Origin of the sequence: Paenibacillus sp. FSL K6-0108, from assembly GCF_045040695.1 — a bacterium.
Classification (GTDB): Bacteria; Bacillota; Bacilli; order Paenibacillales; family Paenibacillaceae; genus Paenibacillus; species Paenibacillus pabuli_B.
This window is the reverse complement of sequence record NZ_CP150288.1, coordinates 5,420,931-5,651,616: the sequence shown is the minus strand read 5'-3', so window position 1 is coordinate 5,651,616 and position 230,686 is coordinate 5,420,931. Positions and strand designations below refer to the sequence as shown.

199 protein-coding genes, 5 pseudogenes, 1 riboswitch and 1 other annotated feature (1 of these 206 running past the window's edge) are annotated in these 230,686 nt (G+C 47.0%); of the genes and pseudogenes, 156 read left to right on the top strand and 48 right to left on the bottom strand.

Translation table 11 applies throughout. The features are described 5' to 3' along the window. Window positions 1-6 precede the first annotated feature (6 nt). The 4 genes from MHB49_RS25720 to MHB49_RS25705 all read left to right on the top strand — a co-directional run bounded on the left by MHB49_RS25720 (window position 7) and on the right by MHB49_RS25705 (window position 4,563). Window positions 7-1,641, top strand: a complete 1,635-nt coding sequence (locus MHB49_RS25720; protein ID WP_405153484.1) for a nucleoside hydrolase-like domain-containing protein — start codon at window positions 7-9, stop codon at window positions 1,639-1,641. A gap of 189 nt (window positions 1,642-1,830) precedes the next feature. After that, window positions 1,831-2,637 carry an alpha/beta fold hydrolase gene (locus MHB49_RS25715; RefSeq protein ID WP_405153483.1) on the top strand — a complete coding sequence of 269 codons (807 nt, stop codon included), beginning with the start codon at window positions 1,831-1,833 and terminating at the stop codon, window positions 2,635-2,637. Between the two features lie 29 nt (window positions 2,638-2,666). Then, the gene (locus tag MHB49_RS25710) at window positions 2,667-3,665 is read left to right on the top strand and encodes a diguanylate cyclase (protein WP_405153482.1); all 999 of its coding nucleotides are present in this window, start codon (window positions 2,667-2,669) and stop codon (window positions 3,663-3,665) included. A 67-nt stretch (window positions 3,666-3,732) separates the two neighbouring features. Then, window positions 3,733-4,563 (top strand): methyl-accepting chemotaxis protein, encoded by an 831-nt coding sequence (locus MHB49_RS25705; RefSeq protein WP_405153481.1) that lies wholly within the window; start codon window positions 3,733-3,735, stop codon window positions 4,561-4,563. Window positions 4,564-4,693: 130 nt separating this feature from the next. On the opposite strand, the gene MHB49_RS25700 is transcribed toward MHB49_RS25705, so the two are convergent. Next, window positions 4,694-6,184 carry a DUF5123 domain-containing protein gene (locus MHB49_RS25700; RefSeq protein WP_405153480.1) on the bottom strand — a complete coding sequence of 497 codons (1,491 nt, stop codon included), beginning with the start codon at window positions 6,182-6,184 and terminating at the stop codon, window positions 4,694-4,696. A gap of 263 nt (window positions 6,185-6,447) precedes the next feature. On the opposite strand from MHB49_RS25700, the gene MHB49_RS25695 reads away from it, so the two are divergent. Both MHB49_RS25695 and MHB49_RS25690 read left to right on the top strand, forming a co-directional pair. Next, window positions 6,448-7,104, top strand: coding sequence for a DUF2625 family protein (locus MHB49_RS25695; protein ID WP_405153479.1), 657 nt, complete (start codon window positions 6,448-6,450; stop codon window positions 7,102-7,104). Between the two features lie 34 nt (window positions 7,105-7,138). Continuing rightward, window positions 7,139-7,603, top strand: a complete 465-nt coding sequence (locus MHB49_RS25690) for an SMI1/KNR4 family protein (RefSeq protein ID WP_405153478.1) — start codon at window positions 7,139-7,141, stop codon at window positions 7,601-7,603. Window positions 7,604-7,720: 117 nt separating this feature from the next. On the opposite strand, the gene MHB49_RS25685 is transcribed toward MHB49_RS25690, so the two are convergent. Both MHB49_RS25685 and MHB49_RS25680 read right to left on the bottom strand, forming a co-directional pair. Next, complete coding sequence (locus tag MHB49_RS25685; protein ID WP_405153477.1) at window positions 7,721-9,064, bottom strand: MFS transporter; 1,344 nt, start codon at window positions 9,062-9,064, stop codon at window positions 7,721-7,723. 182 nt (window positions 9,065-9,246) lie between these two features. Further along, on the bottom strand, window positions 9,247-11,898 hold the full coding sequence (locus MHB49_RS25680; protein WP_405153476.1) for a cation-translocating P-type ATPase: 2,652 nt from the start codon (window positions 11,896-11,898) through the stop codon (window positions 9,247-9,249). 311 nt (window positions 11,899-12,209) lie between these two features. Between MHB49_RS25680 and hcp the strand changes: the two genes are divergently transcribed. The 3 genes from hcp to MHB49_RS25665 all read left to right on the top strand — a co-directional run bounded on the left by hcp (window position 12,210) and on the right by MHB49_RS25665 (window position 15,470). Further along, window positions 12,210-13,502: a hydroxylamine reductase gene (gene hcp / locus MHB49_RS25675; RefSeq protein ID WP_405153475.1), complete on the top strand. Its 1,293-nt coding sequence runs from the start codon at window positions 12,210-12,212 to the stop codon at window positions 13,500-13,502. 238 nt (window positions 13,503-13,740) lie between these two features. Continuing rightward, a complete protein-coding gene (locus tag MHB49_RS25670; RefSeq protein WP_405153474.1) occupies window positions 13,741-15,129 on the top strand; it encodes a PTS transporter subunit EIIC in 1,389 nt (462 codons plus the stop codon). A gap of 146 nt (window positions 15,130-15,275) precedes the next feature. Continuing rightward, window positions 15,276-15,470: a hypothetical protein gene (locus MHB49_RS25665; protein WP_405153473.1), complete on the top strand. Its 195-nt coding sequence runs from the start codon at window positions 15,276-15,278 to the stop codon at window positions 15,468-15,470. Window positions 15,471-16,439: 969 nt separating this feature from the next. Here MHB49_RS25665 and MHB49_RS25660 read toward each other — a convergent pair. Further along, window positions 16,440-17,147 (bottom strand): MerR family DNA-binding transcriptional regulator, encoded by a 708-nt coding sequence (locus MHB49_RS25660; protein ID WP_405153472.1) that lies wholly within the window; start codon window positions 17,145-17,147, stop codon window positions 16,440-16,442. A 465-nt stretch (window positions 17,148-17,612) separates the two neighbouring features. Here MHB49_RS25660 and MHB49_RS25655 point away from each other — a divergent pair, with 465 nt between their 5' ends. From MHB49_RS25655 to MHB49_RS25645, 3 genes are all read left to right on the top strand, one after another. Beyond that, a complete protein-coding gene (locus MHB49_RS25655; protein ID WP_405153471.1) occupies window positions 17,613-18,302 on the top strand; it encodes a collagen-like protein in 690 nt (229 codons plus the stop codon). Between the two features lie 45 nt (window positions 18,303-18,347). Then, window positions 18,348-18,497, top strand: coding sequence for a phage terminase small subunit-related protein (locus MHB49_RS25650; protein ID WP_405153470.1), 150 nt, complete (start codon window positions 18,348-18,350; stop codon window positions 18,495-18,497). 178 nt (window positions 18,498-18,675) lie between these two features. Beyond that, window positions 18,676-19,557 (top strand): alpha/beta fold hydrolase, encoded by an 882-nt coding sequence (locus tag MHB49_RS25645; protein ID WP_405157239.1) that lies wholly within the window; start codon window positions 18,676-18,678, stop codon window positions 19,555-19,557. Window positions 19,558-19,595: 38 nt separating this feature from the next. Here the strand turns inward: MHB49_RS25645 and MHB49_RS25640 are convergent, their stop codons facing one another. Then, window positions 19,596-20,366: an isoprenyl transferase gene (locus MHB49_RS25640; RefSeq protein ID WP_405153469.1), complete on the bottom strand. Its 771-nt coding sequence runs from the start codon at window positions 20,364-20,366 to the stop codon at window positions 19,596-19,598. 362 nt (window positions 20,367-20,728) lie between these two features. Here MHB49_RS25640 and MHB49_RS25635 point away from each other — a divergent pair, with 362 nt between their 5' ends. Beyond that, on the top strand, window positions 20,729-21,499 hold the full coding sequence (locus tag MHB49_RS25635; RefSeq protein ID WP_405153468.1) for an SDR family NAD(P)-dependent oxidoreductase: 771 nt from the start codon (window positions 20,729-20,731) through the stop codon (window positions 21,497-21,499). Between the two features lie 46 nt (window positions 21,500-21,545). On the opposite strand, the gene MHB49_RS25630 is transcribed toward MHB49_RS25635, so the two are convergent. Then, complete coding sequence (locus MHB49_RS25630; protein WP_405153467.1) at window positions 21,546-22,208, bottom strand: TetR/AcrR family transcriptional regulator C-terminal domain-containing protein; 663 nt, start codon at window positions 22,206-22,208, stop codon at window positions 21,546-21,548. A gap of 156 nt (window positions 22,209-22,364) precedes the next feature. Between MHB49_RS25630 and MHB49_RS25625 the strand changes: the two genes are divergently transcribed. From MHB49_RS25625 to MHB49_RS25615, 3 genes are all read left to right on the top strand, one after another. Continuing rightward, on the top strand, window positions 22,365-22,907 hold the full coding sequence (locus tag MHB49_RS25625; RefSeq protein WP_405153466.1) for a CueP family metal-binding protein: 543 nt from the start codon (window positions 22,365-22,367) through the stop codon (window positions 22,905-22,907). Window positions 22,908-23,139: 232 nt separating this feature from the next. Continuing rightward, window positions 23,140-24,135, top strand: a complete 996-nt coding sequence (locus MHB49_RS25620; RefSeq protein ID WP_405153465.1) for an ABC transporter substrate-binding protein — start codon at window positions 23,140-23,142, stop codon at window positions 24,133-24,135. Continuing rightward, window positions 24,132-26,180 (top strand): iron ABC transporter permease, encoded by a 2,049-nt coding sequence (locus tag MHB49_RS25615; protein WP_405153464.1) that lies wholly within the window; start codon window positions 24,132-24,134, stop codon window positions 26,178-26,180. Before MHB49_RS25620 ends, MHB49_RS25615 begins: the two co-directional genes overlap by 4 nt. A gap of 225 nt (window positions 26,181-26,405) precedes the next feature. Here MHB49_RS25615 and MHB49_RS25610 read toward each other — a convergent pair whose 3' ends face one another. Together MHB49_RS25610 and MHB49_RS25605 are read right to left on the bottom strand one after the other, a co-directional pair. Continuing rightward, complete coding sequence (locus tag MHB49_RS25610; protein ID WP_247898769.1) at window positions 26,406-27,593, bottom strand: aminotransferase class I/II-fold pyridoxal phosphate-dependent enzyme; 1,188 nt, start codon at window positions 27,591-27,593, stop codon at window positions 26,406-26,408. A gap of 94 nt (window positions 27,594-27,687) precedes the next feature. Further along, window positions 27,688-29,751: a methyl-accepting chemotaxis protein gene (locus MHB49_RS25605; protein ID WP_405153463.1), complete on the bottom strand. Its 2,064-nt coding sequence runs from the start codon at window positions 29,749-29,751 to the stop codon at window positions 27,688-27,690. A 149-nt stretch (window positions 29,752-29,900) separates the two neighbouring features. On the opposite strand from MHB49_RS25605, the gene MHB49_RS25600 reads away from it, so the two are divergent. Continuing rightward, on the top strand, window positions 29,901-30,926 hold the full coding sequence (locus MHB49_RS25600) for a hypothetical protein (protein ID WP_405153462.1): 1,026 nt from the start codon (window positions 29,901-29,903) through the stop codon (window positions 30,924-30,926). Between the two features lie 75 nt (window positions 30,927-31,001). Here MHB49_RS25600 and MHB49_RS25595 read toward each other — a convergent pair whose 3' ends face one another. Next, window positions 31,002-33,287, bottom strand: a complete 2,286-nt coding sequence (locus MHB49_RS25595; RefSeq protein ID WP_405153461.1) for a helix-turn-helix domain-containing protein — start codon at window positions 33,285-33,287, stop codon at window positions 31,002-31,004. A 669-nt stretch (window positions 33,288-33,956) separates the two neighbouring features. On the opposite strand from MHB49_RS25595, the gene MHB49_RS25590 reads away from it, so the two are divergent. The 8 genes from MHB49_RS25590 to nagZ all read left to right on the top strand — a co-directional run bounded on the left by MHB49_RS25590 (window position 33,957) and on the right by nagZ (window position 46,274). After that, complete coding sequence (locus MHB49_RS25590; RefSeq protein WP_405153460.1) at window positions 33,957-34,634, top strand: hypothetical protein; 678 nt, start codon at window positions 33,957-33,959, stop codon at window positions 34,632-34,634. 395 nt (window positions 34,635-35,029) lie between these two features. Beyond that, the gene (locus tag MHB49_RS25585; RefSeq protein WP_247898764.1) at window positions 35,030-35,998 is read left to right on the top strand and encodes a sugar ABC transporter permease; all 969 of its coding nucleotides are present in this window, start codon (window positions 35,030-35,032) and stop codon (window positions 35,996-35,998) included. An 18-nt stretch (window positions 35,999-36,016) separates the two neighbouring features. Beyond that, on the top strand, window positions 36,017-36,889 hold the full coding sequence (locus MHB49_RS25580; RefSeq protein WP_247903260.1) for a carbohydrate ABC transporter permease: 873 nt from the start codon (window positions 36,017-36,019) through the stop codon (window positions 36,887-36,889). Between the two features lie 56 nt (window positions 36,890-36,945). Then, window positions 36,946-38,505, top strand: coding sequence for an extracellular solute-binding protein (locus MHB49_RS25575; RefSeq protein WP_405153459.1), 1,560 nt, complete (start codon window positions 36,946-36,948; stop codon window positions 38,503-38,505). 59 nt (window positions 38,506-38,564) lie between these two features. After that, window positions 38,565-40,841, top strand: a complete 2,277-nt coding sequence (locus MHB49_RS25570; protein WP_405153458.1) for an Ig-like domain-containing protein — start codon at window positions 38,565-38,567, stop codon at window positions 40,839-40,841. A gap of 39 nt (window positions 40,842-40,880) precedes the next feature. Next, window positions 40,881-41,663: a glucosamine-6-phosphate deaminase gene (locus tag MHB49_RS25565; protein ID WP_405153457.1), complete on the top strand. Its 783-nt coding sequence runs from the start codon at window positions 40,881-40,883 to the stop codon at window positions 41,661-41,663. Beyond that, window positions 41,660-42,823, top strand: coding sequence for an N-acetylglucosamine-6-phosphate deacetylase (locus tag MHB49_RS25560; RefSeq protein WP_405153456.1), 1,164 nt, complete (start codon window positions 41,660-41,662; stop codon window positions 42,821-42,823). Before MHB49_RS25565 ends, MHB49_RS25560 begins: the two co-directional genes overlap by 4 nt. Before the next feature lie 10 nt (window positions 42,824-42,833). Beyond that, window positions 42,834-46,274, top strand: a complete 3,441-nt coding sequence (nagZ, locus tag MHB49_RS25555; protein ID WP_405153455.1) for a beta-N-acetylhexosaminidase — start codon at window positions 42,834-42,836, stop codon at window positions 46,272-46,274. Between the two features lie 347 nt (window positions 46,275-46,621). Here the strand turns inward: nagZ and MHB49_RS25550 are convergent, their stop codons facing one another. Continuing rightward, window positions 46,622-47,485: a type II CAAX prenyl endopeptidase Rce1 family protein gene (locus tag MHB49_RS25550; protein WP_405153454.1), complete on the bottom strand. Its 864-nt coding sequence runs from the start codon at window positions 47,483-47,485 to the stop codon at window positions 46,622-46,624. Between the two features lie 327 nt (window positions 47,486-47,812). Here MHB49_RS25550 and MHB49_RS25545 point away from each other — a divergent pair, with 327 nt between their 5' ends. Continuing rightward, the gene (locus MHB49_RS25545) at window positions 47,813-48,001 is read left to right on the top strand and encodes a hypothetical protein (RefSeq protein ID WP_405153453.1); all 189 of its coding nucleotides are present in this window, start codon (window positions 47,813-47,815) and stop codon (window positions 47,999-48,001) included. 34 nt (window positions 48,002-48,035) lie between these two features. Continuing rightward, window positions 48,036-48,416, top strand: coding sequence for an alpha-L-rhamnosidase C-terminal domain-containing protein (locus tag MHB49_RS25540; protein WP_405153452.1), 381 nt, complete (start codon window positions 48,036-48,038; stop codon window positions 48,414-48,416). Between the two features lie 136 nt (window positions 48,417-48,552). On the opposite strand, the gene MHB49_RS25535 is transcribed toward MHB49_RS25540, so the two are convergent. From MHB49_RS25535 to MHB49_RS25515, 5 genes and pseudogenes are all read right to left on the bottom strand, one after another. Then, window positions 48,553-48,930 (bottom strand): VOC family protein, encoded by a 378-nt coding sequence (locus MHB49_RS25535; protein WP_405153451.1) that lies wholly within the window; start codon window positions 48,928-48,930, stop codon window positions 48,553-48,555. An 87-nt stretch (window positions 48,931-49,017) separates the two neighbouring features. After that, window positions 49,018-49,833, bottom strand: a complete 816-nt coding sequence (locus MHB49_RS25530) for a DUF6597 domain-containing transcriptional factor (protein ID WP_405153450.1) — start codon at window positions 49,831-49,833, stop codon at window positions 49,018-49,020. A 96-nt stretch (window positions 49,834-49,929) separates the two neighbouring features. Then, window positions 49,930-50,923: pseudogene (locus MHB49_RS25525) on the bottom strand (IS3 family transposase); the annotation flags it as partial. Window positions 50,924-51,037: 114 nt separating this feature from the next. After that, window positions 51,038-51,757 carry an SDR family NAD(P)-dependent oxidoreductase gene (locus MHB49_RS25520; protein WP_405153449.1) on the bottom strand — a complete coding sequence of 240 codons (720 nt, stop codon included), beginning with the start codon at window positions 51,755-51,757 and terminating at the stop codon, window positions 51,038-51,040. A gap of 45 nt (window positions 51,758-51,802) precedes the next feature. After that, window positions 51,803-52,165, bottom strand: coding sequence for a winged helix-turn-helix transcriptional regulator (locus MHB49_RS25515; RefSeq protein WP_405153448.1), 363 nt, complete (start codon window positions 52,163-52,165; stop codon window positions 51,803-51,805). Between the two features lie 200 nt (window positions 52,166-52,365). Between MHB49_RS25515 and MHB49_RS25510 the strand changes: the two genes are divergently transcribed. Beyond that, window positions 52,366-52,920 carry an NAD(P)H-dependent oxidoreductase gene (locus MHB49_RS25510; protein ID WP_405153447.1) on the top strand — a complete coding sequence of 185 codons (555 nt, stop codon included), beginning with the start codon at window positions 52,366-52,368 and terminating at the stop codon, window positions 52,918-52,920. Window positions 52,921-53,119: 199 nt separating this feature from the next. On the opposite strand, the gene MHB49_RS25505 is transcribed toward MHB49_RS25510, so the two are convergent. Together MHB49_RS25505 and MHB49_RS25500 are read right to left on the bottom strand one after the other, a co-directional pair. Then, window positions 53,120-58,090, bottom strand: a complete 4,971-nt coding sequence (locus tag MHB49_RS25505; RefSeq protein WP_405153446.1) for a discoidin domain-containing protein — start codon at window positions 58,088-58,090, stop codon at window positions 53,120-53,122. 404 nt (window positions 58,091-58,494) lie between these two features. Next, window positions 58,495-59,286: an SDR family NAD(P)-dependent oxidoreductase gene (locus MHB49_RS25500; RefSeq protein ID WP_405153445.1), complete on the bottom strand. Its 792-nt coding sequence runs from the start codon at window positions 59,284-59,286 to the stop codon at window positions 58,495-58,497. Between the two features lie 127 nt (window positions 59,287-59,413). Here MHB49_RS25500 and MHB49_RS25495 point away from each other — a divergent pair, with 127 nt between their 5' ends. Further along, on the top strand, window positions 59,414-60,247 hold the full coding sequence (locus MHB49_RS25495; protein WP_247898753.1) for a helix-turn-helix transcriptional regulator: 834 nt from the start codon (window positions 59,414-59,416) through the stop codon (window positions 60,245-60,247). Between the two features lie 150 nt (window positions 60,248-60,397). Here the strand turns inward: MHB49_RS25495 and MHB49_RS25490 are convergent, their stop codons facing one another. Further along, on the bottom strand, window positions 60,398-60,751 hold the full coding sequence (locus MHB49_RS25490; protein ID WP_405153444.1) for a DoxX family protein: 354 nt from the start codon (window positions 60,749-60,751) through the stop codon (window positions 60,398-60,400). Between the two features lie 140 nt (window positions 60,752-60,891). Between MHB49_RS25490 and MHB49_RS25485 the strand changes: the two are divergent. Next, window positions 60,892-61,137 (top strand): annotated as a pseudogene (locus tag MHB49_RS25485) (winged helix-turn-helix transcriptional regulator); the annotation flags it as partial. 4 nt (window positions 61,138-61,141) lie between these two features. Here the strand turns inward: MHB49_RS25485 and MHB49_RS25480 are convergent. The 6 genes and pseudogenes from MHB49_RS25480 to MHB49_RS25455 all read right to left on the bottom strand — a co-directional run bounded on the left by MHB49_RS25480 (window position 61,142) and on the right by MHB49_RS25455 (window position 67,729). Beyond that, on the bottom strand, window positions 61,142-61,717 hold the full coding sequence (locus tag MHB49_RS25480; protein ID WP_405153443.1) for an ankyrin repeat domain-containing protein: 576 nt from the start codon (window positions 61,715-61,717) through the stop codon (window positions 61,142-61,144). Window positions 61,718-61,767: 50 nt separating this feature from the next. After that, the gene (locus MHB49_RS25475) at window positions 61,768-62,739 is read right to left on the bottom strand and encodes a phosphotransferase (protein ID WP_405153442.1); all 972 of its coding nucleotides are present in this window, start codon (window positions 62,737-62,739) and stop codon (window positions 61,768-61,770) included. Between the two features lie 252 nt (window positions 62,740-62,991). Continuing rightward, a pseudogene (locus MHB49_RS25470) lies at window positions 62,992-63,172 on the bottom strand (rhodanese-like domain-containing protein); the annotation flags it as partial. A 246-nt stretch (window positions 63,173-63,418) separates the two neighbouring features. Further along, window positions 63,419-65,422, bottom strand: coding sequence for a hypothetical protein (locus MHB49_RS25465; RefSeq protein ID WP_405153441.1), 2,004 nt, complete (start codon window positions 65,420-65,422; stop codon window positions 63,419-63,421). Window positions 65,423-65,837: 415 nt separating this feature from the next. After that, the gene (locus MHB49_RS25460) at window positions 65,838-66,677 is read right to left on the bottom strand and encodes a sulfurtransferase (RefSeq protein ID WP_405153440.1); all 840 of its coding nucleotides are present in this window, start codon (window positions 66,675-66,677) and stop codon (window positions 65,838-65,840) included. A 107-nt stretch (window positions 66,678-66,784) separates the two neighbouring features. Further along, window positions 66,785-67,729 (bottom strand): DMT family transporter, encoded by a 945-nt coding sequence (locus MHB49_RS25455; protein WP_405153439.1) that lies wholly within the window; start codon window positions 67,727-67,729, stop codon window positions 66,785-66,787. Between the two features lie 229 nt (window positions 67,730-67,958). On the opposite strand from MHB49_RS25455, the gene MHB49_RS25450 reads away from it, so the two are divergent. From MHB49_RS25450 to MHB49_RS25420, 7 genes are all read left to right on the top strand, one after another. Further along, window positions 67,959-68,861, top strand: a complete 903-nt coding sequence (locus MHB49_RS25450) for a polysaccharide deacetylase family protein (protein WP_405153438.1) — start codon at window positions 67,959-67,961, stop codon at window positions 68,859-68,861. Between the two features lie 74 nt (window positions 68,862-68,935). Next, on the top strand, window positions 68,936-69,589 hold the full coding sequence (locus tag MHB49_RS25445; protein ID WP_405153437.1) for a YkyA family protein: 654 nt from the start codon (window positions 68,936-68,938) through the stop codon (window positions 69,587-69,589). A 141-nt stretch (window positions 69,590-69,730) separates the two neighbouring features. Further along, complete coding sequence (locus MHB49_RS25440) at window positions 69,731-70,621, top strand: hypothetical protein (protein ID WP_247898743.1); 891 nt, start codon at window positions 69,731-69,733, stop codon at window positions 70,619-70,621. Window positions 70,622-70,672: 51 nt separating this feature from the next. Beyond that, window positions 70,673-71,119 (top strand): GNAT family N-acetyltransferase, encoded by a 447-nt coding sequence (locus tag MHB49_RS25435; RefSeq protein WP_247898742.1) that lies wholly within the window; start codon window positions 70,673-70,675, stop codon window positions 71,117-71,119. A gap of 270 nt (window positions 71,120-71,389) precedes the next feature. Then, the gene (locus MHB49_RS25430) at window positions 71,390-72,358 is read left to right on the top strand and encodes an ADP-ribosylglycohydrolase family protein (protein WP_405153436.1); all 969 of its coding nucleotides are present in this window, start codon (window positions 71,390-71,392) and stop codon (window positions 72,356-72,358) included. 25 nt (window positions 72,359-72,383) lie between these two features. Continuing rightward, on the top strand, window positions 72,384-73,634 hold the full coding sequence (locus MHB49_RS25425) for an MFS transporter (protein ID WP_405153435.1): 1,251 nt from the start codon (window positions 72,384-72,386) through the stop codon (window positions 73,632-73,634). Window positions 73,635-74,182: 548 nt separating this feature from the next. Further along, window positions 74,183-74,362 (top strand): hypothetical protein, encoded by a 180-nt coding sequence (locus tag MHB49_RS25420; protein WP_247898739.1) that lies wholly within the window; start codon window positions 74,183-74,185, stop codon window positions 74,360-74,362. A 97-nt stretch (window positions 74,363-74,459) separates the two neighbouring features. On the opposite strand, the gene MHB49_RS25415 is transcribed toward MHB49_RS25420, so the two are convergent. The 4 genes from MHB49_RS25415 to MHB49_RS25400 all read right to left on the bottom strand — a co-directional run bounded on the left by MHB49_RS25415 (window position 74,460) and on the right by MHB49_RS25400 (window position 79,750). After that, window positions 74,460-77,189 carry a discoidin domain-containing protein gene (locus tag MHB49_RS25415; RefSeq protein WP_405153434.1) on the bottom strand — a complete coding sequence of 910 codons (2,730 nt, stop codon included), beginning with the start codon at window positions 77,187-77,189 and terminating at the stop codon, window positions 74,460-74,462. Between the two features lie 341 nt (window positions 77,190-77,530). After that, on the bottom strand, window positions 77,531-78,232 hold the full coding sequence (gene sigK / locus MHB49_RS25410) for an RNA polymerase sporulation sigma factor SigK (RefSeq protein ID WP_024628561.1): 702 nt from the start codon (window positions 78,230-78,232) through the stop codon (window positions 77,531-77,533). A 205-nt stretch (window positions 78,233-78,437) separates the two neighbouring features. Next, window positions 78,438-79,274 (bottom strand): alpha/beta hydrolase, encoded by an 837-nt coding sequence (locus MHB49_RS25405; RefSeq protein WP_405153433.1) that lies wholly within the window; start codon window positions 79,272-79,274, stop codon window positions 78,438-78,440. Window positions 79,275-79,327: 53 nt separating this feature from the next. Next, window positions 79,328-79,750 (bottom strand): MarR family winged helix-turn-helix transcriptional regulator, encoded by a 423-nt coding sequence (locus MHB49_RS25400; RefSeq protein ID WP_405153432.1) that lies wholly within the window; start codon window positions 79,748-79,750, stop codon window positions 79,328-79,330. Between the two features lie 268 nt (window positions 79,751-80,018). On the opposite strand from MHB49_RS25400, the gene MHB49_RS25395 reads away from it, so the two are divergent. Together MHB49_RS25395 and MHB49_RS25390 are read left to right on the top strand one after the other, a co-directional pair. Next, entirely contained in the window at window positions 80,019-81,089 is a 1,071-nt protein-coding gene (locus MHB49_RS25395) for a FecCD family ABC transporter permease (RefSeq protein ID WP_405157238.1), read from the top strand. 2 nt (window positions 81,090-81,091) lie between these two features. Then, window positions 81,092-81,859 carry an ABC transporter ATP-binding protein gene (locus MHB49_RS25390; RefSeq protein ID WP_405153431.1) on the top strand — a complete coding sequence of 256 codons (768 nt, stop codon included), beginning with the start codon at window positions 81,092-81,094 and terminating at the stop codon, window positions 81,857-81,859. Window positions 81,860-82,005: 146 nt separating this feature from the next. Here the strand turns inward: MHB49_RS25390 and MHB49_RS25385 are convergent, their stop codons facing one another. Continuing rightward, a complete protein-coding gene (locus MHB49_RS25385) occupies window positions 82,006-82,608 on the bottom strand; it encodes a TetR/AcrR family transcriptional regulator (protein WP_405153430.1) in 603 nt (200 codons plus the stop codon). Window positions 82,609-82,839: 231 nt separating this feature from the next. On the opposite strand from MHB49_RS25385, the gene ssuD reads away from it, so the two are divergent. Continuing rightward, window positions 82,840-84,000 (top strand): FMNH2-dependent alkanesulfonate monooxygenase, encoded by a 1,161-nt coding sequence (gene ssuD / locus MHB49_RS25380; protein WP_405153429.1) that lies wholly within the window; start codon window positions 82,840-82,842, stop codon window positions 83,998-84,000. A gap of 126 nt (window positions 84,001-84,126) precedes the next feature. Here ssuD and MHB49_RS25375 read toward each other — a convergent pair whose 3' ends face one another. Then, the gene (locus MHB49_RS25375) at window positions 84,127-84,693 is read right to left on the bottom strand and encodes a DUF421 domain-containing protein (protein ID WP_247898670.1); all 567 of its coding nucleotides are present in this window, start codon (window positions 84,691-84,693) and stop codon (window positions 84,127-84,129) included. A 215-nt stretch (window positions 84,694-84,908) separates the two neighbouring features. On the opposite strand from MHB49_RS25375, the gene MHB49_RS25370 reads away from it, so the two are divergent. The 12 genes from MHB49_RS25370 (at window position 84,909) to MHB49_RS25315 (ending at window position 97,413) form a co-directional block, all read left to right on the top strand. Continuing rightward, a complete protein-coding gene (locus MHB49_RS25370; RefSeq protein WP_405153428.1) occupies window positions 84,909-85,406 on the top strand; it encodes a HEAT repeat domain-containing protein in 498 nt (165 codons plus the stop codon). Window positions 85,407-85,493: 87 nt separating this feature from the next. Then, window positions 85,494-86,156, top strand: a complete 663-nt coding sequence (rnhA, locus tag MHB49_RS25365; RefSeq protein ID WP_405153427.1) for a ribonuclease H — start codon at window positions 85,494-85,496, stop codon at window positions 86,154-86,156. Window positions 86,157-86,352: 196 nt separating this feature from the next. Continuing rightward, window positions 86,353-87,222 (top strand): alpha/beta fold hydrolase, encoded by an 870-nt coding sequence (locus MHB49_RS25360; protein WP_405153426.1) that lies wholly within the window; start codon window positions 86,353-86,355, stop codon window positions 87,220-87,222. A 155-nt stretch (window positions 87,223-87,377) separates the two neighbouring features. After that, window positions 87,378-88,367, top strand: coding sequence for a serine/threonine protein kinase (locus tag MHB49_RS25355; protein ID WP_405153425.1), 990 nt, complete (start codon window positions 87,378-87,380; stop codon window positions 88,365-88,367). A 252-nt stretch (window positions 88,368-88,619) separates the two neighbouring features. Beyond that, entirely contained in the window at window positions 88,620-89,933 is a 1,314-nt protein-coding gene (locus MHB49_RS25350) for an ABC transporter substrate-binding protein (protein ID WP_405153424.1), read from the top strand. 68 nt (window positions 89,934-90,001) lie between these two features. Continuing rightward, the gene (locus tag MHB49_RS25345; RefSeq protein ID WP_405153423.1) at window positions 90,002-90,883 is read left to right on the top strand and encodes a carbohydrate ABC transporter permease; all 882 of its coding nucleotides are present in this window, start codon (window positions 90,002-90,004) and stop codon (window positions 90,881-90,883) included. Between the two features lie 26 nt (window positions 90,884-90,909). Continuing rightward, window positions 90,910-91,728, top strand: coding sequence for a carbohydrate ABC transporter permease (locus MHB49_RS25340; protein ID WP_405153422.1), 819 nt, complete (start codon window positions 90,910-90,912; stop codon window positions 91,726-91,728). A 28-nt stretch (window positions 91,729-91,756) separates the two neighbouring features. Next, window positions 91,757-93,310, top strand: coding sequence for a DUF4127 family protein (locus tag MHB49_RS25335; RefSeq protein ID WP_405153421.1), 1,554 nt, complete (start codon window positions 91,757-91,759; stop codon window positions 93,308-93,310). A 17-nt stretch (window positions 93,311-93,327) separates the two neighbouring features. Further along, the gene (locus tag MHB49_RS25330) at window positions 93,328-94,035 is read left to right on the top strand and encodes an N-acetylmannosamine-6-phosphate 2-epimerase (protein WP_405157237.1); all 708 of its coding nucleotides are present in this window, start codon (window positions 93,328-93,330) and stop codon (window positions 94,033-94,035) included. Beyond that, window positions 94,022-94,849 carry a MurR/RpiR family transcriptional regulator gene (locus MHB49_RS25325; protein WP_405153420.1) on the top strand — a complete coding sequence of 276 codons (828 nt, stop codon included), beginning with the start codon at window positions 94,022-94,024 and terminating at the stop codon, window positions 94,847-94,849. Before MHB49_RS25330 ends, MHB49_RS25325 begins: the two co-directional genes overlap by 14 nt. A gap of 28 nt (window positions 94,850-94,877) precedes the next feature. After that, window positions 94,878-95,831 carry an ROK family protein gene (locus MHB49_RS25320; protein ID WP_405153419.1) on the top strand — a complete coding sequence of 318 codons (954 nt, stop codon included), beginning with the start codon at window positions 94,878-94,880 and terminating at the stop codon, window positions 95,829-95,831. Then, complete coding sequence (locus MHB49_RS25315) at window positions 95,821-97,413, top strand: FAD-dependent oxidoreductase (protein WP_405153418.1); 1,593 nt, start codon at window positions 95,821-95,823, stop codon at window positions 97,411-97,413. Before MHB49_RS25320 ends, MHB49_RS25315 begins: the two co-directional genes overlap by 11 nt. Window positions 97,414-97,808: 395 nt before the next feature. On the opposite strand, the gene MHB49_RS25310 is transcribed toward MHB49_RS25315, so the two are convergent. Next, entirely contained in the window at window positions 97,809-99,875 is a 2,067-nt protein-coding gene (locus tag MHB49_RS25310; protein WP_405153417.1) for a VWA domain-containing protein, read from the bottom strand. A gap of 579 nt (window positions 99,876-100,454) precedes the next feature. On the opposite strand from MHB49_RS25310, the gene MHB49_RS25305 reads away from it, so the two are divergent. From MHB49_RS25305 to MHB49_RS25160, 30 genes and pseudogenes are all read left to right on the top strand, one after another. Then, the gene (locus MHB49_RS25305; RefSeq protein ID WP_090903662.1) at window positions 100,455-102,623 is read left to right on the top strand and encodes a transcriptional regulator; all 2,169 of its coding nucleotides are present in this window, start codon (window positions 100,455-100,457) and stop codon (window positions 102,621-102,623) included. Window positions 102,624-102,805: 182 nt separating this feature from the next. Continuing rightward, on the top strand, window positions 102,806-103,231 hold the full coding sequence (locus MHB49_RS25300) for a hypothetical protein (protein ID WP_056695746.1): 426 nt from the start codon (window positions 102,806-102,808) through the stop codon (window positions 103,229-103,231). Window positions 103,232-103,356: 125 nt separating this feature from the next. Continuing rightward, window positions 103,357-103,818, top strand: coding sequence for a J domain-containing protein (locus tag MHB49_RS25295; RefSeq protein WP_405153416.1), 462 nt, complete (start codon window positions 103,357-103,359; stop codon window positions 103,816-103,818). A 42-nt stretch (window positions 103,819-103,860) separates the two neighbouring features. Beyond that, a complete protein-coding gene (locus tag MHB49_RS25290) occupies window positions 103,861-104,412 on the top strand; it encodes an FHA domain-containing protein (protein ID WP_109999025.1) in 552 nt (183 codons plus the stop codon). Between the two features lie 42 nt (window positions 104,413-104,454). Further along, window positions 104,455-104,988: an FHA domain-containing protein gene (locus tag MHB49_RS25285; RefSeq protein ID WP_072734549.1), complete on the top strand. Its 534-nt coding sequence runs from the start codon at window positions 104,455-104,457 to the stop codon at window positions 104,986-104,988. Continuing rightward, window positions 104,973-105,854, top strand: coding sequence for a PP2C family serine/threonine-protein phosphatase (locus MHB49_RS25280; RefSeq protein WP_240321576.1), 882 nt, complete (start codon window positions 104,973-104,975; stop codon window positions 105,852-105,854). The genes MHB49_RS25285 and MHB49_RS25280 overlap by 16 nt, the downstream gene beginning before the upstream one ends. 40 nt (window positions 105,855-105,894) lie before the next feature. Beyond that, on the top strand, window positions 105,895-107,739 hold the full coding sequence (locus tag MHB49_RS25275) for a serine/threonine protein phosphatase (RefSeq protein ID WP_405153415.1): 1,845 nt from the start codon (window positions 105,895-105,897) through the stop codon (window positions 107,737-107,739). Further along, the gene (locus MHB49_RS25270) at window positions 107,739-109,031 is read left to right on the top strand and encodes a normocyte-binding protein (protein WP_405153414.1); all 1,293 of its coding nucleotides are present in this window, start codon (window positions 107,739-107,741) and stop codon (window positions 109,029-109,031) included. Before MHB49_RS25275 ends, MHB49_RS25270 begins: the two co-directional genes overlap by 1 nt. Window positions 109,032-109,038: 7 nt before the next feature. Further along, the gene (locus MHB49_RS25265) at window positions 109,039-109,728 is read left to right on the top strand and encodes an iron-dependent peroxidase (RefSeq protein ID WP_405153413.1); all 690 of its coding nucleotides are present in this window, start codon (window positions 109,039-109,041) and stop codon (window positions 109,726-109,728) included. 32 nt (window positions 109,729-109,760) lie between these two features. Continuing rightward, window positions 109,761-112,412 (top strand): molecular chaperone, encoded by a 2,652-nt coding sequence (locus MHB49_RS25260; RefSeq protein ID WP_405153412.1) that lies wholly within the window; start codon window positions 109,761-109,763, stop codon window positions 112,410-112,412. A 31-nt stretch (window positions 112,413-112,443) separates the two neighbouring features. Next, entirely contained in the window at window positions 112,444-113,217 is a 774-nt protein-coding gene (locus MHB49_RS25255; RefSeq protein WP_405153411.1) for a DNA and RNA helicase, read from the top strand. 33 nt (window positions 113,218-113,250) lie between these two features. Then, window positions 113,251-113,886, top strand: coding sequence for a hypothetical protein (locus tag MHB49_RS25250; RefSeq protein WP_405153410.1), 636 nt, complete (start codon window positions 113,251-113,253; stop codon window positions 113,884-113,886). Between the two features lie 21 nt (window positions 113,887-113,907). Then, on the top strand, window positions 113,908-115,323 hold the full coding sequence (locus MHB49_RS25245; protein ID WP_405153409.1) for a phage baseplate assembly protein V: 1,416 nt from the start codon (window positions 113,908-113,910) through the stop codon (window positions 115,321-115,323). Window positions 115,324-115,360: 37 nt separating this feature from the next. Beyond that, window positions 115,361-116,467: a pentapeptide repeat-containing protein gene (locus tag MHB49_RS25240; RefSeq protein WP_405153408.1), complete on the top strand. Its 1,107-nt coding sequence runs from the start codon at window positions 115,361-115,363 to the stop codon at window positions 116,465-116,467. Continuing rightward, the gene (locus MHB49_RS25235) at window positions 116,467-116,982 is read left to right on the top strand and encodes a hypothetical protein (protein WP_405153407.1); all 516 of its coding nucleotides are present in this window, start codon (window positions 116,467-116,469) and stop codon (window positions 116,980-116,982) included. The genes MHB49_RS25240 and MHB49_RS25235 overlap by 1 nt, the downstream gene beginning before the upstream one ends. A gap of 16 nt (window positions 116,983-116,998) precedes the next feature. Then, complete coding sequence (locus tag MHB49_RS25230) at window positions 116,999-117,433, top strand: DUF4280 domain-containing protein (RefSeq protein WP_247903255.1); 435 nt, start codon at window positions 116,999-117,001, stop codon at window positions 117,431-117,433. A 2-nt stretch (window positions 117,434-117,435) separates the two neighbouring features. After that, window positions 117,436-120,666, top strand: coding sequence for a hypothetical protein (locus MHB49_RS25225; protein WP_405153406.1), 3,231 nt, complete (start codon window positions 117,436-117,438; stop codon window positions 120,664-120,666). An 18-nt stretch (window positions 120,667-120,684) separates the two neighbouring features. Then, the gene (locus MHB49_RS25220) at window positions 120,685-121,188 is read left to right on the top strand and encodes a hypothetical protein (protein WP_405153405.1); all 504 of its coding nucleotides are present in this window, start codon (window positions 120,685-120,687) and stop codon (window positions 121,186-121,188) included. Window positions 121,189-122,048: 860 nt separating this feature from the next. After that, window positions 122,049-122,312: a hypothetical protein gene (locus MHB49_RS25215; RefSeq protein ID WP_405153404.1), complete on the top strand. Its 264-nt coding sequence runs from the start codon at window positions 122,049-122,051 to the stop codon at window positions 122,310-122,312. Next, a pseudogene (locus MHB49_RS25210) lies at window positions 122,299-122,669 on the top strand (HNH endonuclease); the annotation flags it as partial. The gene MHB49_RS25215 and the pseudogene MHB49_RS25210, both read left to right, overlap by 14 nt. After that, window positions 122,666-123,133 (top strand): DUF6985 domain-containing protein, encoded by a 468-nt coding sequence (locus MHB49_RS25205; protein ID WP_405153403.1) that lies wholly within the window; start codon window positions 122,666-122,668, stop codon window positions 123,131-123,133. The pseudogene MHB49_RS25210 and the gene MHB49_RS25205, both read left to right, overlap by 4 nt. A 122-nt stretch (window positions 123,134-123,255) precedes the next feature. Next, complete coding sequence (locus MHB49_RS25200; protein WP_405153402.1) at window positions 123,256-125,160, top strand: hypothetical protein; 1,905 nt, start codon at window positions 123,256-123,258, stop codon at window positions 125,158-125,160. Between the two features lie 22 nt (window positions 125,161-125,182). Continuing rightward, complete coding sequence (locus MHB49_RS25195) at window positions 125,183-125,680, top strand: hypothetical protein (protein WP_405153401.1); 498 nt, start codon at window positions 125,183-125,185, stop codon at window positions 125,678-125,680. Window positions 125,681-126,077: 397 nt separating this feature from the next. Next, window positions 126,078-128,246, top strand: coding sequence for a hypothetical protein (locus tag MHB49_RS25190; RefSeq protein WP_405153400.1), 2,169 nt, complete (start codon window positions 126,078-126,080; stop codon window positions 128,244-128,246). Window positions 128,247-128,311: 65 nt separating this feature from the next. Beyond that, window positions 128,312-128,692, top strand: coding sequence for a hypothetical protein (locus MHB49_RS25185; protein WP_179263651.1), 381 nt, complete (start codon window positions 128,312-128,314; stop codon window positions 128,690-128,692). A 543-nt stretch (window positions 128,693-129,235) separates the two neighbouring features. Then, entirely contained in the window at window positions 129,236-129,541 is a 306-nt protein-coding gene (locus MHB49_RS25180) for a hypothetical protein (RefSeq protein ID WP_179263657.1), read from the top strand. Between the two features lie 374 nt (window positions 129,542-129,915). Further along, on the top strand, window positions 129,916-130,092 hold the full coding sequence (locus tag MHB49_RS25175) for a hypothetical protein (RefSeq protein WP_405153399.1): 177 nt from the start codon (window positions 129,916-129,918) through the stop codon (window positions 130,090-130,092). A gap of 110 nt (window positions 130,093-130,202) precedes the next feature. Continuing rightward, window positions 130,203-130,364: a hypothetical protein gene (locus MHB49_RS25170; RefSeq protein WP_405153398.1), complete on the top strand. Its 162-nt coding sequence runs from the start codon at window positions 130,203-130,205 to the stop codon at window positions 130,362-130,364. Between the two features lie 191 nt (window positions 130,365-130,555). Continuing rightward, window positions 130,556-130,834: an HNH endonuclease gene (locus tag MHB49_RS25165; RefSeq protein WP_405157236.1), complete on the top strand. Its 279-nt coding sequence runs from the start codon at window positions 130,556-130,558 to the stop codon at window positions 130,832-130,834. Continuing rightward, window positions 130,818-131,258 carry an SMI1/KNR4 family protein gene (locus MHB49_RS25160; RefSeq protein ID WP_405153397.1) on the top strand — a complete coding sequence of 147 codons (441 nt, stop codon included), beginning with the start codon at window positions 130,818-130,820 and terminating at the stop codon, window positions 131,256-131,258. Before MHB49_RS25165 ends, MHB49_RS25160 begins: the two co-directional genes overlap by 17 nt. Before the next feature lie 67 nt (window positions 131,259-131,325). Here MHB49_RS25160 and MHB49_RS25155 read toward each other — a convergent pair whose 3' ends face one another. Next, window positions 131,326-131,490 carry a hypothetical protein gene (locus MHB49_RS25155; protein WP_405153396.1) on the bottom strand — a complete coding sequence of 55 codons (165 nt, stop codon included), beginning with the start codon at window positions 131,488-131,490 and terminating at the stop codon, window positions 131,326-131,328. A 426-nt stretch (window positions 131,491-131,916) separates the two neighbouring features. Between MHB49_RS25155 and MHB49_RS25150 the strand changes: the two genes are divergently transcribed. The 6 genes from MHB49_RS25150 (at window position 131,917) to MHB49_RS25125 (ending at window position 135,528) form a co-directional block, all read left to right on the top strand. Further along, entirely contained in the window at window positions 131,917-132,162 is a 246-nt protein-coding gene (locus MHB49_RS25150) for an HNH endonuclease (RefSeq protein ID WP_405153395.1), read from the top strand. Between the two features lie 169 nt (window positions 132,163-132,331). After that, window positions 132,332-132,676: an SMI1/KNR4 family protein gene (locus MHB49_RS25145; protein WP_405153394.1), complete on the top strand. Its 345-nt coding sequence runs from the start codon at window positions 132,332-132,334 to the stop codon at window positions 132,674-132,676. A gap of 202 nt (window positions 132,677-132,878) precedes the next feature. Further along, a complete protein-coding gene (locus MHB49_RS25140) occupies window positions 132,879-133,460 on the top strand; it encodes a hypothetical protein (RefSeq protein WP_405153393.1) in 582 nt (193 codons plus the stop codon). A gap of 37 nt (window positions 133,461-133,497) precedes the next feature. Further along, the gene (locus MHB49_RS25135) at window positions 133,498-134,394 is read left to right on the top strand and encodes a nucleotidyl transferase AbiEii/AbiGii toxin family protein (RefSeq protein ID WP_405153392.1); all 897 of its coding nucleotides are present in this window, start codon (window positions 133,498-133,500) and stop codon (window positions 134,392-134,394) included. Window positions 134,395-134,534: 140 nt separating this feature from the next. Then, window positions 134,535-134,978 (top strand): Imm48 family immunity protein, encoded by a 444-nt coding sequence (gene imm48 / locus MHB49_RS25130; protein WP_405153391.1) that lies wholly within the window; start codon window positions 134,535-134,537, stop codon window positions 134,976-134,978. A 13-nt stretch (window positions 134,979-134,991) separates the two neighbouring features. After that, complete coding sequence (locus MHB49_RS25125) at window positions 134,992-135,528, top strand: RNA 2'-phosphotransferase (RefSeq protein ID WP_405153390.1); 537 nt, start codon at window positions 134,992-134,994, stop codon at window positions 135,526-135,528. A gap of 481 nt (window positions 135,529-136,009) precedes the next feature. Here MHB49_RS25125 and MHB49_RS25120 read toward each other — a convergent pair whose 3' ends face one another. Further along, window positions 136,010-136,867: an SDR family oxidoreductase gene (locus tag MHB49_RS25120; RefSeq protein WP_405153389.1), complete on the bottom strand. Its 858-nt coding sequence runs from the start codon at window positions 136,865-136,867 to the stop codon at window positions 136,010-136,012. A 137-nt stretch (window positions 136,868-137,004) separates the two neighbouring features. Then, complete coding sequence (locus tag MHB49_RS25115; protein WP_405153388.1) at window positions 137,005-137,430, bottom strand: Rrf2 family transcriptional regulator; 426 nt, start codon at window positions 137,428-137,430, stop codon at window positions 137,005-137,007. 379 nt (window positions 137,431-137,809) lie between these two features. On the opposite strand from MHB49_RS25115, the gene MHB49_RS25110 reads away from it, so the two are divergent. From MHB49_RS25110 to MHB49_RS25095, 4 genes are read left to right on the top strand one after another with little or no spacing between them, the layout of a single operon-like run. Next, window positions 137,810-140,143: an ABC transporter permease gene (locus tag MHB49_RS25110; protein WP_405153387.1), complete on the top strand. Its 2,334-nt coding sequence runs from the start codon at window positions 137,810-137,812 to the stop codon at window positions 140,141-140,143. Window positions 140,144-140,155: 12 nt separating this feature from the next. After that, complete coding sequence (locus MHB49_RS25105; RefSeq protein WP_405153386.1) at window positions 140,156-140,923, top strand: ABC transporter ATP-binding protein; 768 nt, start codon at window positions 140,156-140,158, stop codon at window positions 140,921-140,923. Window positions 140,924-140,982: 59 nt separating this feature from the next. Continuing rightward, the gene (locus MHB49_RS25100) at window positions 140,983-141,618 is read left to right on the top strand and encodes a TetR/AcrR family transcriptional regulator (RefSeq protein ID WP_405153385.1); all 636 of its coding nucleotides are present in this window, start codon (window positions 140,983-140,985) and stop codon (window positions 141,616-141,618) included. A 20-nt stretch (window positions 141,619-141,638) separates the two neighbouring features. After that, window positions 141,639-142,967, top strand: a complete 1,329-nt coding sequence (locus MHB49_RS25095) for an MFS transporter (protein ID WP_405153384.1) — start codon at window positions 141,639-141,641, stop codon at window positions 142,965-142,967. Window positions 142,968-143,140: 173 nt separating this feature from the next. On the opposite strand, the gene MHB49_RS25090 is transcribed toward MHB49_RS25095, so the two are convergent. From MHB49_RS25090 to MHB49_RS25080, 3 genes are all read right to left on the bottom strand, one after another. Beyond that, window positions 143,141-143,965, bottom strand: a complete 825-nt coding sequence (locus MHB49_RS25090) for a carbohydrate ABC transporter permease (RefSeq protein WP_405153383.1) — start codon at window positions 143,963-143,965, stop codon at window positions 143,141-143,143. Beyond that, the gene (locus tag MHB49_RS25085) at window positions 143,966-144,838 is read right to left on the bottom strand and encodes a carbohydrate ABC transporter permease (RefSeq protein WP_247898618.1); all 873 of its coding nucleotides are present in this window, start codon (window positions 144,836-144,838) and stop codon (window positions 143,966-143,968) included. It lies immediately after the preceding gene. A gap of 102 nt (window positions 144,839-144,940) precedes the next feature. Beyond that, window positions 144,941-146,242 (bottom strand): ABC transporter substrate-binding protein, encoded by a 1,302-nt coding sequence (locus tag MHB49_RS25080; RefSeq protein ID WP_405153382.1) that lies wholly within the window; start codon window positions 146,240-146,242, stop codon window positions 144,941-144,943. A 179-nt stretch (window positions 146,243-146,421) separates the two neighbouring features. On the opposite strand from MHB49_RS25080, the gene MHB49_RS25075 reads away from it, so the two are divergent. Together MHB49_RS25075 and MHB49_RS25070 are read left to right on the top strand one after the other, a co-directional pair. Next, window positions 146,422-148,323, top strand: a complete 1,902-nt coding sequence (locus MHB49_RS25075; RefSeq protein WP_405153381.1) for a sensor histidine kinase — start codon at window positions 146,422-146,424, stop codon at window positions 148,321-148,323. Further along, entirely contained in the window at window positions 148,307-149,065 is a 759-nt protein-coding gene (locus MHB49_RS25070; protein WP_405153380.1) for a response regulator, read from the top strand. The genes MHB49_RS25075 and MHB49_RS25070 overlap by 17 nt, the downstream gene beginning before the upstream one ends. 52 nt (window positions 149,066-149,117) lie before the next feature. Here the strand turns inward: MHB49_RS25070 and MHB49_RS25065 are convergent, their stop codons facing one another. The 4 genes from MHB49_RS25065 to nirB form a co-directional block, all read right to left on the bottom strand. Next, window positions 149,118-149,747, bottom strand: a complete 630-nt coding sequence (locus MHB49_RS25065; RefSeq protein WP_247898614.1) for a YfbR-like 5'-deoxynucleotidase — start codon at window positions 149,745-149,747, stop codon at window positions 149,118-149,120. A 257-nt stretch (window positions 149,748-150,004) separates the two neighbouring features. Further along, window positions 150,005-150,787 carry a formate/nitrite transporter family protein gene (locus tag MHB49_RS25060; RefSeq protein WP_405153379.1) on the bottom strand — a complete coding sequence of 261 codons (783 nt, stop codon included), beginning with the start codon at window positions 150,785-150,787 and terminating at the stop codon, window positions 150,005-150,007. Window positions 150,788-150,837: 50 nt separating this feature from the next. After that, window positions 150,838-151,164, bottom strand: coding sequence for a nitrite reductase small subunit NirD (nirD, locus tag MHB49_RS25055; RefSeq protein ID WP_405153378.1), 327 nt, complete (start codon window positions 151,162-151,164; stop codon window positions 150,838-150,840). 76 nt (window positions 151,165-151,240) lie between these two features. Continuing rightward, window positions 151,241-153,670, bottom strand: coding sequence for a nitrite reductase large subunit NirB (nirB, locus tag MHB49_RS25050; RefSeq protein ID WP_247898611.1), 2,430 nt, complete (start codon window positions 153,668-153,670; stop codon window positions 151,241-151,243). Window positions 153,671-153,923: 253 nt separating this feature from the next. Here nirB and MHB49_RS25045 point away from each other — a divergent pair, with 253 nt between their 5' ends. Beyond that, window positions 153,924-154,631 (top strand): metal-dependent hydrolase, encoded by a 708-nt coding sequence (locus MHB49_RS25045; RefSeq protein ID WP_247898610.1) that lies wholly within the window; start codon window positions 153,924-153,926, stop codon window positions 154,629-154,631. A 240-nt stretch (window positions 154,632-154,871) separates the two neighbouring features. Here the strand turns inward: MHB49_RS25045 and MHB49_RS25040 are convergent, their stop codons facing one another. After that, on the bottom strand, window positions 154,872-155,189 hold the full coding sequence (locus MHB49_RS25040; protein ID WP_405153377.1) for a hypothetical protein: 318 nt from the start codon (window positions 155,187-155,189) through the stop codon (window positions 154,872-154,874). A 199-nt stretch (window positions 155,190-155,388) separates the two neighbouring features. Then, entirely contained in the window at window positions 155,389-156,462 is a 1,074-nt protein-coding gene (locus MHB49_RS25035) for a M42 family metallopeptidase (RefSeq protein ID WP_405153376.1), read from the bottom strand. A 604-nt stretch (window positions 156,463-157,066) separates the two neighbouring features. Here MHB49_RS25035 and spoVAC point away from each other — a divergent pair. The 17 genes from spoVAC (at window position 157,067) to leuS (ending at window position 174,677) form a co-directional block, all read left to right on the top strand. Next, window positions 157,067-157,567, top strand: a complete 501-nt coding sequence (spoVAC, locus tag MHB49_RS25030) for a stage V sporulation protein AC (protein WP_247898607.1) — start codon at window positions 157,067-157,069, stop codon at window positions 157,565-157,567. Next, window positions 157,564-158,580 (top strand): stage V sporulation protein AD, encoded by a 1,017-nt coding sequence (gene spoVAD, locus MHB49_RS25025; RefSeq protein WP_405153375.1) that lies wholly within the window; start codon window positions 157,564-157,566, stop codon window positions 158,578-158,580. The genes spoVAC and spoVAD overlap by 4 nt, the downstream gene beginning before the upstream one ends. A gap of 3 nt (window positions 158,581-158,583) precedes the next feature. Beyond that, complete coding sequence (spoVAE, locus tag MHB49_RS25020; RefSeq protein WP_053781314.1) at window positions 158,584-158,934, top strand: stage V sporulation protein AE; 351 nt, start codon at window positions 158,584-158,586, stop codon at window positions 158,932-158,934. A gap of 207 nt (window positions 158,935-159,141) precedes the next feature. Then, complete coding sequence (locus tag MHB49_RS25015; protein ID WP_053781313.1) at window positions 159,142-160,098, top strand: MoxR family ATPase; 957 nt, start codon at window positions 159,142-159,144, stop codon at window positions 160,096-160,098. A 36-nt stretch (window positions 160,099-160,134) separates the two neighbouring features. Beyond that, window positions 160,135-161,349: a DUF58 domain-containing protein gene (locus tag MHB49_RS25010; RefSeq protein ID WP_405153374.1), complete on the top strand. Its 1,215-nt coding sequence runs from the start codon at window positions 160,135-160,137 to the stop codon at window positions 161,347-161,349. Then, on the top strand, window positions 161,346-163,559 hold the full coding sequence (locus MHB49_RS25005) for a transglutaminase domain-containing protein (protein WP_179263699.1): 2,214 nt from the start codon (window positions 161,346-161,348) through the stop codon (window positions 163,557-163,559). Before MHB49_RS25010 ends, MHB49_RS25005 begins: the two co-directional genes overlap by 4 nt. A 109-nt stretch (window positions 163,560-163,668) precedes the next feature. Beyond that, entirely contained in the window at window positions 163,669-164,196 is a 528-nt protein-coding gene (locus MHB49_RS25000) for a YqeG family HAD IIIA-type phosphatase (protein ID WP_247903253.1), read from the top strand. Continuing rightward, complete coding sequence (yqeH, locus tag MHB49_RS24995; RefSeq protein WP_247898603.1) at window positions 164,193-165,320, top strand: ribosome biogenesis GTPase YqeH; 1,128 nt, start codon at window positions 164,193-164,195, stop codon at window positions 165,318-165,320. Before MHB49_RS25000 ends, yqeH begins: the two co-directional genes overlap by 4 nt. A 40-nt stretch (window positions 165,321-165,360) precedes the next feature. Beyond that, window positions 165,361-166,224 (top strand): shikimate dehydrogenase, encoded by an 864-nt coding sequence (gene aroE / locus MHB49_RS24990; RefSeq protein WP_405153373.1) that lies wholly within the window; start codon window positions 165,361-165,363, stop codon window positions 166,222-166,224. A 316-nt stretch (window positions 166,225-166,540) separates the two neighbouring features. After that, on the top strand, window positions 166,541-166,834 hold the full coding sequence (gene yhbY, locus MHB49_RS24985) for a ribosome assembly RNA-binding protein YhbY (RefSeq protein WP_247898601.1): 294 nt from the start codon (window positions 166,541-166,543) through the stop codon (window positions 166,832-166,834). A gap of 15 nt (window positions 166,835-166,849) precedes the next feature. Beyond that, window positions 166,850-167,440, top strand: coding sequence for a nicotinate-nucleotide adenylyltransferase (locus MHB49_RS24980; RefSeq protein ID WP_247898600.1), 591 nt, complete (start codon window positions 166,850-166,852; stop codon window positions 167,438-167,440). Continuing rightward, entirely contained in the window at window positions 167,424-167,990 is a 567-nt protein-coding gene (gene yqeK / locus MHB49_RS24975; RefSeq protein WP_405153372.1) for a bis(5'-nucleosyl)-tetraphosphatase (symmetrical) YqeK, read from the top strand. Before MHB49_RS24980 ends, yqeK begins: the two co-directional genes overlap by 17 nt. Before the next feature lie 22 nt (window positions 167,991-168,012). After that, complete coding sequence (rsfS, locus tag MHB49_RS24970; protein ID WP_175397452.1) at window positions 168,013-168,360, top strand: ribosome silencing factor; 348 nt, start codon at window positions 168,013-168,015, stop codon at window positions 168,358-168,360. After that, window positions 168,357-169,262, top strand: a complete 906-nt coding sequence (locus MHB49_RS24965; RefSeq protein ID WP_405153371.1) for a S1 RNA-binding domain-containing protein — start codon at window positions 168,357-168,359, stop codon at window positions 169,260-169,262. Before rsfS ends, MHB49_RS24965 begins: the two co-directional genes overlap by 4 nt. Before the next feature lie 138 nt (window positions 169,263-169,400). Beyond that, window positions 169,401-170,171, top strand: coding sequence for a class I SAM-dependent DNA methyltransferase (locus MHB49_RS24960; protein ID WP_405153370.1), 771 nt, complete (start codon window positions 169,401-169,403; stop codon window positions 170,169-170,171). Between the two features lie 667 nt (window positions 170,172-170,838). Next, entirely contained in the window at window positions 170,839-171,795 is a 957-nt protein-coding gene (locus tag MHB49_RS24955) for a phosphotransferase family protein (protein WP_405153369.1), read from the top strand. 98 nt (window positions 171,796-171,893) lie between these two features. Further along, window positions 171,894-172,161 (top strand) — a binding site (T-box leader). Window positions 172,162-172,232: 71 nt separating this feature from the next. After that, complete coding sequence (gene leuS, locus MHB49_RS24950) at window positions 172,233-174,677, top strand: leucine--tRNA ligase (protein WP_247898595.1); 2,445 nt, start codon at window positions 172,233-172,235, stop codon at window positions 174,675-174,677. On the opposite strand, the gene comER is transcribed toward leuS, so the two are convergent. Then, window positions 174,658-175,503 (bottom strand): late competence protein ComER, encoded by an 846-nt coding sequence (gene comER / locus MHB49_RS24945; RefSeq protein WP_247898594.1) that lies wholly within the window; start codon window positions 175,501-175,503, stop codon window positions 174,658-174,660. The genes leuS and comER overlap by 20 nt on opposite strands. Before the next feature lie 186 nt (window positions 175,504-175,689). Here comER and MHB49_RS24940 point away from each other — a divergent pair, with 186 nt between their 5' ends. From MHB49_RS24940 to MHB49_RS24925, 4 genes are all read left to right on the top strand, one after another. Beyond that, window positions 175,690-176,280 (top strand): ComEA family DNA-binding protein, encoded by a 591-nt coding sequence (locus MHB49_RS24940; RefSeq protein WP_405153368.1) that lies wholly within the window; start codon window positions 175,690-175,692, stop codon window positions 176,278-176,280. Between the two features lie 133 nt (window positions 176,281-176,413). After that, window positions 176,414-176,935: a deoxycytidylate deaminase gene (locus MHB49_RS24935; RefSeq protein WP_405153367.1), complete on the top strand. Its 522-nt coding sequence runs from the start codon at window positions 176,414-176,416 to the stop codon at window positions 176,933-176,935. 105 nt (window positions 176,936-177,040) lie between these two features. Further along, entirely contained in the window at window positions 177,041-179,908 is a 2,868-nt protein-coding gene (locus MHB49_RS24930; RefSeq protein WP_405153366.1) for a ComEC/Rec2 family competence protein, read from the top strand. A gap of 216 nt (window positions 179,909-180,124) precedes the next feature. Further along, window positions 180,125-180,841 carry a class I SAM-dependent methyltransferase gene (locus MHB49_RS24925; RefSeq protein WP_405153365.1) on the top strand — a complete coding sequence of 239 codons (717 nt, stop codon included), beginning with the start codon at window positions 180,125-180,127 and terminating at the stop codon, window positions 180,839-180,841. A gap of 98 nt (window positions 180,842-180,939) precedes the next feature. Here the strand turns inward: MHB49_RS24925 and MHB49_RS24920 are convergent, their stop codons facing one another. Then, a complete protein-coding gene (locus MHB49_RS24920; RefSeq protein ID WP_247898589.1) occupies window positions 180,940-181,242 on the bottom strand; it encodes a hypothetical protein in 303 nt (100 codons plus the stop codon). Window positions 181,243-181,701: 459 nt separating this feature from the next. On the opposite strand from MHB49_RS24920, the gene MHB49_RS24915 reads away from it, so the two are divergent. The 3 genes from MHB49_RS24915 to holA all read left to right on the top strand — a co-directional run bounded on the left by MHB49_RS24915 (window position 181,702) and on the right by holA (window position 184,774). Then, a complete protein-coding gene (locus tag MHB49_RS24915; protein WP_024628507.1) occupies window positions 181,702-182,250 on the top strand; it encodes an RNA polymerase sigma factor in 549 nt (182 codons plus the stop codon). Next, entirely contained in the window at window positions 182,247-183,500 is a 1,254-nt protein-coding gene (locus MHB49_RS24910; protein ID WP_405153364.1) for a zf-HC2 domain-containing protein, read from the top strand. Before MHB49_RS24915 ends, MHB49_RS24910 begins: the two co-directional genes overlap by 4 nt. 257 nt (window positions 183,501-183,757) lie before the next feature. Continuing rightward, on the top strand, window positions 183,758-184,774 hold the full coding sequence (holA, locus tag MHB49_RS24905; RefSeq protein WP_405153363.1) for a DNA polymerase III subunit delta: 1,017 nt from the start codon (window positions 183,758-183,760) through the stop codon (window positions 184,772-184,774). Window positions 184,775-184,955: 181 nt separating this feature from the next. Here the strand turns inward: holA and rpsT are convergent, their stop codons facing one another. Continuing rightward, entirely contained in the window at window positions 184,956-185,228 is a 273-nt protein-coding gene (rpsT, locus tag MHB49_RS24900; RefSeq protein ID WP_024628504.1) for a 30S ribosomal protein S20, read from the bottom strand. Between the two features lie 175 nt (window positions 185,229-185,403). Here rpsT and gpr point away from each other — a divergent pair, with 175 nt between their 5' ends. The 18 genes from gpr to MHB49_RS24810 all read left to right on the top strand — a co-directional run bounded on the left by gpr (window position 185,404) and on the right by MHB49_RS24810 (window position 203,396). Next, window positions 185,404-186,405, top strand: a complete 1,002-nt coding sequence (gpr, locus tag MHB49_RS24895; protein WP_247898586.1) for a GPR endopeptidase — start codon at window positions 185,404-185,406, stop codon at window positions 186,403-186,405. A gap of 170 nt (window positions 186,406-186,575) precedes the next feature. Further along, window positions 186,576-187,871, top strand: a complete 1,296-nt coding sequence (locus MHB49_RS24890) for a stage II sporulation protein P (RefSeq protein ID WP_405153362.1) — start codon at window positions 186,576-186,578, stop codon at window positions 187,869-187,871. A gap of 54 nt (window positions 187,872-187,925) precedes the next feature. Beyond that, window positions 187,926-188,285: a DUF3679 domain-containing protein gene (locus tag MHB49_RS24885; RefSeq protein ID WP_405153361.1), complete on the top strand. Its 360-nt coding sequence runs from the start codon at window positions 187,926-187,928 to the stop codon at window positions 188,283-188,285. Window positions 188,286-188,431: 146 nt separating this feature from the next. Continuing rightward, window positions 188,432-190,246, top strand: coding sequence for a translation elongation factor 4 (lepA, locus tag MHB49_RS24880; RefSeq protein ID WP_247898583.1), 1,815 nt, complete (start codon window positions 188,432-188,434; stop codon window positions 190,244-190,246). A gap of 272 nt (window positions 190,247-190,518) precedes the next feature. Beyond that, on the top strand, window positions 190,519-191,703 hold the full coding sequence (hemW, locus tag MHB49_RS24875; RefSeq protein ID WP_247898582.1) for a radical SAM family heme chaperone HemW: 1,185 nt from the start codon (window positions 190,519-190,521) through the stop codon (window positions 191,701-191,703). 116 nt (window positions 191,704-191,819) lie between these two features. Next, the gene (locus MHB49_RS24870; RefSeq protein ID WP_247898581.1) at window positions 191,820-192,290 is read left to right on the top strand and encodes an N-acetyltransferase; all 471 of its coding nucleotides are present in this window, start codon (window positions 191,820-191,822) and stop codon (window positions 192,288-192,290) included. 253 nt (window positions 192,291-192,543) lie between these two features. Next, window positions 192,544-193,575 (top strand): heat-inducible transcriptional repressor HrcA, encoded by a 1,032-nt coding sequence (gene hrcA, locus MHB49_RS24865; protein ID WP_090901675.1) that lies wholly within the window; start codon window positions 192,544-192,546, stop codon window positions 193,573-193,575. Between the two features lie 39 nt (window positions 193,576-193,614). Then, window positions 193,615-194,190 carry a nucleotide exchange factor GrpE gene (grpE, locus tag MHB49_RS24860; RefSeq protein ID WP_405153360.1) on the top strand — a complete coding sequence of 192 codons (576 nt, stop codon included), beginning with the start codon at window positions 193,615-193,617 and terminating at the stop codon, window positions 194,188-194,190. A gap of 160 nt (window positions 194,191-194,350) precedes the next feature. Further along, entirely contained in the window at window positions 194,351-196,189 is a 1,839-nt protein-coding gene (gene dnaK, locus MHB49_RS24855; RefSeq protein ID WP_247898579.1) for a molecular chaperone DnaK, read from the top strand. Between the two features lie 135 nt (window positions 196,190-196,324). Continuing rightward, window positions 196,325-197,446 carry a molecular chaperone DnaJ gene (gene dnaJ / locus MHB49_RS24850; protein ID WP_095359516.1) on the top strand — a complete coding sequence of 374 codons (1,122 nt, stop codon included), beginning with the start codon at window positions 196,325-196,327 and terminating at the stop codon, window positions 197,444-197,446. A 150-nt stretch (window positions 197,447-197,596) separates the two neighbouring features. Beyond that, window positions 197,597-197,965: a hypothetical protein gene (locus MHB49_RS24845; RefSeq protein WP_247903252.1), complete on the top strand. Its 369-nt coding sequence runs from the start codon at window positions 197,597-197,599 to the stop codon at window positions 197,963-197,965. A gap of 262 nt (window positions 197,966-198,227) precedes the next feature. Continuing rightward, the gene (locus MHB49_RS24840) at window positions 198,228-198,407 is read left to right on the top strand and encodes a YfhD family protein (RefSeq protein ID WP_024628492.1); all 180 of its coding nucleotides are present in this window, start codon (window positions 198,228-198,230) and stop codon (window positions 198,405-198,407) included. Beyond that, a complete protein-coding gene (locus tag MHB49_RS24835; RefSeq protein WP_405153359.1) occupies window positions 198,400-198,789 on the top strand; it encodes a hypothetical protein in 390 nt (129 codons plus the stop codon). Before MHB49_RS24840 ends, MHB49_RS24835 begins: the two co-directional genes overlap by 8 nt. Before the next feature lie 162 nt (window positions 198,790-198,951). Then, the gene (gene prmA / locus MHB49_RS24830) at window positions 198,952-199,917 is read left to right on the top strand and encodes a 50S ribosomal protein L11 methyltransferase (RefSeq protein ID WP_405153358.1); all 966 of its coding nucleotides are present in this window, start codon (window positions 198,952-198,954) and stop codon (window positions 199,915-199,917) included. Window positions 199,918-199,920: 3 nt separating this feature from the next. Next, on the top strand, window positions 199,921-200,598 hold the full coding sequence (locus tag MHB49_RS24825; protein ID WP_247898576.1) for a site-2 protease family protein: 678 nt from the start codon (window positions 199,921-199,923) through the stop codon (window positions 200,596-200,598). Window positions 200,599-200,736: 138 nt separating this feature from the next. Then, on the top strand, window positions 200,737-201,501 hold the full coding sequence (locus MHB49_RS24820) for a 16S rRNA (uracil(1498)-N(3))-methyltransferase (RefSeq protein ID WP_405157235.1): 765 nt from the start codon (window positions 200,737-200,739) through the stop codon (window positions 201,499-201,501). 2 nt (window positions 201,502-201,503) lie between these two features. After that, window positions 201,504-202,850, top strand: a complete 1,347-nt coding sequence (gene mtaB, locus MHB49_RS24815; RefSeq protein WP_405153357.1) for a tRNA (N(6)-L-threonylcarbamoyladenosine(37)-C(2))-methylthiotransferase MtaB — start codon at window positions 201,504-201,506, stop codon at window positions 202,848-202,850. Window positions 202,851-202,961: 111 nt separating this feature from the next. Then, on the top strand, window positions 202,962-203,396 hold the full coding sequence (locus MHB49_RS24810) for an NUDIX hydrolase (RefSeq protein ID WP_247898574.1): 435 nt from the start codon (window positions 202,962-202,964) through the stop codon (window positions 203,394-203,396). Between the two features lie 53 nt (window positions 203,397-203,449). Here MHB49_RS24810 and MHB49_RS24805 read toward each other — a convergent pair whose 3' ends face one another. After that, window positions 203,450-203,746: a Na/Pi symporter gene (locus MHB49_RS24805; RefSeq protein WP_405157312.1), complete on the bottom strand. Its 297-nt coding sequence runs from the start codon at window positions 203,744-203,746 to the stop codon at window positions 203,450-203,452. A gap of 9 nt (window positions 203,747-203,755) precedes the next feature. Continuing rightward, a riboswitch (Fluoride riboswitch) is annotated at window positions 203,756-203,839 on the top strand. 126 nt (window positions 203,840-203,965) lie between these two features. Further along, window positions 203,966-204,451: pseudogene (locus tag MHB49_RS24800) on the bottom strand (Na/Pi symporter); the annotation flags it as partial. 316 nt (window positions 204,452-204,767) lie between these two features. Between MHB49_RS24800 and MHB49_RS24795 the strand changes: the two are divergent. The 19 genes from MHB49_RS24795 to MHB49_RS24705 all read left to right on the top strand — a co-directional run. Beyond that, on the top strand, window positions 204,768-206,144 hold the full coding sequence (locus MHB49_RS24795) for a class I SAM-dependent rRNA methyltransferase (RefSeq protein ID WP_405153356.1): 1,377 nt from the start codon (window positions 204,768-204,770) through the stop codon (window positions 206,142-206,144). 192 nt (window positions 206,145-206,336) lie between these two features. Next, the gene (gene addB, locus MHB49_RS24790; protein WP_405153355.1) at window positions 206,337-209,840 is read left to right on the top strand and encodes a helicase-exonuclease AddAB subunit AddB; all 3,504 of its coding nucleotides are present in this window, start codon (window positions 206,337-206,339) and stop codon (window positions 209,838-209,840) included. Further along, on the top strand, window positions 209,837-214,138 hold the full coding sequence (gene addA, locus MHB49_RS24785; protein WP_405153354.1) for a helicase-exonuclease AddAB subunit AddA: 4,302 nt from the start codon (window positions 209,837-209,839) through the stop codon (window positions 214,136-214,138). Before addB ends, addA begins: the two co-directional genes overlap by 4 nt. A 71-nt stretch (window positions 214,139-214,209) precedes the next feature. Continuing rightward, window positions 214,210-215,394, top strand: a complete 1,185-nt coding sequence (locus MHB49_RS24780; RefSeq protein ID WP_405153353.1) for an exonuclease SbcCD subunit D — start codon at window positions 214,210-214,212, stop codon at window positions 215,392-215,394. After that, window positions 215,391-218,810: an SbcC/MukB-like Walker B domain-containing protein gene (locus MHB49_RS24775; RefSeq protein WP_405153352.1), complete on the top strand. Its 3,420-nt coding sequence runs from the start codon at window positions 215,391-215,393 to the stop codon at window positions 218,808-218,810. Before MHB49_RS24780 ends, MHB49_RS24775 begins: the two co-directional genes overlap by 4 nt. A gap of 460 nt (window positions 218,811-219,270) precedes the next feature. Beyond that, a complete protein-coding gene (locus tag MHB49_RS24770) occupies window positions 219,271-219,648 on the top strand; it encodes a hypothetical protein (protein WP_405153351.1) in 378 nt (125 codons plus the stop codon). A 213-nt stretch (window positions 219,649-219,861) separates the two neighbouring features. Continuing rightward, complete coding sequence (locus MHB49_RS24765) at window positions 219,862-220,221, top strand: histidine triad nucleotide-binding protein (RefSeq protein WP_090998086.1); 360 nt, start codon at window positions 219,862-219,864, stop codon at window positions 220,219-220,221. A 189-nt stretch (window positions 220,222-220,410) separates the two neighbouring features. Continuing rightward, window positions 220,411-220,584 carry a 30S ribosomal protein S21 gene (gene rpsU, locus MHB49_RS24760; RefSeq protein ID WP_005547957.1) on the top strand — a complete coding sequence of 58 codons (174 nt, stop codon included), beginning with the start codon at window positions 220,411-220,413 and terminating at the stop codon, window positions 220,582-220,584. A 15-nt stretch (window positions 220,585-220,599) separates the two neighbouring features. Further along, entirely contained in the window at window positions 220,600-221,043 is a 444-nt protein-coding gene (locus MHB49_RS24755; protein ID WP_062326501.1) for a GatB/YqeY domain-containing protein, read from the top strand. Between the two features lie 359 nt (window positions 221,044-221,402). Further along, window positions 221,403-222,716, top strand: a complete 1,314-nt coding sequence (locus tag MHB49_RS24750) for an NfeD family protein (protein WP_405157234.1) — start codon at window positions 221,403-221,405, stop codon at window positions 222,714-222,716. Window positions 222,717-222,886: 170 nt separating this feature from the next. After that, window positions 222,887-223,897, top strand: a complete 1,011-nt coding sequence (floA, locus tag MHB49_RS24745; RefSeq protein ID WP_405153350.1) for a flotillin-like protein FloA — start codon at window positions 222,887-222,889, stop codon at window positions 223,895-223,897. A 13-nt stretch (window positions 223,898-223,910) separates the two neighbouring features. Then, the gene (locus tag MHB49_RS24740; protein ID WP_405153349.1) at window positions 223,911-224,531 is read left to right on the top strand and encodes a hypothetical protein; all 621 of its coding nucleotides are present in this window, start codon (window positions 223,911-223,913) and stop codon (window positions 224,529-224,531) included. A 171-nt stretch (window positions 224,532-224,702) separates the two neighbouring features. Continuing rightward, the gene (gene yqfC, locus MHB49_RS24735) at window positions 224,703-224,996 is read left to right on the top strand and encodes a sporulation protein YqfC (RefSeq protein WP_247898565.1); all 294 of its coding nucleotides are present in this window, start codon (window positions 224,703-224,705) and stop codon (window positions 224,994-224,996) included. Continuing rightward, window positions 224,993-226,186, top strand: a complete 1,194-nt coding sequence (gene yqfD / locus MHB49_RS24730; RefSeq protein WP_247898564.1) for a sporulation protein YqfD — start codon at window positions 224,993-224,995, stop codon at window positions 226,184-226,186. The genes yqfC and yqfD overlap by 4 nt, the downstream gene beginning before the upstream one ends. Window positions 226,187-226,192: 6 nt before the next feature. Further along, window positions 226,193-227,164, top strand: a complete 972-nt coding sequence (locus MHB49_RS24725; RefSeq protein WP_405153348.1) for a PhoH family protein — start codon at window positions 226,193-226,195, stop codon at window positions 227,162-227,164. Window positions 227,165-227,179: 15 nt separating this feature from the next. Beyond that, window positions 227,180-229,432 carry an HD family phosphohydrolase gene (locus MHB49_RS24720; RefSeq protein ID WP_247898562.1) on the top strand — a complete coding sequence of 751 codons (2,253 nt, stop codon included), beginning with the start codon at window positions 227,180-227,182 and terminating at the stop codon, window positions 229,430-229,432. 34 nt (window positions 229,433-229,466) lie between these two features. Then, window positions 229,467-229,964, top strand: a complete 498-nt coding sequence (gene ybeY, locus MHB49_RS24715) for an rRNA maturation RNase YbeY (RefSeq protein ID WP_405153347.1) — start codon at window positions 229,467-229,469, stop codon at window positions 229,962-229,964. Beyond that, window positions 229,964-230,335: a diacylglycerol kinase family protein gene (locus MHB49_RS24710; RefSeq protein WP_024628467.1), complete on the top strand. Its 372-nt coding sequence runs from the start codon at window positions 229,964-229,966 to the stop codon at window positions 230,333-230,335. Before ybeY ends, MHB49_RS24710 begins: the two co-directional genes overlap by 1 nt. A gap of 300 nt (window positions 230,336-230,635) precedes the next feature. Further along, window positions 230,636-230,686: the 5' end (the start) of a cytidine deaminase gene (locus MHB49_RS24705; RefSeq protein ID WP_405153346.1), read on the top strand. 363 nt of this gene lie beyond the right edge of the window; only the first 51 of its 414 coding nucleotides appear in the window; it begins with the start codon at window positions 230,636-230,638; its stop codon lies beyond the right edge, outside the window.

The following is a 230,686-nucleotide window of genomic DNA, read 5'->3' as shown; positions in this document are numbered from 1 at the left end:
ACGAACATGAGTACAAGAAAATGGTTAAACGTTTTGGCGGCTGGCTGCCTCAGTATGGTTCTGATTGTCAGTGGATGCACATCCAAAACACCGCAAACGGCTACTGAAACGCCGAACAAGACGACAGAACAGGAACAAAATGAACCTGCAGAAACGGCAGATCATTCCGCAACCAAAGCCAGAACGGTGATTACAACCGATGGTGAAGTGGATGATATGAACTCGGTTATTCGTTTTCTGTTATATTCCAATGAAATGGATCTGGCGGGCATTGTGCTGACCAGTTCAGTGTATCATTATGCAGGCGACGAGGAAGCAGGAATTCAACCTTTCCGCTGGACAGGTACACAGTGGGTGTACGATATGATTGATGCCTATGGTGAGATCTATCCCAACTTGTCCAAACATGCATCGGGATATCCGGAGCCGGAGCAGCTTCGCAAGATGACCAAAATCGGTAATATCTCCGACAAAGGGGAGATGGCGAAAGAAACGGAAGGTTCCGAATTTCTCGAAACGCTTTTCCTCGACGATGATTCCAGAGATCTGATTGTGCAGACCTGGGGCGGTACGAATACAACAGCCAGAGCACTGAAATCGATTGAAGAAAAGTACAAGGACACCGCGGAGTGGGAAACGATTCGCAAAAAGGTCAGTGATAAACTGGTGCTATACATTATCCTCGATCAGGATGACAGCTATAACGACTATATTGCAAAAAATTGGCCGGACATTCGCATTCTGAACGATCAATCGAACTTCTGGCATTTTGCCTATGCGTGGAAATTCCATACAGAGGAAGTCAACAGCAAGCTGCATGGCGACTGGATGGTCAAAAACATTCTGGATGGTCATGGCAAGTTGTTGGATATGTATGCAACCATGGGTGACGGTAAAATGATTGAAGGCGAGCTGGACGAAGAGCAGCGCGGTAGTGCTGAATATCTGAAGAAAAATCCGCAGTATGACAAATACGATTTTATCTCCGAAGGTGATTCGCCATCCTTCTTCTATCTGATCGACAATGGCCTGCGCAGTATGGAAGACCCTTCCTACGGTGGATGGGGTGGTCGCTTCGGTGTGGTAAATGACAAGCTGTTCAGGAACAACGTTCTTGATTACGATCCGTATACCAAACGATATGAGGCTGAATACACTCTGATGAGATGGTTTGACGATATTCAGAATGATTTTGCGGCTCGTGCCGATTGGGCTGTTGCGGATACCTTTGAAGGTGCCAACCATAATCCGACACTCACCATTAAGGAAGGATTAGACCTGTCCGTCAGCCCGGGCGAGAAAGTAACCCTTCATGCAGAAGGCCAGGACCCGGATGGGGATCAGCTGACCTATAAATGGTGGAGATATTTTGAAGCAGATACGTACAAAGATTCCGACGTCCAGGAGGAGAAAGTCCAGCCTGAGATGGCGGGTGACCTGCAGCTTGGATTGCATCGTGAACTGGCGAAGGGCGAGAAGCTGGATACAATTCAATTGGAGGGCAGTGACACCGATGCTGTAATGTTCACTGTGCCTGATGATGCTAAATCCGGTGATACAATTCATATCGTAGCCGAAGTACAGGATGATGGAGAGCATCAGTTGAAGCATTATCAACGTGTGATTCTCACTGTAAAATAGCCAAGGATGAAAAAAATAAGAACAAAGAGCCCTTTCGTGATGAGAGGGCCTTTTGGCATACAGTGTGCATGATGATTTATGTATCCAAAGTAATGAAAATTAATATTTCCTATCCATAACCCAAATATTTCCGATATAATAACCAGATGGATCAAAGCAAAAGAATACTACCTCAGAGAGGTGATTTGGATGACGATTGACGTCCTCGTGCGTAACAATGTGAATGTGCTGGGAACAGGCAGCCAAACGATTATGTTTGCACATGGGTTTGGGTGTGATCAGGATATGTGGCGCTATATTGTACCGAGTTTTACGGAGAACTACCGGGTTGTTTTATTTGATTATGTAGGCTCGGGTGAATCTCAAATTAACTATTATGATGCAGACAAATACAGCAATCTTCAAGGATATGCCCAGGATGTACTGGAAATTATGGAAGCGCTCAACTTGAGAGATGTCATATTTGTTGGACATTCTGTCAGCAGCATGATTGGCATGCTCGCTTCCATCGAAGCATCCAACTATTTTAGACATATCGTTATGCTGGGGCCTTCCCCACGTTATATAAATGATCTTCCCAATTATTACGGTGGTTTCGACCGGCGTGATATCGATGAGTTACTGGAAATGATGCAGATGAATTTTATCGGATGGGCCAGCTATCTTGCTCCGATCGTGATGCAGAACCCGGAACGGAAAGAACTGACAGAAGAGCTGGAAAAGAGCTTTTGTTCGAGAGATCCGCATATTGCGAGGCAATTCGCTGAGGTGACATTTTTCTCGGATTGTCGAGATGAATTGGAGCGGGCTTCGGTGCCAACACTGATTCTTCAATGCTCGGATGACAGCATTGCTCCGGTTGAAGTCGGGGATTACTTGCATGCGCATCTGAAGAATAGCAGGCTTCAACAGATGACGGCGAAAGGACATTACCCACATTTGAGTCAACCTGAAGAGACAAGCCGTTTAATTAAAGACTATATGCAGAGCGTGTAAAGTATAATGAGAGGACAGGCAATTATTTCATGGATATTCAATTAGATGTGGCTCCCTGTGGCTACTTCTCGATCACTGATTCGGGAATCATTCATTCCATCAATCAAACCCTGCTGACCATGCTGGGTTATGAACGCAATGAGCTGTTGGGACGGCATATCGAGTCCACCATGTCGGTGACCAACAAGCTTTTTTTTCATACGTATTTCTACCCCTACATTCAGTTATATGGGCATGTGGACGAGATGTACTTCTCGTTTCGCACAAGCGATCAGCAGGATATTCCTGTTCTCCTGAACGGGATACGCCAGATCCGCAACGATGAAAGCGTTATCGACTGTGTCGTGGTTGTCATGCGTAAGCGAATTGAACATGAGAAGGATATTCTCAATACCAAAACGAAGCTGCAGGAGCTTTATCAAGCAACACATGAGGCGAACAAGGAGCTTGAACGACTGCACGAAGAATATAAGGTGAAACAGCAGGCGCTAATTAAAGTGAATGATCAGCTGGAGACGATGGCCTCGACGGATCTGCTTACGGGACTCAAGAACCGCAGATTTTTTCAAGATAAAATGCTGGAAAGCCTGTCATTCTTCCGGGAAAATCAGTGTCTCTTCTCCCTTCTGGTCGTTGATATTGACCACTTTAAGCATATCAACGATACGTATGGACATCCGATTGGAGATCTGGTTCTGGGTAATCTGGCAGGCCTGCTGCAATCGGTGTCACGGAGCACGGACGTGGTGGCGCGTTATGGCGGAGAAGAATTTGTCATTATTCTTGCGGATTGTGATCGAGAGCAAGCTGTGACTATAGCAGAGAGATACCGTTCACAGGTCGCCTCTGCCGATTGGGGAGAGTATAACATTACAGTGAGTATTGGCGCGGCTACGGTTTCGCAGGAAGATACCGATCAGTCATTGTTTCAAAAAGCGGACCAGGCGCTGTATGCCTCCAAAACGGGTGGGCGAAATCGGGTGACGCATGCAGCCGAAGCAGCGAGTAATGGTAGTAAACCTTCATAATTGATTAATAACTGTCGATATAATATTCAGCAATGTTATCTCTATTAGAGGAAGTGAATATATCATTATGAATCAGGTTGAGGCTGTTTTGGCTGCAATGCCATTTATCCGCGAAGCTACTCGTCAGGATGTTTCCATCTCGGTCATGGATCGGGAAAAGTTCCTGTTTTTCGAATCCGGCAAAGCCTTGAAATATGATTACAAGGCAGGAGACCCGATTGCAGATATGCACAGAGACTTCAAGATGTTAAAGAATGAATCCAAGACAAGGGAGCATTATCCGGCTGAGGTTTTTGGTATTGCTACCGATTCCTATTTCCTTCCAATTAAGAATGAACGGAACGAGATAGAAGCAGTCCTTTGCATTACATATAGTATGGATACCCAGGATCAATTGAAAAAACTGATGAATCAGGCAGGAGAAGTTACAAGCAGACTGATTGAGGGTATCCAGCACGTAGCTGCTCACTCGGAAGAGTTGAGTGCAACCTCGGAAGAAATTTTGAGCAATACAAAACGTGCGGTCGAAGATTCCAGTAATGTGAATGAAGTGGTAAGCTACATAAAAGAGATCTCAGAGCAGACCAATCTGCTGGGCTTGAATGCCGCAATTGAAGCAGCACGGGTCGGCGAGGCGGGGGCAGGGTTTGGGGTTGTTGCCACGGAGATCCGTAAAATGTCCACAGGGACCAAGGAAGCTACGGGACGAATTGAGCAATCTCTTGACGCTGTCAGAAAATCCGTGTTGAACATGGAGCAGGAAATTGCCCAGATTTCAGTTTCTTCACAAGAGCAGGCCAAATTGGTCACAGAGTTTATGAATGTGATTGATCAATTGAACGAAACCAATCATGGATTGCGACAACTGGTCGAAAAAATAACCGACAACGCTGAATAATCATTTGCATCGTTAAGCCTTAGAGACCAAAGTCCAGTGTCCAAAGTCTGAAAAAAACGCTCAACTACCATCGTGGTTAAGCGTTTTTTTCGTTTTTGCTTAGAGTTTACCGATATGAATCAAATCCATCTTACTCCTGGCTCATAAATCCATATCCCTTGGCAGGTGAATTGGCTTGGAGAGTGAAGTCTTCGTTGGTCTCATCCATAAATTTCGGGTCCACATATAATGAATGCGCGTCATTTCCTGATCCCTCCATGTAGGAGGAGAAGCCGGAGTACTCCCTGTTTTTCCAAACCCACATTGCCTCTTCTTGTGGTGCAGAGGAGTAGTAAACGTTATGATCAAACACATTCCCCGAATTACTGGTGTATTCATTGTAAATGAGCACGTCAGAGTTGCCTGATACAAGAATGTTCCGTTTAAACGTATTGTTTTTCGTTCGGGCTTGCAAGAATAGCTGTCCATTGCCTGCATCCAGCAAGTCGTTATCCACTAACGTATTGTACATAATTGTACTGTCCTCGGTAGAACCTCGTTCCTCATCATAGCCGCCCATGGCGATGCCTGTAAGCCTGTTATGAAAAATCAGATTATCCTGCATCGTAATGCTGCTCGTCGAACGTCCGGCATGCTCCGAAGCAATCTCAATTCCGATATCGTTGCGATATACCCGATTATGGTCGATGATATGATTTTTGCCTCCATCTACATAGATTCCCCCGGCAGAATTGCTGTCATTGGGCAGGTTCGTTCCATAAGACGGATTGAAATTGGAAGAGATATTATAGACTTCATTTCCACGTACAATCCCGTTTCGCGCCAGATCGTAAGTATCGTCCTCCGAAGTTCCTTCATACCCAATCAGATCAATACCGATGTTGTCGGTATCATGGATCGTATTATCCAGTATGGCAAACGTATCCACATTCCCGTTGACTGCGAGTGATTCACTTGAACCGAGCACGAGATCATATAGTTCATTATCCTTGATGATGATATCCCGCAATGCTTGGGGGTGCTCCGTGCCATAAATGGCGATTCCATGGGCATCCCTGCCCTGTAAATCTGGTCCTGAAGGTGCAGCATCATTTACAATGGCATGAACGGTGTTGCCCAGCAGTTGAATGTGTTCTCCTGCCCCGTGAACATATATACCAGTAGGTACTTGTCCCCGAAGTGAGGTTGTAAAGTTGCGGATTTCGAGATTTTGAATCGTAATATAGCTGGCATTTTCGACTTCAATCAAACCCTCTATGCCGCGTACTGACAGACCTTCACCATCAATAATGACCTTCTCCTGTGGATAGCTGGAAAAGAGGGTTGGATTGCCCGATGAGTTGCCGCTACGAGTGATTCTGACCTTTTGGTGATATACACCTTCCCGCAAATAAACGGTGCTTCCCGGGGTGGCATGGTCGGCAGCGTACTGCAGCGTTTTCCAGGGAGATTGAATGGTTCCTTTATTCAAATCATTTCCTTGTGGTGATATGTAATACATCTTCTGGGTATCCGGTACCTGCACAGCCTCGGGAGAAGGGAAGGATGAAGCCTCATCCTTCTGACAACCGGTTGCGAACAGGGTCAGGGCCAGGAGTGCAATTGAAGCTATACGATACAAGATGATTCCTCCTTATGGTTTTGTTAGGAAGTTCGATTATAGCAGATTTGAATGGTGAAATAGAGCGTGATATGCTCATAGAGAACAGTTTGCTCAAGGATCGTTAAGCAGGAGATGGGTCTCAAATTCTTATTCCACCTGAGATCAAGCTTCTCTATTTTGAACCCTGAAGCGTTAATGGGCTTCGCCAAGTCGGAGTGAACACGAGTACAATAGGAATTGAACGATATGTATAAAGAATGGGTAGAGAGGGACGAGTAATCATGCTTAAATTAACCGTAGACGAATTAGTGGACCGGGAACATCACGCTTGGGAGGAGCTCAAGGAGCTGTTGGACCATGGACAAAATAAATACACTTATGTTCCTGCACAGCGGGAGGCCGGAGAGGATGCGCTCTATCACCTCCAAGTAAGCACCAAATCCTATTTGGGAGCCGTTGCCTATGAGACAGAGGGAATTGTGTTGGATGATGGCTGGATTACGTTACTTGGATCGGGTGGTGACCGTATTTTCGGGAGTCTGACCGGTTGGAATGGTGTGGGTGACCAGCCGTGTGTACCCGCATTGGAAGGCATGATGATCGTCGCCTACGATGCTGCGGGTGGATTTTTCGGTATGGATATGGGCAAGTATGGCCGTACGGGACATGTGTACTATTTTGCCCCTGACACGCTGGAATGGGAATCGACAGAACTGGCTTATTCAGGCTTCATCAACTGGTTGGCTAATGGTGATCTGGAGCAGTATTATCAGACCTTTCGCTGGAAGGGCTGGCAGAGTGACATGGGACAGCTTCAGACAGGACAAGTATTCGCGTATTATCCACCGCTTTGGACGGAAGAGGGCAACGGTGAGAGCAGCAGCAAAGCTCCTGTAGAGGTGGAGGAAGCCTGGAAGGCAGCATTGGCTGGAAAATAAAAGTGTTATGGCAGGTCTGTTTGGAAGGGGGCGTATGAGTAATATGCAAATCGAGAACATTCAGAAGCATTACGGTATCGTTTTTCCGCACGAGTATCTGGAGTTTCAACGGGAGGTCAGCGGTAAAGCATTTGATGTGATTGAGAATGGTGAGGTCATCGATTGGGAAGTATGTTTCTCTGCTCTCGATGATCAGTTCATCGCGAACAATATCAATCTGGTAGACGATGTGAATCCCGATCCGCGTCGGATTATTCCATTTGCTTGGAGTGTCAGCAGCGGCAACAACTACTTATTGGATTACCGAACGAATCCGGAATCTCCTGCCGTACTGGTTATGGATCATGAAGAGGCGATGGTGCGAGAAGATGCCGAGAGCGAATCAGAGACGCCGGAGGAAGCCCAGCAACTGCTGGAGGAAAATGTACGAGAGATCGCTGCCAATTTCAATACATTCATAGCTTGTTTAAAAGCCAGACCCAGTGATCCAGTTGAGTGATTCACCGTTTGAATATCATTGTGAACGACAAAAGGCCCGCGCTATGCGCGGGCCTTTTACTCAGCCAAATAAATAAATGCTTTTTAGAACGATGTAGCTCACTTTCTAACTTGCAACCTATCCAATCTCGGCCATCGTAGCCGTAGAGTTCGATCGTGAAGCTTTGTTATGCCAGACTACGATGACAAGCGAGGCCAGACAGACCAAGAGCAGACATCCATATACAACATGATAGGCTTTCTCTACCGGAACACCCGGAATGCCGTGCAGCATTAACCCGCAGACAGCCACGGATACCGAACCGCCAAAAAACTGGATCAGCTGCAACAAGCCCATACCGGAACCGATTTGCGCTTTGGGCAGCACCCGAGATGCTTCGTTATTGAGCGAAGCGATCGAGGCGGAGAGTGCCGGGGAGAAGAAGAGATATCCTCCGGTGATAATCAGAGCAGACTGATTCAGCCCCAACATAAACAGAGCAAGTACTGCGGCAAGCAAAACGTGTCCAATCATCAGAAAACGCATATTGCCGTAACGGTCAATCCAGCGACCTACGAAACGGGTACAGAATGCCGAGACGAGAGCTCCAGGAGCAATCAGCAAACCAATAGCCAGAGACGAGCGTCCAAACAGATCGGCGAGCACTAGCGGCATCAGGAATAGATTGCCCAGATTTACGACCAGAACACAGAAGCCGATGATCAGCAGCCGGGTAAACCCTGGTGTTCGGAATACAAGCGGATTCACAAAAGGCAGGCTCGCCTTACGAATATACACGATGTGCACAACAAGTGAAATGACACCGATGGCGAGCCATAACCATGACTGCTGGGTGATGGCAACCAGAAGAGTGGTTGCATTTATCACGGTTAATGCTGCACCGAGCATATCAAAGGGGTTCTCCGGTTTGGCTGTTTCACGCGGGAGAAAATAGAGCAGTACGGGCAGCGCAAGCAGGACAAGCACCGTTATGGCAAAAAGTCCATTCCAGCCCCAGTACTGACTAATGAGTCCGCCCACAATGGGGCCAAGCCCAAACGCCATTGCACTACCTGCCGAGATCAATGCAATGGCAGCTCCGCGGCGCTCCAGCGGGATGTAACGGCTCGCAATGACAAGTCCGAGCCCGGCCATGACCCCTGCACCCGCAGATTGCAAAATGCGTGTTACCAATAGGATCGCAAAGCTGTGCGCAAATAATCCGATGACTGAAGATAAGCCCAAAATAAGCAATCCCACCGTCAGCAGTTTGCGTACCGGAATACGGTCAGACAATCGGCTGTAAATCACCGTCGACAAGGCATAACCAATGGAGTAGCTTGAGATGACCCAGGACCCCAGGTCCGATGTGATCTGAAGATCATGAATAATAACGGGCAAAGAGACGTTAAACATGGTGGTATTCATCACAACGATGAACAGGCAGCATGTCCAGAGAGGCATTACAATTTTATCTTTCACGTAACCATTCCTGTCTATGAATTCAATAAACCATTTTACGCTCAATCTTCTTATATGGCAATAATGTCATAATTGCAGTGGGTTGAAAAGATCAGACTCCATTTTCCTTATCCAGGATCGTGAAGGTTCTATAGGATGTTATAAAAAATAGGCGCCCCAAATTTTAAGGGCGCCCATTACTGTTAGGCTGCGCTGGTTTGTGTGCCACGATTGCGAATCCACTTGATGACATCCATCAGAATGACCGCGGCGAGAGCTAGTCCACCAGCGATGAAGAATTCATTCCAACCAAATGCATTCGGGATGGCGAAAATGCTGCGAACCCCTGGAATCAGCGTAATTCCATAGAGGCAGAGACAGACCAGGATGGAGCCGAGGACATATTTGTTGGTGGTGAAGCCGACCTGGAAAATCGTCTGTGTGTTGGAGCGCGCTGCAAAAGTTTGCAGACTCCGTGCCAGAATCAGGGTCGTAAACGCCATTGCCACACTCATTTCCTCCGAGATGCCCAGTCCAATATATTGGGATATGATAACTGCTGCTCCGATCAGAACACCACGTGTAATGACAGCCTGCAGCGTTCCTCCGGCAAAGATGCCTTCGTTAATATCCCGCGGTTTGCGGCGCATAACATCCGGTTCAGCTTTTTCAGTACCGAGTGCAATGGCAGGCAGAGAGTCATTCACCAGATTGATGAAGAGAAGCTGAAGGGCCGTAAATGGGTTCACCCAACCGACCACAAGTGCAAACAAAATGGCGATAATCGCCCCAAGGTTTCCGGCAAAAAGGTACGCAATGGCTTTTTTGATATTATCGAACACCATCCGCCCGACACTGACGGCATTCACGATGGACACAAAGTTATCATCCGTCAAAATCATGGCTGCCGCATCCTTCGCGACATCCGTTCCGCTGCCCATCGCTACGCCGATGTCGGCTTGCTTCAATGCGGGTGCGTCGTTGACACCGTCTCCGGTCATCGCTGCAATCTTGCCTTTGCGCTGCCAAGCACGAACGATGCGGATTTTATTTTCAGGAGATACACGTGCATATACCGAGATATGTTCGAGCTGCTGATCGAGTTCCTCATCCGACAGTTTGTCCAGCTCCGCTCCGGTAAGGGCCAGATCGTCCGGGCCAGCAAGTCCGATATCCATACCGATAGCTTGGGCTGTTGTTTTATGGTCGCCGGTGATCATGATGGTGCGAATCCCCGCCTTCTTGGACTCTTCGATGGAACCATATACCGCTTCACGCGGTGGATCGATCATGGCCGTTAGACCAACGAGTGTTAGATCATGTTCGTCCTCTATCGTGAGCTGGTCTTTGTCATCAAACTTTTTGTAGGCGTAAGCTAGTACACGGAAGGCACGTTTGGAGAACGCTTCGTTTTTCTCTTCAAACTGCGTGCGAATCTCGGACGTTAATGGCTGAACTTCTCCGTTTATAAAAACATGGCTACAGCGGCTGAACAGCACATCCGGGCCACCTTTTGTCAGCAGGGCCGTTTGTCCTTCAAAGGTGTGCACGGTACTCATCAGTTTCCGATCCGAGTCAAAAGGAAGCTCGGCTTCACGCGGAAACTGGTCACGAATTTCGTTGTAATCCTTGTTCACCCGGTTGCTGAAGGCAATCAGTGCCACCTCGGTTGGGTCACCGAGTTCCTTGCCTTCCTGGTTAATATTTGAATCATTGCAGAGTACTGCAATATGTAATAAGCGCCGTTCCTCTGCAGACCATTGCTTCGGATCATCGGGGAACTCGTCTTTGGTGCCATGGGGAATGTAATAGTCCACCACCGTCATTTTGTTCTGGGTAAGCGTTCCTGTTTTGTCGGTACAGATAATACTGGCAGAACCCAATGCTTCCACGGCAGGAAGACGTCGGATGATAGCGTGCTGTTTGGCCATTTTATTCGTACCCAGAGACAATACAATCGTCACAATGGAGGAAAGGGCTTCTGGGATGGCGGCGACAGCTACAGCAACAGCGAACATCAACGCATTCACGATGGAGGGGCCTACATTTTCAGTTCCTTCGGTGAACCAGACACGTCCTGCTTCAATGGCAAAAATGAGAATGGACAAGCCCAGAATGAAAAAGCCCAGCTTCTTGCTGAACGATTCCAGTTTGCGTTGCAGGGGAGTATCTTTCGCTTCCGCATTTTCAATCAACTCGGCGATCTTGCCGATTTCCGTTTTCAGTGCCGTACCCGTAATGACGAGCGTACCCCGACCATACACCACAAGTGATCCACTGAATGCCATATTGCGGCGATCCCCGATGGGAGCTTCTTCCGGGATGGCATCTGCGTGTTTCTCCGCTGCTTCGGATTCTCCTGTCAGCATGCCCTCGTTGATTCGCAAGCTGCCTGATTCCAAAATGCGGCCATCTGCCGGAACATAATCACCTGCATCGAGCAGGACAATGTCACCTGGAACGAGATTCCGCGCGGGAATCGTTTTTTTCTGTCCATCACGAATGACTTTGGCTTCGGGAGCAGACATTTGCCGGAGTGCATCCAGAGAACTTTCGGCCTTTTTGGTCTGTACAACACTGATTACCGCATTTAACAGAATGACGAGAAAAATGATTAGCGATTCAATCAGATGCCCAAGCACAATTTGAACAGCGGCAGCAATAAGCAGCACGATGACCATGGGATCTTTAAAATTTTCAAGAAACAGCTTCCAGATGGGTGTTGCAGCTTTTCCTTTTAACTCGTTATATCCTTCGGTCTCCAGTCTCTTCTCAGCTTCAGAGGTTGTGAGTCCGTTATTGGAACTCTGTACGTCCTGAAGTGTTTCCTCTGCACTGTGTCTGTAATGTTGCAATGGTTGAACAGCTCCTTGGATCATAGATTTCGGATATTATATTTCTTTGTGTATATAACCTTGCAGACGTATAAGAATCAGTGAATTTTCATCATTTTGATGAACTTCATAGGTAGAATCTCCGTGCCTGGTGAATCTCATTCGTTTGCTGTGATTACGAGTTGTATCTTCTGTGGGTTGCACTTTTTAGGAATGGAAATAGATATTGGGAGGATATCGAAAACTGTGTGCGTCATCACACTTGGACACTTATGGGTCTGCTACGCTATTTGATAACGAACATCGTTTAATCCAAATAGGAGGGAAATCATATGTTTTGTTATCAGTGTGAACAGACGCCTAGCGGCGGGTGTACCTTAGTTGGCGTATGCGGCAAAAATGAAACGATCGCCAGCTTGCAGGATACGATGATTTTTGCGCTAAAAGGAATCGCTGCCTATGCAACACATGCGCGGCAGCTCGGCTATCACGATCCTGAGGTCGATCGCATTACACATGAGGCCTTGTATATGACGTTAACCAATTCCAACTTTAATGTGCAGGAACATCTGGATATGGCTATGAAAGTAGGGAATGCAGCGATTCGTATTATGGATGTACTGGATCGTGCGCATACAGACCGTTTTGGTATTCCGCAACCAATTACGGTTAGTCAGAACCAGATTGAGGGACAGTGCATCGTGGTAACAGGACACAACCTCTATGCATTGGAGGAACTTTTACGCCAAACGGAAGGAAAGGGCATCAACGTGTATACTCATTCGGAAATGTTACCCGCCCATGGATATCCGGCCCTGAAGAAATATGCTCATTTGAAAGGCAATATCGGTAAAGCCTGGTACGATCAACGCAGACTGTTCGAACAGTTTCCAGGTGCCATTCTTGCAACGACCAACTGTGTCATGCCGATTAAGGGGACGTATGCAGATCGCTTTTTCTCGTACGAAGTGGCTGGTTTGGAGGGGGTTGCCAAAATTATGGATGATGACTTCACTCCCTTGATTGAACGTGCATTATCATTGCCTGCGGCAGATGTACCATCCGAGCAAGTGTTAACCACCGGATACCATCATGAGACGGTGATCGGACTTGCTCCCGAGATTATTCAGGCGGTAAAGGACGGACATATCCGTCGATTCTTCGTTATTGCGGGCTGCGATGCACCGGGCAAAGGTGGCAACTACTATCGTGAATTGGCTACTTCGTTGCCGAATGATACGGTAATTCTGACCACATCCTGCGGCAAATTCCGTTTCAATGATGTGGATTACGGTACAGTGGGGGATACGGGCATTCCCCGTTATATCGATCTGGGGCAATGCAACAACTCCGGTTCTACGGTGAAAATTGCGATGGCCCTAGCGGATGCTTTTGGGTGTACTGTGAACGAATTGCCTGTCAGTATTGTCCTGTCCTGGTTTGAGCAAAAAGCAGTTGCCATCCTGCTCGGCCTGTTCAGTCTCGGCATTCAAGATATCCGAATTGGGCCGAAACCTCCTGAGTTTATATCAGCCGGTGTATTGGATGTGCTTGTTGACATGTTTGGCTTGAAGCTGATCACAACGGCAGAGGAAGACATGAACGCCATGCTGGCGTTGTCGTAAGATAGGCAAATTGGAGTACGGGGTAAATGATTCATAAAATAAGATGAAAGAGAGCCTACATCAGCTGTAGGCTCTTTGCTTTTTTTCTTTTACTAGGTCATTATACCTTGCGCAAAAATCAAGAAATATAAGGAGAATTCGTTTTTTTATCCTATTGAAGTTTTTTCATGGAAATGGCTATATAGATAAGGGCACATCATAAAACTCGGGTTTACCGCAGCATAAGGAGAAGGTACATATGAAAGACAGGCACATTGAACAACTATTGAATCTTGCAGGTGGACAGGAAAATATTCGTCATGTGCAGCATAACGTGAATACCACTACGCTGACATTGCATAACGGTACAGGTGTAAATATGTCACTGCCTGTTGTATCAAATCTTGACGCAGATATTCGCATAACAGGTGGTCAATGTTACATAACACTTAAGGACGAATTCTCCCAACTATACAATACGCTACAGGGCATGGGAGTGGGGAAAGAAGAAGAGGAGTCGCTGCAAGAAACAGGACGTACAGACCGAAATTCATTTTCGTTATTACATTTTATTTCCGATGTGTTCAAGCCTCTGATGCCTGCCATCCTGGGAGCCGCAGTACTCAAGATTGTACTTGCCGTCATTACGTTATTTAACGTTTACAGTTCTACAGATTCCTCCTCGCTGATGGACAGTCAGACATTCCTGATATTTAAATCGATTGGAGATAGTGTGAATTATCTGTTGCCAATCCTGGTAGCCATCAGTACAGCCTATCGGTTAAAAAGCAATGTTTATGTTGCCGCAGCGATTGGCGGACTGATGCTCTACCCGCAAATGACCGCTTTACTGTCAGGTGAAGAAGATGTTCATTTTATGGGTGTACCCATTGTGTCACAAACGGTCTTTTTTTTAGCTCCCCTGTGGATGATTGTAACCATAGGCGCAGCATCCTGGCTGGAAAAGCGGGTTGAACGAATCAGCCCCTCAGCGCTGAAAGGAGTCCTCGCTCCGGCATTAATATTAATGATTATTGTTCCAATTGTACTGCTGGTGCTTGGTCCATTGGGTACTTGGGTTGACGAGCACCTGTCTGGTGTCATTGAATCGCTGCTGAATCATGCTCCAGTCGTCTTGATCATGCTGCTGGGAGCGATCATGTCGCTACTTATGATCACCGGGTTGCATTACTGGCTGTTCCCAATCCTGATTAATGAGCTTATGACGAATGGCTTCACCATTGTGCTTCCGGCCATGCTTGTTGCCTTTGTTGCTCAGGCTGGTGCCGCACTTGCTGCAGGTCTGCGCAGCGAGCAGCCGGAATTCAGGAAACTGGCGTTCTGGGCAAGCGTAACGGCACTATTCGGAGTGACAGAGCCTGCAATGTTTGCAGTCAATATGAGAAGGAGAGCGTCTTTTTATGCAGCCATGCTGGGTGGGGCGGTTGGAGGTCTGTATTTCGGTCTCCTGTCTGTTAAGGCATTGGTTATAGGCGGTACCGTCAGCCTGTTGGACATTCCATTCTACATAGAAGAGGGGACTTTCAATATGCTGCATACTTGTATTGGCATATGTATTGCCTTTGTGGGATCAGGGGCACTTGCTTACTGGATGGCGGGAAGAACGGCCAACCTCAAAAGTGTGTAAGTCCTGCTGAGGAACAAAACAGTCAATGAGAAGAAGCAAGCCGACCATCCATGTGTGATGAGCTTGCTTCTTTTTCTGCTTTCCACAGTCCCGATCTTATGAAAGGAATGCAACAAACATGACAAGTGTTATATGGGAGGCAGAAGATGAAAAAATCAAGTCTATTCATGGCTCATCCTCTTGAGTTTGAGGTTTTGGAGCATGATCGAGTCATTGCTAAAGTGAAGCTGGATTATAGAGATCAAACGGTTGAAGTGTGGCAAGACACAATGTATTGCCTGTTTTCTTCCCTTTCCAAACAAGTCAAAGGTGACCGTAGGCGATGTACTGGATTACTTTGAATCCAGATGTTTCCCTCGCACCAGACACCATGCCGATAAAATTTTGCAATCATTGGGTCTGAATGATTATGTAGCTTCGGAAATCGTAAAACAAACACATGGCGTGTTATATGATGATTATGTATGGACTAATGAGGAGTTGACCTGTGCCGATGTCCATCCGCGTTTAGCAGGTGAACAAGAATATTCGTCAAACTTTTGTGAGTAGTAGCAAGGGTGACCAATTGGAAAATTGATGATAAGTGGGCGAAAGCTAATAAGTTTGGGTATGAGGGCTGCTACTCTGAAGATTTCCTTCATCCAGGAGAGAGAGTATCATTACTTTGCATCGCATTTTGGAGAGCTATGGCGTTAAATTTGATGATTTACAACAGGGACAGAGCACACGAAATTTAGTGTTATCCGTTGTTGAGTTTCTCAACGATGTATTGAAATTAGATACGCTAGAGTACTTCTCACTGATGTTACCTTTGGATGCTATTTTGTTAAACGAAGACCGACATTTGAATAATATTGCTTTTATACATAGTCCTAAGGGTTATAGACTCTGTCCGCTGTTTGATCACGGTTTAAGTCTTCTGTCTGATACATGCCATTTAGCAGTGATTTTTCAAAACAAACACGTGCGCTGGAAACAAGCATTTAATTTAATCGTCCTTCGGTTACACAATTCATAGAAGAACATGAACGTGAGCTTGGAAGAATATCGCAAATTTTAAGATTTCAGATTCGGAAATATGAGCACTTATTTGTTTGATGTAATGAATGCAAAAAGAAGTTGACGTACACGTATAGATAACAACAATTTCGACATATTCAAACTAAATACAAACAGGCGCACCGTCTAATTCTGGTGTGCTTGTTTGTATATCTTTTTTGGAAGTTAATCTCTTGCTCTGCCGAACAAGCCACAGTGTTGGGTGCTGGATTGGAAATTAAATTGGGAGAAGTATTGATGGGGGGGTACCCCTATTGTTCCTGATGTATTTCAATATACTTCATTAGCTCCTGTATTCCTGCAAATTGAAGTGTCAGTTGCTTGTTTAGCTTTTGCAATGCAAGCTGGAAGGCGTTTTGGATTTGTGTGTAATTCTGAGTATCCAGCGAATTTAGAAGCTCTTTCATATATTCAATGTAGTAAACGGATTTTCTTAAACTGCTAATGACCAATATCTTTCTCAACTCAGCTCTGGTGTACATTCGATAACCATTGTGCTTGTCCCGTTCCGAACGAATTAACCCTTCTTTTTCCCAATGTCTGATGGCAGAAGTGTTGACCCCAGCAACTTCAGCGACTTTCCCAATCGTCATTGCATTCGTGATTTTAACATTCTTATATTCTGAAAAATCGGTCTGTTGGATCATGATCCATATCTCATCAACCCGTTGTTTCTCCAGTTGGGTGTTATACAACTGCTGGTTCAAAAGCCAAAGTGCGTCGTTGATTTCCCCACGTTTAACTTTCCTCATGACTTCATATACAACGGGAATCTCATAACCCTTTAATAACGAACGAATGGCGATGAACGCTTGAAAGTGAAAGGACGTGTAGTACCTGTGATTGCTGGCGGTCCGTGGAACGTCGGGAATCAGGCCTTCTTTTTCATAACGTCTCAGCGTGGTTGTACTAATAGCCAGTTCAGTTGCAATCTGTCCAGGTGTATATGTAAAGTTCATTTGCTTCTACTCCTCATACTTCAAGTAAAACCTTCAAGTGATACACTAACATAAAAAGAGGCAATGGGTATATTTGATCAGCACTTTAATTATGAAAACCGGAATATTGCATCAATGTTATAGACTGAATGTATAAACAGCAAAGGAGTAGTCACTAAAAAGAAAATAATTAAAATGCAAAAAAAAACCGAAAAGGTGGGGAATTGGACATTGAACTGTAGAAGGATGTGATGTGAATTAATCATTTTAATAGACAACTTTTCTCATAATAGGCACTATTATTTTCTGAATTATAGTTAATTGTCTATGCCCCCCGTGATCATTACACATAGTATGAGGAGAAATATCACGGAGGTGAGTTAATTGATAAATCGTCATGGGAAACGTATTTGTAGACCTAAATTTAAAAAACAATTGCATTGTGGTGTTAAGGGTAAGATTTTTTTAAGGGTTAAACCTAAAATTGTGATTAATGCACCGCAAGGGTCTCCAGGGATTCCTGGCCCAATTGGACCGGTAGGCCCGACTGGTGCTCCGGGGGTACCGGGGCCAGCCGGACTGCAAGGAGTTCCTGGTATACAAGGACCAGCGGGTCCGGCTGGCGCGATCGGAGCAGTTGGCCCAGCTGGCCCAGCTGGCCCTGTTGGCCCTGTTGGCCCAGCGGGTCCAGTTGGCGCTGCTGGTGCAACCGGCCCTGCCGGAGCAACAGGTCCTGCCGGAGCAACAGGTCCTGCCGGTCCAGCTGGGGCTGGAATAACCAATTTCCTGAGTGTTTTCCGTGCAGATCCTGGCACAGGTACTGACACAGTTCCAGGAAACTCACCAATAACGTTTACCGGAGTTTTGGCTAATGTAGGCGGAGCATTCACCTTCGTGCCTCCATCTCCGACGATAACAATCAATGAAACAGGAAGTTACTTTATCTCTTTCACCATTCATAATCAAGGCGATGCTGCTTTTAACCTCACAGTGAATGGAACGCCCATAACCCCTGTGCCTTTCACGGGTAATGGAGGAGGACCCATATCTGCTGAAGTTATTATTACGGTCACAACAGTTCCAACGACGATCGAGCTGGTAAATGCGAATGCAACTCCTGCACAGTTGCATAACAATTTGAATACCACTTTGACAATTCTAAAATTGACTCCTTAATTCCGATTCTCAATATAGTTTATGTCAGCATAAAAATAAAAGTTTATGTCTTTTATCCAGTCAATAAGTCTATTTATTCTAAAAGATAGTCTGAATGATCGGGAGGGGCTGAAGAGTGGCGGGACGATGAAGTTAAAAGACATCGCCGCTGCTCTCTCCGTTTCCGAATCGAAGCCCCCAAAGTCTGGTAAGTGAATCACGATGCAGGTAGCTATTGAAGGTATGAAGATTACTGGTCACTGAGATTACGCCCTTCGACACGTTCAAGCTGGACAAGATACTTAAGCAAGAGGAAGCTCTGGTTAAAACGTGGATAGTCCCAAAAAACGCATATAATATTTTACTTTGCAAAGGAGTGGTGCAATTGAAGAAAATGATTAAAATGAAAAACGGATCAGAGCTGGAAGTAGGTCTAATCGGAAATCCCGATCGCAAAGTCATTATGCTGCCCACAGCCAAAAAGTCCGTAACCGGACAAGAAGCTGAAACCCTAAAGTTATGGGGTGTTGATCCTGAATTGGGTGCAAAGTTTATCGACGGACTTTCGGATGAATTTCAGATCCTGCATTTTGATTATGAAGGCCACTATATGGCACATCCCCATCCGGAACATTTTACGTCCGAGTATATAACCGAGGATTTATTAAGGGTTGCGGATCAAATGAATGTGAATCGATTCAGTTATTATGGTTACTCCTGGCTGGCCCTTGTCGGATTGCAGCTCGCACTTCGAACTGGCCGGATGGAAAGTCTTATCATGGGAGGATTCCCGCCATTCGAGGGACCGTATGAGGAGATGCGAGTTGTTACCGCAAGGACATATGAAGCAGCACTGAAGCAGCATGGGAAATTGGAACATGAACAAGAAGGACAAGCATCGATGAATTCAGAGCAGTTGAGTCCGGGAGAAGTGGATTGGGACAACATTCAGATCCAAATTGATCCTGCTCAAACAAAACAATATGTCACCATGTACCAAAGTTTATTGGATTTTGATGACCAACTCATTCAGGATCAGCTGAGTATCCCGAGATTAACTTTTGCAGGTGAGAAAGATACAATTGTATATGGTGAAAAGTTTGGAAATGTGACAGTGGATATCGCCGGACGGTTGCAAAAGAATAAACAAATTCTTGAAAGCTTTGGCTGGACGGTCGAAATCATCAAGGGAGAGGATATGGATCACACCAAAGCGATGCAGCCCAGTACCGTTCTCCCTATTATCCATCCCTGGTTAAAAGCTCATTTAAGCTGAGAATTGGCAGGAACAAAGTTGGTAAAGTTGGTATTCTATTACTGTGTTACATCGTCCAAAGCTCTTTGTTTGCGCTGCTGATAATCCAAGATGGATTCATATAACAATCGCTCGTTGAAATCCGGCCACATCACATCTGTAAACCAGAGCTCGGAATAAGCGGCTTGCCATAATAGAAAATTGCTTAACCGTTTCTCCCCGCTTGTTCGGATCAGCAGATCGGGGGCAGGATTTAGTCCGGTATACAAAAACTTTTCGAATTCTGCCTCGGAGATTTCCGAGGTTTCTTTGTTTTCTTCATTGTTTTCTACAATGTACGTTTTGATTGCTTGTACGATATCGTTTTTTCCTCCATAATTCATCGCAAAATAAACAGCCATCCCGCTGTTCGTTTGGGTTAGTTCCACCACTTTGCGCATCGCTTCCTGTGTTTCTTGTGGGAATTTCGAGATATCACCAATAAAATTAACTTTGATATTATTCTGATTGAGTTCCTGAACAGTTGTATCCTGTACAAATTCGACCACCAGACTAATGATGTAGTCGACCTCTTCCTTGGGCCTTTTCCAGTTTTCCGTAGAGAAGGCGTACAGAGTGAGCGAAGCAATCCCGTTTCTGTGGCACATACTTATCGTTTCCCGCATCGTCTGCATTCCTGCATAGTGTCCGGCACTTCGAGGCAACCCTCTTCTTGTCGCCCATCTTCCATTTCCGTCCATCATAATTGCGATATGTTTTGGGACGAATCCGTTCCAATCGATGGAATGGATTGTATTAGGTTTTTCTTTATGTACACGGTACCACTTCAATGAAAAGTCCCTCCTGCTCAAGCTAGAATGGGTCAGACTCGTAAAATGAATTCAAATATTCCAAAATGATTTCCAGAATTTATGGTTATTATATAGGATTGCACTGGGACAAGCCATGATAGGTTTACAATGTCACCAAGATGCAGAAGGAGCGCCTCGATGTTAAAACAACAAATAACCCTTCATCTGTGGGATTACTTACAGGGAATGAACAAAGCCGCACCCAACTATCGATTATCCTACAAAAGCCTGCTCGTTTGCTGATTGAAAGAGCTTTCATTTCATACGTATACTAAAGGTGTCAACAAGGTCGGATGCGTCTTTATGGAGCATCCATCTTCATTTGGAAAGGATGATTGGACATGGGAAGATTAACTGGAAAAGTTGCAATTATAACTGGAGCGGCAAGCGGTATGGGATTGGCTGGGGCTCAATTGTTTGCCAGAGAAGGAGCGAAGGTCGTTGCTACCGATGTGGCGTTTGACGCTTTACAGGCACAAGTGAAACAGATCGTAGCTGACGGCGGAGAAGCAATTGCATTGAAGCTGGACGTATCCAGTCCGGAATCATGGAATGCAGTTGTGGAAGAAACCATCGCAAACTATGGCAAAATCGATATTCTTGTCAACAATGCCGGCATTCACATCGCCAAGGGCATTCTGGAAGCAGAATTGGAAGATTGGGACAAGGTCATGTCCATTAACGGAACAGGTGTATGGCTGGGAATGAAGGCGGTTATTCCTTATATGCAGAAAAATGGACAAGGCTCCATCGTCAATACGTCCTCCATCGCTGCCATCATTGGCGGAATTGCCGATGCTCAGGGTGCAGCATACAGTGCTTCCAAGGGATCTGTCCGTTCACTGACCAAACATGGTGCACAATGGTTCGCCAAAGATAACATTCGTGTGAACTCTGTACATCCAGGGGCTGTGTTTACCGGCATGGTGGAAAAAGCGGGCATCAAGTCCCAAGTGGAGATGGGAGAGCATTACAAAAATCTCGCCCCACTGCCTCCGCATGCCGGAGAGTCCATGGATATTGCCTACGCCTACTTGTTCTTGGCTTCCGATGAATCCAAATTCATCACGGGTGTGGAGCTGCCAGTGGATGGTGGCTGGATCAGCAACTAATCGCATAATGATCCAAACCTAACCTTCAAAGAGGTACTGGTTTCTCTCAGTTGTCATGAGAAACGGTGCCTCTTTCCGTTTCCAACGTATCCGAAGTTGGATTCAGATTGGAACGGTAAACTTCATTGGAACGATTCATGCGTGTGAATTCCAGCAGCTGCTCCGCCATATAGGAGGCACTGTATTTGAAGTTGCTTTGTACCCATCCGGTAATTAGACCAAGAACAGCATTGGCCTGATAACAGGCAAGAAGCTCCTTGTTCACTCGGGGATCTGGCGACATATCGGTCACATCCTCTAGATACAGAGTTTTGAGCGTCTCATAGAGTGTATTCCGAAAACCCGTAAGCATATTTGTGTTAACCAGCAGGGCATAGAAGGTGGCATGGCCAAGAACATGGTCAAAAATTTTGATAGCCGAAGCGCTCAGGTCCATAATTCCGAAATCCCGGTAATGCTGATAAGGAACTCGATAAGCAAAAATGAGATCATCTATTACGTCTTTTAAAATTTCATTGAGCAAGTCTTCTCTGTATACATAATGTTTGTAAAAGGTGCTGCGGTTTACATCGGCTAATTTCACAATATCGGTGATAGTAATACTCTCAAACGGCTTGCGCGACATCCATTCTAACAAAGAGGCCTTCAGGGCCTGTTTGGATCTATGGACTCTACGATCGGTATCGGGCATAGATAGGGATTTATACATTATACACATCCTCCTTTGCTGATCAATGATACAACTAACATGATGCGAATGAAGCATACAAATATGTGAATATATGGTGAATTACATGCGCTTTCAGTCCAAGATAGATCGTTCTCCATTATAATAAACCAAAACGGACAAGGAGATGAACTCCAGATGAAAAAACAAATGTGGATCATTGCCGGCTTTGTGGTTGTCATTGTGTTGGGAGCCTATCTGATAGCAAACAATGTAGGGACAGAAGAGGCAGGTAACGCCGAAGCGCCCAATATCAAGAAAATAGTAGAAGATATCAGCACCGGCAAAGTGACACTGGAATCGGCCTCCATTAATGCCACCCAGTTAATCGTCACGGATAAAGGCAAGCAAACGACAACCTACGACTTGCCTGAAAATGAGTTTTTCCTCTCCATTGCGCCTTACATGGAACAGACTCATCCTTGTGCAATTCATAGTCTGACCGGATGTCAGGGTGAAATGAAAAATAAGAAATTTACTGTGACGATTCATGATTCGGAAGGGAATACACTCATGAAGGATGCTGAGATCAAGGCCGGATCCAACGGTTTTATGGATTTCTGGTTAGCCAGAGATAAGTCATACCTCATTCGCGTGGTACATGATGGGAAAGTTGCAGAGACACAGCTCTCTACATATGAAGCAGATAATACATGCATTACAACGATGCAGTTGAGTTAAAACGTCGTACGGTGCATTCTATCATCATTTCAAAACAATTCATGTGATCCAGACCCGCCTTGAATGCGGGTTCTTTCATTTTTTTTCTGTTTATGCAGTGACAGGGAAGATATTGCAAATGAAAAATAATCATGCTTTTGAATTGACAAAATCGCAATCCTACGGGATAATCCATTAGTGATAATGATAATTGTTATCATATAAATACATATAAATAGGGGAGAAGTAGGATATGAAAAAAAGCTTAAACGGATTTTTACTGCTTACGGTTTTGGCGCTTGCTCTGACAGGTTGCGGTAAGGCCAACAGCACGACAGAGACAAATGAAAAAACCTCTTCCGGCAGCACGCCGACTGAAGAGACAGCAGGTCCTGTTACTGTTAAGCATAGTGGTGGAGAGCTCAAACTGGACAAACCAGCTAAGAGAGTTGTTACACTGGAATGGACATATACGGAAGATGTAGTTGCGCTGGGTGTTCAGCCAGTAGGTAGTGCAGACAACGCCAATTATAAAGTCTATGTGACTCCTCAAGCAGCTCTGGATGACACGGTAACGGATGTGGGAACACGTGACGAGCCCAATCTGGAGGCGATTGCAGCTTTGAAGCCGGATCTGATTATCGCCAATTCCAATTCCAATATCTATGATCAGCTCAATGCCATTGCACCAACGCTTGAATATGATCTGTATACGGGTGATGGCTATACGTATGACAAAATGACAGAAACGTTCAATAATATCGCGGTTGCGCTGGGAAAAGAAGATCAAGCGAAGAAGGTACTCGATGAACTCGATCAGCATTATGTAGAAGCCAAAGAAAAACTGGCTGCTGCAGGTAAAGAGAACTTCCACTTTGCACTGACACAGGCATTCACGTATCAAAATGCAGCCAGTCTGCGCATGTTCACCGATAACTCGGTCGTGATTGGCACATTGAACAAAATTGGTATGGTTAACGATTGGCAGCCGGAAAAGGTAGAAGGTTATGGTTTCTCTACAGTGGGCATTGAATCCTTATCCGATGTACAGGACAGTAACTTCATTTATATTACACAGCCGGACGATGACGTTTTTGGCACAGCCATGAAAGATAACTCGGTTTGGAACGGACTCAACTTTGTTAAGGAAAAACGCACATATCAACTCGATAGCACAACATGGACATTTGGTGGACCGATCTCCTCCAAAGCATTGGTTGATGGGGTTGTTGAGGTAATTACCAAATGAGTTCGGTTCAGGCAACTAGGCCAGCAATGAACTGGCGTACAATAAGCATATATGGGGGCGGTCTATCCGCTCTCATCGTGCTTTTTTTTGTAAGCCTTTGTTATGGTGAGGCAGCGATTTCACTCCATACCGTATGGGACGCACTTACGGGCAGACAGAATACATTAGAGCACAATATGATCTGGGATTTGCGTATGCCACGTACGGTTATCGGTATTATTGCCGGAGGGGCTCTGGCTGTAGCGGGAGCGCTGTTACAGACGATTACGCGTAATCCACTCGCAGCGTCGGACACACTGGGCATCAATGCCGGAGCTTACTTTATTGTGGTGCTGGGAACCATTCTTTTTCCAGGTTTGCTCAGTCAGTCACCTTTTCTATTTGCAGTTCTTGGTGGTCTGGTGGCAGCATTTGCAGCGTATTTTATGGGTGGCGGACGAAGATCCAGTCCGGTACGACTTGCATTGTCCGGCATGATTGTGTCGATGGTGCTTGGTTCGTTTACAAGCGCACTGCATATTTTTTTCTCCATGGAAACACAGGGGCTGTTTCTTTGGGGTTCAGGAACACTCGTCCAGAATGACTGGAGTGGTGTAGCTTATGCTTGGCCTTGGGTCATTGGTATTACCATTCTCGCGTTAATCCTGTCCAGACAATGGGATATGCTGGAGCTGGATGAATCAACGGCATCTTCATTGGGACAAAAGGTTGGACTCGCTCGTGCTGGCGGTTTGATGATTGCAGTCTTGCTGGCTGCGGTGATTGTCAGTGTAATCGGGCCGATTGGCTTCGTGGGACTCGTGGCACCACATTTGGTTCGATTGAGTGGAGTACGCTCTAATCGATTGCTGCTGCCCGGTGTTTTTATATGGGGAGCGGCTCTCCTGGTTGGTGCGGACGTACTCGCCAAGATGGTGCATAACTCGAGCATGGAGCTGCCGACAGGCGCTGTAATGGCGATTATTGGTGCACCGTGGCTGATCTGGCTTGTACTCACACGCATGAAGGCCGCGAACGGGTCGGGCATGTCCACTTCAATGAGTACAGGAGCACCTTCTCGTCGCTTTGCATTTGGCCCGATGGCCGTATTATTTACGGTCATCACTGTAGCGCTGATCTTGCTCAGTACGATGTTTGGCGGTATGCGAATTCCGCTCGGCGATCTGTTACCGAGTCTATTCCAATCTGATGGATTATTCTCTGCATTGGTTCAACTTCGAATTCCACGTACGCTAGTTGCCGCAGGTGCAGGGGCTGCACTGGCGATCAGCGGTGTGCTCATTCAGATGGCGGTACGTAATCCGCTGGCGGATGCATCCATTGTTGGTGTATCCTCGGGTGCCGGGCTTGGAGCAATGATGGTTATCATTTTGTTCCCGGGTCTTCCTGTGTATTTGCTGCCGATCGCGGCAATTGTTGGTGCAGCCATCGCTGCAGTGGTTGTATTCTCCCTCTCCTGGAAGAAAGGGCTGAATCCTTCTGCGGTGGTGTTGCTGGGGATTGCCATGTCTGCCATTGCAGGAGCAGGCATTCAGATTCTGATTGTACGTGGAGCAGTATACGGTAGTAGTGGATATATCTGGCTGACCGGAAGTACCTATGCCCGTACCTGGGATCAGGTAAAGACTATCGGTATCTTTCTATTAATTCTGGTGCCGGTGGCTTGGTGGCTGGCTCGCAGATTTGAACTGTTGGTATTCGACGATAATAGTGCATCAGGACTTGGACTGAGCGTACGCCGTACACGTTTGCTGGCTATGACGACAGGGGTACTACTGGCAGCCGGAGCCGTTGCATGTGTAGGGACCGTCGGTTTTATCGGTCTGATAGCACCACATATGGTTCGTCTGCTCACAGGACACAAGTTAAGACGATCGATGTTTTTATCCGCGTTGGTGGGGGCTGTCATGCTGGTGCTGGCCGATACGATCGGCAGAACGGTCATGGCGCCAACAGAAATCCCGTCAGGCATACTTATTGCGATCATTGGCACACCGTATTTCCTCTATCTAATGTATCGTTCGAACTGGCGTAAATCAGTATAATCAAATGAATTCAGGAAGCCTGCTCCATGAGCAGGCTTTTTGTGATCTGTTTGTCTTGTCCGTTCCTGCCTGTCTAACCAGGGGAAGCAGCATTTTTTTATTTTCATACAGGGTAGTAAATAAAAAAGCCCCCTTGGTCTGCAATGTGCAGAGATCACGTTATCAAACGTGAAGCTCATGCCCACTGCGAACTCTGGGGGATTTTCGATAAGTAACACGAAATCCTTATCTTGGCATAACGGGGTTGGTCTTCAGGATGCCGCTTTCATCCACCGATATTACCGCTTGCTGTAACGTCTCCTTGTCCTGAACCAAAGCAAGTCTCACATATCCTTCACCGGAAGGGCCGAAGGCATTCCCAGGTGTTACGATTACTCCAGCTTGTGTAACCAGATCCATGGCAAACTGTTCAGAGGTATCGTAGTGTTCCGGAATCCTGCTCCAGATGAACATGGTCGCTTCAGGCTTGGCAATGGACCAGCCAAGGTCGGTGAATCCTTCACACAGGATATCTCTGCGCTCCTCGTAAATGTCTCTGACACGCTCAACTTCGCTCTGATCTCCGGTTATGGCAGCGATGGCTGCCTTTTGAATCGGCAGAAACATGCCATAATCCATGTTGGATTTTAACTTCTTAAGCATGGATACCATGTTGGGATTTCCAACACAAAAACCGATTCGTGCCCCAGCCAGACCATAGGTTTTGGATAACGAGTTGAATTCAATGCCCACATCGATTGCACCAGGATACGCTAGAAAACTTCCGCACTCTTTCCCATCAAACACCAGCTCGCTGTACGCATTGTCATGAAGAACAATAATGTCATATTTCTTGGCAAATTCAATCAAGTCCAGATAAAATTGCTCCGGTGCCATGGATGTCGTGGGATTGTTGGGATAGGATACAAGCATGAACTTCGCTTTCTTCGCAACATCTTCCGGAATCTCCTGAAGTTGAATGACATATCCGTGTTCCTCTTTTTGTGGCATATAGTACAGCTCGGCTCCTGCCAGTAGAGGCCCGTCGGCAAAGACTGGATAACAAGGGTCAGGTACGAGAACCAGATCTCCTTCATCAACAATAGCCAAAGAGATATGCGCAAGTCCTTCCTGTGATCCAAGCAAAGAGCATATTTGCGTTTTGGGGTCCAGTTCAACCGAATAACGGCGCTTGTACCACGTACTGACGGCTTGCAGCAATTCGCTCTGATCATTCACGGCATAAGTATAGTTAGAAGCATCTGCTGCTGCCTCGCATAGAGCATTCATGATATGTTGGGCCGGTGGAATGTTGGGCGTACCTACACTCAGATCAATGACCGGTTCTCCATTCTCCAGCCGCTTGCGCTTGATTTCCAGCAAACGAGTGAAAATCCCTTCACTAAAGTGTTCCATACGTTTAGCAAACTTCATGATGATTGTCCTCCAGTCCTCTTCAAGCATCGCATATCTATCTATAATAGATGGGCAGAGCGCAAATGAGAAGAGGACTGAGGGCTAACCTGTATTATTCGACCTTGAATTGACTTAATTCATCCTGTAACTTGTTGGACAACTGATTCAGTTGTTTCGAAAGATCAGCAACCTGCTCGATGCTATCCAATTGTTCCTGCGTGCTGGCGCTGACCTCTTCTGTTGAGGCGGAGTTCTCCTCTGTGGTGGAAGAAATGATCTCAAGTGCCTGCAAAATCTCATCTTTATGTCTATGAACATCGGCAGTGTTGCTGCTGATCTGGATCATGCGCAATTTCAACTGCTCCAAATCCTTGTTGATGCTAAAGAATACCTGCTTGGTGTTCTCAACGGACTTGGCATTTTCTTCTGCAATGTTCAAACCACGAGCGGTATGCTCCACAGATATGCTCGTTTTCTCTTCAATCACACGTACCTTTTTGTTAATTTCTTCAGTCGCCAGTGCAGTTTGTTCAGCAAGCTTGCGAACCTCCTCGGCAACGACAGCAAAACCTCTGCCTTGTTCGCCAGCGCGTGCTGCTTCAATGGAGGCATTAAGCGCCAGAAGATTGGTCTGGGAAGCAATTTGTTTCACGGTGTCCACAAAGCTGGATATTTCATTACGGCTCAGATCAATATCCTCAATGATGGCCGACATGGCTTGTGTGGAATGATGATTTTCGGCTGCCCACCTGGACAACTGATCAACAACGTTGAGGCCCATGCCGCTTTGTTCGGCAGAGTTGTGCACCATTGTGTCGATGGCCTTGACATCACTCGCGATTTCATCAATTTGTCCAGACAAGTTTCCGGTTTTGCGTAAAATATTTTCGGTCTCTATGGACTGATAATTGGTTGCGTTGGCAATTTCATTGACGGCTGTAGCTGTGTCATTCATCGTACTCGCTGTTCTTGAAGAAATGGATTGCAGATCGTTGGAGGACTGATTCAAGACCTGAGCGGAGCTGCCCACCATTTGCAGCATACCCTGAATTTTTTGCACCATATGATGAATGCCCTGAGAAATCTGCCCGATTTCATTATTGGAGCGGGTATCCAATGACACAGTTAGATCCCCGTTTTCAATGAGCTTGATTTTGGCAAGCAGCTTCGGAATGGATCTGAGCAGGTATCGAAGGGTTACATAACAGATCAACACAAGTAAAATGGCAGCAGCCGCAAAACCACCGAGTGTAATCCAGGTAAAGGATTTTAATTCTGACAACACTTCATCCTCCGAAATGGTCAGACCTACGGACCACCCGGTATCCTTGCTGGTAGCATAACCGATATAACGGCGCTCTCCATGATCATCGATCAATTGAACTCCAGACTCACCAGCAACCATTTTTTTGCCAATCTCTCCGAGCTCACCTGGGCTATCCGTAATTTTTTCCTTCAACACTTTATCCTGGTCGGGATGGTATAGAATATCCCCTGTTTTGGAGGCAAGAATTGAATATCCTGTGCTTCCAAGCTTGTAGCTTTCCATAATCGCAGGGATATCCTTGAACGCAATATCAGCCGCGGCAAATCCGATCAGTTGATTGCTGTTATCTTTGATTGGATAAAAAATACCCATGAGAAGATTGCCTGAAGCGAGGTCAATATAAGGGTCAGAATAGTACAAACCGTCTGCTGCAACAGCCGGATTAAAGTATGGACGGGTCTGAATATCAAAATCAGAGTCGGAAGCTGCTCCGTCATTTTGAAGCCAGAAACCTTTGCCTGAAATGCCTGCAATCCAGGCATCAGCAAAGGAGGGCTCCTCTTTTACTATGGCTGCCAGCGTATCCCGGGTTTCCGCAGCGTATGTGGAAGTAGTGGCCACTGATGCAGATTCGGTGGTTTCTATGTATTGCTGAAACAGTTTATTCGTTGACAGTTGTTTGACCAGGGAACCCTTTTCCTTAAACAGGGCATCAAATTCATTGACAATCGCCTGTGTCTTGGTCTGAAGTATGGACTCCTGTTGTTTGATCAGGATGTTTCGTGTGCTCGCGAACATAAACGTACCGAGTACTGCAAAGACGACAACGATAATGACCAGCAACACGATGGCTAATGTATTCGCAATGCTGGATGATCTGATGCGCTGTTTTTTGAATGTTTGTGACATGGCTGTCATCTCCCCCGAAGTATAGTGAGCGAAAAGCTCTTACCTATATTTCGGAATTTCGAATTGAATTGAATAGCTATTTTTCTTCAATTACAATTAAAGGAAAGCGAGGTGTGTACCCTTAGGAAAAGGAAGGAAGGTGATCACGAATGAACGAACCGTGGGCCGCTTCGATGAGTGGTGTTCCCTGGAACGAGGATAAAATGGACAAGGCGATCGTACAGCTGCGGAATAGGGCTATGATTAGTGTTGTTGTCGGGCTGGACGATATGAGTGATCTGCGAAAGCTGGATGAACATGTCTTTGCCAAACGACCGGATTTGATTTTACATGTATCCAACAACGATGTGAAGGGGCTGTATTCGGAAGAATTTCTGGCGACACTGGCAGGTTTAAAGCATGTCACCGCTTTGCAGTTGGATCTCAAGCAGTCACAGGATTTGAATAAATTGAGTGAGCTGCACAAGATGGAGTTTTTGAACATTCGCTCACCCAAGAAACAAAATCTGGAATTCATCCGGAATTTCAAATACTTAAATTACCTCGCACTTAGCGGGAAATTTGCCGATTTGTCACCCATCGAAGACTGCATTCGTCTGAGTACCCTTGTTCTGAACTGTGACATTGATCAGCTTGATTTTGTGGTAGACCTGCCATTTATCGAGTATTTGGCTATTGATCATTGTACATTGGTCGGTTCACTAGAAGTTCTGGCTGAATCGAATATCCGCATGCTGAGATTATCGTCCGTAAAGAATCTGACCGATATCAATGTATTAGGGTCATTACATCAGCTGGTCTTTCTGCACTTGTCACTGCCCAAAATCGAGCGGCTGTGCAATTTCTCGCACATGAAGCATCTTAAGCAGCTTGAACTGGTTTTTATGAAATCATTACAGCAGATAGACAACCTGTGGACAGCAGTTCAACTAGAGGTGCTGGAATTTAAAGAGATACATAAGGGGATCGGGGCAGAGGCATTTCAACGTTTGACTGAAATGCAAAGTTTGCGACAGGTGGATTTTCGTTTTATTGATCATAGTAAAGGTCGGATTGCCGGTATGCGCAAACTAATGATTGAAGCGGGGAAAGGACACCTTCTTTATGAGAATATTCCTGAAGAACAGCGAATCCCTTCGATGGCTCTTGTACACCTGTCCAAAATTTTAATGTAAACAATACACAAATGCCCGCTTCCGAGCGGGCGTTTGTGTATGTACAATCTTCAGTTTTGGCCTGCTCATGTTTGGCTAGCCATGACTGGAGGATATGAACGGTTCATCACCTGCATGGCGTTTGCGGTATTCTCCCGGGGTCAACCCGTACCGACGCTTGAACATGCGGATAAACGAGTTTACATTTTGATAGCCGACCTGTGTCGCAATGTCCTGAATTCGCAGATCTACATTCACAAGCAGTTCCTTGGCCCGCTCAACCCGCAGATTGTTCAGATATTCGCTGAAGTTGATGTTTGTCTTCTCCTTGAAAATACTGGAGAGGTACCCCGACGTTAAATTCAATTTGTCAGCGACAATATTCAAATTAATATCTTCCCCATAATGATGTTCCAGGTAGTCCAGCACAAAGCTGATAACAGGATCACGCGTTTCCAGCTGATTTCGTACTGCCGCAAGTACGGGTTGAACCAGCGCTTGAAGCCATTCCCTGTACTGCTGCATGGAATAGAAATCAGCAAATGTCTCTCCCGGCGGAGAAGAGAGAAATTCAGATTCGATGTGTGTCAAATTCAGCTTCATCACCGTTTTGCCAATTTGTTCTACTGCGCCGACTGCAAATGTACGGAAGTCTTCTGCGGCTGCATCTTTGTGCTGCAGTTGTTCCAGCTGGCGATCCAGCCAAGCAAATACGGCCTCTTCATTGCCTGATTGCAGCAGGTTGTGCAGTTCCTCCCCATAGGTTACCTTTACATGGAAGGCATTTGACGAGGAAGCCCGCGGCTCCACAATAACCTGTGTTTCCCCATTCAATCTTCTCTCTTTCAAGAGCATGGACAGATTGCTGTACGCATCGGTAAACGGAATCTCTCCGGGATATACCGGACTTACCGCAATGGTTAGATAGACGGCTTCTTCAACAGCAAGCAACTCCTTCAGCGTATCGAGCGCCTGCAGAATACCACTTTGCGGACCCGGATCGAACAGCAGCAGGAGCAGCTGATCCTGCTCGGGCTGAAGTGCGACGCTGTTATTTGTGCTGCTGGTAAACAGGCTCTGAATCAGTTTCCACAATAACAGGGTATGCTGTCTGGATTCATCTTGCCGGTATTTGAAGCCTACCTTGAACAGAATGGAGACATAGGGCTGCTCGGATGGCCGGTCATCCTCAAGTTCCGCAAGATAAGAACTGAGCGGGATATTCTTCACTTTATGGATATAAGCGTACTGACGTACGAGAGAGTTTTTCTGCGCAAGGTCGCTTTGAATGTAACGATTATTTTCCAGAATGGAGCTCAGGCGGTCGCCGATCATGGCGAATTCCTTAACACTGCTCAACTTGTCGGGGCCACTGTCGGAATTCCGGTCCAGAGCGGCAATTAGGCGCTGAAGGGGCTGGTTTAATCGCATGCTGAAAAATAAAGAGGAAAGCACGCTAATCAGTACAGCAGCCCCGAGCAGGACAGCGAGCAGCAGCTGCATACCGCGCATTTCCGCGGCGATTACCGCGGCCTTGGTGACCTGGACATAGGTAAATCCGGTCTGCTTACCTTTTTCATAGAAATAATATTGATCTCCTATACGTTCATGTCTGCTTCCATCTGCAGGAAGCTGCCGATTCTGCATATCTCCCTCCATCGTGCTGAACAACAGGCGTCCCTCGTTGTCCAGAATGTAGAACGGATTATTGCCGGCATCGCCATACGTATCCTGCATACGTTGTGGATTGAGCATAACAATGCCGTACACCTCCTCATAAGGAATGGCTTTCATCATGACCGGCATCAGTCGTCCGAGAGAGCGGGAAGAATGAACCGTATTTTCCGTAAAGGCTGCAGTGGGCATTACTTTAAGAAACTGATTGTTCATCGTTTGCTTTTTCCAGTAAGCTGGCGAATATTCTTCACTGTAATAATATTTACCAAACATATCACTGGCACTGCTAAGACCATCCTTCTCCAATACGTAATCTTCTTGTTTGAAATACAGAATGAAGTTATCGATGTGCAGAAAAGGATTTGCGTAGAGAGTGGAGAGGTCAGACTTGACCTCTGCGGGAATATCGTAACGGCGGTTCTCCTTAATGTGGCTCAAAATGCCCAGATTGGCGGTCCATGTATCCGATTGGGTGAGAGCCAGAATCATGTTCTGGGTCAGTCGAAAATGATTCTCATACCCTTCGACCGTCTGTGCAAGGCCCAGTTCATTTTGTCTGACCATCTCTTGATAGACTTTGTTGCTTAAATATAGATGGGAGAACAGGTTAAATGAAGCCAGAATCAGGATGACACTGAGGAAGCTCAACATTAGCTTGACAAACAGCCCATTCAGCGCAAATTTGCTTGTAAGCAGTCCCTTCATTATGGTATTCCCCCTTGAGTAAAGCTTTAGCTCATATGGTCTCTTCCTATCATAGCGGCATGAATCTGACACAAACAATATACACTTTTACTGAATTATACGCGGATATCTGGAAAAAAGGAGTAAAGACGAAAAGTTATATAACATATTGACAGCGCTTTCTAACGGGTTATAGCTATAATTCGGAGGTGAACCCTTGATTTTTAGGGAAGTTAGCTGACATATAGTTCAAATGAATTTATTTAAGCTAAACGTATAAAGAAGCGCATGAACCGCCTCGACAAAAGTGGTGTTGAATCAGAGCCTATAAAAAATTGCAGCAATTAAATTCTTTCATTTATTGGTTCGTTGTAATCATTATCAACAGATATTAAATCGTATATATTGGGATTTGTTGTATCTATTTGGTAATATCTTCATCTGAAAAAAGGAGGGTGAGGGATGCTGTTTAAATAAAATCCCAGTGCAGGTATCCATATCAAATTGGAGACGTGCTGCAATTTTATTTAAGCGGATCCTACATTAATTGACGACATTCAACTATTCTTACTGAATATTACGAAACTATCCCAAATTTAGTTCTTGGAGCTTTTATCCCGGTGAGAACAAAAGGCTCGTTATACCCTGCCCTGATTGTGAGATTGAAAAATATACACTGGAGGAAATGCAATGAAACGAGTGTGTTTGTTATTAGTTATTTTAGTCACCCTTAGCGCATGCGATCAGGCTAAGAATAGTGCTAACGAAGATAAAACTGCTGTTGTTGCGGAAGACATCAGTACGAAGGATGCTAACCATACGAAAAATTCGCCGAGCACAAAAGAGAATTCAGTAAGAAATTCCGAAGTTTTTCTAGCTGTGGATGAAAATAATCTGTCTGTTTTGGATTTTGAAACAGCTTATACAATGTGTGCGCAAGCTCTGTCTGAATATTATAAAGCAACCTGGAACGGTGCAGACATCAATTTGGACAAGTATATGAATAACGAAAGCCTTAAACAATATACGCAAAAAAAAATTACAACCCAATATGAGTTATTCCTTAAGAATAAGCTCACTTATAACCTGGTGACAAGTGTTGATATTGGGGCTAGACAAGTCGAATTTGTTGGAGACGATAAAAGTTTTTTTTATTTAAAATTAGATGCACGTGTCCAAAAGGATGTAGGGAGCTTTGCTGAACCTACTGAATTTCTTATCCAAAGTTTGAATGAAAAGTTAGTCATTGTTGATTGGTATACTAGTGGTAAGGATAGCTATGATTCCACTGTACGTGGAGAAAATCAGATTATTGACAATCCTGAAATCTGGAATAATAGTGAATGGATAAAAAAAATATCTAATTGAATTTCATGTAAAAGCCAAAGTCAATGACCAATGAATACGAAACGATAAAGCGCGAATTACAAGGTTATTTACCTCTGTGAATCGCGTTTTTTTTGGTCTGTGCTCCTCACCTGTGCAATCTATCAAGGATCGGTTTAGTAAAGACAGAAGCATGTCATGGGTCAGCAGAGTTAATCCGATCATAGCGGCATAAATCTGACACAAACAATATGCATTTTTACTGATTTATACACGGATATATGGAAAAAAGGGGTAAATACGAAAAGTTATATAACATGTAGATAGCGCTTTCCAAACGATTATCGCTATAATTCGGAGACGAACCCCGGAATCCGTGGGTAAGTTATCTAACATATAGGTCGATTACAATCATTAAAGCAAGAGGGGGCATGCCGATGGCTGATGCTGGCGTAACGCAGCACATACTGCAAAAGGAAGCACACCGGCCGCCTCGGCGGAAGTCACGTTTGATCAGAACCTGGAACAGGAACAAGGCGCTATGGCTGCTTTTCCTGCCATGCCTCCTGTATTATTTGATCTTCCGCTATGCGCCGATGTTTGGTCTGGTCATCACGTTCAAGGATTACAATTTGTTTAAAGGAATTTGGGCCAGTGATTGGGTGGGGTTCAAATATTACCGAATGTTTCTGGAGAATCCCGATTTTTGGCCGCTGATGAAAAATACGTTTCTGCTGGGATTGTATAAGCTGGTGTTTGGCTTTCCGGCTCCAATCCTGCTTGCCATTCTGCTCAATGAGGTACGAAGGGCAGCATACAAGCGTTTTGTACAGACGGTCAGCTATCTGCCGCATTTCATCTCCAATGTTATTGTGGCGAGTATGGTGATTATGTTCCTGTCCCCAACCGGGGGACTGATTAACAATTTGCTGGCAGGTATCGGCATCGGACCGATCAACTTCATGAATGAGCCGGGGCTGTTCCGGGGCATCTATGTCCTGTCAGAAATCTGGCAGCATATCGGCTGGGAGACCATTATTTATTTGGCCGCACTGACTGCAATCGATCCTCAATTGTATGAAGCCGCGGATATGGACGGAGCAAGCCGATTGCGTAAAATCTGGCATGTCACACTGCCCGGCATATCTCCCGCGATCGTCATTACATTGATTCTAAATATCGGCAAAGTGCTGGAGATCGGCTTCGAGAAGGTCTTCCTGATGCAGAATCCGGCGATCTACGATACAGCTGATATTATTAGCACTTATGTCTACAGGGTTGGCATGGTACAGGGGAATTTCAGCTATGGTGCATCCATTGATTTGTTCATGGGAGTCATCAGTCTGATATTCATTTGCACGGCCAACTGGCTCAGCCGCCGATTAAGTGAAACCAGTTTATGGTAGAAAGAGGTGTGACGTGAAATCGTGAAATCACTCCGTTTTTCCTGGTTTAACGTTGTAGCATCCCTGATTCTGCTGTTTGTTGTGGTAATCACACTCTATCCGTTCCTTCATATGCTGGCGGTTTCCCTCAGCAGCAATGTGAACGTCATGCAAAATAATATTTCCTTCTGGCCCAAGGGCTTCAATCTGAGCATGTACCAATTGGTGCTGGGTGATCCGCAAATCTGGACGGCTTACCGAAATACGATCATTTATACCGTACTTGGCACAATCATCTCGCTGGTGGTCACCTCAACGGGAGCTTACGCATTGTCCAGAAAGGACATGGCACTGCGCAACAGCTTCACCGTCTTGATCGTCATTACCATGTTTTTCAGCGGCGGGATGATTCCGACATTCCTGGTGGTCCGTTCCTTGAATCTGGTGGACACCGTATGGGGCATGGTTCTCCCGGGGGCAGTCAGCACCTGGAACCTCATTCTGATGCGCACGTTCTTCTCAGGCATTCCCAAAGAGCTGGAGGAATCGGGACGTATGGACGGTCTGAACGATATTGGCATCTTCATCCGTATTATTGTGCCGCTGTCCAAGGCATCCTTTGCCACGATTGCCCTTTTTTATGCCGTGGGTATGTGGAACAACTTCATCTTCCCGCTGCTCTATTTAAGATCTCCCGATTTGTTTCCGCTCCAGGTGCTGCTGCGTAATCTCGTGCTGGCCGGCAGTGCAAGCTCAGGCGACGTAACATCTATTGGGGGAGATAACTTGGTGGTGGAGGAATCGCTGAAGTATGCAACTATTATGGTCTCAACTCTGCCTATTCTGGTCATTTATCCGTTTGTACAGAAGTATTTCGTCAAGGGAGCTATGGTAGGTGCGGTCAAAGGCTGAGGTCTATAGGCTAACAAGGAAATGCACCGTAAATTCAGATTAAGGGAGAGAAGCTTATGGGCAAATGGAAATCGGTAATACTTCCCCTGTTGATTGCAGTAACGATGGTTGCAGGGTGTAGCGGCGGCAATGGTGCCGACCCTCAAACGAATAGCAAGGGGAACAGTACCGGAATCACTGATAACTCCACTGGAGCGGGAAAGACCTTTACGGCGCTGCTGGACAATAATGCCACGTTCCCTTATTCCAAGAGCTGGCCCGTTTGGAGCTGGTTAAAGGAAAAGACTGGCGTCACGCTGGAAGTGCAGACACCTTCTGGCAAACTGGATGAGAGCCTGAACCTGGCCATTGCCTCCAAAGCGCTGCCTGATCTGATGTATATGCCGAATCGAAAGGATTCAAACAAGTTCGGTCAACAGGGTGCACTGGTGGATATGATGGAGCATATGGACAGTATGCCGAATCTGAAGGCATGGATGAAGGAATATCCTGAGGAGGCGAAGGCGGCCCTGTCCGCCGACGGTAAAATGTATATGTTCCCCAATCAGGGTTTCGGTGAGACGAATCGTATGATCTGGATGTACCGTAAGGATGTTTTTGATAAGGAAGGCATTCAGGTTCCAACAACCTATGAGGAGCTGCATGAGGCACTGAAGACACTGAAGGAGAAATACCCAAACAGTTATCCGCTCTCCATCCGCTACGGTCAGATCCCGGATGAGATGAATGCCAATATGACGGTGAACTACGGAACGGGTGAGGGTGCCTACTATGATTTTGACCAGAAAGAATGGCGTTATGGACCAACAGAAGATAATTACAAGGCCATGGTTGGGATGTGGAAACGTTTTTACGATGAAGGGCTGGTCCCACCCGACTTTTTATCCCTACAAACCAAGCAGTGGCAGGATATGGTATCGACAGGTAAATCGTTTGTGACCATTGATTATATCAGTCGGATAGATTTTTTCAATAATGCCATGCAGCAGGAGAATCCGGAGTTCAACATGCAGTTTATGGCCCCTCCGGCAGGCATATCTGGGGGCAAACAGCTGAATCCGTATTTTCATTATATGGAAGGCGGATTGACGGTGGCCTCGACCTCCAAAAACATTGATGATGTGATGAAGTATATGGACTTTTTTTATTCCGAGGAAGGGCGCACACTTAGCAGCTGGGGTGTGGAAGGCGAGACCTTTGTAAAGGAAGGCGATACGATCAAGTTCAAGCCGGAGTATAACGATGTCATTGAAATGCGCAAGCAGACAGGACTTCAAACGAGCGGGACCTACACCTGGATTGATTTTAACGCCCACTTGTCGCTTTTCTCGGACGATTTGAAGCATGCGTATGAAGAAGCGGTCAAATATGATCCTTCTGCAATGCAGCCAAGACCTGCTTTTACAGAAGCAGAAAATGAAGTCATATCCATTACGGGTCAGGCGATCAAAAAGCACCGTGACGAGAGCTTTGCCAAATTTGTTACGGGTTCGCGGAGCCTGGCGGATTGGGAGAAATATGTGGAGGAAATCAACAATCTTGGGGTAGATAAGTTGCTGAACACCTATAAGGAAGCGTATGACCGTGTTCAGAATGTTCAGTTGAGTGCGAAATGAGCGAATGTACGGCACAGGAATCCTAGACCATTACAGAATGGCAAAAGGAGGCTTCGCTTATGAAAAAACAGCATCTGCGTGTGTACTCCGGATTCAGACTGGGATTGTTTCTGTTGATCTGGTTGGTGTCCATTGTAATAGCTGTCCCTGGCAAGGCAGAAGCGGCGGGTTCAATTTCACTGGATGCCCCTGCGGGCGGTTATGTGTCAGATGGAGGGCTGGTGGAAATTGGGGGCAGTTATACCGACCTATATGACATTCGACTGTTTGTGAACGGAACGGCTCAATTCGAAGTGGTATTACATGATCCGGAAGGGGATGACAGCGGCACCTGGTCGTATATGCTGGATACGTCGGCCTATAACGGGACTGTGGAACTGGTGGTCCGTGGACTGGATACGTCCACCCGTTACGGGGTATGGGGCCAGCCAGCCATTCTTACCGTTAATAACCCGGCAGGTGCTGTCCCTGTTGTAACCATAACTGGGCCATCCGAGGGCGTGTCTCTTAGCGGTCAGGTGGAGGTCTCTGTCCAGACCAGTTCTCCACTTCCGATCATGCTGGTAGAGGTTCGGGTGAACCGCGGGCCATGGGAGGAAGCTGTTCAGCAAGGCCCTGAATATGTATACAGCTGGGACACGGCGGGACTTGGCGATCGCACGGTCAGTCTGGAGGCCAGAGCGGCCAGCGCACCGGAGCGTTATGGTTATAGCCCGACGGTGTATGCTCAGGTTGGAACCGGGGCGCATGAGACGGCTGTTCCTCTTCCTGTGCAGGAGCGCGCCATGTGGATCTGGGAACCGGAGAGTTATAAACTGCTGCTGAACCCTGGATCACGCCAGGTGCTGGAATCATTTATCACGGATACGCAGACATTCGGTCAAACACCGGTCCAGACACTTTATTTCGCAGTGGGCGGTTATGCCGGATACGATGCGCTAGAAGCGCAGGAAGCGGAGCTGCGTTCTTTCGTGAGTTGGGCGCACAGCAACAATTTGCAGGTGCATGCGTTAATTGCAGGCGGCACTACGCCGGCCTATATGGGTGCTTACGAGAAATATCACCACCATGCTGTGCAGGAAATGGAGCAGGTCATCAATTACAATCTTGCAGCGGGGGACACGGAGAAATTTGACGGTATTAATGTGGATATTGAGCCTTACATTTCTCCTGACTTTAAAGACCCAAGTCATTTCCTGCAGAAGGAGTATCTGGATGGCCTGCAAAAGATGATTGATCGCAGGGATACCGCCGGCATCCGGCTTCCGTTCGGCCCTGCCGTGCCCAAGTGGTATGACACATCGGATCAAGCAGCGAATATTTCATGGAATGGCTCCAGCAAATGGCTGTCTGAGCATGTTCAGGATATCTCCGACTATATCTCCATTATGGATTACCGGGATACGGCAGATGGCTCCGCTGGCATTATTGCCGGAGCTGCTGGAGAACTGGCATACGCAGATCAGATCGGCAAGCCAAATTCCGTGGTGATTGGTGTGGAAACGCTGGATATTGCCAACAGTGGCGACCCGGAGGCCATTACCTTCTGGGAGGAGGGCCGCATCCACATGGAAGCCGAGCTGGATAAGGTATATGCAGCTTACGGGCAGAACAGCGCCTTTGGCGGTATTGCCGTCCATCACTATGATTCCTACCGGGCGCTTCCTTCTTATTGGGGACCAGGCGGTGTGGTATGGATAGCGCCGGATGACCAGGAAGCTCCTACAGCCCTTGCAGGGGTTCCGTCCATTCAGGCTACTGATTATCAAACTGTACATCTGAATTATGGAATGGCTTCGGATAACATGGAAGTGGAACGCTATGTGATCTACCGAAGTACCGTGCAGGGGTTCACGCCTGTCGCTGCGGATATCGTCGGACTCGCCCGCGCCCTGAATTATCAGGACAAGGGACTGCTGCCGGATACGACATATTACTACCGTATTGCGGCCCGCGATATGCGCGGTAATATCGGTCCACTCACCGATGAAGTGTCGACGACCACCGGCAGCACCCCATTGAAGCCGATGATAGTAACAGATATGAATCTGGTCTATGGCGGATCAGGAGTAACTGTTACGATGAAGGTCAGAGATTATGATTCAGGCGCGGTACTTACAGGGGCGAAAGTCGAGGGGAGATTTACTTATGCGGCAGGACGTTACATCAGCGGGACAACCGGAGCAGACGGAAGCGTGATGCTTGCCTCGGAAGCAGTTGGGCAGGGAAGACAGGTTGGATTTGAACCTCGCAGAATCCGTTACAACGGCTATTACTACGCAGTAGGTCATGATTCGCCGCATACAACGCTGTTGATGTTGAATGCCAGCAATTAAACAAGCATATGAGAAATGGCTTGAAGGAGGATGACGCACATGAATGTGAATGATTTGATGGAACCGCTCAAGACTCATATCGTTGAGCGTATGTCTGTGCAGGTTTATGCTGATCGGAATCAGATGGGGGCAGCGGCTGCGGCTGCGGTTGGGGCCCGATTAAGACAGCTGCTTCAGGATTCGGAGCGTCAGGTACGCATGGTGTTCGCTGCGGCTCCTTCGCAAAACGAATTGTATGAAGGTCTGGTACGGGAGCAAGGCATTGATTGGTCGCGGGTCTGTGCCTTTCATATGGATGAATATATGGGGCTGGCGGATACGGCTCCCCAGCGGTTTGGCCAATATTTAACGGATCGGCTGTTCAGTCGGGTGCAGCCTGGGCGGGTGGAGCTGTTGGATGGGCTACAAGATGTGGAGCAGGAGTGTCAGAGATATGGAGACCTGCTGCGTTCGGCTCCAATTGATATCGTCTGCCTCGGGATCGGAGAAAATGGCCATATCGCCTTCAATGATCCGCCAGTTGCCGATTTTGAAGATCCGAGAGTGGTCAAAGCAGTGGAGCTGGATGAAACCTGCCGCCGTCAGCAGGTGAATGATGGTTGCTTTGCCCATCTGGATGATGTGCCTGCAGAGGCGTTGACCCTGACTGTGCCAACGTTAATGGCTGGAAGGGAGCTGTTTGTGATTGTGCCGGGAGCATCCAAGCGGCGTGCACTTGCAGCAGCTTTACATGATCCGATCAGCACGGCATGTCCTGCTACCATCCTGCGTACCCATCCCGAAATCACGATGTTCACAGACCGGGAAGCCTACGGCCTGTGAGCGTGCCAATGATCGGGAAGCACTACAGAACAGGGCTGCCAATTGAGGTGGAGGTCAGAGAGGGACGTATCACTTCTGTTACTGAACTTGAAATGCCGCCTCCCGTAGATTGCCTGCCCTGGCTTGCGCCCGGACTGGTGGATTTACAGGTGAACGGCGGATGGGGGCTGGATCTGAACACAGCACCGCTATGTTCAGATACGGTGTTGCAGCTGACCCGGAAGCTGCAAAGGCAAGGTGTTACTAGCTATTGCCCAACGTTGATTACGAACAGTTCCGTACGGCTGGCTGATGCGGCTTCTGTCATTGCAAAAGCCGTTCGGCTGAACCGGGATGCGGCCGAGGGAATTGTGGGCATTCATCTGGAAGGCCCATTCCTCTCGCCGGAGGATGGCCCACGCGGCGCCCACCCAAGACAGCATATTGTTCCCCCGGATTGGGAGGCGCTCAGTCGTTGGCAGGATGCCGCCGATGGGTTGATTCGCATCATTACCCTTTCCCCGGAGTGGCCTGGTGCAGCTTCATTTATTGCCCGGTGCTGCGAATCCGGCATTCTTGTCTCGATTGGGCATACGGCAGCGACCCCAGAGCAGATCAGGGAAGCGGTCTCCGCAGGAGCAGTGATGTCTACACATCTTGGCAACGGCGCGCACCTGATGCTTCCACGTCATCCGAACTACCTGTGGGAACAGCTGGCGGCCGATGAGTTGTATGGATGCATGATAGCCGATGGTCATCATCTTCCGCTGTCTGTGCTGGCCGTCATTCTCCGGATGAAACGTAATCGAGCCATTCTGGTCAGTGATGCCGTCTCACTGAGCGGTATGCCGCCAGGTTCCTACCACCTGCATATCGGTGGAGATGTGGTATTGACGGCGGAAGGTCGGCTGCACCTTGCCGGCAAGCCGGAGCTGTTGGCTGGCTCGGCGATGATGCTGCCGGATCAGGTGGGTTATCTCGTGAAAGCGGGGTTGTCCGGGCTTCCCGATGCCTGGAATTGTGCATCGGTGCATCCGGCCCGGCTGCTTGGCCTTGAACAGGCCGCAGGACTTGCGATCGGGGCCCCTGCGGATATCGTTAGCTTCAACATGGACGATGGAAAGTTGAGTGTGTTGCAGTGCTGGAAGAATGGGCAGCTAGGGCCACAGAGCTACGAATAGGAGGAGAGCGATGCAGAGCTTGATACCACAACCGAAGCAGATTGCAGCGACCGAGGGAGGCCCCTTACGACTGACCGGTGAGGAAAGATGGAGTCTTTTCATGGAACAGGATGATCCCAGATTAGAAATTCATTGCCGCCGTGCATTTCCGGGGATGGGATATACATGCTCAAGGATAGAAAAAGGTTATTGGCTAGTAATTGAACGACTCTCAGGTCAGGAAATGCAGCAGGTCGAAGAGGCCTATGAAGCGCGTGCAGGTCATTCAGTTCATGAAGCTCAGAGCGTCCAACAGGAGGACCCGCCCAGTTCAAGTATGATTTCTTTCACTGAAGAAGATGAAACGGACCCTGAGGGGCTGGCCGGATGTCCACAAGGTTATAAGCTGGAGGTATCGGCCGGAAGGGCAGAGGTATACGCACTGGATGCGGCGGGGCTATTTTACGGATTGCAGACATTGGTGCAGCTGCACGGACCGGATGGTGCCATCCCGGCGGTGTCTATAACGGACTGGCCGGATACACCTTTGCGGGCCATGAATTTCGACCTGCGTCAGACGTTTTCGAAGCCGGAACTGCTGACGGGCTATATGGCTGAATTCGCCCGTTATAAGACGAATGCGATTTTGATTGAATACGAGGATAAATTTCCATTCAGGACACATCCCGAGTTCGCACATCCCCGGCATGCGTTAAGCCATTCACAGCTGGAAGAATTGAAGCGTAATGCTCATGAGCACTTTATAGAGATTATTCCGCTCCAGCAGAGCTTTGGACATTTGGAATATGTATTACGCCACGAAGGTTGGCGGCATCTTCGCGAGACAGAGCAGTCCACCGGAGAGATTTGCCCATCACATCCGCAGACCTATGGGTTGATAACCACCTTACTTGAGGAGATGATCGACGCCCACCCGGAATCGCGTTATATCCACCTCGGCTGTGACGAGGTCTACAGCCTATGTGAATGCGAGCGCTGCAAAATCGAGTTTGGAGGTGTGCGGGAACGAGCGTTTATCGCCTTTTTGAATCGTCTGATTGCATTTACGGCAGAACGGGGGAAACAGCCCATTTTTTGGCATGACATGCTGGATAAATGTCCGCCAGAGGAACTGGCTAAGCTGGATCAGCGAAGTGTCGCCATGATCTGGATCTATAACGGGCGCAATATCGAAGCAGAGGTTACTTCGCATGCCAATAAATTCAGGGCGCTCGGTATTGAAGTGATGGGAGCGCCAGCAGTTCGCAGCTTTGACTGGGCTGAGCATCAGAATTATCCGGTACTGCTGAACCGGACGGACAACTTGCTTCAGTGGGCTGAGACGGCCGACAAGTTGAAGCTTGGCTGCGTGGTTGCTACCAATTGGACGGGGCCTTTCAGCCTCGGTGTTCCGTATGGTATTTTTGAAACTACCTGGTATCCCATGCTGCTGCATGCGGATTTGGCCTGGAACCGCAAGGCGGATACCGCCACTTTTATCGACCGGTTTCTGGAACGGTTTCATGGCATTGATCCTGTTATCGGACACAACCTGCTCGGCAATTACAGGGTAGAGGATTATTATGATGTGATCTGGAAGCTGATGGACGAAGTACGCGAGCATAAGGAAGAAGCAGAACTGATTGCGATCATGCATGATTTTGAGGTGGCGACAGATCGTTCGCGGGCAATCCATAAGTATGCTTACCGCTGGGAGCTGTACCCCGGAGACGATGCGGAGTGGCGTTCACTCCATAACAATTATACGCGAAACCGCCGTGGGCGTGAGGGTGTCCTGCCTCGGATGAAGGAAGCACTGGAGCGTTATCAACCCTCTGATATGGCAGAACATTTTGTGAAATCCAGGTTCTATCTGCATGATTATCTGGAGCAAACGCTTTATCAAGAATTGGGTCTGAATACAATCCATCCAGAACCCGACCTGACGGCAATGAGCTTGAAAGACAAAATAGCCCTGATGTGCGTAATAGGCACTCCATCGACTCGGGCCGAGCCGGAATTTCGCGGCAGAATGGCACAGCACCGATTTGGGGGCATCGGGATCTTTCCCCATAATATTGAGAGCGAGCAGCAGACACATGCGCTGCTTGCAGAAGTGAAGAACATAGTCAAAGATAACGGCGGCCTTGTGCCTTATTATGTTTCGGTAGATGAAGAAGGCGGTACGCTGTCCAAATTTAAATCCTTTTTCCCCTATATCCCTGGCAACCGGGCAATCGGGTTAAGTGAAGATCCGGAACTCGCTCAATTGCTTGGTAAAATTATCGGCAGTGAACTGCACTCCCTTGGTATTCCCATGAACTGGGCACCTGTGCTGGATGTGAACACGAATATAGATAATCCGGTTGTGGGTGTTCGTTCCTTTGGAGAGGACCCGCAGCTGGTGGCTCATTTCGGTCGAGCCTATATTCAGGGGATGCATGAAGCAGGTGTGGCTGTGACGGCAAAGCATTTTCCCGGACACGGGCAAGTGAGCGGAGACTCGCATCTCGTTCTGCCCGAATGTGAGTTAACGATGGAGCAGTTGAAAGATGGGCCGTTGCTTCCCTTCATTGAGGCAATTGAAGCTGGGGCAGATTCAATCATGATAGGCCATCTGGTGTTTCCCAACATTCCGGAATCGGGCAGACTTCCGGCTTCACTCAGTCCTTTTTTTGTCACGGAACTGCTGCGGAAGCAGTTGGGCTTTGCAGGGGTGATCTGCACCGATGATATAGAAATGGGGGCAATTCGCAACAATTTCAGCCCGGAAGACGTGGGAGTTCTGGCCGTTCAGGCGGGGAACGATATGATCCTGATGTGCCATACGCCGGAGTTCCAGAATCGGGTCATCGCAGGTATTCAGGCTGCTGTGCGTGATGGGCGCATCGACGAAGCGCGAATAGACGAGTCGGTTCTTCGTATTCGGCAGCTGTATGACCAATTCAAGCAGTACCAAGCGGCTGCACAGCCAATTGCCAGAGAGCAGTTGGGGGAAGCGGCACTGAAGCTGGCTCGTATGACCGTAAAAGTTAGTCGTGACCCGCAGGGTCTGCTGCCACTCAACAATTCACTGAAATATTTGCTGATTCTGCCGCAGCAGGAGCAGCTGACCCAGGCTGATAATAGTGGTTCTGCCGAGATCGGGTTACCCTCTATGTTGAAGGGTGAAAGCTTAAGGGTAGTGACGCGCTACTGCTCGATGAAGCCGGAAGCCGAGCAGATCGAGTCTTTGATACAGCAAGCTGCGGATGCGGATGTTGTTATCCAGGGTACCCTTAATGCACATCTATTCACAGGTCAGCTGGCTCTGGCTGAGGCCTTGGCTGCAGTTAAGCCACTGCTGAATCTGGTGCTCCGCAATCCTTATGATGACGAAGCACTGCCGCAGGCAGCCGGAAGCATACTGCTGTGCTCAACCTCCGACTATTCACTGCGGGCACTGGTGGAGTGCATGACAGCATCAAAGTAACTTGCCAGTGATGAGCTGGTCGATAGAACAATGTAAAATGCCCATACCCGTGCCCACAAAAACAAAACACATACGCATCTGCCAACCTTTATTCTTATAAGAGGTTAGTCAGCATACCAGAAATCCAGAACGAAAATACCAAAAGCCCGCTGCTGTGCGGACTTTTGGTCAATCTCAAGACTCAGATGTTCCTTAGGCAACATCAGGTTCATCATAGCCTCAAATTCCAACAATAACTCTTTTCAAAGTGATTATTGGGAGAATGGACATGCGTTAGTGGTGGTCTGGACTGACGTGAAAACGTCGTATCTTCATAATTGTTACATATCCTCACCTATAGCAATTGTTTATAGCTGTCTTATGACAAGAGGTTTTCTCGACATGATCCATGCTGCAATCAGCAAGGCGAGAGCCACTAATATTCCCGATTCTCCAGTCCATAGCAGAACGTTCTTGCCGCTGGAAGATATATCGAAGGCATCCTGGATTACAGCATTCCAACAGGCATGGAGCAGAATCGCAGGCCATAGGCTGCCCGTTGTTAGGCGCACGCGGCTGATCAGATAACTGAAAGAGGTCACTGAAATCATAAACAGAATAACCGATAAGGCAGGATATGGACCGGAATAATAATTTCCAAAAAGCATTACGGGAAGATGCCATACGCCCCAAATAATTCCGCTCGTCAACACGGGTCTAGGTACACGGGCATTGATTAATCGAGTGAGCATATAGCCTCTCCAGCCGAGCTCCTCTCCTGAACTGCTGATTATACCGATTGCAGTACCCGCAAACATCTGAAAAAGAATAGTTCCTGCAAGGATAACACCAGATGGACCTTTAATGAACGAGTCCGGTGTAACGTACTGAACAAGTCCTGTAATCCAGGCGATACCGTAAGCAGATAAACCAATGATGACCGGAAACAGCAAAATAAAGGGCAACGACTTCAGTGTCTGCTTGCCACCAATCCGCAGGGAAATATCCGATATGCCTTCACGCAGCACTACACGGGCGAAGATGGAGGATAAGCCGGGTGTCCACATGAGAAGCAGGCCGAAAATAGGTGCTTTCAACATCAGTGCATAACTGAGGATGGAGAGAGGAATGAGTATGGCAAAGAAAACGAGCAGCCCTCGCCTGGCTTTTTGAATAAGAACTTGTTCCTCCTCTGAACTTGGGCTGGGCAGGGTGCTAAAATTTGTGCTCATTGTGATAGCTCCTTTAATCAAAATATGTATGTCGCTTTGCAGTATAACAGTGGATCTATCCTGATCAGAACAAACCCCAGCCCAGTTTTGATCCAGGACCCTAGCCCAGTATGGACAGGACTAAAGTATAGTAAGGAGGTTGAAAAATGAGGTGAATAAAAGTCATCCCTATGCTGTTTATAAAACGTTTACCACTTTGTTGCCAGCACAGATAGCACGTTTTAACATGCGAATTTTTCAAAAGGACTTGAATCTTCACTTACTGGAGGTTGTAAGCTACGAATTAGCTAGCCAGCAGCTTACTATAAACGTGGAGGTTCAATGCTTATGAGGTTTTTAGAAGTTTTGTTTGTGGTTTTTAATGTTTTGGTGGTGGGTCGGATTCTATTTGCGAAAAACAAGACGCAGCGTAATTTGCTTATTGGATTTGGGTTGTCTACCATTCTCATGCTGATGCATGGGATTATAGAAGGCATGCGTTGGCCAATGATTCCAGCTTATGTGATGAACCTTTGATCCGAACCTCCCCTTTTCGACTACGCCAACCTATTTGGAGGACGCTGTTCCGATAAGTTTATGCCATGGCTGGGGGGCATCACCGACGTATTTATTAAATAGGGAGCTGCTTGGGATTGATATTTCTAAGGCGGGTCACGGGCAAGTTACGCTCCGTCCCAGCCCAGTGACCGAAGTTGAGTGGGCGGAAGGTTCGGTGGTCACCCGTTACGGAAAAATCAGTGCCCAATGGAAAAGGGATGTGGACGGAGTGTACCGCTTTGAGGCTCGCCTGCCCGTACAAATGACATGGAAGGCGCCAGGATTGCGTGACATATCCGTGTCTATGGATCAGGATCATGTCTACGTTCGAGGAACGGTTCCGGTTCATGAGGCAGCACCAAAGCGGACACCATTGGTCGATTGCAGCGGGTAACGAAGACAACCACATCAACGTGAAAAGCTGCGCAGCTGCAGCATGATGAAAAGGACTGAAAAATATCAGCCCTTTTCTAAATTCCGTCAATCTAAAATAAGTACTATTCGGCCAGTCCTTTCCACTCCATCAGGAATCAAGCGACGAGACTAACCAAATTGCCGTCGGGGTCCTTTATAATAGCATAGCGCTCGCCCCAAGGCGTATCGCTCGGCTCTAGCTGCCGAGTATATCCTTGCGCCGTCAATCGGCGATACGATTCATCCAGCGTTTCACGGCTGTCTAAATGGAAAGCAATCTCCATTCGATTTCCAATCGGCTCCGGTAAGCTGCCCAGAATCGTCTGCACCGTTTCCCTCGTATCGAAAGCCAAGATCAATCCGTTGCATTCCACCTCAACATGCTGTTCGTCGTTCGCACTCGCCGGTATTTCAAATCCCAAGAGCCGATAGAAATCCAAAGCCCGTTTCATCTCTTCCACGAAAATTCCAATTCTCTTCAGCTTAATAGCCATGCTTTCCAGCTCCCATCGTATGAATTCATGTTACGTCATCATTGTATCCGTACGATCGGCCGTCAAATAGGAAAAAACGGACTTCTTTCACGATCTCGTTAAGTGTCTAACAGGCAATCCGTAATAACGCGGAAAAGAATTCGTAAAATGGGATTGGTCGTAATAGCCAGAAAGAAGCGCAAGATCCGTCAAACTGGAGTAGTTTTTCTTATAGAACTCTTTTAGTGTGCTTTGAAATCGGATGATTCCCAGCATCTCCTTAGGGCTTAAACCCAATTCCTGTTTGAAGTTCCTTCTGAGATGCCTTTCACTGCAGTGGGCCTTCTCGGCTAAATCCGTAACGGATAGATTTCCTTTATTATGATAAATAATCTGCATACTTTGAGACACCAAAGGGGGAGTAGCCGCATTACTCTTCGCCAACACTTTGCTTAATTGACGATCGGCAATCGCGAGGATGTCCGATGTTGTCTCCGCAGTGAGGATTTGTTCGACCCAATACAACCCTTCAAAACCCCAAACATCCTCCAGAAAAACACGTTGTCCCTGAAACATCGAAAGGGGGAACTTTAAAATTGCCCGGGCCGCTTCCGAATAGATTCTAATACCGAATAACGAACGAGCTTTCGAAAAGCGCAGCACTTCTGAACGAGTTGTCAACCCAGTAACATGGGCGGCCTTCTGGCTGGATGGGGAATAAAGATTAATGACGATATCTATGCAGCCGTCCGGTATGATCCAGTGGATTTGCTTATCGGGGACGGGTTGAAAATGCATTGTCCAATAAGAAGCAACATGAGATTCCAGGTGCCTGCTCGGAGGATATTCATGACAACTGTACCATGGGCGATGTAACTCAGGCTGTAAATTAGGTGAATGAACGGGGTGATAAGGATGAGTCATCTTCATCTCTCCTTGCTGGGCTTTTGTTATTGTCGTGAATCGTCGTGTCAGACGATCAAGTAACATATATCATTAGGAAGTGCGCGTAATCCACTAGAAGCCTTGATCCGAATGCAGGAGGAGTTTATCCTCGTTGGACAAGCGTTTAAAGGCTTTATTTAGCATCTCGGACACTAATGAATACGTAGGGCGAGACCCTACTGTGTACGTAATAATCTCACCGTTATACAAGTCCAGAACAGGTGATAAATACATCTTTTCTCCAAACAACTTGAATTCTGTAATATCCGTAACCCATTTCTCATTTGGTTTTTCTGCTAGAAAATTACGATCCAGTACGTTGGGTGCAATCTTACCTACTGTTCCTTTATAGGAACGATATTTCTTCATACGCACCACTGATTGCAGGCCTACTTTCATGATACGTAGTACTTTTTATGGTTAACTCGGTGTCCGCGATAAACTAGTTCATCACGGATACGACGATATCCATAACGCCCCTGATGTTCCTCATAAATGGATTGAATAAGGAGTTTTAGAACTGCGTCTAGATCGGGCTTGTCAAACTGCTTCACCCAGTAATAGAAGGTACTACGTGGGACTTCAGCGAACGCTAACAATGCAACCACCGGGAATTCAAGCCTTAATTCATAGACGACTTGCGCTTTGTCTTGTTTGGTGATTTTTCCTTGTTTTGAACTAAGGCATTCAACTTTTTTAAGTAGGCGTTTTCCATACGCAAACGTTCTAATTCAGCTTGTAGAGCTTCAACCGATCCCTCAGCAGGTTCTTGCTTTTGAAGTCCTTTTTTATTCTTATCCGTCATACGATGACGCCCCTTTATCTTTGGTTTTAGGGCGTCGATCCCATTTTCGTTCATATAGTTGAGTACGTCTAGTTTATAGGTTAGAGAGTAAGCTGTATAGGTTTTTTCAAAAGCTTTTAAACCGTGATATTCGTATTGCTTGATCCACATACGCAGGATTTCATGATTAATTCCTAAGGATTTCGCAATGCTTTTAATCCCTTCATTTCCTGATAAATATTGATGAATAGCTTCTATTTTCAAGTCTAAATTAAATTTTGACAAAAAAACTGCACCTCCAATTGTTAGATGGTGTCTAACAATTGGGGTGCAGTTCACAATTTGGCTGGTTGTTATGATGGTTCTTTATCATTCTTTACGATGGCCATGGTATTTCAATTATGCGTTCAAATCCGTGATCGCCGGAATATTAATTTCTTTTACACAGGCTGCATTGGACAGGCTGACGATGCATTTTACGATAGAAACCATATCCTGAAGAGGAATGCGTGTACCATTATATTCGGAAAGAGCGCGGTCAGTGCCATCTTCATATGGAACTTCGGCCGCGAGTTCTCCCGGATTGATACACGTAACCGCGATCCGGTCTTTTCTTGTATGTTCTCTCAAGGCCTCTGTAACCCCACGAATGGCAAATTTGGACGCCACAAAAGATACTTGTGTATTGTTCGCATTGCTCAGACCCGCAGTCGAGCCAATAAGGATGATTTTGCCTGCTGCTGATTGTCTGAGGTGAGGTAATAATGCCTGAATACAAACAATAGCGGATGTTATATTCACATGAATCAGATTACTAATGTCGGCGGGGGTGTCCTTATCAAACGTATAGTGTTCCTCGAAACCCTCTTTCTCCCAAATGCCCACATTGTAAATGAGAACATCGAGTGTTTCGTCCTGAAGCTTATCGTTGATCAATTCGGCTGCATGGAGATCGGACAGATCTGCCTGTATCCATACGCGCTCAATACCATCGTCCAACTTCAAGTTATCAGGTTTCGTGCGAGACACGACCCAGACTTTGTCGCCCTGCTCAGGCACACCTCTGACAAATGCATCTCCTAATCCTTTACTGGCCCCGAATACAAGATAGTTTTTCAATTGAAATGCTCCCTTTTCTCAAATTGTCAGTCTGTGGTTACCATCTCAAAAAGCAGGTTCTTTATTTTCCAGTAGTACAATGTCTTCTCCTTGTTGTTGCCTTAATGCTATATTTTCCCGTCCCCATGCACACATCACATCCACAATCTTGTTAGCAGTAACTCCATATTCCGTAAGACTGTATTCGACTTTTGGCGGCATCTGTTGATACACATGTCTTCTGACAAGACCGTCCCTCTCCAGCTCACGTAATTGCTGAATCAGGACCTTCTGTGAAATGCCATCGATACTGCGCTGCAGCTCGCCTGTCCTTTTCACGCCTGACATTAATAAGCATATAATTAGCGCTTTCCACTTGCCGCCAATGATTTCGAGTGTCGCTTCAATTCCAAGGTTATATTGTTTCATGACCGTTCACCTCGTTCATGTTACATCTGTTGATGTGGTATAAATATTCATTTTCTCACAATATGGCTGATGAAGTCCATACACACTTTGAAGTAACCATCTTACTTTCGAGTGTGTATTTTCTTTTGCCCAGGCTTATATGATAATGGCCATATTCAAAAAAAGAAGTTTGAAGTTGAACCGAGAAAGGAATGTTAACCATGAAAACACTTGTCATTCTAGCACATCCCAATATAGAGGTTTCGAGAGTGAATCAGCGATGGAAAGAGGAGCTGCTGCTACACTCAAGCGATATTAAAATCCATGAGATTTACGAAGCGTATCCTGACTGGAACATCGATGTTTCCCGAGAGCAGAAGCTGCTCGAAGCATATGATCATATCGTCCTGCAGTTTCCGCTATATTGGTACAGCTATCCGCCTTTGCTCAAAAAGTGGTTTGATGATGTTTTTACTTACGGATGGGCGTATGGATCATCAGGCAATAAACTGCACGGGAAAAAGCTGAGCCTCGCCATGTCCATTGGTGATAAAAAAGAAAATTACTCGCCGGAAGGTTCCGTCTCCTTTACTGTAGATGAGGTGATTGCACCTTTCAAAGCCAGCATCAATCATGTGGGCGCAATCGCATTACCGTATTTTGCAGTCTTCGGTGCATCATTTCAGGCAACAGATGAAGAGATAAACCAAAGTGCCCAGGATTATATCCGCTCTATCTTTAAGGTTCAGAATGAGATGGGGGAGCCAACAGCATGAAGAATAACTTCATCTAACATTGTTATAACGATAAAAGAACAGCTCTGAAGCCCGCTTGGAATCCAGCAAGCATCAGGCATAGTAAAGTAATACCCTGCCCTGTGGACTATTCCACTATAAACACAGGAAACAGCCTCTGTCCTGCAAAGCAGGGGACAGAGGCTGTTAGTACATAACACTTATGCATCATCCATCGTATTTAATGATAAAGCTTCAATTCGGCAATCGACCACCACCACTCAGGCGTGTCCGTGGTCAATACGATTTTCACATACCGCACCGTTTGTCTGGGGAAGGATTCCATAATAGTTGCGCCTGTCCCTTGATTATCCACAATCGGTTTCCAATGTTCTCCGTCTTCGGAAGTTAGTATCTGGAATCCGCGGGCATAGTCATTGCTGCTGCCGCCTGAGTCCATGCTTAATCGGCTGAAGCTCTGTACGCTCCCCAGATCGAGTTGAATCCACTGACCCGCGCTTTGTCCTGCGGAAGATGTCCAGCGGGAGTTCAGATCGTCATCAAGCATGGCTGTGGCATCGGCATACGTAGAAGCGGTCACGGTCCAACGAGTGCGATCCAGTTCAGCGGGGAGCAGAGCATCGTCTTCATCTGGTATCCACAGTGAATTGTCGGCGGTATAGAGCTTTAATTCAGCAACTGACCACCAGTGGGAATCCATGCCTGTCTGCACTACTTTAATGAAGCGGGTCGTTTCAAGTGGAAAGGCTAAGGTTACGACTGCTCCTTGAGCTTCTCCTGAGGCCACCGGCTCGCCCCAATGTTCGCCATCCAGAGACGTGTACAACTCATAGCTGCGCGCGTAGTCCTCGCTGCTGTGGGCGCTGTCCATCACAATCTGATCCACGGGCTGCGGAGTGCCCAGATCCAATTGAATCCATTCGCCGCCAGCCTGCTCCTGACCTGAGGTCCAGCGTGTTTCCTGGTTGCCATCAAGCATAGCAGCTGCCCCTTCTCCCGAAGAAGCGGTCACGGACCATGCATTTGGCAGTAAGCGTTTCTGTTTGCCAATTCCGTAATGATGAACATATAGTTCGGAGACAGACCACCATAGATCGGCCTCGCCGATCTGTACGATTTTCAGATAACGTGCATTTTGCTCAGGGAACGTAATGGACGTTACTCCAGATGTTCCTTCGCCACCTGCTACCGGGTTACCCCAGTTTTCACCGTCATTAGAAACGTACAGTCGATATTCTCGCGGATAGTCGTTTTTTGCATTGCCTGAGTCCAGTTCGACTGAATCAAAGCGGCTTGTTTGTCCCAGGTCTAGCTTGATCCACTGTCCCTTTGACTGCTTGCGGCCATTCGTCCAGAGGGTATTGCGTTCTCCGTCCAGCATATTGGCCGCTACATCCCTACCTTGTGTGGAGGAAGCCGTTACGATCCAGGAGGAACGGTCTGTGAGTGATCCAGGCAGCGGCAATTCTGGTGTCTCCGCAGGTTTGCCGAACCTGGCGAGTTTCAGTTCGGAGATGGACCACCAACTATCTGCAGATGCTGTCAGCACGATTTTTACGTAACGCGCCTTTTGCATCCCCAAATCGACTGCCAGACTCGGTGAGGTCCCCGTACCGCGGGCAATAGCCTCGTTCCAATTTTTGTCATCCTGGGAAATGTAGATTTCGTAACCGCGGGCATAATCTCCCCAATTCGTACCAGAGTTCATGAACAACGTATCCAGTGATTGCTCGTCTCCCAGATCAATGTGGAGCCAATCTCCGGGCTTCTGTAGTTGTCCGGAGGACCAACGGGTGGCCAAATCACCATCGATCAGATGCTGCACTGGTTCCGAACTGGAGGAAGCTGTAATGATCCATTTGCTGCGATCGAGATATTGAATGCCGCTGGAAACATCCGGCTGCTCCAGCACAGTGTTTTCAAGCGGATTAACCTTCACTTGCGCCTTGGCATACACGGTAGCTGAACCCAAAGCGCCATTGGCATTGTAGAAGCGTACAGTCTTGACTGCATCGGACGGATTCCAGATTTGCGCCGTATAGACACCGTCCTTTTCATAGATGGTTACAGCTGGATCGTCTGCCCAGATATCCATCGTACGCGTTCCCGTTGAAACCATGCTGTGAATGAACCAATAGGCATTAAATACTTCATTTTGCTGCATCCGGCTTGTATCCCATTTGGCCAAAGCGCCTTGCGGGTCGCCAATGGATTGGAATGGCCATATAATATGCTCCCATGAGCGTTCCGGCTGACCACCCAGATCCTTGATAAGTCCATTGTAGAGATCATTGGTTTTTTGCGGATCACGGCCATAATAGGTCATCCACTCGGCTGGCGGCAGCCAATGAATGCCGTAAATATGCTCCGGATCACCTGAAAAATACGTTCCGTACAAATAAGCGCTGCCATAGACATGGCCCACGGTTGCATGCTTGTAATCTTTCAGCCAGTTATCCTGGTCATAGTTGAACCAGTACTGCTCAGCGGCTTTTTCCTCAGTCACAAAGCCCCATATACCCGTATCGCGGTACGCTTTGTTCCCGGTAACCTCGCCCCACATATATTGACCGACCCAGCTAAACAGGGCCTCACCTGCGGCTTCCTGGTTGTTTCCGCTTCGGTTGTCTGCGTAACCGCCTGCCCAGGAATGCCCCTCATATGGATCGAAATTGCGGAGCCATGGAAACTGATCGTCTGTCCGTGAAGGATTGGCGTAATCCCGAATCAAGAGTTCAACCATGTCTCCGTAATTTTGTAAAAACTCTTTGTCATATGTTGCTAGTACAGCTGATGCAAAAGCATAGTATCCATAGGTAAAATGATGATCTGTCAGTCCGGTGTTAACCCCGAACCCGCTGCCGTAAGGGAAGACGGTTCCCCAATCATCCGAGTAATAGAAATAATACGAATGGAGAGGTTCATCCGGCGAATAAGTATACCAATCGGTCAGAATGGTTCTGAGCACGGAGAGGTAATGGTCTCGTCGCTCGGTATCTCCCAATTGGTCGCTGATCAAAACTCCCAGTGCTAGTGGATGAAGTTTTTTGCCCTGCCAGTAGGGGTCCTCGCTCATCAAATTGCCCGAAACATCGGCATCCAGCTGATCCAGATAACTCGTTAATTGCGCACGGGAATAGGTAGGATCGTCCGGCTCCACGAATTGTGGAATGATGCCGTAGAAACGGTCCTGTGTTGTAAAGGAGTTGCCTGCACTTACCTTCATAAGTCCGCGAATCGAAGGATAAGTCAGTTCCGTTAGCGGTGTGGTCGCCAGCTTCCATTGATGTGGAAACAAGGCGATCAGCGTTTCCGGTGAAAAGTCCGGCCGTTTCGTTTCAGTGACGGAGTTGAAGGTGGTCGTTACGAGCGAGGTGTGCTCATCATAATTGTAATCCACCCGCGTATCTGTCACAAAAGCATAGGCATGCTGATAATATTCCGGCAATTGCGCTGCAGACGGAAGCGTTGCCAGCGACAGGTAATTTCCGCCTTGCCCCAGCTTAATTTTGATCGTATTGCCCAGCTTCATGAACACGGTGCCTTCGGGCGCGAATACCCCATAGCTTCGCACAAAGGTTTGCGGTTTCGGCGCCTTATCCTGATTGGTCACTTCGATTCCGATATGATCTGCCGTTAGTGTTTCTCCATCCTTCAGCAGGATCTCCTGATTCTGATCATCGAACAGCCGCGTAATATTGGGAGACCGAAGGACGATCGCATCGGGATTTTCAAAGGTGTTGTACAGGAACGGTGAACCTTTCACAAATGTTGTGTTCATCTTGGCCGTATCATCATCGCTCATGATGATATTTACGGAATAATCACCATAGTCGGCGACCTTTGTAACGATATCGGCCGGATTCATGTTGCTTGTCGTCATAATCAAATCGGGTTCGCCATCGGCATCCATGGATGCGCCGTCGCTAGAAACATAGCCTTCCCCTGGATTCAAAATATGAAGGCCCTGCTTGGTATAGCGACTTTTTAGCGGGAGAGTGACCAGACTGTTTCCGTCGCCCAGATTGGAAACGAGAATCGACTGCCACCAACCATTCGACGGAATCGGGGAGGTTAGGTTGGAAGTGCGGTATTTCGGGTCTTTTGGCTGCAGCATCGTAATATCGTTGATGGCGTAACTTCCCGCGCCGACCTGCACCGCAGAAGCCTCCGGAATCGTGGGAATATCATAAACGGGTTTTGTATCGCCTTCGAGATATTCATAAACCTCAAACGTATACAGCGAATACCCGCTGGTTGTCCCTCTGCCGTGGCCCGCCATTTTCACATAACGTGCCTCAGCATATAACGGAATATCGTCGCGTCCTCCGGAGCTGTTCAACTCGCGATATACGGTTGTCCATTCCTGTGCATCGTCCGAAACCTGGATATCGTATGCACGACCGAAAGCGTTTTCCCATTGGAGGGATACGCGCCCGATTTGGCGGATTTCCCCAAGGTCCACATAGATCCATTCTTGATCCTTGTAAACGGAAGACCAGCGCGTATCTCTGCTGTTATCGGTTACATTCTGTGCCAGGTAATTCCGCTCTTCCATTTTGGCCTTGTCCTCAGCCGATCTGCTCGGTTCGTCGATTTCTACTGAAGACGCGGTTGCTTTTTTATCCAGAGCCAGATTGGCTGTTTTCGGTTTAGGAGGTTGGTTAGCTCCGCCCGTGCCGTATACATTGAATTCGTAGACGGAGATGCCGTAGGCCTGCTGCGCCCGCTTGTGGCTGAACAAGCGCACATAGCGCCCTTTGGCCTTAACCTCGGCTTCCGTCCAGCCACCTTGGCCTTTGGTCGTCGAATACACGGATTGCCAATGAATTTCGTCCTCGGATACCTCGAAGTCAAATGCTGTGGCATATGCGTTCTCCCATTTCACAGCAATCTTAGAGATGTCTGCACTTGCACCCAAGTCGACATAGATCCACTGCGGGTCCTGCTGCCATACACTTTCCCAGCGAGTATTCTCATCGCCGTCCACGACGTGATCCGCTGTATTTCCGCCCAATGACGAGGAGCTATAGACGGGTCTGTTCAGGGATATTAAATCATTTTGCGCTTCCGCGGCTTGAGCTGCAGGTGCAGGCCAGAGCGGGATGGTGCTGATCCATAATAGGATGGACAGCAACAGATTAGTACACAGGTTACGAGTGTTGCGCTTTCGATGAAGCTTTCTTTTCATATCACTACTCCTTTTTTGTTCTCACCCTTCAGGCAGGACATTCTTTAATTTCCCGTTCTCGTGAGCTGGATTTCTTCGTCTGCAACTCCTCTCATGGGCAAAAGATTTACATGACTCTGCACATGGGAGACTGTTGTGCTCACTGTTATTTATCGTTGATTTTATCTCAGTTATAAAGGTATTTCTGTGAAACACGGTGAAAAAGAGACCTATGTCCTACACGTTACCGATAGGCATGTGCAATTGTGAATCTTGTTACAAGCAGGTGCGCATACCGTTTTATAGGTTGAAAAAGAACAGCAGCAAAAGGCCGCGATACAAGCTCCGCACGGCCATTTAAATATTGCCTAACAATATATAGTTAAAATTTAATCTGAAATGGGGAAGAGGGGAGCATAATCGCTTTACGCGGTTAGCCCACCGTCTACCGGTAAAATGACTCCAGTAATGAAGGAGGCGTTATCACTTAGTAACCAGGCTGCTGCCTGAGCAATTTCCATCGGTTCAGCGGCGCGCCGAAGGGGCGTCATTGCACTGATTTTTTCAATAATATCGGGATCGACTGCTACCCATTGCTGGATCATCTCGGTTAGCGTGGTTCCGGGCGCAATCGCATTGATTCGAATGCCTGCCGGACCATATTCGATGGCTGCTGTTTGGGTGAGACTGTTGACTCCGCGTTTGGAGGCTGCATAAGACCCCAGACCGGCATTGCCTTTTAGGCTGCCTACACTGCTGGTATTGACGATCGCGCCTGATCCGGCGCTTTCCAGCATGGCTTTGATCTGTGCTTTCATGGCCAACCAGATGCCTTTGTAGTTTACAGCCTGCACCTGATCAAAAGCTTCTTCGGTCTCATCGAGCAGTGAAGACATATGAACGGCGATTCCGGCGTTGTTAAAAGCGGCATCAAGTCGTCCGAACCTTTCAATGGTTGCCTGGACCGCTTGCTCAATTCCGTTTGCACTGGATAGATCGGCTGCGACGTAATCTGCGTTACCGCCAGCTGTCGTGATATCCTCTGTCACTTTTCTAAGCTCGGATTCCGTTCTAGCAACAAGCATCACGGATGCACCTTGCTCTGCAAACAATCTGGCGGCTGCAGCGCCTATTCCCCGGCTGGCTCCCGTCACCATAGCCACTTTGCCGCTCAATATATTTCCTGAAATGTATGCTTCCTCTGAAATGTTAACCATATCCATTCTCCTTTGCCGCTGGCATATTGTAATCTTCAAGCACCTTGAGTATACTTCGGCTATTATCTCGGGACGAGAGCTTTCTTGAGCCTAGGCTTCCGAGTGTCAGGATAAGGAGGATTTATTCTTGGATGATAACGAACGACGTTTGGCCTTGGGACAGTTCTTGCGTAAAGTAAGAAGTTCGATTTCTCCCCCAGATGTCGGGTTGCCGACCAGTCATCGTCGCCGAACAGAAGGGCTGCGCCGCGAGGAAGTTGCCCAGCTCGCCAACATAGGACCTTCATGGTATACGAGGCTTGAGCAGGGGAGGAATATCAGGCCTTCCGTAGGCGTGCTGGAGAGTCTGGCCTCCGCGCTCAAGCTGACGCCCGATGAGCGCAGGCATCTTTTTCTTTTGGCTGGAGAGTCGCTGCCGCCTCACATGTCTGCAGAAGATGGGAGGATCGACCCCTCCATTCAGAAGATGCTGGACGAACTTAATCCGAATCCGGCCTATGTGCTCGGGAAGAAGTGGGATTTCCTCGCCTGGAACAGGGCAGCTGATGCAGTATTAGAGATTAACGAGCCGTCACCGCCGCATGATTACAATCTGATCTGGCGTCATTTTACCGTTCCTTCCTGGAGAGAAGGTTCTGAGGACTGGGAAGCGGTCGCACAAAGGATCGTCACCGAATTCCGTACGGGTAGGGCCCGCTATTTGGAGGATGTCTCGTTCCAAACGTTAATTGATGATCTGAAGAAAGTAAGTCCCGATTTCACTCGGTTATGGTCGTGTCACGAAACACCGGGCACCCTTGATGGTTATAAAATAATTCACCATACCAACCTTGGTGCCATGGAGTTTGACCACATTACGCTGCAATTCCCCAATGACCCGGATCGCCGGATCATGATCTACATGCCATATACCGAAACCAAGGCTCGGTTGAAGCAATATTTAATGGTTAGCAGTTCATAGTCAAGGTCAGAAAACCCGCGAAGATCGCGGGTTTTCTGGTGGCTACATGTAACTATTCTCTCTCCGCAGTTACCGGGATTCACCTCAGCATCTTGTGCTCCCTCCAAGGCGGCTGGGCCGCGGAGATCAGGTTGTTCCTCCGATTCTCCTTCATAGTCTTCCGATGGCAACAATCAACGAGAGAACTACAAAAAGGATATTCACGCCGATCTCCCGGTACTCTTTTCGCTGAATATGAAACAGCATTCCGAGCAGTGCGACTACAGCCAGAGCAATCGCGGCGATCGGCGTAAGTACCGGAGTGATATCCATCGCCCACGGCAAAACAATGCCCAGCGCTCCAAGTAGTTCTGCGATTCCAATCAGAACAACGAGAGTTTTTGGCACATCATTTACCCATGCCCATGTCGTTTTGGAAGACTCGATACGAACGGTTTTCATCCATCCCGAATATATGAAGCCTGCCGCCAATATGATTTGTACGATCCATAACGTCACATTCATCTTTTCTTGTCCCCTCACTTGTTCGATTTCGACATCTGCCTCTATACTAAGGTGAGTAAGGCCAATCAGGAAGTAGGCACTTTATCCTAACCAGGTAACCAAAAGTAAACCTTGACATGGCCAGAAAGTGAGGAAAAAGAATGACGGTGTATTGCAAATTCGGAACCGCGCTGGACATCCTCACAGGCAAATGGAAATCATTGATTCTACTGCGGCTCTTGAACAACGGTACAATGCGGTTCAGTGAATTACAAAAAGCCATTCCGGATATTTCGAAAAAGATGTTGACTCAGCAGTTAAAAGAACTGGAATATCACGACATTGTGCATCGTGAAGTGTATGCGCAAATTCCGCCAAAGGTCGAATACTCGATTACGGAGTACGGACAACTCATGAAGCCTGTGCTCCAAACCATGAGCGACTGGGGAGCCGGACATGTGCAGCATATGCAGAAGCTTTACGGCCAAGAAGACGAAGCAGAGACAATGCCAACCGACCTTTGGAAAAGCGATTCCGTGCGCTAAACGTTTCGTTATTAACGCACGATAAAAAAAGCCCGCAAAGATGGCGGACTTTTCCTTTCCAGTCGCCAGGCGCTTCAATGTCTGCGCCTGCATCAAGAAGGGCATCGAGCACTTGAACGTCATTGGAGCTTGCAGCCCAATGCAAAGGTGTCTCGATATGTGGACCGACAAAAGGAGCATTCACGTCCGCACCGAACTTGGTCAATACTCGTACGGTATCCGCTCCATGAGGGAAGTGCCCCGGCCAATCCGTCACCACGTGCAGCAGCGTTCGAGAGGTACTAGAGTCTGAATCTATGTTGTCAGGCTTTCTTTCCAAGATTCTTATCTTTGCCAATCCCGGATGCTCTGCCAGCAGTTGCTGTAACGATGGGATATCTCCAGTGTGAATGGCTTGAATAACGCTCACAGCAAGTCTTTCATCTTCGTACATAAATTCCATGCTCACATCTCCTTCCAGACTTATATCCATATTCATGTGTATGGTTCTTATCACATAAGCATCTGAACTGCGCATCTGGCATGATACTCCGCGAGATTTCTAGCAAATTGCTGATCGGGGAATTGTCTATGAAGCAGTTTCAACCCTCCTGATACCAAAGATAAATGATGGCAAAATCGATAAAATGTCATCCGCTCCGGGTCGAGATCGTTATTTTTTAAGTAGTGATAAAAGTCTCCAAAGCGAAACTCCAGAAAGCTATGCTCATGTTCGAGATCAAAGAAACCTGCGCCCTCAATATCAATAAGGCATGGTTGCATCGCATGATCTATCCATATATGATCCGGACCTAGCTCTCCATGAATGAAACTATAGAGATCTCTGAGTTGAATCGCTGCTTCCAATTCATAAAGTTTCTCAAGCAGCCTTTCTTCATTTTTCCTAATATCGGTCATGTGCTTGGATGCATAGGATAAGGCTGTTTCCGCATCCAACCGCTGAACTTTGTGACAAGGCTCGGCCTTTTTTCTGTTATCGTTGGCATTTCCGTAAACATTTCTTTGGATGTTATGCATAGTAGACAACATATCCCTGATTCGTTGAAACAATATATCCCGATCGTTGTGGTTTTTATGCTGGAAATAGGCTTCGGCTTTCTGTCCATCTACATATTCAACAAGAGCAAAATCATAAGCGTGCCGGTCTCTATCGTTATTCAGATCATACAAGGTTGGTGTTCGAATTCCGTGTTGAGCGAGAAAGCGAGTATTCAAAGAGAAAAGTTCGCTGCCATAGGAACTGTGGAAAGTGGGTTCATTTAAGATCTCTTCCTGAAAATAGTTGCTGGAAATATCCCAAACATACAACATACAAGTAAAACCATTCTTGCAGTCCATTTTGTAAATGGCTTTTTGTGCGCCTCCATGAACTCTTGCACTCTGCGTTATGAGGTAACCGGCACCAAATACTTTGTACACATAATCCTGTAATTCTTCATGAGTAAGATGGTTGTTGGAAATCATTGATTTATGCTCCGTTTCATCTGTATTTTGCCGGCCAGCAACCTAAATATATAGAACATTTTTCCAAAAGTATAGACTGTTTCTTTTCGATCTGTTAAAGTGTTGATTAAGGTCTGTATATTCATATGTATATTAAAGCAAGGGGCAGGGTACTCATGTTAGTGAGTGACCCGGCCCCTATTTTGCATGCAAGTCGACTCTCTATTGACATCAATTTAGACACTTCAATTTTTTGTATTCCCTAATCGAAACTTAAACCTCTTCCCCCGTTGCCACCGCATTTCCCTCATAACTAATCCAGTCGCTCCAGCTTCCGGAATACATTGGTGTATCCCGCTTCTTCGAGCGCAATCACATTCGGGCAGGCGGATACGCCGGAACCGCAATACACAATAATCGCACCATCCTTGTCCAGCTTGCTGAAACGTTCTTCTAACGCTCCAACTCCCGTCCAACCCGAAGGGATTTCAAACTGCACGGGCAACTGGCCTTTCAACCGTTCTTTCTTCCTCGACGGCACCCATAATTTGTTATGCTTAGAGTGTGATAATAGGTTAGTCATAGTGATTTTGTGATTAGGTTATGGAAAGCGGGGACTCGGGATTCTTTTCAACCTAAATAAAAAAAGCCCGAGTCCTTATTAGGAAACGGGCTTGAAACACAGAATCTTTTCTCTTGTTTATCGTGAAATATAATAAGCACCGTTCAAATTAGTGTTACTTTCGAATACCAGCACGTTACCATCCACCTCGTACCAGCGTACCATTTGTCCTCCGGTCTTGGTTGCATTCGGCGTTCCATAAACGGCAATGACATGCTTCAGTTTATTTATATCGAACAGAATATTTCGCAACGTGCGCCCACCTGCATTGTGAATAGAAGCTACATTTACGAGTAAGCCATCTTTGAAGATGAGATTAGTTCCATCATAATAATACCTGTTGGCTTCCGACAACGGCCTTGCGGCAGGTTTGCCATTTTCCATTGAATAATAATTCCCTGAATCATTTTCGATGGCCTCATACAGATCAGGGCGAGCAATCACATCTGCTTCTTTCAGATCCTTGGAAAAAACATGGAGCACTTTGTATTCGTAGCCTTTACCTAAAAGGGAATTCAAGAAACCTCCAGCCATGCCCAATTTTTCGTTCAGTGTCTCCAACGGTACGAAGGTCTGCCCAGCCCAGGTTAATACCGTTTTATCGGTTTTGGAGACGGTCATTTTGTAATTACCACGATTGATCGTCAATCCACTGGAAGTTTTGGACACTGTAGCATCCGCTGCCTTTGCAAAATCATTCACTTCAACGTACCAGCGGTTGTCCTTGGTCAGGAAGGGGCCTTGGCCGGCATAACGCATCGGTTTGCCGTTTACGAGCATTTGTGGTGGAGCCTGCATGGAGATCAGTTTCGATTGGTCGCCCGTGTACCCACCTGTATCGGCTTGTACCAATTGAGAATTCTCCATATTACGGGTAATAATTCCTGTTGGCAAGTGCAGGTAGAAATCTTTCTTTTCGACTTGGAATAAAACAATTGAATCGCCAACTTCCTTATATATTCCACCGCCGATATCCGGAATTTCGGATACAACTTTTGCCGTTTTTGTATCAACTATTCTTATTGTTTTTTCTTTGGCTGTTTGCTGACGAATCAGAACGTAACGCTTGTACTTAGTGAACCACATCGAACTTGAAGCATCTACGCGGGATAGTGGCTTGATTGCTGCACTTGCAGAAGTTCGATAACCTACCATGCGATTTTCGCTTTTTGGATTTTTATAGGATACATAAGTTATTGAACCAATTTTATCTTCATAAAAAACATTGTTTGGTAGTGCGGCGGGAATCTTGCTTTTTGTTCGGGTTCCGTCTGAATTCAAAATGATTGTTTCTCCTATGTAATTATTATTCCTATGTGTTACATAATTTCCGATTTTAGCGAGAATTTTTGGATCGTTGGATATTTTTGTGTACTCGGAGTATCTTAAGGTTTTGTCAATTACCTGTGGATATTCAGCAATACGCGCCAGCAATTTGTTACTGAGCAGTGAATAGACTCGGATATTTCGTTCTTCATAGTTTATTTCTCCGTTACCTTCTTGCAAGGTATAGCCTCCAAAGTCATAATACATTTGGAACGGAGGCCGGCTTTCCCCGAACGTTTGTACCTGATTCAAAACGCTTAGAAGGTTGCGCTCGAGATCATATTTATAGATAACATGATTGCTTACTGACTCCTTTTCACCTTTTGCATTTGGTTGTTTGTCTGTCGTTGAATCACAATAAACTGTAAAAGCTTGTGGACCTTTCAATGTATCCAGCACATGTGTGCCAAAGTCCCAACCGCAGCCTGGATAGAATGTTTTCTTCAGCGCTGGATCATCTTTTTTGCGTGCGGTCTCCCAAGATTGAGCATCTTTCGATACAGCTTGTGCCTGCTTTGGAAATTCATGAAGTTCAGTCTCCACACGACCGTCATCAAAATAAAACTTTGTTACCCGAACCTGAGGTATAACTCTGGATGCTTCTTCCTCATACTTGAACTCAAATTCGAATTCCGATTTGTACCGCTCTTGTGCCGCTTCTGCTTTCCCACCCGTGATCGGTAGCAACCAACTAAACAAAATCATAGCTACTACAATCAAAAACTTTGTGGCAAAGCGAACCCTACTCTCTTTCATACTCCATCTCCTTAAAATTGTATATTGGTCGCTAAATTACTCATTATAAGAGAATAAGGGGATAATACCAAGAAGGAAAAGTTCGGACGGTCTTTTTCTCGGATTTGTATTCGACGTGAGACCGAGGCGTAATAAGCGATATCGCCTCAATATCGTGCGCGAAAAATTCTCCTACTCATCGTCTATGGCAGTGCCGATTGTCTCAGCAGAAACAGATCAGCCCCATGACGCCTTTAAAGCCATCTTTTATACACGTTTCTCAAAGTCGACAGCTTATCCTCACTCTTCAATTCCTACCAAAACCGCTGCTCGTATTGAATAGGAAAAAAATCACGATAAAATACCGCCACGAGTCCTTAGACCCAGGCGGCATTTTCGCTTAGCTATTCCAAATCATCCACAATGTATCAAAATCCTAAACTTCTTCGCCGGTAGCTACCGGATTCTCCTCATAACTAATCCAGTCGCTCCAGCTCCCGGAATACAACTTCACATTAGTGTATCCCGCTTCTTCCAGCGCAATCACATTCGGGCAGGCGGAGACGCCGGAGCCACAATACACGATGATTGCACCATCCTTGTCCAGCTTACTGAAACGTTCTTCCAACGCCCCAGCACCTGCCCAACGCCCCTCCGAATCCAACACGTCTTTCCAAAAATAATTCACTGCCCCTGGAATATGTCCGGCCTTGGCATCAATCGGTTCCTCCAGCCCGGCATAACGGCGGGCATCGCGGGAGTCGATCAGCACAGCTGAGCCATCAGCAGAGGCTTTTTGTACATCCTGCACACTTGCCAAGAGTCCTGGCTGCACGTTCACCTCAAACGAAGCTGGAATCTGAACCGGCACATCGGTAGTCACTGGAAACTTGGCATTCTGCCAGGCAGAGAAGCCTTCATCCATGACATACACCTGCTCATGTCCCAGATAACGAAGTAACCACCACAGCCTCGATGCATTCATACCATCTTGGTCATCGTAGGCAATAATGCGTGCATTCGAGGCGATACCAGCTTTGGAGAGGCGACTTGCCAGTGCAGCCGGATCTGGAAGCGGGTGACGTCCTCCGTGGGTAGATACAGGAGCGGACAGATCCTTTTCCAGATCGAGATAGACAGCACCTGGAATATGTCCAGCTTCATAGGCTTGTCGTCCGGCATCCGGTTGACCGAGCAGGAATCGGCAATCGGCAATGACGACATCCGGTTCATACATTCTGGCAAGCAGCCAGCGCATGGATACAATATTTTTCATGAAAACACACCGCCTTATATGTAATGGGATGGATTCAACCGGAAGCTGCGTAATGCAGATTCACAGGTTCCGATTGTTTTTTACAAATATTCGAATACAAACGCAAGTTACACCACTGTAGGTTCGACTGGCCCTTTTCCAGCTACAGGAGCATCTGAAGGAATGGGCTGTGGTTTGGTTTTGCCATACCGAATGAAGATCCATACCCCGAAAATAATGACAACCCCAGCAGACATTTGAAGTCCATTGAGAGATTCGCCGAGCAGCATCCAGGCCAGCAGAGAGGAGAATACAGGTTCCCCCAGAACCCCCATCGATACGGTCGTGGCATTCATATATTGCAGCAGCCAGTTGAAGAGATAATGTCCAAAGATCGTTGGCACGATGGCGAGCAACAGGAAAATCCCCCACTCAGAAGCCGCATAACCGCCAAACGGGTGACCATTAACCAGATTATATACCGCAAGCGTACAGGCAGCTACGAAAAATACCCAGAAATTATAGGAGAAGGCACTGAGTCCGGCACGCAAAAACTGTCCTAGCAGCATATGTACCGCTACAGCGATCGTCCCGAGCAAAGAAAGAATATCTCCTCGCAGCGCTGTCCCTGCCAGCTGGAAATCTCCAGCTCCAATCGCGATCGATCCGAGCAGGGCGATGCCCATTCCAATGATCATCATGCGGTTGATTTTGGCTTTGAACAGCCAGACGGAACCGGCAAGAATCAATATAGGCTCCAAAGCGAGAATGACCGTTGAACTGGCTACACTCGTGAGCCGAAGCGATCCCATCCAGAGCAGGAAATGCAGTGCCAGCATGACGCCGGATGCGAGCAGTAAAGCCCACTGTCTGAAGTTTAAACGCATCATCTCATGCCGGTATTTCCACACAAAAGGCAGCATCAGCAGATTGGTGAGGAACAGTCGGTACATCGCAATGACGGCGACGTCGGCTGTAGACCAACGTACAAAGATGGAAGAAAACGAAATGGCAATAATGCCGACAAAGAATAGCAGAAAGATCGATCTGCCGGCACGGTTCAAGCTAGTCATGGATGTAGCTCCTTCTTGAAGTCAAATGGCGTAAATCAATTTATTATACAGGAGAATGCATCCGCAGGAAAAGCATAAGAGAAGAAATAGATAAGCAGATTGTAACCGGGCTTGTAACTATTCTGTCATTCTCCAGGACCATTTTTCTATTAATCTTCTATATAGAGACATGAAACGATATAATGTACCAATAATCGGGAAAAAATGAAAGTAAGGAAGTGGCCTGGAAGTGAGAGTTCAACAACAGAGAGCGGGAGAGAGTGGCGGCATTCCGCATAGAACAAGCCGAACCAAGACGCATGGACGAAGAAAAATCCGGTATGGGAGACTGAGTGCTGCGCTGGCGCTTCTGGCACTGCTCATTATCGGTTTAACATATGCATTCATTGGCATGACGCACTGGATCAAGAATTATGTAACACCTCCGCCAGTCGCTGCGATTGAACAGCCAACCAAGCTTGGCATGATTGAAATGACTCCGGAGTCCAAAGAGGAGCCCGTACGGTTCCAAGGTCAAGTGCGCAAGCTGGCATACATAACGTTTGATGATGGACCAAGTGTATATACGGATCAACTGCTGGATATTTTGAAGCAGCATGAGGCGAAGGCAACCTTTTTCATGATTGGACGCCAGTTGAATCAACACAAGGAAGCAGTGGAGCGGCTTGTCAAAGAGGGCAGTTATCCGGGGCTTCACAGCATGACACATAACTATAACAAATTGTATAAGAGCGGAAGCTCCGCTAATTTTGTGAAGGAGTTCAAGAAGGAGCAGAAGATGGTCCACGACCTCATTGGCTTCACGCCACACCTGATCCGTGCTCCGTATGGCAGCAGCCCACAGATCGGCGAGGATTTCAGGGGTGACATTGCTGCGGCCGGATTCAAATTGTGGGATTGGACCACCGATTCCCTTGACTGGAATCTGCCGGGTGAGCCGGACAAAATCGTGAAACGGGTCAGCAGCAGTGTGCATCGGGACAAGGAAGTGATTCTGATGCATGAGCGCGAGCAAACGGTACAGGCACTGCCGCGCATTCTGAAACTGCTTGAAGATCGGGGTTATGAGTTTGAGGTCTACGATCCGAGCGCCCATTGGGTAGCTAATTTTAGCGGGGATACCCGGTTATAAGCAGGCATTTGCAAAAATAACGAAATAAGCGATAAGTCATCGAGCGATAGATGCAAGAGAGGAGGCACCCTGAGGTGCTTAGAAGAAAAAAGATAGCTCTGGCCGGGGTCAGCATATTGCTGGCTCTGCTTGTCAGTGCTTGCGGTCAGCCGCAGGTACCTGCTGCAAATCAAGTCAATCAACTGATTCTTGCCGATCAGGAGATGAACCAGAGCCTGAAGGAGATTGCCCGTCATGAACGGGAAGATATGGAATTGTACGGATCGATTTTGAGTAAAGGGAAGAACAAAAACAGCAATTTGGAGGCTCTCCTCGATCAGGCAGACGGAAATATTGCCGAGCGAAGAACATTGCTCGAACAAGCGGAAGCAGTGATGAGCAGGACAAAAGAACAGATGAAAGAGCTGCGAACTTCACTGGATGATTTATCCTTTGAAAAGGAAGAGAATCTGGCTCAGGCCCACACGGTATTGGATCAATATGAGCAAAGAGCTGCGTCATTTGAAGCATTTGTTGCCTCCTACAGGCAGAGCCTTGATGCGGACGAGCAGTTGTATGCATTGATGAGAGGCAGTGTGGAGCCCAATCTGGTCAAAATCAAACGTGCGATTCGGGAACGAAACAGCCAATATGCCAAAGTGGCCGAGTCAAGACAGCAGTTCAACAAGCAGACAAAAGCTTTTAACGCAGCCAACGCGAAGCTTGTGCAAATGGAACAAGCCGGCTGATTATTCATGGTGTAAAAGGCTGTTGAACATTTTCGGATGATTGAGCGACGGGTCAGCCGTGTAAGTAATACTAAGCTGTCAAGTTGCAAGTCAGGCAACATGGACAAACATCATTGCGTATAAGCTAACGGAGGTGTTCATATGCGGAATACGATGAATATTAGTGCATCATTCCTTGTTTTGGTTATGGGATTCTCGCTTGTGGCCTGCGGTAACAGCAGCCCTGCTGCTCAGCCACCCGCAAATAATACAGAGGAACAGACACCGGCACCAGGGAAGCAGCCTGAGGAAAGTGCGGTGATTGAAGCGCAAGGCATTTTGACCGGATGGGCAGACCCGCACACGGTTGAAATTCGTGTGAAAGAGGAACCGATGTCTTTCCAGGTGGGTGAAGATCTGCAAAAGTCCTTGGATGATATTGACGATGAGGATTCCGTTCAATTCAAATATGTAGAGAAAGCCATTGAAGGCGATGAGACGGCCAAACAATTGGTACTTAAGGATATCGCCAAGATCAAGTCCGATGATGACAATAGCGGTACAAATACAGGCGGCAATGTTACGTCTGATCGTCCAAAGACGTCTGAGCTTGAGGTGACCGTGGAAGGTATGACCGAAAAGCGCCCGGTTACACTGGCTCAAGGCAAGGGGTACTCTTTATATGTATTTGAACCGATGGTTTACGATGCGGATGATCATGAATTGACCATGAAGATTGATCCGGATTACGAGGTAGAGATTGAAAAGCTGCCTTCGGATTATAAATTGAATGAACTGAAGGTGGATGCGAAGGAAGAGCTGTCAGAAACCGGAGCGGTCAAGCAATTAAGTGAGGAAAAGCTTAGCAATGGCCCGATGAAAGAGGCAAAATTGTTCATGATGTCTCAGAACGATAAGAAAACAGAGTATTTCATCGTAAAAGAGCTGGATGGCAATGGCTTCGCCTTCCATATCCATGCACCGGTTGGCGAACCATCCGAGGGTTTCCTGCCGATGGTTTATGCCTCCATTAATTCCATCATGAACGAGTAATCGTGCTTTGATAATGAGTGCAAAACTGAACGGCGAATGAGGGGTTATCGAATGCGAGAAAGAAAGATTAGGGAGATCAGGGTGACGGATGTTCATGATATTTATTTGCTGAATCAGGAATTCAACCCGAATCTGCATGAATTTTCCGAGCAGCAAGTTAAGGAAAAGATAGAGGTCATTACAACGAAAACTAATGATAAGATTTTGGTATGTGAGCAGAATAACGAGGTCATTGGCTATATTCATGGAAGTCCATATGAGTTGCTTTTTGCCAACTCTTTACTAAATATTCTGGGCTTTGTTGTGAAGGAAAAGGCTAGAAATCAGGGTACAGGCAGCCTGTTAATAGCGTCTCTTGAGCAATGGGGAAAGAATAACGGGTACTCCGGGATTAAACTACTGTCTCATCCAAGTCGAATCCCGGCTCACCGATTTTACGAACATCGTGGATATGTATTTACAAAGGATCAGAAAAATTTTATTAAAACATTTGAATAAATCATCAATTGAAAAGAGCCGGAAGGAACGATGCGACAGGCATAGGTTCCTCCCGGCTTCTTGGCCGTATGTCTATTCAGTTTACGTAACGCTGGGTGAACAAGCTGTTCGTAAGGCGAAAGCTTGCGAAGGGGTGAGCGTCCAACCCGGGTTACCTGATCCGTCAGGTTAGGGTTGCAAAACGTTGTGAGCGGTGTACCGGGAAATCTGCTTTTTCAGTTTAAATAAACCAATTAAAATTCTTTACGTCATATCAAGCCATGTGGGAAAATGAAGAAGTTATTGGAGAGAGAAATCGCAGAGGGGGGAGCGCAAATGCTGCTAAAGGATCGTTTCCAAGGTTGTTTCATTGGGCTAGCCGCGGGAGATGCCCTGGGAACCACAGTGGAATTCAGCAGTCCCGGCACGTTTGAGCCTGTTACCGATATTGTGGGCGGAGGTGTATTCGATCTGGCTCCCGGACAATGGACGGATGATACGTCGATGGCCCTATGCCTGGCAGAAAGCTTGGTCAGAAAAGAGGAATTTGATCCTGGGGACCAGATGAGACGGTATACGAATTGGTATCAGGTCGGCTATATGAGCAGTACGGGAACCTGTTTTGATATTGGTGGGGCTACTCGTAATGCACTTGAACGTTTTGAAGCGACAGGTGAAGCGTACAGTGGTTCAACGAACCCGATGACCGCAGGGAATGGTTCGATCATGCGGCTGGCACCTGTAGCCATGGCATATGCCAATCAGCCGAATCAGGCAATAAAGTATGCTGGGTTGAGTTCCAGAACAACACATGCAGCTGTTGAAAGTGTGGAGGCATGTGAAGCGCTGGCTTCAATATTAGTTGCAGGACTGCACGGAGCGGACAAAGACGTCATGTTACGACCTGATACCTGCCGTCAGTGGAGGGAAGAGAAATCTTTTTCACCAGCGATTGAAGAAGTTGTACAAGGATCATACCGGGATAAAGCACCGCCTGAAATTCAGGGGAGTGGCTATGTCGTTCGTTCACTTGAAGCGGCATTATGGGCATTCTACCATTCTTCGAGCTTTGAGGAAGGTGCGCTGTTGGCGGTGAATCTGGGTGATGATGCGGACACCACGGGAGCGGTATACGGGCAAATCGCCGGTGCGTATTACGGATTAAGCAGCATTCCGTCACACTGGCGAGAGAAGCTGGCCTTGCGAGATACACTGAACGAATTGACAGAGGCGTTGTGGTCGAAGGCGGAAGCTAGATAGAAGAGACAGGAGAAGAGAACATCATATGCGTAAGACAGAATCAGCTACAACGGAACCGGAAGTTACGGAATCTGCTAAACGAGGGGCGTTTCCCTTATCCCTTTTATGCCTGACGGTAGGGGCTTTTGCCATTGGTATGACAGAATTTATTATTATGGGACTTCTGCCCAATGTGGCGACCGATTTGAATGTGAGCATTCCCCAAGCTGGACAGTTAATTACGGGTTACGCGCTTGGTGTGGCGGTGGGTGCGCCCGTACTAACCGTGTTCACTCACAAGATTCCGCAGAAAAAGCTGCTGGTACTGCTGATGTGTATTTTTATCATCGGTAACGCGTTATCTGTTATTGCACCAACTTACGGGCTGCTCATCTCGGCACGTATTCTGACGGCATTCGCCCACGGTACGTTTCTGGGTGTAGGCTCGCTGATGGCAACACGATTGGTTGCACCGGAGAGAAGGGCAGGGGCGGTATCCGTAGTCCTGGCTGGGCTAACGATTGCCAATATTATTGGTGTGCCGTTTGGTACATTTATCGGGCAGCAGCTGGGATGGCGGTCATCGTTCGGAGCCATTACGATTTTGGGTATTATCTCATTAATTGGGATCATTCGGTTCATTCCGGTCATCGAGCAGGGACCACCCGCTAACCTGGGTCAGCAATTCCGGAATCTGGTTCGTCCCCAGGTGTTATTAATTTTGCTGATTGGTGCGATGGGGTGTGGAAGTCTATTCACAGTGTTCACCTATATAACGCCAATGCTTGTTGATATTAGTGGATTTGCCGAGCAGAGCGTAACCTGGATTCTGGTGTTATTCGGAGTTGGCGTTACACTGGGCAATATGCTTGGCGGTCGTCTTGCGGACTGGAAGCTGATGCCCTCCCTGATGATTAACTTCGGAATATTGGCAGTTCTGCTGGCAGCCTTAACGCTGACGCTGAACAATCCGTATCTGGCGGTAATCACCATTTTCTGCTGGGGTGTTGCGGCTTTTGGTATTATGCCAGGACTGCAGATTCGAATCATGAATATGACCCGCGAAGCGCCGCTGCTGGCGACAACATCAAGTCATTCGGCTTTTAATCTGGGTAACGCAGGTGGTGCCTATTTAGGCGGGTTTGCAATTACACATACGGGGCTTATCTCGGTACCGTTGTATGCAGCAGTCATAGCCGCATTTGGATTGCTGGGATTACTCGTTAGCGTGACGATGGAACGCAAAACGAGACTGCCGGATATCGCAGACGCTGTGGATACAGCCCCAGTAAATTAAATACAGATAGGTAGATGAGCCTTCACTCCGCATTCACATGTGGAATGGAGGCTGTTCTATGGATGGATTACAGTTTTAACTAGAAAAAGACAAACCAGTCAAGTTAAAGTATGATTGGTATATCATAATAATTAGAAAGGATGGATTTCAATTTAAATAAAAGATTTAAAATCCATGCCGTTCATGTCGCTAAAGAGAATACATATCTAAAAAACAGCAAGATTACTTTTACTTAGGAGTAGCTATATTTTAATTCCTGTCTCCATTTGGACTTGAAAGGATCATTATTTTGAGAAAAATCATTAATTATATTCTGGCCTTGCTGATCGTTTGGGTAGCGCTGCTGTATCCTTTTCGAACTGTTTGGTTTGAGGGTGTACATCAGATTCCTGAAGATCTTCACGGTGTTTATTTACTCTTCCTGTTCTTTGGATATCTTATTTGTTCATCTGGTATGGGGCTTATGCTTTACAAGATGTGTTTTAAACGAAAAGAATAGTAGTTATAGTAGTTGGAATCATTCAATTTTCCAAGGAGAAGGTGGCAACTTGTACTACTACAAAGGTGCGTTCAGAGAAACAGATAATTTTATCTATTTCAAAAGCGATGTTCAATTGGCAGAGAATGATGTTGTCTTACTCGGGGAGAAGAAATATTTTATTGAAAATGTCGGGAAAGAATTCCTTTTGCTTCAAAAGGTCGGCTCGATCGTTTCAGTGAGTGTATAAAGATCCTCGTGGGCAGTGAACATATCAAAGATTGAAAAGCCTCCGCTTTCCACATTAACGTGTGGGGCGGAGGCTTTTATCATTTCTTGGTTTAGGATTAATAGATTTCGAGCTCGTTAATCCGTACATACCCTGCCTGATGAGATGGGCCTGTGCGACACACGATCCGAATTTTTGAAGTGTTCACCGGGCTAAAGCTGTGGGTTCGATACGTATCTTTATTAGCGGTAACCTTGACAAGGGAAACCCAGCTTGATCCGTTCCAGTATTCGAGATCGTAGTCAGCCAGTACGTAACCTTGTGTCGTGTACAAATCAACTTTGCTCACTTGTTTGCTTTGACCAAGGTCCAGCGTCACATTCTGAGGGAGAGGCGTGTTCGCCCCGTTGGCCCAGCTTGATGTTCCGCCAAGTGCTGTACTGCGATCACCATCATTTATTTTGGATACAGCATATCCACTGAAAGTGGAGTCTGCTGTGATGGATGCGCTGCGAGCCAGATTCGGATTGCCATAGATTTCGAGTTCGTTAATTCGTACATATCCTGGCTGATGGCTTGGCCCCTTGCGAGCGACAACACGGACTTTGGTTGTATTTACCGCGCTAAACGTATGTGACCGCATCAGTTCCTGGTTGCCTGTTACCTGAACCAGATTCACCCAGATTAGGCCATTCCAGTACTGTAGATCATAATCCGCAATTGGATAGCCTTGTGAGGTATATAAATCAATCCGGTTGATGGAATTGGCTGCACGCATATCCACTACCACATATTGAGGCAATGGGGAATTTCGATCGTTAGCCCAGCTGTAATTTTCACCGAGTGTTGTATTCCGGTCTCCATCGTTGATCTTGGCTGCTGAATACCCCGAGAAGGTTGAATCAACCGTTATGGCTGCATTTCGCGCCAGGTTCGTTCCTGTGCCAGGGTTGGTTGTTGGGTTTTTCTCCAGTTTCACCAGATTCCAGCGTAATTCAAAGAGCTTAAACGACTTATTGAATACAGCACCCTCTCCTTTGACGAGAGCATCGATGGTGAGGGACATGGTGCTTGGCACATCCGTGCTGCTTGTCCATTTTCCCGTTCCCTCAATGCCGGCGAAGACGCTCACCTCCAGAATTTTTTTGCCAGCAATGGTCAGACCCACCTCAGCTTTGGCACCTGCCCAGGCAGTGATCTGTCCTTCGATTTTATGGGTAACGGTCAGATATTTGTCCACACTGCTGTAGGGTTGGATTTTGACAGGGATGAAGACACGGGTTTTCCCTTTGACTCCAGCAGTTACGGTGTATCCCTGATCTACCTGGAATTCAAACGTGACACTGCCATCTACACCGATAACGAGAAATACACCAACGGAGACAGCACCGAGACTGCCGGCATTAATGTTGAATCCAAGGATGGGGACTTTGACTTCCTTTTTAAATTTTGCATCGCCCTTGATGTAGATGTTGGCTTTCTCGCCAGCTGTAAATTTCAGATCATAATTGCCCCAGAATCCATATTTCCCGGTTACCTTTGGCGTAATCAACGTAAGCTTGCCGCCTGCCTCTACATAGACTTTGTTACCATTGGAATTTTGCTGATTCACGAGAACTTTCTTAAAATCACAGACGAATTCATTACCAGATTTGCGGCAATTGGCAAAATCATCTGTTCCGGCTGTCCGGATGATGTCGTCCAATTGCATGGCAGCAGCATCATTTGCGAGATTTTCCTGATTCAGTTCAGTTTGGCTGTTCTGCTCCAGCGTCTCAAGAGACTCTTCGGTTGGGCTTAGAGCATCATCCACATGATATTGTCGAATGATCGAGGAATCGCTGTAGTCAGCTTGTGACGAAACAGCATCAGATTGCAGAAGATCTTGAGCGTTTAGCACCATGTCAGGGTCAGGCATAACGATATTACGCTCTTCCAGAGATACTTCCTGCTCGGGAATATCGTAATAGTCAAATACCTCTTCTACACCAGGTATAGTGTATTCAACGAGCGTTCCACCCGAATTGCTGGTCGTATTGGTTACTTTGATGGCACGAGCAGATGTTTGATCCAGAAAGATCTGCCCGGACACCAGACTGTTACCCAGCTGGGCGGCTTCTTGAGAGGACAGATTAAAACTGCCCTGTTCCTCGGCGGTCTCAAATACCGCGTTCACAACAGGAAGTTTTTGCGAGATGAGGGAAGGCATGGGGAGTGTGGGCTTTAACTGAAAATCGACTTGTTCGAACTGACCGGACGATTGTACCGGATTGCTGACAGCCAGTCCATCTTCATTCACATTAAAGGAAATTCGGAAATAACCTTCGGTAATCGGAGTGTTGTAATTGCTGCTGCCTGCCCAGATCCAGCGAGCGCTGGTATCCTCTGGCATGCCCGTAATCTGGTTCCATGGCGATGCACCGAACCGACCGAAATCGGTAGCACGAGACCAGGAAGCGTCATCAAAGTTCGGCTGCTCCCAGCCGCCAACATAGCGGTCGGACACTTTCCAGTTGAAATCCGTTACGATATTTTCATCCATATAGCTGAGGTCAGCGAGCAGCCCCGCATAACTGCCCAGATCCTTGGCTTGCACTGCAATGACGTTTTTACCTGTTTGAATCTGAAGGGGGAAAGTATAGGCTTTACTCCAATCATTTCCTGTACCAATCGCTTTGCCGTTAAAATACAATGTAAATTCGTTATCTGCTGTTAATGTAATTGAACCTTCGTTGTTAGATGCACCGTATACATGCGAAGGCCAAATACCTGCGAGAAGCGGTAGTAAAAGAGAGAGTACGAGAAATGAAGCCCATGCCTTTTTAATCGAAGAGCGCACATTGTGCATAATCATTTTCCTCCCAGAAAATAAATAGATTGCAAGACAAATCGATAGACCGGGTATAAGCGAGTTGCGTTAAATTATGTAAACATACATCTGGTCCTCCTTTCGAAATCTATAATAAGGTAAAATATTCAATTAAACAACAAAAATTTACATTTAAAGAAAATGAGATAGAATGTGCTTTTGATAGAGAAAAAATAGCAAGACGAGAAGGGTGTTATAGACAGCAGACCACTCCAAAAAAACAAAAAAAGCTTGCCCAGAAACCGTTGAGGTTTCATGACAAGCTTTCTTCAATTAAAGGAGTATAATCTTCATATATACAATTCGTGAGACAGTAACAACTAGCTCTTTTGCTTATAAAATTCATGATACAGCTTCATGAGTGCACGCTTCTCAATACGGGATACATAGGAGCGGGAAATGCCCAGTTCCTTGGCAATTTCGCGCTGCGTACGTTCCTCCCCACCCGCTTCAAGCCCAAATCGGCCAATGACGACTTCTTTCTCCCGATCATCAAGGATATCCAAATTGCGATAAATTTTGCTTTTTTCAATCTTGAGCTGCACCTTGTCTACAACATCGTCCGCTTCTGTTCCGAGAATATCGATTAATGTAATTTCGTTGCCCTCTTTGTCCGTGCCGATTGGATCATGAAGGGAAACGTCTTTACGTGTTTTTTTCAGGGAACGAAGGTGCATAAGTATTTCATTTTCGATACAGCGAGCAGCAAATGTAGCCAGCTTCGTGCCCTTTCCTTGCTGGAAACTTTCAATGGCTTTAATTAAGCCGATGGTTCCGATGGAAATGAGGTCTTCCTGATCTTCGCCAGTATTGTCAAATTTCTTGACGATATGCGCCACGAGGCGCAGATTGTGTTCGATAAGCAAATTACGCGAATGAGCATTACCTTCGGCCATGAGGCGTAAATGTTTGGCTTCATCATCCTCAGCAAGTGGCTGAGGAAAGGCATTGTTTTTGACATACGAGACGAGTAACGTTAACTCTTTAATGAACAGGGCAATTGCGGTAAACAATCCGGGCACAGATGACACCTCCTGCAGTTTTACAACGATCTGGCCTGAGCACATGTGGGAACAGGGTCGATTTATTGTATGTAGGCGTGTGCCCAGAAGTGCACGTACACTTGAAAAAGGTGCGGATGCTAAAACTTATTCATAGGAAGAATTGGGTTGACAGTACATGCTATTGAATTACCTTCTAAGAGAAGCCATTGTGTGAGATTAGCGATTAATTTTGTCTACTGTTTAACCATTTTAGGATGATCTCCACAGCTTCCTTATATCGCTGGCCAACGAGCAATCCGGTATGGGTCGTATTCCACAGCCCTGCATATTCAGCGCCCAGCTGTTCTGCAGTCAGTTGACCTCTTCGCTCTTCGTCATCGGATTCTACAGCTTTGATGACCAGGCTCGGACATGTAATTAAATAACCGTTGATGGATACACCGCTACTTAAGCCCGATGCCGCCGAAAATGTGAGAAATGCCTTCGATGACTCCATCTGCAGATATTTACGCTGGAAAGCAATGTCTTCGGCAGCTTCATCAATACTGCTATGTTCTTCACGAGCCGGGGGAGGGATGACAATGTCAGGTGTCATTCGATCAGTCTCAGGATAGGGAATCAATTGATGAACTTCCTGGCTTAGGCTGGAATCAATGATCACCAATCCAGTTAAAGTAATCGTCTCGGCAATTTTCTGGCTGAGTATTCCGCCCATGCTGAAGCCGATGAGAACAGGGGGCTCGTCACACTGTGCCAGAACTTCACGAATATCCTCCAAATAATCGTCAAACGTAATTTTTGTCATGTCCATTACCCGGCTTTTGTAATGACTTCGCAGGTTCATGACGTAGCAAGTCCAGCCTTGTTCAACGAAGTGGGGGATGTACTTGCTCCACATCCAACTGCCAGTATAAGCGCCATGAACAAACAGAAGGGGCGGTCTTTTTACTGGTTTTTCCGAGTGGAAGGCCGGATTACCTTCATATATTTCAAGGTACAAATCATGTTCCCCTATCGTTTTGATTTCATGTTCAGGCAGCAATTGAGTAAAATCGATCATTAGGATATACCTCCAAAATTTAGTTTTATATCAAACTATTATTCCAAAAAAAATTAGAAGTTGCCGTGAATTTTCAGCAAAATTCGAAGCAGTTCCTTTTTCTCCGCTTCAGTCACATCCGCATAGAACGCGTCCAGCATGCGCTGTGAAATATCTTCAAAGACAGGTTTAAGTTCTTCTCCTTTTGCAGTCAATGTCACATGGACAATCCGTGAATCTGTTGCATCACGCTCTTTGGCGACATAACCATTGCGCACCAATTTGTCGACAAGTGCTGTGACCGTGGATTTATCCTTGCCAATTTTTTTGGCGATTTCAGCCATGGTCATTTGGGCATGGTTGTACAGGGCATAGATGATATCTCCATGGGACGTAGCCAGATCCTGGATTCCCTGCTCAGCCATCTCGGATAAAATGAAGCGGTTGACTTTCTCTTTAATTTTGGATATGAGTGATATAGTGTCTGTCGTTTTCATACGAGTAATATAGTTTGTTATCAAACTAATGTCAAGCCTGAATTTCAATATGGGCAGTTAAATGGAGTGCAAAACGTATTTTTAGTTTCACCAGGACCAGTGCATCCAGCTGATATGTATTATTCTTAAATTGACAAAGATAATCATTCTCAATTATAATCCGAGAAAATGGTTTGTAAATAGCTTAATTTTTAGTGATTAAATTATATGAGAATTGATGGGGGAAGAGATGGAACAGACGGTTCAGATTCAGAAGCAGCGTATGGGGATGAGGGAGTCCCTGATTCACAGCAAATCCGGTTTTGCAGTATTGGTTGCCGCTTTAATCATCGTCATGGTTATTTCGGTTGGAATTGCTGTATCCATTGGACAGGTGAGCATTCCGCTCGCTGAGTCTTATCGTATTCTGTTGTACAAATTAACCGGATTTCAATTCGGCTCTATGCCGATTGAGGCGGGGTCCTTTACGGATATCATCTGGCAGATTCGCTTTCCGCGTGTACTGATGGCGATGTTTATCGGTGCCGGGCTGGCCTTGTGCGGTGCAGTTATGCAGGCTGCCGTACAGAATCCGCTCGCAGACCCGTATATACTGGGGATTTCCTCAGGAGCTTCACTCGGGGCTACGTTTGCCATTCTGATCGGATTCGGAGCAATTGGCTGGCTGGCTCAGACCGGGGTGGCCTTCTGGGCATTTGCCGGAGCGATGGGTGCATCCTTGCTGGTCCTGGCACTGGCAGGTATTCGGGGGAAAATGACGTCGGTCAAGCTGGTGCTTGCCGGGATGGTCATTAATGCGCTATGTAGCGCCTTTTCGAACTTTATCATTTATTTTGCCAACAATGCCGAAGGCATCAAGACGGTAACATTCTGGACTATGGGTAGTCTCGCCTCATCCGGATGGAACAAGCTTCCACTGATTAGCATCGTTGTGCTCGTAGCTATTTTGTTCTTCCTGCTGCAATCCCGGGTTCTTAATACGATGCTGCTGGGTGACGAAGCCGCGGTTACACTCGGGATTAATCTAAGTGTATATCGCAGAATATACATGCTGTTAACAGCTCTAGTAACCGGCGTAATGGTAGCAAGCTGCGGCATGATCGGTTTTGTCGGATTAATTATTCCGCATATCGTGAGAGGGCTGGTTGGATCGGACCATCGTAAAGTGATGCCTGTATCCGTACTATTCGGTGCCATCTTCCTGATCTGGACGGATGTTATTGCACGATCACTGATTTCCAGCGTTGAATTGCCGATCGGGATCATTACAGCGATGATTGGTGCACCGATGTTTATGTATATGTTAGTCAAAAAAGGCTACGGTTTTGGAGGAAAATAAACATGAAACTGAATGTAGAAAATGTATCCATATCGGTGCTGAACACGGATATTATCCGGGACATTTCTTTACAGGTAAATGGCAAGCAATTCGTTGGCCTGATTGGCCCGAACGGTTGTGGCAAATCAACGCTGCTCAAGAGCATCTATAAAGTGATCAAACCGCAGCAAGGCAAAGTATTTCTCGATGATACGGACATTCTGAAATCCAGTCCCAAGGTTGTGTCCCGGCATATGGGCGTTGTGGGTCAGTTTAACGAGTTGAGCTTTGATTTTACGGTACGTGAAATGGTCATGATGGGTCGTACCCCGCACAAGAAGCTGCTGGAGACGGATAATGAACGGGATCATGAAATCGTGGAGCAGGCGCTGGAAAAGGTTCATCTGACCGGACATGCGGACCGCAACTACGTGTCCCTGTCCGGCGGGGAGAAGCAGCGAGTGGTTCTTGCCCGAGTGCTGGCGCAGCAGCCCGAATTTCTGATATTGGACGAGCCTACCAACCATCTGGATATCAAATATCAGCTCCAGATCCTCAACATTGTGCGGAGTTTGGACATCGGCATATTGGCTGCGCTCCATGATCTGGAACTCGCCGCAGAGTATTGCGATTACCTCTATGTCGTGAAGCAGGGACAGATTGTGGTTCATGGCAAACCCGCCGATATTCTGACCCGTGAAATGATTGGTGAAGTATTCGATGTTGAATGTGAAATTTACGAGAATCCGGTTACCGGGGGATTGGGTATTGCTTACTTGAGTACACGGTGAGACAATTACGGACTAAACGGCCAAAGAACTGTCTTTAAGCGCGATAAATGCTTAAGTGACAGTTCTTTTTGTTTTATCGTAAGTATCACGTGTCACTTGTATCAATCATGTCCTCATGACTGTTATTAGAGGAATGACTACTTCCTCTAACCTGATACTCCCATTGCTTGATATGTTCCTAGCAGAGCAATGCGGGTTAGTTGAAGAGCCATATAGTGAGGAGAGCATACTTTAGTGTCAGCAAGCCATCTGTAGATAATTCCGGTGGTGGAGAAGCTGATATGATCCAGTAAAATATCCAGGGGCACTTCTTTTTGCACCATGTCAAAGCGGGAAATTCGATCGAAGAACGCCTCTCTAATCACTTCATTCAACCGGCTGTTGAAATTCCCGGCAGGATCGATGAGCAGCATCACCCGATAGAATTCATCATGCTCTAATATATGCTCAAACAAGACTGAAAATATGGGATCTGGCTCATTCAATGAAGGTAAACTCCCAAGGCGGGTATTCCGTTTCGTCAATAACTGATCAAGCAGTTGAAATTTTTCATTCACCATGCTGTCCAATAAGTCATCCTTGTCCAGAAAGTGGGCGTAAAAGGTAGAGCGATTGATATTCGCTTGTTCGGCGATGTCAACGACACTAATTTCGGCGAAGGATTTCTGTGGCAGAATGTTCAGGAAAGCTTCGGAAATCATCACACGGGTTCGTATAATTCTTCGATCCACTCCACGGGAGTCATTCACTTCTCATCACCTCGAAAACAACGAATTGATCAACTTTGTTGAGCCTTCAAATGGTTTGGGAATGTAGATGAATAAGACATTTTCGCAACACATCGGTCAAATGCGTTGTTTAACCGTCAGATTCTGCCTAATTGATCGTTGATATCCAGCAGATAATAGCTATCATAATAAATAAAACATACCAAATCAATCGGAAAAATAAAATATAAAGGTAGGAATGAGGTCATACCTATGGAACTGTTTTGGTTTATTCCCACACACGGGGATGGCAGGTATCTTGGAACAAAAGAAGGAGCCCGGGCGGTCAGTTATCATTACTGCAAGCAGGTGGCACAAGCCGCGGATGAACTTGGATATGCCGGTGTTTTGCTACCTACGGGAAAGTCATGTGAAGATGCCTGGATTGTTGCTTCATCGCTGATTTCTTCCACGGAAAGGCTGAAGTTTCTTGTTGCTGCGCGACCAGGTCTGATGATGCCAACCACAGCGGCACGCATGGCTGCAACACTGGATCGTTTCTCCAAAGGAAGACTGTTGATCAATGTGGTGGCTGGGGGAGATCCCATTGAGCTTGAAGGAGAGGGACTCTTCCTGGATCATGATGAACGCTATGCGTTAGCCGATGAGTTTCTGACGATTTGGCGCAAGGAACTGGAGGGAGAGACGGTTGACTATGAAGGGGAATATTTGAAGGTAAAGGGTGGTTCCGTCCTGTACCCGACCATTCAAAAGCCGCATCCACCACTCTATTTTGGAGGTTCCTCGAACGCTGCAATGGAAGTGGCAGCAGACCATGTCGATGTGTATTTAACGTGGGGTGAGCCACCAGGTCAGGTGGAAGCCAAAATTCATCAAATGAGGGAGTTGGCTGCAAAAAAAGGCAGAAGCATTCGTTTTGGCATACGTATGCATGTGATTGTACGTCCGACAGCAGATGAAGCATGGAAGGCCGCTAATGAGCTGATCTCCCACCTGGATGAGGAGACAATAACCGCAGCCCAGAAGATCTATGACCGCATGGATTCCGTGGGACAGCAGAGAATGGCCAGGCTGCATAATGGTGATCGTTCCAACCTGGAGATTAGCCCCAATCTGTGGGCGGGCATTGGTTTGGTTAGAGGTGGTGCCGGAACCGCTCTTGTCGGTGATCCAGATCAGGTCGCTGCCAGAATCAGAGAGTATGAAGAACTGGGGATCGAGACCTTCATTTTATCCGGTTATCCGCATCTGGAAGAATGTTATCGTACCGCGGAGCTGTTATTTCCAAAGCTTCAGTACTCGCAACATGGAGAAAGGGGCCATCATTCCTTTGTCGGTCCATTTGGAGAAATCATTGCCAATAACAACATTCCGGACCACATGGTCAAAACGGAAGTTTCCTCCAAGTCCTAATTTCATAACGGGTTGCCGTTTAAGAAAACTAAGAGACACCTGAAGATATTCGGGTGTCTTTTTTACATGCTGTAGAAAGGGGCCACCTGCGGCCAGTCATCTCTAGATTGTATTCAACTATTTCATTTACTGTATCTTGGAGTCAATCGGACTCGAGTGTCCGTCCTGGATGACCTCCTGGAACAATTCCTTGGATTCCGTGGGCCACGTGCCTTGCTTCAGGAGTGCTTCCAAATCGCCTATGGTTACTGGGCGTGCGTGCCGTTTGAGCACGTATCCAAGCTGTCCGTTTGGTTCCATCGTGGCCGTTTCCAGATCGGCAATACTGGTAATCCCCTTCTCCCGCAACTGCATCTCCAATTGGTCCACGGAAAAGCGCATGCGTTTCAAATTTGGCAGATTCAACTTTCCATCTTCCACGACAACCTTTGATTTTCCACTTATCAGTTTTTCAAACCAATTAAACTTCAATTGCAATTGTTCAACGATTAGAAGCGTGAGGATAAATACTGACGCTGACCCAATCGCTTTGCCAAGTTCGTGATTCGCGATGGGTTGTACTATTGTTGTTCCGATCGAGATCATGATGACCGTCGTGGCTACACTTATTTGTGAGATCGATTTACGTCCCGCAATCCGCAGCAGAATCATGCCAATCAGTACAAGCAAGATGGATTTCCATATCCAGTCCATTGGTTGTGTTCCTTTCTGTACCTAATCATGTGTCGTATTTCTTAGCCTGTTCCTGATCTGGTTGAAATATACAATTGCCTTAGGACAAGAGATGTGGATAAGGAAAATAGTCCCGACATTATAAGGACCATTATACTACATCCTAAAATAAGGAAATGACCGATATTACTATGAAGAGCGTTCTTCTAACCAAATGAGGAGTGATACAACGTACAATGTATACCAACATGATACAAAAGCATCTTTTCCAAGGAGATATGGAAGGCCTTATTAAACAGATCGCATATATTGGTGAAAAAAAGGATACCACTCAATTCGCTTTCCTGATTGACCTCCTGAAATCTACGGATAACAAAATCCTACGTAATGAAATTGCCATCGCTTTATCTGACATTGGAGATGATCGAGCCGTCGAACCATTAATTGAAGTCATCATAGATCCCAAGACATCAGGAAGCAGAGGCACATTGCTATACGCTCTTGAAAATCTGAATTACATAGTACACATAGAGGACATTATCCCATTTATCGGCGACTCCAGTCTGGAAGTGAGCGCGCAGTCATTCATGCTGCTGGAGCAAATGATGGGTAGGTTATCCGATTCACAGAATCTTAAGTGTCAACAACTCATCGAAATTCAAATCTCAAGCAACCAAAGCAAGCTCTTGGGAGTAGCATTAGACATGTTAAAGAAATGGAGGTATCGACTGTAGGAATAAGATGAACACGCGTCTTTCAATCTCACCTTCCTATCGTTTACAATAAGGAATGGAATGCAGTTAACGAAGGAGCGGGTCATATTGGCAAAGCAGAAATACTATGTTGTCTGGGCAGGAAAGCAGCCTGGCGTATACAGCACATGGGCGGAATGCAAAGCACAGACAGATCATTTTACTGGTGCAAAATATAAATCGTATGAATCGAAAGCTGCCGCCGAGGAGGCATATCGTGCGGGATGGAAAGGAAACTGGGGTACTGGTGCAAGTGGTTCTGGCGCTTCTTCAAAGACGAAGACTGGCAGCAGCGGAAGAAGCGCAGGCATGGAAACATCCGCAGAAATTGACTATGACAGCATCTCGGTTGACGTTGGTACGCGCGGGAACCCAGGACCGGTGGAATATAAAGGTGTGGATACCCGCACGGGTGAGATTATTTTCTCCGTTGGGCCAATTTCCAAAGGTACGAATAATCTGGGTGAATTTCTGGCAATCGTACATGCCTTGGCGTATCTCAAAAAAGAGGGCAGTAACAAGACGGTTTATACGGACTCCGTCAATGCAATGAAATGGTTAAAGCAAAAAGCGGTATCCACCACACTCGCAAGGGATGCTTCCACCGAAGAGATCTGGCTGATGATTGACCGTGCAGAGCAGTGGCTCCGGACGAATACGTACAGCAATAAAGTGCTAAAATGGCAGACCAAGCAGTGGGGCGAAATCAAGGCGGATTATGGCCGGAAATAGCCCGTTTTCTCTACAATTTCTGTATTATTAATTTTCTATGAGAAACGATGTTTACAATTTCCAGTTTCCATTCTATAATCAGTTCATTATGATAAGTTACACATATGAAGGAGCCTGTCATTCAGCGGGCTCTTTTATATTTATGGACCTTAAAATCCATAGAAAGTTGAAAGAGTATACTATGCAGGAGGCAGACATGAGTTCCATTTATAGAAGTGAAGAAGGCAAGAACAGCATACTTGCGGAATACGAAGCGTATGTTGAGCAATTGGGTGAGGGTTTTTCACGAGAGTACGTCGAGACACGTTTTGGACAAACGCATGTTTTATTAACAGGTCCAGAAGACGGCAAGCCGCTATTTATTCTCCAGGGCGGAAATTGTGTGAATCCGATGACGTTGTCATGGTTCTCTTCCCTATTCAAAGAATACCGGATTATCGCGCCGGATACGATCGGTCATCCAGGCTACAGTGAAGAAACACGAATTTCGGCAAGGTTTGATAGTTTGGCTTTGTGGATTTCTGATTTGCTGGACCACTATAAGATCGAAAAAAGTGCGTTTATCGGACCTTCCTTTGGAGGCGGAATTATCCTAAGACTGGCAACTTACATTCCGGACCGAATTGCATGTTCTGTTCTGGTAGCACCCGCTGGACTGGCCGTGGGATCCAAAATTAAAATGGCTCAGGATATCGTGTTGCCACTCGTAACGTACAGAATGACTTCTTCTCCAACTTCTTTGCAAAAGATCGCGGATATCATGTCATGCAGTTGTATGAAAGAAATAGATAAAAATATAATCGGGAAAATCTTCAAATACGTCAGTCTGGAGCAGGATATGCCCAAGCTTACGGAGCAGGAAGAATTGGAGAATTATACATCGCCAACACTGCTGCTGGTGGGAGAGAAGGATGTCTTTTTCCCGGCAGATAAGGTCATCGAAAGAGCTCAGAAGATTATTCCGAATGTCAAAGCAATCAAATACGACACAGGTCATTTTCCGTCTCAAGACGTGTTGGTGCAGATGAACCAGGAAATTCTGCAATTCTTACAGAAGAATTATTAATTTTAGAAATTTTTCAATAATTCCGCATGGTTATGATTCGAATTGCATCATTTGGTTTATATACATGGTTGGCGATAAAACGCCTGTCTGGTTGGACTGAATGATGCAGCATGCGGCAAGTCTTCCGATTGACAAGGTTGAAAAGAGGGTCTGTTATGAAAAAGGACAATTGCAAAATGGCATTGCAGCGCAATGTAATTTTAAATGATACATACCAGGTAAGACATCTCATGGCTAGCAGCGAGCTGGCTATTGTATATGCAGGAAGAGATCGGAATACAGGCGCTAAAGTAGCGATCAAGGAGTTTTTCCCGCAAAGGCTGGCGGCACGTCAGGCCGACAAGCGGGGAGTGTTCTGTTCTTCACGAGGGTTCAATGGTCAGTATCAGGAACTTCTTGCTGCATTTTTGGTAGAAGGAGAGCTGTTATCTACGTTAAATCACCCTCATATTGTGTCGTATGTGGATCATTTTGAAGAAAATGACACAGGGTATCTCGTTATGGAATATTGCTCAGGGGTAACTTTAACCGAATATCTGATTGAGCGTAATCATGCGCTGGATGCAGCTTTTATTACGGAGACATTGCTTCCGCTGGTAGATACACTGGACTATATTCATAAGCAGGGAATTCTCCATCGCGACGTGAAGCCATCCAATATTATGGTGATGGAAGACGGCACGCCCAAACTGCTGGATTTCGGTTCAGCAGCTCGTTGGCCTGTACAATCCGGGGAAAAACAGGCGATCTTTACCTCTGCAGGGTATTCGCCGCTTGAGTTTTACTCCGAGAAATCCAGTCAGGGACCGATGTCAGACATATATAGCCTGGCAGCATTGCTTCACTATTGGACATGTGGGCAGCCCCCTATGGATGTAAAACAGCGGCTGTTCCGCGATGATTTGCCGTCTGTGCGTTCTCATAATGAATATGTGAACTGGTGGCTCGCACGTGTAATTCACTGGGGATTATCGGTTCGTTCCGAGCAGCGTTGTGCTTCTCTCGCTTGGGTTAAGAGATCCCTTCAAGTACAGGCCTGGATGTGGAAAATACGCAAACCTGGCACGGTTGAATGGGCTTTGGCTGAAAATGAACATACCCAAGTCTACCAAGCAGAGCCGAAGAAACAGCATGAGACAGCTTGATTCCAGCCTTGTCTTATACATATAATCGTAACAAACAAGCCAGTTTGGTCCTTTCACGGATTGAACTGGCTTGTTTTTTGTGTTTTTTAGCCTAAAAGAAAAATTATTTCTTTTTTTAATTTATTTATGGAAGAATACTTCATTCTAACGCCAGGGTCTGCATATACTCCATTGGAAAGATGGAGTGATTAGCCAGGAAATCTGACATAAGCGCCGGCTCCCGTCTTACACCAAACTGAGGGGGAATGTTGTGTGACCACCAACAGAAAGAGCTTCACAGTATCTTTGCTGCTAGTCGTTATGATGTCTATACTGCTTGCCGCCTGCGGAGGAAATGACAATACGGCTGGTACGCCGAGTCCGGGAAGCACTGGGGAGGCGGGCACGGAAGCTGGAAAGCCGGTGACGCTGGAGTTCTGGACCATTGCTCTACAGCCAACGTTCAAGGATTACTTCAATGATTTGATTTCCAAGTATGAGAGCAGCCACCCTGGCGTGAAGGTCGAGTGGAAGGACTATCCATATGATGCCATTTCGCAGCGTTTATTGACCAGCACGGCCAGTGGCAAAAGCCCTGATGTGGTGAATCTCAATACCGAATTCGCCAGTCAATTGGGAAGTAAGGGAGCGCTGCTGAACCTGAACGAATACCTGACAGATGAGGAAGCCAAGAGTTACTTTGAAGGCATTTATAATTCGACTGTTTTGGATGGCAAAGCTTACGCGCTTCCTTGGTATACAGGTACTGAAGTGCTGTTTATGAATACCAAGCTGGTAAAGGAGGCAGGTCTTGATCCAGCGAATCCGCCGCAGACCCGAGAGGAGCTCGTAGAGTGGGCACGTCAGGTCCATCAAAAGACAGGGGTGGCCGGTTATGCGCAGCAGCTTGTCTCCAAGCTGTTTCCAATCGATGGGATTCCGATTCTAAATGAGGACAAAACGGCCGCGGCTTTCAATACGCCGGAAGCAGAGGCGATGATCGCTCAAATGCGTGCTCTGATGGCCGAAGGTGTGGTGCTGAAGGAGGATGCGGAATTCAGCAAGCAGATCCAGTATTTTTCCGGAGAGCAGGTCGCTTTCCAATTGTCGGGTCCAACCTTTATCAACTTTATCAAAAAGTCTGCACCGGATGTTTACAAAAATACGATTGCGGTAACGCTCCCAACGGGCAAAGCGAACTTGCGGCTCTCCAATTCCATGGATCTCGTTGTGCCACAGAAATCCAAAAACCCCGAGCAAGCTGTGGAATTTGCCGCCTTTATTACCAATGCAGAGAATCAGACTGCCTTCTCCAAGGTAGCCAACACGCTGCCGTCGAGCAGAGCCTCCATTGAAGATCCGTTCTTTACGCAATCCGACGGTTCACTGGAAGCCGAAGCCAAGGTCGCTTCCTCCCAAAGTCTCGACAAAGCTACGGATTACATGGTCGGCGTACCGAATGCAGGAGACATCAACTCCGCATTGGCACGGGGCTTGCAGGAAATTTTGATGAACGGAGCAGATATTAAAGAAACGTTGAACGCAGTGGAGAAGGAAGTTAATCAAATTCTGAACCAGGATTCCTGAACTTATGCGGTACAGTCTGATGAGGGGGAGTACTCCCCCTCGATCCTAAAAGAGAGGGAGGCGTAGCCGTGTACAAGGCGATTCGATCCGAATCTTTTGCTGCATGGGCGTTTATGGCACCGGGATTGTTGTTTCTGGCGGTTTTTACTTTTTGGCCAATTATTTACGGGATACCCCTCTCACTAACGGATTATTCTGTCATCACGGAGACGCATTTTGTCGGTCTGGATAACTTCACCCGGGCCTTTCAAGATCATAATTTCCTGACTTCGCTGTGGAATTCGTTGGTGTATGTGCTGGTTGTGCCGGTGATTCAAATCATCTCGATCCTTATGGCCATTCTGGTTAACAGTCGGATTCCGGGCGTCAAAATGTTCAGGGCTGCCTACTACATACCGGTTGTAACTTCCATGGTCGCAGTGGCGCTGATCTGGAGCTGGCTGCTGGGCAATAACGGCGTAGTCAATTACCTGCTGCTGAAGGTTGGTATTCTCAGTGAACAGATCTCCTGGCTTTCCACGAGCAGTACGGCGCTGTATGTGCTGATGTTCATCACCATGTGGAAGGGTCTCGGCTATTACATGATGCTCTATCTGGCTGGGCTTCAGGGAATTCCGGCAGATCTGTACGAAGCCGCCAGGGTGGATGGAGCAGGACCGCTGAGACTGATTATTCATGTGACGCTTCCGCTGCTACGGCCGCACATTCTCTTTTGCACCGTAATTTCGGTGATGGGTGCCGTTCGTGTATTCGATGAGGTCTATATTCTCACCAAGGGCGGGCCGGGAACGTCCACGCTGACCTCAAGCGTATATATTTTCCAAAAAGGGCTGGAGCAATTCAATTTCGGGTATGCTTCGGCGCTTGGGCTGATCGTCAGTGTGATGGTAGCAGCGCTCAGTGTGTTGGTGTTCCGGCTGAACCGGAGAGGCGGGGTGAATACCTATTGATTCGGCGTACGCTTTCGTCTAAAAAAATGAAAAAAGTCCTTCGTCATTTGATCATTTATGTACTGTTGATTTTGCTCGCCCTGTTTATGATGGGTCCTTTTCTGTGGCTGCTCAGCGTATCGCTGATGCCTGGTCGTAATGTGTTTGCGAACCCACCAGCCATTCTACCAACCTTCATCGCTTTCGATAACTACGTGCAGGTGTGGGAGTTCATGGATTTTCCACGCTACATCATAAATACGGTGGTGATTACGCTCCTTGGGGTAGTGTTTAACATCTTCTTGTCCTGCCTTACGGCGTATCCACTCGCGACCTTTCGGTTCAGGGGACGTAATCTGGTGTTCACGCTGCTAATCTCGACCATGATTATTCCGTCGGCAACGGCGATGATTGTGCATTATTTAACCATTCAGGCGTTTCACTTGGGCAATACGTTTCTTGGTGTTGTGCTTCCGGCCGCAGTATCGGTATTTAACATCTTTCTGATGCGACAAACGTTTCTGGGCATACCGACGGATATTCGGGATTCTGGCAAAATGGATGGAGCCTCCGAATTCCGTATCTTCGTGCAGCTTGTCATGCCATTGGTCAAACCAGGGGTTGCTGTCATTGGTTTGCTTGAAGTCATGGCATTCTGGAACAATTTCCTGTGGCCGATTGTGGTGCTGGATGATCCGCAGAAATATCCGCTGGCTGCGGCCCTGACGTATCTGAACGGCCAGTTCTCGTATAATTTTGGCTGGATTGCCGCCGGCACCATGATCTCGGTGCTGCCGATTATCGTCGTGTTCCTTTTCACCCAAAAATACTATATGGAAGGCATCGCCGGAGCGATTAAAGGATAGAAAAACGACTGAAAGGGTGATGGCATTCATGCCGAAGCAGTATAAGCTAACGTTTGTTCCGTTAGATGAACGGCCTTGCAATTATGAGTTTCCTTATTTGTTGGCACAGGGAACGGAATTCGCAGTGGAGCGTCCGCCACTAGAAATCATGGGCCTGAAAAAGCGCCCGGGCGATGTGGAGCAGCTATGGACCTGGTTTGAGGAGAGCTGTGCAGGGGCAGATGGAGCAATCGTTGCCTTGGATACGTTGCTCTACGGCGGGATTATTCCTTCCCGGCTTCATCAGTTGGAGCCGGATGAACTGACGGCCCGGCTGGAGCGCCTTCAGGGGATCAAGCAGCGGTACCCGCAGCTAACTCTGTATGCGTTTCAACTGATTATGCGCTGCCCGCAATATTCCTTGTCAGATGAGGAGCCGGATTATTACGCCGACTGGGGACGGGAGATTTTTCGCAAAGGTTTCATCAGCCATCGGCTGGAGCTGGGGATTGCGACGGATGAGGAGATCCGCGAGCTGGCCGATATCGATAACCGTCTACCAATGGAAGTGCTGGAAGATTACCTGGGACGCAGGGCGATAAATATTGAAGCCAACAAGCAGGTGCTGGCTCTGGTCAAGGAAGGAATTATAGACTTCATGATTGTGCCGCAGGATGATTCGGCGCCTTATGGACATACAGCCAAGGATCAGGAGAAGGTGCGAGCCCGGATTACCGCCCTTGATCTGGAACTCAAGGTCTACATGTATCCTGGTGCGGACGAAGTTGGTTGCGTATTGCTCACCAGAATGATGAACAAGGCTCGCGGCCGGATGCCGCTGGTGTACCCACGATTATCATCGGTTCAGGGGGCGTTTGTTACCCCGCTATTCGAGGACCGTTTCTTCTATGAGACGCTAAAATATCAGATTTTGGCCGCAGGTGGGTTGATTGTACCCAGTGCGGCTGAAGCGGATCTGGTGCTGTTGATTAGCACACCCGGAGAGACGATGGCGGAAGCGGTGTCGCAGCAGCATTCTTTTTACAGCTATGATGTATACCGGAACCTGATGGAATTGGTGGAATATGGGCACTTCCTGCTCAGGAGCAAGAAGAAGCCGGTGGCTGTAGCGGATGTGGGATATGCCAATGGTGGGGATCAGAAGCTGGTCAAGATGCTGCGGCAAAAAGACATGTTATTTGATCTGGCTGGATACGCGGCCTGGAATACCAGCTCCAACTCACTTGGAACCGTCATTTCGCAGGCCTTGATCTATCTGATCTATGGTCGTACACAATCTCATCTTGATTTCCTCGCCCTCCGCTATGCTGAGGATGTCTGCTATTGTTCAGTCGTTCGGGGAGAACTTAGCAATGGCCCGGTGCAGGAGATGGGTTATGGCAAGTACTTACTGGATGGATCTCGTGGTTTAGTTGCCGCCCGAGTAGAGGAAAGGCTGCGTCAAGAGCTTGCTGTACGGATCGATAGTGCAGCGGGGAGCATCCAGATTACCGACTGTTATATGCCGTGGAACCGGATGTTCGAAGTCGGTCTGTCTGTACAATTCGTACCATCCAACCCAGGTAAGGAAAGCAGAATATAAGAGAGAGGGTGAGAACCCTGACAAAGAGAGTGCTGGAGAAACTGCATTTGGGGCTGATCGTTTCCTGCCAGGCGCTGGCTGATGAACCGCTGCATGGCGCGGCGATGATGGCCCGTATGGCGGCTGCTGCGGAGGAAGGAGGGGCCGCGGGTATTCGGGCGAATGGGGCAGCAGATGTACGTGCGATCAAGCAGACCGTCTCATTGCCGGTTATTGGCATCGTGAAGCGCAATTACCCAAATTCTGCTGTATATATCACCCCAACTCTCAGAGAAATTGACGAGCTGCTAGAGGCCGGAGCGGATATCATTGCATTTGATGCGACCCGCCAGAGCAGGCCGAAAAATCATACATTGGAGCAAATCACCGCCTATCTGAACGCAAATGGGGTAGTTTCCATGGCAGACATCTCCATTCTGGAGGAAGCTTTATATGCTGAGTCACTTGGAGTCAGCTGTGTTTCGACTACACTATCGGGTTATACACCGTATTCGCGACAGCAGGAAGGGCCTAATTTGGAGCTGCTGGGAATGTCCGCACAGCGGTTGAAGATTCCGGTCATTGCCGAAGGGCGGATTAGTAAACCCTTTCAGGTAGAAGAGGCGCTTGATCTGGGGGCATACGCTGTTGTGGTGGGCTCAGCAATAACCCGGCCACAGCTAATTACCCGACAGTTCGCAGCAGTGACCAGAAAAGCGAGGATGAAGAGTAATGGAGATGAATGACCGAATTAATACGTATTATCCTTCCATGACCAAGTCGGAGCAGAAGGTGGCCAGGTGCGTACGGGACAATCCGGATAATATCATCTATTTTTCTGTGACTGAGCTGGCTGATTTTGCTGGTACCGGAGAGACCACGGTGATGAGATTCTGCCGTAAAATCGGGTTTAGAGGTTATCAGGATTTCAAGCTGATGCTGGCTCAAGGACTGCCGAAACGGCAGAACCAGCCAGACGGCGAGCAGGGAGAGGACGATTATGCCGACCATTTATATGCTTCGATGGTGGGTGTGCTGCAATCCAGCCTGGGTATGTTGGATCGCAACCAGTTGGAGCAGGCGGTGAAGTGTCTGGACAGCGCACGACATGTGCAATTCTTCGGCGTGGGCTCGTCAGGCATTACCGCCATGGATGCCAAGAACCGCTTTCTGCGTATCGGGCGGCGTGCGGAAGCGAATTCCGACAGCCATATTCAGTCCATGATGGCGGTTACGATGGGAGAAGGTGACGTGGCTTTTGGCATCAGCGTGTCAGGCAGTACGCTGGATACCAACGATATGCTGATGAAGGCCAAACAAAACGGGGCTAAAGTGATCGCCATGACGAACTATGCCAAATCCCCCATCGCTTCGATTGCGGATATCTTGCTCTTGACCGCCGGGAAGGAATCTCCCCTCGAGGGAGGCTCGGTAGGAGCCAAAATCTCTCAGCTGTTTATTATTGACTTGCTCTGTCAGGGACTGGAGCGACAGCATGCAGAAGAGACCAAAAAAATGAAGGAATTAACGGCCAGGGCGGTTATCGACCGTATTTATTGAAGGGATTGTGTGATTAGGGGGAAAGCAGATGCTGCAGGTCATTGGCGTGGATATAGGAGGCACAGGCATCAAGGGGCTTGTAATCAATGAAGCCGGAGTTGTTCTGGTGAAAGCTACGTGTGCAACAGAGGCCCGGTTAGGTCGGAAGGCCATACTTGGCCAACTGCGCGAGTTAGTAAGTGAACTGTTGTCTAGCTGTGGAGAAGTGAAGGCACTGGGTATCGCCTCGGCAGGAAGGGTGAATGTGAAAACGGGTGAAGTGATCCACGCAACGAGCAATTTACCTGGCTGGCAGGGAATGCCGCTGACAGAGTGGGCAACAGCGGAATTTGGCCTGCCTTCGACTGCCGATAACGATGCCAATGCTGCACTGCTTGGCGAGGCATGGCTTGGTACCGGTCGCGGTATGCAGAACCTGGTTATGTTGACACTCGGAACCGGGGTAGGTGGAGCCAATATGGCATTTGGCAGGATGCTGCGGGGTGCAGACTGGCGCGGTGGGGATTGGGGGCACAGTGTGCTGGTGCCTGACGGTCGGCCTTGCAATTGTGGCAAACGCGGCTGTGTGGAACAATACATTTCCGGTAGTGCATTACTGCGGCTTGCGCTGGAAGAGAAGGGCAACACGTATACTCATGGACGAGAGATTATGACCGCTGCAGGCCAGGGAGAAGCAGCGGCCCTATACATTCTGGAGCGTTACATAGCTGATTTGGCCTTGGTTATTGCAAATATAGCTGCCTCGGTAGATCCGGAATTGATTATTATTGGCGGCGGAGTGACCCAAGATCAGGCTATATGGTGGCCGATGCTTACCACAAAGCTGCACAGTGTCGGGTTAACAGACCGGGTTTCAGTAGCTGAACTTGGTAACTGGGCGGGCTGTTTCGGGGCGGCGCAGCTGGCCTTGGAACGTCTGCGTGAGGACGGCGTTGGCTGGTCTGAAGGCAGTGACAGGGAGGAGACAAAGCATGGGAATTGAAAGGGAGAAACGCAGTGATATCGTCATTATTGGCGGTGGTCTTGGCGGGACAGCGGCTGCACTGGCTGCAGCCAAGGCAGGGCAACGGGTGCTTTTGACGGAAGAGACGGACTGGCTCGGCGGTCAATTAACATCACAGGCGGTGCCGCCGGATGAGCACCGCTGGATTGAACAATCTGGCAGTACAGCATCGTACCGTGAGTTCCGCAGCCGGGTCAGAGATTACTACAAACGGAACTACCCGCTTACGGATGCTGCCAAGAGCAACCCTGTTCTCAATCCCGGTAATGGTTGGGTGAGCCGCCTGGCACATGAGCCGAAGGTCGCGCTTGCCGTTTTGCATGAAATGTTGGCCCCTTACGTGAATACCGGCCGGATCGAGGTGCTCTATCATACCGTGCCAGTTCATGTGGCTACAGCAGGTGACAGAGTGACAGGTGTGACTGTGCGTGAAGGGAATAGTGGGGGAATGTGTACGCTCCGGGGTGCCTATTATCTGGATGCCACAGAATGCGGCGATCTGCTTCCCCTTGCCGGAGTAGAGCATGTAAGTGGGGCGGAATCTCGACGGGATACGGGTGAGCCACATGCCCTGGAAGATGCGGACCCGCTAGACATGCAGTCGATTACCCATGTGGCGGCTGTGGATTATGTGGCGGGTGGAGACTTCACGATCCCTCGTCCGAGGGATTATGATTACTGGCGTCAGTATGTTCCCTCGTTCTCACTGTATCCGATCCTGAGCTGGTACGCTTCGGATGCCAATGATACCTCCAAGCTGAAGGAGTTCACGATGTTCCCGAATGATCAGGGCATAACCTCCCTGTGGGATTATCGGCGGATCGTTGACCCGGCTATCTGGACAGACCCACTGAATGATGGTGAAGTCACGCTGCTCAACTGGGCACTGAACGATTATTACGCCTGGCCAATCATTGGCGTATCGCCGGAGGAACGAGAGCGGCATCTGGAAGGGGCGAGGCAGCTAACCCTATCCTTGGTATACTGGCTTCAGACAGCAGCTCCCCGCCTGGACGGCGGACAGGGTTATCCGGGCGTAAGGCTGCGTGGAGATGTGCTCGGTACAGAGGATGGTCTCGCAAAAGCCCCGTATATTCGGGAATCACGGCGAATACGAGGCGTATATACCATTACTGAACAGGATGTGAGCAAGGAATTGCGCGGATCAGAGGGAGCCAAACGTTACGAGGACAGTGTGGGTGTCGGCAGTTATCATCTGGATCTCCATCCAACAACGGTGAGCCAGCGAACCTTCTATATTCCGAACCATCCCTATGAGATTCCCCTGGGCTCGCTGATCCCGGTGCGAGTCAAGAACTTGCTCCCAGCTTGTAAAAATATCTCCATGACCCAGATCGCGAACGGTTGTTACCGGCTGCATCCCACCGAATGGAATATTGGCGAGGCTGCCGGCACCCTTGCCGCTTATGCGATTGCACAGCAAGTTGAGCCCTCCGAGGTGAGGGCTTCGGCGGAGCATCTTCATGCCTATCAGGCACAGCTGATTCGACAGGGTGTTCAGCTTCATTGGACAGATGCGGAGCTGGAAGGGGAGTGTTAGACAGACGTCTGGTAGAAAATCTCTATAATAGCTATACACTTGCATATTAGAGATAACAAGGGGATAAAAAGGGGCTGTCTCAAAAGGAATTCCGCCTCGCTCCAAGCGCTAACGAACCTACCGCACCTTAAAAGGCAGATCATCAACGGTTGCAAGATTTAACGAACCTCAGTAACGCTTTTTCGTCATAAAAGGGCTTCAAAACCTAAAAAATCAAGTGAATCGACGAAATAACGTCTCTGTAATTCGTTAGATCTCAGATCTGGGCAAATGGGAGCGAATAGCGTGTGTCAGGTTCATTAAAACAAAATAACACTAAAAGAGGATGCCCCCGTCATATTCATGACTTATGGGACATCCTCTTCTGTTAGTGGATTAGCTCTTCAACACTCCGATTATCCCATGGCCTGCTGTGGGTCTTTCTTTTGTCCTACATAGATATTGGTACTTGGTTTGATGGCTTTGTACCGAATTTCAATCTCCGTGACTCCATCCTCAAACGTAATATACAACTTTTCATTATACTCCAGAGCTGCTGTATGTCTGGGCTTCACTGGTGTTCGTCCCCGAACGACTGTGCAGTTCGTATCATGCCGTACCAATAACGTTTCCTTTTTACCAGCCTCCAGCCAGATTCGTCCTGACTCCGGTACCTTAACCCCAATGTCCATACGATCAAATAGTTCACTGAGACTTACTTTCCGTCGCTCCAATGAAGTCAGTGGCCAATTCGTCACGGGAATATCTTCTCCGTTTGCAGTGGCCAGGAAGTATCCTTCCAATCTTCCGCGAAATACAGGTTTTGGTTTCAGCACGAACCAATACAGGGAGAAGATTCCCCCGGCTGCGAGGAGACCGAGTCCCGTATATAGCAGTACCTTTTCGCGTAAAGAATGAATTTTCAACTGGATGTCTGCGGTTACACTCGCGCCTTCGGAATCCGTTGCGGTCACTTTGATAGATGAACTACCGGTGTGAAGTGAAGACCAACGCAGTATATTGCCTTCAATGACGGCATCTCCGAGTTTGCTCTCACTCCCACCTTCTGCGAGGGCATACGTTAATGGATCATTATTGGCATCTTTAAAATAGTTGCTTAGGTCAACCTCTGTATTGCTATCGTCTTTGGATAACACCATGGACTCCCCGGTTGCTACGGGGGCCTGATTCGTAATATCTACTTCAACGGGAGTGATCTCCCGATAAAAGTCAGGACCATCAATTCGAAGACTCCATGTGTATAGATCCGATTTTGGAAAAGTGTATTTTCCCATAAATCCGCTGCCTGTATTGTTCAAAGGGATATGCTCTGTTTTCCCATCAGACGGGGTCACAATGAGTTCTGCTTCAAGTCCCTTGTAAACATTCAAATCCTGAATGGGTTTAGGGTCCACAGCCTGATCGTAGAGAGAGGCTTCAAATGTGATGCTTTTCCCCTTTACGGGCTGTTCCGTTGCCATATGTGCAACCGCAGACACGTTATAGTTTCCAAGTAGGTTGATCTTCACCAAATCTCCGCTGCGCCCCTTGAATTTCAGCTTGAACTGTCCTTTGACCGGACGAATGATCTTCATTAGAGCATATTTATCAGATCGGATGAAGCTGACATTGCTGGACTGATAATAGAGCTGAGCTTCAGAGACAGCATGATCAGAGAGCATGATAATGTTGGCATCCGCCATGCTTGAATTGGGAATGTCCACAGTTACCTCCTGCATTGCCCCTGTTGCTGTTACTGCCGCCACAGATACAAGAACAGATTGAATCTGATCTGCAAAAATCCGGTTGAAAATTTCAGGCAAGTCGTCTGCACTTCCCGTGATAAAGGAAGATCCACCCGTCTCCTGAGCTATCCGCTCCAGTTCAGCGGGGTTAACCGTACCATCGCGGTTTAGTCCGACGGTATAGATTGGATAATTAGCTTTTTGAGCCATTTCAATCACCTTGTCTACATCTTTGGAAGAATCAGCTGGTGTTCTGCTCGACGAGCCACGCAAATCCGTTTCCCCGTCAGAAAGCAAAATCATAAAGGGCTTTCGTTTGTCCGTCTGGGACTGTTCAAGCAAGCTCGCACCTCGGCGCAAGCCAAGTCCAAGATCGGTATACCCTGAGCGTTTTAATCCATCAACACGACTACGAAGGTTATTTCGTGCCCCAGAGGATGATATATCCATTAGAGGTACGGATGAAGTGATTTGATCATTATAAGCTACGAATCCCAATCGGGTCTTAGGTCCACTACTCATATCCATAAACATATGTATAACTTCTTCGGCGATGCGATCTTTGTCGGTCTCATTCATAGAGTAGCTAACATCCAGGACAAACATGGCATCGAGCCCTTCATACGCGTGGGTCTTGACAGATGATTCCGCGTACATGCTGCCAATGTTCCCTGCTGGAATTAAAATGCTAATCATCAATAGGGAAAGCAGTATTTTTTTGCATTTAATTAATATCATGTGAGGCTTCGAATCTCCTTTCTGGTTTGAAAAACTTCGGTTCACTTGTTGGGGAATATTAAATTTCTTTGAAAAACTTTTGATTATTCACGATATAACTCCGTTATGCGTAGTTTTCATTAATTAAGAATAATGCAACACCGCATACTTTCAGTATTTTTACTCTTGATTAGGGGGAAAACCCCACTAGTCTTAAATCATTGAACATCATCCAAATTATAGGATATTCTATATCATCGGCATGATTCGTAAGGAAGTGAAGCGAATTCCAAAAATTAGTTCTATAGGTATATCGAAGGTTGTAAAATGAGCTTTTAGACCTATAGTGGGTAATATTGACAAAACATATCGCTGATGATTAAGATGAATTCCATAAATCTCCAAAGCAAACGGCATAATCTGGTGCATAAGTTCCAGTCGTATGTTGACAGCTCGTTCTATTGGTCTTGTGTTTGCTGGGAGTAGTGATTCTCCTGGATCATGACCGAAGGCTGATAGAGACGTGCGGAGTGTCAAAAATTGATGGAGGGGGGGAAGCATTCGCCCGAATGGATTATCATCTTGGCGGATGTTGCCTGAATGGACATTATTAATCAAACGAACCGAACGATGCTTTTTGAAGAAATCAATCCCGAGAAGTTGGACTTGATCACCATTGTTGGTGATGTGAAGGGCATCGACAGTCTGAGTGACGATAAGATCAAGGAGATTAATGAACATTTGCTTGTTCGCAGCTTCGATGAGTTCCTGGACAAGTTCTCACCTAGCGTGTACTCCTTTTTCAATGCGGTAAACCAGAAAGTCATGTATACGCTTAAAAAGCCGGAAGGTATCCCGGACGAAGCGATCTCGGAGATCAAGATCGACCATAGTAACGACTTTCTGAGAATGCTGTTCACCCTGATTGATACCAAGCGCAGTCAAGGTATTACGAACGTTGATTTCAAGTTTGAAAATCTGCTCGATATGATTTCACCGAAAAAAGTTATGGATGACATTCGTCAGGTACGGAAGGAAATCCATTACATGTATGGTCAGCATGAGAAGCTGGATGACGGCGATCCGAAGAAGCTGGATATCGGAGATAAGCTGAACGTCATGTTTGAAGATGCAAGCCGGAACTATAACAATGTCATGGCCATGCTTCCACTCGCCATTGAAGATATTAAGACCCGTTTGTTGCTGGGCCGTGCACAAGAAGAAACTTCTTCAGAAGCGATTCAGGTAGGGCAACTTACGATTGGTGAGAGCGGAGAATTGAAAATTATCGAAGCTCCGAAGAGTGATAACAACGAGCTGATGCTTCTTGATGAAGCAACAAGCACTGATTTGACGCAAGTATTTGCCGAAGATTACGATTCACTTTCCGAGACACCTTCGCCATATGTACAGGATCTGGTGGTCCGCACATTCTGCCCGCTTCCTGCGGTACAGTCCGAAGTGGATACTGCTGTTGAAGTGCAGAATTACAATACATACCTGGAGTTTTACAAAAACGCCAAGGATGATTTTGTGAAAACGGTAAAACCGTTGGTTGAGAAAATATTGGGTGTCAAAATGTTCTTTGACCAATATGCGATTAAGAATAAAGGCATGCTTCCTTCCATGCTGATCTCCAATGCCAAACTGGATATGCTCGTCAAGAGCAGTAATATTCCGCGGCTTGAGACATATCTCAACACTGTCAACGCGAAGAATGATTTTACCGACACCATCTGGTTTGGTATCGTTCCTTCCGTAGAATTGGAAAATACAGGCCAAGTTAAAGTCAGCCGTACCCGTTTCCGTGGTAACGAGAAAGTGGTTAAACAAGACGGAAACAGCATGGAATCTCTGGCAATGCTCTTGCAAGTCGTTAAGGATTACAAGGTGCAGGTGTTCTTCAGCTTTGAATCCGGGGAAGAAACCACCTTCAGCAGCATGGCTACCGCAGGTATTGATAAGTATATCGATAAATGTTCAGTGTTGACCCGTAAGGAATACAGCGAATTTGCCATTCCGAGTGCTCCAAACTTCACGATTATTCCCAAGGAGAAGTCGGGAGTTGTTATCGACAGTCGCATGCTTCAGACGGAGAATGGTGTGGAACTTTCCAAGGAGAAGGAAGACATTCTGAAACTGTGGATTGAAGGCGTGTATGTTGGAGCGTCCTATGTATCTGCAGGGATTGTTGCTGCGTATCAGTGTCCGGAATACCTGAAAGGGGCTTTCAAGAACGTCAACCGTGATTATCCAGGTGTGCGTTTTGACATTGAGGCAGGGGACAACAGCTTGCGTGTTGTAACAACGATGACCAAAGAAATTTCCGGATTTACAAATACCATCAAGGATTTGATTAACCGAAAAAACTTTGGATTTATTTTCTCATCGGAAAATGCCCAAATCCAGGATAGCGACATCAAACGGATCACGGTCTATAAAGCGAGAAGCATGGCGATGTCCGAAGATGGTTTCGATTCCTTGTACAAAACACTTGTAAGTACTTACATTGAGCGCTTGCTCCGTTTCCAAACCGGTGATTTCAAGCATGAAAATATCGTCAAATTCTTCAGCAACAATCCGAGCAGTCAGAAGAGCCGGTGGCTGGGAACTCGAGGGTCGATCAATTCGATCATTCAGGAAGGCGACGACATGAGCTTTATCATCGATGAAAAGAGCAATATGTGCCATATTGACCTGGTATTTAACGGCAACGTGAAGAACCTGGAGGTTATGATTACCAAAGGCACCAGTGCGATGAAAGTGTAAGAAAACCATTTGAACAAGTCTGATTATTAAATATGATTCATCAAACAACGTATTATAGACATTTATTTTGGTGTTAGAGGCAGACTTCATCGTCTTGCCTTTATACATATATTCCGGTACCTCTCCCGAGATGGGGAGCATACCGGGCACATTTTTTCCTAATCTTAAGGAGGTTTTTATTAATGGGTTTTGTATTGAAAGTAGAAGGCGCAGAAACAATCGAATTGGGAATGGATAATATCCGTACAGTTGTGTATGACACGGATACACCAGATGATTCCAACGCTAGATCCACAGATGTAGGCGCAACACTTCGCATCAGCGGCAAAATTATCACTGCAACCGACGGTGACAATGCAGATGACACAATGAAACTTGCTTTGTGGTCCCTCGTGCCTGCTGAAAAAGCGGATTGTTACCGCAAAGTAACCCTGGAAGTGGTTGCAGCAGATCAAGTGGTACGCAAAATTTACATGCCTAACGCATTTGTTGTGGATTACACAGAGCGTTTCGGTGATACCGAAGGCGTAGGTGAATTCAGCCTGTTCATCAAACAGAAAAAAGACAAAACTGAATTCACTAAAATTGAGGGCGGCTTCCCTGTATAAAAGGGAACAACTGTTGTCTTGGGCCAGCTAGTTTTGTCCGAAACAACGCTGTCATGTTAAGGGGCCCTGGTGCCCCTTAATCTTTATTTACGCCCGAATACGGCAGGGAGGCAGGAACGAATACCATGAAAGATTATTATGCCGTGCTTGGTGTAGAACGTGAAGCTTCTCCGGAGCAGATCAAGAAGGCTTATCGTCAATTGGCGAAGAAATTTCACCCGGATGTTAATGGGGGAGATGTACAGGCAGAAGCACGTTTCAAGCAAGTACATGAGGCATACAGTACACTCGGAAATTCCGAGCTTAGAGCAGCTTATGATCAGCAGCTTCGCACTGGACGTAATACAGGTCAAGCGAAGGGATCAGCATTCAATACTGCCAGATCCAGTAAAGGCAATGCGAAGTCTGGGAGTGCAAATGCCGAGAAGGTATGGTCGGATCCGTCGCGGATGCAGGAACAGTTCGAACAATTTTTTGGCTATCACCCCAAAGGCAAGGAAAGTCCAAACGGTGGCAAAGCCGGTCCCAATAAAGGAATGGATATGTCCGCCATGTTTGACCGATATTTCGGAGTTCGAAAAAAGTAGACCGGTAGCTCGTTATGGATCATGCCGGTTCAGGCGGAGGTTATGGAAGTGAAACGAGGAAGGTCGGTATTGACGATGGGGCTTGACGCTTGCGTCGCCGTGATTTCGTTAGCCGTGCTGTATTACATATTTATCATCAACCGGGATATGAGTGCCCAGTGGGTAACTGGAATTATCGTGGTCCTCTCTGGAGGAGCATACCTGTATTTTAAATACATGCCAGCCACCAAGACGGAAAAGAAGAAATTGTCTTCGCGTGTCGTGAAGCTTGTCCTTCTGGACGACGACGGTACAAGTGTGAAGGAATGGTATATTCAGGGCGAAACGAGTGTTTTGATCGGGAAAAGTTCGAAGAACAGCGAGGCTGACATTGATCTGTCCGATACACCCTATGCGTCTCTCATTAGCTCGCAACATGCCGTATTAAATAAAGCCTCGGGTCAATGGTTTATCGAGGATATCGACTCCGCCAGTGGGGTAGGTGTGCGTAAAGGAAATCAAAGCAGAGCATCCAAATTGGAAATCGAAGAACCCAGCCTGATTGAGGCAGGGGACTTAATTTATATTGCCAATACCCGCATTTTGGTGAAATAACGTTGGCGTACATCATACAAGCTTACGGGGGAATGAAACGAAATGAGTCTGACTAGATGTGGAAACGGACATATGTTCAGCACGAGACGGCACGGCAATACATGTCCATATTGCAATCTGGCCGTTGAATCGCCAGCTACCAGTAATGGTGAGGCAGCGGGTGCAGTCCCGCGCGCACCTCGTACGGCAGAGGATGACAGAACGATGCCATACCTGGGCGAAACGACAGGAATCGAACCGGTAACGGGATGGATGGTGTGCATCGAGGGTCCGCAGATGGGCCAGGATTATCGAATAATGGCTGAAAAGAACTTTATTGGACGTTCAGAAGAGATGCATGTTCGCATCCTCGGGGATAACACCATTTCTCGACGTAATCACGCGGTGATTGTGTACGATCCCAAAAAGCGGAATTTCTATTTGCTGCCCGGCGATGCTTCTGGCCTCGCATATCACAATAATGAAGCAGTCTATTCTCCGGTGGAACTGGCTGCCTACGATGTTATTCAATTGGGACGCAGCAAATTCATTTTCATTCCATTGTGCGGTGTGCACTTTGAATGGGAGCAACAGTGAACACCTTCATGATTTTGTGGAACGACAAGGAGCTAACGCCCTACTGGGTTCTTGCGGGTGGCTGTTTGTTGATTTGGTTGCTGTTATTCGCACGAAGCCGGATTCCGGTAAGGCAGCGTGACGATAGACCGGTTGGAGTTCAGATTGGCAATGGGCAGACCATTGGTGCTCGCAATGAACAGGACGATTATTTTGCCTGTGCCGTACAGCCGCATGGTGTACTTGCTGTACTTGCCGATGGGATCAGTGGATTGTCCGGTGGAAAAGTGGCGAGTACGACTGCCGTAGAAACATTTATCCGGGAGTTTGAAGAGCTGGAGCGGTTTCCTGATCCGGAAGAGTTCTGGGATGCTTCTTCCCATGCGGCAAATCAGGCCATTCTTCGTAATTTGCTGGGCGTTCCCGGAGGGACAACATTGGTGTCTGCCATGATCAAGGGCAGGGACCTGTATTGGGGTGCGGTAGGAGACAGCATCTTGGCCGTGTTTCGCAAAGGAGAGCTGCTTGCCATCAATCACAAGCATACCCTGGAAAGTCAACTTGAAGAACAGTATATGTCTGGAGAGATCTCGGAGCAGGAGGCACTTGACAATCCGCAGCGCAAAAGGCTGGTCAACTATTTGGGGTATGACCATTTTAAACAAATGGAAATCGCGGACGAGCCGTTTGCACTGCAGCCGGCGGACAAGATTGTGTTATGCAGTGACGGGGTATACAACTCCCTCACGGAGATGGAACTGGAGACCATTCTGGCGCAAGATATTCCGCCATTTGATGCGGCCCAGGCCATCATTGATTTAATTGAAGAAAAACAGCTCGTGCATCAGGATAACGCCACGATTATCATTTTGGAGCAAGGATGGTAACGGATCGGGCAACGCACAGGGACGGGAAATGGGGAGACGGATGAGGAAGGAGAACAGTGAATTCAAGACGGCTTTTGTCTCAGAGGCGGGGTCTTTCCTGAAAAATCGGGATTTCTACGGCTGCGTTGAACTGGAAGACTGGGCTTGTTATGTCATTGCAGATGGTCTGGACACCGATACGGAAGTGAATAGTGCACAGATCACAGTACAGACCATTCTGGAATCCTTTTTGGAAAAGCCAACCATGTCCAAACGCAGACTGACAGAATATATCAAGATTGCACATGAATGGTTGCAGTATGAAAGCCGCCGAGTCAGGCTCAAAGCGGGATTCGTTATTGTTGTTACGGATTATACACGCATGATGTGGGCATCTGCCGGACATAGCCGCCTGTATCATTTCCGGGGAAATAGGCTTGCACTAAAAAGCAAGGATCATAGTGTAGCTGCCCAACTGGCAGCGGAAGGCCAGATTGCAGAGGATCGTGTGGATCAGCATGATGAACGCGGCAATCTGAATGAATACGCGGGCAAACCTGGCATGATCAAACCGTATGTATCCGATAAGATCAAGCTTGCTGATGGCGATGTGCTTGTTCTATGTACCCCTGGATTATGGGAAGGCGTACAGGATGCCGAGATGATTGATGCGGTGGAAGCTGCGAATGATCCGCAGGCACTGGCGGATATGCTCGAAGAAGTGATGCTCAGCAAGCAACGTTCACGAATCGAGAATTATAGTGCGGCAGCCATCTATGTGAACAAGGTTTTTCATGAAGAACCCAAGAACCGTAAGAAGTGGATTAAACGGATTGCCATCATGTTGGTTATGCTCCTGATTTTTGGCGGAGCCGGCATATTCTACGCGGTGAAAAGCGCAGCCAAAAAAGCCGAACTTGTCGTAGATATGCTGCAATACGAACAGAACGCTGACCAGTACGTGAAGGAACAGGAGTACGCCAAGGCCGTCTCAGATTACAGTCTTGCTCGCAACAATTCGATCAAAGTAAAGGACCCTGTGCACAAAAAGTTGCTGACTTCGAAGATGGCTGCTGCTCAGACATTGGTTGACGGCGAGGCTCATCTGAAAGAAGGAGATATTCCCAAGGCAACCGCCAGTTACACCAAAGCACTGGAATTGTCTGAGTCCTACAATATGTTCAACCGTGAAGTCATTCAGGAACGTTTGGAACAGATGACCACCTTTCAGCAAGTACAAGACTGGATCACCGAGGGCGATCTGAAACTCCAGAACGGAGACTACAGTGGAGCGATCATTTTGTATAAAAGGGCCAGAACAGCGGCTACGGAAACAGCATATAAGGAAGCACTGAAGGAAGTTGCCACCAAACTGGAGACAGCCGAAACCAAACGGGCGGATATCAAGCGCCAATCCAGACAACTTCAGGCCGATACGCTGGAACAGAAGGGTGACCGCTTCAATGAAGCCGGAGATTACAGTGGCGCCATGGATGCCTATGCTTCGGCACAGGAAATTTATCAGGAGATCGATATGTTGGAACGCGTGCTGGCTATGGAGCGGAAAATAAATAAGCTGGATGAGAAACTGAATCCACCTGTACCGGCGGTTGATCTTACTCAGGATGCGGCAGGGTTAGGGACAACAGATACGTCTGGTTTGAACTCGGATTGGACCGGGAATGCGGGAGGAATGAGTGTAGGCAATTCAGTGGGAAGCACTTCTTCCACGGGTAATTCCTCTTCGGCCGGAAGTGGGGCTGCGGATGCTTCCGGCTCCGGGTCTTCTTCGGAGAAAACGACAAGCAATGCTAGCATTAATTCCGCCTCAAAGGCTAAAGGAAGCACCGACACCACCGAGGCTGAAGCGAATGAACAGGAAGCAACGGAAGGAGGAGATTCGTGATGAAAGATATTATTCGTGACCGTCTAAACAAGATGGAGGATCTGGAACAACGTCGCATACTCAAAGACCTCATGACAGGCGTTTTTCTTAATTTGGTCGAGTATCAGGAGACGCTAAACAAACAGATCGAGCAACGGGTGTTTGACGAGGTGGTACCGCTGGAGGAACGCCACGATGTATATGTCACATTATGTCCGCGGGAAGATTTGGACCCCATTCATGAATTTCTGTATCCGATTCTTCCGGAGGATGCTGCACCACAGACTGTTTATTTGAGCGAGGCTTCAGAAGCGCTGGCACGTAAGGAAGAGATGAATTTATTCACGTTCTACATGGAATGTGGGCAACAGGAACTCCAATCCCTGCTGAAAAGTAATCGGACATTCCGCGGGGAGATTGTAACGAGTGAAGGCAGACATGCCATAACGGTTCGGTTGAAATCAAGTACTGCGTATATCTCCAAAATTGAAGAACTGTACCGGGTCTTTCGTAAAAACAGCCTACCATGGAAATCGATTAATGCACCCTATGTGTTCAAATTCGTTGATTGTGTTCTAGTGGGTTCGGACGATGGAGATGCATGGGACAAACAGCATGTGGTCAAAGAACTTTCAATCCATTTGGAGGAGTTTGAGTCATATAAAAGAATGAACATGATCCCCCTATGGAATATTCAGAAGCTTGATATGAAAACAGGTGGATTCCCTGTCCCGGCATCAGACCGCATCAATTATGAACATGTGTTGCCACTCCGCAAAACAGGGACTGAGCACGGATATTTAGTGGATGGAGACGAGTCTCATATTCGGTATATCAAAAGATCGGAAGAAGACATCACCATCGTATCTCCGCTGGAAAAATCTGATTCATGGACGGTGCTGAAAATAGCTGGTCCTGTCGTAACCCGAATTGGCAGAATGGAATTTCCGCTGTTTTCCAACAACAAACGGGAAGGGTTTGCCGGTAAATATGCGCGTCAGGAAGGACGCTCTGTGCGATCCAAAGGGGAGATTGCCCGCATGGTTCATGCTTTCCAGGCAGCGGAGGGATTGGAACTGGAAGATGTGAAAGTGGTTGCACCTGGGCCCACCTTGGGCATCACGTACCCGCTTAATGGATTTGTTAGCGATCATGTCCGTGTTGAGGCAGATAAACATCGAATGATTTTAAGGTTCAGCAAACACGGAATTCAGCCAGGACAGGCTATTTTTCTGGATGATTTGCTGAGCTTTCTGGTATCCGAGATCCAGTTGGCTTTCCCTGAATATCGCTGCGAAGGGGAATGGATGTGAGCTCAACATGAATTATATATGGGATCTGATTATTCGTGCCAAGCGTAATGGAACTGATCTGAGAGACGTAACTTTTGTTCCTGCACGTGTATATTCGCCATATATGGAATTAAGTCATACAAACCTGAATGCTTCAGAAGTGGAACGTACGATTGAAGTCAATCCGTATTATCGTTTTTTTGATATTTTCAGGGATTTGTTCGATATCAATAACGAAGAGCAGGTGGAATTGCGGGAGACGCTCTTTGACTTGGTCATTCATTTTCTGGCGGATATGGATTTGATGCAGGGGATGAATAAAAGGGAGTATTATATTCGCTTTATTCTGAAGGATATGTATTCCGGTGTATACGGGAAACGGATACGGCGGCGACTGGAGTTGTTCGGACGAGAGGAACAGGAAGTGATCGCCTGCAATATGCTCCGTCTGTACGATACGGGAGAGGCCGTTCATCTGCTGAGGGATACCCTTGTCCGGATGTTCCCGCGTTCAACCCTTTATGCCAATTGTGAGGAGAAGGATGAATTGCTCTTATATATTGGTCAGGCAGAACGGACGGAAGCGAAGGAGAAGCTGGAATTGATTCTTGAACTCTTCCTGCCGGTTCGTTTTGACACGGAAATATACTGGGGGCATCATTTTGGCATTCTGGATGTGGACTATACGATGATACAGGACGGTATTGCCCTATATTAAGCAGCATCAGCAGTTGTAAGGAGGAAGTATAGATGAACGGCTATTCATACCGATTGTATCCCGATGCCACGGGCAGGGAACGGGCCAGAGGAACCATGCGTTATACGCGCGAAGAGTTGATGGACATGACCACATTTCAATTACGGAATATTTGTTACAAGGAGCGACTGGTTGAGGGATTGGGGCCCCGCACGGAGCGTGAAGAACTGATTCGGATTATTCTGAAATTTTTGGGAGCGGACGATGTATTGTGGATCGATCAGTCTTTGGAAGGCGGATTCGAGCGCATACAAAAGGCCATTTCTCGTCATATGACGGCTCCTATGAGCAGTGATGGAGGTATCAGTGTGCCCGCGCGGCTGATTCTGTACGAAGGATTGAAAGTGGACAAGCTGGATCAGTACGTAGTCACGGCACCGGGTGGTTTAACCGAATCCAACGTACTTTTGGTCAATGAGAGTATGGAGCTGTGTGGCATCTTTAATCTGGTTAAGGACGACTCCGTATCCGGAACCTTTTATTTGACGGCAGGAAGTGGATCGACCTGGAAACGATCGGGCAACAGACAGTACAGTCTTCTCTTTTTCCGTAAACGCGATTCGGAATATCTATATCAGACCTATTACTCCAGCAGGCCTCTTCCTCCGGTTCATATTCAATATACTCAAATTCCACTGGCCGATCTGGACATCCGGGAACTTGAACCGACAGACGCTGTACTTGCAATTGACTTTGGCACCTCCAATACGACGGCAGGCGCCTATTTGCATAATGGTTATATTCAGGCACCAAGCAGCCAGGATTTGCTGAATGGGCGGGTTCGTATGGATGCCATTAACTATGTGGCTTTTCCTGACCCTACATACAAAGACACGGACTGGATCGAGGTTCTGCCTACGGCCATCGGTGTGGCGGAGTGCTCGGATCCAGCGAATATTCGTTACGAGTTCGGCTACGAAGCGCTGCGAAGCATGCGTCGGGGAGGGTACAGCAGCCGGGCGAGTGTCTTCCGCAGCATGAAGCGCTGGGTGAACAATTACAACAAAATGGAAGAGATCGTCGATGTTCATGGCAATGCGGCCATGGTTTCCCGTATGGATCTGCTGCGTGCGTACATGAATTACATCATCCGAACGGCAGAGCATCAGTTCAAGTGCAAGTTTCGCCATGTGCATTTTACCAGTCCCGTGAAGATGAAAGCACAATTTTTGCAGATGTTCGGAGAGATGCTTCCGGATTATCGGATTGAACAGACGTATGCACTGGATGAGGGAATGGCTGTGCTCTATAACACCCTTGCCGACGGGATGGAACGTGGTGCTTTCATGGAAGGGCAGACGTATCATGCGCTCGTGATTGATTGTGGCGGTGGAACAACTGACTTGTCATCTTGTGCATTTACGATCGAGGATGGACATATGGCGTACAAGCTCGATATCCATACCACCTACGAAAATGGGGACACGAACTTCGGAGGTCACAACATTACCTATCGTATTATGCAATTCATGAAAATTGTATTCGCCGACTATTACAGCGGACGCCGTCAGGTGACGGATATCGATAGCCTGATCGAGGCACCGGGTGCGGATGTGTTCCGTCAGGTGGACGAAGAGGGTGTGAAGTCCGTCTATCAGAAGCTGGAAAAACGCTATGAGGAGGCAGAACATATCATCCCTACCGCGTTTGCGCGCCGAGAGAATCGTTCACGGGATGAGTACCTGCGGGTGAGAGGCAACTTCTACTTTCTGTGGGAAATCGCAGAAGAGATGAAGCAGCAATTTTTTCGCAAAACCGGCATCTTGCGTAACCGATTCCACTCGGAGATGGAGGACGATGGGGATAGTGACCTGCAGATCACGACCATGGAACGTTGGTTTCTGTCTGTGGAACGTAGTGGTGAACTGAAGGATGAATATGAGTTCCCCGATGTGGTGTTTAATATCAAGGAAATTACCCAGCTGATTAAGGCTGATATCTATGAGGTGGTCCGCAAGTTTTTGGATGATTTCTATCGGCAAGGGCGGATGAGCCAATATTCGATTATCAAGTTGACAGGTCAGTCCTGCCGCATTGATGTGTTTCGGGAAGCGCTAAAAGAGTTCGTTCCAGGCAGAAGCATTGAGTTTCGGCAAAAACCTGCGGAAGGGCGTGTGCCTGATCTCAAACTTGCCTGCCTTCGAGGGGCGATTCGTTATCTGAGTGCCCGCAAAACAGGAAGCGTTCAAGCCGACATCACGCATGATGCCGCTGTAATTCCTTATACCGTAAGTGCCTTCACTCATAGTGGACGTGAAAAAATGCTGATCAGCAGTCTGGATCGGAGTGACGGCATTCCGGGCAGCATTTCCCGTCCATTCGAGACGGCAGAAGTGGAGTTGTACCTGAGCGGAAGCGATGGTCAACTGAGACAGAAATTCGTCTATGCCAACCGTCCGGATGCCTATAAAGAGGTGCTCTACGAAGACATCCGGGATCAGTACGGAGATAAAATCCCGCAGGATGATACGGACTCCATCGTGAATGGAGAAACGAAGTTTTTTGTTTTTCCGGATGACCGTCATTGGGGGTTTCATGTATTGCCGGTTGCCCGCAGGAATGAACGATTGTATCTGGGGCCGCAGAAGCTGCTTCCATTTGAAACAGACTTGTCGGAACTCGACTTCTTTGACGGAATGAAGTGAGGACCAAGAGCAGAAAGGAGGGACACCGCTCATGTTCACATATTCGTATCCGCATTTTAACAAGGGAAGAATCCTGAAAACATCCATGTTGGAGGGGCTACGCGATTTCCCCAGAGACTACATCGAATTGTACTATCATGGTTATGCAGATGGCATTCTTGCAGGTGCAGAGGTAGAAGTGTTCCCGGACAAGTTGGTCGTCTCCCCTGGGATGGTGCTGCATAAAGGAAGACTATACATGCTGACAGAGCCTATGGAACTGGCATACCAAGCTACGGGCCGGGTCAATGTGCTGAAGCTTCGGTTTACCGCGGAGGAGACCGTGAGTGACATGACGATAAGCCATTCGAAACTGCTCTTGGATGAAGAGTCAACGTGTACATCGAGTGAGTTGGAGCTGGCTCGATTCAAGCTTAAGGAAGGGGCTAGGCTGCGGCGAGACTACCAGACCTTTGCCGACTTGGCAACGGAGTTCAACACACTGCATGTCATTCATGTCGCTTATGCGGCTGAAGGAGCCAGCACGCTATCCCCGATTGTTATGAAAGATTATGCAGAAAGGCTGCTTCGAACGGGAACCTCGGACCCTCAGGAGCTTGTCTTTGCCATGATGTGTCTGAACGAAGGAACAGTTGCGCGCGGCGTCATTTTGCATCACATTGCCAGTCGTTTGGGGCTGGAGTACAGAGAATACGATAATGCTCAGATTCACCGATATCTGGATCGTATACTGGCGAATGCAGCTCGGGGAACGGGACGTTCGGGTATGCCGGTAGGCGGACCGCATCGTATGATTGTGGATTGATTCATCAAAAAGGAAAGGAAGTGTGTTCTTCATATGGAATATCTTGATCGCAAAGTGATTCCAATATTATATAGCCAACGTGGAAATGAAGTGGATGATCAGAATGGTGAAGTAGAAGAGGCGGTTAGATTGGCATATAAATCACAGGCTGTTGATTCAGCAGAGCTGCCAGCGAGGCTCCGTATTGGAAAGGAGAATGTGTTTCTACAACGCACTGAGTTGTACGACAGTAGGGTAAGCATATCCCTTCCCCGTTCGTTGCGTTTAATTTCAGAGAAGGAAGCGAGCATAAAGTATCCTTCGTCTCATCGGCCGGAATGGATCTACACGAACGACTCGGGCACGGTCAATTTTACGTTCAACAGGTTGGAGCATCGAATTTCGGAAGCGGAACTGACTTCCTTTACCGAAACGATGGCGAATGTTGTTCGCGGAACGCAGCCTGTCAGACAATGGGACAAACACGGCGTTCTTACTACAGAAATGGGACATGTCATGGGCTATTGCCAGTTTTCCGTACAGGGGTTGAATAATCAGATTTACAACCATATCGGTTTTTCGATTTTGGACCAGTCCGTTCTTGTATACGGATTTAATTGCACAGATGAAGAAAAAAGGGATTGGCAGGAGCCTGGCGAGATGATTCTGAACTCACTTGCGATCCTTTGAGACTGAAAGGAGATGGGGAACATGAGTCTGACTTATGAGAATCTGCTTATTGAACCATATGAACTGCTGCATTTGCAAGAACTTACGATCCGCAAAAAGATGAATGAGCACACTCGGCTCGTGTTTAAGGGTATGGTGTCCGAAGAATGGAAAGATCGCTATGTCGATGTAACGGACCGTGATACTTCCATTGAAGTATGGCAAAAAGATGAGGATGGAAACAAAAGTCCGTTGTTCAAAGGCATTCCGTTATCTGTTGAAGTGCAGGTTGTGAGAGGTGTATATACGCTCCAAGTGGAGGCTATCTCGCATGCATACCGGATGGATATTACAAAAAGGACGCGAACGTTTCAAAATGTCAAAATGACGTTGCCCGATTTGCTAAAGGAACTGGATCAGCATTATCCGGGACTTGATGTAATTGATGAGGGAACAGGCGGGGCCAAGATCGCTAAGGTTGCTGTGCAATATCAAGAAACGGATTGGGCATTTCTCAGGAGACTTGCTTCTCGCTTTCACACTAGCTTGATGCCTGCCGCCCAGTTTGATAGCCCAAAATTTTATTTTGGCATCTTTGAGCACGGAAATTCAATTGACTTAGACAATACACGCTATACAATCCGCAAAAATATGACGCCATTCATGTACTTTACAGAGAACGATACGTTAAAGGTCAATGAATCGGACTTCATTATATACGAAATCGAGACAGACCAGGTCATGGAGCTTGGACACCATATTACTTTCCGGGGCAGGAGCCTATATGTGACTGAGGCATATACCGAGCTTGTGGGAGGGATCGTGAAACACCAATATGTACTTAGCCTTCATAGAGGACTGCGACAAAAGACATATTACAATCCATTAATTGCTGGAAGCTCATTGCTTGGTCGTATCCTTTCAGTACATGGCGGTCATGTCAGGGTGCAGCTGGACTGTGATGAACAACAGGAGGAAGAGGAAGCGTTGTGGCTGCTGTATCAGTCGCCTTACATTGCAGAGGGGCAGACAGGTTGGTATGTCATGCCTGAAGTGGGGGATCCAGTCGCTGTCTATTTTCCAACGCAAAATGAAGAAGAGGCCTACGCGACAGGAGCACCTCGTCTGGATAACCAGATAACCGGAACGAACCAATTGAACAAACCGGACCATAAAATTTTCCGAACGCCCTATGGAAAGGAAATCAGACTGACACCAGATTCCATTTCCATTAGCAGTAAAGAGGGCGAGGTGTTCATTCGGCTCAGCGGGGACGAGGGCATCCAGATCATCGGAAGCCAGCAGGTTCGGATGTCTGCTGGGGGCAATATCTCGCTCAAAGCCGGGAAGAAAATAACATTATCTGCTGATTCGCAATTGTTGCTCGAAGGTGGAGGAGGAACGTTCAAATTGGATGGACAGGCAAAAATGAGTGGATCGGAAGTGAAAGCCAACTAGCATGGTATGACAGAAAGGGCAGGAGGGGGAAGTTCCGATGGTTCGCAAGGAATCTGTATTACATTTTTATACCCATCAGGTGAAACCTGCGCGGGACAAGCTTATGGATGATTTGCAGCATACGCTGCATACAAGGCATGCGGAATTGACAGCCGAGTTCTTGAGTCATTTCAGGTTTATGATTCAGAAAGTCAGCGATGTGCAAAAGCGTGGAGCGAAAGGACGGATCGCTTATATTCAATATTCTATGCTGCGAACTGAACTTCTTGGAGGAGCTATGAATGTTCTGGTCGAAGCATGCGATGCTTCATGGCTACTGGATCGCGCACCCATCCGTTCGTTCTATTCTTCCCATTGGGCTTATGAGTGTCTTGAACGGATGCTCAATAGACTAAGAGAAGAACTTCCTCGCTATCAAGGAACCGTTACAGCGGTAGAACTGGACCGAATCATGTTACAGGAAGCGGCATTGGTGAATCGTTATATTATGCATTTTATACGCCGTAGCTGTCGCGCGCTGGAGGACTTTGAGTGGAACTCTCTTATGGAACTGGAACAGATATTCGAAGTACGTGTGGGAGAATACTTGGATGCCAGCGAGTGCGTGTTTCGTCTTGATCTAAGGAATAGGAGCATTGAGGAGATTGGTGAGGCATTGGAAGAAAGTGATGGTCTGGAGGTCATGTACGCGCACTTTCAGGGACTGGATATGAGCGAAATGGAATGCAGCGATCTGGATTTTCGTTACAGCCGTTTCGATCGTATCGATATGCATTCTACTTATTTTCAACGCTGTGTCCTGATAGGGTCACGTTGGCGCAATTGTAGTCTGGAGAACACCGATTTCACCGGAAGCATTCTATACGGGGCAGATTTCAGCGGGTGTTCTCTGGAAAATGCTGTTTTCAGGGAGATAATAGGGGAGGCAGGACATCCGGAAGGACTCGTTCAGGGTCCAGAATACGATGCGCTTAACTTCGAGAATTCAAACCTTTCAGGTGCTGACTTCCGAGGGGCACGCCTTCGTGGAGCCATATTCCGTGGAGCCAATCTAACAGATACGTTATGGGATGGTGCTGATGTGGAGGATGCGATTTTTGACGATGTCGAGAGGAGGCGAGGGTTATCCGATACTTTCGTCTAGTGGCCGATCCCAGATGGATACACCGCGTAGAGACAGAGCCTGTCGGTGAACTGCAACGCAGGACCTGGAATCAGGCTTTTCATGATTCGGGCAGTGAGCATACAGCCATTAACCTTTATGTGCGAAGTGGATTCCATGTGGATTATACGGATTATTTGGAACAGCCGGTTCCCTTGGTTTCAAATGAATTGATTGAAACACTTATATTGTATTGTCCTCAGCTTAAGCGAAGGGCTACCGTATTAACGGACAAGGAGCGAATGACCCAAGAGACGTATTGGGCCATTCAGCCTCCTGCACTGGCAAACGTATTATCTCCTCATACTTGTAGGCGAATGGATGGAAGTCTGGAGCGGATTGTGCTAAAGCAAGAATTCCCTGAGGTACCTCTGTTCCAATTGATGGAGCTGCGCGAAACCGTGATCATTGTCAATCTAGCGTTGGCGGAGAGCATTCTGCGGCGAGATGTCGCAGGAGTACAATTCATTCCGTTGGACTTGGAACAAAGGAATTAGAAAGGGGAGGTTATGGATGGCGCGAAGTCAAGATCAGGATGCCCAGATTCATACGGCTGGAGAAGCCTCTAAAAGCTATGTCGTTGCAGGAGCAATACTTAAATGCAATTGCGGGACGCAGCGTACACGATTGAAGATACCGTTCAGTCATGGCGTATATATCAAGGGGAAGGCGAAGATGACTGTCGAGGATTATGTTCCAGGTATTCATATTGGATCGTTCGGTAACTGTTCCAATCCAATTAATCCAGTAGTGGCGGCAAGCACGATGGTTGACATCTATGGGGTTAAAAAAGCGCCTTGCGTTCCCGTGCTGACCATGCCTTGGCTTCATGGAAAGGGAGATACCAAAGTGGAAGGGAAAGCTGCACTGCTCAGTCACTGTACGCACAAGTGTCTGTATGGCGGAGATATCATCATAGAGAATGACGGACAGCAGTTGGACTTTTGACGATGAGTGAAATTACGGAGAAGAAATCGGATAGTATCGGATATGAACAACTTCGTCTATATTGGCCTTATCGTGCACAGTGGCTAGAAGGCGTGCAAATTACCCGCCAAGTGAACGAGCATGCGAAACTCTACGTCAGCGGTATAGTTCCGGAAGAGGATGGGCCGGGCATTCTTCAGGTTCAGGCTGAAGGGGAATCTATCGTGCTCAGACAAGTCGATGAAAACGGCATATCGGTGAGGAGACTCTTCCATGGCGTAATGACCTCGCTCTCGGTTCATTTGTCGGGAGGGGTCTATCGATTCGAGCTTGAAGCCTTGTCCAACTCCTATCAAATGGATATCCGAATTGAGGAACGAGCCTTTCAAAACAGAGGCTGGACGTTCAAGGAACTGATTCAGTTCATCATGAAATCCTACCGCTATTCGGATGTCATAGATCAGGTTACTGGGGATACCGCATTGAGCGGACTTGTTCTACAATATAAAGAAACCGATTGGATGTTCCTGCGTCGGCTTGCCTCGCGATTCGGCACGGTGTTGGTTCCCGAAATCACGGCGGCGTCACCCAAGCTGTTTATCGGTTTACCTACGGGTAAGCTGTGGAAGTGGCCGCAAGACAAGCCCTATCAAGTGCGTAAAGAGCTGGGCGGAATCGACTGGCGCGGCTCTGGAACGAAAGATCGATATCTCATCCATGGACCGAAGGGCACGCAAGGCGTATTGCAGTATACGATGGAAAGTACCGATACCTATGCACTCGGAGACAAGGTCGAATTGCCCGATAGCAGGGAAATGACCGTGGTGTATGCCCATTCGCGCCTGGAATCCGGGCTGCTCATGACGACCTATCGCATGGTACCCGAGGAACAGATTCGCGTGCCAAGATGCGACCTGTCAGACCTGATTGGGTTATCGTTGTATGGCGAGGTGGTCCGCGTTATTCATGACCACGTCCAGATCGAATTACCAATGGACGAGGGCCCGATGACGCAAGGGGCTGCCTGTCCTTACCCGGTCGCGCCAGCCTATGCTGCGGAAGGGCATAGCGGATTATACATGATGCCGGAGATCGGGGATCATGTGGAATTATATTTTCCAAGTAGCCTGGAGTCCAGCGCATACATTCGTCATTCCATCTCGGAGGGCAAACGTTCTGCTAACGAGGGGACGGATCATAAAGTCTGGGGCCATCCTGCCGGAAGCTCTATCGGCATGTCGCCTGAGGAGGTTACGCTGCAAGCCGGATACGGGGTAACGATTACCTTGAATGAGCAGGGTGTACTATTGGATAGTCCGGGACATCTGTCGATTCAGGGTAGCAACATCCTGCTTGCAGCCGGAAAGATCGAGGCCACTGCACCGGAAGCGATATGGCTGCTTGGTGGAGGTGGCAGCTTCATTCTGGACGGGGAGGCCAACGTGCGAGCAGGTCTATTGCAACAGGAGGGTAGCAACAAAGCGCCTGTTCATGTGGCGGATCTGCCTCCGGAGCCGGAGCCACCGCTGATGCCGATTGAGGAGTACGAAGCGGCTCAGGCCGCAGCAGCCGCAGAGGCTGCTGCAGTGACGCAGGCATCAACGACGAACCCGAAAGATGGATCGTTGGCTGGAGCTGCGTTGGCCATCACTGCTATGATTCCGATCCTGGGAGCTCTAGGGGGGATTGCTGCCCAGACAGCCATCGGCGTAGGCATTGCTGCCGTTGCCACGGGTCTCATCGCGAGCGTGCCGAAGATAGGCTCCTTCAAGCCTTCGGCTCTGAATTTGCTGGACCGATTTACGAATGGTTTTGCTGAGCTGCAACAGCAGGAGAACGAAGCAAAATGGACGATGCTTGGTAAAATGCTGACGGCCGCCAAAGAGTTGACTACATCGACTTCGGTGACCGATTTCTTTAAGAAGTTGGAACAACAGAACAAGGAGATTAGCCTTGCTTATGAGCAGATTCCGAGTTACTTCCGTGAGAAGTGGGCGCATGAAAAAGCCCAACGTGACCTGCAGAAGTCGCTGGAATTTTTCAAGAGTGTGGAGAAAGACGATGTTCAACATCAAACCTTCTTTTCCCCTTACTACCAAGAAATTTCATGGGCATTAGACAGGGCGGGCATATATCATAATATTACCGTCGAGGAGGTAAAAGATTATAATTTTTGGTTGCGTCAGGACCTGACATTGGAACAGATGAAGTATGTAACTCAATTGATTTACAATCCGATTAGCGATGAGAAATTCGTAGAGATGATCTACGATCATGAGATGCATCGCGATTTAATAGAGAACGGAACGATGATTGGCGGTAATCTAAGGGTAAGAACGCCAGACATTGAAGGAAAGGTCATGCAAGTTGTTGGTAACGGATTTAAAAAAGCCGCGACATTTGCGAAGAAGAAATGGACAGACGGCCAGAAAATGAGGATCGTTTCTGGTGGAGGAAACGATTGGAGCGGGGATAAGTCGAAAAAAACGGGACAAGCAAGTTCTGGTGGTAAAACAGAAGGTGAACCTGAAACTAAACCTAACCAAGCGGGTAGTGATCAGAAGCCACCAAAACAGAAACCAGGAAGTACCGAAACTAAGACGAATCCGGAAAAAAATGCGACTCCAAATGAAGTGAATTCATGGAAGAAATCTCTGCCAAATAAGGTTGAGGGTAATTCTGAAGCGGACACTAAACCACCCAAGCCACCAAAACCAGAAGGAGAACAGGATACAAGCAAACCGAAGGAAAATACGGAAGGCACTGAGGGGACGGGAACGGCTAATATACTAAAAAATGTTACTGAAACAGAGAACAATATTAAAAATTTACCGTTAGAACATGGTCAATTTTTTGATAAACACGGAAATTTACTAGGAGATATAATTATTGGTACTGAAAGTGCTATAAATCTTAACCCTTATAGGCATTTAGGTAAGGATGCAATATTTACTCATAATCATCCCAAAAATGGGTCATTTAGTATACAAGATATGGAAACTGCTGTGGATTTCAATATGGCAGAAATGAGGGCAGTAACTCCGAATGGGAAGATCTATATTATGAAGAGAGGAACTGAGGGGTGGAAAGTTGACGGAAAACATATGGAATTTGTTTATCAATTCGTACAGACCGAGTTGAAAGCGGACCCCACATTCAACAATCTATACAAAGCAGGAATGATAGATAAGGCAATGGATATATATTTTCAAAGAATAGCAGAACGAATAGGCGGAATTTATAATCGCTATTAATAAGGAAGGGTGACAGACATGAATAAGAGTTATCTTTACACCAAGCCAAGTATTATAGGAGTGTTAGAATCAAGAGACGAATTTGATAGTATAGGTTCCTGGTTTGATGATAACACCCCAGAGTTGCTTAGAAAAAAAATTTATGAGAGCCCTTTAGATGAGATGATTATAGAATTAGTGGAGATATTTAGAGAAGGAAATCCAAATTACAAAAAGTTAGCAGTTTTATTTGGTTTTGTTGAAATTGAAGAGGGTGAGCAAGAAGAAAGAATAATATGGAAATTACAAAAAATTGAACGGAAAGATGATGATTTGACTAAAGTTGTAATGCACATTGATGCAAAACATTTAATTATTCAAGATTTATATTTATATGTTAATGAGTTACCTCTTCTACAAAAATTAAAAGAAAAATTAAATGTTCAATTTAAGGATATAACTTTACAAGAAATAAATAATGCGTTTGTAATTATAGAAAAAGAATGTGATATAAGTATTGTTAAAGATACTGATAAGATATAGAGAAGAGTTTTTGTTGAACTTATTTTAAGAGTATAATACATCTTTAAAGTAAGACCTTATAATAACAATTAATAATCATACACGTAAATACTTGATAAAAAAACGTCTAAACTTTCAAGACTCATCCAACTTAATCAACAAAAGGGGGATGAGTCTTCTTTTAATAGAATACGAGTTACTCAGGTATAGAGAGAATATGATTCTTTACAGGGGTATGGAATTTAGTGCGACATATAATCAGGCTCCGAGCTAATTTGGGATAATTGAGTTGATCAACAAACATGCCGGCAGTTGAATGAAGCGCTAGAAGGTAAAACAGAATGATATCGAATATGAGATGTTTTTCGGCCCATTTTTAATGGCATTGCGAAAGATATCAGATGATTAGACCTCACCGCTGATGAGCTTGGAGACTATAACTACTGGTTGGGTCAGAACCTGACATTGGAACAGATGGAATATCTGACACAGTTAATTTACAATCCGATCAGCGATGAGAAATTCGTAGAGAAGTAAAAGATTGGAGGTAAGGAAATCAAATAAAATTGAAGGAGAAAACAATGGTTAATTCAAAAAAATTGCAATTGGCCTACAAAAGGTATGTCAAAAATTTTGTTGATAGTAATGCTGTAAATGAATACGAAGAAGGTAAAAAATGTTGAAATCGTCGATATTAATGATACAGAGAGTGATCATATCCTATTAATTGATATGGATAATATATCTTCCTTTTGGTTAGATGTCTGGAAAAATGACGTATTGATAAAAAACGGTCGAGATGTGAGTGCACTAAAAAAATTCAACAAACAAAATTTTATCAGTGCATGGGTAGGCATATTTATAAAGATCGTTATCCGAATATGAAATTGATTGATTATTCTTTGGAGTATAGCATCATTGCATTAGTACACTTCAATTTATACGGATGGGTAAAAGAGGAAAAGATATTTTTTGATTTTATAGTCAAATATCTTGGAGATAATTTAATGGAAGCAAATGATTGGAATCAACATATCTGGTTTTTAGTAGAGTTGTATCTACAACACACCAATCAAACAATAGAAGGAACTAATAAAAATGTTCACTTGACTGTGAAGTCCGCATTAGCATTCACCAGTAGCTAAAGCAGAAGTGCAAATTGAGTATATGATAGGTGGAAAAGGCACATACGGAGGAGCGGCGAGAAGAGCTAATTTTGCTCAATCAGATCAAAGGTTAGCTGAACAACTTAATAATTCTCCTGAAATAGCACGTCAATTTGGTATGGAGTCTGGTAAAATTACTGCTAAAGATATAAAGATTTATCGAGATAAAAATAAACAACATGGCACGAATTAAATGATGTTAAAACAATGCAGCTAGTACCAACAAAGATAAATAGTACTTTTGGGCATTTTGGAGGTGCGGGAGAAATAAATGCAGGAGCGTTTGAACCTGGGGGGGGGGTTCTAATAAACAATAAAGAGGAGATCACACAATGATAAAAAATGATCCTGTTTTTGGAGTGCTCGAATATAACTATGGTTGGACTAGGAAGACTATGTTTCAATTATTCGGAGGTGAATTTGAAATTACATTGATGATTGATGGCGATGAAGATGGAAGATTTGATGAAAAACAATATACGGCATATCAATCATTAATACAAGATTGGAAACAAGTGCAATTTAACTTATTACAACCTATTTTGGATTATTACAGACAAAAAAGGAGTGAATTGGGTTATGATGTTGCGTTTAATGAGAATTATCCATTAGTTGAAACAACAGCTCAACTGATGAAGATGATTACTTTAGAGGGGATTGTTGTTCCGTATGGAGACATTAATGAAGAACGTGACATTGGAGTTCTTTTTAGTTGTACATGGGATTCAGAGAATGGTTTAGGGTTGCGTTTATTAGATGAAGAAATAGCTGATGTAGGATACCAAGATGTTGCAATTTGATACAAGGCTAATTAAATCGTATAGCACAACCATATCCAACGAACCCAACATTAAATGATTCAAACATTTGATTAACATTCAAAAGCTCTTTCCCACTTGATTTATGAGTTGGAGAGAGCTTTTTGCGTGTCGAAAATAACCAATGGCTACTTGGTGGAGGTGGCAGTTTCATTCTGGACGGGGAGGCCAATGTGCGAGCAGGCCTATTGCAACAGGAGGGCAGTAACAAAGCGCCCGTTCATGTGGCGGGTCTGCCACCAGAGCCACCGCTGATGCTGATTGAGGAGTACGAAGCGGCTCAGGCTGCTGCTGCAGAGGCAGCCGCATTAACCCAGGCCTCGACGACGAACCCGAAGGATGGATCCTTGGTTGGAGCTGCATCGGCCATCACTGCTATGATTCCGATCATGGGAGCGCTAGGAGGTATTGCTGCTCAAACAGCCGTCGGTGCTGGTATCGCCGCCGTGGCCACGGGTCTCATCGCGAGTGTACCGAAGATAGGCTCTTTCAAGCCTTCAGGGCTGAATTTGCTGGACCGATTTACGAATGGTTTTGCTGAGCTGCAACAGCAGGAGAACGAAGCGAAATGGGCGATGCTTGGTAAAATGCTGACGGCCGCCAAAGAGCTGACTACATCGACTTCGGTGACCGATTTCTTTAAGAAGTTGGAACAACAGAACAAGGAGATTAGTCTTGCTTATGAGCAGATTCCGAGTTACTTCCGTGAGAAGTGGGCGCGTGAAAAAGTCCAACGTGACCTGCAGAAGTCGCTGGAATTTTTCGAGAGTGTGGAGAAAGACGATGTTCAACATCAAACCTTCTTTTCGCCCTACTACCAAGAAATTTCATGGGCATTAGACAGGGCGGGCATATATCATAATATTACTGTCGAGGAGGTAAAAGATTATAATTTTTGGTTGCGTCAGGACCTGACATTGGAACAGATGAAGTATGTAACTCAATTGATTTACAATCCGATTAGCGATGAGAAATTCGTAGAGATGATCTACGATCATGAAATGCATCGCGATTTAATAGAGAACGGAACGATGATTGGCGGTAATCTAAGGGTAAGAACGCCAGACATTGAAGGAAAGGTCATGCAAGTTGTTGGTAACGGATTTAAAAAAGCCGCGACATTTGCGAAGAAGAAATGGACAGACGGCCAGAAAATGAGGATTGTTTCTGGTGGAGGAAGCGATTGGAGCGGGGATAAGTCGAAAAAAACGGGACAAGCAAGTTCTGGTGGTAAAACAGAAGGTGAACCTGAAACTAAACCTAACCAAACGGGTAGTGATCAGAAGCCACCAAAACAGAAACCAGGAAGTACCGAAACTAAGACGAATCCGGAAAAAAATGCGACTCCAAATGAAGTGAATTCATGGAAGAAATCTCTGCCAAATAAAGTTGAGGGTAATCCTGAAGCGGATACGAAGCCACCCAAGCCACCAAAACCAGAGGGAGAACAGGACACAAACAAACCGAAGGAAAATACGGAAGGCACTGCGGGGACGGGAACGGCTAGAATACCTAAGCCAATTGACCCCCGTGGAGACCCTTTTCAGTTTGTTCCTAATTTTAAACAGGAAGAGATTGCTGTACAGACATATGGAAAATTAAGATCCACTGGTCTAGATGCCGTAGAACTAGAAACCTTTTCACGGAATACAGGACTTAGTTTCGAAGAGGCAAGTCAGTTAAAAAAACATGTAATACTTTCAGAACATATTAATTTAGTTGATACTGTTAACGGCAAGTACTATTATAAAGGATATTTTGACCCGGATATTGATATTGCCTATGGATGGAAAAAAGCACTAGAAGGTGAATTGTCAGTAAAGGAAAAAGCATGGTTTAGACAATTAGCTGACCATGAATTGGCAGAAAGTAAAATGATGCAAGAAGGATTGCCGTATCGTGATATTAATTATTTCAAAGATGGCACAACGAACGAAGGTACAAAAGGTGCTCATGAGTTAGCACCACCACAACCCGGCGGGTTTCCTGGGTTTAAACCAAAAATTTGAGGTGGAAAAATTGAATTCTAACTTGGAACAAGCCAAAGAAAGAATAAAGAGTATTAACTGGGAAAGTAACACGATGGATAAACCTTCATATGCAATTTTAGTAACAGAGTTTATTAGAAGAGGTAATATTTTTATGGATTTCAACTCCAAGGAGGATAATAGACGTGCAGTATTTAATGCAGCAGAAATAATTAATTTTGATGTACCTGTTCATATAAAAGAAGAATTTAATAAATTGGTAAATGAAGACATTGATTGGGTTACGAAGTACCTTTGTACTTTTTATCTTGAATGGTCATACGTAGTAGACCAACAATTGCCTATTGCTCTACAGTTTCACGATCTATATGACCCGATTATTAAGTTGTTTGAGAGAGGTGGAAGAATCAGTTATCATCATAATGAGTTAGTATGTGGGAAACATGCATGGCCGCGTAATTCTGGGGCAATAACTAGGGAACTTTCCCCAAGGGATATTAAAGATGAGGTTCTGGATGCACTCGATAATGAAAAAAATTGAATCATAGAGTAATAAATTTTTTCACAAGACGGATTGTAATACGAAGTACGATAAATTTCAGAGGCTATTCTAACTTGAACAACGGGTAGGAATAGCCTTTTTTGTATGCCTAAATTCAAAAGGATAATAAGAAGATCTTATAAAATTAGTGATGTGATGTTTATGAACTCTACTCATTCACTTTTTTGAGTTTATTTGTATAGACACCCATACTTCATTCTCTCGATTGCATCATAATGAACGATCTGCTATGGGAAAAGTTCAACATAATCGATATGTTTTGTGAGGCTTTGCTATTTGCTTAAAATGTCAAACTTTTCAGCTTGTACTCGAAGACGAACCTAGATGCGACCTATCGGACCTGATTGGCTTGTTGTTATATGGTGAGGTGGTCCGCGTGATTCATGACCATGTTCAGATCAAACTACCCATGGACGAGGGCCCGATGGCGCAAGGGGCTGCATCTCCCTATCCGGTCACACCAGCATATGCTGCGGAAGGACATAGCGGATTATACATGATGCCGGAGATCGGGGATCATGTGGAATTATATTTTCCAAGTAGCCTGGAGTCCGGCGCATACATTCGTCATTCCATCTCGGAGGGCAAACGTTCTGCTAACGAGGGGACGGATCATAAAGTCTGGGGCCATCCTGCCGGAAGCTCTATCGGCATGTCGCCTGAGGAGGTTACGCTGCAAGCCGGATCCGGGATAACGATTACCTTGAATGAGCAGGGTGTACTATTGGATAGTCCGGGACATCTGTCGATTCAGGGTAGCAATATCCTGCTTGCAGCCGGAAAGATCGAGGCCACTGCATCGGAAGCGATATGGCTGCTTGGTGGAGGTGGCAGCTTCATTCTGGACGGGGAGGCCAATGTGCGAGCTGGCCTGTTGCAACAGGAGGGCAGCAACAAAGCGCCTGTTCATGTGGCGGATCTGCCACCAGAGCCAGAGCCACCGCTGATGCCGATTGAGGAGTACGAAGCGGCTCAGGCCGCAGCAGCCGCAGAGGCTGCTGGAGTGACGCAGGCCTCGACGACGAACCCGAAGGATGGATCCTTGGTTGGAGCTGCACTGGCCATCACTGCTATGATTCCAATCATGGGGGCGCTAGGAGGTATTGCTGCTCAAACCGCCGTCGGTGCTGGTATCGCCGCCGTGGCCACGGGTCTCATCGCGAGTGTACCGAAGATAGGCTCTTTCAAGCCTTCAGGGCTGAATTTGCTGGAACGACTCTTGAATGGTTTTGCTGAAATGCAACAGCAGGAGAACGAAGCGAAATGGGCGATGCTTGGTAAAATGCTGACCGCGGCCAAAGAGTTGACTACAGCGACTTCGCCACTTGATTTGATCAAGAAGTTGCATCAGCAGCATCAGGAAATTAGTGCCACATATTATGAAATTCCAGGTTATATTCGGGAGAAGTGGGCGAAACAACAGGCGGATCAGGACCTGAAAAGTTCGCTGGATTATTTCAACAAAGTGATGAAAAACCCGGAGGAATACAATATTCTTTTTGTAGGTCCCCATTTTGCGAATATCACCTTCGATATTGGCAGACCTCATATCACGGTAGAGGAACTGGGCAGTTATGACTATTGGAAAGCTCAAGGGCTAAGCCTTGAGGAGATGAAGTATCTGTCCTGGAGGCTCAAGGCTCCCATGAGCGAACAAGCCTTTGCTGAACTATGGGGTGAATACGATCAATATTATGCGACGCTAACAGGTCAGGATACTCAAGTTAATTTTAAGAACAAGAGAGGTTCGGCAGGTGGTCTTGTTGGCCCGGTCCGGTCTATGCAGGCAAGTGGAACAACGTCGCCCAAAGTGAGCACGAGCCCGTCTTCGCCCATCGTGCCCAAAGTGAATAAATTTGTCCGAAAGTATTGGGAAGAAAGTCAGAAGATGCGAATCGTGTCGGGTGGAGGAAGTCATTGGAGCAATAATAAGACGAACAAAACAGGTGAGACGGCTTCGGGGAATGGAAAGACAGCAAACAGTGGGGGAGGATCAACCTCTAAGCCTGTAGAGAACCCGCCGAAGTCGAAAACAAGTTCGGGTAGTTCATCTTCTTCGAAAAAGAATGAAGGAAATTCAACGACAACGTCGAAACCAAGCACGACACCAAAGACGAAACCAGAAAAAAATGAAACGCCTAATGAAGTGAATACGTGGAAGCCATCTCCATCTAAGAAAAAGGACGACGTTAAACCGCAAGCTGACACGAAACCGCCTAAATCATCCGAAACGAAAAAACCAGAGGAGAATACAAATAAACCGAAGGATAAACTGGAAGGCACTGAGGGGACGGGAAATGCTTCTTCTACTCGTTCACAAGGTGAGCCATATGAAAATCATACAACTGTACAGAAGACTGATACGGCGAGAAATTTGCCAACGACTGATAAACCGAATTCCCCAGTAAACTTTTATGATGAGAACGGTACACTGACGCAGAGAAGATATTACGACGAAAACGGGCGAGCTATAGAAGACATTGATTATGAACACTCAAATGGAGACAATAGCCATGAATTCCCTCATAGACATACTTGGGATTAGACTAGTGGTTCTCCAAAAAGAAGCAAATAATACATCTCATTTTATGATAGGGGGTTTGAGGGGAAATGCTAAATATTCATGACAATGAAATTGTTTCCTATGAAGTTGATTTTCGTAAATCTAGAATTACAATTCAAACATTAGATGGTAACGAAGATTCAGTTACCACCAATATCGAGTTTAGTGATGTCCTGGCTCATATGTTTGAAACACAACTACAGGGAAGTATTATTTTTGATATTAGCACATTTGAAGTAAGCCGATTTCTCAAAAATAACAAGGAACTGTTGGAGAAACAGAAGAACTACGGGTGGCCAATGCATTATGAAAAAGCAGAGGATTTGCTTGAACATTTACAAAATGAAAAGTACAACTATTACGTGATTTCAGCTTCGTATGGTCTTAATGGGTGGGTAATCGCTAAAGGATATAAAGTTTATAATTAATGGTGATGTTTAACTTGGCCTTGGGGGCGGCAAATCCTCAAGGCCTTTCTTTATACCCCTACCCAGTGCCGAATGAACCCATCATTCAACCAATAACACTTCTAACCCATGTAATACCCGTATAAAGATTTCTTCATTTCGGTTGTACGCACATCAAATGCTTTAATTTTATAACCTAAATGACGCTATTCCGTTACATTGAACAGGTCGATTATGGTCAGATACCACCATAATTGATCTGTTTTTTTGTTATGTTCGTTTTCTCATAGGATTTTCAAAATGTTATGCAACTTTAGCATACGCCGCACCGATAGATAATTGTCTAAACCATCGCACCCTCTTGGATGGATAGATCGACTATTCATATTGTCAGGACTTATCTGTAAATTGTATGCAACAATCTGGCTATTTGCCGTGATAGTTACTGTGCAAGTCAATAAACCTGGTGACGACCAGTTTGACATAGAACAGTAAGGAGTGACGTTTCGGGAAATCGGGTTTTCTGTCACCTAAGAAAATTCTTTCAGAGAGGACGTAGTTCCAATGCCAGAGAGTATTCAAGAAAGATTGATTGAATGGGCGGTAGATATGGAATGGCATAACTTTAACGTTCAATTCCAACGAAATCAATACTACATTCCATATCCTCATATGCTTCGAAAATGCTACGGCTTAAGCATGAATGATCGGGGTGTATTGTTTGATATTATGAGTCATTTAGGAGAAAACGATGAAGCTTTTCCTTCTACAGAAACAATATTTTGTAATTTAGCATCGCATCATGTTGATCGTATCCACCCTATAGTTCAACCAAAGGCAGAGTTTTTTCTTCATAATAACAATCACTGAAAGGTTCAGTTAAGTTAGGGATGGCATGTAAACCCTTGGTTTTAGCCGATACTCTTAATTGCAGCGGTATTTATCCAAACAATGATATTTATTTCCATTCCATCCTTCCTATCGGGGCGGATTATTCTACAGTTCCGAGTAAATTTAAAAAACGCAAGAAAACAAAGATAACAAAAAACAGGTCAATTACGGTAGTATCTGACCATAATTAACCGTTTGATGTAACGGAATACTCAAATTAATTTTAAGAACAAGAGAGGTTCGGCAGGTGGCCTTGTAGGCCCGGTCCGGTCTATCCCGCAGGCAAGTGGAACAACGCCGCCCAAAGTGACACGAGGCCGTCTTCGCCCATAGTGCCCAAAGTGAAGAGCTTTGTGAAAAAGTATTGGGAAGAAAGTCAGAAGATGCGAATCGTATCTGGTGGAGGAAGTCATTGGAGCAATAATAAGACGAACAAAACAGGTGAGACGGCTTCGGGGAATGGAAAGACAGCAAACAGTGGGGGAGGATCAACCTCTAAGCCTGTAGAGCATGCAACGGAGTCGAAATAAAATTTGGGTAGTTCACCTTCTTCGAAAACGAGTGAAGGAAATTCAACTACATCGTCGAAAAAAGTACGATACCAAAGACGAATCCAGAAAAAAAAGAAACACCGAATGAAGTGAATACCTGGAAGCCGCCAACGAAGAAAAAGGACGACGTTAAACCACAAGCCGATACGAAACCACCTAAATCATCCAAACCGGAGAAACCAGAGCAGAATACAAACAAACCGAAGGATAAACTGGAAGGCACTGAGGGGACGGGTAAAGGTAAGAAGTAAGAACTGTCGGATTTCACTAAATAAATAATGGAAACTAAACCAATAAATTCACCTCATCCACAAAAATGGTATAATAAGGGTGGGTATATCTCAAAAGATAAGAATGGAACTTGGACATATACTAATAAGAAAGGGTAGTCTGTGAGTTATCCAGATGGCTCCCCCGACTTTTAAGAGTATTATCATCCTATATAAAGCCAGTAGAAATTGAGGTTACTATTCCTAAAAAACCTCAGGCAGATTTCAAGAAGGCAAATTTAGAAGCGGGACTAAATAAGGATTCTGATCCACCAGTTCCTGAGCTAAATCAACCTCCAAAAGGGTACACTTGGTATCATCATGAAGATGGAAAGACAATGGTTCTTGTGCAGAAGGGGATATCCATAGGGATTTTAGGCATATTGGTGGTCAGTCTACAGTTAATGGCAAAAATGATTATAAGGGAGAATAAACATGGCAATTATTTATAACACAAATGAAAAGATTAATTTGAAAAATATTGAGGAATTTGAAGCAAAACATCATATCGTGTTTCCGGTTCAATATCGTGACTTTTTACTTGAGTACAACGGTGGCAATGTAAGGCCAAATGTTTTTAAAATTTCAGATGATGAAGGGGAGACTGCGCTCAACTCATTGTACGGGCTAGATATCGATGAATCATACGATGAGTTATCGAGTGTGTTTGACTCATTATATGGTGAAATTCCTGATGAATTTATATCCATAGGCGATGATTCTGGAGGAAATCAAATTTGTCTGGGAACTAGTGGAGAGTATGTCGGGAAAATATATATTTTCCTTCATGATATAGAACCAACTGAAAAGATGAGCAATATGTTTCTTATATCCGATTCTTTCGATAGTTTTATAGATAGTTTGTATGAAGTTTAATCTTTAGAAAAAGACGAAAAACTTAAAGCCTATTTCAACTTGAATCATAAGTCGAAATAGGCTCTTTTTATCCGTCTGGATTAATCACTATTATCTGATTTTTTTCAAATGAAGCTTGCTTCTCCAGTTTAATCTCATACAAGCGAACCAGGTCAGATGCCTTGATATCGACCGCTTGGGTAATGAATATTAAGGAACCAAGACTTGGTCGATGGATACCACGTTCCAACATGGAAATATAAGATCGTCCAGATTACTGCGAAAAGCCAATCCTTCTTGACTGATGTTATGTTTATAGCGAATAGATTTAAGCACCTCCAACCGTAAGAGTTTTCCACACTACGACTACCAAAAAGAGATACTTTGATGATGATAAGGATAACTACTAATATGAGGTGAGAGATATGTACTTGAAAGAGTGATATCAAAAGTAAATAGTACAAAGTAGAGTTTAGTGGGTGAAGTTGTTAACGAGGGTGATGCAGATTTAGGTTATGAATTCTTGAGAAGATTAGCTCAAGTTTTTAAAGAGTAACAGCACTTTTATGAAACAGATGGTAGTGGTAGGATTACTAAATTTGAAACGGATAGTTTACCCTTAACTAAGAGATTAATTAGAGAATGCGCGAAAGAACTGGAAAAGATACCTGATGTACCTATGAAGCCAGGTACAAGATATCCCGATTTTGAAAAAGCTGATTTAATCATAAAGATTGATGGCAAACCTGTTATTTTGCAGTTACCTGAAGATTATTGGAAAGAGACTGGTCCTAAACTGCTCCAATGGCTTGATTCACAATTTCCAGGTGGGAAACGACCACATGGAACAACATGGCATCATTCTGAAATTGACGGTAGAATGGAATTAGTACCTTTTGGTATACATCATTCCATAAATCATTAGGGTGGGAGAGGTCCAGGTGGTCGGGCGCATGCTAAAAGATAATAATAAGGAGTGAAAGAAATGAGGGTGGATGTTAATACAATTGTCTTTCCATTGCCAAACAATGAATTACTAGAAGTAGTTGAGCGAAGCTTAAGAGTTTCATTTCCTGAAACTTAATAATGGAGCTGTGCCAATCACGAATAAGTTTAGCTATAATCAGCGTGAAAATATAATTGAGAAATTTCTTTGTATATTGAATGACAGTGAGTCTGATCCTATTAATGGATGGTATGATATTGAAGTTACTATTACACAAATAGGTGATAGATTAACTGAAAATGAAGATTTAGTGGGAATGAATGTAGTTCCTATTGCAGCGCTTTTTTCAGGAGATTTTATTTGTTTGGATTTTAGAGAAACAGAAGAGCCTGCTGTAATTATTTGGTTTAACGAAGATTCGGAGGAGTTTTCTCCTGTGACACAAAAAGTCGCGCCCAATATATTAGAATTTTTTGAAATGCTCAGTGAATAAGGTTGTTTAGTTCATGTTTGCACGTGAGTGACCCAGTTATCAGTAACCTCTAGAGAAAATAGTGGAGCGTTTGTACGTGAATTGTAGAAAAAATAAGATCTATAACAATTCAATTTAAACGATGTGTCTGAATAATTAACAGAAGATGAGAAGATAGAGCTATCTTTTGACAGATGCCCAAAACTAGTCAGGAAGTGACCCGATGGAATTTGAATATCATGTAACCATGAGTGATCTGAAGCAGAATGAGAAGGAAACCTTTATCAACATCTGTAATGAAGAAAACGTGAAGCCTGTGTTGATCGTCTTGGACCAAGGTGAATATATCAATCAACCGATGATTACACGTATTGTACATAGCACGGATTATGAAGAAGTAAAGGATGTTATTGAAGAGGTTACCACGAAATTCCGGGCTAATGGATTCACGGTGGTTCGGACCAAAGTGGAAATTCCCGCAAAGGAAGAAACATATTTTGATCAGCCGATGCTGGCGCAGTCCAAGCCATACTTTGAATGGCACGGTAAAGTGTACGTTGATGATGTGGGCAGGTTGAAGCGGTTGTGCGCTGGTTCAGGAGGGCATATTTCAAGGAACTCTCTTAATGCGAATGGAAAAGTTAAATTCGTAACCGTCCGGGAATATGAAAGTGCAGAACATTTTTATCGTAGAGTGGGAGAAATACATAATATCTTACAGCAGAATAAGATCGAACTGTTAAAACAGCAATATGAACTGTGCATCTACGATAGCCGCGAAGAATTGGATCGTGGATGGATCTAATCTTAAGTAGAGTACGATGAATCGAGGAGGAGAAAGGTTGTCTGGAAAAAATGTACAATTACATAACCTGAATGAGGATGAGAGATTCATTGTGGTGTTAGAAGCCTTATTGAAACGTGCCACTCTAGTAAATGGCCCATTTATATTAAAAGGTAGCTTGTTAACCAGACAGTATTTGGAGAATCCAAGTATTCGGTATGTTGATGATATTGACTTTTTGTATGCAGGTCGAATTGAGACCGAGGATGAAGCCAATGAAATTTTTACAGACTGGATGATCCGGGTAACTGAGATGGATCTGAATGATGGCATCGTATTTCGAAGTTTTCGGGAGAATGCCTTCTGGCGCAGAATAGACTACGCGATGGCGGATGATTTTCCAACGGTGAACACGGAGCTAGCCTTTTATATTGATAGTGAACCAAGGAACGAAAATGCATATGAGGATGAGCTGCATCTTGATATCTCCTTTAACCTGGACTTGGACGAGAAGTCTGTTGCTCTATCGTACCAACCCATCGTTGGAGAAGCCTTTGTCGTTCCTCACACCGTACCACTCTCCATTCAGATTGCATGGAAGCTACATCAAACGATAGTGAGGCCACGGTTCAAAGACTTGTATGATTTGCAGCATCTGTTGTCTAACTCGTCATACGATCAGCAAGCTCTCCAAGAAACACTACAGACGCTAGTCAACGAGTGCGCTATTGACCCAGCCATTTCCAAAGAGGATATGAAAAAGGTACTGGTTGACGATCTGCATGATGTGTATTCGAGGTTAAACTACGACTATGACCTACAGTATTATGCCGGAAGTCGTAGTCCTGAAGTGTACTTTATGGAGTTTGTCTCGGAGCTGCGCCAAACGATGAATCACGCTGGGATTAATAGTTACGCATATGAAAATCTACCCAGCTGTATTACACATAAATAGAGATTTTCACCTTCAAACACCTGACTCATCGATTGCCTATTCGTAGATGAATTTGAAAGGAACACCCTAACTCCGATACAATGTTCTCATAGAGTCTGAGAGAATGGATCCAATACGGCTCAGAAATGGAGAATTACAATATGACTGATTTTATCAACGCTGACGATATTAACGACGTAATTTTGGCTGCAGCTGCTTCAGAGCTGGAGCAGATGGTGGGCAAAATTTGTGAACTGATCGGCACGCCTCTGGAACAGACAACGGAACTGGAGCGTCAGGTGATTGCTGCTTTTGGATTTGGCGCTGTATATGGCATAACCCATCGGGACCAATTCGCTGAGCCGCAGGCTCATGCACTGAGCATCCGTATGCTGATTAAGCCGTTTAACTATAGTGAGCAGCAAGCGGTGGATTTTGCCGATGATCTGATCCGGGTGGCTTCCGACCGTGAGGTGCATCCCGTGATGAACACGATTATTCAACGTGGAATTGATGGACACCGTCAATTTAACCAGGAAGACGATGAAGGGTTGGGCCGTAACATTCAGGAAATTTTGGCGGCGGTACAACCGGAAAGAAACTAAGGAGCGGAGCGCAATGGATCTGATGAAATTAAGTAAAGAGCTCTCCTACGCCTTGCGTCACGCCCCTTGGGAATACGAACTGGAGCTGGACGAAGAGGGCTGGGTAGAGATTCCGCAATTGCTGGTGGCTTTACATGAGTGTCGACAATGGAAGGGCGTCACGGAAGCGGATTTGAAGCAGATGATTCACGCCTCGGAGAAAAAGAGACATGAGATCCGTTCTGGCCGCATCCGGGCATTATATGGCCATTCGACTCCGCAAAAGATATCCAAAACACCTGCCGATCCACCGGAGATACTCTATCATGGCACGCCATTGCGGTCGGTTGCTTCCATTATGGAACAAGGGTTGCAGCCTCGCCAAAGGCAGTATGTACATCTGTCCGCAGATATGGATACCGCCAAACAGGTAGGAAGACGGCGTGATGACCAGCCGGTAATATTGAAAATTAATGCTTCTCTAGCGGCCAAGGACGGAATACTCTTTTATCATGGAAACGAAAATATTTGGCTGGCCGATCACATTCCGGCACGTTACATCGAGCAATAATCACTGTCTCGAAGTCCAAGCCGGCTAGTAGCCCCTTTTCTAAGGAACTCAGGACGTCTTATTTCGCCTTCAGATGCTCTTTCTAAAAAGTACGGAACCTCAGACACGTTATTTCCTGTATTTCCTGTCAAAAACGCTGTAAACGGCTGTTTATTCTGATATAGCGTGTCTCAGGTTTCTTAGATTTCTATGGTTACCTCAAATCCATGAATAAGACGCCTCCGATTCGTTAGTACTCGCTTACTTGTACATTCAAGATGCGATGCCCTGACACGTTCAGGTCGGCTTCCGCTTTCAGTGGGACTGAAGACACGCACTTGTATAAGTGATCTGTTCAGCTTCCAGATGATGTTATAGTTCTTAACTACACAAAAAGGGACACATTCAACATTCGTTGATGTGTCCCTTTTTGATTTCCATTACTTCTCCTCTATGTATACAAAGAGAGAGTTCGGATCTGGAGAGTTTTCGTACCCAAAACTTACTTGCCCAAAATCGCTTTAACACCCTCGCTCAATGGTTGAGCCGGACGGCCAAGCAATGTCTCCAATGTTTCGCTCTCTACAGCAAGTGCACCTTCACGAATGGCACTTTGCATATCTACGAGCATGGAGACAACAAAGTCTGGCAGACCTGCACCTTTCATGATCTCAGCGTATGCGGCATCGTCCACGTTTTGCACGTTGATGTCCTGTCCAAGCACTTCCCCAACAATAGCAGCGAGCTCAGCTTGAGTACGCAGTTTACCAGACAACTCATATATTGAATTCTCATGTCCCTCACCTGTAAGTACTGTGGCGGCAGCATGTGCATAATCACTGCGAGTAGCCCAGCCTACTTGGCTGGCGTTAGTTGCATGCACCCAAGGTGCGCCCTGGGAAGCTGCTTGAACACTGCCTGCTTCATTTTCCAGGTACCAGTTGTTACGCAGGAAGGAATAAGGAATGCCGGATTCGCGGATCGCCTGTTCTGTGGCGCGATGTACTTCAGCCAGGGAAAGAGTGTTATTCTCTGCATTCACAACGCTGGTATAAGCGATGAATCCAATTCCTGCTTTCTGGGCAGCGTTCACGGCAGTCTGATGTTGGCGAATACGCGTTTCATTGTCACCATCGGTGGAAATGAGCAGCAAACGGTCCACGCCAGCAAACGCTTTTTCCAATGTTTCCGGTTGATCGAAATCACCGTGACGAACGTCAACGCCCTGAGCACGAAGAGCTTCCGCTTTCTCCGGGCTGCGTACACTTACAGCCAAATCCCCAGCAGATACCGTTTTTAACAAAGCCTCTACGACCAGTGAACCCAAATGACCTGTTGCTCCTGTAACTAAAATTTTCATTGATATTTCCTCCTATAGGGTGTGTTTTGTATCGACACTAATCTGAAATGTCAATCTACATGAATGGATGTAATCGTAGATGTTATAACAGGTGTGATTACAACGAAAAGTTTAAAAAAAGCTCATAATGAGCTTTTTTATTCAGAGACGTGAACCTGATCCATCATCTGTTGTATCGTTACACGATTCAAGCGCTGCTCCATGGCTGTCTGAGCTTCAATAAGTTCAGCACGCAAAGTGTGTTCGATCATGCTGCCAACCGGACAATTTGGATTCGGATGTTTGTGGAAGTTGAACAACTCCCCATCCTCGACGACTTCAAGAGCTCGATATATATCCAAAAGGGTAATATCCGCAGGGTCCTTCAACAAGGAAGCACCGCCGACACCGGGTCTAACCTCAATCAGGCCAGCCTGTTTCAGCTTGGACATGATCCGCCGAATAATCACGGGATTCGTATTCACGCTTTTGGCGATATAATCTCCAGTGCACTCATTGGGCACAACAGCGACCAGAGACAGCGTATGAACCGCGATGGAAAAGCGACTGCTGATTTGTTTCATGGATGATCACCACCATTGTAACTATAATAGTTACAAAAATAGACGTTGTCAAATTTTTTTGTTTAAACGGCAATTTACATTTGGAATATTTCGTAATTATAGATGATGATAATAACCAGAATAAATAGAAAAAAATATGTTAATTGACAAATATTTTAGTGGATATATAATCTGATTATCTACACAAATGTATATATTGAGAAAATCGTTCTAAGACGAAATGCAGGGGGAGTGATGCCTATTTTTAAAAAAATTTAAACGAATTAGCTTCTCATAACTTCTAGTTATAAACATGTGATTTGAAATAATATTTGTCCATAATGATCTGACTCCAGATTAACTTCAAACTACCAGTTTATGAGAGGAGCCATGTTCGTTTATGCTGCTACGAATGCTGAGAAACGATATAACGAGAAAGAAAGGGATTACGGCTGCGTTATTTATTTTTGTACTGCTGGCCGCCTTGCTGGTATCTTCGGGGTCACGGATGATTATGGAACTAACGAGTTCCATTCAATATCTGTTCTCTGAATCCAAAACACCGCACTTTGTTCAAATGCATGCCGGAGAGCTCGATCAGGCCAAAGTGAACACATGGGCCGAGGAAAATGCCATGGCCCAGCAGCATCAGATTGTGGAGATGGTCAACATTGACGGCTCTAACCTGTTTCTCGGAGCAGAGTCTGAAAAGAACAGCGTTATGGACATTGATTTTGTTACACAGAATCAGGGTTTTGACTACTTATTGAATCTGAACAGTGAGATTATACAGGTTAACGACGGCGAGATCGCAGTACCGATATATTACATGCAGCAAAACAAATTGAATGTGGGTGATCAGGTCCGGGTAGGTAATGGACAGTTTGAGCGTTCCTATACGATTGTTGATTTTGTCCGTGATGCTCAGATGAATCCGTCGGTTGTCCACTCCAAACGATTTATTGTGAGTTCAGGGAATTTGCAGGAACTGAAGCAGAGCATCGGGGAGATGGAGTATCTCATTGAGTTCCGGTTGACTGATCCCGGACAGACGGGAGATTTCACCCAGGCTTACCAAAATGCAGGGCTTCCCAATACCGGGCCAGTTGTAACTTACGGGCTGTTCCAGGTATTGAATGCCATGACCGACGGAGTTATTGCAGCCGTCATTATTCTGGTCAGTCTTGTGCTGATCCTGATCGCGATGCTTTGCATCCGCTTCACAATGCTGGCGACCATCGAAGAGGATTATCGTGAGATCAGTGTCATGAAAGCGATTGGTATCGCCGAGAAGGATATCAAGAGACTGTATCTGATGAAGTATATTTTTATGGCCGGATTAGCTTCCGTGCTGGGTTACATTGTATCGCTCGGAGTTAACAGACTATTCGTTTCAAACATTATGTTGTATATGGGAAAAGCGCCTGCAACCCTGCTGCATTTTGCAATTCCTTTAGTGGCAGCCGGATTGATATTTACAATGGTGGTTCTGTTCTGTCGAACGGTACTGCGGCGTTTTCGTTCCATCTCCGCGGTGGATGCTCTCCGTACCGGAAGCCTGGGAGACACGCAGCTCATTCGGAATCGGCTTAGTTTGTCCCGCAATCGCTGGTCTTCCGTACCCGTCTTTCTAGGTTTGAAGGAAGTCATACAGCGAATAAAGATGTTCCGATTGTTATTATTCGTCTTTGTGGTCAGTTCATTTATCATGATTGTGCCAGTCAACTTCCTGAACACTTTACAGGCGCCAAGCTTTATTTCCTATATGGGTGTTGGACAAAGCGATATTCGCATTGACTTGAGGCACACAGACGATGTAGAGCAGCGTTATGCCAATCTGGTTGCCCAGATCGAAAATGATAAAGATATCAAAACGTATTCCCCATTGGTAACGAGCCAGTTCAAGGTTCGGAATGCAGAAGGAAGTTACGACAATCTGAGTGTGGAAACCGGGGATTTCAGTATTTTTCCATTGTCCTATGTTAGCGGGAATGCGCCAACAACCGAGAATGAAATCGCGCTATCGGATGCAAACAGCGGCGAGCTGGGTCTGAAGACAGGTGAGCAGCTTACCCTGCTGGTTAATGGCAAGGACCAGGTGATGACGGTCAGTGGCATATACCAGGACGTTACGAATGGTGGGAAAACGGCGAAGGCTTTGTTGCCCTACAACAAGGATAGCGTTTTGTGGTACGTGGTTAGTCTGGATCTGAAAGATCGCGGGGAAATGGCTGCCAAAATAGCTGAGTATGAGACGTCCTTCTCTCCGGCCAAAGTAACGGATCTTCAAGGCTATCTGAATCAGACACTTGGAGGAACGATTCAGCAATTAAGATTGGTTACGATACTGGCTTTGGCTATAGGTGTTTTCATATCCATTTTGATTACATCTCTGTTCCTTCAGATGTTAGTAGCCAAGGACAACAATGACATTGCTGTTTTAAGAAGTCTTGGCTTTGCCTTGTCGAAGATCAAGTTGAAGTATGTCGTGATGTCACTTGTCATATTGATTGTTGGGGTTGTGGCTGGAACGATATTGTCCAATACACTGGGTCCGTTACTCGTCAGTGGCATCATGTCGACGTTTGGTGCTTCGAATATTGTTTTTGTTGTTAACCCGCTGCAGGCATATATTTTGTGCCCATTGTTGCTTGCAGGCACGATCGTACTGACAGCATGGATCAGCATACAATCGATCAAGGAAACTAGCATATCCAAAATGATTGTGGAATAGGGAGGGTTAACGATGACAACTATACTTGAAGCCAAAGAAGTGAATAAATCCGTAGCGATCGGCGAGAATGAAGAACATAGCATCCTGAAAGATATCAACCTTCAATTAAAAAAGGGAGAGTTTGTTTCCGTCATGGGCCCGTCCGGCTCAGGCAAGTCCACGTTATTGTACAACATTAGCGGCATGGATCAGATTAGTGCGGGCAGCGTCTATTTTAATGGCAAAAAAATATCCGCATTTCAGGAGAGAGACCTGGCAAGTCTGCGTCTGACCAAGATGGGGTTCATTTTTCAAAATATTCATCTGCTCAAGAATCTGAATCTGTTGGACAATATCGTACTTTCCGCATATCTTGCCAAGAACAGCAGCAGAGAAACGATCAATACACGGGCGATGTCACTGATGAAAAAAATGGGGATTGACGGGCTGGCTCAGCATAACATCACCCAAGCCTCGGGAGGACAGCTGCAGCGGATCGCCATCTGCCGCGCGCTTATTAATAATCCGGATATTCTATTCGGAGATGAACCGACAGGGGCGCTGAATTCCAAATCGACGTATGAAATTATGGATATTCTGGGCGATATTAATGCAGCAGGTACAACCATTTTGCTCGTAACCCATGATGTCAAAGTCGCTGCCAGATCGGAACGAGTGCTGTTTATGATGGACGGCAAACTGGTTGCAGACAAAAATATCGGAAAATATGAAAGAGAACGTCAGGATCTGAAGGCAAGAGAAACCCATCTGGCGCAATGGTTGACTGAAATGGGGTTCTAAAAAAAGAACTTTATGACTACAATAGACCGACAGTCGGTCTACGTATCGGAGGCCAGGATATGAGATTGATGAAAAACCCGGAAGAACGCAGAAACGAGATTTTGGATGCGGCAGAGACTCTGTTCGTGACCAAGGGATATACCAAAGCAACGGTCATGGATATCCTCCAGGCGTGCAACATTGCCAAAGGCACATTTTATTATTATTTCCAGTCCAAGGAAGAGGTTATGAACGCCATCGTCATGCGTTTTATTCTCAGTGGGGAGGCATTAGCCAAGCGCGTGGTATCCGATCCCAAACTGAACGCCCATGACAAAATTTTTCGAATCATGATGGCACAGAATCAGCCTGACGACAGAAAGCATGATCTCATCGAGCAATTGCACAGTGTCCATAATGTGGAGATGCACCAAAAGAGTCTCGTGGAGACGGTAATTCGGTTAAGTCCGATCTTGGCTGAAGTGGTGGAGCAGGGCATTCAGGAAGGGGTGTTTCACACACCTAGCCCCAAGGAATCCATCGAATTTCTGCTCGTATCGTCCCAATTTTTGCTGGATCGAGGCATCTTTCAATGGGAGGAGGAAGAACTCCAACAAAAGGTTGAAGCCTTCACGCATATTATGGAACGTGTTCTGGGAGCCGAAAAAGGAAGCTTTGCCTACGTCACCCGTCTTTATTTTCCACATCAAGCTTAGCCAAGAAAGAAGTGATATCCATGGAACATACCGTTCAAAAATCATTTCGGAAATTTCTGGTTGTATGGTTCGGTCAGCTTATCTCCATGATCGGGATTGGTCTTACAGCCTTCTCGCTGGGGGTATATGCCTTCGAAAAAACGAATACCGCAACAAGTGTTGCGCTGATTACCTTGTTCACGTTTCTGCCGAACATCCTGCTTCGACCGATTGGAGGCGTGCTGGCTGATCGGTTCGACCGTCGAACCATGATGATCATCGGCGACCTGGGATCGGCGGCGGGTTTGATTTTCATTCTGTCGATTATGCTTACGGGTGATATCCAGTTATGGCATATCTATGTGGGAGTGGCCTGTAGTTCCGTGTTTTCCGCACTGCAAAGCCCGGCATATAAGGCCTCTGCCACCGACTTGCTGGATAAAGATCAATTCTCCAAAGGAAGCGGTCTTGTGCAACTGGCTGAATCCTCGAAGTTTCTGTTTTCACCCATCCTTGCGGGTATTCTGTTGAGTATAACAACCATTGAAGTCATTCTGGTCATTAATATTCTGACATTCGTGGTTGCTATGCTGGCTGTGTTGGTTATTCGGAAGAGCATGAAGGTGGAGCGAGAGGATAAAGAAGACAAAAATTGGATGACTGCTATTCAGGAGGGCTGGAGAGAAGTTGTAACCAACAAGGGAGTGCTGCTGCTGGTCATGATTATTTCTCTGGTCACTTTCTATCTGGGATTCCTGGAGACACTTATTGGCCCGATGCTGCTGTCCTTTACAAACGCCAAAACACTGGGGACGTTTCAGTCTGTTAGCGCGATTGGCATGCTGATCAGCAGCTTGTGCATCGGCATATTTACGATGACGAAGAAATACGCAAGTGTACTGGTAATGGGTCTGATTTTGTGCGGCCTGTCCTTCTCGCTTCTGGGGGTATCCACCAACATTTATTTTATTATCTTCGCAGGTTTTCTGTTCCTGTCATCACTGCCGTTTGTCAATATGAGCGCAGATGTGCTGGTACGTAACAATATCGCCAACGAAAAGCAGGGCATGGTATGGGGCATTATTGGTATTCTGTCACAGCTCGGGTTCGTGATAGCATACAGTTTGGCTGGATTTCTGGCCGACCATGTGTTTAATCCATTGATGATAGAGGGTGGAGCGCTGGCGTCTTCCGTGGGTCAGATCATTGGAACAGGGCCGGGAAGAGGCATTGCCCTGCTGTTCATCATTGCGGGTCTCTTCGTTATTTTGATTGCGCTTATCACATCCCGTTTGAAAATGATCAAGTCGTTGGAGCAAGACAGCGAGATCGTCGCTCCGCCCGATTCTGCCGGTTTGGCGCACGATTAATTCAGAATGGATGTGTGACGGTTAAAGATCTCCACAGCGAAAGCCCCCGTCCGAAGCAGGTGAACGATCTGGTTGAAGAACCAGACACACATGCTTTGCAGACAAGGGCTTTTTGACTGTGAAGTCAGCAGTTTTTTATAAAAAAGGTTTGGGATATCGTCATTCAAGTGATCTTATCCCTTCACTGCCCCGGAAGTTAGACCGCCAACAATATATTTCTGCCCAATCAGGAACACAATCAACACAGGCAGGGAAGTAAGCACGATATCCGCACTCACCAGATTCCACTGAGCACTGAACTGTCCGAAGAAGTTATATACAGCCAGTGTCATCGGCCACATCTCGACGGTATTAAGCATGTAGAGCGGGGCGGTAAACTCATTCCAGACACTCAGGAAATTAAGAACAAACACCGTCACCAGTACAGAGGTTAACAGAGGCACGATAATTCTGAGAAACAACTTGATCCCGTTGCACCCGTCCATTATGGCTGCCTCATCCAGTTCTTTGGGAATATTGGACACAAACGCATACGTGATGAATAGCGAGATCGGAATGCCCATCGCTGTGTACAGCAGAATCATGCCCACATGCGAATTAATCATGCCCAGGGATTTCATCACTTCCATTAAAGGGATATAATTGAGCGGCAGTGTGATACCGAGAATCAGGAAGAAGTACAGGAACTGACTGAACTTCGAATGATTGCGCGACAATGTAAAGGCCGAGAACGCCACAACAAACACAAGCAGCAGGGAGGAAGCCGTTGAATGCAGCAGACTGTTGAAAAAGGAACCTCCCAAGTGTCCCTGTTCATAGACGATTTTATAATTTTCAAAGATAAACTTCTCAGGCAGGGTCAGTTTTAGTACTTTGGCTTCAGCATCGGACTTGAATGAATTCAGGACAATGACGACAAAAGGAATCAGGACCACCAGGCTAAGCAGCCAGGCGAGTACATTTAATCCGATGGAAACCAGCCGTTTTCTCACTCGCATCTAGAATTCCACCTTTCGGTTCATCAAGCGGATGATGAAGAAGGAGATGATCGCCATAAGGACAAACAGAATCGTGGATAACGCACTGCCGAGCCCCCAATAGCCTTTTGCAAAAGAGGAATACACCGCTGTGTTAATCACATCTGTCGCGTTGCCTGGTCCACCGTTAGTCAGCACGTATACGGCATCGAATACCCGCAGCCCGTACGTAATATTAAGCACCGTGGCGATCGTGATCGTAGGCATCAGCATCGGAATGGTGATCCGAAACAGTTTCTGCCCGAAGCCGGCACCATCAATGGATGCTGCTTCATAATAATCACGGGGAATGGCGAGCAGTCCGGCGATGAAGAGGACCATGATGTACCCCATCCCTTTCCACGTATCCACCGCCATGATGGATGGCATGGCCCAGGTCAGTGAGCCCAGCCAGTTCTGGGCCAGAACGTCCAGACCGAGCGAACGCAGCGTCACGTTAACGAACCCGTTGTTGGGATCGAGCAGGCTTTTGAATACCAGGCCGACGATCAGGAATGACAGCACCTGGGGTGAAAAAATGATCATCCGATGCAGATTGGCGGCCTTTACACCGCTGACCAGCAGCAGGGCAAGGAAGAGACCCAGTACCGTCTTGGCGATGGAGGTAATGAGGGTAAAAAGTACTGTATTCTTAATAAAAAGTAAATACGTTGGATCACCCGCCAGAATAGTGCGGAAATGTTCCAGGCCTATAAAGTTCTTCTCCGAACTGTAGCTGTTCCAGTCGGTGAAGGAGTAGTAGATGCCCAGCAGGGCGGGAGCGACGATGAACAGTAGATATAATACAATCGCTCCGGATGAGAAATACCAGGGATAGATCTTGTTCGCATTCATAATCCGTTACACCTGTCCTTCCTGCCAACATCCATGAGCGGGCGATGCCCGCTGCATGCAACGCTGGTCAGCCTTATATTATAGGTACCGGCCTATACGCTGTTATTGCCACGCTTCATCCTTCAGCACTTTGGCTTGTTCAGCCCGGCGTTTATCAATATTCTGCAATATTTGGTCCGGGGTCATTGCTCCGGCGAACATGCCGGAAAGATCCTTGCCGATATCCATCCATTGCGGATCAATGTACTTCACGGCTGCCTGCATCACCGTACCCTTTTCATGATTTTTCTCATAATCGATATAATCCTGCGTCAGCTTCGGTTCGATTTCTGGCCAGCAGATCGTCAGATTGCCTTCACCTTCATCAAAGACACGCTGCAGATGATCATGCTCCGTAATCCAGCGGAAGAATTTCAGTACTTCCTCAGGATGTTTGCTGTTTTTATTGCCAAACATGGCTGCTGAACCACCCGGGTTCACACCAATGGTCTGGTTGTCTCCCCACGGCATGACGAAGAATCCCATATTGTCCGCCATCGCCGGATAAGCCTCGGACACTTCCTTTTCCGTACCTGGTACCCGCAGCAGCATGGCCGCTTTCTCCTGACCAAAGGCCTCGATTCCCGCTTCAACGGTATTGGAGAGGAAATCTTTGCCGAAATAGCCGAGGTCCGCAAATTCTTTCAACTGCTCAATGACCGTCTTGAGCTGCGTCAAATCTTCAACTTTCATCTCATTGTTGTTCAGTTTCTCATACGTTCCCGGCGCAGACTGCTCATAGTTAGGCCCCGTTTCGAACAAAGGCAGAACTTGATACCATCCACTGGCAGGTGCCTGATAGAAAGGGATGATGTCTTTATCCTTGATTTTCTGGCTGATCGCCTTGAATTCTGCATATGAAGTTGGCGGCTCAATGCCAAGCTCTTCAAAGATGCGTTTGTTATAGTACACATACCAGATTTTTGTTGGTGCAAAAGAAACGCCATATACCTTGCCCTGGTGACTCACTGTTGGTAAAATCTCCTCCGACATGCGACCCGTAAATTCTTCCTTGGTCAGATCAATCGCGTTTTCTTCCGGCCTTACGTTGGCAGGCATGCTAAGCGGGTCTACATCAACGTTGAAAATATCAGGAGCTTCACCGGAGGCGAGCTTCACCTTGATCAAGTCACGCCACTGGGCGTCAGGTACCACCTGAAAGTCAATTTTGACGCCAGTTTCCTGCTCATACTCCTTAGCCATCGTCTGCATGATTCCTGTACGTGGAATACCGGACTGGCTTGTTCCGAAGGTGAGTGTTACCTTGCCATTGCCGTCCGCATTTTTACCGGAGTTGCATCCGGCAAGCAGCAGGGTGGAGAGCAGCAGCACACTTGCGAAGGAAAATAGAAATCGTTTTCTCATGATTGAACCTCCCAGAATAAAAAGAATAATTGACACTTGCCGAAACGCTTAATGTAAGCGTATTCTTATGTGGATAACTTTACTGTGAACGACGAATGTGCTCAATAGACAAAAGCGTTCTGTTGAGTGGACATTTTCGAATAACGCAATAGACTTAAGTCAAGAGGATGAGGTGTGAGATGGTTCGTTATCGCTTTAGAACGCTTCAGCAAAGTCTGTTTGCCTATTACTCTGCGGTGTTTATAATCTTTTCGCTCATTGTAGCGGGCCTTCTGTATGTTTTTCTCGCAAGCGATATTCGTAATCGTAGTGAGGAGCAGCAGAAGCAACTGGGGGTATCGATAGTAGGCAATCTGGATCAAGAGGTTGTCAAAATGAACAATTTTTCCATGAACATTGTGTATTCCAATCTGGTGAAAGAACATTTCAGTCATTATTTGTCTCCGGCGGAGGACAGTGAACAGACACTGGGGAGTGATCCGGCATTTTACAAGGATACAACGACATTGATTGATGTCATTCTGGCGATTATTAGCAGCTCCAACACGGCGAAACAGGCGAATATCTATGACGTGAATGGCAAAATGCTGGGGGCAGGGTCTTTTAACGGTCAAATGTCGGTAGACCTCACTCAACGACCATGGTACGAGGAAACGTGGGAGAGGAGTGGCTGGCGGGTCATCCGGCTGTTGGATGGGGGAAGTCTTCCTATGCCTACAGAGGAGGGGAAGTCCGGGAATCCGTATATCTCTCTCACTCGCGTATACAAAGACGGGAATTACGTCAGTCAGGGAGTCGTTGAGATTCTGCAGGATGCGGGTACCTTGTTCCAGCATTTGAATGAAGTACAGGGTGGTCATGATGATCTTCGCATTTATGTGATGGACGAGCGAAATACACTATTATATCCTTTTGCTTCTGATGATCGAGAGTTGATTGAAAACAGTGCCTACGTTGTAGAGAGAGTTCGTAATGGTGACGAGGCATCAGGAACGATGCAGGAAATTGCTGATCCGTATGGGAATTCGAAACAGATGATGACATACACCACCTCACAGGAGACAGGATGGACGGTTGTCGTTATGCAGTCCAAGCAGTCCCTTTTTGCAAATCTGAATCGCATGGCTCTTCTGTTTATGGGGGCTACTTTGGGTACATTGATGCTTATTCTGCTTCTCTCTTACCTGATCTCGAAGCGTGTCACTTTGCCGCTCCATCGTTTGCAGCGTATTATTCAGAAAACGGGTGTGCATGATCTAACCACGGGTGAGGACTCGGGTCAGTTGTTTAAGCTGGATCGTCCGGGTTCCATCCGCGAGATGGATGAACTGAATGATACATTTATCAGACTGAATCAACAGCTTGTACAGTCCTTTCAGGATATGATGGCCATCAAATCACAGGAGACGGATGCCAGATTGCTGGCCTTGCAGTCCCAGATGAATCCTCACTTTCTGTATAACAACATTACGAACATCAGTATCATGGCGGAAGAAGGCATGAATGGGCAGATTGTTGCGTTCTGTGGTCATATTGCTTCTATGCTGCGTTATATCTCGACCCCGAACAAAAACGGTGTCCCATTATCCAAAGAAATCGACTATTGCGAACGATACCTGGAGTGTATGAAAATCCGGTTTGAAGATGATCTGGTCTATGAATTTCATATCCCTGACGCAATGAAAGACATTCAGGTTCCGATGCTTCTGATTCAGCCGTTATTGGAAAATGTCATGAAATATGGACTTGGGGATACGCCACCCTGGAGGATACATATCATTGGAGAACTGGACACGAGAGCAAAGGCATGGCAAATAACAGTAGAAGATAACGGACCTGGTATGGAACCCGAGGCGCTTAGCGCCATACAGCAATACATGAAGAAATCACAGGAATGGGAGCGCATGCCTGAGCTGGAGATGGGCGGGATGGGCCTCCGGAACATTTGGATCAGACTGAAGTTATGGTATGGCCCCGCAGCTCGTATTCATATTGTAAACAAACTTTCTGGTGGAGTGAGCATTACCATTGGAGGTTCCATTCGAAAGGAGCACCGTTCAATCCATGACGTTGACGTATAGAACCATTATTGTCGAGGACGAGGCATTGATTCGCCGCAATGTATCGCGTAAATTCAGGGAGATTAGCACACGTTTCGAGGTGATTGGTGAAGCGAGGAATGGACAGGAAGCATTACAGCTAATTGAACAAATGGTGCCTGACCTGGTTGTTACCGATATTCAGATGCCGGTTATGAATGGGCTGGAACTGGCAAAACATCTGTATTTTGCCTACCCCCATGTCAAGATTGTAATCCTGAGCGGCCACCATGAGTTTGAATATGCACGTCAGGCGATCCATTATAAAGTGGAGGATTATCTCCTCAAACCACTCACGGAGCAACAACTCCGGTCGCTGCTGGACGCGATGGAATTAAAACTCGGGAGGGCAGGAGACTCGCTGGCCCATGTCAGCGCAGTGCAGGACGAACAGGTAAAGCCGGAAGATATTGCAGAGGCTGTCAAACGGTATCTGAAACAGAACTATATGCATGAAATCACGTTGCAGGATATGGCAGGACAGATGCATTTCAGTGTGGATTACCTGGGAAAGTGCTTCAAAAAAGTAACGGGCGAAACACCGCTCAAATATATGACAGGACTTCGAATCAACGAAGCAAAACGCATGCTCGCGGCCTTTGAAGATATGGATATCAAGACAGTAGGTAAAGCGGTAGGATACAGTGATTCCCATTATTTCAGCCGTATTTTCAAAAACAAGACAGGACTGTATCCTAGCGAGTATCGCCAACAGTTACAATAACGAAAAAAAGCCCTGTCCATGGCCCTTGAAGAACCACGATGACTGGAGCTGATTATTGGGACAAGGCCTCTTCCGTGATTTGGCGGATATCAAATAGGGAACGGTTGCCTTCCTCAATGATGTCGGGGAGAATATGCTCGAGAAAATAGTGTACACAGTGGAGGTCAATATTTTTGATTTTGATCAGGGCATATCGGTACATCACGATAAATTCCTTCTCGGTGTTGCCACGTTGCAGTTCAGCAAACGCTTCGTACACCTGATCCATTTTGTCGGCCACTTCCAGAATAAGTCCTTCGACAGAGTTATCTTTGCCTTCACGCAGCTGTCTGCGGAAAATCGGCTGGAATTCTTCAGGAATATTTTCGTTAATAAAATGCTCAACCATGCCTTCTTCCACTTGTTGCAGCATCGAACGCAGCTCCAGAGAGTAATGTTTGACCGGTGTTTTAATATCACCGATGAAGATTTCACCATAATCATGGCTGCTGGTGATTTCGTATAACTTCTTCCAATCGATGCTGACGCCGTGTTGTTCTTCAATATCGGCGAGCGTTTTGGCGTACTGCACAACTTTCCAGGAGTGTGCGGATACACTGTGTTCTTCAAACTTGAATTTGCCAGGCGTGCGGATAATGCGTTCGAGATCGTTTAGAGACCTGAAGTACGTATGAATTCCCATGTATGCAATCATCCTTTTTAGTTGGGTATGCACCGAGTATACTCCAGTTATATTAACCGTGGATTAACGATGTATACATGAAAGGTAAAAATGGCTAAATAGAAAAAACCACCATGTCCCTTTGAAGATAAGTCGAAGGAAGAATGGTGGTGAAGAAATGGTAATCAAGATGTACAAGCAGATTAAATTAAACGTTGGTATACATCTGAGTTCCTGCAAAAAGACTACTAACGAAAGTGAACTATATGGTAGGCGATCTATTCTTTTTTTCTCACAGGCGAAACAAACCAGTAAGCCATGCCGACAAATAGAGCTCCTCCGATAATATTACCGAGCGTGACCGGAATCATGTTATGCATCCAGCCTGCCAGAGTAATCGTATCCGGGTGGTTTGGCAGCAGCCAGGACAAGGATAGCAAGGTCATATTGGCGACACTATGTTCATAACCACTGGCGATAAAGGCGTACAGACACCACCAGATGAGGACAAGTTTGGCAATATCCTCTTTCGAGCGGGCTGCCATCCAGATCGCCAGACAGACCAGCCAGTTACAGAGAATGCCACGGAAGAACAATTCGCTAACGGGAGCGGCCATCTTTTTGGCAGAAACGACAAACAGCAGATGTTCGGGTGTAGCCGTCTTGAAGAGACCGCTGCCCACAATGAGCAGGCTGAGCAGAACGGCACCGATCAGGTTGCCCAGAAAGACAAGTCCCCAGTTTTTGAGTGTATCCCGAACGGTAGTCCGGCCAGCCAGTGTGCTCATGGTGAAAAACATGTTATTACCTGTGAACAGTTCCGATCCGGCAAAGATAACGAGTGTGAGGGCGAGTCCAAAAGACATGCCCATCAGCATCATTTGCAGTGGTGACTGAGCAGCAAGCAGCGGGGCACCGATACTGAATATCAGAATGATGCCAAGACCTACATAAGCACCAGCCATCAAGGCTGCAACCATGTAACGTGGCAGGCTGGCGTTCATTTGATCCCGTTTTTTAACCGCAGCTTCAATAATGCCTTCAACATTGGGTGTATACATGACGATTTCCTCCAATTGGTGCATCTATCGTTGACAGTGAAAATATATAGCTATATAGCGATCCAAACCTGCCCGTTCTCGATTTTCACAGGATACATCCGCACCTGGCCCTGATCGGGGGCCTGCACAAGACCTGTGCTCAGATCGATTTTCCAATCATACAGTGGATCGTACAGATCATACCCGGAGACCATCCCTTCTGCCAGCGGTCCACCTTTGGGATGGGGACTACGATTTTCTGCGGCGAAGATGGTGCCATCAGAGGTCCGAAATACAGCCAGTTCGTGATCTTTAATCTCAACTACTCTGCCAATCTGCGGCAGGAAATCTTCGATTTCTCCGGCAGGATAGTAGATGGCAGATTGCTGTGTTGTCATATGAACATCTCCTTTATTTTCAGGTTAAACGTACAGGATTTATAAAGCGTTATCTTATAATGGTCGAAGCGGAGTACTATGGTCGAGCAGTCACTTCTATGCCATGGAAAAGTTTGTTCTGACCTTCCTCGTTACGCAGCGCTTTTTTCCAAGGATCTTCCACTTGCTTCAAAGCGAATTCGATTCGTTCCATGAGAGCCTTACGCTCTTTCACGTCATCGACAACAACCGAACGTATCTGCTCCAGACCCACACGTTCCACCCATTCGGAAGTACGCTCCAGGTAGTTGGCTGTCTCCCGATAATGCTGCATGATTGCTCCACAAAGCTCAACTAATTCTTCATCGGTCTTCACCTTGCACAGGGAGTCAGCCAGTCTGGCCTTGATGCCGCCGTTGCCTCCAATAAATATTTCCCAGCCGCCGTCGTTGCCTACGATACCGATATCTTTTGTACACGACTCCGCACAGTTACGAGGGCAGCCGTTTACGGCATATTTGAACTTGGCAGGCAGATCCAGACGTTCAAACTTACGCTCCAGCAGAGCGCCCATCGCCATGGAATCCTGTGTGCCGAAGCGGCAAAATTGTGAACCGACGCATGTTTTGACCGTTCTCAGCGACTTGGCGTATGCGTAGCCTGAAGGCATATCCAGCTCAGCCCACACGTTGGGCAGATCTTCTTTTTTGACTCCAATCAGGTCCAGACGCTGACCTCCTGTTACTTTGACGGCTTTTACATCGTATTTGACCGAAATGTCTGCAATGCGTTTCAAGTCTTCCGGTGTTGTAACCCCGCCATACATGCGCGGTACAACGGTATATGTGCCATCTTTTTGAATATTGGCGTTCATGCGTTCGTTGACAAAACGGGATTCCTTTTCATCCACATGGGTATCTGGCGCAATCATGCCAAGGTAATAGTTAATGGCTGGGCGGCATTTGGAACATCCTTCGGGCTGACTCCATCCCAGGACATGCATGACCTCTTTCGTCGTTTGCAATCCTTTTTGTCTAATCTCGGCTACGATTTCATCCCGGCTGAGGGAGGTGCAACCGCAGATTCCCTGTTTGGCACCTGTTGTGAAGCTGTCCCCAAGCACATATTGCAAAATTTGTTCAACAACCGGTTTACAGCCGCCGCAGGAGCGGGTTGCACCCGTACAGGCTTTAATTTCGTCTACGCTGGTTAATCCTTGATTCGTAATGGCATCGACAATGGTTCCTTTGGTTACCCCGTTACATCCGCAGACAATTTCGTCTTCTGCCATGGTTTCCACGGAGGCAGCCTTTTTGTGCCCGCCACAGCCTGTACCCATCAGTGAAGCATACAATTCATCGGTCATTTCGGCTTTTTGTTTGATCAACTTCTGTAATTCTGCAGAATCCGTAATGTCACCAAAGAGTACGGCACCTACTAAGATATTATCCCGAAGAAGAATTTTTTTGTACGTGCGTTTCCAGTCATCCTTATGCGCAATGACCGTATGTTCGGGACTGTCGATAAATTCACCGGTCGAAAAGACGTCCACGCCCGAAATTTTCAATTTGGTGGATACAACAGAACCTTCATAAGGAGCGGTATCCACGCCGCATATATGTTTGGCCAGAATCATGCCTTGTTCAAATAGCGGGGCAACGAGGCCGTAACATACACCGCGATGTTCAGTACATTCCCCGACGGAATACACGTTATCCAGTGATGTTTGCATATAGTCGTTCACCACAATGCCCCGGTTTACTTCCATACCGCTTTCACGAGCTACATCCGTGTTGGGTTTGATGCCTACGGCCATAACAACAAAATCGGTGTTCAGCACGGAGTCATCGGCAAAACGAATACCTTCTACCCGTTCGCCACCAAGCAGCTCTGCGGTTTGTGCACCCATCTTGAACCGGATGCCCTGACGTTCGAGTTCGGCTTTTAACATCGCGGACGCCTGCGGATCAAGCTGGCGTTCCATCAGATCCTGCATCAAATGCACAACTGTGACTTCCATCCCGAGCTGGACCAGCCCTTTGGCAGCTTCCAGGCCTAGAAGCCCGCCCCCAATGACAGCCGCTTTTTTGTATTGTTTCGCAGCTTCCAACATGACGTTACAATCGGCTATATCCCTGAACCCAACAACCCCTTGTTTGTCATGACCGGGTACGGGAAGAATGAAGGAACTGGAGCCGGTTGCGATGATGATTTTGTCGTAAGGGAAGCGTTCGCCTTCTGCAGTAACGACTTCATGGGTCTCGGAATCAATCCGTGTTACGGTTGTACCCGTATGGAGGGTAATACCATAATCCTCATACCAATGCAGATCATTGAGCACAATATCATCAATTGTTTTGCTGCCTTCCAGCACGTAGGACAGCATAATCCGGTTGTAGTTGGGGTAGGGCTCTGTGCCAAAGACCGTAATGTCGAACCGAGAACTCAATTTTAAAATTTGTTCAACCGTACTTATGCCTGCCATGCCATTACCGATAATAACCAATTTTTCTTTGTTTCCGTTCATGTGTGTATGCCTCCTTGAATGGACACTGTACATTACCATCATTTTTAGTGGTTTATATTTTAATCATAACCTCCAATGCTGACATAAAATGTGATTAATTTCACTAATAGCGATAGAGGAGTCACAAATTTAAAAGTGTGAGCCCTGTCACGGAAATAAGAAATGCGAACTATTGTTCTTGTTTTCTTTTTGATGTAATATCGGAAGTGGGCCGTTCATGTTCCCTATACTCTTGAAAGGAAGTTTTTGCACCATGATGGGAAGATCCCACCTTATTATCGGGACCACTGTATCCCTCTCTGTTCTGCAATTGTCCGGCATGCCCATAACTGCACCGGCAGTTACCGTGGCCCTGATCGGTTCGCTGTTACCGGACATTGATGAACCGAATTCGCTACTCGTATCCAAGGCATTGCCGAACAGCTTGATTCGACTCTTACAGACAATTCTGCTGCCTGTCGCTGTATTTGTATACTTCTATGTGCAGGCGAAACCTTGGAATCTGCTGCTCGCCATTCTGATTGCGATGGTGTCTTTCCTGCCGTCCCGTTCCCTGCGCAAAGTGTTGATGTTTGCGATAGGATTGGGACTTGTATTCTATGGACATGCATTCGCACCATGGAATCTGATTGCAGGCAGTCTGTTAATGCTGTGTACCACGTTAACGCATAGGGGATTGACACACACCCTATATGGAACCGCTGTATGGGCTGGATTGCTCTACAGTACGACTCATTTGCAAGGGCCAGAGATCTGGGTGGCCGGAGGAATAGCTTATGCCATGCATTTATTGGCTGATTCATTGACGAATCGCGGCATTCGTCCATTGCCACCAATCAAGTGGCGTATAAGGATCAATCTCATGAGTACAGGTACAAAACATGGAGCCGTTGTAGAAAATGTTTGCATTGTGCTGGCTCTTATTTTGGCCTGGATTGCATTCTCCCCTTTATTTCTGTGAACCCCAAAAAACGCCAGTCCTGATTGCAAACTGGCGTTTTTCTTTATCTTCTCCTTTAGATCACATGATGCATGCAATCGGAAGGCGGCTTATAAGGCTACTTAGGTCGTTGTAGGCGTAGAAGACAGATTCTCAATATCCGTCGAGCCAAATACAAATAACATGACAAGGATGACTACAATTATCAGTTCGGCGAAGCCGATCCCGTCAAATTCAGACATCACATCACCCTCATTCCTTTTAAGAATTTATTCTTTTCTGAAAAGCCCTAACGACATCATCCAAAGTAACATCACCCATTTCGTCAAGAAATTGGACGACTTTGTCAGCATTCGATGGTGTCATTTTTTGAAGTGTTTTATACTGTCCAACCAATTCAACAACCAATGTGGCTTCTCGAAACAATGTGACGGCATCTACTCTTAATCTCCCGCTCACCAGCAAGGCTGCGACGATAATTTCCAGGTTCTTTCCTTTAAGATTGCCATTGAGAAGGGTGTTGGCAGCATTTGTTTTGGTGGAACCTTTATTCGATTTTCCATTCCTTCTCATTGCCATAACAGGTCCCCCACTGCTTGATGATTTAGTTTCTCTTCCGTTGTTATATCTTATGAATCTTTTCTATATATGTTCTAGCTATTAATCTAGTTGCAACAAAAAAGAGATGTTCTGCTGAAGTCAGAACATCTCTTGGAATTACATTTAAAAGGGGGAAGCGATCGAGCTCACGTAATTCAAGCTCTCTCCTAATCTATCCTTACGCGTTGTCAATAATCGTATTCAGTGTCGTCTGATCCAGCCCCTTCACCAGCTTCACGAGCAACTCTTTGGCCGCGTCATAGTCATCCGTATGAATAATGGAAGAAGAGGTATGGATGTAACGGGCACAGATGCCAATTACCGTTGAAGGCACACCGATACCGCTTAAATGAACCGCTCCGGCATCCGTACCACCTGGAGAGATGAAATATTGCATTTTGATCTGATTGGATGATGCTGTGTCCTGGACATATTCAACAATACCACGATGGGTGAACATTCCCGGGTCGAAGATACGCAGCAAAGCGCCTTGACCGATATGTCCAAATGACTGTTTGTCTCCTGTCATATCATTCGCAGCACTGCAGTCCAATGCAAAGAAAATATCCGGTTCAATTAGATTGGCAGCCGTGCGAGCACCACGGAGTCCCAATTCCTCTTGAACTGTTGCACCGCAATAGAGCGTATTTGGCAATGTTTCCTTATGCAATGCTTCAATCAGCTCAAGGGCAAGTCCTACGCCATAACGGTTATCCCAGGCTTTTGCCATAATTTTTTTCGGATTAGCCATGGGTGTGAATTCACAGATTGGCACGATCTGCATACCTGGGCGAATGCCCCAAGACTCTGCTTCTGCACGGTTATCCGCACCAATATCCAAGTACATATGATTGAGATCAACCGGTTTGTTTCGCTGGGACTCATCAAGGAGATGCGTAGGCGTTGAACCGACAACTCCAATAATCCGACGATCGGGAGTGATAAGCTCCAGACGTTGGGACAGCACAGCTTGACTCCACCATCCACCCAATGGGCGGAATTTGATCATGCCTGTTTCCGTGATACCTGTGGTCATGAAGCCAACTTCGTCGAAGTGACCTGCAACCATGACTTTGGGTCCGGACACTTCTCCTCGTAATACGCCAAAAAGGCTTCCCAGGCGATCCTGTACAAATTCGTCCGTATAAGGAGACATTTGCTCTTTCATCCATCCGCGAAGCTCGCGTTCAAACCCGGAAACGGAAGGGAATTCCGTTAATGTGCGAAACATTTCCATCGTTTTTTGATTCATGTGTCGACAACTCCTCTGCGTGTATGTAAATCAGGTCTCAGCAGAACGGCTGCCGGACTGTTGTCCTTCGAAAGAGAAGAACATTTTATTTAACCACTGGTCACACTACAGTATGAACCTTGCGCCAGTAATTGTCCATGGTTATGTCACGTATCTCAGGCATGAATGGTTGCTCGTTTGATGATTCATCATGCCATAAAATCCGCATCAAACACTATCGCCAAGCAGCTGCATTGAATATGCATATAGTGAGGAAACGTTTTGCTTAGTCTGTATTTAATGAGCCCCTAATTTCATTTGCCTGACAACAGGAAGGAGATGGGACAATAGATGAGGCCACCCGATGAAGGCAATGAAACCATCCTTTGCATTGCTCTTTTTATTTTGCTCGTGATCACCCTGCTTTATTTATAAACTTCATCAGACCTCTCACCCGGCGCTGAGCGACTCATCTGATTCAGCTGCTTCATCGTGCTGGAAACAAATGCTGTCTTTCGCCGGATACATAACTTTCCCAACCTTAACAAACAATGAATACAGGATAACACACAGTACATGTCAGTCACTTCGGTTGACTTATTTTCATCAAGGGAGGTTCAGTATCTTGCCAGCTCAAGCTAAAGGTAGTGGAAAAAAATCACCATCCCTGTCCATCAGTGAACAGGAATATAAAAAAGTCGCCAAAAAACATGAGCCTGCCCGTCCAATCTGGGCGAACTGTATTAAGGCATTCTTCGTCGGCGGATTCATCTGTGTCATTGGACAGGCTATTCAGGAAGCATTTATGGCCGGCTTTGACATGACATCGAAGGAAGCTGCCAGTCCAACCGTTGCGGTCATGATCCTCATTTCAGTCATCCTGACTTGTCTCGGTGTCTACGATAAAATGGCGCAATGGGCTGGTGCAGGCACAGCTGTACCTGTCACCGGATTTGCCAACTCGATGTGCTCGGCAGCACTGGAGCACCGTGCTGAGGGACTCGTGCTTGGCGTTGGCGCGAACATGTTCAAACTGGCAGGCTCGGTCATCGTGTTTGGTGTCGTTGCTGCCTTCATCGTGGGAATCGTATACGCCTTTCTTGGTTTCGGAGGTGGACATCTATGAAACGCCTGGGCCAACAGACATGGCAATTTGAGAATCGTCCACGAATTATCGGCAGATCCGCAGTCGGAGGGCCGGATGAAGGACAAGGGCCTCTGTCAAAGGATTTCGATTATGTATATGACAATTTGGAGATTGGAGAGAAGACCTGGGAAAAAGCAGAGCGCAAGCTCCTTGAACAGGCGTCTCAAATGGCGTTGATTAATGCCAATATCACAAAGGAAGAGCTTCAGTTCTTTGTTGGCGGAGATCTGATGAACCAGATTATCAGCAGTTCTTTTTCGGCCCGCAAATTGGGTGTACCCTATCTTGGGGTATTTGGCGCCTGCTCAACTTCAATGGAGACGCTGGCTCTCGCCTCGCTCATAGTGGACTCGGGCGCAGGGGATTATGTGCTTGCGGGTACTGTGAGTCACAACTGTACGGTGGAAAAGCAATTTCGATATCCAACAGAGTATGGTTCCCAGAAGCCCCCATACGCCCAGTATACTGTTACGGGTTCGGGATGTGGTGTTATATCCCGTACGGGTTCGGGTCCGGTAGTCACCAAAGCGACAATTGGCCGAATTATGGATATGGGTATCAAAGATCCGTTTAACATGGGGGCTGCAATGGCTCCTGCGGCAGCGGATACCATTGTTTCGCATTTCCGGGATACAGGTCTAGAACCCGGTTATTATGATTTGATCGTTACAGGTGATCTTGCTTCGGTTGGATTGCCCATCGTTAAGGAGCTATTGCATAAAGAGGGTGTTCCGATGGAACAGACTGTTTTCAATGATTGTGGCCTGATGATATATAACCTGGAAAAGCAGCCTCAGGTTGTGGCTGGGGGAAGCGGCTGCGGATGTTCAGCGACCGTGACCTACGGTCACATTTTGAACCGGATGCAAAAGGGTGAGCTCAATAAGGTATTGGTGGTCGCTACCGGTGCATTATTGTCTCCACTTTCATACCAGCAGGGCGAGACCATTCCTTGTATCGCGCATGCCGTAGCCATTGAAAAGGAGGGATAAAAAATGCAATTTTTATGGGCATTTATCGTTGGCGGGTTGATATGTGTTGTGGGACAGCTTCTAATGGATGGTGTCAAGCTGACTCCTGCACATACGATGAGTACACTTGTGGTAGCTGGTGCGGTTGCAGATGCGTTCGGGCTGTATGATCCACTCGTCAAATTTGCAGGAGCGGGAGCATCCATCCCCATTACCAGTTTTGGTAACTCTCTCGTGCACGGGGCATTGACGGAATTGGAGAAAGAAGGTTGGATCGGTGTCATTACAGGGATATTCGACTTGACCGCGGCGGGCATTTCCTCAGCGATTATCTTTTCTTTTCTGGCGGCACTGGTCGTTCGGCCTAAAGGATAAGTGGGCAAGGCATGCTCAGCCAACCTATATAGATTTAATAGAGGCTTCGGATAACTTTTATCCGGGCCTCTTTTTGTCGTAATGATGCGATAACTGCGGTGAATCTGACGGATGGAAACAAATTATGAGTCTCTTCGAGTGTACTCGCGACCGTGGATCATGTACAATAAAAGGAAATCTGTATGCTTTTTTAGGAGGTTAGACCACATGCCTGTGCGCAAAGAGTCGATCCAAATCATTTCAGCAGTTCGTTCTAATCTGGAATCATGCATAATGGGGAAATCCTTTGAAATTCAACTTTTGCTCACAGCTTTGCTTGCAGGCGGACACGTACTGATTGAAGACGTACCGGGAACAGGCAAGACACAGTTGGTTAAAGCGTTATCGAAATCCATGCGCGGAGAGTACCGCCGCATTCAATGTAATCCTGATATTCTGCCAAGTGACATTACGGGGGTATCCGTTTTCCATCCGCGTGACGAACGCTTTTACTTCCGTCCGGGTCCAGTAATGACCAACATTCTGCTGGCAGATGAGATTAACCGGGCAACAACGAAAACACAGTCCGCTTTGCTGGAAGTCATGGAAGAGCGCAGTGTAACGGTAGATGGCGATACATACGATCTGCCTCATCCATTTATGCTCTGTGCAACCCAGAATCCCATCGATTTTGAAGGAACGTACACATTGCCGGAAGCTCAACTGGACCGGTTCATGTTGAAAATAAGTCTGGGTTATCCCGACAAGGATATCGAGAAAACGCTGCTGAAGCAGCATCAGTCGGGTCAGCCTGTTGATCGGCTTGAATCCGTAACCCATATGGATCAAATATCTGCCATTCAGCAGGAAATCAAGGAAGTATTCATCGGTGATCCAGTCATGGATTATCTGCTTGATGTAGTGCGCAAAACTCGCTCCCACCCATCCGTATTGCTGGGCGCCAGCCCGCGGGCAGCCATTTCATTTATGATGGCTGTGAAGGCTTTTGCCTTTTTGCAGGAACGTGACTACGTGCTTCCGGATGATGTAAAAACGATGGCGCCTTATGTCATTTCCCATCGGATTGTACTTCGCCCTGAATCAAGACTGGACAGCATGAGCTCCGAAGCTGTATTAAATTCCGTACTTCAGCAGGTTCGAGTGCCCGTCTCCATGGGGCAATAATTGATGAAGCCGCTTTTGAGTACGGTCAGAAGGGGAATGCGCCACCCCCGCGTATGGAGCATCGCGGCGGTGTGGATGTGCTGTTTGGCTTATGTTTTGTTCCAGGGAGGGAAGACCTCCCTGATGCTGCTGTCGATGGTGACGTTGCTATGTATTTACCTTGCGATTTCTGGTTTTAGCGGTGTACGACGTACTCATGGCGTGCGTAAGCTCTCTTCCGGTCAGGATCATGAAGAGCTGCTGCATGCGGGTGATCAGGTACAGGTGAAGTTAAGTCTGAACATCCCGGGTTTTTTGCCACTTCCATATGTGGTTATACGTGAAATGCTGCATCGGCATAACGGCGAATCCTGGTCTTTTAAAGAAAGCCTCATTCCGAGCATGCGAGGATATGGTGAATTGTCATTTCAGACGCCTCCGCTCGAGCGGGGAAAGTATGTTTTTTCAGAAACGGAATGTGCCAGTGAGGACATCTTTGGGCTGATCGAGCATCGGGGAACGTTCAAAGCCAAAGGGGAATTCCGGGTGCTGCCGCGGACGGTATTTATTCCGTACTGGCAGCTGTATGATCGCAAATCACGGTTATCCGGTCCACAGACGGCCTTGACCCGCTCGCGCAGGGAAACGACCCAGATTAACGGCGTGCGTGACTACGTCTATGGGGATCGCCTTTCCCGTATTCATTGGAATGCGACGGCAAAGACGGGAACGTGGAAGTCCAAGGAGTTTGAACATGAGTCGGTGCCGAAAACGATTCTGGTGCTGGATGCGCTGTCAGGTAGCTATGATCATGGTGAGTCCTTTGAACTGGCCGTGTCTACGGCTGCTTCCCTGCTGGAATATGGCACAAGAGAACGAATGGGTATGGGAATGCTGACATTGTCGGAGAAGACATCATTTTTTGCTCCCAGCGAAAGTACGCTGGAACGGCAGAAGATGATCCATCATTTGGTGGATATCCAATATAGCGGCCAGGAGAATCGGCTGCTGCCCGGTGTCGAGAAGATGTCGCGTCAGTTTCCTCAAGGCGCATATTTTGTAGTGATTTCTCCCCAGAAAGATGAAAAAGTTCTCGAACTGCTCCGATGGGCTGACACACGGGGGATGACTCCTTGTCATATTCTGATTGAACCCAGCGATTCCCGCCGGAGTTCCGAGTGGAATGCGATGCTGCGCGGAAGAGGCACTAGATCCTTCACCGTTTCCCATTTGCAGGAGCTTCCAACGGTAATGGGGGGAGGTAGTGTATGAGTACTAAAGCCAAAGAGCTGACAGTGGGGAGAAGATCCTGGTATCATGCAGCTTCGTTGCTCTGGATTTTCCTGATTGGCATGCAGTGGATATCATTCACACAGGAATCCTGGTATACCGAGACCACTTCATTGGTGCTGTGGACGCTCGCAGCGGTCAGCATTCTGGAAGTGATTCTGCCTTTCAAAATATGGGTTCGAACCATAATCAAGGCAGTTGTCCTTGTATATATTTTGCATAAGACATTAATTGATTACACCGTTTATATTCCTTACGGCACGTTAATGGAGCGTACGGAGCAATTCATACTGCACCTGACACCTTACATCTGGTTCACCCTGTGCGCCTGGGTCATGCTTGAAGCAGCCCTTCGCCTGGTGACCACAACGCGCCGAATTCTCGTATTTCTGGGTATCAACATTATCTCGATGGGAATTCTTGATTCCTTCACCCAAATTCCACTCTGGATTGAAATCGCCTGGGTTATGTTTGCGGGAATGGGATGGCTGGTATGCCAGCACTTCCGTAATTTCCAACTGCAATATCCACAAGGCTGGAAGAGAATCATCCGGTATCCTTACAAAATTCTGGCCAACATTGCAATCATATTTTCTTTGATTATCGTAGCCAGTGTGAACATGCCGGAAGTTCCTCCTACCTTAACGGACCCGTATACCGCGTGGCGTAACTACACCGGAAGTTCGGCGAGTCAGACAGGCAACGGAACACTGGACATTCCGACAGCAACCGAGTCGGGATACAGCAGGGAAGACAACCAGCTTGGCGGAGGATTCAACTTCGACTATACACCTGTCATGTCTGTCACTACCAATGAGCGCAGCTACTGGCGTGGTGAGACGCGCGCAGAGTATACGGGAACAGGCTGGGATGATCGCGGACGAGGTGCGACAGAGGATGTTGAGGCGGGACAGGCTCTGGAGAATGATGAATCCGGAAATGTAACCACCAAGCAAGTCACTCAGAAAGTGACGATGTTGAATGACAACGTGTATCCGATTCTCTTCGGTGCTTATTCCATTTCGGAAGTTACATCTGTCAATGGTGAGGCGAATTCCGACCGGATGTTATGGAATTCGGCGCAGGCAGAGCTGCATGTCGTAACAGACCGCCAGCAACCGCAATATCCGAAGACGTATACGATTGTATCCGAGGCTCCGGTTATTGTGGAAGATGAGCTTCGCACCAAATCTTTTGATGATCTGTATACGAGCAATCCGGCAGATGATATGTACCTGCAGCTGCCATCCAGATTCCCTGATCGGGTGACGGATCTGGCCGCTGAAATTACAGCATCGGCAAATACGCCGTATGAAAAAGTGGCATTACTGCAAAACTATTTACAACTAAATTTTGATTACACCAACAATCCGGATTTATCCCGAAAAGTAAGCAGTGACTTTGTGGAAGGTTTTTTATTTGACATTCGTGAGGGGTATTGTGATTACTTCTCGACTGCGCTGGTTATGATGGCACGCTCCGAGGGGATTCCCGCTCGTTGGGTGAAAGGGTACGCGCCTGGACAACTGTCACTGAATTCTGACATGCAGGCTCCGCGCCAACCTGGGGCTGAGATCGAGACGACGTACACGGTAACGAATGCAGATGCGCACTCTTGGGCTGAAGTTTATTTTGGCGAGTATGGCTGGATTCCGGTTGAAGCGACGCCGGGCTTTGACATGCCGCTGCTCACCGAACAACCAGATGTACAGCCGGTAGATGAGCCTGAAGAACAACCTGAAGAGGAACCGGTAAAAGAGGAAGAACAGACCCCTGCGCCTGAACAGGCTTCATCCAGCATCCCGGCTTTTGTAATCTGGGCTGCGGGAGCCATCATCGTATTGTGGGTGGCTTATATGTTCTGGCGAAATCGCCTCTCCCTTCGATTCTTCGTGCTTCGTCTGCGGACAGGTGGACCGCTAACGCCTGAACAAAAGGTAGTGGCAGAGACTGAACGCTGGATTCGATATGTGAAGCGCAAAGGGTTAACCCGGAGCGGGGACGAGACACTTCGTGAATCGGTAACCCGCTGGAGCCAGGCGAAACCAGCTGCAGCAGCGACATTGCATGAACTTCTAGCGAAGTTTGAACAGACTCGCTATAGTCCAGCGTCTGTAACTGCAGACGACTGGAAGGCCGTCTATCAGACTGCTTCAAAGCTGCGTAAGGAACTCAAAGCGGAACGGGCGTAATGTCGCCCGTCCCGTTTTTCCTTTTTTCCTATACCGTCAGGCGCTGTATGCATTTTCAGGAAAGACGGATTTGTGATATAGTGTGTCGTATGAAACTGAGGTGACTTCTTTGTTTGAAATGTTAATGCCCAAGCTGCGTGTAGACACGGTTTTTGACATTAATCTGGAAGAGCTATACGCTCAAGGCTACCGTGGAATTATAACTGATCTGGACAATACACTCGTTGGAGCCAAAGCTCCTGACGCCACGCCCGAACTGATCGAGTGGTTCGCACGTGTCAAAGAGGCTGGTTTCCAGCTTATGATTGTGTCCAATAACAATTTGAATCGTGTATCCCTGTTTGCGACGCCACTGGATATCCAGTTTGTGCATAGTGCACGCAAACCATCGAATGTTCCGTTTCGTAAAGCAATGAAGATGATGGAGTTAAGTCCTGAAAAAACGATTGTGGTAGGCGATCAGATGCTTACAGATGTCTTTGGAGGTAATCGACTGGGGCTTTATACGGTTCTGGTGCTGCCGATCTCCATCGGAGATGAAGGCTTCATGACCCGCTTCAATCGGCGCGTGGAACGGATTGCTCTAACGAGTTTGCGCAAGAAAGGCTTATGGCTTGAGGAGGAAAAGAAGAAATGACAGAACCGCATAACGGCAATATTGCCGTAAGGTGCAGCGGATGCGGAGTGCATCTGCAAACGGAAAACCCGGAATTACCAGGATTTATCCCCGAGAAAGCGTTGGATCGTGAGCCGGTCATTTGCCAGCGTTGTTTCCGTATCAAAAATTACAATGAGTCATCATCCGTTACAGTGGATCAGGACGAGTTCCTGGCTTTGCTGAGCAAAATCGGGGATAAGGATGCACTTGTCATCCATATCGTTGATCTGTTTGACTTTGATGGCAGTATCATCTCTGGTTTGCAGCGTTTTGTAGGCAATAATCCGGTATTGCTTGCCATTAACAAAACAGACCTGCTTCCGAAAGTAACCAACTGGAACAAGGTTCGGAACTGGGTGCAAAAGCAGGCTAAAGAACAAGGTCTGCGTACAGTGGATGTCGTTCTGTGCAGTGCGAAGCAAAATCAGGGCTTTGACCGATTGCTTGAGCTTGTTGGAACGTATCGCGGAGATCGGGACGTATACGTAGTTGGTGGTACCAATGTGGGCAAATCCACACTGATTAACCGGCTGATTCGTGACTACAGTGATCTGGAGCAGGAACTGACAACCTCCCGTTATCCTGGAACGACGTTGGACATGGTTAATATTCCACTCGACGATGGAAAAGCTATTATTGATACGCCGGGAATTGTGTACCCTTGGCGTTTCAGTGAGATTGTATCCCGCAAAGATCTGGCTGCGATTATGCCAGAAAAACCGCTTAAACCAGCCGTTTATCAATTGAATTCTGGTCAAACGTTATTCTTTGGCGGTATGGCTCGTTTTGACTTTGTGGAGGGGGATCGTCAGTCCTTCACTTGTTTTATCAGCACTGCGCTGGATATTCACCGGACAAAGCTGGAACGTGCAGACGACTTGTACCGTGACCATCTGGGTGAGCTGCTGTCTCCACCAACGCGTGAAGATGCAGCGGACATGCCTGAATGGACGAGACATGAATTCCGTATTAAACGTGGCAGTCAGTCGGATGTTTTCATTTCCGGACTGGGCTGGATTAAGGTTAACGGTGAGAATGGAGCGCTTGTAGCTGTTCATGCTCCAAAAGGTATTCGTGTACTGGTCCGCCCATCCTTGATCTAGTGCAACTACAGTAGTATTTCATCCAATCGGAGGCGGAAGTATGTCGGAACAGAAAAAAAACAATCCTTCACTCCCTGTCTTGCTTGGCGTTATGGGTGACCCCATTGCACATTCCAAATCGCCTGCCATGCATAATGCAGCATTGCAGGCTGCCGGAGTGAATGGATTGTATATGCCGCTGCATGTTCGTCCCGGGCAGCTGGAATCAGCCATACGAGGCATTGTGGCGCTGGGGTATCGTGGCGTGAATGTAACCATTCCGCACAAAGAGAATGTGATGCAGTATCTGGATGTAATTGATGAAAGTGCACGTCTGATTGGCGCGGTCAACACGATTGTCAATGAAGAAGGCAAGCTGACAGGATACAATACGGATGGCATCGGATATGTGCGTTCCTTGAAGGAAGAAGCTGTTTCGGAACTCGCAGGTAAACGTATCGCTGTTCTGGGAGCTGGTGGAGCAGCCAGAGGCGTGATTTATGCCGTAGCCTTGGAGAAGCCTGAACGGATTAGTATTCTTAACCGTACAGCGGACAGAGCAGTTGCCCTTGCTTCCGATCTGCGGGTTCATGGACTGGGTGACATCACAGGCAGTGGCATGGAAGAGGCTGCTGCGATATTGGCTTCGGCCGATATTGTGATTAACACAACAGCCGCAGGCATGCATCCTAATGTAGATGACCTGCCTGTTGATCCTGCACTCATTCAAGCAGGGGCAGCAGTAAGCGACCTTATCTACAATCCGCTGGAAACACGCCTGCTTCGCGAGGCAAGGCAGCGTGGATGTACGGTGCACGGCGGCCTGGGTATGTTTATATACCAGGGCGCGGTAGCCTTCGAGCATTGGCTCGGCATCCCGGCTCCGGTGGAAACGATGAGACGAGCGGTGTTAAACAGTTTTTAATATTGTAAAATGAAATCAAGATTACACAATGACGAAGAGTGCAGAACCAATCTGAAGAAACGAAGTGCTCGCCTCAAAGCTTTCTGTAGGAAAGCTGCTTCGGAAGCATAAGCTTTCACCGGATTTCCCCTTTATAAAAATGAAATGAAGAAATCTGGGGATAACAGCGATCGTAAGATGGTACTGCAATCGTAGTCACACTGTGTAAACTTTGTTAGTTCGTTTTATGAATGTGAAAATATAATTGAACGGTCAAGCCCGGACAGACAACGTGCTGTTGCCGAGGCTTGCTCACCATAAGGAGTATGGAGTATTCATGTTAAACGGTAAACAAAAGCGCTTTTTGCGTTCGCAAGCACATCATCTGACCCCTGTGTTTCAAATCGGTAAAGGCGGAACGAATGAGCATCTGTTCCGTCACATCGAAGATGCGATTGAGAAGCGCGAATTGATGAAAGTGCAAGTGCTGAACAACAATTTGGATGACAAAAACGAGATTGCCGAAGAGATTGCCCGTGAAACAGGCAGCGAACTGGTGCAAATCATTGGAAGTACCATCATTTTGTACAAAGAATCACGTGACAACAAACAAATCGAACTACCTAGATAAGGGAGAGTGACACGGGTGAAGATCGGCATCATGGGTGGTACGTTTGATCCGATCCACATGGGGCATCTGCTGGCAGCGGAAGCGGCAAGGGATTCACATGCACTGGATGAAATCTGGTTTATGCCCTCCCATGTCCCGCCTCATAAACCGGAAGCAGGTGCAACGGGTCGGCAGCGTCTGGAGATGACGGAGGCTGCTATAAAGGATGCTCCCCGGTATGAAGTATTAGGCATCGAAATGGAGCTTGGCGGCGTATCCTACACCATTGATACGATGCGTGAGATATGGCGCCGCCACCCTGAGCATGAATTTTATTTCATTATCGGGGCAGATATGGTGAACTATCTTCCGAAATGGGAAGAGATCGAAGAACTGGCGTCCAGGTTGACCTTTATCGGTGTTGGACGTCCGGGCTTTCAGCTGCATCTGGACGATCTGCCAGAGCCATTGCAGGATCGGGTGCTGCTGGCAGAAATGCCGCTTGTTGATATTTCATCCACGGCTATTCGCAGACGTCTCGCGAAGGGGCATTCGGTACGTTTTATGATTCCTGATGCAGTTCATCAATACATTGTAAGGAGCGGTTTATATGGCGTTAAGCCGTGAGGAATTAATCCAGGCTGTCTCTTCTCAGATGCCGGCCAAACGCTGGAAGCATACGCAGGGAGTTATGGAGTCTGCTGTTGTCCTCGCTGAAAAATATGGTGCTGATCCTGTAAAAGCAGATCTGGCAGCCATACTGCATGATGTGGCCAAGTATTGGCCTGTATCCGAGATGGAAGCGGTCATCCGAGACAATGGATTGAACCAGGAACTTTTGCAGCATGACAAGCAGCTCTGGCATTCCGAAGTGGGAGCCTTTGTTGCCGAGCGTGACTACGGCATTGATGATGAAGAAATTATCAATGCCATTCGCTGGCATACCTCAGGTCGCGTGGGCATGAGCCTGCTGGATAAGGTGGTCTGTCTTGCGGATTATATTGAACCGGGGAGAGACTTTCCGGGCGTAGACCATATCCGCGAACAGGCTGAACATAGCCTGGAAGAAGGTTTAATTGCCGGTTTTGACTCAACGATCACCTTGTTGATTTCTCAGCGCCGTGTCATATACCCATTGACCATGTTGTCGCGAAATGACTTGATTACACATTTATAGATTAGATTATGGAGGTTGGTTCATGACATTATCATCGAAGGAACTTATGAATATGGCGGTAACTGCCGCTGACGATAAAAAAGCATCCAACATTGTAGCACTGGATCTGGTTGGAATCTCTCTGGTAGCGGACTATTTTGTTATCTGTCACGGGAATTCTGATACACAGGTACAATCGATTGCAACGGAGATTCGTAAACAGGCGCATGCTGCTGGTGTGAACATCAAGGGCATCGAAGGTATGGATTCAGCACGCTGGGTATTGATGGATATGGGAGACGTAGTTGTTCATATCTTCCACCGCGACGAGCGTGAATATTACAACATCGAACGACTGTGGTCTGATGCCAAAGTGGTGGAAACGGTATGACTTTGATTGCAGGAACAGTCGTCAACTTGCCGGTTTCACGCGAAGTGTCTCCGTTTGGCTATTTTTTGACGACAGGATCGGAAGATGTACTGCTTCACTATACGGAGCTCACACGGGACGTTAAAATTGGAGAAATGCTGGAGGTCTTTCTGTTCTTTGATACGGAAGATCGTCTGGCGGCAACCATGAAAAAACCGTATCTCACACTAGGTGAAATGGGACGATTGGTTGTGGCTGATATTCATCCACGTCTTGGCTGTTTCCTCGAGATGGGACTTGGGCGGCAATTGCTGCTCCCGATTCGTGAGCTGTCTGAATTGGAAGAGTTGCGTCCCCAGGTGGGCGATGAAGTCTTTGTTATTATGGAGCATGACAAGCAGGGACGTTTGCGTGCGAAACTGGCCGGAGAACGTGAGCTTGCACCATTGTGTTTCCATGCGCCAACCTCATGGGTCAACGAATGGGTTGAAGCAATAGTGTACAAGACCCTTCAGATGGGTACTTTTGTACTTGTTGAGGGTGGTGTGCTGGGCTTTGGCGCTATTGGCATGATTCACTCCTCGGAGCGAAACCGTATGCTACGTCTTGGTGAAAAGGTGAAATGCCGGGTAACCATGGTACGGGAAGACGGACGTGTCAATCTGGCGATGTCCCAACTCAAAGAGGTTGGTCGCAATGAAGATGCAGACAAACTGCTTGCTTTCATGAAAGAGCGCCCTACAGGCGGCATGCCGTATTCGGATGCAACTCCGCCGGATATTATCAAGCAGCGCTTTGGCATCAGTAAATCCGCGTTCAAGCGTGCCTTGGGCAAACTGATGAAGGATGGTCTGGTCACTCAAAAGGAAAACTGGACCTATCTGACTGATCCTGGGTCTGAGGATCAAAACGAGGACAAGTAAGCAAACGGGTATCATGGATCAAGAATGTTCTTGATCCCACAAGTAAAGGCAGGGCAAGGCTGGGTGAACTCCGGACGCCCCTGCTTTTTCTTTTCTCAAGAGAGATTCGAAAATGAAATTGAAAGTGCGGTGCCTGACATGTCTTACCGGAAATTTGCCTATGTGTACGATGAATTAATGGAGGATATGCCTTATCCGGACTGGATAAGGTTTGCAAGAACGGCTTGGGAACGGCATGGCATGCCGAAAAGTGTGGCTGAACTGGGCTGTGGAACAGGCTCAATTACCATTCCGCTGGTGAACTCCGGCTTCGAAGTTACTGGCATCGACCTGTCAGCAGACATGTTGTCTGTTGCGCGCAGTAAAATGGAAGGAACGCCCCAGGGTCATCGTTTATATCGGGAAGGCAGTGTACGGTGGGTGCAGCAGGATATGCGGGACTGGAGAGTACCAGAGCCAGTGGATTCGGTGATATCATTCTGTGATTGCGTGAATTATCTGCTTGAAAAAGAAGATGTCGTTCGTACATTTCAACGTACTTACGAAATGTTGAAGCCAGAGGGCACGTTCCTGTTTGACGTACACCATCCGAACACCCTTATTCGATACGAGGAGGAGCAACCTTTTGTGTTGGATGAACGCTCTGTATCGTATATTTGGACCTGTGATATGGATCATGATCGGTGTGAGATTGAGCATCATCTAAGTATCTTTTCGCGTGTAGCTGAGAGCGGCAAAGATATGTACCAACGGTTTGAAGAGGTTCATGTTCAGCGTGCATATGATCCAGACTGGATGAAGCTGGAGCTGACAAAAGCCGGTTTCAGAGATGTCCGTGTATATGCTGATTTTGAATGGAAAGAGGCGGGAGACAGCGCGCAGCGTCTGTTCTATGTAGCCGTGAAATAGGATTACGATGTTGGACTGTCCTTATGATGCATAAGGGCAGTTTTACTTATGTATTTTGAATCTCGGTTCACAGCGTTATGACTGTAAGAGAAACAATAGTTTTTTTGTACCATTGGTATTGTCAGTCTAGGTAATGGAAGCCATAATAGTTGAATGGAAAGCGTTCTCTAAAGTGTATCCTCAAACCTAGGCCTTAACGGGCAAGCAAAACACCAAGATACTGTTAAAGCAGGTTACTCCTTCTCCTTGAGGACCTTCGTTTCAGCGTTATCTGTGGTCGTATTCTTACTTACGAAGGGTTTAACTTTGACGCATAGGGTGGAGGGCTAAGGAACCTGAGACGTCTTATTGAGGGGTTTGAAGCGCCTCCAGAAAGCTAAGGAACCTGAGGCGCGCTATATCGGAATTAAGGCCCGTTTTGTAGCGTTTTTTAGGAGGTTTTTAGGAAATAACGCGTCTGGAGTTCCTTAGGATTGAAAAAGAAGGTCTGGTAGCCAAATAAGACCTCCTCAGTTCCTTAGAAAAACGTTTGCCACTTGCTAGGATAAATTACGGGTACTTCAAGGCTTGTTGGACAAGGGAAGCCATGCTGGGTTTGCCATATTGGAGTTTGAAGATTACATCCTTTTAAAATTAATCCTAAATTAAAAGCCAGGTGGGGTGCCAAATGGAAAGTACATATAAAACAAGGCTGACTACAGAACAGTTAGATGGGATTGTGCAGCAGCATTTTAACACAGGTATCAAGGAATACAAAGAGATGACCGACGGTTGGGCAAATCACGCTTATTTTATCACTAAGGACGACGGGCAGAAGGTTGTTCTCAAAATAGCTCCTTCTAATGGAGTTAAGCTGATGCGCTGTGAGCAGCATGTCATGGTTGCTGAGGTTGAAGCATTACGACTTGTGGCAGAGCTTCAGGATGTACCTGTTCCGGGGGTACTGGTTTATGATCCATCGCTCAGCCTGGTTCCGGCAGAATATTTTATTATGGAGTACATGCCAGGAAAGCCGTATAACAAAGTCAAGGATCAGTACAGTGCAGAAGAGCAGGAAGCCATTGAGCAGCAGTTGGGTGCATACAATCGTCGGATCAATGAAATTAAAGGGGAGAGGTTTGGTTACTTTTCCTCAAAGAAACCGCACTATAAGACGTGGAAAGAAGCTTTCCTGAACTTAATGGATGATATGCTCGCAGACAGCAAAGCAGCAGGTGTGGAACTTTCGATCTCTTACGAGGAGCTGGAGCATTTAATTCTGGAAAAATCGAATGTGCTGGATGATGTCCGAGAGCCTGTGCTTGTGCATTGGGATTTGTGGGATGGGAATGTATTTGTGGAGGCTGGGCAAATCACGGCCATTATCGATTTCGAACGGTCCCTCTGGGCAGATCCTCTGATGGAGCACTACTTCAGTCATTTTAATAACACACCGGGTTTCCTCAAAGGCTATGGTAGAGCAGTTACAACAGATAGTGAACGGCAAAAAAGAAGTTTATATGATCTGTACTTTGATCTGGCGCTGAGAATTGAATGCCCGTATCGTCAATACGATAACAAGGAACACATTCAGTGGACGATTGATAACCTGGAAGAAGGAATCAAGAGATTCCAGTTGTCTTGATGTGCATACTGATGAATAGCATGGTTTATAGCCAACAAACAGTGTAATATTGACTTTAATGCTGCTTTTTTATATAATGTTCCCGATCATATCGTATACATATTTCGATGATAAGGAACAGTAGTGAGTCCTGTACATGACAGAGAGCCGGCGATTGGTGCAAGTCGGTTGACAGTATTTCACGAACTCGCCTTGGAGAAATGCGGTGATTACACCTTCTTGCAACCGACCGAAGTAACATACAGGTTCAGGAATGGAAATCCGCATCGGTTAACCGCCGTTACAGGTCCAAAGGGAGTGGATGACGAAGCACGATCGTCCGCTAACTAGGGTGGTACCACGGGAATTCAACCTCTCGTCCCTAGCGCTGCAAACGCTACGGGATGCTGAGGTTTTTTTGTTGCAATAAATGCGAATAACCAGAGGAGGAAGAATAGATGAGTGAGAATCAACAGCCAAAACACGGCTACAAGCCACAAGTCATGGAGAAAAGCTGGCAGCAGTACTGGGATGACAATAAAACGTTTAAAACGGGTGAGGACCCGGCTAAACCGAAGTTTTATGCACTGGATATGTTCCCGTATCCATCCGGTTCAGGTCTGCACGTAGGTCACCCGGAAGGATACACGGCAACGGATATCGTATCCCGTTTCAAACGTATGCGTGGTTACAATGTATTGCATCCAATGGGCTGGGACGCTTTCGGCCTGCCTGCTGAGCAGCATGCATTGGATACGGGTGAGCATCCACGACATATTACATTCCGCAATATTGACAATTTCCGTCGTCAGATCAAATCACTTGGGTTCTCCTATGACTGGGATCGGGAGATCAGCACAACAGACCCTGAATACTACAAATGGACGCAATGGATCTTCATCCAGTTGTACAACAAGGGCCTGGCTTATGTAGATGAAGTACCTGTGAACTGGTGCGAAGCTCTGGGCACTGTACTGGCGAACGAAGAGGTTATCGACGGCAAGAGTGAGCGTGGTGGACATCCGGTCGTTCGTAAACCGATGCGGCAATGGGTATTGAAAATTACAGAATATGCAGAGCGTTTGCTGGAAGACCTGGAAGAGTTGGACTGGTCGGAAAGCATCAAGGATATGCAGCGCAACTGGATCGGCAAATCAACCGGGGCGGAAGTTACTTTTGCCATTGAGGGTCACGAAGAAGTCATCAAGGTATTTACGACACGTGCAGATACGTTGTTCGGCGCAAGTTATGCTGTATTGGCACCTGAGCATGAACTGGTGGAAGTCATTACAACAGAAGGACAACGTGAGGCAATTAAGGCATATCAGGAGCAGGCTGCTCGCAAGAGTGATCTGGAACGCACTGATCTGGCCAAAGACAAAACGGGTGTATTCACAGGAACTTATGCAATTAATCCGGTCAACGGAGCGAAGGTACCAATCTGGATTGCCGATTATGTTCTGGCTGGATACGGCACAGGGGCGATCATGGCCGTTCCGGGACATGACGCTCGTGACTGGGAGTTTGCAAAACAGTTTGGCCTGGACATCATTGAAGTTGTGCAGGGTGGCGACGTAACACAAGAAGCATATTCCGGGGACGGACCTCATGTGAACTCCGATTTCCTGAACGGATTGAACAACGAAGAAGCGATTGCCAAGATGATTGCTTGGTTGGAAGAGAACGGTAAGGGACAAGGCAAAACGACCTACCGCCTGCGTGACTGGTTGTTTAGCCGTCAGCGTTACTGGGGTGAGCCAATTCCGATTCTGCATCTGGAAGACGGAACGATGAAGACGGTGCCGGAAGATCAACTGCCTTTGCTGTTGCCGGATATTGACCAGATCAAACCTTCAGGCACTGGAGAATCCCCACTGGCGAATGTAACGGAATGGGTGAACACCGTAGATCCGGAAACGGGAATGAAAGCACGTCGCGAGACGAACACGATGCCTCAATGGGCCGGTAGCTGCTGGTATTACCTGCGCTTTATTGATCCGCATAATGACAAGGAACTGATCTCGCAGGAGAAACAGCAGCAGTGGCTGCCGGTTGATCTGTACATCGGGGGAGCAGAGCACGCGGTGCTTCACTTGCTGTACGCTCGTTTCTGGCATAAAGTGCTGTATGATCTGGGTGTGGTGCATACCAAAGAGCCGTTCCACAAATTGGTCAACCAAGGTATGATTCTGGGAACCAACAATGAGAAGATGAGTAAATCTCGCGGTAATGTTATTAATCCGGATGAGATCGTCAATGAGTTCGGTGCAGATACATTGCGTCTGTACGAAATGTTCATGGGACCTTTGGAAGCAACAAAACCGTGGAACGCTAACGGGGTTGAGGGCATGCATCGTTTCCTGTCACGTGTATGGCGTCTGTTCATCAATGAAGATACAGGTGCAATCAATGACAAGATTACAGCAGATGGTGGTACGGATGAGTTCAAACGGACGGCTCACAAAACCATCAAAAAAGTTACAGAGGATCTGGAACATCTGCGTTTCAACACTGCGATCAGCCAGTTGATGATTTTCATCAACGATGCATACAAAGCAGATACACTGCCTCGTGAAGCCATGGAGAACTTTGTACAGCTGTTGTCACCGCTGGCACCGCATATGGCGGAGGAGCTGTGGAGCCGTCTCGGTCATGAAGGTGGAATCTCTTACGTGGCTTGGCCTGAGTATGATGAGTCCATGACAGTAGATGCGGAAGTGGAGATTGTTGTTCAAGTGAATGGCAAAATTGTAACCCGTGCTACGATCGCGAAGGATCTGGACGCACAGGGTATGCAGGACTTTACGATGGAGCTGGCACCTGTGAAACAGGCACTGGAAGGCAAGACCATTCGCAAGGTCATTGCCGTTCCAGGCAAACTCGTTAATATTGTTGCCGGTTAATTTCACCGGCTTTGAATAGTTCATCCAGCTTCAACAAATCTTCATCATATTTGTCATGAGTCGTCTCGATCAGGCTGTCAAAAACACCATTCAGATTCACTTTCAGCAGGGCAAGCGCTTGTGCGGTGATGCCGCCAGGTACAGCCACGCGAGCCTGAAGCTCTTGAGGGGTGTAACCTCCTTCGGTGAGAAGCTTGCCTGTTCCCAGGAGCATCTCGCCGGCAAGAGCGCAGGCGTCGGCTCGTTTGATATCAGTTAGCTTGACGGCACTCTCAATCCATTGCTCCAGAAAGAATGATATGAATGCAGGTCCGCAGCTGGAGAAGTCGGATGTGATCCGGGTACAGGCTTCATCCACTTGATAGGGTCTGCTGATATGACTGAGCAGCCCTTCCAGCACAGCGCGGTCTTCGGTAGTCATTCGCTCACCGTGTATACACAGGGACGCTCCGCTGCCGACCTGATGCGTAACGCTGGGGATAACTTTGGAGACTTTGCAAGGAAGTGAAGATTCCAGATGGCGCAGCTGCACGGGACTGGTGATCGAGACGATGATATGATTGGGATTCACGACAGGCAGGATGTCGTCAATGACATGTTTGAATTCAAGTGGCTTTACGCACAGAAAGATGATATTGCTGCGGATGACGGTTTCCCGGTTGCTCTGTGATTCATGCAGACCGGGGTAACGGAGGGATAGCTGCCGTACTTTGGAAGGGGTTCTATTGCTGGCGGCGATCTGCCGTGGCTCAAGTGCACCGGATTGAATCAAGGCATAGATCAGCAGGCTGCCCATGCTGCCGGTTCCGATAAATCCAACCTTCATTGTTCAGGCCTCCTTTCATGCTTTACGGTAATGGCGCAGTTCTTTCCCTCTAGTGTATGCGTCAGGGCCTGCTTGACATGACATGAAAAAAGTACAGCTTGGTTTACAAGGCAAGTCCAACGGTTCGGAAGCACCGCCCGTGTTCAGAATAGATTTATTTTGAGTCCAGGGAGAGGTGTGGAAGAAATGAGATGGAACAAGGGGATGACCATTGCTGCTGCGGTGGTTGGATGCATACTGATATTATGGTCGGGCAAAAGTGAACAGCCGCCTTCTGGCTGGCAACCTATGCAGCTCGCCACCGAGAAGCCGACGATAGAGCAGAAAACCACTGCTGTACAGTCGGCTACTTTGGTTCAGGAACAAACGCAGGCATCATCTGCAGACCAGAGGCATTCAACAACAACAGAGGCTCCGGTAGAGACTATCCAGGTTGATGCCACAGCAGGGAAAGTTGTTGATCAGACAGTTGCAGGCAGGCAAGCGGATCCTTCTACTGGTGGAATTCAAACGAAATCCGAGTCAACGGTTGTTTCATCTGACAATAATCAGGCTTCGGTGAGTAATGAAGCTGTCGACAATGGTAAAATTGATGTTAATACAGCTCCTGCTGCCAAGCTCATGGAACTTCCCGGAATCGGGGAAAAAAAGGCACAAGCCATTATTGATTATCGTAATTCTCATGGACCTTTTACCAAAGTTAGCGATCTGACCAAGGTGAAAGGAATCGGAATGAAGATGCTGGAGAAAATGGCTCCTTATGTGCAAATCAGATAGGCAGGCAATATTAAATATTAGAATATAAGTTGAATTTGAAATGACATAACAGCAATCAGAAGGTTCTCTGTACGCTGAGTGTCTTATGACATTTATATGGATTCAACTTGTATCGGATGGGAGGGACACGGTTATGAGCACAGCAGACGTACGCAAAGACTGGGATACGTATTTCATGGACATCGCATATATGGTCTCTACCCGTTCCCGCTGTTCACGCCGTCATGTTGGCGCCGTACTTGTACAGGGGAAGAAACTGCTCGGAACAGCCTATAACGGTGCACCCATGGGTGTTCCGGACTGTTCTGAAGCTGGGTGCATGATCTCGGAAGAATATGAGCTGGTAGTAACCGACGGTCAGGAGGAAATGGTTAAAAAGCAACGCTGTATTCGTACCATTCATGCGGAGCAGAATTTGCTTTTGTTCACCGATCGGATTGACCGTGAAGGTTCTTCTGTATATGTCACGGATGAACCTTGCTGGACCTGCTCCAATATGCTCGCGAATAGCGGCATTACAGAAATCGTATTTCATCGCCCATATCCCAAGGATACAGGCAAGGTTACGAACATGATGAAGCAAAAAGGCATTATGTTTCGCCGACTGGAGAATTATCAGCCTCCGCGGGAGACGATGATGACAGTAAGTGATTAGAACCAAAAATGGCATTCAATTTCGCGGGGAAGAACCTCCGGTTGCTATATTAGCTGCCGGGGGTTTTTCTGCGTTCATACAGGCGACACAAAGGAGGGGAAGAAAATGAAAGGCAGACCTTTACTGGTATTTACAGTCTGCTGGTTATGCGGTAGCGGGATGGCATGTGCATTATCAGGTTGGTCCCTGATCGTAGGAATGATCGGTGCGCTGATTTGTCTGCCGTTGTTGCTACGAATGATTGATATACGCGGTTGGTCCATCTTGTTACTGATTGGGGCACTCATTGGGGGTGCTGTGCACTGGGAATGGAATGATGCGCGGAATCGGAGCAGTCTACCTGAAATCACACATATGGCTGCCGGGAATTTGGACGGTTACGCAGCTACATTTGAAGGAATCCTTATGTCGGATGTACGGATCGATGGGGATCGAGCCGATTTTGAAATGCAGATCAAGTCAATGCTTCCACTATCCGATGCATCATCGGCACCGGCGTCGGAAGTGGGAACTGCATCTAACATGAGAGAACGACTAATGGTCCAGGTCCGCTTAATGGAGGAAGAAGAACAACAAGTAGCAGCAGGGTGGAAGCGTGGAGACTTGGTAACATTGACAGGTTCACTTGCGCTCCCCGGTGAAGCCAGGAATTTTGGCGGATTTGACTATCGAAATTACTTAAGAACTCTTCATATCCATTGGTTGTTTAAAGTGAAGGGGGCCAGTTCAGTAACTACCGTTCCGCCTGAAGGGCTGGGGAAACTCAATATCCTCCGGTGGAATGACATCGTCAGGCACAAACTTGGCGCAGCAGTAGAACAGCTATTTCCTGAACCTCATGCAGGCTATATGAAAGGTCTGATTATAGGGATGGCTAGTGACATTGATCCGGATACTTATGGTCAGTTTTCACAGCTGGGTTTAACTCATATATTGGCGATCTCAGGAACACATGTCGCGGTGTATGTGGCATCGCTGCTCCTCCTTTTATCCTGGCTTAGGTTAACCCGGGAAACATCGCTCACCATCGTGCTGTTTCTAATACCTGCTTATGTACTTCTGTCCGGTGGTTCGCCATCCGTCATTCGTGCGGGGATCATGTCCATGATTGGCTTGTATATGGCGCGGCGTGGACTTGCCAGGGATGGATTGCAGATGATTAGTGCAGCGGCATTGCTGATGATGTGGTGGAATCCGTATTTTTTACTGAGCGTGAGCTTCCAGCTATCTTTTCTGGTAACAGCCGGACTGATGATTTACATGCCACTGATTAATCGGGTATTTAGCAGTTGGCCCAAAGGACTTGCAGCAACAGCTTCTGTAACCGTAACAGCACAGCTCATTTCTTTTCCGGTAACGATTCTGTATTTCAATCAGTTTTCACTGCTTTCATTTGTCGCAAACTTCCTGCTGGTGTCCTTGATTAGTGCCATTGTACTTCCTCTTGGAACGGTTGCCCTGATTTTATCGTTTCTTTGGATGCCTCTGGCTAAACCTTTGGCGTGGATTGCTATTATGTTGAACAAATTGACATTTGTAAGTATGGAGTGGATGAATAGTTTACCTGGTTTTGTGCTGATCTGGGCGACCCCATCGTTACTGTGGATTGCAGCATATTATGCTGTTCTCTATGCGCTTTTGCGCATTCTGCATCGCGGGAGAAGTGAGGAGAGAGTTAAACAGGAAGTGGAAGAAGATACGGCTCCATTAAATGGTCGAAATGTTGGGGTACCGTCTGGAGCATCCCTGGGATTGTCTGCGCTGTCTACATCATCGTCACATGGATTAAACAAAGGTGAACGTGAAGCTAGTTCGGGTTCGATGACTATATTAAGTGCAAGCCTTGCCTGGCCGGAATATAGCAGTGCATTTGCTGCTCGTGGGGCAGGATATTACTCTGGTGAACGAATGAACATTATTCACAAATGGATGTGTGCGGTACTGGCTCTCAGTTTTGTGGCAGGATTATGGTGGGCTTACCAGACACCACAGCCTGTGGGAACAGGAGTGGTGCAATTTTTGGATATCGGACAAGGAGACAGTACACTAATTACAACACCAGAGGGTAAACATATTTTGGTGGATGGTGGAGGTACAGTCCAGTTTGGTAAGCCTGAACAATCCTGGAAGACACGACGTGATCCGTACGAAGTAGGTGCCAAGGTGGTCGTTCCCTTGTTGAAAAAGCGGGGCATTCATCGACTGGATGCCGTAATCGTAACCCATGCCGATCAGGATCATGCGGGGGGACTACAGGCCGTGCTTGAACAGATTCCGGTGGAACGATTCATGTTCAATGGAACAACGAGCGGTACTGCCAATTTCGAGAAATTGCTGGATACCGTTATAGAGAAGCAGATTCCGTTATATGCAATTCAGCAAGGGATGTCCTACGCTCCGGATGGAGAGACCAGACTACATTTTATATATCCGGATCTGGAGAAATCGATGGACACTGGAGAAAGATTGCCCCTCTCGGAACATCAGAATCATGATTCGGTTGTCTTTATGCTGGACATGGCAGGCGCCTCCTTATTGTTCACGGGTGACATGGATGCCGCAGCTGAGCAGGATCTGCTCTTTATGATTCAGGATGGTTCGCTCGCAGCCTCGTTTGGGCAGTACGATGCAGACGACGCTCCATTAGCAGATGATTCTGTTCAAGAGATGTTTACACGTAAGTCGGGGGAGAATCATGAGAATCTGCCTGTCAGCATTGATGTATTAAAAATCGCACATCATGGAAGTAAAACATCTTCAACCGAAGCTTGGTTACACTACTGGAATGCATTAGCATCCGTGATATCTGCAGGGGCCAATAATACATATGGACATCCCAATCCTGGGGTACTTGAACGTCTTGTGGATTCAGGTACAGACATCTATCGAACAGATCAAATGGGGGAGATTCAGATGAAGATCAAAGATGGGAAGATTGATGTACGCTATAAGTTGATTAGGGATGATTTATGATATAACGTACCATGCAGTTGTTCGGCACCCCTTCTCTTACTTCTATCGGTGTTTAATATATGATAGATTGTAATAAGAATTACGAAACTTCCCAATTGTTCTATGTGCTAAAATAGTTTGGAAAAACTGGATTGGAACAAGCGCAGTTTGATGGTCCAATACTTTGATATCCAGTAGAAACTGTAAAGGATATTAGAAAGCAGGTAGACATTATATATGATTCCATTAGTGTATGACCAGATTAACCATTGGGGAAGAGACGATGAATTTTTCCTAGCATTGCTAAAGAAGTTAAATGTAGAATGTATAGCTGACCTAGGTTGTGGAACAGGAAGGTGGACTACTCATCTTGCTGAGAACGGTTATAAAATTACAGCTATAGATCCTAGTGAAGAAGCGATCGATGTGGCAAGAAGTAAAGACACTCCAGGGAATGTGAATTGGATGGTAGGTGATAGTGCTGATTTACAATCCAATACTTATGACGCGGTAATCATGACGGCCAATGTGGCACAAGTATTTCTTACAGATGACAGTTGGAAGCAAACAATTTCAGATGTATTTCGATCGCTGAAAGTTGGAGGTCACTTTATTTTTGATACAAGAAACCCTTTGGCAAAAGTATGGAAAGAGTGGGAGATGGATAAGACTCCTGACTTAGCTAAGGATAGACTAAGCGGAGACCCTCTTGAAATTTATACCGAATATGATGGGTTTGAGGGAGACGTGTACACTTTTTATGAAATTGTAAAAAATACAATAAAAGATAAAATCCTGATCCGTGAAAAAATGCAGCTAAGGTTTAGAAATCAAGAAGAATTCAATGTATCGCTAAGATCAACAGGTTTTACACAAATTGAAACCTATGGTGATTTCGAGTTTAAAAAAGCCAATTCAAAAAATAAATCGTTTATTTTTCATTGTGTTAAATAAATTTGTGCTCGGAGGATGAAACCAAAAGCCCGCTTTCCGTTATACTCCTCGGGGAGAATGCCGGAAAGCGGGCTAATTTTGTAATTTATAACATTGAATTATTCAACGCCATCTTTAAAATGTTTGTTCCAATGTTTGTCACCTTTGTGCAACAGATCTTCTACGGTTTTCTCAAGCGTAAGCAAGAGCTGTGCTCGTACATCAAGCACCGTTTCTCTGTACAAGCGTTCTTCCGATCCGACAATTTTATCGCCGTATAATGCTTGTGCAGCGGTATATTTTCGATGTTCCTCGACAAGGGTATCAATAGACTGCAATGCATGTTCCACAAAATGGGATATGCTTTGATATTCTTTGGGCATTTGTTCTTTTAACGCTTGAATTTTTGCAAGAGCTGGCATGCTCATCACCTCGTGTTATGAATGTAAATTTACAATACACTGTTTTCATGAAAATTACATTAAAACGAGCTTAAATTTGTACAAAAATTGAACTTTTTCATTTTCAATGCTATAAGTGTGGTTAGCTATAATGTATGCCATTGTCATTAAATTGAGTCGTGTAAGTACTGGAATGACTTTTGACCCGGCTTGATGACTCATTATGCAATTTCTGTTATTCTAAGAGAAGATTTCAGCGGCCCCAATACATAAGCCGTTATTTTGTTATGGCAATAAGAAAAACGTCTATCGACGTACCCAGGGAAGATCGACCGGGTTTAGTGGAAATTTTTCTTGCGATATCAGGATAATACGGAATCTCCGAAGTTTTACTTTGTGAAATCTAAAAAAAATACTTAACTTTGCAACAATTTTATCGATGGTCACGTCTGTAAGGTTGCAGGGAGAGGGGGATCCTTTGTGGTAGAGCCGGAACTCATCAGAGCCGCTCAATCGGGCGATCGCGACGCTCTAATTACCCTTTTGCGGGACATTGAACAGCATGTTTATCGGACCGCATATTACATTCTAAATAATGAACAGGACGCTTTGGATGCTGCTCAGGAAGCGTTGATCCGAATTTACACCAAGATTAATTCATATGAGGAAAAGGCCCAGTTTAAGACATGGGTTCAGCGCATCGTCACGAATATCTGTATTGATAAATTCAGAAGAACCAAGCCCTCCGTCTCCATTGACGAGCATGACATGGTTTTTCAGGACAATCAGGATGTGGAATTCGAAGTGATGTCCACGTATGTGGCAAAAGATATTCAGGATGCCATCAACAAGCTCCCTGAGCATCATCGTACCGTTATTGTTCTAAGATATTTGCAGGACTTATCCTATAACGAAATTGCGGATTGCCTCGATCTTCCGTTGAATACGGTTAAATCTTATTTATTTAGAGCCAGACAGCAATTACAGAATCTACTACAGGAGTATCAGAAAGGTGGTGTGACAGGATGAAATGCGAAGAGGTGGTGGAATGGATGCACCGGTATCTGGATCATGATCTGGGCGAGGCGGAAACTGCGCAGATGCTACAGCATGTGGCCCAATGCGCGGAGTGCGCCGAAAATTTTAGCTTGCTCAGAGCTCTCTCCAGAGAACTGGAAGATTTGCCGCAGGTAAGCCCGAAATTCAGTCTGGTCGATGCCATTATGCCACAATTGGATGCAATCGACGAAGCGAAGAGGGAACAAAGCAGTACAATACAGGAAATGAGTCCTGTCCCTGCTGCATTTGAAAATTTACAGCGTTCAAGTGAGCGGAAACCGAAGCAAAAATGGTTGAACTCCATGACAGGCCGAATGTCCATGGGGGCAGCCGCAGCTGCGGTTGTACTGGGCGTTGCGATCTTTGGATATCAACCGGAAAAGATTGAAAATGCGGAAATGATGATGAGCACAGGAAGTTCTCAAGAAAGCGGGAATACGGACCAAAGCCCACTGAGCCGAGAGATTAGCAATGAAGATTCTTCTTCTCCGGCGAGTAATAACAGTGGATTGATTGATGATTACAACCAGCCGTTTGTTGAAGATAAAAAATCCCAAGAGGTTGCTCCTGAGGAGGATGGCTTGGAGAAGAAACAAGAACCTGAAATTAAGGAAGATCCAGCGCCTAAACAGCCAGCATCTGGGACCGAATCAAACAAGAGCAGTGACACGAAGGAGTCTCCTTCCACTTCCAAACCTGCTGATAGTACGAGAAGTGCGAATCCGCAAATAAGTCAGGATTCAGCATCTGCTACCGATCCTTCGGCAGGCACTGCTGAGAGTGGAACAACGGAGCCTGAAAATGGGGACGCACAATCGTTCACTTCTCAGGATATGCCTGATGCCAAAGTAGAAGATCCCACCGATGGCGCGACGAGTCCTGATTCCGAGACGGGCATGGATGCAGCGGGGGTGAATAAAGGATTGGCGGTTGAAACGGATTCAAGCGCTCTTACCAACACGACTCCAAAAGAATGGAAGTCACCAGATGGCTCCTATCTGGTCATGCTGCTCGGCGATCAAATCAGTATTTACTCTAAACCCGCTGCTGACCCGGATGTGCTTAATCTGGTGGAGCAACGTAGTTTGGACGGCACATTAAAATCTGCGAGCTGGTCCAAGGATAGCACCGTATTCAATTACGAGACGGATCAAGATGGGACAACAGTGAAAAAATCGTTTAACGTGTCCACTGCCTCAAGCGGAACTTCTGTCAAATAGGCGCTAGATTACACGTTTGGCCTCAAGACATGCCGAACATTTCTGATGTATCAAGAATATACTGGAATTAACAACAACGTCCTTTCTCAGTTGGAATAACTGACGTCGTATGACCGCGCACCAGCCTTTTCTAGAATTGTTGGTGTCAGCGTTTATATAGATGTAGGACAGGGGCCTTCATCCGTTCAACGGATGCAAGGCCCCTTTGTTGTCTGTCACGTTTTCTGGTAGGATAAGAGGGATAAGGGGGCACCGTGATGGATGTGAAAAGTGCGACAAAGGCAATACGCAGTGGAGAAACGGCTCCGGTATATGTGCTGTACGGAACGGAGAAATACCAGATACAGCAGTTTACGGATATGTTAAAAGAACAAGTTATTGAAGAAGAACACCGTGATTTTGCGATCATTCCATATGATCTCTCTGAAACAGCTGTGGAGGTGGTCATTGAAGAAGCGGAGACGGTTCCTTTTCTTGTTCCGCGTAAACTCATTATTGTTCGCGATGCCAATTTGTTTACAGCAGGTAAGGATTCCAAAATTGATCACCAAGTTGACCGATTGCTTACATATATGGACAATCCGGCAGACTATAGTACGATTGTGTTCCTGGCACAAGGGGATAAGCTGGATGAGCGGAAAAAACTTGTGAAGGCTGCCAAGAAACAAGCTGTTGTCCTTGCTTTTGCTCCACTAAGTAGTGAAGAATTGCTAGGATGGATTGTAAAGCTGGCGAAGCAACGTGAAGTGTCTTTTGAATCTGGAGCAGCTGAAATACTTGTAAGTTATGCAGGAACAGGTCTGCAGACGTTATCAGCGGAAGTAGATAAGTTGTGCTTGTTCGCTGGTAACGGAGGCACGATTAAACACGCGGATATCGAGTCACTGGTGGCGCGAAGCACTGAGCAGAATGTGTTTGCATTGGTGGAGGAGCTTGCCAACTTGCGGTTGGAGAAGGCTTTGGGTCTTTTTTATGAGCTCCTGAAGCAGCGTGAAGAACCGATCAAAATTGCAGCGTTGATTGCCCGTCAATTCCGAATCATGATTCAGGTGAAAGAGTTAGGCCAGCAGAGTTACTCCCAACAGCAGATTGCCAGCCAGCTTGGTCTGCATCCGTACGCTGTGAAGATCGCCGGCGAGCAGGCTCGAAAGTTCCAGGCCGAACGATTGAGGCTGATTCTTAGTCATCTCAGTGAGCTGGATTATCAGATGAAGACAGGTGCAGTGGATAAAGTGTTGGGATTGGAGATGTTCTTGTTAAGGCTGGGTGCGTAAGTATAGATTTAACTGTAAATACTAAATGGTAAAGACAAAACGGCCTCTACTTCGTTGACGGTGAAATCATCGGAATAGAGGCCTCTTCTTTTAAATGAGTGCTTATAGAATCAGATACTAAAAAATCCTGAAAGCACGTGCTGTTCAGGATTTTTCCATTAGATCTTATAAGTAACGCTTCTTACGCTTGTGCGGAAAGAGCGTTCAGTTTTTTCGCCAAGCGAGACTTTTTGCGGGCTGCAGCATTTTTATGAACCAGACCTTTAGTTACAGCCTTGTCCAGCTTTTTGGAAGCAGCTTGAATCGCAGCTTTTGCAGTATCAACTTCGTTGCTTACCAGAGCAGCATCAGCAGCTTTAACAGCTGTACGGAGTGCAGATTTCTGGGAAGCGTTGAGTGCGCGGCGCTTGTCGCTCGTTTTTACGCGTTTAACAGCGGATTTGATGTTTGGCATTACATTCACCTCCTGTAAGGCATTTGCATGAATACAAACGTTTCACAACTTAAAATATTCTAGCACGCTGGCATGCAAATTGCAACAGATTTTCCTATCATATTCGGTAGTCCTGCATAAAGCACACCATTTTCCCACACAATATGCTCAAATGCAGTAAGGGAGGCAGGGAAAGATGACACTGGATTTGCAAAATTATACAGTTCGAACCGACTTGGCAATTGACTCCAAGGAAATGGCTCAGGGTGGACAAAAACAGACGATTCCTGGGCTGCGGGAAGATGTTGACGAGAAAGACGGGATCACCATCACACGTATTGATGTGCTTGATGATGCAGCCGCTACAGCCATTGGGCGTGTGAAGGGGCACTATGTCACTTTGGAGGTCCCGTCGCTCCGTAACGGGGATACCGATCTTCAAGAGCGGGTGGCGGCTGAATTCACGCGGGAGATGGAAGATTTTTTGGCTAAAGCAGGAATTAACAAGACATCCAAAGTGCTGATCGTAGGTTTGGGCAATCTGAACGTCACGCCTGATTCACTTGGTCCGTTGGTCGTGGAGAATCTGATGGTTACCCGTCAATATTTTGAGCTTGTACCGGATCAGGTTGCACCCGGTTATCGGGAAGTCAGTGCTATTGCGCCAGGTGTGCTAGGTACAACGGGTATTGAATCCAGTGACATCGTACAAGCGATCGTGGATCGAACGAAGCCGGATGCGATTATTGCAATTGATGCGCTGGCTTCACGCTCCCTCGAACGGGTCAATACAACGATTCAGGTGGCAGACATCGGCATTCATCCGGGCTCAGGCATTGGGAACAAGCGACGTGGACTGACACGTGAAATATTGGGTGTTCCCTGTATAGCTATCGGCGTGCCTACCGTATGTTATGCGTCAACCATCGTGAATAATGTCATCGAAATGATGCGTACTCATTTTAGACAAGAGACCGATCAGACGAAACAGATTATGGGCATGCTGGACGATATCGGTGAAAATGACCGTCTCAGTTTGGTAAAAGAAGTACTGGAGCCACTAGGTCATGACCTGATTGTTACTCCCAAAGAAATCGATGAATTTGTCGAAGATATGGCCAACATTATTGCTACAGGTCTAAATGCAGCGCTTCATGATGCGGTAAATGCTGAGAATGTAGCGGCCTACACCCATTGATTTATTTTTGATAGTGAATTTTAAATGTCTGAAACTCTTAAGAAGAAGGTTCGAATCTATCGGACTTTCTTTTTTTTGGGGTGCAATCTTCTTTTTCCTGTTCTATCAAATCTGGCAGGCTCATAGAGTTGAAGTATAAGCATTGTCCAGCAGGGAAGGAGACAGAAGCAATGAACAAAATATTGGCCTGGAATATTGGTAAATGGAAAAAGAGATGTTTGCACGTGCTGGCCATGGGCCGTACGCTGTTGTTGCTTATGATCATATCTGCCTTGTTTTTTGTTGTACTCGGTCTAGGGGGCATGGCAGAGAAGCATTTGAATAACTCTCCTGTTTCCTCTATGAAAGGATTTGCGGGAGCCGTATCAAGCAGTTTTTTTGTGGACATGCTCGGCATGGAAGTGCCCCATCTGACTCAGAAGGAACAGGCATCTGCATTTTCTGGTGAAAATCTGACTTCATTTGTATTCCAACTGTTGACGAATGTGAATCCGCAAGACCCCAAAAGCCTGATCGCCAGAGAAATGCCGGGCATGGGCTCCAATCAACCCGTACTGCTGAGACCGGGGTCGGGAAATGAAAAAGCTGAAGCTCCAGAAGATTATCAGCCCGGCCCTGGACTCATTGATACAGCTTCGACAGGCGGAGGAAAATCAGGTGGCGAGCAGCATATCCCACCAGGTCAGGATCATACCGATCCATCCGATCCGCAGGATCCGGGTGATGGCGAAGTAAAGGGTGATCCCCCACCGAAAAGTGGCGGTAAAGACGAACCGAGCAAACCAGCAACAGGAAAAAAAGCGATTCTGGTCTACCATTCCCATCCTCGTGAAGGATACAATCCACTCTTGGGCACGAAGAGTGATAATCCTTCCTCTGGTAAATCGACTGGCAATGTTTTTCAAGTGGGAACCTACTTGTCTGACAGTTTGGAGAAGCTGGGGATTGGTGTGGAGCATGCGCAGGAAGATTACCCGACCAAGGTCAAGGACTATAACTGGAACTATTCGTATAAATACTCCCGTCAGACAGTGAAAGCTGCACTCGCTCAAAATGACGATCTTACCTATCTCATCGATATTCACCGTGACTCACAACGTCATAACAAAACAACGACGACCATTAATAATCTGGGTTATGCCAAAGTATATTTTATTATTGGACATGAGAATCCAAACTGGCAGCAGAATGAAGCCTTTGCAGCCAAAATTCATAAAAAGCTGGAAGCGAAATATCCAGGGGTATCACGGGGCGTCTGGGGCAAGGACGGCGGCGGAGCGAACAATGGTGAATACAACCAGACTCTTTCTCCCAACAGCATATTGATTGAGATTGGCGGCATCGACAATACGGCTGCTGAACTGGAGCGGACATCCAAGGTGCTCGCTGACATGATTGCAGAAGTGTACTGGGATGATCAGAAAGTGGACAAAGCAAGTGCAGATAAAAAGTCACAAGCTGGCTAGTATTTCTTACGTGAAATAATAGAAGAAATGAGAACATAACAGGGGGCGAGGAATGTGTCCAGATTCGGCAAAAGATTGTTTTCCATCTGTATATTAATGTTGCTGGGTGTTCTGTTTGGAATGCAGCTGGCAGGCAGCAGCTTTAACAGGGGCGATAATTCGGCTGGCAAGCCCGCAGTGGTGAAAACTGAACCGGTGTCTCCGGTTACCGAGTCTGTTCCAGCCCCGGTCGTACAACAGGAGGACAAAGAACCCCCGGTTGTACCTGTTATGTCACCGAGTCAGGTGCTTGGCGCAGAGCAGAGCAAAGCACCAGTCGACGTTCTGGCCGACAAAACGGCAGGACTTCTTCAAAATCTGTCTCATAACGGAATGAAGTGGGTCGTATCCTTATTTAGTGGAGTGGCTGAATAAAAGGCTATGAAATACAGGCAAAATAAACCCCTGGGAGTTTGCGATTATGACGAATATGATAAAGTTGAGGCAATGCGGGATTGATGCACCCTGCATCAACTGTTATAATGAAGTGATTGACACTAGGCTGTTTCTGGGGGTAAGGAATGACTGACATTCGGGCAAGACAACGTAAAATTCGTAACTTTTCAATTATTGCACATATAGATCACGGCAAATCAACACTTGCGGACCGGATCTTGGAGTACACAGGTGCGCTAACAACACGTGAAATGCAAGAGCAAGTATTGGACCAAATGGAACTTGAGCGGGAACGCGGAATTACGATCAAGCTGCAGGCGGTTGCACTGACTTACAAAGCAGATGACGGCGAAGAGTATTTATTAAATTTAATTGATACGCCGGGACACGTAGACTTCACCTATGAAGTTTCACGCAGTCTTGCTGCATGTGAAGGTGCTCTGCTTGTTGTGGATGCGGCACAGGGAATTGAAGCTCAGACGCTTGCTAACGTATATCTGGCTTTGGATAATAATCTTGAAATTCTGCCGGTAATCAACAAAATTGACCTTCCAAGTGCTGACCCGGATCGGGTTAAACAGGAAGTGGAAGATGTCATTGGGTTGGATACAAGCAATGCAGTTTTGGCTTCAGCCAAAGCCGGGATTGGAATCAAAGAGATTCTGGAGCAAGTGGTTCAAAGTGTTCCAGCGCCAGTTGGTGATCCTGATCAGCCCTTGAAAGCGCTGATTTTTGACTCGCACTATGATCCGTACAAGGGTGTAATTGTATACGTGCGTGTCATCGATGGGAAAATCAAATCCGGTTCCAAAATTAAAATGATGGCCACAGGCAAATCGTTTGAAGTCATTGAAGTGGGTGCTTTCAAACCACGGATGACGATTGTGGACGAGCTGAACGTCGGTGATGTTGGATTTATCGTTGCAGGTATCCGGCATGTGGGTGATACACAAGTCGGGGATACGGTGACAGATGCCAAAAATCCAACACCTGAACCTTTGCCGGGTTACCGCAAAATTAATCCAATGGTATACTGCGGTCTGTATCCGATTGAAACATCGGATTATGTTGACCTGCGTGAAGCATTGGAGAAATTGCAGTTGAACGATGCTTCGCTTAGCTTTGAGCCGGAGACTTCCAGTGCACTCGGTTTTGGATTCCGTTGCGGATTCCTTGGACTGCTTCACATGGACGTTATCCAGGAGCGGATTGAGCGTGAGTTCAATATTCCATTGATCACGACTGCACCAAGCGTAATTTACCACGTGACGTTGACCAATGGTGAAGTTATGCAAATTGATAACCCATCCAACTATCCTGAGGTGGGAAGAATTGATTTTGTTGAGGAACCGTATGTAAAGGCTTCGATTATCGTACCGAATGATTATGTGGGTACTATTATGGAGCTTTGTCAGAATAAACGCGGTGAATATGTGAATATGGAATATTTGGACACAACTCGGGTTACCATTACGTATGAGATTCCGTTGTCCGAGATTGTATATGACTTCTTCGACCAATTGAAATCAAGCACCAAAGGTTATGCATCCTTCGACTACGAGCTGTCCGGTTATCGTCAGTCCAATCTGGCGAAAATGGATATCTTGCTTAATGGTGAGCAAGTCGATGCCCTGTCCTTCATCGTTCACCGTGATCGTGCGTATAACCGCGGTCGCATTATCTGTGAGAAGCTGCGTGAGCTGATTCCACGGCAAATGTTCGAGGTGCCGATCCAGGCATCTGTGGGTACCAAAGTTGTAGCTCGTGAAACGGTAAAAGCCATGCGTAAAAACGTACTTGCCAAGTGTTATGGCGGTGACATCTCGCGGAAACGGAAACTGCTTGAGAAGCAGAAGGAAGGTAAGAAGCGGATGAAGCAGGTCGGTAACGTAGAGGTGCCGCAGGAAGCATTCATGGCGGTGCTGAAAATTGATGATTAAGAACGCAATCTCCTAGTACATCAAATTTTGTGTATCGGAGAATGCGTTTAAAAAGACGTTTGCTTGCAAACGTCAAGTGAGGCCTTTCGGTACATCAATAATTTGTGTATGAAAGGATGAACGATTTTTTGAGGTACAGCACAGAATGTGTGTATTCAAACTAGATTAAAGACGTTTGCTTGCAAACCGGGTACAACACAGAATAACCAATAAACCAAGCTGAAAGGGAAGCCGGATGGCTTTCCTTTTTTCAAATAGAGGGGGACCTTGCCATGACATTGGCAGCACACAGCCGGAAAACAGGTGCACCCCAAGCGGTGTATCTTCACATTCCCTTTTGTACAAATAAATGTTTTTACTGCGATTTTAACTCCTACGTATTGAAGGACCAGCCGGTTATGCAATACCTTGAAGCGCTGGAACGGGAGATGGAACATACAGTTAAAGCGAATCCGCCGGGAGAAATCAAAACCATTTTTGTGGGCGGCGGCACGCCGACTGCACTGAAACCGGACGAAATGGCCGTATTCCTGAAGTCCGTTAAGACCTATTTCCCGAATTGGGCAGACGATATTGAGTTTTCAATGGAAGCTAACCCGGGCACAACCGATGCGGAGAAGCTCGCCGTTATGAAAGAAGGCGGAGTGAACCGCGTCAGCTTTGGGGTACAGGCTTTTCAAAATGATCTGCTAACAGGTATTGGCCGGATTCATAATACAGATGATGTATACCGCAGTTTGGAAAATGCACGAGCAGCTGGATTGCATAACTTGTCCATAGACCTGATGTTTGGTTTGCCAAATCAGACTGTTGAGATGCTGAACGAAAGTATCGACAAAGCACTGGAACTGGATCTGCCGCATTACTCCATATACAGCCTGAAGGTGGAAGAGAATACCCTTTTCCATACGTTATATCAGAAGAACCAGCTGCCGCTTCCTCATGAAGATGACGAGCTCCAAATGTATCTTCTATTAATGAAGCGTATGAAAGAAGCGGGGTACGGGCAATACGAAATCAGTAACTTTGCCAAACCCGGCTTCGAGAGCCGTCACAATATCACGTATTGGCGTAATGAGGACTACTACGGTCTGGGTGCAGGTGCACATGGATATGTAGGCCGCGAACGCCATATGAATATTAAAGGTATAAACCCATATGTTGAAGCTTCCAAAGGAGGACTGCCGCGTCTCGATCATTTCGAGATCAGCCGTGCCGAGGCAATGGAAGATTATCTGATGGTTGGCCTGAGAATGCTGGAGGGTGCTTCATCATCGCGATTCATCGAACAGTTCGGGGAGTCCATGGAAGAAGTGTTTGCGAAGCCTTTGGGCAAAATGTTGAATGCAGGGCTGCTTGAGAAGACGCCAGACGGCTTCCGCTTGAGTGAGCAGGGTATTCTGTTCGGAAATGACGTTTTTGCCGAGTTTATCGGATCCATATCGCTGAATTCGTAGCTTGAAATTCTATACGCTCTGTTGTATATTTATTCATATTGATTTTACAGAGCGTGTGATTTATACAACTACGAAGTCGGCTTTCCTCTGGAAAGCTTCTATAGGAGGAGAGCGGGATGTCGGCCATATGCAGAAAAGCCGTACCGGAAGATGTTGAACCATTATTTGAAATGATTAAGGGCTACGCAGAGCGTGGGATCATGCTTCCGCGTTCACGGGAAGTACTGCAACGGCAGCTGGAGCACTTTGTTGTAGCCGAAGTGAATGGCCAGGTTGTAGGCTGTGGATCTCTCTGCCGTTTGGGAAATGATCTGGTGGAAGTCAGATCGCTGGGTATCTCTGAAGGTCACAAAGGCATGGGGATTGGCTCACTGCTGCTGGACCGCCTGGTACAGGAAGCGGAGAAACAACAGATTCCCAAGGTTATGGCGTTGACCTATGAGGTTTCCTTTTTTCTCAAAAATGGTTTTGCCGTTGTAGAAAAGGAAATTTTCCCGGAAAAAGTATGGACGGACTGTGTTCATTGCAGCAAACAGGATTGCTGTGATGAGATTGCCGTACTGAAAGAGCTTAATATATCTGCCTGAAAAATGAATGAACCGTATGGATTGAGCTGAGTGCACTCTGTCTCACCTGCGGTTCTTTTTATTTCATGAGATGGACAGTTAAAGTTGTTATGTCTTGAAGACATTGGTCTATACTATAAATAGATGAGCGTACTCATCAAACTGACTTGACAATGATCACGTCATTTTGGTATTTTTGTATTACCGCTTAGCACTCATCTAACCGGAGTGCTAACGACATGGGACAGTACAGTCAGAGGAGGGAATACTCACCATGTTAACAGAGCGTCAACGAATGATTCTAAACGCCATAGTGGATGACTATATCCGTTCAGCTGAGCCCGTAGGGTCCCGGAGCATTTCCAAAAGGGGAGATGTTGGATACAGTCCGGCGACGATCCGTAATGAAATGGCGGACCTTGAAGATATGGGCTTTCTGGAACAGCCGCATACATCGGCTGGGCGCATACCTTCACACAAGGGCTATCGATATTATGTCGATCATTTGGTTCCTTGGAACCAGGTGGAGCCGCAAGAGCTGGACGATTTGAAGTCATTTTTTGCAGAAAAACTGAATGTGATGGAACAAGTTATCCAGCATGCCTCAGTCATCTTGTCACATATGACGAATTATACTTCGATCCTGCTCGGGCCGGAAGTTTTCCACACGTCACTTCGTCATTTTCAGCTGCTTCCGCTTAATGAAAATGAGGCTGTAGCCATCATCGTAACGAACACGGGTCAGGTGGAGAACAAGACCGTTCAGATTCCACCCGAAATTTCGGTAGCGGAGATGGAGAATGTAGTTCGTTTATTAAACAGCAAGCTGGTCGGCGTGCCGATTTACAAATTAAAGTCCCGTCTCTACACCGAGCTTGGGCAAGAGATGGAACGGCATATTACACGTTATGAGGAAGTTATGCAGGTGCTGAACAGTGCCTTTGATAACGAGCATGACAATCGTCTGTTCCTTAGTGGTGCCACCAATATGTTGACCCAGCCAGAGTTTAGAGATATTGAAAAGGTAAAAGATATTCTTGACCTGCTGGATGAGACGCCAACACTTATGAAATTGATGATGCCCGTGCAGGGTGGATCTGGTATTCAGGTGCGAATAGGCACCGAGAATGATCATGAAGCCTTCGCCAATTGCAGCCTGATAACGGCATCCTATTCATTGGATGGAGAGGCTTTGGGCTCCATCGGAATTTTGGGACCTACGCGAATGGATTACGCACGTGTCATTCATATTTTAAATACATTATCCCGTGATTTGACGGCCATGCTAACGCATCGTTTCAAATAAGGGAATGAACCATTTCATTCATATAAGGAGGTGAACATCTTGAAAGAGGAGCAATCATTCGCAGCAGAAGAACAGGAAGAGCAAGCAACAACAGCAGCGGAGCAGGAGCCTGTCAACGAAGCCGGAGCTGCAGAAGCACAGGCGGAAGAGATGGCAGATCAGGAGCAAGATGAGATCGCACGTTTGAAGGCGGAAGCTGAGGAAAATCAACAACGTTTTGTCCGTGCGCAAGCTGATTTTGATAACTTCCGTCGTCGTACGCAGAAGGAAAAAGAAGAACTGGCAAAGTACGCTTCGATGAAGCTGGTCACCGAACTGGTGCCGGTCATTGATAATTTTGAGCGTGCCATGGCTACTGTACCGGAAGGTACTGAAGTTGAATCTTTTTCCAAAGGCATCCAAATGATCTTCCGCCAGTTGGAAACTGTGCTGAACAATGAAGGTCTGACTGCAATGAATTCGGTAGGACAACCGTTTAATCCCGAATTCCACCAGGCAATTATGTCAGTGGAGAGCGACGAATATGAAGAAGGTATCGTTGTTGAGGAAGTCCAAAAAGGCTATATGCTGAAGGATAAAGTACTTCGTCCGGCTATGGTTAAAGTTAGCTCATAATTCTGTTATAGAATGAAATGGGTTCACTCTTGATTGTACGATGCCACCGAAGTTTAATATAAAGGTTAGTACACACATAGAGCACGAATAGGAGCAAAAATACTACTACCAATAAGGATCAATCTGATCCATTTAAATTGTCGAGGGAGGAAATTTTCCGATGAGCAAAGTAATCGGTATTGACTTAGGAACAACCAACTCTTGCGTAGCGGTAATGGAGGGCGGCGAGGCTGTCGTTATCCCTAACCCGGAAGGCGCACGTACAACCCCATCCGTAGTGGGTTTCAAAAAAGATGGAGAGCGCGTTGTTGGTGAAACAGCTAAACGCCAAGCGATCACGAATCCGGATCGTACAATCATCTCGATCAAACGTCATATGGGTACATCCCACAAAGAAACAATCGATAGCAAAGATTATTCTCCACAAGAGATCTCTGCCATCATCCTGCAAAAATTGAAATCCGATGCTGAAGCTTACCTTGGCCAAACGGTAACACAAGCGGTTATCACGGTACCTGCTTATTTCAATGACAGCCAACGTCAAGCAACCAAAGATGCAGGTAAAATCGCAGGTTTGGAAGTTCTGCGTATCGTCAACGAGCCAACCGCAGCAGCTTTGGCATACGGTATGGAGAAATCCGAAGACCAAACGATTCTCGTATATGACTTGGGTGGCGGTACATTCGACGTATCCATCCTTGAACTGGGTGACGGCTTCTTCGAAGTTAAAGCGACTAGTGGTGACAACCAACTGGGTGGCGATGACTTTGACCAAGTAATCATCGATTATCTCGTAAGTGAATTCAAAAAAGATCAAGGCATTGACCTTAGCAAAGATAAAGCAGCAGTTCAACGTTTGAAAGATGCAGCGGAAAAAGCGAAAAAAGAACTTTCCGGCGTATTGACTACAACGATTTCCCTGCCGTTCATCACTGTAGCTGACGGCGTTCCTCAGCACTTGGAGTTGAATCTGAGCCGTGCGAAATTCGAAGAAATCTCTGCTGGTCTGGTTGAACGTACGCTTGAACCAACTCGCCGTGCATTGAGCGATGCTGGCATGACTGCTAATGATATCGACAAAATCGTTCTGGTTGGTGGTTCCACGCGTATTCCTGCAGTACAGGAAGCGATCAAGAAACTGACTGGTAAAGAGCCTCACAAAGGCGTTAACCCGGATGAAGTTGTAGCTTTGGGTGCAGCTGTACAAGCGGGCGTACTGACAGGTGACGTAAAAGACGTCGTATTGCTCGACGTAACTCCACTGTCCCTGGGTATCGAAACTGCAGGTGGCGTATTTACCAAAATGATCGAGCGCAACACAACGATCCCTACATCCAAGTCCCAAGTGTTCTCCACCTATGCAGACAACCAACCAAGCGTTGAGATCCATGTCCTGCAAGGGGAACGCGAAATGGCAGCTGGCAATAAAACGCTCGGACGCTTCATGCTGGGAGATATTCCACCGGCTCCACGTGGTGTTCCGCAAATCGAAGTTAGCTTCGATATTGATGCCAACGGTATCGTTAACGTATCTGCAACAGACAAAGGTACAAACAAAACGCAAAAAATCACCATCACTTCTTCCAGCGGTCTGAGCGATGAGGAAGTTGAACAAATGATGAAAGATGCTGAGCTGCACGCTGAAGAAGACAAAAAACGCAAAGAGCTCGTTGAAGCGAAAAACAGCGCAGATCAACTGATCTACTCTGTGGACAAAACGATCAAAGATCTTGGCGAAAAAGCAGATGCTGGTGAAGTTGAGAAAGCCAATGCTGCAAAAGAAAAACTGCAAGGCGTTCTGGCTTCCGACAATCTGGAAGATATCAAAGCAGCTACAGAAGAACTGACAGAGATCGTTCAACAACTGTCCGTTAAACTGTATGAGCAAGCACAGGCACAAGAGCAAGCAGCTCAAGGTGCTGAAGAGCAGCAAGGTTCCGCTAAACGTGACAACGTCGTAGACGCTGATTACGAAGTTGTGGATGAAGATAAAAAATAAAACTAATTCACGGTTTTTCGTGGATTAATCATCGGTGACGTTCGGATCGAGGGGAAAGTCATAGCCGGGTCTTCCGTGCTTTGACTTTCCTTTTGTCACGATGTGCGATAAGGTGAATGTTATGGGGGTGGAAGAGTGGCTGAAAAACGAGATTATTATGAGGTACTCGGCGTTGGCAAAAATGCAAGCGACGAGGAAATCAAAAAGGCCTACCGTAAGCTTGCCCGTCAGTATCACCCTGACGTAAACAAGGCAGCAGATGCGGAAGCCAAGTTTAAGGAAGTAAAAGAAGCTTATGATGTAGTCAGCGACAGCCAGAAGCGGGCTCAGTATGATCAGTATGGTCATATCGATCCGAATCAGGGTGGATTCGGCGGTGGCGGTGATTTCGGCGGCGGCGGATTTGGCGACATCTTCGATATGTTCTTTGGCGGTGGCGGCGGACGACGTGATCCGAATGCTCCGCAGCGGGGAAATGATCTGCAGTACACCATGACCATCGAATTCAAGGAAGCGGTGTTCGGCAAAGAAACCGACATTACCATTCCGCGTACCGAAAGCTGTGATACATGTCATGGTTCAGGCGCCAAACCGGGTACGAAGCCGAAGACTTGTTCGGTCTGCCAAGGTAGCGGTCAACAGGAAGTCGTGCAAAATACACCATTTGGCCGTATGGTCAATCGTCGTGCTTGTTCGAACTGTAATGGTTCTGGTCAAATCATTGAAGAAAAATGTACAACATGCAGCGGCAGTGGTAAAGTCCGCAAGCAGCGCAAAATTCACGTTCGCATCCCAGCGGGTGTGGATGACGGTGCTCAACTGCGCATGACTGGTGAAGGTGAAGGTGGTCTGCGAGGTGGACCAGCAGGAGACCTGTATATCGTCATTCGTGTGAAATCACATGATTTCTTTGAGCGTGAAGGCGACGATATCTACTGTGAAATTCCGCTTACATTTGCTCAGGCAGCATTGGGTGACGAGATTGAGATTCCAACGTTGACTGAAAAAGTGAAGTTGAAAATTCCAGCGGGTACACAAACCGGAACTTATTTCCGTCTTAAAGGCAAAGGGGTTCCACGCCTGCGCGGCATGGGCCAAGGGGATCAACATGTAAAAGTGGTTGTTGTTACACCAAGCAAGCTGAATGATGAGCAGAAAGATCTGCTTCGTCAAATCGCTGCACTGGATGGAGAACAAACTCATGAGCATGAGCAATCCTTCTTTGACCGGGTGAAACGGGCCTTCCGTGGAGACTGAGTCGTAAATTTTAATATAAAGAGGACACCACAGCGGTTTTTCCGCAGGGTGTCCTTTTTTGCATAATAAGGGCACGGTTGCGGAAAGATACCAGATATGAGCATTCAGTGGTTTACTGATATGCCGAAACTAGGGAAGCAGGTGAATCGGATGACTGAGAAAAATATTTTGGCTTATTTCCATAGCCCGGAGCAGGCGGAAGGGGCAGCCAAAAAACTGGAGGCATTGCGAGTGGAAGACCTGTCGATCAATCGATTCAGTCGTTATGCGGGTGTCGGGCCAAGCGGAGCATCCTATACACCAGGCGTATCAGGCAGCTTTTCTTCTTGGGTACCAGGAGCTCTAGGCACGAATGTCAGCGCGGGAATCATGGCTGCAGCAGATCCTTCTGCGAGCGGTATGAGCGATGGCGGACAAGAGGGTCCGACAGGCAGAGATGTATTACTGACAGTCGTTGTTGACGAGGCAGTACATCACCGCGCTCTATCCATTATCGAACAAGCCGGCGGTATGATTTAGTTTTAAAATCCATGTAAGTTTCAACTAAAACATTTACACGATAACGGAGAGGACAGAAAAAAACTGGAGAAGCGAAGCGTTCGCCTGAAAGCTTTCGCAAGAAAGCTACTTCGGAAGCATACGCTATCCCTGGATTTTCCTTTTTAAGGGAGGGAATCAAAAAAATCTGGGGATAACAGCGATCGGAAGGTTGTTCTGTCATCGGAGTGCCAGTGTAAATACACTTAGTTGGACTTATACAATTTGAAGGAGGAGCATAACGATGGCAGAACATGAACGTCCAGGCAAGATTTTGACGAAAACGGAAAAGATGAAACGAATGCAGTCCGCCAAAAATGAGGATGTGGAATTCAGTGCTGAAGCTGCAGATCATGAAGATATAGAGGCTTTGCGCCGTAGTGAAGCGGCTGATCGTCGTCAGGGTCGGGAGATTCATGACTGAAGATCGCTCTGCAGTGATTATCGAAGCGGTGTTTACGAGCTGGTCCGAGGCTGAATCTGCACGCAGAGCACTGGAATTGCTGCACCCGAACCAACTGAGTATCGAGAGTCTGAATGACTCGTCTTCAATGGATTCAGAAGCGTCTGATGGCAGGGATAACTCGACCATGGCTGTGATTGGGGGATTCAGTGGTGAGCTGAATGTACTTTCCCTCATTAGCGACGAAACCGAAGTATTGTCGGGTGGACAAGTGTATGACGATACGGAAGCTGGCTCTGAAGGCAGGTCCAAGCAAGAAATCTTGCTGACCGTATCCGTATCCAGTGACTCTCTCCCACAAGCTGCAGAGATGATTACCCAGAATGGTGGACGTTTTTACTAACAACTTAATCGAGTCATGTCAGAATTAAAACAGGGTATTCGAGCGTGAAAGCTGCGGGTATCCTGTTTTTGTTGTTTCTTTTACTGCCGTGGTTTTGTACTCCTGCTCGCTTGTGTAGTACAATGGTGGGGATGTTTGAAAAATGAGGAGGAAAAACGAAGTATGTTATGGCATGAACTAACAATACATACCACAGAAGAAGCTGTGGAGATGATTTCGAATTTTTTACATGAAGCAGGTGCTGGAGGGGTCTCGATTGAAGAGTCCGGTACTTTAAATAAAAAACGCGATACGACGTATGGCGAGTGGTACGAGTTCCCTTTGAATGATATTCCTGAAGGATTGGCGGTCATTAAAGGCTACTTCTCCGAAGGTTCGGACATGGATGCATTGCAACTGGAAGTAAGCCCGCGCATCGAGCAACTTTCCGAATTTGATATCCAGACGGGTGAGGTTCGTTTTGAGACTCGAACAGTGGATGAAAATGACTGGGCCAACGCCTGGAAGCAATACTTCAAGCCAGTACGTGTCTCGGAACGTCTAACCATTAAACCGACGTGGGAAGAGTATACGCCAATAAACGCCAATGAAAAAATTATTGAGCTTGATCCAGGCATGGCCTTTGGTACGGGGACACATCCAACCACTTCGCTTTGTCTGCGTACACTGGAATCGGTCATTCAAGGTGGCGAGGAAGTCATTGATGTAGGTACTGGTTCAGGCATTTTGGCTATTGGAGCTATCCACCTCGGTGCAAAACATGTGCTGGCGCTGGACCTCGATCCGGTTGCGGTAGCAAGTGCCAAGGAAAATGTGGAACTGAATGGGCTGGGGAAACAAATAACGGTTAAAGAGAGTGATCTGCTGTCTGTTCTTGGCAGTCAGGACCCTGCGCTGGGTGTGAAGCTTCCGGTGAAAGTTATCGTTGCCAACATTTTGGCCGAGGTTATTATGCTGTTTGTGGACGATGTCTATCATGCGCTTGAGTCTGGCGGCGTTTATATTACTTCAGGCATCTGGAAAAATAAAGAGCAGCTTGTCCATGATGCGCTCGTTGCTTCCGGCTTCGAAATCAGTTCGGTGCATCGCGATGAGGACTGGATCGCGTTTGTGGCCAGAAAGAGGTAAGCGATGGACTTAAACTCGTTCTTTCGTTATCCGCTGGATCAACTTCCGTTTTTCTTGTTGACGATCCTGATTGCTTTTACGGTGCATGAATTTTCTCATGCCTATTTTGCCAACAAATTTGGCGATCCAACAGCGAAGCTGCTAGGCCGGGTTACGTTGAATCCGGTCGTACATTTTGACTTGTTTGGTGTGTTATTGCTCATTATTGCCGGGTTCGGTTGGGCACGACCAGTTCCTGTTAACCGGGCCAACTTCGATAAACCGAGATTAATGGGTGTCATTGTATCCGCAGTAGGGCCTCTGAGCAATCTGCTGCTCGCGATCATCGGTACGATCATCTATGCGTCCCTGGTTGGTTCGGGGGCATTGGGTGGCATTGAGAATGAAAGGTTGCTTACCGCAATCTCCATGTTTTTTTCCATATTTAACCTGACGAACTTTTTCCTTTTTCTCTTTAATCTTATTCCGTTGCCTCCATTGGACGGATATCGAATTCTGGAGGATATACTGCCGCCTTCAATCAGCCGCAAACTGCAAGGGGTAGAGCAATGGTCCATATTTATTTTCCTGTTGATCCTTGTTATTCCTCCATTGCAAAATGCGACGATTCAACCTTTATATCAATTTGCCCAGAATATGTATCTGGATCTGGCAAGGCTAATCATCGGTTTATATCGTTAGAAACGTATAGTGTATGGGACTGAAATACTGGTCAGAAGGACATAAAAGTTGTATGATCATCTGTGGCGATTGGATTCACGCCTGCCATCTGGCGGGGTGAATTCCAGTCATAACAGGATAGAATGGGTGGACAGACTAATGCAGCGTTATTTTGTATCTGCAGAACAGTTTAATGAACATACCGTAGTCATCACAGGTGATGATGCGCGCCATATTGGTAAAGTGATGCGCGGTAAACCTGGAGATAAACTGATTGTCAGTGATGGAAACTCCAAAGAAGCTTTGGTGGAGATTGAAAGCATCGAAGCCCAGCAAGTAACAGCGAATATTCTGGAACCTCTCAAGATGGACCATGAAGCACGTATACGTGTAACCGTGGCTCAAAGCTTGCCCAAAGGCGATAAGATGGAGACGGTCATTCAAAGATGTACAGAAATCGGAGCAGTTTCATTTGTTCCTTTCCTGTCTGAGCGTACAATTGTGCAATATGATGCCAAGAAAGAAGGCAAACGGTTGGATCGTTGGCGGAAAATCGCCAAGGAAGCCGCTGAACAAAGCCATCGGAACCGCATTCCATCCGTCGAGCAGCCACTTTCTTGGAAAGGGCTGCTATCTTCTTTTGAGGGCTACAGTCTGGTATGTTATTGTTATGAAAAGGAAAACGGCAAGCAGTTAAGAGACGCATTGAAGCCGTTTGTGGAGCAGCTTGCACCTGATGCAAGTGCTGAAGTGTTGATCGTTGTTGGACCTGAAGGTGGATTTTCGGAGAAGGAAACGATTGAAGCTGATCAGGCTGGTGCTGTATCCGTTGGACTGGGCAAACGCATCTTGCGGGCCGAGACGGCCGGAATGGCGGCGCTAACTTGTGTCTTATATGAATCCGGAGAAATGGGGGGAATGTAATTATGCCATCCGTGGCGTTTTACACCTTAGGCTGCAAAGTTAACTTTTATGATACAGAGGCGATTTGGCAATTGTTCAAAAACGAAGGATATGATCAGGTAGACTTCGACGAACAGACAGCGGATGTATACTTGATTAATACTTGTACAGTAACCAATACCGGCGACAAAAAGAGCCGTCAAATTATCCGTCGTGCCATTCGGCGCAACCCGGATGCGATTGTAGCCGTAACTGGCTGCTACGCGCAGACTTCTCCGGCAGAGATTCTGGACATCCCTGGTGTGGATCTGGTCATCGGTACACAGGATCGGGACAAAATTTTGCCATATGTCAAGGAAATTCAGGAATCCCGTCAGCCTGTTAACGCGGTGCGCAACATTATGAAGACACGGGTATTTGAAGAGATGGACGTACCGGATTTTGCTGATCGTACACGCGCATTCCTGAAAATTCAGGATGGCTGCAATAACTTCTGCACATTCTGTATTATTCCGTGGTCGCGTGGACTTTCCCGAAGCCGGGAAGCAAACAGCATCATCCAACAGGCTCATCAACTCGTGAACGCCGGATATAAAGAAATTGTCCTGACAGGCATACATACCGGTGGATACGGGGATGACATGGAAAATTACGATCTGACGGATCTGCTATGGGACTTGGACAAAGTGGAAGGTCTGGAGCGTATTCGGATCAGCTCGATTGAAGCAAGCCAGATTGATGATCGGATGCTGGATGTGATTAAACGTTCAGACAAACTAGTGCGCCACTTCCACATTCCGCTGCAAGCGGGCGATGATGCCGTACTGAAACGCATGCGTCGTAAATATACGACCGAAGAGTTTTACAATAAAATGCTTCGTATTCGGGAAGCGATGCCGGATGTAGCGATTACAACCGACGTAATTGTTGGCTTCCCGGGTGAGACGGATGAGATGTTCCGTAACGGCTACGAACTGATGAAGAAAATCGGTTTTTCCGAAATGCACGTATTCCCATATTCCAAACGGACAGGAACACCTGCAGCACGTATGGAAGATCAGGTGGATGAAGAAGTGAAGAATGCACGTGTGCATGAACTGATTGAGCTCTCCGAACAGATGCAGCTGGCCTACGCCAAGCAGTTTGTGGGGCAAGTACTGGATGTCATTCCTGAAGGTGAAGCCAAGGGCCGTGAAGGCAGTGGTAAACTGCACGGATACAGTGACAACTACATTCAGCTGGTCTTTGATGGTTCCATGGATATGGTCGGCAAGGTATGCCGTGTCAAAGTGACCGAAGCGGGTGTGAATGAAAGCCAGGCTACCCTGGTTCGTGTGTTAGAAGAAAATCTCAAGTCCGCTGCGATGTAATCGAGGCGTTAGAAACAAGGATTTCATTTCCTTGGGGAGCGTACCCGTGGAGATGAGGTCCTTCTTTTTCCAAAAAAAGATGAAGACAATTCCGTAATGGGGGAGAGCAACATGAACAAAAAAGAAATTTCGGCAGGCGGAGTCGTTTACCGCACGGGAGAAGACGGAAAGCTTCAAATTCAATTGATTGTAGATCGCTACGGCAAAACAACTCTCGCCAAAGGAAAGATGGAAGATGGAGAAACGGTAGAACAGACCGCGCTTCGTGAGATTCTGGAAGAGACAGGCATGGTCGGCCGAATTGTAGAACCCGTCGATATCATTGCTTATACGTATCAGCATGCTGAGTTTGGTCCGGTGGACAAGGAAGTTCATTATTATCTCGTCGAAGCGGAAAGCGGTGACCTGCAGCCTCAGATTGAAGAAATCAAAGGTGTGGATTGGTACGCTCCGGAAGAAGCTTGGTCCAGACAGCAGCACAGTGGATACGATAATAACGATGACATTTTACGTGTAGCGCTGAACAAATTAGGCATTAACGTATAGCTGTTTTCTTTTGAATGTTGCAGTGCTGCTATTCGTTGAGAGAGTTATGAACATCAGGCCACAGGTGATTTCGCCATTGGGGTGGAGACCGGTGGCTTTTTGTGCCAAATCGGCAAATAACAGAACGGCAAGGCAAGCAGTGAACTGATGACGTTAAAAAGGGTCTGGGCATGCGCAATCTGTGCCCCGTTATCCGCTGACAGCCAGGCCGAAGCTGCATGCAGCTGGCCGATCAGCGGCATAAACAGCAGCGCTCCCGCTATGTTTAATACAACATGGGAGGCTGCGACAAATTTGCCTGCGGATGCTCCGCCAGCGGCAGCAATCACGGCGGTGATACAGGTCCCCACGTTCGACCCGATCACAATGGCGATGCCGATCTCCACAGGCAGTACGCCTGTGGCAGCAAGCGTAATCGCCATGCTGATGACGGCTGCGCTGCTATGAATGAGTGCCGTCAGACAGGCACCAGCCAGAAAGCCCCACCACAAGCTGTCGGCTGAGCGATCCAGAAACCACTGGAATACGCCCATACTTCGCAGGGGAACGGCAATGGATTGCATCACTTGAATACCTGTCATGACGAGTGCAAATCCGGCTGACGCGAGAAAGCTGTACTGCAGGGTAAAAAGCGTACGACGTGTGCGTTCAGGAGCGATCTGATTTCGTTCACCAAGGACTACAAAGACGGCCCAGCCTGTCAGGGACAAGGCAAGCAGAGGCAGGGAAAACCGCCCGATCTGCAGTCCGACCAGCTCGGTGGTCAGGCACGTCCCGATGTTGGTTCCAAGAATGATACCGAGTGTACGACCGTAGGTAATCAATCTCGCGTTCGCCAGTCCAATGGTGAGTACGGTGACGGCAGTACTGCTTTGCAGCAAGGCTGTAGCGCCTGCGCTGAAGGCCATGCCTTTCCAGGGAGCAGAGGTAGCCCGACCCAGCCATCCTGCCAGCATGGGCCCGGCCATCCGCTGTAAGGCTGTTTCCATCAGCTTCATCCCGCCAAAAAAGATAAGAAGCCCGTATAACAGGGGCAGCACAACATCTCTAAACATGAGTTAACATCATTCCTTCCGTGCATATCCTTATTCTCATCCTATGAGTAAATAAGGACAACCATGACAGGCTAACGGAATTCTGGAATCAATAGGGATCAAAAGATACGGAGATTCTGCAAACGTAGCGAAGGGGATGGAATTGGAACTGAAGAAGCGAAGTGTTCGCCTTTGACTCCGGATTTTCCCTTTTGAGAAAGGGAATCAAAAAAATCTGGAGACAACAGCGATCGAAAGTCCAATCCATCCCCGTAGTGGTCACCTTTGCACTAAACCTATCTTTTAAACAACTAACTATGAAAGAAGTGGATCTATCTTGCCATCAGTTACACTGGAACGCAGCCGCAAAAAGCGGCTTGAACATGCACATCCATGGATATATAACAATGAAATTGCCTCTGTTGAAGGAAACCCCGAGCCGGGAGATCTGGTGAACGTATTGAATCACCAAGGTCGCTATCTCGCGACAGGATACTATAATCCTGCATCTCAAATCACAGTTAGAGTCGTGGCCTATCAGCCTTTGGAGTTTGAACAGATGGACACCGCGTTTTTTGCAGCGCGTTTCCGCGATTGCTTGCGCCACCGGGAGCGGTTTATCCAGGATGGGGAGGCATACCGTCTCGTTTATGGGGAAGCTGATTTTCTGCCAGGTCTGATCGTTGACCGTTTTGGCAGCATCCTCGTTGTTCAGTTGCTCACACTCGGCATGGACCGCTGCCGCGAAGCGATCGTACAAGCTCTTGTTGAAGTGATGCAGCCAGAAGGCATCTATGAACGCAGTGATGTGTCCATTCGTGAACTGGAAGGCTTGGAGCAGACGAAAGGACCGTTGTACGGGGATTGTCCGCGGCATGTCACGGTAACAGAGAACGGATTGCTCATTAAGGTGGATATCGTGGAAGGCCAGAAGACAGGGTATTTCTTCGACCAACGTGAGAATCGTGCAGCCATCGAACCGCTTATGAAGGGTTGGGGTTACAAGAGTGGCATTACGCTCCAACAGACCGAGCAGGATGGTACGCAGCAGTTGCTTCCTGTCAATAAAAGCGGCAAGGTTGTGACGTTCCCTTATTGGGACGGAGCCACTGTGCTGGAATGTTTCTCCCACACAGGCAGCTTCACATTGAACGCCTGCAAATATGGAGCCAAAAAAGTAACATGCCTTGATATCTCAGAGCATGCGATTGAAAGTGCACGGACCAACGTTGAGCTGAACGGTTTCACTGACCGGGTCGAATTTGTCGTTGCGGATGCATTCCAATACTTGCGTGAGCAGGTGAAAGGCCTCGATGAGCGTAACGTACGTGCGCGTGCTGGCGAACAGAAAGTGGATACGTCCAAAGCGCTTGCAGCCGGTGGCAAAACATTTGATGTGGTCATCCTCGATCCGCCAGCCTTTGCCAAAACGAAATCAGCAGTCAAAGGTGCATGCCGTGGTTATAAGGACATCAATCTTCAAGGAATGAAGCTGGTAAATGAAGGCGGGTATCTGGTAACGGCAAGCTGTTCATACCACATGCGTCCGGATCTTTTTTTGGAAACCATTGCGGATGCAGCCGAGGATGCAGGCAAAGTGCTGCGTTTAATCGACTGGAAAGCAGCTGGTAAGGACCACCCACAAATTTTGGGCGTTGACGAAGGTCATTACCTGAAATTTGCCATCTTCGAAGTGCGCAGCAAAAAGAATTAATCGAACGATTTCCATTTAAATCGAACAGCATTTACGCAAAGAGCCCACAGTTTTCATAAGCTGCGGGCTTTTTTCTATGCTGCACAGATGTCATCGGAATTGCCTGATAGTGGCAAACGTATGTTCCGAACCAAGTCAGATATGTTATACTGGGAATTAAAATCTTGTTCGTGATGATTTGGAGGATTAAACATGTCTGTACGCTTTATTATTGGCCGGGCAGGCAGCGGTAAGAGTGCGCTGATTACCCGGGAAATCACAACCCTGCTTCAAAAGGAACCGCAAGGTAAACCACTGATTCTGCTCGTCCCGGAACAGAGTTCGTTTCGAACCGAACAGTCACTGGTTTCTTCAGGTGCTATTAAAGGTACCATGCGTGCTGAAGTGCTTGGTTTTCGCCGATTGGCCTATCGGGTAATGCAGGAGGCAGGTGGTTCTGCTCGTATTCCCATTGGAGCTGAAGGCAAAAAAATGCTGCTCTACAAAGTGCTCCAGCGTCGTAAGGAAGAATTGAAGCTGTTTGGAGCATCGGGCAGTCAGCTGGGATTTATAGGGGACTTAAATGATTTATACAGTGAGTTTAAACGTTATGAGCTTGACCCTACTTCACTGGAAGAAGGACTTTCCGCATGGAATACATCTTCTTCTGCACCGATTCTGGGAGACAAGCTGCATGACTTGCTACTTATATACCGTGACTATGAAAAGGAATTAACCGAACTATATATCGATGATGAAGACACGTTGACTGAACTGACAGAGCGATTACCAGAGAGCACAATGCTGCAAGATGCACAGATCTGGATTGATGGATTTCAGGGATTTACCCCACAGGAAATGAGTGTCATTGGAAGACTGATGCTGCAAGCTTCTTCCGTTACAATTGCATTGACATTGGATCGTGCTTACGATCACGGCGCACTTCCTGGAGAATTGGAGCTGTTCCATCCCACAGCGACTGCATACGCACGTCTCAAAGGCATGGCTGAAGATCTGGGAGTTCTTAATGAAACAACCGTGCTTCAACCGGAAGTTTTGCCAAGATATGAAGGCAGTCCTGGGCCGGCGCATTTGGAGGCTGGCTTTGATCGCAGAGTTCGCTGGAAGAGTGAGGGACGTGATGCAGGTGTCAGGCTTTATGCAGCTGAGAACCGGCGGGCTGAGATGGAAGGAGCACTTCGTGAGATGCGTCGTCTGGCGCAAGCTGAAGGTGCGCGTTATCGAGATATGGCAGTGCTTGTTCGTCAGTTGGATACATATGCCGACATTGCTGAGCCCCTGTTCAGGGACTATGGCGTGCCTGTCTTTCTGGATCGGAGAAGAAATGAACTACATCATCCATTATCGGAATTTATTCGTTCAGCACTCGATATCGTTCGCCGCCGCTGGCGTTATGAGGATGTATTTCGCTGCGTGAAAACGGATCTGCTGCTTCCACGGGACGGTTCCATCACGCGTGAAGATATGGACCAACTCGAAAATTATATTTTGGCTTGCGGAATTCACGGATACCGCTGGACAGATGGCAAGCCATGGAAGTATGTACCCAGCCTGTCCCTGGAAGACAACGATCAGGATGTCCGCAGCCGGGGCCGGGAACAAATGCTGTACTTAATGGAAAAATGCCGAACGGTGATTGTTGATCCACTGGGTGCTTTTGAGAAACGAATGAGCAAGGCAAAGACAGCTAAAGACCAATGTGCGGCGCTTTACAGGTTGCTGGAAGATGCCGAGATTCCCTGGAAGCTGGATCAGATGTCTGCAGAAGCCAAGGCCCAGGGTGACCCGGAACGGTCGAGAGAGCATCGTCAAATGTGGGGTGCTGTCCTAGATCTATTAGATCAGATGGTTGATATGATGGGGGCCGAACGGCTGGATATCGATCTGTTTGCCGGGCTAATGGAGACCGGATTAACCGAACTTAAGCTGGGACTTGTTCCTCCAGCGCTTGATCAAGTGTTGGTTGGATCGATGGATCGTACACGTCTTCAGGGTATCAAGTACGTATTTATTCTGGGTGCAGTAGATGGTGAACTGCCTGCTGTGCCTCAGGATGATGGCGTATTAACGGAGCAGGAACGGCTGTTATTGACAGAGAGAGGACTGGGGCTTGGGCCGGGAGCCACAAGACAAATGCTGGACGAACGCTTCTTGATATACACCGCCCTGACCGCGGCGAGCCAGCAGTTGTGGCTGAGTTATCCTGTCGCAGATGATGAAGGGAAAACACTACTGCCCTCGGAAATTGTACGACATGTACGGAAGATGTTTGGTCTGCATGAGCAGCCATTACTTGCCCAGCCACCGGTTACGGATGATAAAGAGGTACACTGGTCTTATGTTAACCATCCTAGTCAGAGCCTCTCTTATCTCATCGGACAATTGCGCAGATGGCGTCGTGGAGAAGATATTCCTGAAATGTGGTGGGCGATCTATAACTGGCATGTCTCTCAGGAGATGAGCAGACCTCGGCTGGAGCAATTGCTTGGATCTGTCTTTTATCGCAATCGGGCGTTACCTCTTCGTACCGCTACGAGTCGTAGATTATATGGTACAGAGGTAAGGACGAGTGTCTCCCGAATGGAGCGTTTTGTAGCGTGTGCGTTCTCCCATTTTGCTTCCCATGGGCTGCGACTGAAAGAGCGCCAGTTGTACCGCTTGCAAGCTCCTGATATTGGACAATTGTTCCATGCTGCCTTGAGTCAGCTTGCCATACGTTTGCGTGAGCAGAATCGCAGCTGGGGCAGTCTGTCTCCAGATGAATGTCGCAAGGAAGCGGAGCACACTGTGGAGCAGATTGCACCACAGTTGCAGGGAGAGATTTTGCTTAGCACGAAACGGTATGGTTACATCTTCCGGAAGCTGAAGGATATCGTTAGCCGGGCGTCGGTTATTCTGGGTGAACAGTCCAGACGGGGAAGCTTTGAGCCAATTGGATTAGAGCTTGATTTTGGACCAGGCAAACCCCTGCCGCCGCTGCGTTTTGAATTGGAAAATGGCTGTGTGATGGAGATCGTGGGTCGGATCGACCGTGTGGATGTGGCAGAAGGAGAGAACGGCCTATTGCTGCGAGTCATTGATTATAAATCGAGTCAAACCGATCTCAAACTGCATGAAGTGTATTATGGCCTGTCATTACAGATGCTCACGTACCTGGAGGTGCTGCTTAGCTCTGCCGAGGAGTGGCTTGGAGAATCGGCGATGCCTGGAGGAACACTCTATTTCCATGTGCATAATCCGTTGCTTCAATCCGCAAATGGCATGACTTCTGAGCAGGCAGGACAAGAACTGCTGAAACGATTCAAAATGAAGGGCTTGCTGCTGGCGGACCGGGATGCGATCGCTCAAATGGACAATACCCTGGACAAAGGCTATTCAGCCATTATTCCGGTTGCACTTAAGGCAGATGGCAGCTTTTATAGCAGTGCTGCTGTAGCTACCCCTGAGCAATGGGATACCTTGCTGGCTTCCGTTCGCAGCAATATACGTGAGATTGGCACACGGATTACGGATGGGGATGTGGCGATTGAACCTTACCGTATCCAGCAGGAGGTTGCATGCACCTTCTGTCCTTACAAGCCAGTCTGTCAATTTGATGAAAATATCGAAGGTAATGAATATAATCTGTTGTCCAAACCGGGCAAACAGCAAATCTGGGACATGCTGTCTCACGGCAAGGGAGGGGAAACATCATGACGAATATGCCAAAACCGGAGGGGAGCTTCTGGAGTGATGACCAATGGAGTGCCATCTCACAGAGTGGGGAAGACATCCTGGTTGCTGCAGCAGCAGGTTCCGGTAAGACGGCTGTATTGGTTGAACGGATTATTCGCAAGATCGCAGACCCTTCCCGCGGATTCAGCGTAGATCGTTTGCTAGTCGCTACATTTACGAAAGCTGCTGCGGCCGAGATGAAGCAGCGGATTCGAGAAGCACTGGAACGTGCACTTGAAGAACAGCCTGCTGAAGAACATCTACGCAAACAACTGTCATTGCTTGGGCGTGCATCTATTACGACACTGCATTCATTCTGTATGGAGGTCATTCGACGATATTATCAGCAAATACCGCTAAACCCGGCCTTCCGTATTTTGAACGAGAATGAAGCTGAGATCATGCGCCAGGAATTGTTGGAACAGTTGTTTGAAGAAAAGTATGGAGAAGAAGACGAAGGCAGTACATTCCGTGAATTGGTGGATTGGTTCAGTGGGGAACGAAACGATGATGCGATGCATCGACTTGTGCAGCGTTTGTATGATTTCTCACGCAGTCATTCCTGGCCGGATCATTGGCTTTCGGAAATGGCATCTGCTTTTCAGGTAGAAAGTGTCGAGGCACTTGGACATTCTGCATGGGTTCAGAGTATTTTGCGTGATGCGGCTCTTGCCCTGAGTGGTGCTGCTGGTTTGCTGCGTCAAGGGATCAGCATATCGATGCAGCCGGAAGGTCCGAAACCTTATGCAGATACGTTAAAAGAAGATTTGGTGATGGTAGAGGAGCTTCTGTCAGCTGTTGAGGTGATGCCTTGGGAAAGATTGCCCGAAGTATTTCAGCCAGCAGCTTTTGGCAAGCTGAAACCTTGTAAAAAGGACCAGACGGACCCGGGGTTGCAAGAACAGGTTAAGGAACTGCGCGAGGCTGCGAAAAAAGCCGTTACAGACCTGAAAGGGTCGTTGTTTGGCAGAAGTGCTTTTTCTTTCTGGCAGGAGCTCGAGCAGGCGGCACCACTAATGCAAGAGTTGTCCAAGCTGGTCAGTGCATTTGGAGAGCGATATCGACAGGCCAAGCAGGAGCGCGGTCAGGTCGATTTCAATGACCTGGAGCATTATTGTCTTCATATTTTGCGCCATGAGGATTCTACGCCTGAACTGTCCATGCCATCGGATGCAGCAATGGAATACCGGGCACGTTTCGATGAAGTGCTGCTGGATGAATATCAGGATACCAATACGGTACAGGAAGATATCGTCAGACTGATTTCCAGAGAAAATCCAGGAAACCGATTCATGGTTGGTGATGTAAAACAGAGTATTTACCGTTTTCGACTGGCTGAACCCGGTCTGTTCCTGAACAAGTACCGTCAATACGCAGCGAATTCGGACATGGATGGGGATGGAGAAAGTGGGTCGTTGCATGCAGGAAGACGTATTGATCTTGCGCGTAACTTCCGCAGTCGTGCAGAAGTAGTCCATTCGGTCAATATGTTATTCAAGCAGCTTATGAATGAAGGGGTAGCCGAGATTGCCTATGATGAGCGGGCTCAGCTCGCTTATGGGGCTACTTTCCCGGCAGAGACGCTTGGAGATGAGGCTTACACACCTGAACTCATGCTGATCGATCGTCAAGGCGGAGGACCTGATCTCACGGAAAATACGGACGAGAATGGGGATGCGCTGCCTTCTGCCGAGCTGGAGAGTGCCGAGCTCGAAACCGCTCAGCTGGAGGCCCGGGCCATGGCTCGCCGTATTCGTGAAATGGTCGGGGATACGGATAAACCAGCCCTCAATGTTTATGATAAAGCTCTTCAAACCATGCGCCCTGCGCGTTACGGAGACATTGTTATTTTGCTGCGTTCTGCCCTGATGTGGGCACCACTCATGATTGAGGAATTCAGACAGCAGGGTATTCCAGCCGGAGGGGAGCAGAGCAAAGGGTATTTTCAGGCAACGGAAGTGGAAGTAATGTTGTCCTTGCTGCAGATTGTGGATAATCCAAGGCAGGATATACCGCTTGCTTCCGTGCTTCGTTCGCCGATTGTTGGACTGGATGAAGAGGAACTGGCTCAGATTCGCCTTGGCGACAAAAGACAGTCTTTCTACGATGCTGTTGTATCAGCTGCAGGAGCATTCACTGGTTCGTTGAAGGTTCTCGGGCATGGTGAGCCAGCTTCGAATCATGATTCATCTGCAATCCAGCTGCAATGGCCGGAAGTCTGGTCAGAGCTTGAACAGGGGCAACTGGAATCGGCGGTATCCGCCGAAGCAGAGGTTATCGAACCTGTACATGCAGAGACAGATGAGGTTATGGGTGCTCGTACAGATGCAAGTATGGATGGACGTATTAGCGAGGATGCGGATAGGAGAGACGCTACCGGCACAGAGCTGCAACAAAAGTTAATTCGTTTTATGCGTCAGTTAGAACAGTGGCGGCTTGAAGCCAGACAAGGCAGCTTGAGCGAACTCATTTGGCGCATGTATCGGGAAACGGGTTATCTGGACTGGGTTGGCGGCCTACCTGGAGGCATGCAGCGTCAAAGTAACCTGAAGGCCTTATATGATCGCGCGCGGCAATATGAGCAGGCAACGGCCAATCGTGGATTGTTCCGCTTCCTGACCTACGTGTCCAGACTGCGTGAGAACGGGGGAGATCTAGGGACTGTAGCAGGTGGTTCTGGTGAGCAGGACAATGCTGTACGCATCATGACGATTCACCGGAGTAAGGGCTTGGAATTCCCGATTGTTTTTGTCGGGGGCATATCCAAAATGTTCAATCAGCAGGATCTGAATTCGCCGTTTCTGATGCATAAGGAGCTGGGGTTTGGCCCGAGGTTTGTAGATCGTGAGAATCGGGTTGCCTATCCAACCTTGGCGAATCTGGCGATTCGTCGTCGTGCCCAGTTTGAGCTGCTTGCCGAAGAGATGCGGGTGCTCTATGTGGCTCTGACCCGTCCAAAAGAGAAAATGATTCTGGTTGGAACGGTGAAAGATGTTGTTAAAAAGGCAGTGGCCTGGTCTCAGATTAAGGACAGTCCGGAACGGGTATTGCCTGACTATCTGCTTGCAGCCGGACGGAGTTATCTGGACTGGATCGGTCCATCCCTGATGAGACATCCAGACGCTGCTTTGCTGCGTGAACTTGCGGGAGGCGCTGATTCATATGCTGCCTGTCTTGTGGATGATGAATCACGCTGGGGCATTTCCGTCATTTCTGCTGATCAAGTATCCCGGGAGGTATTTGTGCATCAGACGCTTGGTGAAGAAGACGGCATGACAGAAGTGCGGAAACATCGAATTGCTGCCCTAAAAGCAGTTCAGCCTGTGGAGCTGTTTCCTTTCTCAACTGAAGAAGAGATGATCGACGATACACAAGATGCAACACCACGAGACATCGGTGAGGAAAATGTAATGACAATAGGGGAGCAAGAGGGTGTACAGCTGCTTCGTGAAGTGGATAAACGGCTCTCATGGACATATCCTCATCAAGCAGCAACGCAATTGGCTGCCAGCACATCGGTTACCGAGCTGAAAACATTGCTAGCCATGCAAGAGCATCAGTCGTTACGGTTGATGGAGGAAGTTGAAGAACAATCTGAGGTTTTCGTGGAGTCGGAGAACGGTGGAATGATGGATGGAGAATCGTCCTTTAAATTGCATCTGCGTCGGCCCAAATTCATGGAGGAGAAACAATTGACCGGAGCCGAGCGGGGGACGGTGTATCATACGTTGATGCAGCATCTTCCTGTAGATGGCTCACCCGTTAATTCGCAAACTGTTGAGCAGACACTTTTGCGGTTAGTCGAGCTTCAGATTTTACTCCGCCATCAGGTAGAGGTTATTGATTCTGACCAACTGGCTGGATTTTTCAGTACAGAGCCTGGGACAGAATTGCTGCGTGCGGAGTGGGTGAAACGGGAGATTCCATTTATTTATGGACTTCCGGCACATCATTCTCCTGCCGAATGGCTTCATAGTCTGTCACCAGATGCAGGTATGCAAACGTTGGAGGAAGACGGTAAGATGCAGGCATCACTAGAAAATGAGACGGTGCTGGTACAGGGGATTATTGACTGCCTGTATGAGGTGGATGGCGAGCTTGTTTTGCTTGATTACAAGACAGATCGGGTGTTGGAGCATCGCGGCGGGCTGGACAAACTGACGGAAAACTATCGTTTCCAGCTGGAACTGTATAGCCGGGCTATTGAAGATATTCTGGGTCGGAAAGTCGACCGGAAGTGGCTGTACTTTTTTGATGGCGGACATGCTGTCAAACTATAAAGTGAAATTTTAAAACGGCCGGATGGAATTTGTATCATTGGATTTTGCATGAGAGAGGGGTTGAACGGACGATGCGTATTTTGCACACAGGGGACTGGCATCTGGGGAAAACGCTGGAGGGACGGAGCCGGCTGCGAGAGCAGGAGGATTTTGTGGATGAGCTTGTCAGGCTCGCGGATGAGCAGCAGGCAGATGCCATATTGATGGCTGGAGACGTGTATGATTCTGTAAATCCGCCTGCATCGGCGGAACAGCTTTTTTATGAGGCTGCGGCGCGTCTGACGGAACAAGGGAGACCTCTTGTGGTGATTGCGGGAAACCATGATCAGCCGGAGCGAGTGGCTTCGGTGACCCCGCTTGTGAACAGACAGGGAATCACACTTGTAGGTATGCCTACTTCAGAAGCAGTTACGATCCATGCCAAGCGAACTGGAGAGACTGCGCAGATTGCTGCATTGCCATATCCCTCGGAAGCGCGACTGAACGAACTGCTTACAACGGATGGGGACGAGAATGTGCTTCGCCAGGCTTACAGTCGCCGGGTCGGCATGTTAATGCAGCGTCTGGCTGCTTCTTTTCGTCCGGATACGGTAAATTTGGCGATGAGTCATATTTATGTTCTGGGCGGAGTGGAGAGTGATTCGGAACGTCCCATTCAGGTCGGGGGCGCCTATACGGTTGACCCTTCTGCATTGTCAATAGGTGCGCAATATACAGCACTGGGGCATCTCCATCGTGCGCAGGCAGTTAAAGGGGACGGTGTGATTCGGTATAGTGGCTCTCCACTGGCCTACAGTTTCTCCGAAGCGGGGCAGAGCAAGTCCGTCACCATGGTTGATCTGGCACCAGGGGGAGCCGCAAACGTGGAAGAAGTGCTGTTGACCTCCGGACGTCCGCTTGTGCGCTGGAAGGCGCGCGGCGGTCTGGCCGAGGTTTATCGGTGGCTGGATGAAGGGCGTGATCCTCGGGCTTTTATTGATATGGAAGTATGGCTGGATGACGCCATGTCTCTGAAAGAGATCCAGCAGCTCCGTAAGTCGCATGACGGGATCATCCATATCCGTCCGGTGTATCCCGAGATGGCAGCCGCAGGACTTTTGGAGCAAAGATCCGAGCTTCCCGTACATGAGCTTTTCCGCAAATTTTATCAGCGTCAGACAGGTGGGGCATTACCTGAAGACAGTCTGGTTCAACTTTTCCTGGAACTTGTCGATGAGGACGAGCCGGGTGTGCGTCAGGAGGTCGAGGGAAATTGAAGCCGATTTTATTGAAAGTTGCAGGTCTGCAAAGTTATCGGGAGACTCAGGAGATTGATTTTACTGTATTGACGGAAACGGGACTGTTCGGCATTTTTGGTCCTACAGGCAGTGGAAAATCTTCTTTGCTCGACGCGATTACGCTGGCCATGTACGGAAAAGTGGAACGTGCGGTTAATGGTACGCAGGGAATCATGAACCATGCTGAGGATTCGTTGTCCGTTGCTTTTACATTTGAACTTGTTTCGGCAGAAGGCACCAGAAGATTTCGGGTGGAACGACGCTTCAAACGAAACAATGAGGTATCGGTGAGCAATACCATCAGCAAATTCATTGAGACCGTTAACGGAGAGGAACAGGTGCTGGCTGATAAACTGGCAGACGTGAACCGATGTGTTGAAGATGTCATTGGGTTGAAAATGGATGATTTTACGCGAGCAGTTGTGCTTCCACAAGGTAAATTTGCTGAGTTTCTGTCGCTGAAAGGCAGTGAACGACGCCAGATGCTGCAACGCTTATTCCATCTGGAGAAGTATGGAGATCAGCTTGCCATCAAGCTCAGCCGGCGGGTGAAGGACAATGATATGGTTCATCAGTCACTGGCTGCGGAGCAGCAGGGGCTTGGAAATGCCAGCAAAGAGACTTTGGCGGAAACGGAGCTTCTTCTTCAAGCTGCTGTGAAACAGTCTGAATTGTCACGCAAAACGCTTGATGAAGCGATGAAGGAAGCCGAGCAGCTCGGTAAAGTCCGTGAGTTAAGCCAGGAACGCCAGGCTCGTATGGAGGAACACGAAAAGCTGAAAGCACGTGCACCACAGATCGAAGCTGGGGAACAACGGCTGAAACTGGCCGGGGCGGCAGACGCGATCCTCCCTTCATTGCAGACGATGCGTGACGCGGCAGCACAGCAGAAGTTGCGTGAGGATGCAGCCGGCATTGCTCACCAGCAAGCGGTGGAACATGAACGGCTGTCTGTACTGGAAGCCGAGAAAGCCGAGAAGGCCCGTGTACAGATGGCTGAGGAAGAACCCAAGCTGCTGCTTCGACTGGAACAGCTGGAACAGGCCAAGGAGCTACAGCGGGAACGAGACGGGCTCCGGGAGGAGCGTACCCGTCTTAAGCAGCTTTTGGACAAAGGGCAGGCTGAGCAGAGTGTCATCGGACAACAGCTGGAGAAGGAGAAAGAACTACAGCAGCGTGGCCGCAAACGGCGGGAAGAATTACAGGAAAGCCTCAAGCCGAATGAAGTGAAGTCCGAAGAACGCAGACAGCTGCAGGCCGCACTTGAATTGAAGCATCGATTGGATACTGCGGCGGAGCAATTGCGCCAGAACAAGGCTGAAATGGAAGCCTATAAGCAGTCGACAGAACAGGGGGCAGACAGGCTGAAGCTGGCTGCCCAAGAAGAGAGCCGTCTAAGTGAACAGCGTCAGCAGTTGATCGAACAGGCGGCAACGGGTCTTGAGGCCTTGCTTGCCTGTGAGCAGGACATTGGCCGCGAACAGAGCCTGCTGGCCGGGGCGGAGGAGCAGCTGCGCGGATCCATGCGTGAGCAGGAGATGCACCGGCTCTCCTCCGCCTTGCGCGCCGAGCTGCGCGACGGCGAGCCATGCCCGGTGTGCGGCTCCGCACACCACCCGCTCCCGGCTGCGCCGCCGGGAGAAAGTCCGCTCGCAGGCGATGCGGACCTGGAACTGCTGCGCAGCCTGCACGCGGAGCTGCAGGAGCTGCGCTTTGGGCTGCGCCAGCAGCTGCACGAACGTCGCAGCCTGCTGACGCAGCTTGGCGCTTCGGCCGGTGAAGCCCCGGCCGAAGCCGAGGCCGCGCCTGCGGCAGCGGAGCCGGAGCCCGCTGGGTCGCCCGTACACGGGCGCTCCCCGGCGGACTGGGCGGAGCGTGCCGCCGCGCTGCGCGAAGCCGCGCAGGCGCTGGCCGCTGCCGCAGCGCCGCTGCAAGCAGAAGCCGCCGCGTTGCAGCAGGCGGCTGTGGGCGCGCAGCAGCGCCGCATGGAAGCGGCTGCTGCGCAGGAGGCCGGCCAAGCCGGACTCGCCCAGGCGGAGCGCCGGTTGGCCGAGAGTGAGGCCGCCGCAGCTGCATTGCACGGCCGCTGGGCCGCGGAACTGCCAGGCATCGCCCAAGAGCAGGCCATGGCCCTTCATCAGGCGATGCAGGAGCGCGACGCGCGCGCAGAGGACATCAAGGAACGGTTAAATAAGAGCGTGACGTTCCTTGAAGAAAAGGAACAGCTGGTGCAGTCCCTCCAGCAGAAGTTGGTTGAATTGGACAAACAGCTGATTCAATGGCAGACGGAATGGCAAGGAAACAGCAAACAGCTTGCTGAGAAGGAAGAACGTCTGCACCAATGGGTTGGCGAGCAACGTGTCGAGGATTTGATTGCTGCGGCCCAGACTCGACTGAATGGGCTGCGGAAGGTTGCTGCTGATTCAGTACAGCGTTTCAAGGAAGCGGATGCGTTAAAGCAGGAATCAGCCAAGAAGGATGTCATGGCACATCAAGCCGCAGCCTCGGCAGCAGAGCATCTGCAGCAGGCACAGGAACGCTGGAAGCAATTGCTGGATCAATCGCCATTTGAATCGGAGAATGCTGTTGTGGAGGCAGCCATCCCTTCCCAAGAAGCGGAGCGGCTGGCCGCAGAAATTCAGCACCATCGGGAGCGTGATCGTGAACTTGTTTCTCAACTGCGTGAGCTGGAACAAAAACTGGGCGGAGCCGTTGTATCCGAAGAACAATGGTTGGCATGCACAGAACGGCTGCAGTTGTCTCGTGCAGAGGATGAAGCGGCTCTTAGAGCCAAGGCGCGGGCAGAACGGGATTTGGAGGATTTGCAGCAGCGGCATGTCCGCTGGACCGAGCTGGAGAACAAACGGGTGGAAGTAAGCCGACAGGGTGAGATGCTTAGCAAGCTGCAAGCAGCTTTCAGAGGTAATGCGTTTGTCGAGTATATTGCAGAAGAACAGCTGATGCAGGTTAGTCAGGCCGCTTCACAGCGCCTGCGCTTCCTGACCAAACAACGTTATTCACTTGAGGTGGATTCGGGTGGTGGCTTTGTCATCTGTGATGATGCAAACGGTGGGGTTAAACGACCTGTATCCACCCTGTCCGGTGGGGAGACCTTCCTGACCTCGTTGTCACTCGCCTTGGCATTATCTGCCCAAATTCAGCTGCGTGGCCAGTATCCGCTGCAATTCTTCTTCCTGGACGAAGGGTTCGGTACACTGGACCCTGAACTGTTGGATACGGTCATTACATCGCTGGAAAAATTGCATGATGACCGCCTTGCTGTCGGCATCATTAGCCACGTTCCGGAGCTGAGAGCACGCTTGCCACGCAAACTTGTAGTTATTCCAGCGGGCGAAGCCGGGGCTGGCTCTCGCGTAGTATTGGAAACATTATAGGAACCTGAACACAGAACACATACGATTGAATGAGTTCCAATTAATATTGATTATTCTCATAATCCAATCTTTAAAGTTTATTTCTAAGGAAATGTCTTATTGATTGATTTATTAATTGAGTGTTATTGGTTTGAATCTCATTATATACTCGTTGTGAAAGTTGAGTGAGATAGCTCACAGATACAGGTTCATCCTGTTGTTATAATACAGTTAAGCCGACAAACTTTATGTTAAGTACCCCGGCGGACGTCTGATCAGGAATCTTCCTGGATAGACGTCCGCAATTGCAGGCTTCCACATGGAAGCTGCAACGGGGTGCTTCTTTTTTTATTTTTCAGCGTTTACTCCTCCTTCACAGGTGCATCATGTACACGACTTTACTTAGAAACGGCCATAATCCTGAAACTCTTGTGATTCATATAGTGTCATTTCGCCCAGATCTGAATACCATGAAAGGGTGATGAAGAGCAGAACAGATCAGGGAGGCGATTGGAAAGTGGAAAAGATGGAAGCGAAGAAACTGTGTAAGGAACACATGCATCGCTATGTGTGTGTACAAATGCATGATGGTGCCCATTATGATGGCATTGTGGAGAATGTAGATGATGACATGATTTATCTGGCTGTTCCCGTAGGACATGACGCCATGGTTAATCACGGAAACTATGGTCCCAATATGATGCCAGTTCCTTATCCCGCTCATGAACGTGGATTTTTCCCAGGATATGGATACCCATATTATCCATACCCATATTACGGTTACGGCCGCAGACGTTTCAATAGGCTGATACTTCCTCTGTTTGGCCTCGCTGCCATATCTTTATTGCCTTATTATTAACAAAGTTTCGTGATGGAGTAATGCGTGTAATGCAAATATGACCTTTTTCATCTTTGGTGTACGCTCAGTAGTTCACTAAGATGTAAAAGGTTTTTCTGTCTATTATTGTGATTATAAATAAGATAACTGAACAGGTTGAATTGGACGTCCCTTTTCAGTTCCGGTATGATAGAAGGGTATACATAATTTTAAATTCAAAGGAGGGTATGAACAATGGATTGCTTGTTTTGCAAAATTGTAGAGGGCAGCATTCCCTCCAATAAGGTACTGGAGAATGACCATGTCATCGTCTTTCATGACATCCAGCCCGCTGCACCGACCCATGTGCTCGTTATTCCCAAGAAACATATTGCTTCCATGAATGAAGTAACGACAGAAGACTTACCGTTGATCGGTGAGATTCATTTGGCTGCGCAGGAAGCGGCCAAGCGTCTTGGAGTGGAAGAAACAGGGTATCGACTGATTAATAACTGCGGCAAGGACGGGGAACAAACCGTACATCATCTGCATTATCATTTGCTTGGCGGTACCCGACTTGGCGTGTTGACCAGCTTGTCCGACTCACATAAATAAATGAGCGATGTTACTTTAGTTCAGGACTTGTCCATAATGCATGAAAAAGCATGAATATGAGGTTGAAGTTCACATAAAATAAATGATCATTACGTTAAGGTTGACACCTTTATTACCTTTCGCCTATAATGAAAGGTGATGAACCGTGTTATTGCTCTTGGACGGTCTGGTCGGAGGGAGGGAAAACTGGTGTCTGAAACTAAAGTTCGCAAAAACGAGACTATTGATGCTGCACTTCGTCGGTTTAAACGTTCCATCGCAAAAGATGGCGTATTGGCTGAGGTGAAGAAACGTAAGCATTATGAGAAGCCAAGCGTAAAGCGCAAGAAAAAGTCCGAGGCTGCTCGTAAGAGAAAGTTTTAGGAGGATTTTAACTACATGAATCTTAGCGAACGATTGAACGAAGATATGAAGCAAGCGATGAAGAGCAAGGACAAGTTCAAGCTCTCCAACATTCGGTTGATTCGTTCGACGATCAAGAATCTTGAAATAGATTTGAAAAGAGATTTGGATGATAACGAAGTGCTTGATATTCTGAGTCGTGAAATCAAACAGCGCAAAGATGCCCTCCAAGAATTTGACAAAGCGGGCCGTGAAGACCTCGCGGCAAATGCAAAAGCGGAAATTGAAATACTCAGTCAGTACCTTCCCGCACAGCTTACCGAAGAAGAAATTAAAGTTATTGTACAGCAGACCATCCAGGAAACCGGTGCTTCTTCGAAAGCCGAGATGGGGAAAGTCATGTCTGCCCTTATGCCGAAAGTCAAAGGCAAAGCGGACGGCAAACTGGTAAATCAAGCAGTTCAACAATTTCTGCAATAAAGCAAATCAATAAACACCTCCTGACTTGTTAGGGGGTGTTTTTTCCGTTTTGCATCAATTTTTACATCGTTTGATACGGTAATCAGTGTTTCTGATAGAAAATTGAAGGATGATGCTGAGACATACTTTTCTTTAAGATAATTCACAAATATTGCTTTTAAATGGATAATATATATTATTATGGTTTTATAATGTTGCAATTGCTTCTGAATTCAAATATAATTTTAAGATTTTGAAACGAAATGTTGCATTGTACGTAATAAATACCATAAGCTGGACAGTATAACATTAATGGAAAAGGGGGGACTATTGTGAAGGGAAAGCGCCGGAAGAAGCTTACGGGGCCATTGTTGCTCTTGATGCTGCTGACGCTGCTGCTTCCTGTCTGGATTGGGTCACCGTCAGCGCATGCAGCTGAGAAAAGTGGCGCCGTATATATCATTCCGGTGGATAAACCAATCGAGCAGGGGCTTGGCAAGTTTATGGAACGTGGCTTCAAGGAAGCAGAAGAAATGAATGCTGGCCTGATCGTTCTGGATATTAATACGCCGGGAGGCCGTGTCGACACGGCAGAGGAATTAGGTAACCTGATTAAGGAAAGTCCTGTTGAAACCGTTGCATTCGTTCGTGGAGATGCTGCATCGGCCGGAAGTTTCCTGGCTTTGAATGCAGATAAGATCGTAATGTCGCCAGGTAGCATGATCGGTGCGGCAGCGATGGTGGACAGCACGGGTAAACATGTGGACGATCCGAAGCTGGTTGCGTTCTGGAAGAGCAAAATGCAGGGAGCGGCTGAGAAAAGTGGCCGTAACGGCAAAATTGCAGCTGGAATGACAGATGTTAACATGGTCGTGGAAATGCCAGAGATTAATAAAACCAAAGAAAAAGGTGAAATTATTGCTCTCTCGGCCGAGGAAGCGCTGAAAGTGGGCTTTGCGGACCATATCAGCAGCACGCCGGAAGAAGCTGCAGCCTGGCTAGGATACAATCAGGATGATGTGTTCACTGTTCAGAGAACTGCTGCAGAGAATATATCTACATTTCTGACCAATCCTGTCGTCATGACGATACTGCTATTTCTCGGAATAGCTGGTGTGATCATTGAGTTGATTGTGCCTGGATTTGGAGTTCCTGGTATTGTTGGTATCGTCTGCTTTGTGCTTTATTTCTCAGGGAATTATATTGCCGGTTTTGCCGGAGCGGAGACATGGGTATTATTCACGGTTGGACTCATCATGATGATTCTGGAGATGTTTATCCCAAGTATGGGCATTCTGGGAATTTTGGGATCGATTGCGCTTGTGGCTGGTGTTGTGCGAGCTGCTTATGATACAAGTGATGCATTCATATCGTTGGGGATTGCTTTTGGTGCAGCTCTGGTGGTTATTGCAATCGTCGTTATTCTCTTTAAGGATCGAGGCATATGGAACCGATTCATATTAAGCGACAGATTGTCTGCTGACCGTGGTTACTCTTCTGCGACAGAACGGAAAGAGTTGATCGGTCTGCAAGGGATCAGTTTGACTCCGCTTCGTCCATCGGGAACAGCGATGTTTAACGGAGAGCGGGTCGATGTGGTCTCTGATGGAGATTTCATTCCAATTGATACTCCGATTATTGTGATTAAAGCGGAAGGTTCCCGGATTGTCGTTCAACAGGCATTGCCGGTGTAACCCCAACCCGCTCTGTTGCCGGAGCTGAATAAGGCTTCGGCAGTGTACATAACCATTCTGCGGAAGCTGCGGGTGGAGTGGTGTAAATCAATGAACAGCAGCGAAGTTCCACCATATGGTCTGTTAATATTTTTTTACAAAATTAAATTGCAAACGGAGGAATTTTGACTATGGAACCAACCATGATTACGGTTTTGCTTATTGCGGTAGTTGCAATTATCGTATTGAGCGTATTCTTCAGCTTTTTCCCGGTAATGCTCTGGATCTCGGCAATTGCATCCGGTGTACGTGTTAGTATTATTACGCTGGTAGCGATGAGACTCAGACGTGTAACGCCTAGCCGGATCGTAAATCCTATGATCAAAGCAACCAAAGCAGGTCTACAATTATCGATGAACCAACTTGAGAGTCACTTTCTTGCTGGTGGTAACGTGGACCGTGTCGTAAATGCTCTGATTGCTGCTCAGCGTGCAAATATTCCCCTCGAATTTGAACGTGCTGCTGCGATTGACCTTGCGGGTCGGGACGTATTGCAAGCTGTTCAAATGAGTGTTAACCCTCGCGTAATTGAAACGCCTGTAGTATCTGCTGTAGCCAAAGATGGTATTGAAGTCAACGTACGAGCAAGAATTACAGTGCGTGCCAACATTGATCGACTTGTTGGTGGTGCGGGTGAAGAGACGATCATTGCCCGGGTTGGTGAAGGTATTGTAAGTACAAACGGTTCAGCGGACTCCCACAAAGAAGTCTTGGAAAATCCGGATTTGATCTCCCGTACTGTCTTGTCCAAAGGACTGGATTCCGGGACTGCTTTTGAAATCCTGTCCATTGATATTGCGGACGTGGACGTAGGTAAGAACATTGGTGCATTTCTACAAACCGAGCAGGCAGAAGCTGACAAGCGGATCGCTCAAGCAAAAGCAGAAGAGCGTCGTGCAATGGCCGTAGCTCAAGAACAAGAGATGAAAGCGCGCGTTGTAGAAATGAGAGCGCGTGTTGTTGAGTCAGAATCCGCAGTCCCACTTGCAATGGCAGAGGCTCTGCGCAGTGGTAAAATCGGAGTTATGGATTACATGAACCTTAAAAATATTGAAGCTGATACGCAAATGCGTAACACACTGGGAAAACCTGCTGAGGGCTCGAATTCTAACGATCAGGGTGATTCCAAAAACGGAAGATAGGCGGTGAGTATATATGGGCCTATTCGAATGGATTTTTAATAATCTGTATATCGTGGCTGTCATCGGTTTTGCGCTCTTTTCTTTTCTGGGAAAAGCAGCTAAATCAGCTGACCCAAACAAAAAGCGTCAGCACAACGGAATGCCAACCTTTGGAGGCAATGGTGACTCCGATCAGTCCGACCGTTCACCTGCGCAGACATCTCCGAAGCAAACGGCCAGGACTGAGATGGCTGCTGGTGAAACTCGCTATGATGAACCGTATGAGAACCAGTACGATGAACCGTATGAGAACCAGTATGATGAAGGTCGTTATGATCAGCCGTATTCTGGACCTGACACTTCCTCAAAACCTTCAGATGAAGTGGGCAGCCGAAACTTTAGTGGCGATATGGAACGTTCGCTTGACCAACAAAAGAAAGAATTCGAAAGGCAACAACGCTTGATTCAAGAAAGGCTGAATCGGTTTTCTTCTGCAAACAAACCGGTTGTGTCTGATTCCAGTTGGGATGAAGTAACAAGTGAGTTAGAGCCGTCCCAGCTTCGACGAGAAGACATTCGTACGGGTGTGTTGTGGGCAGAAGTGCTCGGTTCCCCGCGCTCCAAACAGCCGTTTGGGACACGAGGAAAATTGTAACTTCATACTGTCTTAATAAGTTGAAAGCCGTCTCTGGTGAGCATAAATCCAGACGACGGCTTTTTTCTGTCTGGCTTCTTTTTATTTTCGCATCTAACACGGTCCGTAGTTTTCATAATTTCAGGAATCTGCGCATAAGTTGAACTGTAGAGGAAGGGGGAAGACCTTCGAATGACCCGGATCAGCCGCAAGCTGCGCAGATGGACCAGTGAAGTTCTGGATCTGCCGCAGGACGTGCTTTACGATATGCCACGGTTAACCCTGATCGGCACAAAGCAATTGTATATAGAGAATCATCGTGGTGTCATTCATTTTACACCGGACCGCATCGTTCTGGCTCTCTCACAGGGTCAGCTGGAGATCAAAGGAACTGATTTGATGATTCGCAATATTTTGCCGGATGAAGTGGCTGTTGAAGGAACAATTCTGGATATTCATATGAATGGAGCGGAGGGGAACGGATGAAGCAGCCCAGTCTATATAAACTGCGCGGAGCAGTCCGAATCACGGTCACTGGGGGTGATATTGAAGCATTGATCAACACGGTGGCAGAGCAGGGACTGGAGGTATGGGACCTGCGGGCCTATGATGGACGCAAGGCAGAAATGAATATTCTGCTGCCGCATTTTTTTAGGCTGCGTCCTTTGCTGAAACGGACAGGCTGCCGGGTAAAGGTGACACACCGGAGTGGCTTTCCCTTTTTTGCAGCCCGTTTATTGAGAAGAAAGTTCTTTCTGGGCGGCATGCTGTTTTTTATAGCAGCTCTGTTTGCGTTGTCATCCATGGTTTGGAATGTAGAAGTCAAAGGCAATGTGACGATTCCCACGGATGAAGTGCTCGCTGCAGCAAAGAAAGAAGGAATATACCCCTTTCAATGGGCATTTAGAATGCAAAGTCAGGACAAGCTATCCAGACAGCTTGCATTGGCTCTGCCGGATGTAACCTGGATTGGGGTGAGCAAAGAAGGGACAACCATTACCATCCAGGTTGTGGAGTCAGCCCAGCCCAAGCGTGAACCGCTGCTGAATCCTAGACATCTGATCAGTAAAGCAGACGCTGTAATCACTCAAATATACGCGGAGCAGGGGCGTCCTGTCGTGCAGAAGGACATGCGTGTCAAGAAGGGACAGGTACTGATATCAGGTATTTTGGGAGATGAAGAGAATACAAAGACCATTGTAGCCAAAGGAGAAGTGCGGGGACTGGTGTGGCGTGAATATCAGGTCGAAGTCCCTCTTGTCCAGAAACATAATACGATGACCGGAGAGAGCAAGGAACGCTTTTACATTGTGCTGGGTAAATGGGCGATACAACTCTGGGGATACGGTAATACGCCTTTCACTTCATTCGCTACCGAAAGTGATCACAAACCGTTGACTTGGAGATCCTTCACACTTCCCATGGGATGGCTGACAGAGAAAGATTTGGAAACCCATGAACAAGAGGAACAACACACGATTGAATGGGCTAGAACAAAAGGATTGGAAGGAGCAAGAAACGATATTATTGCGAAAAATGGTAAAGGAACGAAAATTCTAAGTGAAAAAATTTTGCATGAGAAGAAAGAGAATGGTAAAGTTTATATGAAAGTATTATTTGAAGTTGAAGAAAGCATTGCGGAAGAACTTCCGTTAGTCCATAGTCAAGGAGAATGAGGCTATTTGTCAGAGCAAACGCGCAGCATACAAATCTCCCTCCAAAGTGCGGGAGAGGGGCAGTCTCTTTTTGGACCCCAAGATATTTTTCTGAAACTGATTGAATCCGAGATTCCCGCCCAGATCGCATCCCGTGAAGCGGAGATTGTGATCCATGGCAACATTCAGCATGTGGAATCGCTTGAACAATTATTCGATGTGTTGTTGCAATTGGTACGTAACGGGTATGTGTTAACCGAAAGGGACGTCAAGTATGCCATTGAGCTTGCCAAGGAACTGCGTGCAGACCAGCTTCTGGATCTTTTCAAAGGCGAAATCACAACAACGTACCGCGGTAAGCCGATCCGGGTTAAAACGATTGGACAGAAGCACTATGTAACTACAATTAAAAAACGTGATGTTGTATTTGGTATTGGTCCTGCCGGTACGGGTAAAACGTATCTAGCTGTTGTGCTGGCTGTGGCAGCACTCAAGGAAGGAAGCGTCAAGCGTATCGTACTCACAAGACCTGCTGTTGAAGCGGGAGAGAGTCTCGGTTTCTTGCCTGGCGACCTCCAGGAAAAAGTTGACCCTTATTTACGGCCCCTGTATGATGCCTTGTATGATGTTATGGGACAAGAGCAGACCGCCAAGGCGCTGGAGCGCGGTTTGATCGAAATTGCACCTCTAGCCTATATGAGGGGGCGTACACTGGATGATTCGTTCATTATCCTGGATGAAGCCCAGAATACGACACCAGAGCAGATGAAAATGTTTCTGACCCGTCTCGGTTTTGGTTCCAAAATGGTTATTACTGGTGATGTGACGCAGATTGATTTACCGCGCGGCAAAAAATCAGGATTAGTGGAAGCAAATACAATACTGGGCCAAGTGGAAGAGATTGGATTTGTCTATTTTGCCGAGCAGGACGTTGTACGGCACTCCCTCGTCCAGAAAATTATCGTCGCTTATAACCAAGCCGCAGAAAATCAAGAATAGAAAGGGATTGTCTCGATGACCTCGAAGGAACTGTCAAAAGGCAAATCTTTTCAAAAAAATAGAGCCACAGGATGGAAGTATAGCGTGTGGGCACGCTATCTTCTGTTTTTGTTTCTGGTGATCCTCTTCTACGTTGGCCTTGCTTCGAAGCTGCTCCCGGAGCGGTATGATATTCAGGAAGGCACGAGAAGTGAAGTGAATATTGCTGCGCCCATGCAGATCCCGAATACCAAGGCTACCCTTAAAGCGCAAGAAGAAGCCGCTGAACGTGTGCAGCCGATGTTTCAGATTGTACAGATGCGTAACGAGAATCTGATGACCACTCTGCTTGATCGTATTGATCGATTGAATCAGGATGATCAGATTTCCAGTCAGGACAAGATTGATATCTATCGTGATGAAATACCGCAGCGTCAGAAAGACTTTGTGTCCAATTTTATCAATAACAACCGGAAAGCGGGTACATACTCCGAAACGCTTTTGGAAGAGATCAGAAATGTGGTACAGGAGCAAAGCTATCGTATCCCGGAAGAGACATATATCAAAATTTCACGTCTGACCTCGGATGATATTCAGGAGATGAAGGCCGTTGCTCGGGATATCGTCTCCAGGTTGATGACCGACCAGATTAGTGAGGCTACAACTGCTCGTGCCAAAGTGGCGGAGATGGTGAGTGTGAGCTCCCTAAGCAAGCGTACACAGCGTGAGGTTGTGCAGGAGCTGGCTCGTCTTGTGGTAACGTCAAACCGTTTCTATGATGAAGAAGGTACAAAGGAAGCTAAAGTACAAGCTCGTGAGAACACCCAAACGGTCTTTATCAAGCAGGGAGATACGCTTGTTGCCAAGGGCGAAATGATCACCCCGGAGATGTACACCCTTTTGGGCGAGAATGATTTACTGAAAAACGAAGTAAACTATTGGCCTCAGCTTGGATTGCTTATGCTGTCCTGTCTGTTGTCAGCAGCGATTCTCATGTATATTCAGCAATTTAGTGGAACGCATTTCAAATATAATAATGCTCAACTGCTAATGCTTGTACTTATCTTTATTATTACAATTGTGGTCATGCATGTTACAGCGATACTCCAGACCAGTGAGAATTCATACGTAGGCTTTCTTGCCCCTGTTGCCGTAGGAGCAATGTTAATTGCCTTGCTGCTGGATACATCGCTTGCCTTTGTCTGCTCGATTATTATCGGCATGCTGTCGAGCATTATTTTGAACACGCATCAGGGTCAAATTTTTGACTTTGAACTTGGTTTCTTCGCTGTGTTGGTATCGTTTGTTGCGATCTTTGCCACTCATCGGGCAAGTCAGCGGTCTACGATCCTGAAAGGTGCCATTATGGTCTGTCTGTTCGGATCGATCGCAGTTTTCACGCTGGCTCTGATTGACTCAAGTGACTGGAACCGTACGACAACCTTGTATGGCATTGGATTTGCGTTTGCCGGAGGCGTACTGACCGCGATATTGGTTATTGGGCTGATGCCATTTTTCGAGACCTCATTTGGCATCTTATCTGCACTGAAATTGGTGGAATTGTCTAATCCCAATCATCCGCTATTGCGTAAACTGCTAACAGAGACACCAGGCACATATCACCACAGTGTAATGGTAGGGAACCTGTCGGAAGCTGCCGCGGAGGCGATAGGTGCGAATGGGTTGTTATGTCGGGTCGGCTCATATTATCATGATATTGGGAAGACCAAGAGACCGATTTATTTTATTGAAAACCAAAATAATATGGAAAATCCACATGATTCGATTGATCCAAAGCTGAGCAAGTCTATTATCGTTGCTCATGCGCGCGATGGTGTGGAAATGCAGAAGGATTACAAGCTGCCAAGGCCTATTCGAGACATTGCTGAGCAGCATCATGGAACAACTTTCCTGCATTACTTCTATCACAAAGCGCTGCGTCAGGCCGAGGAGGCTGGAGTGGAACCTGATTTCACGGAAGATGATTTCCGTTATCCGGGTCCCAAGGCCCAGTCCAAAGAGTCAGCGATTGTTGGTATTGCTGACAGCGTGGAAGCTGCAGTTCGTTCCTTGCGGAAGCCTACCGTGGAACAAGTGGAATCCATGATCGAAAAAATTATTAAAGGTCGGCTGGATGATCATCAGTTTAATGACTGTGATCTGACGATGCGGGAGCTGGATATCGTCGCCAAGACCCTTAAGGAAACCGTTATGGGCATATTCCACTCCAGGATCGAATATCCGGAGGAAATGAAGAAACCGAAGCCGACCTCGCCTGAGGCGGGGTGATTCGCTAATTATGACAAGACAGGAGTATGAAAGAATGAGTCTTAACCTCGCATGGAATAATGAACAACAGAATAAAGAAATCACCGAACCGATGATCGCATTGCTGGAGAAGCTGCTGAACCTTGCAGGGGAAGCAGAGGGTGTTGCAGATGGGGAAGTGGCCCTGACTTTCGTAGATGATGAGCAAATTCATGAGCTAAACCGTGACTATCGCGGCATTGATCGTCCGACAGATGTATTGTCTTTTGCGATGAATGAGACTGTGGATGAGGAACTGGATATCATCTACGAACTGGACGAGGATGAAGAACTGGAAGAAATGCCGGATGTTCTGGGCGATATTATTATTTCTGTTCCACGGACCATTCAGCAGAGTGAAGAATATGGCCATTCATTTGAACGTGAGCTCGGGTTCCTGTTTGTTCACGGTTTCTTGCACCTGCTTGGATATGATCATCAGGATGAAGCCAGCGAAGCCGAAATGATGGGCAAACAGGAAGCGGTACTCGCCCAAGCCGGGTTGACACGATAATGAAAAGGCGCTCCTGGGGGATGGTATTCCGCAATGCTGCGGAAGGAATCGTATACGGGCTGCGGACTCAGCGGAATGTAAGAGTTCATACAGGAGTCGCCATTTTGATGTGTGCAGCCGGATTTTTTTTCGGAATTTCAAGAACGGATTGGATGTTTGTACTGACAGCCGTATTTCTGGTTCTTGTGACGGAGCTGATGAATACAGCAGTGGAAGCTGCTGTAGATCTGGCGCATCCGCATATACATCCGCTGGCAAAAGCGGCGAAGGACACCGCGGCCGGTGCAGTATTGCTGGCTGCGGTGTTCGCCGTCATCATCGGATGTATCGTTTTCATCAAGCCGGTGATGAGCTGGCTGGGTTTGCTCTGATTTTGTTTTTGTTTTTGTTTGTTTTGATTTTAATATTACACACTAATTGTAAAGTTGGACTCATTTTTAAGTTTAACTTCTGGTTTGCACAATTAACGGAGAGGTCAGAAATAACCTGTAGAAGCGAAGCGTTCGCCTTTATCACCGGATTTTCACTTTGGAAAAGTAAATCAATAAAATCCGGGGATAACAGCGATCGAAAGGTTGTTCTGACAGCGGAGAGGCCAGTGCAAATATTTTTAAGTTGAACTTAACTCATTGAGTGCAACTTTATATACACCCCAGAGGGAGAGATTAATAATGGATAATGGTTTGTTGATGCAAGAAGCAATTAAGGCACGTACGAAAGCG

Excerpts from the sequence above, each read along its gene's own strand:
- MHB49_RS25720 (WP_405153484.1), top strand. The coding sequence starts at position 7 with ATGAGTACAAGAAAATGGTTAAACGTTTTGGCGGCTGGCTGCCTCAGT.
- MHB49_RS25715 (WP_405153483.1), top strand. The coding sequence starts at position 1,831 with ATGACGATTGACGTCCTCGTGCGTAACAATGTGAATGTGCTGGGAACA.
- MHB49_RS25710 (WP_405153482.1), top strand. The coding sequence starts at position 2,667 with ATGGATATTCAATTAGATGTGGCTCCCTGTGGCTACTTCTCGATCACT.
- MHB49_RS25705 (WP_405153481.1), top strand. The coding sequence starts at position 3,733 with ATGAATCAGGTTGAGGCTGTTTTGGCTGCAATGCCATTTATCCGCGAA.
- MHB49_RS25695 (WP_405153479.1), top strand. The coding sequence starts at position 6,448 with ATGCTTAAATTAACCGTAGACGAATTAGTGGACCGGGAACATCACGCT.
- MHB49_RS25690 (WP_405153478.1), top strand. The coding sequence starts at position 7,139 with ATGAGTAATATGCAAATCGAGAACATTCAGAAGCATTACGGTATCGTT.
- hcp (WP_405153475.1), top strand. The coding sequence starts at position 12,210 with ATGTTTTGTTATCAGTGTGAACAGACGCCTAGCGGCGGGTGTACCTTA.
- MHB49_RS25670 (WP_405153474.1), top strand. The coding sequence starts at position 13,741 with ATGAAAGACAGGCACATTGAACAACTATTGAATCTTGCAGGTGGACAG.
- MHB49_RS25665 (WP_405153473.1), top strand. The coding sequence starts at position 15,276 with ATGAAAAAATCAAGTCTATTCATGGCTCATCCTCTTGAGTTTGAGGTT.
- MHB49_RS25660 (WP_405153472.1), bottom strand. The coding sequence starts at position 17,147 with ATGAACTTTACATATACACCTGGACAGATTGCAACTGAACTGGCTATT.
- MHB49_RS25650 (WP_405153470.1), top strand. The coding sequence starts at position 18,348 with ATGTCTTTTATCCAGTCAATAAGTCTATTTATTCTAAAAGATAGTCTG.
- MHB49_RS25645 (WP_405157239.1), top strand. The coding sequence starts at position 18,676 with ATGATTAAAATGAAAAACGGATCAGAGCTGGAAGTAGGTCTAATCGGA.
- MHB49_RS25635 (WP_405153468.1), top strand. The coding sequence starts at position 20,729 with ATGGGAAGATTAACTGGAAAAGTTGCAATTATAACTGGAGCGGCAAGC.
- MHB49_RS25630 (WP_405153467.1), bottom strand. The coding sequence starts at position 22,208 with ATGTATAAATCCCTATCTATGCCCGATACCGATCGTAGAGTCCATAGA.
- MHB49_RS25625 (WP_405153466.1), top strand. The coding sequence starts at position 22,365 with ATGAAAAAACAAATGTGGATCATTGCCGGCTTTGTGGTTGTCATTGTG.
- MHB49_RS25620 (WP_405153465.1), top strand. The coding sequence starts at position 23,140 with ATGAAAAAAAGCTTAAACGGATTTTTACTGCTTACGGTTTTGGCGCTT.
- MHB49_RS25615 (WP_405153464.1), top strand. The coding sequence starts at position 24,132 with ATGAGTTCGGTTCAGGCAACTAGGCCAGCAATGAACTGGCGTACAATA.
- MHB49_RS25610 (WP_247898769.1), bottom strand. The coding sequence starts at position 27,593 with ATGAAGTTTGCTAAACGTATGGAACACTTTAGTGAAGGGATTTTCACT.
- MHB49_RS25605 (WP_405153463.1), bottom strand. The coding sequence starts at position 29,751 with ATGTCACAAACATTCAAAAAACAGCGCATCAGATCATCCAGCATTGCG.
- MHB49_RS25600 (WP_405153462.1), top strand. The coding sequence starts at position 29,901 with ATGAACGAACCGTGGGCCGCTTCGATGAGTGGTGTTCCCTGGAACGAG.
- MHB49_RS25595 (WP_405153461.1), bottom strand. The coding sequence starts at position 33,287 with ATGAAGGGACTGCTTACAAGCAAATTTGCGCTGAATGGGCTGTTTGTC.
- MHB49_RS25590 (WP_405153460.1), top strand. The coding sequence starts at position 33,957 with ATGAAACGAGTGTGTTTGTTATTAGTTATTTTAGTCACCCTTAGCGCA.
- MHB49_RS25585 (WP_247898764.1), top strand. The coding sequence starts at position 35,030 with ATGGCTGATGCTGGCGTAACGCAGCACATACTGCAAAAGGAAGCACAC.
- MHB49_RS25575 (WP_405153459.1), top strand. The coding sequence starts at position 36,946 with ATGGGCAAATGGAAATCGGTAATACTTCCCCTGTTGATTGCAGTAACG.
- MHB49_RS25570 (WP_405153458.1), top strand. The coding sequence starts at position 38,565 with ATGAAAAAACAGCATCTGCGTGTGTACTCCGGATTCAGACTGGGATTG.
- MHB49_RS25565 (WP_405153457.1), top strand. The coding sequence starts at position 40,881 with ATGAATGTGAATGATTTGATGGAACCGCTCAAGACTCATATCGTTGAG.
- nagZ (WP_405153455.1), top strand. The coding sequence starts at position 42,834 with ATGCAGAGCTTGATACCACAACCGAAGCAGATTGCAGCGACCGAGGGA.
- MHB49_RS25550 (WP_405153454.1), bottom strand. The coding sequence starts at position 47,485 with ATGAGCACAAATTTTAGCACCCTGCCCAGCCCAAGTTCAGAGGAGGAA.
- MHB49_RS25545 (WP_405153453.1), top strand. The coding sequence starts at position 47,813 with ATGAGGTTTTTAGAAGTTTTGTTTGTGGTTTTTAATGTTTTGGTGGTG.
- MHB49_RS25535 (WP_405153451.1), bottom strand. The coding sequence starts at position 48,930 with ATGGCTATTAAGCTGAAGAGAATTGGAATTTTCGTGGAAGAGATGAAA.
- MHB49_RS25530 (WP_405153450.1), bottom strand. The coding sequence starts at position 49,833 with ATGACTCATCCTTATCACCCCGTTCATTCACCTAATTTACAGCCTGAG.
- MHB49_RS25515 (WP_405153448.1), bottom strand. The coding sequence starts at position 52,165 with ATGAAACAATATAACCTTGGAATTGAAGCGACACTCGAAATCATTGGC.
- MHB49_RS25510 (WP_405153447.1), top strand. The coding sequence starts at position 52,366 with ATGAAAACACTTGTCATTCTAGCACATCCCAATATAGAGGTTTCGAGA.
- MHB49_RS25505 (WP_405153446.1), bottom strand. The coding sequence starts at position 58,090 with ATGAAAAGAAAGCTTCATCGAAAGCGCAACACTCGTAACCTGTGTACT.
- MHB49_RS25500 (WP_405153445.1), bottom strand. The coding sequence starts at position 59,286 with ATGGTTAACATTTCAGAGGAAGCATACATTTCAGGAAATATATTGAGC.
- MHB49_RS25490 (WP_405153444.1), bottom strand. The coding sequence starts at position 60,751 with ATGAATGTGACGTTATGGATCGTACAAATCATATTGGCGGCAGGCTTC.
- MHB49_RS25480 (WP_405153443.1), bottom strand. The coding sequence starts at position 61,717 with ATGGAATTTATGTACGAAGATGAAAGACTTGCTGTGAGCGTTATTCAA.
- MHB49_RS25475 (WP_405153442.1), bottom strand. The coding sequence starts at position 62,739 with ATGATTTCCAACAACCATCTTACTCATGAAGAATTACAGGATTATGTG.
- MHB49_RS25465 (WP_405153441.1), bottom strand. The coding sequence starts at position 65,422 with ATGAAAGAGAGTAGGGTTCGCTTTGCCACAAAGTTTTTGATTGTAGTA.
- MHB49_RS25460 (WP_405153440.1), bottom strand. The coding sequence starts at position 66,677 with ATGAAAAATATTGTATCCATGCGCTGGCTGCTTGCCAGAATGTATGAA.
- MHB49_RS25455 (WP_405153439.1), bottom strand. The coding sequence starts at position 67,729 with ATGACTAGCTTGAACCGTGCCGGCAGATCGATCTTTCTGCTATTCTTT.
- MHB49_RS25440 (WP_247898743.1), top strand. The coding sequence starts at position 69,731 with ATGCGGAATACGATGAATATTAGTGCATCATTCCTTGTTTTGGTTATG.
- MHB49_RS25435 (WP_247898742.1), top strand. The coding sequence starts at position 70,673 with ATGCGAGAAAGAAAGATTAGGGAGATCAGGGTGACGGATGTTCATGAT.
- MHB49_RS25430 (WP_405153436.1), top strand. The coding sequence starts at position 71,390 with ATGAAGAAGTTATTGGAGAGAGAAATCGCAGAGGGGGGAGCGCAAATG.
- MHB49_RS25425 (WP_405153435.1), top strand. The coding sequence starts at position 72,384 with ATGCGTAAGACAGAATCAGCTACAACGGAACCGGAAGTTACGGAATCT.
- MHB49_RS25415 (WP_405153434.1), bottom strand. The coding sequence starts at position 77,189 with ATGCACAATGTGCGCTCTTCGATTAAAAAGGCATGGGCTTCATTTCTC.
- MHB49_RS25405 (WP_405153433.1), bottom strand. The coding sequence starts at position 79,274 with ATGATCGATTTTACTCAATTGCTGCCTGAACATGAAATCAAAACGATA.
- MHB49_RS25400 (WP_405153432.1), bottom strand. The coding sequence starts at position 79,750 with ATGAAAACGACAGACACTATATCACTCATATCCAAAATTAAAGAGAAA.
- MHB49_RS25395 (WP_405157238.1), top strand. The coding sequence starts at position 80,019 with ATGAGGGAGTCCCTGATTCACAGCAAATCCGGTTTTGCAGTATTGGTT.
- MHB49_RS25390 (WP_405153431.1), top strand. The coding sequence starts at position 81,092 with ATGAAACTGAATGTAGAAAATGTATCCATATCGGTGCTGAACACGGAT.
- ssuD (WP_405153429.1), top strand. The coding sequence starts at position 82,840 with ATGGAACTGTTTTGGTTTATTCCCACACACGGGGATGGCAGGTATCTT.
- MHB49_RS25375 (WP_247898670.1), bottom strand. The coding sequence starts at position 84,693 with ATGGACTGGATATGGAAATCCATCTTGCTTGTACTGATTGGCATGATT.
- MHB49_RS25370 (WP_405153428.1), top strand. The coding sequence starts at position 84,909 with ATGTATACCAACATGATACAAAAGCATCTTTTCCAAGGAGATATGGAA.
- MHB49_RS25360 (WP_405153426.1), top strand. The coding sequence starts at position 86,353 with ATGAGTTCCATTTATAGAAGTGAAGAAGGCAAGAACAGCATACTTGCG.
- MHB49_RS25355 (WP_405153425.1), top strand. The coding sequence starts at position 87,378 with ATGAAAAAGGACAATTGCAAAATGGCATTGCAGCGCAATGTAATTTTA.
- MHB49_RS25340 (WP_405153422.1), top strand. The coding sequence starts at position 90,910 with ATGAAAAAAGTCCTTCGTCATTTGATCATTTATGTACTGTTGATTTTG.
- MHB49_RS25335 (WP_405153421.1), top strand. The coding sequence starts at position 91,757 with ATGCCGAAGCAGTATAAGCTAACGTTTGTTCCGTTAGATGAACGGCCT.
- MHB49_RS25325 (WP_405153420.1), top strand. The coding sequence starts at position 94,022 with ATGGAGATGAATGACCGAATTAATACGTATTATCCTTCCATGACCAAG.
- MHB49_RS25320 (WP_405153419.1), top strand. The coding sequence starts at position 94,878 with ATGCTGCAGGTCATTGGCGTGGATATAGGAGGCACAGGCATCAAGGGG.
- MHB49_RS25315 (WP_405153418.1), top strand. The coding sequence starts at position 95,821 with ATGGGAATTGAAAGGGAGAAACGCAGTGATATCGTCATTATTGGCGGT.
- MHB49_RS25310 (WP_405153417.1), bottom strand. The coding sequence starts at position 99,875 with ATGATATTAATTAAATGCAAAAAAATACTGCTTTCCCTATTGATGATT.
- MHB49_RS25305 (WP_090903662.1), top strand. The coding sequence starts at position 100,455 with ATGGACATTATTAATCAAACGAACCGAACGATGCTTTTTGAAGAAATC.
- MHB49_RS25300 (WP_056695746.1), top strand. The coding sequence starts at position 102,806 with ATGGGTTTTGTATTGAAAGTAGAAGGCGCAGAAACAATCGAATTGGGA.
- MHB49_RS25295 (WP_405153416.1), top strand. The coding sequence starts at position 103,357 with ATGAAAGATTATTATGCCGTGCTTGGTGTAGAACGTGAAGCTTCTCCG.
- MHB49_RS25290 (WP_109999025.1), top strand. The coding sequence starts at position 103,861 with ATGGAAGTGAAACGAGGAAGGTCGGTATTGACGATGGGGCTTGACGCT.
- MHB49_RS25285 (WP_072734549.1), top strand. The coding sequence starts at position 104,455 with ATGAGTCTGACTAGATGTGGAAACGGACATATGTTCAGCACGAGACGG.
- MHB49_RS25280 (WP_240321576.1), top strand. The coding sequence starts at position 104,973 with ATGGGAGCAACAGTGAACACCTTCATGATTTTGTGGAACGACAAGGAG.
- MHB49_RS25275 (WP_405153415.1), top strand. The coding sequence starts at position 105,895 with ATGAGGAAGGAGAACAGTGAATTCAAGACGGCTTTTGTCTCAGAGGCG.
- MHB49_RS25270 (WP_405153414.1), top strand. The coding sequence starts at position 107,739 with ATGAAAGATATTATTCGTGACCGTCTAAACAAGATGGAGGATCTGGAA.
- MHB49_RS25265 (WP_405153413.1), top strand. The coding sequence starts at position 109,039 with ATGAATTATATATGGGATCTGATTATTCGTGCCAAGCGTAATGGAACT.
- MHB49_RS25260 (WP_405153412.1), top strand. The coding sequence starts at position 109,761 with ATGAACGGCTATTCATACCGATTGTATCCCGATGCCACGGGCAGGGAA.
- MHB49_RS25255 (WP_405153411.1), top strand. The coding sequence starts at position 112,444 with ATGTTCACATATTCGTATCCGCATTTTAACAAGGGAAGAATCCTGAAA.
- MHB49_RS25250 (WP_405153410.1), top strand. The coding sequence starts at position 113,251 with ATGGAATATCTTGATCGCAAAGTGATTCCAATATTATATAGCCAACGT.
- MHB49_RS25245 (WP_405153409.1), top strand. The coding sequence starts at position 113,908 with ATGAGTCTGACTTATGAGAATCTGCTTATTGAACCATATGAACTGCTG.
- MHB49_RS25240 (WP_405153408.1), top strand. The coding sequence starts at position 115,361 with ATGGTTCGCAAGGAATCTGTATTACATTTTTATACCCATCAGGTGAAA.
- MHB49_RS25230 (WP_247903255.1), top strand. The coding sequence starts at position 116,999 with ATGGCGCGAAGTCAAGATCAGGATGCCCAGATTCATACGGCTGGAGAA.
- MHB49_RS25225 (WP_405153406.1), top strand. The coding sequence starts at position 117,436 with ATGAGTGAAATTACGGAGAAGAAATCGGATAGTATCGGATATGAACAA.
- MHB49_RS25220 (WP_405153405.1), top strand. The coding sequence starts at position 120,685 with ATGAATAAGAGTTATCTTTACACCAAGCCAAGTATTATAGGAGTGTTA.
- MHB49_RS25215 (WP_405153404.1), top strand. The coding sequence starts at position 122,049 with ATGAAATTGATTGATTATTCTTTGGAGTATAGCATCATTGCATTAGTA.
- MHB49_RS25205 (WP_405153403.1), top strand. The coding sequence starts at position 122,666 with ATGATAAAAAATGATCCTGTTTTTGGAGTGCTCGAATATAACTATGGT.
- MHB49_RS25185 (WP_179263651.1), top strand. The coding sequence starts at position 128,312 with ATGCTAAATATTCATGACAATGAAATTGTTTCCTATGAAGTTGATTTT.
- MHB49_RS25180 (WP_179263657.1), top strand. The coding sequence starts at position 129,236 with ATGCCAGAGAGTATTCAAGAAAGATTGATTGAATGGGCGGTAGATATG.
- MHB49_RS25160 (WP_405153397.1), top strand. The coding sequence starts at position 130,818 with ATGGCAATTATTTATAACACAAATGAAAAGATTAATTTGAAAAATATT.
- MHB49_RS25155 (WP_405153396.1), bottom strand. The coding sequence starts at position 131,490 with ATGTTGGAACGTGGTATCCATCGACCAAGTCTTGGTTCCTTAATATTC.
- MHB49_RS25150 (WP_405153395.1), top strand. The coding sequence starts at position 131,917 with ATGAAGCCAGGTACAAGATATCCCGATTTTGAAAAAGCTGATTTAATC.
- MHB49_RS25140 (WP_405153393.1), top strand. The coding sequence starts at position 132,879 with ATGGAATTTGAATATCATGTAACCATGAGTGATCTGAAGCAGAATGAG.
- imm48 (WP_405153391.1), top strand. The coding sequence starts at position 134,535 with ATGACTGATTTTATCAACGCTGACGATATTAACGACGTAATTTTGGCT.
- MHB49_RS25125 (WP_405153390.1), top strand. The coding sequence starts at position 134,992 with ATGGATCTGATGAAATTAAGTAAAGAGCTCTCCTACGCCTTGCGTCAC.
- MHB49_RS25120 (WP_405153389.1), bottom strand. The coding sequence starts at position 136,867 with ATGAAAATTTTAGTTACAGGAGCAACAGGTCATTTGGGTTCACTGGTC.
- MHB49_RS25115 (WP_405153388.1), bottom strand. The coding sequence starts at position 137,430 with ATGAAACAAATCAGCAGTCGCTTTTCCATCGCGGTTCATACGCTGTCT.
- MHB49_RS25110 (WP_405153387.1), top strand. The coding sequence starts at position 137,810 with ATGCTGCTACGAATGCTGAGAAACGATATAACGAGAAAGAAAGGGATT.
- MHB49_RS25105 (WP_405153386.1), top strand. The coding sequence starts at position 140,156 with ATGACAACTATACTTGAAGCCAAAGAAGTGAATAAATCCGTAGCGATC.
- MHB49_RS25100 (WP_405153385.1), top strand. The coding sequence starts at position 140,983 with ATGAGATTGATGAAAAACCCGGAAGAACGCAGAAACGAGATTTTGGAT.
- MHB49_RS25095 (WP_405153384.1), top strand. The coding sequence starts at position 141,639 with ATGGAACATACCGTTCAAAAATCATTTCGGAAATTTCTGGTTGTATGG.
- MHB49_RS25090 (WP_405153383.1), bottom strand. The coding sequence starts at position 143,965 with ATGCGAGTGAGAAAACGGCTGGTTTCCATCGGATTAAATGTACTCGCC.
- MHB49_RS25085 (WP_247898618.1), bottom strand. The coding sequence starts at position 144,838 with ATGAATGCGAACAAGATCTATCCCTGGTATTTCTCATCCGGAGCGATT.
- MHB49_RS25080 (WP_405153382.1), bottom strand. The coding sequence starts at position 146,242 with ATGAGAAAACGATTTCTATTTTCCTTCGCAAGTGTGCTGCTGCTCTCC.
- MHB49_RS25075 (WP_405153381.1), top strand. The coding sequence starts at position 146,422 with ATGGTTCGTTATCGCTTTAGAACGCTTCAGCAAAGTCTGTTTGCCTAT.
- MHB49_RS25070 (WP_405153380.1), top strand. The coding sequence starts at position 148,307 with ATGACGTTGACGTATAGAACCATTATTGTCGAGGACGAGGCATTGATT.
- MHB49_RS25065 (WP_247898614.1), bottom strand. The coding sequence starts at position 149,747 with ATGGGAATTCATACGTACTTCAGGTCTCTAAACGATCTCGAACGCATT.
- MHB49_RS25060 (WP_405153379.1), bottom strand. The coding sequence starts at position 150,787 with ATGTATACACCCAATGTTGAAGGCATTATTGAAGCTGCGGTTAAAAAA.
- nirD (WP_405153378.1), bottom strand. The coding sequence starts at position 151,164 with ATGACAACACAGCAATCTGCCATCTACTATCCTGCCGGAGAAATCGAA.
- nirB (WP_247898611.1), bottom strand. The coding sequence starts at position 153,670 with ATGAACGGAAACAAAGAAAAATTGGTTATTATCGGTAATGGCATGGCA.
- MHB49_RS25045 (WP_247898610.1), top strand. The coding sequence starts at position 153,924 with ATGATGGGAAGATCCCACCTTATTATCGGGACCACTGTATCCCTCTCT.
- MHB49_RS25040 (WP_405153377.1), bottom strand. The coding sequence starts at position 155,189 with ATGGCAATGAGAAGGAATGGAAAATCGAATAAAGGTTCCACCAAAACA.
- MHB49_RS25035 (WP_405153376.1), bottom strand. The coding sequence starts at position 156,462 with ATGAATCAAAAAACGATGGAAATGTTTCGCACATTAACGGAATTCCCT.
- spoVAD (WP_405153375.1), top strand. The coding sequence starts at position 157,564 with ATGAAACGCCTGGGCCAACAGACATGGCAATTTGAGAATCGTCCACGA.
- spoVAE (WP_053781314.1), top strand. The coding sequence starts at position 158,584 with ATGCAATTTTTATGGGCATTTATCGTTGGCGGGTTGATATGTGTTGTG.
- MHB49_RS25015 (WP_053781313.1), top strand. The coding sequence starts at position 159,142 with ATGCCTGTGCGCAAAGAGTCGATCCAAATCATTTCAGCAGTTCGTTCT.
- MHB49_RS25010 (WP_405153374.1), top strand. The coding sequence starts at position 160,135 with ATGCGCCACCCCCGCGTATGGAGCATCGCGGCGGTGTGGATGTGCTGT.
- MHB49_RS25005 (WP_179263699.1), top strand. The coding sequence starts at position 161,346 with ATGAGTACTAAAGCCAAAGAGCTGACAGTGGGGAGAAGATCCTGGTAT.
- yqeH (WP_247898603.1), top strand. The coding sequence starts at position 164,193 with ATGACAGAACCGCATAACGGCAATATTGCCGTAAGGTGCAGCGGATGC.
- aroE (WP_405153373.1), top strand. The coding sequence starts at position 165,361 with ATGTCGGAACAGAAAAAAAACAATCCTTCACTCCCTGTCTTGCTTGGC.
- yhbY (WP_247898601.1), top strand. The coding sequence starts at position 166,541 with ATGTTAAACGGTAAACAAAAGCGCTTTTTGCGTTCGCAAGCACATCAT.
- yqeK (WP_405153372.1), top strand. The coding sequence starts at position 167,424 with ATGGCGTTAAGCCGTGAGGAATTAATCCAGGCTGTCTCTTCTCAGATG.
- rsfS (WP_175397452.1), top strand. The coding sequence starts at position 168,013 with ATGACATTATCATCGAAGGAACTTATGAATATGGCGGTAACTGCCGCT.
- MHB49_RS24965 (WP_405153371.1), top strand. The coding sequence starts at position 168,357 with ATGACTTTGATTGCAGGAACAGTCGTCAACTTGCCGGTTTCACGCGAA.
- MHB49_RS24960 (WP_405153370.1), top strand. The coding sequence starts at position 169,401 with ATGTCTTACCGGAAATTTGCCTATGTGTACGATGAATTAATGGAGGAT.
- MHB49_RS24955 (WP_405153369.1), top strand. The coding sequence starts at position 170,839 with ATGGAAAGTACATATAAAACAAGGCTGACTACAGAACAGTTAGATGGG.
- leuS (WP_247898595.1), top strand. The coding sequence starts at position 172,233 with ATGAGTGAGAATCAACAGCCAAAACACGGCTACAAGCCACAAGTCATG.
- comER (WP_247898594.1), bottom strand. The coding sequence starts at position 175,503 with ATGAAGGTTGGATTTATCGGAACCGGCAGCATGGGCAGCCTGCTGATC.
- MHB49_RS24940 (WP_405153368.1), top strand. The coding sequence starts at position 175,690 with ATGAGATGGAACAAGGGGATGACCATTGCTGCTGCGGTGGTTGGATGC.
- MHB49_RS24935 (WP_405153367.1), top strand. The coding sequence starts at position 176,414 with ATGAGCACAGCAGACGTACGCAAAGACTGGGATACGTATTTCATGGAC.
- MHB49_RS24930 (WP_405153366.1), top strand. The coding sequence starts at position 177,041 with ATGAAAGGCAGACCTTTACTGGTATTTACAGTCTGCTGGTTATGCGGT.
- MHB49_RS24925 (WP_405153365.1), top strand. The coding sequence starts at position 180,125 with ATGATTCCATTAGTGTATGACCAGATTAACCATTGGGGAAGAGACGAT.
- MHB49_RS24920 (WP_247898589.1), bottom strand. The coding sequence starts at position 181,242 with ATGCCAGCTCTTGCAAAAATTCAAGCGTTAAAAGAACAAATGCCCAAA.
- MHB49_RS24910 (WP_405153364.1), top strand. The coding sequence starts at position 182,247 with ATGAAATGCGAAGAGGTGGTGGAATGGATGCACCGGTATCTGGATCAT.
- holA (WP_405153363.1), top strand. The coding sequence starts at position 183,758 with ATGGATGTGAAAAGTGCGACAAAGGCAATACGCAGTGGAGAAACGGCT.
- rpsT (WP_024628504.1), bottom strand. The coding sequence starts at position 185,228 with ATGCCAAACATCAAATCCGCTGTTAAACGCGTAAAAACGAGCGACAAG.
- gpr (WP_247898586.1), top strand. The coding sequence starts at position 185,404 with ATGACACTGGATTTGCAAAATTATACAGTTCGAACCGACTTGGCAATT.
- MHB49_RS24890 (WP_405153362.1), top strand. The coding sequence starts at position 186,576 with ATGAACAAAATATTGGCCTGGAATATTGGTAAATGGAAAAAGAGATGT.
- lepA (WP_247898583.1), top strand. The coding sequence starts at position 188,432 with ATGACTGACATTCGGGCAAGACAACGTAAAATTCGTAACTTTTCAATT.
- hemW (WP_247898582.1), top strand. The coding sequence starts at position 190,519 with ATGACATTGGCAGCACACAGCCGGAAAACAGGTGCACCCCAAGCGGTG.
- MHB49_RS24870 (WP_247898581.1), top strand. The coding sequence starts at position 191,820 with ATGTCGGCCATATGCAGAAAAGCCGTACCGGAAGATGTTGAACCATTA.
- hrcA (WP_090901675.1), top strand. The coding sequence starts at position 192,544 with ATGTTAACAGAGCGTCAACGAATGATTCTAAACGCCATAGTGGATGAC.
- dnaK (WP_247898579.1), top strand. The coding sequence starts at position 194,351 with ATGAGCAAAGTAATCGGTATTGACTTAGGAACAACCAACTCTTGCGTA.
- MHB49_RS24845 (WP_247903252.1), top strand. The coding sequence starts at position 197,597 with ATGACTGAGAAAAATATTTTGGCTTATTTCCATAGCCCGGAGCAGGCG.
- MHB49_RS24840 (WP_024628492.1), top strand. The coding sequence starts at position 198,228 with ATGGCAGAACATGAACGTCCAGGCAAGATTTTGACGAAAACGGAAAAG.
- MHB49_RS24835 (WP_405153359.1), top strand. The coding sequence starts at position 198,400 with ATGACTGAAGATCGCTCTGCAGTGATTATCGAAGCGGTGTTTACGAGC.
- prmA (WP_405153358.1), top strand. The coding sequence starts at position 198,952 with ATGTTATGGCATGAACTAACAATACATACCACAGAAGAAGCTGTGGAG.
- MHB49_RS24825 (WP_247898576.1), top strand. The coding sequence starts at position 199,921 with ATGGACTTAAACTCGTTCTTTCGTTATCCGCTGGATCAACTTCCGTTT.
- MHB49_RS24820 (WP_405157235.1), top strand. The coding sequence starts at position 200,737 with ATGCAGCGTTATTTTGTATCTGCAGAACAGTTTAATGAACATACCGTA.
- mtaB (WP_405153357.1), top strand. The coding sequence starts at position 201,504 with ATGCCATCCGTGGCGTTTTACACCTTAGGCTGCAAAGTTAACTTTTAT.
- MHB49_RS24810 (WP_247898574.1), top strand. The coding sequence starts at position 202,962 with ATGAACAAAAAAGAAATTTCGGCAGGCGGAGTCGTTTACCGCACGGGA.
- addB (WP_405153355.1), top strand. The coding sequence starts at position 206,337 with ATGTCTGTACGCTTTATTATTGGCCGGGCAGGCAGCGGTAAGAGTGCG.
- addA (WP_405153354.1), top strand. The coding sequence starts at position 209,837 with ATGACGAATATGCCAAAACCGGAGGGGAGCTTCTGGAGTGATGACCAA.
- MHB49_RS24780 (WP_405153353.1), top strand. The coding sequence starts at position 214,210 with ATGCGTATTTTGCACACAGGGGACTGGCATCTGGGGAAAACGCTGGAG.
- MHB49_RS24770 (WP_405153351.1), top strand. The coding sequence starts at position 219,271 with ATGAAGAGCAGAACAGATCAGGGAGGCGATTGGAAAGTGGAAAAGATG.
- MHB49_RS24765 (WP_090998086.1), top strand. The coding sequence starts at position 219,862 with ATGGATTGCTTGTTTTGCAAAATTGTAGAGGGCAGCATTCCCTCCAAT.
- MHB49_RS24755 (WP_062326501.1), top strand. The coding sequence starts at position 220,600 with ATGAATCTTAGCGAACGATTGAACGAAGATATGAAGCAAGCGATGAAG.
- MHB49_RS24750 (WP_405157234.1), top strand. The coding sequence starts at position 221,403 with ATGCTGCTGACGCTGCTGCTTCCTGTCTGGATTGGGTCACCGTCAGCG.
- floA (WP_405153350.1), top strand. The coding sequence starts at position 222,887 with ATGGAACCAACCATGATTACGGTTTTGCTTATTGCGGTAGTTGCAATT.
- MHB49_RS24740 (WP_405153349.1), top strand. The coding sequence starts at position 223,911 with ATGGGCCTATTCGAATGGATTTTTAATAATCTGTATATCGTGGCTGTC.
- yqfC (WP_247898565.1), top strand. The coding sequence starts at position 224,703 with ATGACCCGGATCAGCCGCAAGCTGCGCAGATGGACCAGTGAAGTTCTG.
- yqfD (WP_247898564.1), top strand. The coding sequence starts at position 224,993 with ATGAAGCAGCCCAGTCTATATAAACTGCGCGGAGCAGTCCGAATCACG.
- MHB49_RS24720 (WP_247898562.1), top strand. The coding sequence starts at position 227,180 with ATGACCTCGAAGGAACTGTCAAAAGGCAAATCTTTTCAAAAAAATAGA.
- ybeY (WP_405153347.1), top strand. The coding sequence starts at position 229,467 with ATGAGTCTTAACCTCGCATGGAATAATGAACAACAGAATAAAGAAATC.
- MHB49_RS24710 (WP_024628467.1), top strand. The coding sequence starts at position 229,964 with ATGAAAAGGCGCTCCTGGGGGATGGTATTCCGCAATGCTGCGGAAGGA.